The sequence below is a fragment of the Chryseobacterium sp. NG-CE01 genome (assembly GCF_055695505.1).
Genome location: NZ_CM146369.1, coordinates 3,048,833 through 3,279,518 on the forward strand (window position 1 = coordinate 3,048,833; position 230,686 = coordinate 3,279,518).

Genomic DNA, 230,686 nt, shown 5'->3' on the forward strand with positions numbered 1-230,686 from the left:
TTACTCAGGGAACAGGTACTGTAATTACTGCATCTACTGCATCTGCTACTATTCCTAATCTTACAGCTGCTACCGGTTACCAGTTTTATGTAAGGTCAAATTGCGGTACAAATGGCTTCAGTGCATGGACGGCTGTAAAATCTTTTACCACCACCTGTGCTCCGGTTTCATCATTTCCTTATACCCAAAACTTCGACACAGCAACAATCCCTTCATGTTGGGCAAATGAAGCCGTCACAGGAGGCGGAACTGCTACCTGGAGTTACGTAACGGCAAACGGCAACAGCTCAATAACACCTAAATCTGCTCCAAGAATGGCAGAATTCAGAACGACAACAACAGGGAATAAAGCTAAATTATTATTACCTCCTTTGAATATTTCTGCACTTGCCACGCCTCAATTAAGATTCAGTCTTGCAAATGTAAACTGGTTTGGCGATGTGGATGAACTGAGAATTTACTATAAAGCAAATCCTTCGGATGCATGGACGCAGATCGGAAGTTCTTATACAACGGAAAATGCAGCGTGGCTTGATGTCAGCATACCGCTTCCGAATAAGTCTGCAAACTATATGATTGCTTTTGAAGGAACTTCAAACTGGGCAAGAGGTATTGATGTAGATAATGTATCTGTTGTTGATGCGTCTTCACTGGCTGTAAATGATGTAATAAAAAATACTGCAGATGTTAAAATTTACCCTAATCCGGTAAAAGACGTATTGAATATCAATTCTGATAAAAAGTTCAACAGTATAGAAATCTTCTCCCTTACCGGCCAGCTTATCAAAACAATTGATAAAGATGCGAGACAGGTAAATGTTTCTGATCTTACAAAAGGAGTGTATCTGTTAAGAGTGAAATCTGATGGAAAAGACCAGTCATTTAAAATCGTTAAAGACTAATCTATATAAAACAAATTAAATTATTAAGGCTGTCTCTAAGTGAGGCAGCCTTTTTTATGATGAAAAGTTTATTCCTTTTCTTTCTTTTTCTTCTTCTTTTTGTCCTTATTTTTCTTTTTTTCTTTTTTAGGATTGAGAATTTCATTGACGTATTCAAACTCCGGTTCTTTTTTTTGTACAGGATCTATCTCAATATTAAAATCTTTGAGATCTTCTGTTAAAATTAACTGTTCACGAATCATAAAGCCTAATATTTCTTTTCCGGAACCGTTGAAGAAATTATCGGAAAGCTGGGCAAGCAGAAATTTTTTGTAGTCCTCTACCGGTACAATAGTCTGATATCTGAATATTCTTCCTTCTTTTTCCGTTGAGAGATATCCTTTTTCAGTCAGTATTTTTAAATAGGTAGAAACTGTATTCTGATGTGGTTTGGGTTCCGGATGCTGTTCCATGATGTCTTTCAGATAAAAAGATCCGAGTTTCCACAATAATCTCATTAAGTTTTCCTCAGCGGATGTAAGATGATTTATTTTCATATGAAATTCTTAATGTTGAAACTGAATGTTGCAATAAAGATATATAAAAGATACCACAATAGCAATTCCGGCTCCCATGAACACTTCCCGCGGTGTGTGTCTTTTTAAGATAACCCTTGTGATTCCTACCAAAGCTGCAATACCCAGCCAGACCAGTCCGGTGACTGTATCAATAACAAAAAATAAAGCTGCAACGAAGATATTGAAAGCTGTATGCATGGAACTTTTAATATAATAATTACTGATCTGCATGGCAAAAAGCAGTATCAGGATAAAAAGCATGACAAAATCAATATATCCGTTTTTGAAGTAATTAAAAGCAATATAAGCAATCACACAAGCTGCAATAAAAAAATATAAGCTTTTGCGCTGGGTTCTGTTGGAAACATCCATATTGGTATATCGTCCTGTTTTTACATTCCACACCAGCCAGATTATTACGGGAAGTATTATCATTAATAAGATGGGAAGAAAATATAAAAGTGAATCCTTAAAAGAGTAATTTTTAATACTCATAAAAATGAAAAAAATAATCAAAGAAACCAAAGGATTAAAAAAATCGGATATAATTCTTGAAATTTTATGAATAAATGAAGGCTGTTTTTCTTCCATAATTAAGTTTGACCATGTAAATATAATATTATAACCAAAAAAACAATGGGCAGGTATACAATAAAAACAAAGTTTTTTTTATAATTTTGCTCAACTATTTCATAATAAATAAGCAAGAGCTCAACACATGAAAGAATTTTCTAAAGAGGTATACCTGAAGTGGTATGAAGATATGACAATGTGGAGAAGGTTTGAAGACAAATGCCGTTCTCTTTATCTAAAGCAAAAAATCAGAGGTTTTTTACATTTGTATAATGGCCAGGAAGCGATCCCTGCCGGATTTACACATGCAATGGATTTAACCAAAGACAGTATGATCACTGCTTACAGATGCCACATCCATCCGATGGCGATGGGAGTAGATCCTAAAAGAATTATGGCCGAACTTTGTGGTAAAGCCACAGGAACATCAGGAGGTATGGGTGGATCTATGCACATCTTCAGCAAAGAACACAGGTTTTACGGAGGTCACGGTATCGTGGGGGGTCAGATTCCTTTGGGTGCCGGTATTGCTTTTGCAGATCAGTATTTTGACAGAAAAGCGGTAAATATCTGCTTCTTCGGAGACGGAGCGGCTAGACAGGGTTCATTACATGAAACGTTTAACATGGCGATGAACTGGAAACTTCCTGTAGTTTTTGTGGTTGAAAATAACCAGTATGCAATGGGAACTTCCGTAAAAAGAACTGCTAACCACGAAGATATCTATAAATTAGGTCTGGGATACGAAATGCCTTGTCTTGCAGTAGATGCAATGGATCCTGAAAAAGTAGCTGAAGCTGCCTATGAAGCAATTGAAAGAGCAAGAAGAGGAGACGGGCCTACTTTCATTGAAGCAAGAACATACCGTTTCAGAGGACACTCTATGTCTGATGCAGAACCATACAGATCTAAAGAAGAGGTTGCGATCCATAAAAATGATGATCCTATTGAATTAATCAAACAAAGAATTCTTGCGAACAGCTGGGCTACCGAGGAAGAACTGGAAGCAATGGATAACAAATCAAGAGATTTCGTGGAAGAGTGTATCGAATTCATGGAGAACTCACCATATCCGGATGCGGAAAAAATCTATGAGTATGTGTATGCTCAGGAAGATTATCCGTTCTTAGATAAATTAGAAAACTAAAAGATAATAAGTCAATTTTGAAAGTTTGAAAATTTGAAAATGATTTATTATCATATCTTTTTTAATTTTCAAATTAACAAATTACCAAATTTTCAAATTAAAATAAATTATGGCAGAAGTAATTACAATGCCACGTCTTTCCGATACAATGACGGAAGGTAAAGTGGCTAAATGGCATAAAAAAGTAGGAGATAAAGTAAAGGAAGGAGATATTTTAGCAGAAATTGAAACTGATAAAGCCGTTCAGGATTTTGAATCTGAAGTAGAAGGAACTCTTTTATACGTAGGAGTGGAAGAAGGCGGAGCAGCTGCTGTAGATTCTGTGCTGGCAATTATCGGTAACGAAGGAGAGGATATCTCAGGATTAACCGGTGGTGAAGCTCCTAAGTCCAATGATTCTGAAGAGAAGAAAGTGGACGAAGACCATAAAACAGAAAATAACGCAACCAGCATAGAACAGGCGGATGCTGAGGTTCCTGCAGGAGTGGAAGTGATTACAATGCCAAGACTTTCCGACACCATGACGGAAGGGAAAGTGGCCAAGTGGCATAAAAACGTTGGCGATACCGTAAAAGAAGGAGATCTTCTTGCTGAGATTGAAACTGATAAAGCCGTTCAGGATTTTGAATCAGAATTCAATGGAGTATTGTTAAAGCAAGGTGTTGAAGAAGGAGGTGCTGCGCCTGTTGATTCGGTTTTAGCGATCATCGGACCAGAAGGAACAGATGTTTCAGGGGTTGGTGCTCCTAAGGCAGCTTCTTCATCATCAGAAAAGCCTGCTGAACAAAAAACGGAAACAAAAGAAGAAGAAAAATCTGCTCCGGCAGCCAATAATTCATCTACAGACAGAGTAGCCATTTCTCCGCTGGCAAAGAAAATGGCTCAGGAAAAGGGAGTAGATATCAACAGCATTCAGGGTTCAGGAGAAAACGGAAGAATCGTTAAAAAAGATATTGAAAATTACCAGCCTTCTGCTTCTAAGCCAAGTGCTTCAGCTCCGGCTGCAAGTCCAGCTGCAGCTCAGGTAGCATTAAGCTTTGTACAGGGTGAAGATACGGAAACTCCGAATTCACAGGTAAGAAACGTTATCGCGAAACGTCTTTCTGAAAGCAAGTTCACAGCTCCTCACTATTATCTGATGGTGGAGATCAACATGGACAAGGCAATCGAAGCAAGAAAAGAAATTAATTCTTTACCGGATACCAAAATATCTTTCAATGATATGATCATCAAAGCGACTGCGGTTGCATTGAGAAAGCATCCTCAGGTAAATTCAAGCTGGGCAGGTGACAAGATCATTCACAGAGGAAACATCAATGTGGGGGTAGCGGTTGCCATTCCGGACGGACTGGTAGTTCCTGTTCTTAAGAATACAGATCAGATGAACTATACCCAGATTTCTGCTGCTGTGAAAGATATGGCTGCAAGAGCGAAAAACAAAGGTCTTAAAGCAAATGAAATGGAAGGTTCTACATTCTCTATTTCAAACCTTGGAATGTTCGGAATCGAAACATTCACAAGCATCATCAACCAGCCGAATTCAGCTATCCTTTCCGTAGGAGCTATTATCGAGAAACCAGTTGTGAAAAACGGACAGATTGTAGTAGGAAACATCATGAAGCTTTCATTGGCTTGTGACCACAGAGTGGTAGACGGTGCTACAGGAGCTCAGTTTTTACAGACGTTGAAAACGTATTTAGAAAATCCTTTGACTTTGTTACTGTAATTCAGGAAAATTTTTAAATAAATAGAAAGCTTACCAGTATTTTTTGGTAGGCTTTTTTATTTTTAAGCTAATTTTAATGACTATTCGTAAATTTTAGAATGATGATTGCTATATTTAGCTTATGAAGTTGGGCAAAATAACATTAGACAAACAAAATATTTTTCTTTTATTACTGATCATAATGGTCGCAGCAGGAAAGCTAATTCCTTTCAGAGATGATTATAATCAGTATTTCAATTTATCAGGATTCATTGACTGGGGAATAGCGGCTATTTTTTTATTATACGGATTAAAGCTTAATATTAAAGAAATTGTTAAAGATATATCCAATTGGAAACTTCACCTTTTGGTTCAGTCCGGAACTTTTATTCTTTTTCCTTTGCTGGTATTTCTGTTCTATGGATTTGCAAAAGATACTGCATATTATACTACCTGGCTTTCCATATTTTTTCTTGCGTGTCTTCCGTCCACCGTATCATCGTCGGTTGTTATGGTTTCCATTGCTAAAGGAAATGTTACTTCCGCTATATTTAATGCGTCAATTTCAGGAATTATAGGAATTGTAATGACGCCTTTGCTAATGAGCTTTTTCATTCAGCCTGAGCAGGAGAATGTCAATAACTCGGAGATCATTCAGCAATTATTACTTAAAGTTTTATTGCCGATCATTCTGGGTCTGCTTTTAAATCCATTACTTAAAAATTGGGTAACCAGATACAGTAAGAACATTGCAGAATTTGATAAGATGATTATTCTGCTTATTGTTTATGAAAGTTTCTCTGAAGCTTTTACCCAGAATGTTTTTGCATCGGTAGCGCCAACAGTTTTTATCATCATCGCCGCAAGTGTGGTTATTTTATTTTTTTCAGTATACGAAATCCTGAAACTGATTTCTAAAAAACTGCATTTTAAAAGAGAAGATATTATAACGGCAACCTTCTGCGGATCAAAGAAATCTTTGGTGCACGGAAGTCTTTTTGTGATGGTTCTCGGAATTGCTGAAGACCAGAAAGTATTGTTTCTGCTGCCTGTAATGATTTACCACAGTTTCCAGTTGTTTTTAAGCTGGCTGGCCAGCAGAATTGAAAAGAGATCCCGGCTTCAGGAAATATAACATAATAAAATTCCTCTTTATTGCTGTTCAGATTCAAATCAAATCACTATTTTTGAACTATGATTAAAGCAAGAAATATCCATAAATCTTATGGAAATTTAGAAGTATTAAAAGGGGTTGATATTCATATCAAAACAGGCGAGGTTGTTTCAATTGTGGGCGAATCAGGAGCTGGAAAGTCTACGCTTTTACAGATTCTGGGAACGCTGGATCAGCCTACGACATCTTCGAAGTATGATACGGAGATCACCATTGCCGGGGAGTCTTTCATCAATATGAATGATAAACAGCTTTCTAAATTCAGAAACCAGAATATTGGTTTTGTATTTCAGTTTCACCAGCTTCTTCCGGAGTTTACAGCCCTGGAAAATGTGCTTTTGCCTACAAAAATTGCCGGAGCCAACGAAAAGGAAGCTATGGAAAAGGCATATGCTTTATTTGAAGATCTTAAAATAGAACAGAGACTTCATCACAAACCCAACCAGCTTTCGGGAGGAGAAGCCCAGAGAGTTGCTGTTGCGAGAGCTTTAATCAATTCTCCGAAGATTATTTTTGCCGATGAGCCTACGGGAAATCTCGATTCTAAAAATGCGGATGATCTTCACCGATTATTCTTTGATCTTAGGGATAAATATAATCAGACCTTTGTAATTGTTACACATAACCCGAATCTGGCAGAGATTACCGACCGGAAATTAATAATGAAAGACGGAATGATTATCGAATAAAAAGTTCCGCAAATGATGAAAACCTTTATTTTTTTGCTGTTATTCTTAATGTCTTGCTCAAAATTTGAATCCCAGAATTCAGATAAATATGCGTATTTGCCGGCATCAAGAATTTCAGAAATTAAAAATTTCATCAAAGGAAAAAATTACAATCAGGATCTTGCTGTTTTTATCAATTTTAAAATCCCTTCAGGCAAATACCGCTATTTTGTGTACGATCTGAAGAATGATAAAATTTTGCAGAAAGCCATTGTTGCGCACGGTGACGGATCTGTCGTAAAAAATTCTTCTTCGCTGCAATTCAGTAATGTTGACGGCTCTCATCAATCTTCTTTAGGGAAATATGAGATTCGCGAGAGCTACACCGGGAAATTCGGGAAGGCTTACCGTCTGAACGGTTTGGATAAAACCAACAGCAATGCAAGAACAAGAGCTATTGTACTGCATTCTTACTACTGTATTCCGGATAAAGAATCTGCAGCTCCTGCCTGCTTGAGTTTCGGATGTCCCATGCTTTCAAAAAATGCATTTAATGAAACTTCAAAATTTATCGATCGGTCAGAAAAAACAATAATTTTATATACATTTTATTAAAACTAAATAATTCATGAAAAACATTTCTATTCTTGCTGCATCACTATTAATGGTGATATCTTGCCAAAAAAAAGAACTTCAAAAAGAAAATCTGTCACTCAACCTTCCGAAAGGTTTTGAGCAGACCTTAATCTATACATCATCTACGGAAGGCAATAATAACGGAGGGATGAATGATGCTACAGAAATTAAATTCAGGGTAGATTCTGTAGACAAAAGTTCCAATTATTATATTACCGGAGAAATCATGAGAATGACTTTTAACCAGAAAATGTTTGGAGAAGAAATTCATTTTGATTCGCGTGAAGCTTCTAATAATGATGACGGAATGTGGGAGGAATTTAAACCAATGATCAATAATCCGTTTACCTTTAAAATAGATAAATTCGGTAATATTCTTGAAAAGCAGAAATTTACCAAAGAAAGTCCGGATGAAAGTGCTTTAAGCCAATACAATATTATTCCGTTTGCCTTTCCGAGAGAAACCGTGGAAGAAGGCTTTACCTGGAAAGTTGATACTTCCAATCCTTTCACGAAATCTATTATGCCCGTTACAAGCAGTTTTACGTACAAAGGTACGAAAGATAACAAGGTTGAATTTGCCATTAATTCAACAATGAAAGGTGTGGAAGGAGTGATGAAAGATACCGATATTAAGGGAAAATATGTTTTCGACAGCAAAACAAAAGCTTTAATTTCTGCAGAGAGAAATATGCCGGTTCAGATGGGCGGCGGTACCGCAACGTTTACCATTACTCCGAAAATTCAGGGTTTTTAATTAATCATTTTATCATGTCCATTAAATTTTTAGCTGAAGACGACAGACCCCGGGAAAAATTTTTGCTGAAAGGCAGAAGCTCACTTTCCGATTCCGAACTGCTGGCCATCATCATGGGCAGCGGAAACAGGGACGAAACAGCAGTAGAGCTGGCAAGAAGGATTCTGGCTTCCGTGAATAACAACTGGAATCAGCTCAGTCTGCTATCAGTCAAGGATTTAATGAAATTTAAAGGTGTGGGAGAAGTAAAAGCCATTTCCATTGCCACTGCGCTGGAAATCGGCAGAAGAAGAGCCGGGCAGGAAATTCCGGAAAAACCTGTCATTTCGAGCAGCAAAACGGCTTACGAAATTTTCAGAAATCATTTGTCGGATTTAAGGACAGAAGAATTCTGGGCAATTTTTCTGAACAGAAGCAATAAAGTAATTCATTTCACACAATTGACACAAGGCGGGATCAATCAGTCTATTGTAGACGTCAGGGTTTTATTTAAAACAGCTCTGGATCACTTTTCAACGGGAATTATCATTGCCCATAACCATCCTTCGGGAAGTCTGCAGCCGAGCCGCGAAGATATTGAGATCACCAAAAAAATAAAAATTGCCGGCGAAACACTCAATATCCAGCTTCTGGACCATCTTATCATTACTCAGAATTCTTATTTTAGCTTTTCAGACGACGGATTATTATGATGAAAAGACTTAAATATCATGAAATTGATTTCCAAAAATATTCAAAATGCCTGGAAAATTCTGCACAACAAAACTGGTATGCAAAAAAAGAAGTTTTGGATGAGCTCTCGGGAAACTGGGAGATTATCGTGTATGAAGATTATAAAGCAGTTTTACCGGTTCCGTTGAAAAAGAAGTTTGGGATCAATTTTGTCATTATGCCGCTTTTCTGCCAGCAGTTGGGTGTCTTTTCAGAAAAGAATGATGTTGAGATTAATAATAAGTTTTTACAGTTCCTTAAAAAAAATTATAAAGTCTTCTTATATTCTTTTAATCATCACAATTCATTTTCAGAGCAATTAGATAAAAAAAAGAACTATACGATTCCTGTTTCTGATTATGTGATGTTAAGAAGGAAAAAATATTTCAAAGGCAGAAAATCAACGGCAAAATGCGCGCAGCATCTCATTTATAAAGAAATTGAGCTAAATCCGGAGCACATTTCTTTTATTGAAAAACATTTTAAAGGCCTTAGAAAAGAAACCGATATTAAGAAGTTTAAAGACTATCTAAAGTTTCTTCATCAGAACAATTCACTAAAACTTTGTGCTGCTTATCTGGAAGAAAAACTGATCAATGTCGCTGTTTTGGTAGATGAAAACAGCAAGCTCTCTTTGTTAGGATTAATAAACGATGAAACCTATAAAACAGAAAACGGGCCTTCATTTTTAATTGATAAGATCCTGAATCATTACATTCATGAGAAAGAATTTAATTTTATGGGGAGCAATATTCGGGGAATAGAAGTTTTTTTCAAAAGCTTCGGCGGTGAGCTTCAGGAATATCCTTATCTGCAAAGTAAAATTCTAAAGAAACTTTCTTAAAGATATTCAGATTATATTTAATTTTCATTAAATACTATTTATGGCAATCAGATAGATGAAATTAAAATACTAACGGCAATTGGAATAAATATTCCCGATTTGTTCTGCAGAAAATCAGGCAGAAAAGAATCGGGAATACTTATATCATTTTCAATGATAAATTCAGAAAATATCACTAATTTTGCTACCTCAATTATGGCTAGTTTTTCAGGATATTTACCTTATGCATTTGCATTGATTATTGCAATACCTTTTCTGGTGTTGCTGAGACAATTCGTATTTACATACATCAGGCTTAAAGAGCAGGAAATCAAACTTCTCACCGTAAAGTCGAACAGCGGAAACAAGGCACAGTCGTATGAAAGAATGACGCTCTTTATGGAGAGAATAAAGCCATCCAATCTTATTCAGCGTTTTGATAAAGACCTTGCTGTTCATGAATTCATCTTTCTTACAGAGAAAAACATTAATGAAGAATTTGATTATAATGCTTCCCAACAGCTTTACATTACCAAAAATTCCTGGAAGAATATTGTTGATTCTAAAAATGCCATCATCGAACTTCTTCACAAAACCTATAGTGAAATCAGCGGAAATGCTACGCTCGATGAGTTCAAGACTGTTTTTATCATGAATTTTATAAACGGTGAAGATTATATTTCTGCAACAATAGAAGACCTGAGAAGAGAAATTTTAATAATAAGTTAACTAAAAAAATAAATTAAATTAAATAATGATTCCAAATTTTAAAGCACATCCATGGCACGGTATTTCTGCAGGAGAAGATGCGCCAAATGTTGTAAATGTTTTCGTGGAGATCGTTCCTTCTGACACCATCAAATATGAAGTAGATAAAGAAACAGGATTTTTGAAAGTAGACAGGCCGCAGAAATTTTCCAACATCATTCCGGCATTATATGGTTTTGTTCCAAGAACATACTGTGATGCTGCTGTAATGAATTTAGCTGTTGAAAGAGGAGCAACTGATGTTACCATGGGAGACCATGATCCGCTTGATATCTGTGTTTTAAGTTCACACAATATTCATGCTGGAGGTCTTTTGATGGAAGCTATTCCAATCGGTGGTTTCAAAATGATCGACGGAGGAGAGGCTGATGATAAAATCGTTGCTGTAATGATCGGTGACCACGCTTTCGGACATTTCAGAGACATTTCAGAATTGCCTGAAGCAGAAGTGAAACGATTAATGCACTATTTCTTAACCTACAAAAACCTACCGGATGAGCCTGCAAAATGCAGAATCCAGGAAGTATACGGAGCGGAGCATGCTAAAAAAGTGATCAAAGCTTCCCAGGAAGATTACGCAAACAAATACGGAGGATAGAATACTCTTATTGACTATATAAAAAGCAGATTGGTGACAATCTGCTTTTTTAATGTAAAAAATGTTTTGCAATTATTTTTTCTGATAGACCGTGATTCCTTCTTTAATGGTTTCCAACACTTTGATATCACGGATTTTGTCATGCTCAACAGTCAGTGGGTTCTGATCTAATATGACAAGATCTGCTAATTTTCCGGTTTTTATTGAACCTTTTCTTTCTTCCTCATGCAATTGGTAAGCTGCATTAATGGTTATTGCTTTTAAAGCTTCTATAGGTGAAATTCTTTCATCAGGACCAAGAATCATCCCCGAACGTGTTTTTCTGTTTACGGCAGCATAAACTGCAGTAATGAGGTCGGGAGGTGTTACCGGTGCATCGTGATGAATGGTAAACAAGATTCCTGCCTTTAAAGCCGAATTGGCCGGGCTTATAAAGGATGCTCTTTTCGGACCGAAGACACTTGAATAATGCCAGTCTCCCCACAAGTAGGCATGAGTAGAAAAATAAGAAGGAACCAGGCCAAGATCTTTTATCTTTATGATATGATCAGGGCGGCTGTTCTGTACATGAACCAAGGTAACCCGTAAATCAGAATGATATATTTTTTCATCCTTTAATTTTTGAATCACCCTTAAAGCCTGATCAATGGCTGCATCTCCGTTTACATGAAGCTGTGCGGTAATATTATTCTGAAATAAGTGTTTAAGATCGGTATACAGCACGTCATCGGAGAATATCGGAAATCCTTTATAATCTGTATTTTGTCCTTCAGGAGGTACAAGATATGGTTGAGTAAGCCATGCTGTTTTTCCCTGCGGAGATCCGTCATCCGAAAATTTAAAACCACCAAGCTTCAGGCGGTTTTTGTACTGCATATACTTCGGTTGAAAAGAATTGAAACTGGATTTAGAATATTCATAGTCAGGAAAATAGACTACATCTACTTTAAACAATCCTTTCGATGCCGCTTCCTCAAGAAGGCTTACATTTTCTCCCATCGTCCTTCCGTCACAAATTGTGGTTTGTCCGTAACTGAGCCATTCTTCCTGTGCTTTCATAAGGTTATCAAGAGCAAGAGTCTTGGCATTAGCTGTGTTACCTATTTTTTGAGTTAAAGCAAGCAAAGATCCAAAGCTGGCATTTTCTTCTAATTTTCCATTAAGCTTTCCTGTATTTTTATCTCTTCCGTAATGACCACCTTCAGGATCTTGTGAAGCTTCTGTAATACCCAAAAATTTAAGCATTGCACTGTTGGCAACACTGGCATGCCCCGAAGCATGAATAACAATAATAGGATTGGTCTTACTTACCGCATCCAGTTCTTCTTTAGTAGGATGCCTGTGTTCGGTCATTATAGCGTCATCATATCCGTTACCTATAATGGGCTGTTCTTCAGATATCTTATAGTTTTTGATGAAAGCTTTTATTACATTTTGTAAATCTTTAATAGAATTTACGGTACCATAAGGTGTTGGCGAAAGATCAATGGCCTGCATCATTCCTGCTCTGGATGTAAGATGACCATGAGCATCTATAAAGCCCGGCAGTAGCGTTTTGCCCTGTAAATCGACTTTCTTTGTATTTCGGTCTGTATATCGTTTAGCATCAGAATTTGATCCTACAAATTGAATCTTTCCGTTTTTGACGGTTACTGCTTCCGCCTGCGGAAAATCATTCTCCATAGTCAGAACTGTCCCGCCATAATACAGGGTATCTGCTTTTTGTTTTTGATGGATGCTCTGGCAGTTATAAAAAAATAGCAGGAGAAGCATTTTATAGAATAAGTCTTTCATGATATTAATTCATTTTTGGTGATGTTTAAAATTACGAAATTATCTTTTCGATTAGTTTACAGATCATTGGAAAATTTTGTTATATTTATAAAGCTAATTACAAATTTTTAATATTAAAATAATAAACTATGGATCTGTTCTATTTAATTCCTGTTTTCGGTGTCGTTGCCTTACTGTATACTTTTATTCAAAGTAACTGGGTAAGCAGGCAGAATGCGGGAAACGAAAAAATGAAAATAATCAGCGGACATATTGCTGACGGTGCAATGGCTTTTCTCAAGGCTGAATACAAGATTTTAACCTATTTTGTAGTGATTGTTGCCATTCTTTTGGCGATAATGGGTTCCAGTAATGCCGATTCTCACTGGAGTATAGGCCTGGCCTTCGTTGTGGGAGCCGTATTTTCCGCACTTGCAGGCTTTATCGGGATGAAGATCGCTACAAAAGCCAATGTAAGAACTGCGGAAGCGGCAAGAACTTCACTTTCAAAAGCATTAAAAGTTTCTTTCACCGGAGGTTCGGTTATGGGAATGGGAGTTGCCGGTCTGGCTGTTCTTGGTCTGGGAACGTTGTTTTTGATAATCAAACAGATTTTTGCTCCGGATGCGCATGTAGATTCACACGAGATGGAAAGGACGATAGAGATCCTTACCGGTTTTTCGCTGGGTGCTGAATCTATTGCCTTATTTGCAAGAGTAGGTGGCGGTATTTATACTAAAGCAGCAGATGTTGGTGCTGACCTTGTTGGAAAGGTGGAAGCCGGAATTCCGGAAGATGATCCCAGAAACCCCGCAACTATTGCCGATAACGTAGGAGATAATGTAGGAGACGTAGCCGGAATGGGGGCCGACCTTTTCGGTTCTTATGTAGCGACGGTTTTAGCAACCATGGTATTGGGAAGAGAAACGATTTCCGAAGATTCGTTCGGAGGATTCGCACCGATTCTTCTTCCGATGCTTATTGCCGGAACGGGAATTATTTTCTCTATCATAGGAACTTTATTTGTGAGAATAAATGATAACGATGATTCATCTACATCAAACGTTCAGAATGCACTGAATTTAGGAAACTGGGGAAGTATTGTTATTACAGCCATTTCTTCCTATTTCTTAGTTAATTATATTTTACCTGATAAAATGGTTCTTCGAGGCCACGAATTCACTAAAATGGGTGTGTTCGGAGCTATCATGGTAGGATTGGTCGTAGGAACATTAATGAGCATCATTACGGAATATTATACAGCAATGGGCAAAAGACCGGTTTCCAGTATTGTGAGACAGTCTTCCACGGGGCATGCTACGAATATCATCGGAGGACTTTCTGTCGGTATGGAATCTACTTTATTACCGATTATTGTTTTAGCTGGCGGTATTTACGGTTCCTATCTTTGTGCCGGATTATACGGAGTTGCTATTGCAGCAGCAGGAATGATGGCTACTACAGCGATGCAGCTTGCCATTGATGCTTTCGGACCGATTGCCGATAATGCCGGAGGAATTGCCGAAATGAGCGAATTACCGAAAGAAGTCCGTGAAAAAACAGATATTCTGGATGCGGTAGGAAATACAACGGCTGCCACAGGGAAAGGATTTGCAATCGCTTCAGCAGCTCTAACAGCTCTGGCACTATTTGCTGCTTTTGTGGGAATTGCAGGCATCGACGGAATTGACATCTACAGAGCCGATGTTCTTGCCGGCCTTTTTGTTGGCGGAATGATTCCGTTTATCTTTTCATCCCTTGCCATTACAGCAGTAGGACAGGCAGCTATGGCGATGGTGGAAGAAGTGAGAAGACAGTTCCGGGAGATTCCGGGAATCCTTGAAGGGAAGGCCCAACCAGAATACGAAAAATGTGTAGCCATTTCTACCGATGCTTCTATTAAAAAAATGATGCTCCCCGGAGCAATTGCCATCGTTTCACCTTTGCTTATCGGTTTTATTTTCGGGCCTGAAGTATTGGGAGGATTTTTGGCTGGTGCAACGGTTTGCGGTGTTTTAATGGGCATGTTCCAGAACAACGCCGGAGGAGCCTGGGATAACGCCAAAAAATCTTTTGAAAAAGGAGTGAATATCAACGGGCAGACTTATTACAAAGGTTCCGATCCGCATAAAGCGTCTGTAACAGGTGATACCGTGGGAGACCCATTTAAAGACACTTCCGGGCCGTCTATGAATATTTTAATTAAGCTGATGTCTATCGTTTCATTGGTTATTGCTCCTACATTGGCTGTTTTGCATAAAGATAAAATCGATGCTAACAGAAAGGCTAAGATTGAAAGCTTAACGGGAACGAAAAGTATTAATGCTGCTTCAGGAAATACAGCTATGGTTGTGGCTCCTGCAGAAGTAAAAGGATATCTGAATGAAAACGGTGATTTTGTATACGATACAGGAGCATTGAAAGAAGTTCAGTTAAATGATGGTAAAAAAATTTCCATCGGAGAAAACAGTCAGTTATACACCATGTATAATCTCGTGAAAAGTAAAGACCAGGCTCTTTTGGATCCTAACAGATGGTTCACCATAGAAAATCTTTATTTTGAAACAGGATCAAGCGAATTGAGAACAGGTGCTGACGCGCAGCTTTTAAATCTCGTGGAAATACTGAATGCGTATCCAACAATGAGAGTAAAATTGGGTGGTTACACAGATAATTCAGGAAACGAAGCAAGCAACCTGAAACTTTCAAATCTGAGAGCACAGACGGCAAAACTGAAACTTCTGGAACTGGGAATTACCGGTGACAGGGTAGAAGCTGAAGGATACGGAACCCAATATCCTGTTTGTGAAGCTAATGATACTGATGAATGTATGGCGAAGAACAGAAGAATAGATGTAAGAGTTTTAAGCCTCTAAAAATATATTTATAAACAAGCACTGCAAAGCGGTGCTTTTTTATGCTTTACCAATGGTAATTTCACCAAGATAATAACTTAAAGATTTTTTCGAAGATGCTCTAAAGCATTAATGATAAGCTCATCATTTTTAGCAAAGCTGAAGCGCACATAATCTGAATTATTTTTTGAATTATAAAAGGCGGAGAGCGGAAGACAGGCCACTCCTTTATCAACAGTAAGCCATTTGGAAAACTCTACATCAGTCATGGTCTTAGAGATATTCCTGAAATTAACGACCTGGAAAACGGCACCTTCGGTGATATGTTCAACCACAAAAGGCGTTTTTTTAATAAGTTCATTAAATAAATCACGTTTTTCCTGCATCAGCATCTGGTTTTTATAAGGATCAAAAATATCAAGATATTTGGCTATTGCATACTGACAGGGTGCATTGGCACTGTAAGAGATATATTGCTGGTGACATCTGAATTTTGCCGTAAGATCTTCCGACGATAAAAGATAACTCACTTTCCATCCTGTAGAATGAAACATTTTGCCGAAAGAAAAAATGCAGAAACATCTTTTCCGGAGTTCAGGATGAAGACACGCGCTGTAATGCTCGGCTCCGTCGTAGCAGTACGTATCATAAATTTCCTCGGAAATAAGATAAATTTCCCGGTCTTTTATCAATTCATACAGATGGTTCCACTCATGTTGAGACCATACTTTTCCGGTAGGGTTTTGTGGGGAATTAACAATGATTGCCTTGGTTCTATCCGAAATACAACTGCCTAATTTTTCCCAGTTGACTTTAAAATCACTGTCCAGATCATAGTAAACGGGAGTTCCATGATTCAGAACAATTGAAGGACCGTAAGTATAATAGGAAGGTTGAATTACAATCACTTCATCACCATGATTTACAATGCATTTAAGAGCGGTATATAATGTGAAAGTTGCACAGGGGGTAATGGTAACTTCCTTCTCATTAAGGAAAATACTGTTGTTTCTTTTTGAATTATAGCGTATGATACTTTCAATCAGCAAAGGGCTTCCCGCAAGCGGTTCATAATGATGCGTGGAATAATCGGCTGCTTCTTTCAGAAAAGCCTTCAGGCTTGGATCTATATCAAAATCGGCAAGACCCAGTGAAAGATCGAAGCTGTTATTCTTAACCGCCAGCTCAGACATTTCAGAAAAAAAGGAGTAATGTGTAAATCCGTAAACTTTCTCCATATACTTTGCATTTATATCAAATATAAGAAATTTACGCATGCATAGGAATGTAAATAAATTTTGTTATTTTTAGGGAAATTAAATTAAAAAATGAGAAAACTATTAGTTCCTATATTTTCAGCAGTTGTATTGGTAAGCTGTGGAACTGCGAAAACTGTTTCTGATGTTTCTTCTTCTCAAAAGTCCTCAGTAACGAAAGGTGACAAAGCTTTTCTTGCTGCTTATAATGAAATTAAAGCGGCTGACCTGAAGAAAAACCTATACGTTATTGCTTCCGATGAAATGGAAGGGCGTGACACAGGAAGTCCGGGACAGAAAAAAGCAGGAGAATATATGGTTAATTACTATAAAAACCTTGGGATTTCATTTCCTAAAGCACTTGGTTCCTACTATCAGAAAGTTCCTGCTCAATTCATGAAAGCACGGGGAGGATCAAACCTTCCTGACTCTGAAAATATTCTGGCATTTATTGAAGGATCTGAAAAACCTGATGAGATTATTGTTGTTTCCGCACATTATGACCATGTCGGTACAAGAAATGGCGTAGTTTACAATGGTGCGGATGATGACGGAAGCGGAACCGTAGGCGTAATGGAAATTGCCAAGGCTTTCCAGGCTGCAAAAAAAGCAGGAAACGGCCCTAAAAGATCGATCTTATTTCTTCATGTAACAGGAGAGGAACACGGCCTTTTCGGCTCGGAATATTATACGGACAACCCGGTATTTCCGCTTGCTAATACGGTTGTTGACCTTAATATTGATATGATTGGCCGTGATGATCCGGAGAACCGCGGAAAACAGTATGTTTATGTAATCGGATCCGAAATGCTGAGCTCCCAATTGAAAGTAATTAACGAAGAAGCAAATAAAAAGACCAATAACCTGGAGCTGAATTACAAATATGATGATCCGGGTGATCCTCAGAGATTGTATTACCGGTCTGATCATTATAATTTTGCTAAAAATAATGTTCCCGTTGCTTTTTTCTTCGACGGTATTCATGAAGATTATCATAAACCAACCGATGACGTTGAAAAAATCGATTACGATCTGCTCGCCAAAAGAACGCAGCTCGTTTTTGCAACCGCATGGGAAATTGCCAACAGGCCCGAGCGGATCATCGTTGATAAAAAATAAATATTAATACTAATATAAAGGCAGGTAGCTTAATGCAATTTGCCTTTATTATTTATCTTATTATCAATTTTCAAATAATAATAATAATATATTATGAATCAGAATCTGAAATCTATCCGTCCTTTCGTAGGATCTGAGAATTTTGAAATCAGCAGAAGTTTTTATAAAGATCTTGGCTTTGAAGAAGTAAGTTTAGAGCCGAAACTTTCTTTATTCAGGTGGAAAGAGATTTCCTTTTATCTTCAGGATGCCTATGTAAAAGACTGGATCGACAATACCATGCTTTTCATCGAAGTAGAAAATACAGATGAGTTCTGGAACTATCTTCAGACATTAAATCTCACGGAAAAATATGGCGTCAAAATATTACCTGTTAAAACAATGCCATGGGGGAAAGAATGTTTCGTGCATGATCCATCCGGTGTTTTGTGGCATTTCGGAGAATTTTTTAATCAATAAACTCACCATAAATTAGTTTATTCTATTGCCTTTATAATGATTTACGCATTCGATACCTATTATTTTGAAAACTTTGCAAAAACGGTGTGTATTGCTTTTGAGGCATGGAATTCTGCAACAGAAACAGAAATTTTTACCGAAAAAACAACAGTTAGCGCCGGTTATGAAAGCGGAGCTTTTTATAAAAGAGAGCTTCCGTGTATTTTAAGCCTTTTAAATAAAATTAATCTGAATGAGGGAGATATGATTATTGTTGACGGATACGTTACCTTAGATAACAAAGGGAAAATAGGATTGGGAGGACATTTATTTGAAGCGCTGGAAGGAAAAATTCCGGTGATAGGTATTGCAAAGAACGAATTCATTTCGTCGGACGATCAGAGAAGGACGGTATTTAGAGGAGAAAGTAAAACTCCGTTATTCGTTACAGCGATAGGAGTGGATGTGGATGAGGTTAAAGTAAAAGTAGAACAGATGCACGGAAATTTCAGAATTCCGACTCTCCTTAAAAAGCTGGATCAGCTTACGCGAATAGAATAATATTTGCACTGATAATTAGAAAGTGACAAATATCATTACGTTATTATTTTTACTTGTTCTAAATAAATATAAATTTGTAATGTTAGTTTTAAGAGATAATAGATTATTTCTTAATCATATCCATATCAATTTTTGTTTTAAACCGGCTCAACACGCCGGTTTTTTTAGCAACACTATAAAAATTGTGGTCTCACCAAGAATCGAACTTGGATCTAAAGTTTAGGAAACTTCTATTCTATCCGTTGAACTATGAGACCGTAGTCCAAATGTATTAAAATATTTTTATTTAATAAAAGAATCCGCTCTTTAGGAACGGATTCAGTAGATAAAACATCTCATTTTTTTAATTAGACAACAATAAAAAGCACAGCCGACAATGCTGTGCTTAAATTTTTATAAATTTAATTGCGATTTCAGAACTGAAAAAAGCAAAATATGTTTCCACTTCAGTAGTATTACATAGTAAATGTAGAAATAAAAATCATTATAAACAATAATTTAATGTTAAAATTCACAAGTTATCCACAAAAAAATGTGGATAAGTAGGAGCTATTTTTTAACCAATATTTTATCGGTAGCTTTCCTGCTTAAAATTTCCTGTTTTCCGTCGACTTCTACAGTAACAGATTTATCAAAGCTTTCGATTTTTAAGATTTTTATTTTCTTATTGAGCAGTAAATTTCTTTCGGTAAGGTAATTGAGAAAGGAATCATCTGAAAGTGTTACAGAAGCAAAAATTACGGTTTCTCCTGGATCACATGAACTTAGCTTCTGCAGATCCTGAGCTATGATATTTCCGTCTTTATCTGGGATAGGCTCACCATGAGGATCAAATTTCGGGTGATCAAGAATTTCATCCATCTTGTCAAAAAATAGGGTAGAATGCACGTGCTCCAGCTGTTCGGCAATTTCGTGCACATTTTCCCACCCGAAGTTCATTTTTTTCACCAGAAACATTTCGGTCAGCCGGTGTTTTCTAACGACCAGAGCGGCTTCGCGTCTTCCTTTTTCTGTTACGATGAGCGGCTTGTACGTTTCATAGATGACCCAGTTTTTGTCTGCAAACTTCTTCATCATATTGTTTACACTCGGCATTTTTACGGACAAAAACTTGCTGAGTTCGTTAATTGTCACTTTACTTTCACTATCGACAAGGTGAAATAAAGCTTTCAGGTAATTTTCTTCCGTAAGAGTCGCTTTCAAAATGTTAGATGATTTTAATTACAAATCTAACAAAATATTATTAATAAAATATATTCGTTGCTATTAGTTTTTTTAATTTTACATCATGAAATTTTCATTTAAAAACGACTATTCAGAAGGCTGTCATCCCAATATATTACAGGCTTTATTAACTTATAATGAAGATCAGCAGGCAGGCTATGGAGAAGACCAATATTCTGTTCAGGCTAAAAAGCTGATACAACAAAAAATTAACAACCCGCATTCTGATATTTATTTTGTTTCGGGTGGAACGCAGGCTAACCTCATTGTGATTTCTTCGATATTAAAACCTTATCAGTGTGTTGTTTCAGCGTCCACAGGACATATTTTAAACAATGAAACCGGCGCCATTGAAGCAACTGGGCATAAAATCCTGGGGATAGAAAAGGAAGACGGAAAACTGACACCGGAAGACATTATTCCGGTACTGGAAAGCCATAAAAACGTCCCGCATCAGGTAATGCCAAAATTGGTTTATCTTTCAAATTCTACAGAGCTGGGAACCGTTTATATGCTTGATGAGCTGGAAAAGCTTTCAACCTTTTGTAAAGAAAATAATCTTTATATTTTTATGGACGGAGCAAGAATGGGGCACGGGCTTACTGCCGAAACTACTGATCTTACTCTAGAAAAAGTCGCGCAACTTACTGATGTTTTTTACCTGGGAAGTACCAAAAACGGGGCGTTAATAGGAGAGGCTATTGTTATCAACAATAAAGAACTGCAGCAGGATTTTGCTTTTAATATCAAACAAAAAGGTGCGCTGCTCGCAAAAGGAAGACTTTTGGGAATTCAGTTTATGGAACTGATGAAAGATGACCTGTATTTTGATCTTGCCAGACACGCCAACAGACAGGCAATGAAAATTAAAAATGCGCTGAAGGAAAGGGGAGTGCAGTTTCTTTCGGACACGTATACCAATCAGATTTTTCCTGTTTTAAGCAACAGTCTTATTGAAAAACTTTCAGAAAAATTTGAGTTTTATGTATGGAAAAAAATGGATGATGATTTTTCAGCAATACGTCTCATTACTTCCTGGAACACAGCGGATCAACCGGTTGAGGAATTTATTGAAATTATTAACAATGAATTATAAAAAACAGCCTGTGGAAGGCTGTTTTTTTATTTTGTGATAGGATTTTATCCTATCCTTGGGTAAGTCGTGCTTTCAGGACTCCCTTGCTGGAGGTTTTTATTCTAAAGCTTTTGCTACAAGATTACAATCAGCAGCTTTCAGGGTTCTGCCGCCTGCGTATTTAATCTTGTTTTCATTAGCGTATTTCGTACCTGTTTCAGGATCTCTTTCCCCAATGCCTTCGCTCAGGCCGTTTTTGGTCTGGAGGAAATAGATGTCATTTTTATTTCCTGTTTTACCCTCTGAGGCAAATTCATAGGTAAGTTTCAGCGTATCACCGGATTTAAATCCTGATAATTCACCCTTATTGCTGTCTTTTTCGCTGTTTTTTGTTGCCATTTTTCCGGTTATCGTTCCCAGATTATCATCAATGCTTACAAAAACGGTGTCTTTCCCGGTAATGCCCATATAGCAGAAAGATTTGGCGTTTAGCGTATCGACTGTTTTTGCTGCGATAACCGCAGTATCGGGCTGGGTTGTGTCGGCAGCAGGAGCTTCTGCTTTTTTACTGCAGTTTAATAAAAAAACCGACAGTGAACCTAATAAGATTAATTTTTTCATATCCCTTTTTATTTGAATTAAATAATTTCTATTGTGCTAAAATAGCAATACTATTTTATTTCAAAATTAATTTGAAGTAAACAAATCAATTTGCAGTCCACCAAATTATAAGAGAATAAAAATTAAACTTTAAGACAGCCTCTGAATCCTCGTGCAGCGTAATAAGAATCGGCACCGTTATGATACAGGAAAACCGTGTCGTATCTTCTGTCACAAAAAACAGCTCCGCCCATTTGCCTGATTTTTTCGGGAGTTTTGATCCAGCTTGAAGTTTTTAGGTCGAATTTTCCAAGTTCCTGAAGCTTGCGGTATTGCTCTTCAGTCAATATTTCTATGCCCATTTCAGCGGCCTTATCAATAGCATTTCCTTCCGGTTTATTGGCTTTTCTTGCATTCCAGGCCTGATAATCATAGCATAGGCTTCTGCGTTTCGGGCTTTCCGGGGAACAGTCGAAAAATAAATATTTACCAGTGGATTCATCGCGTCCTACAACATCGGGTTCGCCTTCTGTGGTTTCCATTTCAAACAAAGACCAAAGTTTTTTGGGATTTTTACGCAGTTTTTCTTCTATAGGATTCCATTCCAGATCCTTATGCAGGTTCATATTTTTTGTGAATCGTGTACGTAATGTTTCCAGTAGTGATTCTATTTGTTCTTCAGATATAGTTTTTATAGCCATTTTGTTTTTAATAAAGAATTATTTAAAATTTATCTCTTTTAAGTGATTTATATAATAATCTTATTTTTACTATTAATTTACGGAAGATAATACAATTTCCTGTAACCTGTTGTGAGCCATATTAATCCCCTGGGCAAATGGCAGCTTAAGGATCTGATCTCTGGTTTCTACCGATTTATAAATCGTCTGAATGGTGATTTTACTTTTATCATCTGAAATTTTTTCAAATGTTAAAAATTCAATCTGTGCCGGAAATGGAGTATTTTCCATTTGAAAAGTTCTGACAATTATCTGTTCCGGCATAATATCGTGAATTGTTCCATGTGCTTTAAAGACAATATCTCCGTTATTGTTTCTGGTTTCAAACTGATAACCGCCATGCTGCTTGTTTTCCAGTTTTAACACATTTGTTCCCATCCACTGAGCAACGATTTCAGCGTCTGTATAGGCTTTGAATAGAAGTTCTAAAGGAATATCAAATTCCCTGGTAATAAAAATTTCCTGTCTGCTGTCTTCAGCGGTGATTTTTGTTTTGAGTTCCATATTATTTTTGTTTATAGTTTTTCATAATATTTTCAAGCTTATTGAAGCGTTCGTCCCACATTTTACGGAATGGTTCGATAAAGTCCGCAATTTCTTTCATTTTATCGGCGTTGAGATGATAAAGGATTTCACGGCCGTTTTGTTCAGGCTTTAAAAGTTCGCATTCAGAAAGGATCTGAAGGTGCTTAGAAACGGTGGGTCTTGCCGTATCAAAATTAGAAGCGATGGCGCCGGCTGTCATCGACTGAGTAGCCAGCAGCATTAGAATCGATCTGCGGGTTGGATCTGCAATGGCCTGAAATACATCACGTCTTAAATTCATGCGTAGTTATTTGACTACAAATATATATGAAGTTATTTGACTACGCAAATTTGTCGCGATAAAAGTTGAAATATGCTCATTATAAAAAAGTCCTATAATTTATATTATGTTAAATAGAATATATTTCTGGTTTTTACTTAAGCTTTGTATTAATTAATGATTTACTGTCTTCAAAGCTTCTGTGGTTGCTTTTTAAAGTAAAATAAGACAGCTTTAATGACTGTCTTATTTATTAATGATCTTTAGAAATAATTTCTACACAATAATTTATAATATTAAATTTAGTACAATTTATACTATATAAAGTCTGTGATTTATTCAACTACACCAATTCTTGCTTTTACAGGAATATTATAAGTATTTAAACTTGGAGTCTGTCCGTGGAAATCAAAATTAATATTTACTCCCGGCCGGAATATCAGACAATGCGTTGATCCTCCAAAATGAAATGTACCTGTAGGATCTCCTTTTTTTACATAATCTCCTGGTTTAACGGTAATTTCACAGCTGGAAACTTCAGCCATTCCGATCGCTACAAAGCACATAAGACCGATTTTTTCATTATCAGACTGAATAAAGATTAGTGCACGTGCAGCCAGTTCAGCAATATATCCCTGAGAATCATTCGGTCCTGCAGGATCATATCCTTCAGCAGGTGCTTCAGAATAATAAGTACCGGGAACATTTTGAACTGCTACCACTCTCCCATCTACCGGACTGTTCCAGCGATGATATGTTTTTGCGCACAGAAAGGCTTGATAAACAGTACTGTTATCACCGAATTCCTGAGCAAGTTCATGATTATCCATAATATCCAGAAGTGAATACGGTTGCCCTTTCATCCAGAATTTATCTTTCATCATGGCATTGGTAACACAGTTATACGGTGCTGATTCGCAGGCATTCACAATCACGGAAGGATCCTGATCTTCTGCACTGACTTCCCGAACGCCGGGATTAAATTCCCGGGTGAAAAAATCATCCCAGCTTTTATAACCGAAGTACGGCTGATCCGGCTGACACTGATAATTATAAATGAAATTTTTAAGCGCATCGTACGGGTCATTTCCCTGACCTCTCAGTGGGTCCATGCTGGCGATGGCTTCCAAGGCCTCTGGTGAAAACCACCCTATAGGATTGGTATAGTCGGGCTGCGGCTGGTTGACGGGACCATCTACCAATACATAACAAGAATTCGGAGAGCTGAGAAAGTTTTTCCATTCATTCAGGATGATCTGCAGTTTTTCATTGACCAGAGAATTGGTAAAGGTAAGATATCCTCCTTCTGTTCCCATAGCCCAGTCCAGAATAGCATTGATAGGAAATCCCACTAATCCTATTTTGTCTTCAATCTGGCTGTAACAGGGACCTTCCTGAAGAATCTGATTCATGATCTGGAGCATGGTTTCAAAATTTTTTACCTGGTCATTATAACCCTGAGGAACCTGGTCATACATGCTGGTAAAGCCCATATAGAGCACGGCATCATTATAAATTGCATTTCTTAGATCTTCAATGGCAGGATTTAACGGAAGCGGATTTGCCTGTACCTGAGCCACTTTCTTTTCGATCCAGCGATTCAGGAAATTTCTGTCGGATGGAAGCCATTTTCCAACCCTGTACTTTACGTGATTCATAAAAAGGTGTTTTTATCCTTACTCGTAAGGCTTTTCAGGATGCGCCCCGTTTGAATGGTTTCTGGTCTCCATGGTTATTAGTTTTTGTAAAGGTACCACAGAAACAGGTATATGATCAACCGTAATTTTACTTAAAAAAGAATATCGGTAATAATACGGATTTGGTATTGACAGGTTACAAGATGCGTATTAATAAGTCACTATCTTTGCATTAAATTATCAATATGTCTATTACCAACGAATCAGAATTAATCGGAATGCAAAAAGTAAGCGAAGCGGTTGCCTATACTTTAAAGGAAATGACCCTTTTTGCAAAGCCGGGAATAACCACTAAGGAGCTCGATGATTTCGGGGCTGAAATTCTCAGCGGCTTCGGGGCCAGATCTGCTCCTGCCCTTACTTATGGATTTCCGGGATGTGCCTGTATCAGTGTGGATGATGAGTTTTGCCATGGGATTCCATCAGATCAGCGGGTATTGAAAGAAGGGGATCTTATCAATATAGATGTTTCTGCGGAACTCAACGGGTTTTGGGCCGACAACGGCAATTCATTTGTTATTGGAAAAGATCTTAAGAACCATAACAAGCTGGTGAATGCTTCTAAAGATATTCTGCATAAAGCAATAAGCAATATTAAAGGCGGCGTTAAAATTTCGGATATTGGTTCGCTGATGGAAACGGAAGCTAAGAAACGCGGATTTAAAGTGATTAAAAATCTTGGCGGACATGGTATCGGCAGAAGCCTCCACGAAGAACCGGATGAACTGTTGAATTACAGAAACCGTTTTGATAACAGACGGTTCAGAAAAAATTCTGTCGTAGCCATCGAAACATTTATTTCCACTTCTTCACAAATTGCAGTTGAACTGAAAGACGGCTGGACAATGGCCGGAAATAAAGGCGGTTATATGGCACAGCATGAGCATACTATTATCATTACGGACGGCACACCGATCATCCTTACGGAGATGAATGAAATTTTTAATTGATATAAAAAAACAGGACGTTTCGGAAAAAGCGACCTGTTTTTTAAATGTAAATTTCTGAATTATTCGTTTTTGTATTCGCTCATTCGGCTGAACTGATGATAAGAATCTTTGATATGTTTCAGGTGTTCCGAGACAATATCCAGGCTTCTCTCGCTGAGCTTTCCACTGTCTATAGCATTCTGATAGGCTTCAGCTGCTGCTTTTTCCCCGAATATAACATTTCCTATGGTAGATTCTTCCCTGTTTCCTATGGTAAAAGAGTTTTTGATATCTATCCATGTTCTGTGCAGTGCTCCTGCAACCGATGGCGTATCATCTGCCTCTTCCCCATCTTCCTGAATAAGATCAATGAGCTCATTTTTCATTATTCTGGCAAGGGAATTCAACTTGGCGTATTCTGGTTTTACATCAGGGTAATTTTCCCAGACTTTTCCTTCAACTTTGGCAAAACCCTCGATTCTGTCATTGGTGATATGGAGCAGGTCATTCAATACCGATGCTTCTTCTTTGTTTTTCATAATATTGTAATTTGGTGTCCCCAAACATGTACAAGAACTGTACCTAGTGTCATCATCATGATGCCATATTTTTGTATTATGAAGAAATGATTTAACAATTACAAAACTCAGAACAATTTAATTGTGTGTATTTTTGCATTCACAAACATCAATATGAGTTCATCAGAAAAACCAAATATTAAAGCCGTATTTCTTGATATTGACGGCACCCTCATCAGCTTTAAGACCAATACAATCCCCGAATCTACCCGCAAAGCCATAAAAAGCCTTCGTGGAAAAGGAATAAAAGTGATTGTTGCTACCGGGCGTTCCATCAATTCGTTAGACCACATCAGGCATATTGATTTTGACGGTTTTATTACATTCAACGGAAGCTACTGCATAACGACTGAAGGACAGGTAATGGATAAAACATTTATTGACCCTTCCGATATAAAGAGTCTGGTACGGTATGCATCGGATGTTCCGCTAAGTTATTCATTAATGTATGAGAATAAGGTTGAGATCAATGATGCTTCCCCTGAAGTTGTGGGAATGTATGCGCACATCAATCTTCCCGTGCCGCCTGTTCACGACAAAGAAAATATTGATACGGACCATGTTCTCCAGGCAAATATTTTTTTGAAGCAGGAAGATGAGGAAAATTTTATGAAGAATATTATGCCGAATTCCTCGGCTTCCAGATGGAGCCCGCTGTTTGCGGATGTAAATCATGGAGGAATCACAAAAAGTACGGGAATTAAGCATTTTTGCGATTATTTCGGTATTGATGTTTCTGAGACTATGGCTTTCGGAGACGGCGGAAATGATATTGCAATGCTGAAATTTACAAAAATTGGTGTGGCAATGGGTAATGCCAATGATAATGTTAAAGAAATAGCAGATTACATCACGGAAGATGTTGACAATCATGGAATTGAATCTGCTCTGATTCATTTCGGAATTCTTTAATCTACAGGGGATTTTCGGTATTCCGTAATTATTTATATGCTTTGTGGTACGCGTTTTTAACAGATTAATTATAAAAAGGCACAATATGTGTATATAGTTAATCGAATCACTTAAAATATTTAGTTATGAGAAGTATATTATGGTTAGTCGCAGTTATCTGTATAGTAGTGTGGCTTTTAGGAATGTTGGGTATCGTACCGGGAATGGATACAGGATATTTAGTTCACGTATTGCTGGTTATTGCAATTGTTGTTGTTCTTTATAATCTAATATCAGGCAGAAGACCCTTAGATTAGATCTACTTAAAAACTGAAGAATAAAAAGCTGGAAGTAGGAAGATATACATTCTTAATTTCCAGCTTTTTTTATAATAATTATTTCTTTACTGCTTTCGTGGCTCCTGTGGCCCCCAGTTTAGATTTTACGGCAGATGTAATATCTTCACCTCCGTCCACATAAGCAATATTGCTGTTTCCCTGGGACGCTGCAATATCAAATACATAAGCTAATCCTTTTTCTTTAGCAGTAGCAGAAATCATATTTTTTACCTTTTGCTGAATAGGCATAAATAATTCAGATTCTTTTTTTGATATATCCTGTGCTGCTTGCGCTCTTGCTGCTTCTATATCTTTTCCCAAAGATGCAAGCTCTGTCTGTGCTGCTGTAAGCTCCTTAACTACTGCTTCCTTATTAGCTTCAGTAATTGTTTTTTGTTTATCCTGAGCAGCCTTTAATTTTGTTTCATACGAAGCAATCATCTTTTCAATATCAGCCTGTTTGGTTTTCGTGAAAGTATCAAGCGATGTTTCTGCTGTTTTTGCTTCAGGCAGATTATTAAAAATATCGTCAGAGTTTACATGACCAATTTTCTGCTGAGCGTTTGCAAAATTTGATGTCAGCAAAAAACCTGCTGTTATGGAAAATACTACAATTAACTTTTTCATTTGATATATTAAATTATTTTTAATGAACAGCAAATATAATTAATATAACTATGTGTTTAGTGATAATTTAAAAAAGTTAAGAATATTTTATGAATGAACTAAAAGATTATTTATTATTTGAAATAAAAAAGTCTCCGTTTGGGAGACTTTAGCTTTTTATGAGCCGGGAACCTGAGCTTTTTCATAAATCAATCCTTCAGATTTCAGCTCTTTCCAGAAATCTGGAGGAATATTCTTCTGAAGGGCATTTACGTTGTCTTCTACCTGTTCGGGTTTGCTTGCTCCCGGAATAATCGCAGCAAATTCTTCTGCAGCCAGTACAAACTGAAGCGCGGCATCTACAATATCAATATCGTATCTTTTAGCGATCGTTGAAATCTGGTCGTGCTTTTCAGTCATGCCTTTTGGGATAACATCTTTATAGTTGTATCTCGGTCTTCCGGTAATAAACCCTGAGTTGTAGCCCGCTCCCGACACGAGTTTTACGCCTGCTTTTTTTACGGCTGGTAACAGCCTGTCTACTGCATCTTCATGCTCCAGAATAGAATACTGAGTTGCAGAAAGACAAATATCGGGATCTGCAGAATCGAGGCAATCCAGGATAGGTTCTATTTTGTTAACGCCCATTCCCCATGCTTTGATGACACCCTGATCTCTGAGTTCGGATAATACTTTGAAAGCTCCTTCTCTTGCCTGTTTCAGGAAATATGGATACCGGTCTCCCACCTGGTCTTCCGAAAGATCATGAACATACACAATATCGATATGATCCAGCCGCAATCTTTCCAGGCTATCTTCAACAGATCTTTTGATGGCATCAGCGGTATAGTTATGCTCAAAATCAAAGTTCAGAGGATCCTGCCACATCGTCGGCGGAACTTCATCTTCCGGAACTTCCACAAATAATCTTCCCACTTTTGTAGAAAGAACAAATTCTTCCCTGTTCTGGCCGTGGAGAAAATTTCCGAATCTTCTTTCACTTTTTGTAAGTCCGTACCATGGCGAAGTATCGTAGTAGCGTATTCCAAGATCCCATGCTTTCTGTAAAACTTCATAGGATTCCCCGTCCGTAAGCGGCTCAAAAGCGGTTCCTATGGCGACGCCACCTAATCCTAACCTGTGTTTTTCCTTTAAAATGTCTGCTTTCATATAATACTTTTTAATATTTGGTGAATTATAAGATACAAACATCGTGCAGTTGGCCGTGACAAGGAAGAGTATTATTCATTTAAATCATATTAACGTATAGCAGGTCATACCACATGCGTTTTTGGCTTTATTATTGGATTCATCAATTACCATTTCAATATAAATATTTATGAAAAAACATATCGTTATTGTAGGAGGAGGTTTTGCAGGAATCAACCTTATCAAGTCTTTGGTGAATGACAGCCGTTTCAGAATTACTCTTGTTGATAAAAATAATTACCATTTTTTTCCGCCGCTGATTTATCAGGTGGCAACCTCATTTATTGAAGCATCCAATATCAGTTATCCGTTCAGGAAATTAATTTCAAACTATAAAAGCGTTAATTTTCACATGGGAAGTCTGGTAAAAGTAGATCCGGAACATAATATCCTGGAAACCGATAACGGTACGTTAAAATATGATTATCTTGTACTTGCGCTGGGAACAGAATCTAATTTCTTCGGAATGGAAAATGTTAAGAGATGTGCTTTACCTATGAAAACAATTGATGAAGCACTTTACCTGAGAAATCATATGCTTCTTACACTGGAGGAAGCGGCAAGAAATAAAAATGTGAAAGAAGCTCAAAAGCTTCAGAATATTGTAATTGCGGGAGGCGGTCCTACAGGAGTTGAGCTTGCAGGGATGATTGCCGAAATGGGAAGTTATATCGCAGAAAAAGAATACCCTGAAATAAAACTCGGTCTTTCCAATATTTACCTTATCGACGCCCTTCCTACCCTTCTTTCTCCTATGAGTAAAATGGCACAGCAAGCGGCTCACGAGAGACTCAAAAAGCTTGGTGTTAAAATTATCCTGAATACGGCAGTAAAGGATTATAAAGACTGCAAAGTTCTTCTTTCCGACGGAAGAGAAATTGAAACCGAAACCCTAATCTGGACTTCCGGTGTCATTGGCCGGGAAGTTCGGGGACTTCCTGAGGAAGCTATTGGGAAAGGAAGAAGGCTTTTGGTAGATGCTTACAATAAAGTGGACGGTACAGCCAATATTTTTGCATTAGGAGATATCGCATTACAGCTTACTGAAGAAAAATATCCTAAAGGACACCCACAGTTGGCGCAGGTTGCAATTCAGCATGCTAAAAATTTAGGTAAAAACCTCAAAAGAATCGAAGATGAGAAAAAACTTATCCCTTTTGAATACAACGATAAGGGAAGCATGGCGATTATTTCAAAATTTGATGCTGTAGTTGACCTGCCGAAATTTTCATTCAAAGGATTTACAGCATGGCTTACATGGTTATTTATTCATATTATTCCGTTGGTGAGCTTTAGCAGCAAAGTACGGCTGGCATTCAACTGGCTGCGCCTTTTCATCACCAATAATCCGTCGATCAGATTAATTCTGAGGCCAAAAAGAGATACTACGGAACATTCGTGATTTTAATATTCATGATATATTTCATAAATTTACAGAACTGTAAACATTCTTTTACGGTATAAAATCTCAAAAGTGAATATCCATCATAAGAAAAAGTTTCTGAGCTTTCTCAAGTTCAAAAGAGACTTTCAAAAGTACGGGCTCGAAAAAGCACGCAGCTACGAACTCATCCTACACTGGCTCAACAACAGATTAAGCAGGAACCAGTTCCTTGTACTGTCCGGGATATTGGTGGGCTGTACGGCAGGTTTAGCAGGTGTTTTGCTGAAGTCACTGGTTCATGCCATTCACCATTTCATTACGACAAAGGTTCATTTTGAGTATCAGATTCTTTTTTATATTATTTTTCCTTTTCTGGGAATTGTTTTAACGGCAAGTATTGTTCTTACCATTTTCAAAGGCCAGGACAGGAAAGGAATTGGCGCTATTTTATACGAAATTGCGCAGAATTCCAGTATTGTTTCTTCGGTAAAAATGTATTCGCAGATTGTACAGAGTGCCGTAACGGTAGGTCTTGGAGGTTCGGCCGGGCTTGAAAGCCCGATTGCTGTAACGGGTGCTGCCATCGGATCTAATTTTGCCCAAACGTACCGACTGAGTTATAAAGAACGAACTTTGCTGCTCGCCGCAGGTGCAACAGCCGGGATTGCTTCAGCTTTCAATGCTCCTATTGCGGGGATTATGTTTGCCTTTGAAATTCTGCTTACGGGAGTGGTTTTTACCGATTTTATTCCGTTGGTTGTGGCTGCTGTATGCGGAAGTTTGCTGTCAAGAATCCTTTTGCAGGAAGATGTGCTTTTCAGGTTTTATACTAGAGAAGCTTTTAATTATAAGAATGTTCCGTATTATCTTATTTTAGGAATTGTGACCGGTCTATACGCAAGATATTTTGTGTTAATTTCCCAGAAAGTCGAGCATTTCATAAAAAAATTAAACATGTCACGGCTGCGTAAGGCAATGTTCGGCGGTGCGGTTTTATCATTATTGTGTGTGCTTTTTCCACCGCTGTTCGGGGAAGGATATGAAACGGTAAAGGCTTTTACCAACGGCGATATGCACAGGATTATAGAAAACAGCCTTTTCAGGTATTTTGAGATCGGCAATTTTACCATTATTGCCTTTCTAATTTTTGTCTTATTGTTAAAAGCATTTGCAACTTCATTCACTATTTTCAGTGGCGGAAATGGGGGTAATTTTGCGCCTTCGCTTTTTGCAGGAGGTACCGTAGGGTATTTATTTGCCTTAATCTGCCAACAGATCGGATTTCCGGATGTACCTGTTACCAATCTCGTTTTGGTCGGAATGGCCGGAGCAATGAGCGGTGTGATGTATGCACCGCTGACCGCTATTTTCCTGATTGCGGAATCAAGCTTCGGATATGATCTTTTTATCCCTTTAATGATTGCTTCCATTATTTCTTATCTGATTGCTAAATGGTTCTCGCCTATCTCACCTGAATTAAAATCTCTCGCAGACCAGGGCAAAATTTTCACCAATAAACATGATAAGAATATCTTATTTTCTTTAAAAACGGAAGATTTTATTGACCGGTATTCCCAGGTTATCAACGAAACGGCTCCGGTTGAAGAATTATTTGAACTGGTAAAAAACGGAAATAAAAATATTTTTGCTGTTGTAAACGAAAATAAAACCTTACGCGGAATTCTTACGCTTGATGATATCCGTCCTTATCTGTTTAGCAATGATGAAGTTTCTGCATCGGTAAGCCAGATCATGAAAGCGCCCCCTGCAATTATTCATCCTGAAAACCAGCCGTTGGAAATTCTTCAGACCTTTGATGATACCGGTGTCTGGAACCTGCCGGTTGTCGACGCGCAGAATAAGTTTATCGGCTTTATTTCAAAATCAACCATATTAATGAGCTACAGGCAATTGCTGAAAGAATATTCGGAATAATAATATTAAGAGATAAGTCTTATAATAAATAAAAAGCCGTTCAAAATCGCCTGAACGGCTTTTATAATACTATTGACTTGCCTTATTCAGCAGATCAAGATCTTCTTTTTCCAGTTGAAGTCTTGGGGCTGCAAATAAAGTTTCCAATTGAGATTCGCTTGTTGCGCTTACAATAGGAGCTGTGATCAAAGGCTGAGAAAGTAACCACGCTAATGCTACAGTTGCCGGTTTCGCATTATGTCTGGAACTGATTTCATCCAAAGCTTTCAAGACTTCCATTCCTTTAGGGTTCAGATATTTTCTGGCGCCCTCTCCTCGCTGGCTTTTCGTTAAATCATCTTCATTTCGGTATTTTCCGGTTAAAAATCCTGAAGCCAGCGACCAGTAAGGAAAAACACTCAATCCGAATTCTTCGGCCAACGGAGCATAATTTTTTTCAAAACCTTCTCTTTCCATTAAATTGTAATGGGGCTGCAAAGCAACATATTTCGGAAGATTATTCTTTTCTGCAGCTTCAAATGATTCTCGTAGCCTTTCAGGAGAAACATTGGAAGCAGCAATATGACGTACTTTCCCAGCTTTTATAATTTCATCATAAGCCTGAAGTGTTTCTTCTACCGGTGTTTTTTTATCATCAAAATGAGTATAATACAGATCAATATGATCAGTCTGTAATCGCTGTAAAGATTCATCAACGGATTTCAGGATATGTTTTTTGCTGATATCAAAGCCATGTTCCTTGGTTTCGGAACCTACTTTTGTAGCAATCACCAGATCATTTCTTTTTCCGCGGCTTTTCATCCATTTTCCGATAATTTCTTCCGATTGTCCTCCTTTCCCATTTACCCACCACGAATAGGTGTCTGCAGTATCTATAAAATTAAAGCCTTCATCGGTAAATCTGTCCAGAATATCAAAAGACTGTTTTTCATCCAGTGTCCATCCGAAAACATTTCCTCCAAAATTAATGGGAGCTATCTGTAAATCTGTATTTTTAATTGTTCGTTTTTCCATAATTTATTAATGCTTGACTTATTGCTTTTAACAGAGAATTTCATACCAAATGGCCGTTAATTCTTTCTTTATTGATCAAAAAAAAAGACCAGCTGATGCTGATCTTTTTATGTTTTTTTATTGAATATTTTTAAATCTCTCCCATTACATACATGTTTTCCATCGTTGGCACCGGGCTTCCCCCCTGTTTTTCAAGTGTGATGGCAAAAGCCTGAGCTTTCGGTATGTTGGCGAGTGCAATTTTGCTGTCCTTTGCTTCCGTGTACATTCCGGCATTTACCGGTTTCCCGTCTTCAATTGCCCAAAGCTGGTACTGCATTCCTTCCGGAGCTTTAGGCAGTTTGTCTGCATTTACATACACTGCTTTCGTTTTGGTATCCCAGAAAACCATTGCTTTTGATTCCGTATGCTTCTCTACCCCTTTCAGCATCACCATTTTCATATCGGGATTTGAGATCATATCCATTTTCTGATTCATCTTCTGCATGGACAGATCCTGATTTTTCTTTTCAGTGCTCATTCTGGCAATTTCCTGTTTCGCTTTTGCCTGATCATTCATCCAGAAAATATTTCCGGCGATACTTATCAGGAATAAAACAGATGCGGCAACGGCATATGTTTTCCAGTTTGTATTCCCCTGAATCCTGATTTCTTCCTGAGGTTTGGCGGCAGGAATAACTGTGGAAACGACCGGTGATATTTCTTCGGCACTCTGTTCCTGCTGAATTTTATTCCAGATCTTGGCCCGCAAATCATTGGGAGGCGTTACTGCCTGTGCTGTGGCCAGGTCTTCCAATGTTTTCTGCGCCTCTTCAAAAGCTGCTTTTACTTCAGCATTATTCTTCATCACACACTCCAAAATACCTGCCTCCTCGGGAGAAGCAAGACCTAGAATATAAGATTCTATAATTCCGGATGATATGTATTCTTTAGTGTTCAATTTATTGATAATCTTTTAATAAATCCTTTAATTTCATCAGTGCGTTACGCATCTTGGTTTTTACCGTTCCCAGGGGGATCTTCAGCTTTTCGGAAATTTCATTTTGGGTATATCCCTGGTAGTATGCAAGATCGATAAGTTCCTTCTTGTCGGTCTCCAGACTTTCCAGCACATTACTGAACCCGATAAAATCTGATGAGTTGTTGGTTGTGGAAAGTTCTTCAGAATTATATACGAAATCCGGCAACGGTTGGTTTTTGAGTTCGTTCTGAAAGCTTTTTGATTTTAAATAATCAATAGCTGTGTTTCTGGCAATATTGATCATCCAGGTATAAAACCTTCCTTTTGATGAATCGTACTGGTGGATAGAATTCCAGATTTTTACAAAAACATCCTGAATGATTTCTTCGGTGTACTCTTTAGACTGAACGATTCGGAGGATCACACCATAAAGTGCGCCGGAATAATGGTCATACAGATAATGAAAACCATTTTCGTTTTTCTCTTTTAGCAAAACGATCAGCTGCTCTTCCGAATACTGTGTTTTAATAGCGAATATTTTTGTTTTCAAATGTAATAAAATAAAACAGATAATAAGCAATACTCACACCATCTTTTAAATGCTTATTAAAATTAATCAACCGTTTAATAATCTTTAAATATAATAGTTAAAAACCTTGAATTCAATAATTTTATCCTAATATGTATGAATTATTGTAAAAATAATTACTTGGCTTTTAACGAGTTATAATTTATTTTAAATTTTTTAAAACTAAAATAAAACCGCCCTCGTAAATGGATGTATAGACAAAAATACATTCAAATACATATTAACTTAAAAATCAAAAAATGAACACAAAATCAAAAATCGCAGTATTGGGTATGATGGCTTTATCATTTGCATTCAGTGGTAACGCAGCCGCCCAGAGCATGAAAGAAAAAACGGTAATGGTTGGCGGAGCACCGATGTACCCGTCGAAAAATATCATTGAGAATGCCGTAAATTCTAAAGACCATAAGACATTGGTTGCAGCTGTAAAAGCAGCAGGGCTTGTTGAAACATTACAGGGAAAAGGTCCTTTCACGGTATTGGCTCCTACTGATGCAGCCTTCGCAAAATTACCAAAAGGAACAGTAGAAAACCTTGTGAAGCCTGAGAATAAAGCGATGCTTACAAAAATCCTTACCTATCATGTTTTACCAGGCAGATACAGTGCCAAAGAAATCTGGGCTGCGGTAAAGGCAGGCAACGGAAAAAGCATGATGAAAACGGTAGAAGGTGAAGAGCTTACGTTCTGGACCAAAGGAAAAAATCTGTATGTGAGAGATTCTAAAGGAAATGATGCAAACGTTACGATAGCTGATGTTAATCAGTCAAACGGAGTGATTCATGTAATAGATACGGTTTTAATGCCGTAGTGGTGTTAGTTGTTAAACAGCATACTTGTTATGCTGTTTTTTTATTCTCTATCGAAAAGTATAACACTTAAACCAATAATATTATGAAAAAAACAATTAATGTTTCCAACCAGGGTGCTACTCTGGATACAGGCAGAAGAAATTTTTTGAAGCTGAGCGGTGTGGGTCTGGCTATAGCAGGACTTGCACTGGTTGGTTGTGACGATAACGATGCATACGATTTTATGCAAACCGATGTTTTCGACCTTGGCAAAGGAGATGTAGGCGTTCTGAACTATGCATATGCCCTGGAACAACTGGAAGCCGATTTTTACACGAAGGTCGTTAATAATTTCTATTCCGGGATTTCAACTGCAGAAAAAGAGCTTTTTACCGATCTCTATCATCACGAAGTGATACACCGGGACTTCTTTAAAGCAGCCATCAGCGGGGCTACTTCCAATGTTTTGCCCACACTGGAATTCCAGTATCCGAATGTAAATTTTGATGATAGAAACTCTGTATTGGCTACCGCAAAAGCATTGGAAGATACAGGGGTTGCCGCTTACAACGGAGCAGGGAAATTCATTACCAATCCGGATTATCTTGTAATTGCCGGAAAAATTGTATCTGTGGAAGCAAGGCATGCATCAGCGATCAGGAATCTTATCAATCCCGGAACGGCAGCATTTTCCGGTGATGATATTATCGACAACAATGGGCTTGATCTGGCTAAAGAACCTAAAGATATCGTTATGGCAGCGGGAGGATTCATAAAAACACCTTTCACATGGAAAGAACAGGGAATCGGATAATTACTCACTTCAAAAAAATTACATTATGAACATTCTTAAATTACTGGATAAGCTTTCTGACGATAAATTTTTTACCAAAGAGGCTTCAAGATCAGAAACGTTAACAAGCATTTCCGCTTTCGGGAAGAAAGCAGCGGTGGCTTCTATTCCGCTCGGGCTGGGTGCAATAATGACCACTCCTGCAAAAGCGGCAGATCTAACCGGAGGAAATACATATAAAAATACTTTAACAGATGCTCTGCAACTCGCTTTGGTGCTTGAATATCTGGAAAACGAATATTATGCAATGGGACTTTCCACCGCAGGGCTGATTCCAAACTCGGACAGGACGGTTTTCATGCAGATTGCCAAACATGAATCTGCACACGTAACATTCCTTAAAAATACCCTCACTTCGCTAAATGTTATACCGGGTGCAAAACCTACATTTGATTTTACTGCTGGAGGTGCTTTTGCTCCTTTTACCGAGTACAGCCAGTTCTTGATATTGGCCCAGGCTTTTGAAGACACGGGAGTGCGTGCATATAAAGGACAGGCGGGAAATGTAATGAGCAATAAGGCAGTTTTGCAGGCAGCTTTACAAATACATTCCGTGGAAGCAAGGCATGCCTCACAGGTAAGAAGAATGCGGGCTAATAAAGGATGGATAGAACTTGCCGATGGCGGAAGTATGCCTGCAGCAACAAATCCGGTGTATGCAGGAGAACAGAACACTGTACAGGCAGGATTTAATACGGCTAATGCCTTCGGAGCAGCGGCGGGTTCTGCAGCTTATGACGAAATATTAACGGGAAGTGATGCCCAAACCATTGCATCATTATTTATTGTTTAAAATAATTTTTACTGTTAGGTGTGGTCCCTTCCCTTTCCGGGAGGGGATTTTTATTTAATATCTTTCATGTACAACTCCAAACAAAAAACTCCTCTTTGCAGAGAAGTTTGTTTGCCTTTTAAAACTTGAAATATAGAGTATATCTATGCTTCAAAAATAGGAAGCTCTGCATAGCTTATTTATGACCGGAATCATAAAAGTAATTTTTAACCTAATTTTTTATTAGATATGTTCCTGATATTATATGATTTATTTTGTAACTTTAATATATGAAAACAACAGCATCTCTTCAGATTCCTAAAAAGAATGTAATAATTGGAGAAGGAATAAAAAATACAGCGAAAATTTTTGCTGTAGGTGTTTTAGCTCTGCTTGCAATAGGTTTTTGTACCACATCACAGAGGCTGAATGCAGGATAAAATAAAGTTTTAGCGGGGTTTAGATTTTATAAAATAAGTTGAATTTAAGTTTTGACTTATGTAAATTTTTACTATATTTGTGAATCGAAATAATTTTTTTTCATCATTTGTGTTTTTTTAGGCTCCGTTAGGGGCCTTTTTTTATGTAATACGTTTTCTGTTGCTGGCCGGGATCCATTCTTCTTTTTTACATTTCCTGCATTTTCCTGCGAAGCCCGGATTTTTTTCCTCCGTATATCCGCAAAATATGCATGAGTAATGTCCGCTGTTTTTAATAAACTTTAAAGGATTGCATAATGAATCGGGCATAATGGGAAGACCGTATTTCACTTTCTCATCCTCAAAATAAAATACGCTGATTTCACCGGAAACCTCCTCAATAGCCTGGTCAATCTGGCCCAGGTGAGAAATGCCTTTCAGTCTTAATTCAGCGAAAAACTCATCGCTTCCGAGATTTTCTTTTTTAAAGTTTTCAATGGAAAATTCTCCGTTTTCAATGAGGCATATTGATTTACCTTCCAGAAGGGTCTCGAATTTCTTGCTCTTTCCGATAAGATACGTAACCAGCGTGTACATTAAAATAATCAGTACAAAAACAAGAATTGAAGAAACAATACCTACTTCTCTGTAAAACATCGGATCTCCTGCTGCAGACCCCAGACCGATAATAACAACCAGCTCAAAAAGAGAAAGCTGTTTTACTCCTCTTTTCCCCAAAACCCGCAGCCCGATAATAATCGTCACAAACATAATAATGGTCCTGAGCGCAATCTCCAGGAGAAACGACCATTCTTCCTGTCCCAGCAGAAGCTCTTTTAAGTCAAATTGTAAAAGACATACAGATACCATATTTAATATTTGCTCTTAAAATTCAAATAATGAGCCAAGGTTTATATGGAAATCCGACTGTTTTAAAAATCATTCAGAACTTCTACAATGTGATGATAAATAACATCAAGCTCATCGGCTGTAATGCAGTAAGGCGGAACCAGATACATAATATTGCCCAACGGACGAAGAAGCACTCCTCTTTTCAAAAATTCTTTATATAACAGTTTACCAATATCATTAAAATAGGAGGTTTGCTGACCGCTTATAATTTCCCATGCCAGGATTGTACCGGTCTGCCTTATCTTTTCAACTTTTGGGTGCTGTCTTAATATTTCTGAAAATTCGGAATGTTTTGTTACAATACGCTCAATATGCTGTCGTGTTTCTTCTTTCAGTAAAAGTTCCATACTAGCCAGAGCCGCCGTACAGGCCAGCGGATTTGCCGTGAAAGAGTGTCCGTGAAACAATGTTTTGTATTGGTCATCAGATAAAAAAGCATTAAAAATTTCCTGAGAACAGCTGGTAATACCCATCGGCATCGTACCTCCTGTAAGCCCTTTTGAAAAACACATCATATCCGGCTGCTCAGAAAGATGGTTGGCGGCAAATAGTCTTCCTGTTCTTCCAAAACCGGTAAATACCTCATCCTGAATCATCAGAATTTTTTGTTCTCTGCAGAATTTCATTAATTCCGAAAGATCTTCTGCCTTATGCATCAGCATTCCTGCAGCACCCTGGATAAGTGGTTCGTAAATGAAACATGCTATTTCCCCGGAAATACTTTTAATGAATGTTTTTAAGCTGCCGAGGTTTTCTGCAGTCGGAGCATCAATAAAAACAACTTCAAAAAGCATTTCACTGAAAGGCTGTGTCCATACACTTCTTCCGCTTACGGACATGGCTCCGAAAGTGTCTCCGTGGTAAGCATTCTTTAAAGCGAGAATCTTCGTTTTTTTATGGTTCTGATTGTAGGCATACTGAATGGCCATTTTTAAAGCAACTTCCACAGCAGTAGATCCGTTATCAGAATAAAAAACCTTCTTCTGGTTTTCCGGCAGAATATTCAGCAGGTTTTCAGAAAGCTGTATCGCAGGTTCGTGGGTAAATCCTGCAAAAATAACCTGCTCCAAAGTATGCAGCTGCTCGGAAACTCTTTCTGCAATATAGGGATGAGCATGACCATGAAGAGTAACCCACCATGAAGAAACCGCATCAATATACTGTTTGCCGTGATCATCAAAAAGATAGATACCTTTTCCTCTCACAATCGGAATAATATCATCGGCCGTCTTCATCTGGGTATAAGGATGCCAGTTGACGGCTTTATCGCGTTCAGATAAATTCATAAATCCAATTTAAAAATTAACAAATGATCATTCACCATTTATTTTAACACAATGTTTTCTCTTTCACCATAGGCTTTAATCCTAATGTTTTGAGAAGCTGCATATCTTCAGAAACTCCCGGATTCGGGGTAACAAGAAGGGTCTCTCTTTCTCCGGTAAAAATGGAATTTGCTCCTGCCATAAAACACCAGCCCTGCTCGAAATCGGTCATCTCAATTCTTCCGGCACTGAGGCGAACCATTGAAGAAGGCATAATAATTCTCGCTGTAGCAATCATCCGTACCATTTCCCATGTATCTGTTTTCTCATTATTTTCGAGCGGCGTTCCCTTCACTCTTGCCAATGCATTGATGGGAACTGATTCCGGATGCTTAGGCATTGTTGCTAAGGTTAATAGCATGGAGATCCTGTCGCCGTGTGTTTCTCCCAGTCCGATAATTCCTCCTGAACATACCGTAATTCCGGCTTTTCTTACATTATTGATCGTATTGATCCTGTTGTCAAATGTTCTGGTTGAAATAATTTCCTCATAATATTGTTCGGAAGTGTCAAGATTGTGGTTATAGGCATACAAACCTGCTTCCTGCAGACGAATTGCCTGTTCTTCGGTAAGCATTCCCAGTGTGCAGCATACTTCCATTCCGAGTTCATTAACACCTTTCACCATATCAATGACACGGTCAAAGTCCCGGTTATTACGAACTTCTCTCCACGCCGCGGCCATACAGAATCTCGAAGAGCCTCCTTCTTTTGCTTTTTTGGCGTGTTCAATAACCTTTTCCGTAGGCAGCAATGCCTGAACTTTGATATCGGTGTGATATCTGGCTGCCTGACCACAGTAAGAACAGTCTTCCGGACATCCTCCTGTTTTTATGGATAGTAAAGTAGACATCTGCACTTCTTCGGGATTATGCCTTTCGCGGTGTACGGTAGCGGCTTTGTATATAAGCTCAAGAAGAGGTAGATTGTAAATTTGTTCGATCTCTTCCCGGGTCCAGTCGTTTCGTAAGGTTGTGTTTTCTTTCATATCTTTTCTAATTGTTTTGCAACAGTTTCTATATTTTCTGTTGTTATTTCATCTAAATGTGGAATTCTTATGACAGCAGTTTCCGGCTGAATATTTTTAACAATAATTCTTTCTGTGTCAGGTGGAAAGCTTCCGTTCAGGATGATGTATTTTAATTTGATTTTTCTTTGCTCTAAGGCCATGAGCGACAATAGCGTATGGTTGATGCATCCTAAATAATTTTTGACCACCAATGCAACGGGAATATTAAGCTTTTGAATCAGATCAATGATAAAATGTTCATCATTTAATGGAACCATGAGGCCTCCTGCTCCTTCAACAATTAAATGATTGCGTGTTTCAGGAAGTGTAAAATTGTTCAAATCAATGGTAATCCTCTCTTCGCTTGCCGATTGATGCGGTGAGGCAGCCAACTTCAGACGGTATGTTTCGGGATGGCAAATTGTATTTTCACCAGTCCAGCTCTTTATTTTCATGCTGTCGGAAAAATCCAGGTCTCCGGATTGTACGGGTTTCCAGTATTCTGCATTAAAATATTTCGTTAAAATTGCAGAACAAACGGTTTTTCCTACCTCGGTCCCGATTCCGGTAACGAATAATTTCTGTACTGAAAGTTCTTCTTGTTGCATTTTATTTCAGATAAATTCATTAATAATTTTGGTAAGCCTTACGATTTCTTCTTCTGTATTAAAGCTGTGCAGGCAGATTCTCAGTCGCTCTGTACCTTCTTTTACGGTCGGGCTGAAAATGGGATAGGTCAAAAACCCGTTATCAGATAATGTTTCTGCCAACATTTTCAATTGATGATTGTCAGGAATTATGATGGCCTGTATCGGACTGTTTTCGTCGGAAGGACTCTTTATATTACCTTTTCGGAAAATGCTGATATTTTTTTGTAGCTGAGCAGGTGCTGCTTTATTTTCATTTAAAAATTCATATCCTTTGCTAATGCTCATCCATAAGAAATCATGGGCGGCAGTTGTATAGATAAAAGATGAGGCAAAATTGATGAGGTAAGATTTTATCACATCATTTGTCAACACGGCGGCTCCATTTGTTCCTAATGCCTTTCCGTAAGTCACGACTGTTGCAATAACTTTCTTTTGAAGATGGAATCTGTCGACAAGACCATATCCGAAAACCCCGAAAGCGTGAGCTTCATCCACAATAAGAGCGGCATTATATTTCATGGCAAGATCTGCGATCTCCGAGATAGGAGAAAAATCCCCGTCCATGGAATACAGGCTTTCAATCGCAATATAAACGCTGCCCTGCTGTCTTTTCAGGATATCTTCAAGATGTCCGCAGTCATTATGCCTGAATTTTAATTTTTTAGCATTTGACATTTTGCAGGCATCATGTACCGAACGGTGGATTTTTTCATCCACAATAACCGTGTCATGACGGTTCGGAAGTGCCGCGAACAAAGCAAGATTGGCGTTATATCCGGAATGGAACAAAAGTGCAGATTCATATTGGTGCTCTTTGGCAATAAATTCCTCCGTTTCTGTAACCACAGAAGTATTTCCGCTGATGAGCCTTGAACCGGTGCTTCCTTTAAGTAATTCAGGGTTTTCCTGAACCGTTTTTAAAAGCAGGTTCAGGAAAGTTTTATTTTTTGCAAATCCCAGATAGTCGTTGGAATAAAAATCCACACCCTCCTTTCTGCTTCGTAATGTTCTTAAGATTCCCGCCTGTTTTCTTTTTTCTAAAGCTTCCTCCAACGGTAAAAAGTGATTACACATGTTCTGTCTTCAAAACTTCCTGTGAAATGCTGTCTATCCATTGCTGGTGCAGATCGTTTTCTATCTTTAAAATATGTTCTGCATGAATTTTCCATTGCTCACAAAACCCATCAAGCTGACTGATCATTTCTTCCAGATGGCCTTCTTCTTCAAGAATAATGGATTTAACCATGATCCTTGAGCTGTATTTCGTAAGAATTTCCTGATAAACCGGATATAATTCATCCGCACGAACTTCAATTGCATACGTCACAAAAAGGTATGCGGCATACTTCAGCTGTTCTTTAGTCAGTGAAAATTCATTTTGTAAATATTTACAAGTTTTTACGTCAAGATTGTTAAGATATTGTCTCGTAGCGGTAGATGCAAGCAAATATTCTCTTTGGTAATTTTCACAAATTTTTGAGTTAATCTTAAGAATTTGTTTTTTAAGATAATAGGCGTGGCGATGTTCTTCTGCTGCATGCTTCAACTGAATAAGATTTACATCGGAAGGATGCTCACATGCCGAAATTTTTCGGGCACCAGCATTTTCCATATAAGATAATGTATTGAGCCATTTGGCGTGAACTTCATCATCAGTGACAATTTTTTCCAGAAGATTATAAAGTGTCATTTTTTATAGTTTTGCCTCAAAAGTAGTATATTGCCGGATGGTTGTATAGTGCCAGTTTTAAGATAATGAATAGTCCGGTTTTAATTCCTTACCAAAGTATTATAACAATAGACCGATCTTCCAATGTTTCTGTCTATATGCAAATCTCCAATCAGCTGATCAATGCCATTCAGCGCGGTTTTCTTCCGTTTGGTACAAAGCTTCCGGGAACAAGGACGCTGAGCATACTTTTGGAAGTTCATCGCAATACAATTGTTTCTGTATATGACGAACTTCTGGCTCAGGGGTGGATAGAAATTTTTCCAAATAAGGGAACTTTTGTAATAGGAAATGAACAAAACAATGCATCAATAATACAGATTTCCGGGCAAAATAATCTGGAAAACTATCCTAAACAAACCGGATTTACTTTCAAAACTTCCAATATTCTCGACAATCCTTTTGAACATTCTGCCTGCGAGTATATTTTTAATGATGGAATCCCGGATATTCGGCTTACGCAGGTAGATCAGTATTCCGGTATTTACAGTTCTATTTTAAAGAGAAAAGCTCACAAAATCGGACAGTACAATTATGACGGTAGTGAATTTTTTAAGGAGCATCTATCAGAATATTTAAATTTGTCCAGAGGATTGCCTATTTCAAAAAATAATCTTCTCATTACAAGAAGCACCGAAATGAGCATCTATATTGTTTCGGAAATTTTGTTATCTCCGGGCGATATCGTATTGGTAGGAGAGCTAAGTTATTTTTCCGTTAATATGATCTTTCAGCGTACCGGAGTTAATATCCGTACAGTTTCGATTGATGAAGAAGGCATCAGCGTGGAAGAAGTCCGGAAAATCTGTGAAAAGCAGAACATCAGAATGCTGTATCTCACTCCTCACCACCACTATCCTACTACGGTAACGCTGAGTGCAAAAAGAAGACTGGAACTTTTGAACCTTTCATATGAGTACGGTTTTATTATTCTTGAAGATGATTACGACTATGATTTTCATTATGATAAAAGCCCTATTCTGCCTCTGGCAAGCGCTGATACTAAAGGTATGGTAATTTACATCGGATCTTTCGGGAAATTATTGGCTCCGGGATTTCGTACGGGATTTATTGTAGCTCCTGAAAATCTTATGGCTGAAATGAGGAAATATCTTGGTATTATCGACAGGCAGGGTGATATTTTAATGGAACATGTTCTGGGTGAAATGATTGCCGAAGGAGAAATCAGCCGTTACCTGAAAAAATCCCTGAAAATCTATAAAGAACGGAGAGATCATTTTGCTTGTTTACTTAAACAGCATCTGGATGAATATATTGATTTTAAAATACCTTCCGGCGGACTTGCTTTCTGGGCAGAATGGAAAACTCCGGTAAATCTTATGAAGCTCTCGAAAAAATGTTCACAGAATAACCTGTTTATACCTAAAACCTTACTCTATCAAGACAGAAATCGTACGGCGATGCGTCTGGGCTTCGGAAATTTTACATGTAATGAAATGGAAAAATCGGTTGAAATTCTTTCAGAGAATGTAAAACGCATCCTTAATGGAGATAATAAGTAAAACATTATGTTTTGGTTGAATTTTTGAATATAGAATTTTAAATCTTTACGCCATTGAAATTAATTACATTTACAAATAAAGGAATTTATTGTCCCCAGGGAAATTTTTACATTGATCCGTGGCGGCCGGTTGATCTAGCTGTCATAACTCACGGACATGCCGATCATGCCCGTTGGGGAATGAAAAAATACCTTTGTCATCACTTCACAAAGCCGATTTTATATAAAAGAATCAGTGAAGATATAGAATGTCAGAGTGTAGAATATGGTGAAGTGATTAATATCAACGGCGTAAAAGTTTCTCTTCATCCTGCCGGTCATATCATCGGTTCCGCACAGATCAGACTGGAATATAAAGGATACGTAAGTGTCGTTTCCGGAGATTATAAAGTTCAGGATGACGGATTGAGTACTCCTTTTGAATTGGTACGGTGTAATGAATTTGTTACCGAAAGTACTTTCGGACTTCCCATTTATAATTGGCTGGAAGTGGATGACCTTAATAAAAAACTTCAGAGCTGGGTTCTCAGAAACAAAGAAAATCAGAAAACTTCCGTATTTATCGGGTATTCTTTGGGGAAAGCCCAGCGAATTATGAAAGCGGTTGAAGGTCTGGGAAAAATACACGTTCATTATTCCATAGGAAAATTGAATGAAGCTTTTGAAACTGTAGGAATTGATCTTCCGGATTATGAAATTCCGGATTTCAGGGAAAGTGTAAAGCATCTTCAGGATGAAATCGTGATTGTTCCGCCTGCTTTATTAGACTCCAATGTTATTAAGAAAATCCCTAATGCGGCAACAGCAATATGCTCCGGCTGGATGCAGGTGCGCGGAGCCAGAAGATGGCGAAGTGCGGATGCAGGCTTTGCGATGAGTGATCACGCCGACTGGAAAGGACTTTTGCAGGCTATAAAAGCTACCGAAGCTGAACTTGTACACGTGACACACGGGCAAACCGAAGTTTTTTCCAAATATCTTAATGAAATCGGAATTAAATCGGATGTCGTAGAAACATTATACGGAGACGATGATGAAGAAGAAAAAGAAAAAGAAGTCATAGAAAATTAACCTTTAAGGTTTCTTAAACGTTGAAGGTTTGTTATAATAAATAAAAAATGAAACATTTCGCAGAATTGATCAACGCCCTGGAAAGCACCAATAAAACCAATGCTAAAATCGATGCCATCATTGATTATCTTGAACGTGCTCCGGATGAAGATAAAGTTTGGTTTATAGCTCTGTTTACAGGTAAACGTCCGAAACGAAATGTCAATTCAAATTATATGAAAGAATGGGCACTGGAAATCACTCAGCTACCCTTCTGGCTTTTTCAGGAAAGCTATTCATCGGTAGGTGATCTTGGGGAAACACTTTCATTAATTCTGCCTCCACCTACGGAAAAAATTGAAAGATCATTATCCGAATGGATGAATGAAATTACGGGTCTCAAAAATAAAACAGACCAGGAGAAAAAAGAATTTGTTCTGCGCTCCTGGAACGGTTTGGATTATACAGAACGCCTGATCTTCAACAAACTTTTAGGCGGCAGCTTCAGAATTGGGGTTTCCGATAAAACTTTGATCAATGCTTTAACAAAATTTTCGCATCAGGAATCAAGCACATTAATGCACAGCCTGATGGGAAAATGGCAGCCTGATGAGGTTTCCTTCCGCGAGTTGATTTCCGCAGAAAATATCAATCCGGATAATTCAAAACCTTATCCTTTCTGCCTGGCGTATGCTTTGGAAAAAGATCTGGAAGAATTGGGGAGGCCTGATGAATGGCTCATCGAATACAAATGGGACGGAATCCGCGGACAGATCATTCGCAGAAATGATGAAGTGTTTATCTGGTCCAGAGGTGAAGAACTGGTTACCGAGCAGTTTCCGGAAATAAAAGAAGTAGTTCAGAACATGAAAGGTGACTTTGTAATAGATGGAGAAATACTTGCGATAAAGGATGGTAAAGTTTTAAATTTTAATGAATTACAGAAAAGGTTAAACCGTAAAACTTTAACTAAAAAAATGCTTGCAGAAATCCCGATTCAGGTTTTTGCATATGATTTATTAGAACTGGAAAATAATGATCTTCGTGAAAAGCCGATCTCTGCAAGAAGAGCAATGCTGGAAGAATTACTGCTCAACGAAAATCCTGAATATATTAAAATTTCAGAAGCGATAGCATTTGAAAACTGGAATGAATTAAACAATATTCGTGAAAATTCAAGGGATATTAACAGCGAAGGATTAATGCTGAAACAGAAAAATTCACCGTATCATTCCGGCAGGAAAAAGGGAGACTGGTGGAAATGGAAGATTAATCCTCTGACGATTGATGCAGTTCTTATTTATGCCCAGAAAGGAAGCGGAAGAAGAAGTGCTTATTACACCGATTATACATTTGCCGTAAAAAATGAAGACAAGCTGGTAACCATTGCAAAAGCTTATTCAGGACTTACGGATAAAGAAATTATGGAAGTCAGCAAGTTTGTGAATAAAAACGCGATTGAGAAGTTTGGACCGGTAAGAACCGTAAAAGCAGAGCTTGTTTTTGAAATTGCTTTTGAAGGCATCGGGTTCAGCAACCGACACAAAAGTGGTGTTGCCCTGCGCTTTCCGAGAATTTTAAGATGGAGAAAAGATAAAACGGTGGAGGAAATTGATGATCTTGAGGAAATTAAGAAATTGATACAGTAATTGTGATTTTATTCTTTCATTCTCTTCTTTAAATCCATATCCGCGCCTAGAATTCTTTCAATTTCAATCTCTGTTGCGTTTAAAATTCTATAAAAAATGATATGCTTATTTGCTGTAAATCCGTAAATATCAGATTTGATTTCTGTATAATTTTTTCCAATGTATGGATTTTCGCATAATAGTTGAAAATAGTTGATCAATTCTTCATAATATAAATCAGCTTGCTTTTCAGACCAGAATTCATACGTATACTCATATATTTTTGTAATATCTTCTACAGCTTTACGAGTTAAAAAATAGTTACCCATTTTTTTTCAGATTGAATTTCATAAATTCTAAATGTTTCTCAGGATTAAAATCATGAGCAATCCCGCTGTTTATACCTTCCTCAATCGCATTTTTAAGCATCTGTATTTTATTTTCCTCCTGTTCCAAAAGCCTTAATCCCGCTCTTATTACTTCACTGGCATTCTTAAATCTGCCTTCGGAAACTTTAGAATCAACAAAATCTTCAAAATAATCTCCTAGTGAGACCGATGTATTTCTTCCCATTATTTTATTTTAATTAAATAAAGTTACCAATTTTTGGTAATTGAACAAATTTTAAGATAAATATTTTTCATTAAATTGATGGAATAATTATTGGAATAATATTTAAAATTATTACTATTAAAACTTTTGCCTTAATAAATAACAGTTAATTGACAACATTCGAAAATACCAACGGATTCAAAGTCATTCAGCAATGGATGGCTGATAAAAATATTTCCCCTTTCAGGTTTCAGATTGAAACCTGGCGGAAATTCGGGAATGGTTACAGCGGAATGGTTGTCGCGCCAACAGGTTTTGGAAAAACCTATTCAGTATTTTTAGCATTAATTTCAGATTTTCTGAACCGTCCCGAAAAATACGGGAAAGGCTTGAAAATGATCTGGATCACTCCTCTTCGATCACTTTCTAAAGATATTGCCAAAGCGATGCAGGAAGCCATTGATGAAATCGGTTTAGATTGGGCAGTAGGTGTCAGAAACGGAGATACGGATCCTAAAATCCGTCAGCAACAGGTTAAAAATATGCCTGAAATTCTGGTCGCAACACCCGAAAGCCTGCATTTGCTCTTCGGGCAAAAAAAACATCATCGGTTTTTTCAGGGTTTACAGACCATTGTGATTGATGAATGGCATGAACTCCTCGGCTCCAAGCGCGGCGTTATGGTTGAACTGGGAGTATCCATGCTCAGAAAATATGTTCCCAAAATTAAAGTCTGGGGAATTACGGCCACGATCGGTAATTTGGATGAAGCTATGGAAGTTCTGATCCCTTATGATATTAAAAAGACTACCATTACGGCAAAAGAAAAAAAGAAAATCGACATCCTCTCGGTATTTCCGGATGAAGTGGAAATTCTTCCGTGGGCTGGACATCTCGGCCATAAACTGGCAGATAAAGTGGTTCCGATTATCCTGAACTCCAATTCAACGATTGTTTTTACCAATACCAGAAGCCAAAGCGAAATGTGGTATCAGCTTTTACTGGATGCGTATCCTGATTTTGCGGGCCAGATTGCCATTCATCACAGTTCGATCGATGCTCATCTCAGAATCTGGATTGAAGAAAACCTCAGCAACGGTAAACTGAAAGCTGTTGTTTCAACCTCATCTTTAGATTTGGGAATCGATTTTAAACCGGTAGATACTGTGATTCAGATCGGTTCTGCAAAAGGCGTTGCGAGATTTCTGCAGCGGGCCGGACGAAGTGGCCACTCCCCTTTCGAAACTTCCAAAATCTATTGCGTTCCTACCCATTCCTTAGAACTAATTGAGGTTTCGGCATTGAAAGAAGCCGTAAAAAATAACGTAATTGAGCCTCGTGATCCTCAGGTTCTGTGTTTTGATGTATTGGTACAGTTCCTTATGACGCTGGCCATTGGTGACGGTTTCTATCCGCAGGAAATGTATCCGCAAATCAAAGAAACGTTTGCATTCCGCGAGATGACCGAAGATGAATGGAAAGGCATCATGGATTTTTTAACCATAGGCGGAAAAGCACTGAAAAGTTATGAAGAATTTCATAAAGTAGTTATTGATGAAACAGGTTTGTATAAAGTAACTTCGCGAAGAATTGCCATGCTCCACCGGATGAATATGGGTGTAATCGTAAGTGATGCCATGCTGAAAGTAAAATTCATTTCCGGCGGCTATATTGGGATGGTGGAAGAATATTTTATCTCAAGGTTAAAAAAAGAGGATAAATTCATTCTTGCAGGACGGGTTCTTGAAGTCGCCATGATTAAAGACATGACGGTTTTTGTACGGGCTTCCAAAGGAAAAGCTTTTGCACCGAGTTATCTGGGCGGAAGACTGCCGTTAAGCTCCAATCTCGGGCGTTTTTTAAGGGAAAAGCTTTCGGGCGCACTAAATCCCAAAGCCTCGGAAAAGGAGTTGAAATTTCTGCATCCATTGCTGGCGAATCAGGAAGAGCGGTCCCATATTCCGGAAGAGGACGAATTTTTGGTAGAGTTAATTAAAAATCGTGAAGGCTACCATTTGTTTATGTATCCTTTTGAAGGAAGGCTTGTTCATGAAGTTATGGCGGCACTTATTGCCTATCGTATTTCAAAATTGGCTCCGATTTCATTTTCAATGGCCATGAATGATTATGGTTTTGAATTATTCAGTGATAAAGAAATTCCGTTGAATGAAGATAATTTGGAACAGATTCTTACCCGTGAAAATTTAATGACCGACGTTATTTCAAGTATCAATGCTGCAGAAATGGCTAGACGTAAATTTCGGGATATTGCGGTAATTTCGGGAATGGTGATTCAGAATTTCCCGGGGCAGCAGCGTTCCAATAAATCGCTACAAAGTTCCGCAGGTCTTATTTTTAAAGTGCTTGAAGATTACGATCCGGAACATTTTCTGGTAAGACAGGCCTACACGGAAGTCTTCAATATGCAGCTTCAGGAACAGCGACTCGTAGAAGCATTTAAAAGAATTGAGAAATCAAAAGTTATCCTGAAATTTGCCAATTCTTTTACCCCGCTGAGTTTCCCGATAAAAGTAGACAGTCTTCGCCAGACGCTTTCCAGTGAAGATTTAGATTCCAGAATCAAAAGGTTGGTAGATCAGGCAAAAAAAATCAGGTAATTATCCTATTCTTTTGCCGAGAATGACCAGTGTTCGCTCTATGCCATCCAATACTGCTACATCAGGAAATGTTCCCCAGTCTTCAAAACCGAAATGTCTGAAAAGCTTCAGGCTCGGTTCGTTATGAAGAAAAATAAATCCCAATAAAGTCTTTACCCCGAATTTTCCTGCATTATTAATACAATATTGCAGAACTTTCTTACCGAAACCTTTTCCGCGGCAGTTTTCATCCATATAAATGCTGACTTCCACTGTTCCGTTATAAGCAGGCCGTCCGTAAAATGAAGAAAAACTTACCCAGCCTAAAATATTTTTTGCTATATCTTCAACCATCCAGAGCGGACGGGTTTCAGGATTGTGCTCATAAAACCAATGTATTCTGCTTTCTACAGAAATATTTTCGGTATCGGCAGTCACCATTCGGGAAGGAATGGTAGAATTGTAGATTTCTACAATTTTCGGTAAATCTTCAAGGGTAGCATTTCTGAAGGTTAATTCTTCCATAGGATGGCAGCATTTATCTGCAAATATACATGAAGATTTTTCTTTTTTATATGATTATTCTTCGGCTTCGGGATCTTTCAGTTCTTTCAGGCTTCGGTTGAGGCTTCTTACGCTGATTCCCAGATAGGCTGCCATATCTTCCTTTGAAAGCTCCATTTCTTTGGACTTTAATTCCAGAAACTGGCTCAGTGTATGTTCCGTCGTATGAAGCTGCTGATAGGATGCCCTGCTTGAAGTATTAACGATACGCTCCGCAAAAACATCAAGCAGAAAATTATTAAGGCCCAAATCATTTTTAAGCAGATCTTTAAAATAAGGGATCGACATTGCATATACCGTAACTTCGGTTATCGCTTCAATGGAGCAAAGGCACGGAACATTTTTAATCACCTCAATCTCACCGATAATTTCACCTTTACCCAAAAATTCAACGATATATTCTTTATCGTTCTCTTCTATGAAATAACACTTGGTAATGCCGCTTCTGATAAGCATTATTTTTGTGGAATCTTCATTCTGTGTAAGCAATCTTTCTCCTTTGGTGTAAGATTTAATAATGATATTTTCCTTTTCCGGCTGTTTTTGATAAAGCGTTTCCAGATAGTCTAGAAATGGTTGATTCGTTCTCAGCATAATGATCCGGGACAAATGTCCTTTTTTGGTTGATATTTATTTCTGAATTTTGGACCGGAAAATTACAAAATCTAATTTTAACACATTATGAATTCTATTCGTGTAATTGCTTTTGATGCCGATGACACCCTCTGGATAAACGAAACGCATTTCCATGAAGCCGAAATGGCTTTTTGTGAACTTTTTAAGGATGAACACCCCAATAAGACGGTTTCTGAAGAATTATTTGCTGCTGAAATGAAAAATCTTCATCTCTATGGTTACGGTGTGAAAGGCTTTATGCTGTGTATGATAGAAACAGCAGGAAAACTTTCAAACGGAGTAAGTTACGGGCCGTTAACTGAAAAAATCATTAAAATAGGACACAATCTTTTAAATAAGCCTGTTGAACTTCTGGACGGCGTTGCCGAAACATTAGACCAGTTAAAAGAGCGGTATCGATTAGTAGTTGCTACAAAAGGTGATCTGCTGGATCAGGAACGAAAGCTTAAGAAATCAGGACTGCAGGATTATTTCCATCATATTGAAATTATGAGTGATAAAAAAACGAACGATTATCAGAAACTGATCCGGCATCTGGATTGTAAGCCTGAACATTTTCTGATGGTAGGAAATTCAATAAAATCTGATATTCTGCCTGTATTGAAAATAGGCGGCTACGCAGCTCACATTCCTTATCATCTTACCTGGGCCCACGAACACCACGAAGAAAAACCGGAATCTGAATTTTTTATGGAGTTTAAAAATATTCGTGAGATGATTAATTATTTAAACAATAAATTTAATCAATAGATTCTTTAATGCCGTATCTGCAGAATTTAAGGTATTTATCAATGTATTCCGATTTATATTTTTTTTCGAAAAAAGCTAACTTTTCAAAGTAAGGAACTTTTACACCTTCAAGTAAATGATATCCTGCAAGTACTTCCACCATAACCTTCGGACTTTCGGGATTGCTTAGGATTATCTTGTCTAAACGCCAGTTTAATGAATCAATTTCATCAGCTTTCCATTCTGATGTCGTGTTCATAATATCTTTTAAATTTATATACTCAGATGTATTTTGCTGATGATTGGCAATCATACTGTCTTTCCATTTTCTTTCCCAATCAGCTTCATGGATAATTTGTTTTTCTGCAATAACTCGCTGGTATAATAAATGAGCAATGGTATTTGTTTGTACTACACAGCCCATCATTACTTGAACAGAGTCTTTACTTTTAATATAATACCTAAAGAGCTTTTCAAGAGACTTGGATTTTCTATCAAAAAGGATGCTCATTGCGTAAAGCTTTGTAGAAGGAGTACCATTGAATGCAATAAATTCAACTTCACTATCGGAAGCTATTTTTTTGATCTTTTCATTGATTTTATATATTTCACTTTCATGTCCGTCAATGCTGATATTTTTAGATTCATATCTCTCACTTTGTGATAGCTGCTTATAAAGCTTATTTACTTTCGGTGATAATTGCCCAAAGAACAGTATCGGCAGGAATAAAAGAAAAAAGAAAGTTTTCATAGTTTTATGGTCGCTCAAGCTAAAAAAAATCCGTTCTTATCTGAACGGATTTTTATAAAAATTATTATTTTTTCAGGCATTTCTCCAGAAACTGATCCTGCTCCCAAAGCAAATGCAGAATGTTTTCTTTCGCAACATATCCGTGGGCTTCCTTAGGAAGAAGAACCATTTTTACAGGTGCACCAAGATTTTTCAACGCCTGGAAATACCGTTCTGTCTGCAACGTAAATGTCCCGGGATTGTTATCGGCATCACCGTGAACCAACAATAGCGGTGTTTTCATTTTGTCCGCATTCATGAACGGGGACATGGTGTTATAAATTTCCGGAACATCCCAGTAATTTCTCTGTTCGCTCTGGAATCCGAAAGGTGTCAATGTACGGTTATAAGCACCACTTCTTGCAATTCCGCATGCAAAAAGTTTGGAATGTGTCAAAAGATTGGCCGTCATGAAGGCACCGTAAGAGTGTCCGCCCACAGCAACTTTTTTACGGTCGATATATCCAAGCTGATCAACGGCGTTAATAGCGGCTTCAGCATTGGCAACCAGCTGAGGAATGAAAGTATCGTTCGGTTCTGTTTTTCCTTCCCCGATGATCGGGAATGCGGCATCGTCCAAAACGGCGTAGCCTTTTGTCGTCCAATACACAAAAGATCCGTAATACGGGAAAGTGAAATCATTCGGATTTTGGGTATTCTGGCCTGCGGTATTTTTGTCTTTATATTCCGTAGGATAAGCCCAGATCAGCAACGGAAGTTTTTCGGTCTTTGCCTTTCTGTCATAGCCGGCAGGAAGATAAAGGGTTCCCGTTAAGGTTACTCCATCGTTTCTTTTGTAGATAATAACTTCCTTATAAACGTCTTTGATGCTTTCAAACGGATTGGCAAACTGGGTTATCGGTTCTGACTTATTGGATTTTATATTTTTTTTATAATAATTCGGATATTGGCTTGAAGACTGTTGGGTCGTTAAAATTTCCCCTTTTGAAGGATTCAGAATATCGATGATTTCTTCTTTTGCATTTTTAAGATTGGAGGTGTAAAGTCTCTTCTTTTTTAAAGTTTTCATATCCATCTCATCCAGAAAAGGGTGCTGCCCGTCTTTGGTAAACCCTGCTCCGATCAGGTAGGACTTCCCTCCTTTCATATCGACAACATATCTTCCGTATTGGTTTTTGGTGGTGTTAAAATTTCCGGGATCATTATATACATCCTGGTAATTTCTGTCGTCGATTACTTTAGATTCCCCGTTGTTCAGATCGATCAGATAAGATTTTGTATTTCTGGTATCGTACCAGCCTTCTGAAACAATAGCATAATGGTCGTTTGTCCAGCTTGTTCCTTCATATCTTTGTTTTGTTTTAAAAAATGACTTTGGAGCACTGCTGAACGGAGCATCCCAGGTAAAAATCTCATCCCTGAAATCTGCTATCTTAGACTGGTCTCCGCCGTCCAAAGCTTCAGCATAAACCAATGTTGCAGGCATATCGCTTCTCCACCCCATATCTCTTTTTCCCATTCTTACGGATGAAAATCCTTTCGGCATAATTTCATTGAGAGGAATTTCATTAACCACTTTTACAACATTTCCGTTGGTATCGTAAACTGTTGTTGTCATCGGAAAACGGCTTAAAGGAACAATATAGGAAAAAGGTTTTTTAATGGTTGTAGCCATCAGATAATTTCCGTCCGGAGAATAGCTCAGCCCGGTGTACATATCCTGATCTTTTATTTTTTTAAGATTTCCCTGAAGATCTGCATTATAGATTTCGGAAGCGGTAAGAATTTCAAAATTCTTTTCATCCTGAGGGTTTTTAAGCAGATCCTGATACGTTCTGTTTTGTGAAACCTTACCATCAGAAGTTGAAACAATAGGTCCTGTCGGAAGATCTTTACTGGAATCAATCAGTGCAGGCCTGTTCTGAGGAAGCACTTTTAAAAGTAAATTTTTTGAATCTTTATTCCATGTATAAGGACTTCCTAAATTGGCATTCAGGTTGTCTGAAGTAATTTTTCTTGCCGTTGCAGTTTCCAGATCGACAATCCAGAGTTCAACACCTTTATTAGTGGTATTGGTAAACGCAAAAGATTTTTCGTCCGGGGAAAATGAAGTGTACGCAATTTTGGGATTCTGGGGTAAGTTTTTAACCTGAACTTCCGTTTTATCATTCAGCTTTCTTACTTTCAGGTTATTGATGTAGGTAACCGAACTGGAAATATTGGTCACCGGATTTATTCTGAGTCCACCAAGTTTCATTTCCTGCTGACTAAGATCTTCAAGGGTTTTATAAGTCGGACGGTAGCTGAATACGATCCGGTCTTTTTTGCTGTTCATTAAGACACTCGGAGGCCTTTCATAGTCTGCCAGCTTTAAGATTTCGGCAGATGGTTTTTGGTAACTGATGTTTTCCTGCGCCTGATAGAAATTAAGAAACGCAAGAAGGCAGATGGTTAACTTTATCTTCATTATATTCTCTTTTGGACGAATTTAATGAATTTTATGTAAACCTACATTTTAAAAGATCTGTTTATCTAAAAAGATCTCAATAAAAAAAGCAGCAAAAAAAGTTGCTGCCTTGTATTTCAATCACCATTCGGTGGCTCTTTTTCTTTTTTCGATCATATGATCTACAGAGAATTTTCCGGGGCCGAAAATCATCATAAGGAGATACACTGAAAGATAGATAAGACTCATCTCCCGCTTTTCAAAGGGATCAGCTCCGTGAACGACGAATGCTGCAATGATCATCGTAAAAATGAGAAATCCCAACGACACTCTTGTAAACAATCCTAATATAAGAAGTATGGAACACGCAAACTCCGCGAAAACAGTAAGGACTAACGATACGGTTGGTCCCATTCCCATGAAATCGAAAAACTCGATCTTTCCGCCATCCAGAAGCATCTGAAGTTTGGGAAACCCGTGAGACAGCATCGCGAAACCGATAAAAACTCTCACTACCAATAAAATAATATCTTTAAAAACTGTATTAGAATTTGTCGGGTTCAAATAGTTCATTAAGTTAAAATTTAATTAAAGATAACGAAAAATCTTCTTATATAACGGCCTTTCAGCAGTTTTTAATCTATCGGTAACCGAAGTTTTTCAGATCTCTGTCGTTTTTTCTCCAGTCTTTTTTCACTTTTACAAAAAGATTCAGATGGATTTTTTTATTGAAAAATTTCTCCAGGTCCAGCCTTGATTCTGTTCCTACCTTTTTAATGGCCTCGCCTTTATGACCAATTACGATGCCTTTCTGGGTATCTCTTTCTACATAAATAATGGAATCGATGAAGATAATTCCTTCTTTTTCCTTGAACTGTTCTGTCACCACTTCTACCGAGTAGGGAATTTCTTTATCGTAGTTCAGTAAGATTTTTTCACGGATGGCTTCATTCACGAAAAACCTTTCCGGTTTGTCGGTATACTGATCTTTATCGTAATATGGAGGATTTTCCGGAAGCAGTGATTTCAGTTTCGGTAAAATAATATCGGTGTTGAAAGCATTCAGGGCGGAAATAGGTAAAATTTCAGCTTTGGGAATTCTCTCATGCCATGTTTCAACCAGCTTCTCCAGACCTTCCTGGTTGGTTTGGTCAACTTTATTCAGCAACAATAAAACGGGTACGGGAATTTTATTCAGCTTGTCAATTAAAAATTCTGAAGGCTCGGCTTTGTCAGTAACATCCACGATGAACAGGAAGACGTCTGCATCCTGAAGGGAGTCTTTTACAAAATCCATCATTTTTTCCTGCAATCCGTATTTCGGGTCCAGCACTCCCGGGGTATCGGAAAATACGATCTGCAAATCTTCTTCATTATAAATTCCAAAAATTCTGTGGCGTGTTGTCTGTGCTTTTTGGGTAACAATGGCCAGCTTCTCTCCCATTAACTGATTGAGTAAGGTTGATTTTCCGGCATTCGGTTTCCCGACGATATTTACAAATCCTGCTTTGTGCATAAAAATTATATTGAACTGCAAAGTTAATAAAACAAATCTGGTCTTTCGGCCTATTCCTGGTATTAAAATGAAAAGCCCCCGAAAATGCTTTATTCTCAGGGGCTTTTTCAATTAAATATATACTTTTATCTGTTGTTGATATCTACGCGTACCGGCATTACAAATGTAGAAGCAATCATATTTTCATTTAATTTTTTGCTGTCTACTCTGTATTGAAGTTTGCTCAATACGTTTTCGATTTCTTTACTTACGTTTTTACAGTCGCCTTTGGAGTGTACATTGACAATTTTTCCGTTTTCGGCAATATCAAATTTTACTTCAGAATTTACGATTCCCTGCTTGTAATCGGAATTGGTAAAATCGAAATTAGCCATCAGAAGATTTCTTATTTCGCTGAATGCATCGTTTTTATTCAGCTGTACTTCCTGGATGGTGTTATTATTTGTTGTCTGTGCTTTTGCGTTGTTCATTACTGTTACAAATCCACAAACTAAAAAAGAAGCGATTACTATCTGAATTTTATTTTTCATAACTCGTTGGTTTTAAGTGTTATTTTAAATTATTTACTAACTCTTTACCAAAGATATATAAAAAAATTCATATTAATTTTACATACAGTTAACATTGGGTTAACATTGGAAATTAATTTGTTGACTATCAACGTTTTAAATTTTTAAAATAATTGAAAATTTAATATTGGAAGTTAAATTATGAGCTGAAAAAGGCCAAAACTTGAATGTTTCAGCCCTCTTCTATATTATAAACTTAAGTTTCTTTTAATATAATCCGTCAATAATCTTCTTACTGTTAATTTCAGCAATGATAAATGTTGCATCACTTTCTGTAATGTATTGATTTTCGTATAACCAGTGAATTCTGGAAATCTGAATATGCGACGGAATCAGATTATCTACTTTATAGTAAGTTTTCAGATAATAATTTTTCTTGCATTCTTTAATTTTTGAAATAAAGGAATCTACCTCGGTCATTTGCTTTTTACCATAAGAAAATATAAGTGGTTTTGCAGCAGCAAGGCTTTTAGAATTATCCTTTTTAAATTCATTATTACACAAAGCAGTTACCAGTAATGACGGAATTATGGCAATCCCAAACACGATCATTCCTGCTGAAAAAGACAGATTATAATTATCATTAATAAAAATTGTTAGTAATATTGAGTTTAAAATAACCGAAACAACAATCCCAATCAATATTGGATCTTTTGATTTTCTAAATACGGATTCATCATTCTGAATATCGTTAAAGTGAACTTTGTATTCATTAAGCTCTTTTGCAAATAACGTCATTACGAAAACTCCATCTTCCTGAATTTCAAAATACTTTTTGTTTCTACCGTCTTTTTGATTTAAAATATTCATATACTTTTTACTCCAGTTCCCGCTTCAAAAACTTCCCTGTCAGACTCTTCTTCGACTTCACGATTTCCTCGGGTGTTCCCTGGGCAACGATCTGTCCGCCGTGCTTTCCGCCTTCCGGACCGACATCGATGATGTGGTCTGCCATTTTGATGACATCCATATTATGTTCAATAATGATGAAAGAGTTTCCTAATTCTACCAGCTGATTAATTGCGTCCATCAGGATTTTTACGTCTTCAAAATGAAGTCCGGTGGTTGGTTCATCCAGAATGTATAACGTATTTCCGGTTTGCCTTTTGGCAAGCTCCGTAGCTAATTTAATACGCTGTGCTTCCCCTCCACTTAACGTCGTTGACTGCTGTCCCAATGTGATATACCCTAAACCTACATCATGTAACGTTTTGACTCTGGCATAAATTTTTGGAATCGGCTGGAAGAATTCCACCGCTTCATCAATCGTCATATCCAGCACATCGGAAATCGATTTTCCTTTGTAACGAACCTCTAAAGTTTCTCTGTTGAATCGCTTTCCGTTGCAGGTTTCGCAATGAACATAAACATCCGGCAGGAAATTCATTTCAATCACCTTTAATCCGCCTCCCTGACAGGTTTCGCACCTTCCTCCCTTCACATTGAAAGAGAATCTTCCGGGTTTGTAACCACGGATTTTACTTTCAGGCAACTCTGCAAAAAGATTTCGGATGTCTGTAAACATTCCGGTGTAGGTGGCAGGATTGGAACGCGGCGTTCTTCCGATCGGGGTCTGGTCTACATCTACGATTTTATCGATATTTTCAAGACCTTCTATTTTTTTGTATGGCAAAGGTTCCTGTACCGCTCTGTAAAAATGCCTGTTCAGTATCGGATATAAAGTTCCGTTGATCAGGGAAGATTTTCCGCTTCCTGAGATTCCGGTAACCACCACCAGCTTTCCTAAAGGAACCGTAAGGTTCACATTTTTAAGGTTGTTTCCGGTGGCTCCTTTCAGGACGATCTGTTTTCCGTTTCCGGCTCTTCTTTCTGCGGGAATTTCGATTTTTCTTTTTCCGTTGATATATTGAGCGGTGATGGTGTCTGCTTTCAGCAAATCTTTTGGTTTTCCCTGCCAGAGAATTTCACCTCCGAATTTTCCGGCTCTCGGACCGATATCCAGTACCTCATCAGCTTCCAGGATCATATCTTTATCATGCTCCACCACCAACACGGAATTTCCGATGTCACGAAGGTTTTTCAGTGAATTGATTAGTCTTTCGTTGTCTCTCTGATGCAGTCCGATACTTGGTTCATCCAAAATGTAAAGGACATTCACCAGTTGCGAACCGATCTGCGTTGCCAGACGAATCCTTTGAGACTCACCTCCCGAAAGTGTTTTCGAGCTTCTGCTTAAACTTAAATAATCCAGTCCGACATCCAGCAAGAACTGAAGCCTGGTTTCGATTTCTTTTAATATTTCGTGGGCAATGATTGCATTTTTCTCAGAAAATTTATCTTTAACATCAGCCAGCCATTCTTTTAAATCGATAAGGCTTAAAGCATTTACTTCCGCAATATTTTTACCGTCAATTTTAAAGCTCAGGCTTGAAGGCTGCAGTCGGGTTCCTTTACATTCCGGGCATGTTTCTTCCGTGGTGAAATGTCTTTCCAGAAGAATAGCTTCATACGATTCTTTGTCCTCGATGATTTCTTCCATGAAAGCAATCAGTCCGTCAAAGCTTAGCTTTATTTTTTTTGTAATTCCTGCGTATTTCAGATCTTTATTGAATTCTTTATGACAGCCGTTGTACATATAATCCAGAGCTTCCTGCGGAATGTCCTTCATCGGTGTTGTCAGTCCCAATCCGAAAATTTCAAGGATATTTTTAATTTGGGCAAGAATCCATTTGTTTGATTTAATATCTTCCAAAGGCAACAAACCTCCCTGGTTAATGGATAGCTTAGGATTTTCAATAAAATAATCGGTGTTGATTTTTTTAATGGTTCCCAGCCCTTTACAGGTCGGGCAGCTTCCTTTCGGTGAGTTGAAAGAAAAAGTATTCGGTTCCGGTAAAGCGAGTGAATGACCGGTTTCGGCATCCATTAAGTTTTTAGAAAAATACTCAATTTCGGTACTTCCCAGCTTTTGGATTCCGATAAGGCCTTCTCCCATTTCCATTGCGGTACGAAGGGATTTTTCCATTCTGTTTTCCGAGGCGCTTTCCCCGATGATCCAGCGGTCGATCACAATATCAATGTCGTGGGTTTTATAACGGTCGAGTTTCAGATCATATTCAATATCCTGCAATTCACCGTCAATTCTTGCCTGTCCGTATCCTTTTTTGGCCATTTGCACGAAAAGCTCGTGATAATGGCCTTTTCTGGCTCTTACGACAGGAGCCATCAGCATAATCTTTTCCCCTTTGTAATTTTCTTTGATGGTCTCAAGAATCTGCTCTTCGGTGTAACTTACCAGCTTTTTTCCAGTGGTTTGAGAATACGCATCCGAAACCCTGGCAAACAGAAGTCGCAGGAAATCATATAATTCCGTTACGGTTCCTACGGTTGAACGCGGGTTTTTGTTCGTAGTTTTCTGTTCGATGGCAATTACGGGAGACAATCCTTCAATTTTATCTACATCAGGACGTTCGAGACCACCCAGAAACTGTCTTGCATAAGCTGAAAAAGTTTCGATGTAGCGGCGCTGGCCTTCTGCAAAAATAGTATCAAAAGCCAGGGAAGATTTTCCGCTTCCCGAAAGCCCGGTAATGACTACCAGTTCATTTCTGGGGATTTTGACATTGATGTTTTTCAGGTTGTGCTCGCGCGCACCGTAAACTTCTATATATTCTGTTGATTTACTCATAATTTGGTGTGATTTTACATGAAAATCACGATGTGCAAAATTACGGAATTTTATGGAATTTCCTGTGTTAAAAAATGTTAGATTATTTAGCTGTAATTTCCGGAGTATTTTACTTCAATGAATTAATTTACAAAAAAACACCGGTATATTTTTTACCGGTATTAGTCTTTTTAAATTTAAACAAATTTTGAAAATAAAAATTTACTGAACAAAGGAATTGTAAGAATTCAGAACAGAATCGTAAGCAGAACTGAGTTCCTGCATATTGCTGTCGGGAATCTGATTGGCAGATTTTGAATCCCTGATCAGTTTTCTGTATTTGTCAAGAAACTCTGTTGCTCTTTTGTTGAAATTTTCGAACATTGTTTTCTTATAAGCGTATTGCTGACCTTTTACGTCGAATTCTTTTTTAGAATTTATATCCACTGCTTTTTCCAGTTCATTGTACTTTTTCTGCGCTTCCGCTTCATTAAAAGCTTGTGCATACTGTTTATCGAGAACATCCATTACGGCATCAAGTTCATTCATTATCGATTTGGATGAAACGATATAATCTTTCATCGGGTGGTCTTTTAAAATTACTTCTTCAGCAGCTTCGGTAGCAGGTTTTATTTTGGTGACAATGTTTTCGCCAGCCGTAAAAAACGCTTTAGCTTCTTCATCGATATCCTTTTGTAAAGCCAGTGCTTTTGCTCCCTGATCGTCTTTATAATCCTCGGAAGTGATATAGGATTTCAGCTCTTCATATTTTTTATCAATGCTTTCTCGCCTTCTTTTATAGGTAATAAGCTCTGTTTCGATAATTTTCTGTTCACTGTCAAAACCGGAAGGAACGCCTTTAATTTTGGTTAAAGAATAATCCATTGTACTGAGAACCATTGGCATGCTGTAGACGGTTTCACCTTTTGACTTTTTTACTGCCGCTTCGGCATATTGAATAATATTTTCTATGTGTCTGGAAGAACTTTTGTAGGATTCCAGAAAGTTATTATTAAAGTCAATAATCGCCTGTGACTGGTCTTCCCCAGCCTTTTCTACTGCATTTTCAATTTTGTCCAGACCTTTTTTACAGCTTACTGCTGTTACACTCACCGATAAGGCAAGTGCGATCATCATCATTTTTTTCATATTATATAAAGTTGATATTTATGTATTTATTCGGTAAACGAATGTTGAATTTAACCGCAAAAGAGATAAAGATTATTTCTCAAAAGAAATTAAATAAGCTTTTTATTTATCAGGAAAAATCGGTGTCTTCGTTCGTTATTTTCACGACATATTCTATTCCGTCGATGGCTTTTAAGATGATTTGGTTTCGCAGAATATTGGCCATATTTTCCCAATACAATCTACCGTAAAAAGAATAGTTGTTCGGGATGATTTCCACTTCTACGGTTCTGATAAATCCTTCTTTTGGCTTGTTGCTGATCATGGTTCCGCGTTTTACACGGACTTCTTTCAGTTCATCTTTCAGTACCATCCTGCAATAGTTTTTAACATCTTCCAGGGAGATTATTTTATCTCTTGTTGTTAATGCATATTTATAAGCCTGAATACTGTCTGTTCCTTTTTGTTCTTCTGCTCCGCCGATGCTCTCACTTAGAAGTACAAGAACCTGGGATTTCAGCTGGTTTGATAATTCGGTACCGGGACGCATATGGTTGGCAAGGGTGCAATGGGTTACCCAGAATGAAGCATAGGTATGATCCGTTTTTTCGACAGGCTCCATAATGACGTAGTTCAGCTCCTGTTTAATGCTTCTTTTGGCATTATTCACTTTCTGGATCATGGATTTCATTTTATCTGACATTTCGCTTAGCAGGCCTTTTACGTTATCTCTGTTCAATAAAGAGAAAGCAGCGATTTCGTCGCGAGTGAGTTCAAGAACATTGGCGATCATGTCGACGGCATTTCTGTTTGTGAATCGTTCCATTCCGCCTTTTCTTACCGTGTATAATCCTTTTTTAAGGTTATCGTTGGGGGTAAACGGAATTTCGGTATATCTTCTTCCGTCGCCATCCTGAACTTCATCAACATAGAGGAAATGCTCGCCTTCATCAGTGACCAGCGGAATGTTGTTTCCCATAATATCGAGACTGTATTCTGTTTTTTTCCAGCCGCGGTTGTAGATCGGGAAAGCATTCAGGACAAAAGAAAAATTATCCAGGATTTCAGCAGAAAACTGCGGTGGAAATTCAAAGGTGAGCCACAGATAACGTTTCCCCTGAATATGTTTGGTAATCTCTTCTTTATAATCAACAAAACTGAGGTTTTCCGGCAATTCTCCGGGTTCGGAAAATAGGGAGCTTGAAATACCGCTCACCTCAATAAATTTATGGTGATAAATGCTTTTTACATCTTCAATAATTTTATTGCGGATTGACTGCTCGTGGAAGATCTGTTCGTAACCGTCTGCCTGGGTATTTTTATAATAAGTTAATCCTTCCTTAATAAAAAGCGGATTTCCGTTGCTCGTTACTGTAATGTAAGGCAGCAGTTTGTAGGTAAAATCCAGATGTTCAAAAGCCGGATTGGAACAGTAAATACTTACCTGTTTTGGGAAGGTTTCCTGGGAATAATTGCTGACGTCAATGCCGATCGTTACTTTTCGGTAATCTTCAGGCCTGCCCTGAAATCTTGCAATCGGGATTTTGTTTAGCCTTTCATCAATGCTGTAGCAGGTATTGCCCACGAACATTACAGCCGTCTGTACTTTGTTGATCCTCACATTTCCCACCGGAGTAAAAGGAATGTTGATCTGCTTATCCGATTCCGATTTTATGGTGGATGTCATATGTTTTCTGAAGAAAAACTCGGTGTGTTCCAACAGGATTTCAGATGATTCATACGGCAGTGTAAAAGCAATGGCATGCGCCGGAACGGGATGCGTATAAATGGACGGCGTTAAAAGTTTTGCAAGCTTTTCCAGAATCCGGGCGTTTATCGTCTGTATTTCATTATTGGCTTTAAAAACTTCCGTGCTGAAAGCATCAATTAATAATTTTACAAACGGATCCAGCGACTGCGGACTCTTCAGTCCCCAAACTTTTGTTGCATTCTGAAGCATCCGTGCTTTTACAGATTCTTTGGAATATATATTTTGATCTAAATTCATAGGTTGTGATTACGGTGTAGGAAATTAATCAATTGACATCGGGCTCAGAAACAATTCCGTAGAGAAGCTGAAGCGTTCTCCGGTAGCCTCCATTTTAGCATTGATGGCAATTTTTACTTTCTTTTTGATTTCGGTGTGTTCTTTTGTGTCGTAGGTATGCTCCACAATCTGAATGTGTGCATCGATCTGCGGATTAACAATCCGGGGTTCGTATTCCTGTATCTGTCTTTTGAGACTTTTGATGAAAACGTTTTCCCAGACAGCGCTGGTAACGCCATTGTCGAATTCAAGATTCCAGACATCATTTCCATAGTTTTCATCATATCTGTTCTCGCCTTTTTTGGTGGTGATCAACAGCATGATATTATGGGCAATGCTTTCTCCCATATCGCATGTATCGATACTTCCTCCCTCCGTCATTAAGGTTGATGGTACGAAAGGCATTCTGTAATTTGGTGTGTCCATAATTCTGCTTCTATATTACATCATAATTGTCATTTGCCAGAAGAGAATACCAAATTAATGATTTTTCACGAAATATAATATTGTAATATTTTAAAATTAATGAATATTTTAATATGTGAAGATTGAAGTGATATCGAGTTTAGGAGGCTTCCGGTTATGTTGCTAAAGAAGACGGTATGGTCCGTATGTAAAGTTTCGGGGCTTCAAACAAAGTTTAAAGCCCCGAAATTTATTTAATTCATCCGCTAAAGCTTACTTTTTAATAAAAGGATAAACTTTGTCATCCATCTTAAGAAGGTAAGATCCGGGCGTCAGATTCTGCACGGAAATGCTTTTTTTGTTTTTAAACGGTAATTTTTCTGAATACAGCAGCTTGCCGGAGAAATCCAGGATTTGTACAGACTTTACCTGATCTGTTTTCCCTTCAATAAAAATTTGATCGTGAACAGGATTCGGGTACATTCTGAAGGCATTCCCTGATGTGATAAGATCGGATGCGGAAAGCGTTCCCAGGTTTTGACAGTAATTGGAAGGATAAGAATCCCATTCATTGCTGTTGAATACTGTATTTGGCTGATTGATGTCCGTTTTTCGGTATAAAGAAACATTTCCTAAGACCGAGGAATTATTGGTAGAAGGTACACCCATTGCATCAACCGTTGTGGATTTATATCTTAATTCCAAATACTGGCTTCCGGAAAATGTCATTTGCGGAGCTGCCGTAACGAATTTTGCCTGATTGATCGTATAACATGGAAAATTAGCATCTGGATTTAAAACCACAAAAGTTTCATTGTTTTGTATAATGCCTTCAAGTTCATATGGATCGGGAAAATAATAATTGGATCCGCTAGGAAACTGAATCGATAGCCTGTAATCACTCAGGTTTACCGCATGGCCTGTTCTGTTGGAGATTTCAAGGCCTTTGTTGTTTGAGCTGCCTTCAAGATATTTCGAAACAAAAAGATCTTTAGCATAAATATCTGATGCCAGCGTTGTCGTAGACACTGTGTTGCTGTCGGGAGAAAGCAAATATCCGTTGTCATACGCTTTTACGGTAAATGTATAAGTCGTGGAAGGTGTTAAATGATCCGCAGTAAATGTTGAACTCTTTGTCGTTCCCACCAGATTTCCGTTCTGGTAAATTTTATAGCCGATAACATCGGTACTTGTGCTTGGGGTCCAGCTTAAGGTAGAAAAATAAGCGCTGTTTTGGGTAATGGTTAAATTCGCGGGACTTTGTGGCGCTACTGCGTCCGGAGTCTGATTCCAGATGGCATTTACCCAGGAAGGATTGTCAATAAACGGATTTCTGTTCTTTTGTATAGAATATACTGTGTTATTTCTGTCAATCTCACGCTGGGAAACAGGGTCCTGCTGATGCCACTGCAGCAGCATTGTTATATAAGCCGGATCAAAAGCCCTTTCTTCGGTTCCATCCAGCGGATTGGTATCAGAAGCAGGATTGGCATTATTATTAAAATTAAAAGTTCCTAATTTTCCCTCGTATCGTACTGCGAAATAAAGAAGGCTTCTTGCCACATCTCCTTTAAACTCATCAATCGGTTCATAAACACGGCCAGTATATACTATACCTGGAATGGCACTTTTCCCGATTTTAGATGAATTGGTAAATGTGTAATAAATGGTGGAACCTGCAATCCCGTACGGATAATTACTTCTTAGCTGGTTGATTCTGGCATCTGTAGGAACTACATAAAATAGATCAGAATACATCGGGTAATTGCTGTAAAATGTACTTTGTGGCATCATGTGTTCCCTGTTCCAGCCCTGTCCTTCTGCACTTGCGCTCCCAATAATGTTGGCAGTAGTATATTCATAAGCATCAGGACCTGAAGGAATTTCGGAATAAATATCCATTAATATGGTGGTATTCGAAGAATTATGGTCGTAATACCGGTCCAGATCCGTCTGGTTGTAATAATTGGTAAGATCTCCATAATGCCAGTTGATGTTCTTTTCAGAAATAATATCATGAAGCTTGGATTTCAAAGCGTATCCTGATAAACCTGAAGTTCCGTCATAATATCCAGCCGTTGCCTGAGCTGCAGAATAGGATGTTATCAGAATAATAAGATATAGAAATTTTTTCATGCGTAAAAATTGAGCGGCTAAAATAGTAAATTAATCCCCTTAAAGTTCGGAAAATTTTATTACAATATCATTAACTTTTTAAATATAAAAACCTGAAAATTAAAAATTTGCAGTGAAAATGTAATGCCCGGAATAATTTTTTTGGGCGTTCCGGCAATTTAATTATCTTTGGGAATTAACTATTTATCTATATGAATACAGAGACTATTGACAACATTAAAATGATAGCGGAAACAGCAAAAGAGTTTGCTGAAAAGAATATTAGACCTAATATTATGGAGTGGGATGAAAGTCAGACGTTCCCAAAAGATCTTTTCCATGAATTAGGAGAAATGGGGTTTATGGGAATTGTTATTCCTGAACAATATGGCGGTTCCGGGCTTGGTTATCACGAATATGTTACCATTCTGGATGAGATCTCTCAGGTTGATCCTTCTATCGGTCTCTCCGTAGCTGCACACAATTCACTTTGTACGAATCATATCTACGAATTCGGAAATGAAGAACAGAGAAATAAATGGCTTCCGCAGCTGGCATCAGGAAAGGTGATCGGTGCATGGGGACTTACTGAGCACAATACAGGTTCCGATTCCGGAGGAATGTCTACTACTGCTGTAAAAGACGGTGATGAATGGATTATCAGCGGTGCCAAAAACTTCATTACCCATGCGATTTCCGGTGATATCGCTGTAGTGATGACCAGAACGGGAGAAAAAGGAGCTAAAAATAATTCCACTGCCTTCGTACTTGAAAAAGGAATGCCGGGTTTCAGTTCCGGGAAAAAAGAAAATAAACTGGGAATGAGAGCTTCTGAAACAGCAGAACTTATCTTCGACAACGTACGTGTACCGGATTCTCACCGATTGGGTGAAGTGGGAGAAGGTTTCAAGCAGGCCATGAAAATCCTTGACGGAGGTAGAATTTCTATTGCGGCTTTAAGTTTGGGAACAGCAAGAGGAGCATACAAAGCTGCTTTAAAATATGCCAAAGAAAGACATCAGTTCGGGAAATCAATTTCAGAATTCCAGGCCATCAACTTTATGCTGGCAGATATGGCTACGGAAATTGATGCGGCTGAATTGCTGATCCAAAGAGCAGCTACCCTTAAAAATGCGAAACAGAAAATGACCAAAGAAGGGGCAATGGCAAAATTATATGCTTCGGAAGCATGTGTAAGAATTGCTAATAATGCAGTTCAGATATTCGGAGGATATGGCTACACCAAAGATTTCCCTGCAGAAAAATTCTATAGAGATTCCAAGCTTTGCACCATTGGTGAAGGAACTTCTGAAATCCAGAGACTGGTAATCGGAAGAGATATTACAAAATAAAAAACATTTTTAAAACAAATACAAATGATTAAACAGGCACTTTTAGGTGAATTCCTGCATGAGGCAGAGAACACCAGAAAACTTTTAAATGCAATCCCGGACAGCGCATTGGAATGGAAACCTTCCGAGAAAAACTGGACGACCGCTCAATTGGCCTCTCATATTGCAGAAGTGTACAACTGGTATGAAGATACTTTTAACAAAGACGTTTTTGATATGGGAACGTATCATTACGACAAGGGAGATATTTCAAAAGCAGGAAATATTGCAGAAAAGTTTGAAGAAAATGTAGCCCGAGCTCATGAAGCACTAAACAATTGGGATGAAAATACCATGATGAATGATTGGAGAATGGAAATGAACGGAAATGTGATCTTTCCTCCTATGCCGAAAATTCAGGTGATCCGCGGGTTTTTGTTTAATCATTTGTACCACCACAGAGGTGAGCTTATTGTTTATTTAAGATTTACGGGAAATAAGGTTCCCGGAATGTACGGTCCTACTGCTGACGACAATACATTTTAAAAAATTAGAATTATATCATTAAAAAGTGAATAGCACACGTATTTTGCGTGTGCTATTTTCTTTTTTTGAGTAAATATAAAAATTAAAATATTTAATGTATTGCATAATTATTTAAACTAAATATCTAAAAATTTCTTAAAAAAATTTTGTTTTTCGTAATCATATTTTTATTAGATTTGGTATTCCACAATCAAATAGAATTTATATGAAAAAACAACTATCGTTGTTGGGAATGCTGTTTCTATCAGGCATTTCCTTCGCGCAGACCGATCGTCTGTGGTCTCCAGGTTCAGGAAAAGTAACTTCCGGTATTTTCGAAAACAAAAGCAGCATCATTAACCCTAAAATTTACAGCCTTGATATCAACGGGTTAAAAAATGTTCTTGCTAAAGTTCCTAAAAGACTCGCTGCAGGAGAAAAATCTGAAATTATTATTTCTTTTCCAAACGCTGAAGGAAAAATGGAAAATTTCAAAGTCCGAGAAAATTCCAATTTTGATCCTCAGCTCGCTGCAAAATATCCGGATATAAAATCCTATGTCGGCGAAGGCCTTGAAAATCCTGCTTCAACTGTTTATTTCAGTGTTTCACCATTAGGGCTTTCGTCCATGGAAATTTATGGTGATAAATCTGCGGTTTTCATTGAACCGTACACCAAAGATCTTTCCACATATATTGTTTATAAAAAATCCGACAAAAAAGATAATCTGAATGCATTTGAGTGTACCGTATTAGACGTAGCCCAAAAAGGCGCTTCTGCAAGCGATGTTATGGCAAGACCTAATGCGGATGATGCCAAGTTAAGAACCTTCAGACTTGCACTTTCATGTACAGGAGAATATACAGCTTATTTCGGAGGAACTAAAGCGAACGCCTTAGCTGCAATGAATAACACAATGACCCGTGTAAACGGAGTTTTCGAAAAAGATTTTTCGGCAAGAATGGTATTAATTGCCAACAATGATGCAGTAATTTATACCAGTGCATCATCAGATCCCTACTCTGCTGCCGCACAGATGAACAACTGGAATTCTCAGCTACAGTCGACTTTAACATCAGTTATCGGCGAAGCTAACTATGACATTGGTCACCTGTTCGGAGCGTCCGGAGGTGGAGGAAATGCAGGCTGTATCGGATGTGTATGTACCAACGGATCCAAAGGAAGCGGCTATACTTCTCCGTCGGACGGAATTCCTTCAGGAGATAATTTTGATATTGATTATGTAGCCCATGAAATGGGACATCAGTTCGGCGGAAACCATACCTTCTCCATGAGCAATGAAGGCACTGGCGCCAATATGGAACCGGGATCAGGATCAACAATTATGGGATATGCCGGAATTACCAGCCAGGACATTCAGCCTCATTCCGATGCTTTCTTCCATGCGATCAGCATTCAGCAGATTACCAATAATATTAAAGCAAAAACATGTCCTGTAAGCACCAATACCGGAAATTCAATTCCGACAGCTAATGCAGGTTTAGATTATACCATTCCTAAAGGCACACCGTTTATGTTAACGGGAACCGGAACGGATGCTAATGGTGATTCGTTAACCTATATTTGGGAACAGATGGATAATGCTTCTTCTTCCCAGACCGGCGCAAGTTCGGCGGCAAGTGCTACCAAAGCTTCAGGACCTACTTTCAGATCCTTTACTCCAACCGCTTCGCCGGTACGGTATTTCCCAAGAATGTCTTCTGTTCTAGCCGGAGCTACGACAACCGCAGGTTCTGAAATCACGGTGGAAGCTTTGTCTAATGTAGCCAGAGCGTATAATTTCAGATTTACGGTTCGCGACAACAGAGCCGGTGGTTCAGGAAACAATTCTGATGATGCGGTCATCACCGTAAACGGAACAGCAGGACCATTCAGCGTAAGTTCACAAAATTCAGCAACCACATATACGGGAGGAACTTCTCAGACAGTTACCTGGAATGTTGCGGGAACAACGGCAAATGGCGTAAACGCAGCGAATGTGGATATTCTTTGGTCTACGGACAGCGGAAATACATGGACTACCCTGTTGGCAGGAACACCAAACGACGGTTCTCAGGCAGTAACGATTCCTAATTCATCTACTACAACGGGAAGAATTATGGTAAAAGGATCCAATCATATTTTCTTTGATGTTAACAATGCCAACATCACGGTAAATGCCGGATCAGGAACAACAGATACAACGGCTCCGACAGCACCTTCATTAGTAGCGTCAGGAACTACTTCTACAAGCACCAATTTATCATGGTCAGGAGCAACGGATAATGTTGCAGTAACAGGCTATGATGTTTACCAGGGAGCTTCATTGATTGGTTCTACAACTTCTACATCGTATACTGTAACAAGTCTTAGCCCTTCTACAACATATACTTTCTCGGTAAGAGCAAAAGATGCGGCTGGAAACGTATCATCTTCAAGCAACTCGGTAAGCGTAACTACACTGGCAGGAAGTACGGTTTCCTATTGTTCGGCATCTGCAAATAATACAGCAGATGAAAGAATCGGTAATGTGAAATTCGGTACGATTAATAATACATCTACAGGAACTGCAGGATACGAAAACTTTACATCAATCTCTACCAATGTTACCAGAGGGTCAGCTTATGCAATTTCGGTAACTCCTGTTTGGACGTCGACGGTTTACAGTGAAGCGTATGCAGTATATATCGACTACAATGGAGACGGAGATTTCACAGACAGCGGCGAACTGGCGTGGACCAAAACAGGTTCTACGACAAGTCCGGCAACAGGTTCTATTACAATCCCGTCAACAGCAACTCTCGGAAATACCAGAATGAGAGTCATGATGCAGTACAGCTCGGTTCCTTCATCTTCATGCGGAACATATACCTACGGACAGGTGGAAGATTATACCTTAAATATTGTTTCATCCGGAAGAGGTGAAGTCGGTACTAAAGATCTTATGACAGATATTAAACTGTATCCAAACCCGGTAAAAGACATTTTATATATCTCAAATACGACGGCAGAAGATTACAAAATCTTCGATATGGGTGGAAAACTAATCAACGCTGGAAAACTCGAAAGAGGTTCTGTCAATGTAAGCAGCCTTATCAAAGGAGCTTATATGATTCAGATCGGAGAAACCTCCAAGAGATTCATTAAAAACTAATAACTGATCAATTAATATTGAGAAAAAGGCTGTCCGGAAACGGGCAGTCTTTTTTTAGCATTAAGAAATTGAGCCCCTTTAACTGAAATCTTAATTAAAATCAATTTATCGATTTAATTTATAAATTATTAATCTTAAAAACCCATTGTGCATTTTTGATTCATTTTCGTCACTTCTCGATACATTTTTTCACCACTTTGTTGCGAAAAACAGTCGAAGTGACGAAGCCGCTATCAAAATTTTTCAAAATATACAATGGGTTCTTAAAATACTAAAATTTGAACACAGTTTTAAACCTTAATTGTTAAGATGCATTGATGATCCGTTTAAGTCTTTTTACGTTCTGATTAGTTGTTTTTACATTCTGATTAGGTCCTTAGGCTAAAATTTTAAGTCTTTCGGGTAATATTTTAGATAATCTGGCAAAAATTTTAGCCATTTTTATTAAACTTTTACGAAAAATAACATCAGACGGTTATATTGACTGTGTGTTTTTTTTAAATAATTATAAAACTTATTTTATCCAATAATTTTTTATGGACTTCTGCTTAATGTGGTTTCATCTAAAAAATGTTTATCCTTAATGTTAATAATACATTTAGAATTTAAATAGTCCCTAAATAATAAGTACTAAATCATGATTGATTTGCAATTTAAAATTCAAGACTCAGAACTAATCATTTTTATTTAATTGTAAAAACTCAACTCATCAATCCTGATTTCTGAAAGCTAATTTTTATATTTGCCTAAATAAAAAATATTCATGGATAAAATTGACAGTCTGAACCAGGTAGCAGAATTCCACACAACTTTTAAAGCCCCTATTTTAGATACTCCGCAGATTCCTTCCCCGGAAAGATGCAATCTAAGGGTTGAACTTTTACAGGAAGAACTGAACGAATTGAAGCAGGCTATTGCAGATAATAATATTGTAGAAATTGCAGATGCGTTGTGTGACCTTCAGTATGTTTTAAGCGGTGCGGTTCTGGAATTCGGACTTGGCAGTAAATTTGTAGAACTGTTCAACGAAGTACAGCGGTCTAATATGTCCAAAGCTTGCGACAATGAAGAGCAGGCGCAGGAAACCGTAGAATTCTACAAAGAAAAAGAGGTAGAATCATTTTATGAAAAATCAGGTGAAAAATATAATGTGTACAGGAAAGCAGATCATAAAGTCCTGAAAAACAAATATTATTCTCCTGCCGATCTGAAGACAATTATTGAAAAATAGAATGAAAAAAATTATTAAAAGTACCCTCATGGCTTCTGCTCTGTTCCTGGCCGTTCAGCAGCTTGATGCACAGAAAGTTGTGGTAGGCCGTGAAGTGGAAACCACAAATGACGGCAAAATGCTTTTAGGGAATCAGCTGAAAGCAAAGTTCCTGGAAGCTCCTTATTCTGACTGGTATGTAAAAGAGCACGACGAATATGCCCTTGATCAGAAAGCCATCAGCGAACTTAAAAAAGCTAAGATTAATTCTTATAATATGGTAGTTTTTATGGGAACATGGTGTGAAGACAGCCACCGGGATTTTCCGCGCCTCATGAAAATCCTCGAGGAAGTAAAATACCCTGAAAGCAAGCTTACCATTATTGCCGTAAACCGTAAAAAAGAATCGCCTACCGGAGATGAAGCACGGTATAATGTCCAGAAAGTCCCTACGATTATTGTAGAACGATACGGTAAGGAAATCGGCAGAATTATAGAAATGCCGACAACGGGATATATTGAAGGAGACCTTGTAGAGATATTAAAGAAAGATGACCAATCCGTAATCAAAGAAATTTTTAATAAATAAATCTTGAGAAACCTAAAAACAATATTACCGTTTCTGGCAGGAGCCATTGTAATGATGATCCTGTTTTTCAGCTTCAGATCCTGTTTAAATCCCGCTGAGAAAACTGAAAAGTCAGACTATTATATTCTGACCAATCAGATCTCAAAGATGAATAAAATGGTGGTTCTGGAACAGAATACTTCCTCTATGCAGAAAACCAAAATGGGTTACGAATTCTTCGGAAAAGAAGTATCCAGCAACAGTATTATTACCTATACCAAAACCAATGCACAGGTTTCGTATGATCTTAATAAAATGAAAATGGAAGTAGATTCCATTAATAAAAAACTGATCATCACAGCATTGCCCGAACCCGAAATAAGAATTACCCCAAGTGTGGAAATCCAGTCGCTGGACGATTCTTTCTTCAACAGAATTTCTGAAAAAGACATTAAAAATGTTACGCAGAAGGCTAAAACCACAGCTATAAATTCTATTGATCAGAATAAGCTGAAAGGTGAAGGCAAACAGCAGCTCATGGAAAATCTCAATACGATTTTCGTTTTGGCAAAGGCTTTGAATTATACAATAGAAGACCAGACAGGAAAGCTGGGTATTCTAAAACTGTAAAATTTAAAGCAATGAACTCAGAAGAAAACAAAAAAAAGGAATCTGCAAACACCGCAGAAACAAAAAAGCAAAACGAGGATTTCCAGAATATCCCTGCCGCATCAAAGAAAACCAACCCTTCTGATGTAGATAAGGAAGACGTTCAGAAATCGTCAAAAAACAACAAATCCGGAAAAACGGATAATATCAGAGGATAAAATAAAAAGGTTCTGCTTCTCACAAGCAGAACCTTTTTTAGAAAAAAAATATACAAATAAAAATCAAACCGTATAAAAATTCGCTCCGCCTTTTGAATTTATGGACTGTTAACTATTTTATCTAATTTTCAGCGAAGCGAAATTATTTTTTTATCAGACAATCGTAGATTTTCCGATTTTTACATTCTCAAAATTATAATAAGACTTTTCGGAATATTTAATGTAATCGGCAATAAAGCTTCCCACTTCACTTGTGGAATAATGCTGTTCGGCATTCAGATCTACCGTTACATACTTATTTTCAATGGCATATTCTACAGACTGTCTTAATTTTTCCGCCGCCTGGGCCAATCCGAGATAATCCAGCATCATCGCTGTACTTAAAACAGACGCCACAGGATTGGCAATTCCTTTTCCTTTTGCCTGAGGATAGGACCCGTGGATCGGCTCAAACAAAGCATTTTCATTTCCGATGGAAGCCGACGGAAGAAGACCGATAGAACCTCCGATCACGCTCGCTTCATCAGAAATAATATCCCCAAACATATTTTCGGTTACAATTACATCAAACTGTTTCGGGTTTAAAATCAATTGCATTGCTGCATTATCCACAAACATAAAATCGAGTTCCACATCCTGATATTCCTGTGCAATCTCTTTACAGACTTTTCTCCATAATCTGGAGGTATCTAAAACGTTAGCTTTGTCAATTAAAGTTAATTTCTTTCTTCTTTTCTGTGCTTCCTGAAAAGCCATATGGACGATCGGTGCAATTTCATCACGGTTGTATTTGCAAACATCATAAGCGTAACCAGCTTCATCATCCGTAAATTTTTCACCAAAATATATTCCGCTCACCAGCTCCCGGAAAATCTGGATATCGGCACCTTCAATAATTTCTTTTTTCAGAGGGCTTTTGTCAATCAGTGAAGAATATGTTTTTAAAGGACGGATGTTGGCAAAAAGTCCGAGCTCCTTTCGCAGTTTAAGTAAACCTTGTTCCGGGCGAACTTTTGCATCCGGATTATGATCAAAAGAAGGATCTCCGATCGCTCCGAAAAGCACTGCGTCAGATTCTTTACAAATCTGCAGCGTTTCATCCGGCAGAGGATTTCCTGTCTTGAAAATCGCTTCTGCGCCCATCAATCCGTAGGTAAATTCAAAGGTATAATTAAAGACTTCACCAATTGCATTCAGAATTTTAGTGCTTTCTTTTACTACTTCCGGACCGATTCCGTCTCCGGGTAAAACGGCAATGTTAAAACTTGTTTTCATAGATTCTTTGCGCTTTTAATTCAAACTCTTCAATAGCCTGTTTCCTGCTGATCAGGAAGTCGATATCATCATACCCGTTCATCAGGCAGATTTTTTTGTAAGAATCAATTTCAAAATATTCGGAATTGCCTTCGAAGCTAATGGTCTGGCTTTCCACGTCAACCTTGATCTCTTTTTCAGGATTTTCAGTAATGCTGTTTAAAATTTCCTTTAAAAAATTTTCAGAAACTTTTACCGGAAGCAGACCGTTATTTAAAGCATTTCCCTTAAAAATATCTGCAAAAAAGCTGGAAACAACTACTTTAAAACCGTAATCCGTCAACGCCCACGCAGCGTGCTCCCGACTGCTCCCACAACCGAAATTATTTCCCGCCACCAGAATTTCACCAGAGTATTTTGAATTATTTAATACAAAATCGGGATTCGGTTTATTTGTATGAACATTATACCTCCAGTCCCGGAAAAGATTTTCACCGAACCCTTTTTTATCAATGCTTTTTAAAAACCGCGCCGGAATGATCTGGTCGGTATCTATATTTTCTGCCGGCAAAGGGATTGCCCGGGATTTTATCATGACTAATTTTTGCATTTTTTCTGAATCAAAATAGTTTTAATTGTTGATTATTTTTTTCAGGAGCTTTTTCCCGCTATCCACTCATACTCCTCGCTCCATTGCTTTGCCTTTGTTTGCTCCGGGGTAACCGTTGCTATCGGGGCTAGGAATTCGGTTTTCTTATAATATTTTGTAATGACGCAAAGTTTGTCATCCTGTAAGGATCCAGACCTTAATCTTTTTATTGGAATTCTAATACTATGTTTAGATCCCTACGGGATGACAAGTCGGCTTTAAAATAATTTTAACGAATTACAATTTTGCTTTAAATTCACCATTCACTTACGAAGTAAAATTCATCTCCATCAGTTTTCAAAAGCCGAAATTTTCCCTTCCACAGCAACCTTAGCAGCGGTTAACGGACTCGCCAGAATCGTTCTCGCACCCTGTCCCTGTCTTCCCTCAAAATTCCTGTTGGAAGTCGAAACACAATATTCACCTTCCGGAATTTTGTCGTCATTCATAGCCAGACAAGCCGAACATCCCGGCTGCCTGATCTGGAAGCCTGCTTCCGCAAAAATTTGGTCGAGGCCTTCTTCATATATTTGTTTGGCTACCTGCTGAGAACCCGGAACAATTAAAGCATGAACGTGTTTGGATTTTCTTTTTCCTTTAATATAGTTCGCCGCAGAGCGGAAATCTTCAATCCTTGCATTGGTGCAGCTTCCGATGAAGACATAGTTCACTTTAATGTCAGAAAGCGCCTGCCCGGCTTGTAATCCCATATATTTTAAAGCCTTTTCTTCAGAATCATTTTGCGGGTCCGGAATATTCTGGCTGATGGAAATTCCCATTCCTGGATTTGTACCGTACGTTACCATCGGATAAATGTCGGAAGCATGAAAGGCAAATTCCGCATCAAAAACAGCTCCTTCATCAGACTTAAGGGTCTTCCAGTATTCTATTTTCTCTTCCCATTCTTCGCCCTCCGGAGCAAATTTTCGTCCTTTTACATAGTTGAAAGTGGTTTCGTCCGGAGCGATCATTCCTCCGCGGGCACCCATTTCGATGCTCATGTTGCAGACGGTCATTCTGCCTTCCATCGACATTTCTTCAAAGACATTTCCGGCATATTCACAGAAATATCCCGTTCCGCCATCGGTTCCTACTTTTGAAATGATGTACAAAATCACATCTTTCGGCTGGACGTTTTTATTTAATTTACCGTTTACGGTAATCCTCATGGATTTTGGTTTATTCAGTAATAAACACTGGCTTGCAAAAACCTGAGCCACCTGGCTGGTCCCGATCCCAAAAGCGATCGACCCAAAAGCGCCGTGCGTAGAAGTATGGCTGTCGCCACATACGATGCTCATTCCCGGTTGGGTAATCCCCAGCTCAGGAGCAATGATGTGAACAATTCCCTGGTAAGGATGTCCCAAACCGTATAATTCGATATGGTTTTTTCTGCAGTTTTCCGTTAGTTGCTGAACCTGATTTCTGGAAGACTCATCGCGTATCGGCTTATCCTGATCCCAAGTCGGAACATTGTGATCAGCAGTCGCTACAATCTGTTTCGGCCTGAAAACTTCAAGGTTCCTGGATTCCAGTTCTGCAAAAGCCTGCGGGCTTGTCACTTCATGGATCAAATGTTTATCGATATATATGATCTGAGGTCCGTCGGGAATGGTTTCCACCACATGGGCATCCCAGACTTTGTCAAAAAGAGTTTTTTTATTGTTGTTCATTATAGTTGTAATTGAAACCAGTTCCCTATCCTATTTTTCTTGTTACCCTCTCAATGATAGCGCTTAAGTCATCATTATTAACTTCCTTTTTACGATCAGCCACTTTGAGGAATTCCTGATATAAAAAATCAAGCTCATTTTTTGTGACATCGAAGCCGATGTTTTTGAAACGGTACGCCAACGCCGAACGCCCGCTTCTGGCAGTAAGTACAATAGTTGATGTGTTGACCCCTACTTCCGCAGGATCAATAATTTCGTAGGTCTCCCTGTTTTTGATCACGCCATCCTGATGAATTCCGGAACTGTGTGCAAAGGCATTGGCTCCCACAATGGCTTTGTTAGGCTGCACAGGCATTCCCATAAGATCAGACACCAAAACACTCATGTAATTGAGCATTTTGGAGTTGACCTCTGTGTATAATTTTAAATTTTTATGTTGTTTCAAAATCATAACTACTTCTTCCAAAGCTGTATTGCCCGCTCTTTCGCCGAGTCCATTGATCGTACATTCGATCTGTCTCGCTCCATTGATAACCCCGGAAATGGAGTTGGCTGTGGCCAGTCCAAGGTCATTGTGGCAGTGGCATGACAGCACTGCTTTTTCAATACCGTTTACATTTTCTTTCAGGTATTTTATCTTTTCTCCATATTCTTCAGGAAGGCAATATCCTGTTGTATCGGGAATATTGAGGACTGTTGCACCTGCCTTAATGGCTGCTTCGCACACTTTTGCCAGGTAATCGTTATCGGTTCTTCCTGCATCTTCGGCATAAAATTCTACATCTTCAACAAACGTTTTCGCATATTTTACGGCCTGTACTGCTCTCTCAATAATATCTTCCCTGTTGGAATTAAATTTATATTTAATATGCGAATCTGAAGTTCCTATTCCTGTATGAATTCTTGGCCTCTTCGCAAACTTCAGTGCTTCCGCCGCAACCTCAATATCTTTTTGATTGGCTCTTGTCAATCCGCATACTTTTGCATTTTTTATCAGCTTTGAAATTTCAGAAACCGAATGAAAATCTCCCGGACTGGAAATGGGAAATCCTGCTTCAATAATATCAACTCCAAGTTCATCCAGCTTTTCCGCAATAGCCAGTTTCTGTTCCGTATTCAGTTTACAGCCCGGAACCTGCTCGCCGTCGCGCAGCGTGGTATCAAAAATTTCAACTTTTTCGGAATTCATAATGAAGTATTTTACTTAATTTTGATTCAAAACTAAAAAGATGAAACGTTTATTCATTTTCGGTTTTTATAAAAATTACAATATTCAAAATATTAAAAATTGAATTTAAGTTCCTGTTTATCAATGTTTTAAAAATTAAAAATTTACAATGGCAGAATTACATAAAGATTTTTTATTTATCCTCATTAAGTCGCTTACGACTTCGGAAAAACGGCAATTCAGGCTGTATGTAAACCGTCTCGGGATCAATGTGGATGCAAAATTTCTGCTTCTCTTTTCTGAATTGGATAAAATGAAAGAATATGATGAAAGTATTATCATTCAAAAGAAAATTTCAACAAAACAGCAGTTGTCCAATCTGAAAGCGCATCTTTACAAACAAATTCTGGTAAGTTTACGAATGAATCCGAGTCATCAGAATTACAGGATTCAGCTGCGTGAACAGTTGGACTTTGCCAATATTCTGTATCAGAAAGGCCTTTACAAGCAGGCTTTGAAAATTTTAGATAAAACAAAACAGACCGCTTTGGAGCTTGACGAAAAAACCATTGCTTCCGAAATTATTGATCTTGAAAAAGTAATTGAATCACAGTTTATTACAAGAAGTATTGAAGGCCGTGCTGAAGAGCTGATCAGACAATCTACGGAAATCAGCAAACAGAATCATTATGCCACAGAATTATCCAATCTTTCGCTGAAACTGTACAGTGAAATGCTGACACACGGCTATGTGAAAACGGATGAAGAGCGTGCTGAAATTATGAAAATATTTAATGCACAGATTCAGAAAATAGCATTTGAAAAATTAAATTTTACCGAAAAGCTGTGGTATTTTAAGGCTCACGTCTGGAAAAACCAGCTGCTTCAGGAATATAAATACACGTTGAAATATGCCTTTCTGTGGGTAGATCTTTTCCACAACAATCCGGAGATGATTATGAGCCATCCTGTCTGGTACATCAAAGGGAATACGTATCTCCTGAAAATTCTTTTTCTGTACGGGAATATTGATATTCTCGAAGATCGTTTTAAGCAATTTAATGAAGTTGTATATTCTTCAAGTTTTTCTCAAAATGAAAACCTGCAATCACTTATTTTTCTGACGCATTACAATACTTTAATGAACATCCACTTTGTAAAAGGGGAATTCTTTTCCGGAACCAAAACAGTTCCTGAAATCGAACTGAAAATGGAAAAGCTTCGTGATAAAATTGATGAGCATCATTTCATGATTCTGTATCTTAAAATGGCAGCAATGTTTTTTGGAAGTAAAAAATTTAAAGAGTCGATAAAGTATGCGTTAAAAGTAATTGAATCCAAAGGGAATGTACAGGAAGACCTGCTGTTTCATACAAGAATTCTTATTTTAATGGCAAAATATGAGTCAGGAAACGATGAAGATTATGATGAATTTATAAAAGCGACTGTAAAGTTTACCAGAAAAATGAAAAAACCGGATGAATTCCATTTTGAAAGCATCAGATTTTTCAAACATCTCAATAACGAAACACCCGATCAGCAGAGTGAATCATTTAAGAAATTTGATAAAAAGCTGGAACTTTTTTCGCAAAACGAATACTACAGAAGATCACTGCTATACATTGATATTCACGGATGGGTACAGTCTAAAGTGAGAAATGTGGATGTTATTGAAATAATTAAAGAAAAAGTGAGGTACAAAAAAAGACAATAATTTTATATCCTCACTATATTCCCTGAAATAAATATGAACCTAAAATAAATGACTTATTGATTCTTCAATTTCGAATTAATAAATTCAACACTGCTGTCTTCAAAAACATTCAGAAGTTCAGGAACAAAGTCTCCAAAAGTTTTATATTTGTTTCTGTTTGAGTGATAATCTTTTATTTTATCCTGCAATTGAGGTAAGAATATAAAATTATTTTTCAGATGATAATCTTCAAGCTTTTTTGCTCTTTCAAAATCTTTCTGAATTTTTGCGGTCTCAATTTCGCCAAGCCTTACAAGATGCTCCGCCACACAGGTTTGATAATCTCCATAGCCGCCTGTTTTAATCATAGCCTGTTTTAGTTCGGATTTTTCAAATAGATCTTTAAATTTCTGAAGTTTTTCAGGATGTTTGTAAACTTCCTTATTCACAAAAGAATGCCCGAATTCATGAATGCTTAAAAACCTTGCCTGGAACTGGTTATCATAGCCAAATTGGCCTGCTCTTTCAACTTTCACAAACGGACTCGCAATTTCGTAAATATTTTTTAAACCTGATTTCAAAGTGACATCAGCTCCTATTCCTCTTCCTTCATTATCAGAAATCGGCCACATCATTATTGGTGAAATAAGGATCGTGTAAGAATTAAATTTTTCGCCGTAAAACTGTTCCATAGCATCAGTAAAACCTGAAGGAATTTGCTTCATATATTCTTTCGCAGCAGACTGGTAGAAACTTTTATTTTCATTAAAAAAAAGGCCGATTTTTTCCTGAGCATAAAATTTTGAAAGTTCAGAAAGATAATTTTTAATTAAAATTGTTACTTCATTATTTTGTTCACGCGTCAAACGGGAAAATTCAAACTTATATTCATTGACCCAGCCGTTTGACGGGAACTCTTCATGATACAGTAAGGATTTCATCAGAGCGTCATTTCCCAGGCCGTATTTTTCTAAAAGTACATCGTTGAGTTCTGCTGTTGCAAATGCTATTTTTGAGTCTTTCAGATGAACGAATTTCTCTATTGATTTCTTAACAATAGGCTGATATACTGAACATTCTTTAATTTTATAGAGCTCAAAGTCCTTATTGTTCCTTCGGTGTTCAGCAGAAAGGATTTCCGCAAGAAAATAAGTCTCTATATTTCTGTTATAGTCTACTGAAAATTTGCTCATGTTTTTTTGAGAAAATGCTTGTATAAAAAATATAAATGCAAAAGCCTGAAATATTTTTTTCATGGTTTAGTATTAATTATTGGTCTAAATATCTGCGAATATAGCATATTAACTAAAAATTCCGTATTTTTGCATCTTAAAATTTCTTAGTAAACAATGATAAAAATTACACTTCCAGACAGTAGTGTCAAAGAATTCGAGGCGGGAGTTACTCCGCTAGATGTGGCAAAATCTATAAGCGAGGGATTGGCTAGAAATACCATTTCCGCAATTGTTAATGATAAACAAGTAGAGACGACCACGCCTATAACCACGGATTCTACGATACAGCTGCTTACCTGGAATGATGATCTTGGAAAGAAAGCGTTCTGGCATTCTTCTGCCCACCTTCTGGCGCAGGCGATCCTTGAGTTTTATCCCAATGCTAAGTTAACCATCGGTCCTGCCATCGAAAGCGGATTCTACTATGATGTAGACTTCGGGGACGAAAGCTTATCTGAAAAAGACTTCGAGAAAATTGAGAAAAAAGTATTGGAAAATGCTAAAAAAGGCTCAACGTTTTCTTTATACCCTGTTTCCAAAGAAGAAGCATTAAAAGTATATGCAGATAATCCTTATAAGGTAGAACTGATTTCTAATCTTAACGATGGTGAAATTACTTTCGTAACCCACGATGATTTCACAGATTTATGCCGTGGAGGACATATTCCCAATACAAGTATTGTAAAAGCGGTAAAGATTTTAAATGCTGCCGGCGCATACTGGAGAGGAAATGAGAAAAATCCTCAGTTGACAAGAGTGTACGGTATTTCTTTCCCTAAACAGAAAGAATTGACAGAATATCTTGAAAGATTAGAAGAAGCCAAAAGAAGAGATCACAGAAAATTAGGTAAAGAACTGGGGATTTTTGCTTTCTCTGAAAAAGTAGGTGCAGGGTTGCCGCTTTGGCTGCCAAAAGGTACTGCTTTGAGAAGAAAACTGGAAAACTTCCTTTCTGCAGCGCAGAAAAAAGGAGGATACGAATTCGTAATGTCACCGCATATTGGTGCCAAAGAATTGTATGTGACTTCCGGACACTGGGATAAATATGGAGCCGATAGCTTCCAGCCGATTAAAACTCCAAATGAAGGTGAAGAATTCATGCTAAAGCCAATGAACTGTCCACATCACTGTGAAATTTACAAAACTTCACAATGGAGCTACAGAGATTTGCCGAAAAGATATGCAGAATTCGGTACGGTTTACCGATACGAGCAATCAGGAGAGCTTCATGGCCTGACAAGGGTTCGCGGATTTACTCAGGATGACGCTCACCTTTTCTGTACTCCGGATCAGTTGTTGGGAGAATTTGAGAAAGTTATTGATCTGGTATTATACGTTTTCAGATCATTAGGTTTTGAAGATTTTGTGACTCAGGTTTCATTGAGAGATCCTGATAACAGAGAAAAATATATCGGTTCTGATGAGAACTGGGAAAAAGCAGAAAACGCTATCATCACCGCAGCAAAAAACAAAGGTCTGAAAACTGTTGTTGAATACGGTGAAGCAGCTTTCTACGGCCCGAAACTGGATTTCATGGTTAAGGATGCTTTAGGCAGAAAGTGGCAGCTTGGAACGATTCAGGTTGATTACAACTTACCGGAACGATTTGATCTTCATTACATCGGAAATGATAACGAGAAGCACAGACCAGTAATGATCCACAGAGCGCCTTTTGGTTCTATGGAACGTTTTATAGCCATTTTGCTTGAGAATACTGCAGGAGATTTCCCGCTTTGGCTGAGCCCGGATCAGTTTATTATCCTTCCGATCAGTGAAAAATATGCAGATTATGCTAAAAAAGTTTCAGAATTTTTAGAAAATCACGATATTAGCGGTCAGATTGACAACAGAAACGAAAAAACAGGGAAAAAGATCCGTGATGCGGAATTAAATAAAATCCCATTCATGCTTGTAGTAGGGGAAAATGAAGAGAAGGATGGCACAATTTCTGTAAGAAGACGTGGTGAAGGTGATCTGGGAGTAATGAACATGGAAGACTTCGTTTCTTACTTTAAGAAAGAATCTGCAATATAGACCGATCTGTTAAAGATGAGAATTAAATACTGTTTAATTTAAATTCTTTAATATAAATAAATAGAATTAACCAATAAAATTATAATACAATAGCACAAAGATTTAACAACAGGGGCCCACAGAGACGTCCGGTACAGGAGGACGCTCACTTGATCAACGATAAAATTCGTGTGAGAGAGCTTCGTTTAGTGGGCGATAACGTAGAGCCGGGAGTATATCCTACAGAAAAAGCAAGACAGATTGCTCAAGAGCAGGATCTTGATCTTGTCGTAATTTCTGATAAGGCTGAACCGTTTATTGCTAGAGTTTTGGACTATAAAAAGTTCTTATACGAGCAAAAGAAAAAACAGAAGGAACTTAAAGCCAAGCAGGTGAAAGTGGTAGTGAAAGAAATTCGTTTCGGACCTCAGACCGACGAACACGACTACGAGTTTAAGAAGAAGCATGCTGAGAAATTCCTTGAAGAAGGTTCAAAGTTAAAAACCTACGTATTTTTTAAAGGACGTTCCATTATCTTTAAGGACCAGGGAGAAATCCTGCTTTTAAAACTTGCCCAGGAACTGGAGCACGTTGGAAAAGTAGATCAGCTGCCTAAACTCGAAGGAAAAAGAATGATTATGATGATGAGTCCTAAAAAACCGGCTAAATAATCGATAGCAGGGATCACCTGATCCGCAAAACATATCAACTATAAAACCGCTTCATTTATGGAGCGGTTTTGTTGTTGAGTTTTAAACGCTTTCCTCTTATTCTTTTTCTTATTTTTCGTTATTTTGCATTTATTCTTAAAGAGATTAAAAATTTATTTAATTCTATTCCATGAAAACCGGATATTACTCCTTTTTTTTATTCATCCTGATTGTTTTTGCGCTGGGCTGTTATTACTACTACCCTTTTCTCTCTGATGACAGTTTAATATCTCTTCGGTATGCACAGCGATTTCTTGAGGGCAAAGGACTTACCTGGAATGACGGACATCCTGTAGAAGGATATTCCAATCTGTTATGGATTCTGATGATTTCTTTGCTGGGAAAATTGGGAATGAATCTTATTCTGGCTGCCAGGATACTTGGAATCGTATGTTCCGTGGGTACACTTGCTGTAATATGTTCTTATTTTAAGAAAGAAAATATTAAAAAAGAATATGTTTTTCTGGCCGTATTTCTACTGGCTACAACCCCATGCTTTACAGTATGGGCCATTGGCGGACTGGAACAGCCTTTATACATTTTTCTGCTCACACTCACGTTAACTGAAGTTTCGAAAATTATTAACAATAAAAATAAAGAGCGCATCTATTACCTATCGTTATGGCTTGGACTTTTGGCAATTACAAGACCCGACGGTTTTCTGTTCACGATTTTAACAACAGTATTTTTAGGAGCTTTTTTCAGAAAAAACAGAAAGCATTTTATCAAAGTTGTTTTTGTTGTAGGTCTTATTCCTGCTTTATTTCTATTAGGGCAGCTTCTTTTCAGATATAATTTTTATGGCGAATTGGTTCCCAATACCGCCTTGGTTAAGGTAAAAGTCACCTTACATCATGTATTACGGGGTGGATTTTACATTTTTAAAGCTTTCTTCGGAACTTTATTGTTGTCTTCTCTTGGACTGTACTTTCTGTTTTATCTCGTATATAAAAAGAGAAATCTTTTCGGGTTTTATTTATTATTGAATATGGTAGCCTGGACGGCGTATGTCGTTCTGGTTGGCGGTGATATTTTCCCGGCCTTCCGTCATTATTATGTAGTGTTGATTTTATTGGTTTTTGCCATTATTTTAGGATTGAATGAAATGCAGTTCAGCCTTAAACAGAAAAGTATTGAATTAGGATTTATTGTTATAGTGTTGATTACCCCATTTCCTCAGCTGTTGGTTCCGGATAATCATTATGCCATTGAAGAGCGCTGGGAATTCCGTGGAATGAAACTTGGGAAAACATTGAAAAATACTTTCCCTGAAAATACTTTAATTGCCGTTACCGCTGCCGGATGTATTCCCTATTCGTCTGAACTTCCTACCATTGATATGCTTGGATTAAATGATTACTACACGCCGCGCCATCCTCCTAAAAATTTCGGAACCGGTATGCTGGCTCATGAATTAGGTGATGCAAATTATGTTTTAGGAAGAAATCCCGACATTATTATTTATCACATCGGTGCCGTTCCCCGGTTTAATGTCGGTGATCAAATGAAGATCATTCCGGCTTTTAATAATCATTATGTGGAAGTCCTTACCAGACAAAGTAATGACGAGCATATTTTGTATTTTAATAAATACGGAAAAAGTACCGGTATTATAAAAAAAGGAACTACGATGGTGATCCCTGCATACCTTATGAATACTGCTTCGGGTGATGAAAGTGTTTTTAAAAACAAAAAGCTTCTGAAACATTTTCATAAAGGAAAAAAATATACGCTTTCCCTAAGAAATTCAAATGCTGAAAAGTGGACATTGAGCAAATCTTCATCCAGATTGTTTTCCCGGGAATCTGCCATCAGTTACGGAAAAAACACGATGACTCTTCTTGTTGTCCCTGAACAGGAAATATTTTTAGAAAGTCTGGAATTACAAAGGAAATATTAATATTTTTTTGTAATTTTGCACCCTATTATTTCCGGAATCGCCGGAAACCAAAAACAGATATTGATAACAAAACAATAAAAAGCAGAACAATGCCAAAATTAAAAACGAAATCAGGTGCTAAGAAACGTTTTGCTCTTACCGGATCCGGTAAGATCAAAAGAAAAAACGCTTACAAAAGCCACATCTTAACTAAGAAAGAAACAAAGCAGAAGAGAAATCTTACTACTACTTCTTACGTAGCTAAAGTGGACGAGAAAAGCGTTCAACGTCAATTAGCAATTAAGTAGTTTTTATAAATCTATATCCGGTTTATAAGAATTCAAAACAAATTCAACATTTTAACCCTGAAATGGAGCAGCTAAGAGTAATGAAATAATTACCGCACATTTCAAAAAAACAATTTAAATTATGCCAAGATCAGTAAATTCGGTAGCTTCCAGAGCTAGAAGAAAGAAAATTTTTAAGCAAGCTAAAGGTTTTTTCGGAAGAAGAAAGAACGTTTGGACTGTAGCTAAAAACGCGGTAGAAAAAGCAATGCAATATGCTTACCGTGGTAGAAAAGAGAAGAAAAGAAACTTCAGAGCACTTTGGATCACTCGTATCAACGCAGGAGCCAGAGCGCACGGAATGTCTTACTCTCAATTTATGGGAGCTCTTAAAAAGAACAACATTGAGCTTAACAGAAAAGTTTTAGCAGATTTAGCAATGAATCACCCTGAAGCTTTCAAAGCAGTTGTAGATCAAGTAAAATAATGTAAAATTTTTGTTATCAATATAAATCCCGGGTTTTTTTGCCTGGGATTTTTTTATTATATACATTTGCTAATTATTAAATACGTAAAAATTTATCTAAGGGTGAAAAAATTAACTACTTTTCTGCTTATTTCATTAGTTTCTTATAACCTGCAGGCCCAAAGTCTTATTCAGGCTTACAAAAACAGGGCAGACCAGGTTTCCCAAACCAATATTACCACAATTCTTCAGGAGTTTGAGAATCTTGGCGTGAAAACTACCGGCTCAACTGCCAATACCAATGCCCTGAACTGGCTTAAAGCAAAATACCAGTCGTACGGATATACTGCAAGCCAGATTGTGGAAGATCCTTTCACTTTCGGCAGTACCAGCTCCAAAAATTTAGTGATTACAAAAACAGGAACACTTTATCCTAATATTTACGTAATCATCTGCGGACATTACGATACAATTACCGGAGCCGGCGTAAGTGACAATGGAAGCGGGACGTCCATTATCCTGGAAGCAGCAAGAATTTTAAAGGATATTCCTACGGATTACTCTATCAAGTTTATTCATTTTTCCGGGGAAGAACAGGGATTACAGGGAAGTGCTCATTATGCAGATAATGTAGTTTTTCAGAATAACGTAAGACAGCTGAATATAAGATTGGTATTTAATATTGACCAGGTTGGCGGTAAAATCGGGAATAATAATAATGCTATTAAATGCGAGAGCGATCAGTCCGGACAAACCGGAAATAATGCCCAGTCACTGGCATTTACCCAGCAGCTGGCGAACTGTACAACATTATATTCTCCGTTGCAAACGGTAATGTCTAATGCCTATTCTTCAGATTATATTCCTTTCGAGCAAAATGGAGATATCATTACCGGATTTTATGAAAATGTACGGAGTTATAATGAACATACGGTAAATGATACTTTTGCCAATGTAGATCCTGTCTATGTTTTCAATGTAGGAAAAGCGGCAGTGGGAGCATTACAGCATTTTGCAACGGCTTCCACAAGTTTGCTGGCTACCGAGGAAAAAACTTTAAACAGCCTTGAAACGGTAAAAGTGTACCCCAATCCTGCAAAAGACATCCTGAATGTTGAACTTCCGAAAGATATTAAAGATTTTAATCTTGAAATTACGGATATGAACGGCAGGCTGATAATAAGTAAGGAAAATGAAACAAAAATAAATGTTTCAGGGTTGGCAAACGGAGCCTATTTAGCGACCATAAAAACCAAAGACAGCAAAGCGGTCAGAAAAATAATTATCGAAAAATAATTTCTGTAAATAACATAAAATCCTGAGTTACTGCTCAGGATTTTTTATTATAATTTATATCTGGTTTCAGTTGATTTTACTGATTCCGTTCCTTTAAAATTTCTTCGATGCTTTCCAACGTAAAATTTTTAGCTTTCAGTAAAATTAAAAAATGATACAGTAGATCTGCCGCTTCATTTTTAAACAGATCATCATTGCTATCTTTCGCTTCAATCACAAGTTCTACGGCTTCCTCTCCTACTTTTTGGGCCATTTTATTAATTCCTCTCTGGAATAATGAATACGTATAGGAACCTTCCGTTTTTTTGTCAATTCTTTGACCTATTTTCTCCTCGAGTTCATAAAGAAATCCTTTAGAATCCTTTTCTCCGAAACAGCTGAAACTTCCCGTATGACAAACAACATTCGTCGGAATTGCTTTAATTAAAATCGTATCCTGATCGCAATCCAAGGCAATATTCTTCACTGTTAAAAAATTTGCGGACTCCTCTCCTTTTGTCCAGAGTCGGTTTTTGGAACGGCTGAAAAAAGTTACAATTCCTTCATTTTTAGTTTTTTCAAAGGCTTCTTCGTTCATATAGCCCAACATTAAGACCTGCAATGTCCTGTCGTCCTGAATGATTACAGGCACAAGGCCGTCTTTATTTTTATTGAAATCAATATTCATCGTACTGCAATTTTTTTATATTTTAAATTATTTTTCAGATCCTGAATCCGCACTTCTCCGAAATGGAAAATACTGGCTGCCAAAGCTCCTGTTGCTTTTGTCTGATTAAAAACCGCTTCAAAATCTTCCATTTTTCCGGCACCTCCGGAAGCAATCACGGGAATATTTACGCTTTCGGAAATTAATTTCGTAATTCTAAGATCAAACCCATTTTTGGTACCATCGCCATCCATCGAAGTAAGAAGAATTTCTCCGGCTCCAAGCTGTTCAGATTTTATTGACCAGTCTAATGTTTTCAGATCCGTAATTTGTCTTCCTCCATTCACGTGAACCCAGTCTGAACCGTTTATTAATTTAGTATCGATGGCAACCACGATGCACTGGCTTCCGAATTCTTTTGCTAAATCATAAATCAGCTTTGGATTTTTAACGGCCGAAGAGTTGATGCTGATTTTGTCGGCTCCCGCCTCCAGAAGCTTTCTCACATCTTCTATGGTAGAAATTCCGCCGCCCACGGTAAATGGAATGCTCAGTTCCTGTGCAATTTTCTTTACAAGTTCTGCAAATGTTTTACGCTCTTCTATGGTTGCCGTAATATCAAGGAAAACCAATTCGTCTGCTCCTTCTTTTTCATATCTTTTGGCAAGTTCTGCAGGATCTCCGGCATTTCGCAATCCTTCAAAATTAATTCCCTTTACCGTAGTTCCGTCTTTGATATCCAAACAAGGAATGATTCTTTTTTTAAGCATTTTCAATATAATTTTGGAGTTGCTGCAAACTGATTCTTCCCTCATAAATCGCTTTCCCGATAATGGTTCCGGAACAGCCTGTTTTTTTCATCTGCTCAACATCTTCAATGCAGGAAATTCCTCCGCTTGCAATCAGCTGAACATTTGTTTTATCGATAATTTCGGTGTATAATTCATCCGAGGCGCCCTGAAGCATTCCGTCTTTGGAAATATCGGTGCAGATCACATTTTTAATTCCTTTATTTTTATATTGAAGGATAAGATCCACAACATCAATTTGACTTTCTTCCAGCCAGCCCGAAGTTTTTATCTTCCGGTTCTCGCAATCGGCACCGAGAATGATCTTTTCCGGACCGTATTTTTCAATCAGATTAAAGCAAAAATCAGGATTCTGAACAGCGATGCTTCCGATGGTAATCTGCTTTGCTCCCGAATTAAAAGCAATTTCAATATCTTCCAAAGTTTTCAAACCTCCTCCAAAATCAATTTCCAGGGAAGTTTCCTTAGCAATGGCTTCCAGAACTTTTTGATTTACGATATGTTTTGATTTTGCGCCGTCAAGATCCACTAAGTGAAGATATTTTATCCCGAAGTTTTCAAACTCTTTAGCAACTTCCAGCGGATTTTCATTATATATTTTTTTAGTTTCATAATCTCCTTTCGACAGCCTTACACATTTTCCGTCGATGATGTCTATAGCGGGAATGATTTTCATTTTAAATTTTTAAAAAGTTTTTTAATAAGCGGCTTCCTACGTCGCCTGACTTTTCTGGGTGAAACTGCATCGCATAAAAATTATCTTTCTGCAGAGAAGCACTGAATGGCAGAGTATAATCGCAGACCGAGGTAGTATTTTCAGATAACTCGCAGTAGTAACTGTGAACGAAGTATACATCGCTATTCTCTTCAATTCCTGAAAATATATCGGATTTAAACCCCGAAACCGTATTCCAGCCCATGTGCGGAACAATATCTGTTGCAGGAAATTTTTTAACATCAATATCAAAAATGCCCATTCCGACTGTATTTCCTTCTTCATTGTTTTTACACATCAGCTGCATTCCCAAACAGACACCTAAAACCGGCTGTTTTAATGTTGGAATTAACTGATCCAGACCTTTTTCCTTTAATAATTTCATGGTGGAGGACGCTTCACCCACTCCCGGAAAGATCACTTTTTCGGCATTTCTTATCAGTTCAAAATCATCGGTCACCACAGATTCTATGTTTAATCGATTCAGTGAATTCTGTACGGAACTGATGTTTCCTCCGTTGTATTTTATGATGGCAATCATTATAAACTTCCTTTGGTTGATGGTAGATTAAAGTTACGGTCTGTCTGTTTTACCGCCATTTTTACTGCTTTAGCAAAAGCTTTAAAAACAGATTCGATCTTGTGGTGTTCGTTCTCACCTTCTACTTTAATGTTAAGATTACATTTTGCAGAATCGCTGAACGATTTAAAGAAATGATAAAACATTTCCGTAGGAACGTCTCCAATTTTTTCTCGTCTGAAATCTGCTTTCCAAACAATCCACGGTCTTCCTCCGAAATCAAGGGCAACTTGTGCCAGACAATCATCCATTGGGAGTAAAAAGCCGTATCGTTCTATTCCTTTTTTCTTTCCTAAAGCTTTCAAAATGGCTTCTCCGAGTACAATTCCCGTATCTTCTATCGTGTGGTGTTCATCGACTTGTAAATCACCTTTTACTTCAATTTTTAAATCTAAATTGCCGTGCTTTGAAATCTGCTCGAGCATGTGATCGAAAAAATACAATCCGGTTGAAATTTCGGATATCCCGTTTCCATCAAGGTTGACTTCAATTGCAATTTCTGTTTCATTGGTTTTTCTTGAAACTTTCGCTTTTCGGGGAATGCTGGTCAGAAACTGTGCAATTTCGCTCCAGCTTACTGTGGTTAAATCAGCTTCCTCATTCTGAACTTTACTTATTAATATTGATTTTGTTCCTAAATTTTGAGCCAGCTGAATGTCTGTAAGCCGGTCTCCGATAACAAAGGAATTTTTAAGATCGTAATCTCCGTAAATATATTTTCCCAACATTCCGGTTCCCGGTTTTCTTGTCGGCAGGTTTTCACTTTCAAAACTTCTGTCAATCAAAATGTCACTGAAAACAATTCCTTCATTTTCAAATGCTTTCAACATTTTGTCCTGGGGTTTTATGAAATCTTCATAAGGGAAACTTTCCGTTCCCAGCCCGTCCTGGTTGGTGATCATGACCAATTCGTAATCAAGTTCTTTGGCAATTTTTGAAAGATTCTGAAAAACGCCGGGATAAAATTCAAGCTTTTCTAAAGAATCAACCTGAAAATCAATCGGGGGTTCTAAGATTAAGGTTCCGTCGCGGTCTATAAAGAGTACTTTTTTCATTTTTAATTTTTTCTTTTTCTAAATCTCACAGGTTTTTAAAACCTGTGAGGTTCAGATTCTAATTAAATACCTTTTAATACATTAATCAGCTTATTATTTTCTTCTCTTCTCCCAACGTTAATTCTGATACAGTCCGGAATCTGCGGACTTCTTTTACTGGTAAGAATTTCATTTTCCAGCAATTCCTGATACACTTTTTCCGAATTGTTAAATTCAATCAAAAAGAAATTGGCATCGGTAGGAAATACTCTTTTCACACACTCGACATTAAGCAATTCATTTTTTAATCTTGAAATTTCACTTAAAGTGTTTTTTATATTTTCTTCTATAATATTTTTATAATTAATCAATTGCATAATTTTACTTAAACTTAGTGAGTTAACGTTATAAGGTGCTTTTACAGTATTAATCAGACTTATGATTTCGTCTGAAGAGTAAGCGATGCCTACTCTTGCTCCTGCCATTCCCCACGCTTTTGAGAAAGTCTGAAGAACGATAAGATTTGGATATTTTTCAAGCAATTCGATGCAAGATTTTTGTTCTGAAAATTCAATATATGCTTCGTCCACAACAACAATTCCGTTAAAATTTTTAATATAAAATTCAAGATCCTGAATAGAATTTCCGGTAGGATTGTTGGGTGAGCAAAGGAAGAAAATCTTAGGCTTTTTCTCTTCTGATACTTTTAAAAATGCATCCTTACTGATCTGAAAATTATTATCTAAATCCAATGCTATAACTTTATTTTCATTAATAGAAGCATAAAATTTATACATCGCAAATGAAGGATTCATCATCATAACCGAATCTTTTTTCGGCTCACAAAAGATTTTTATGATAAGGTCGATCAGCTCATCGCTTCCGTTTCCTGCCGCAATCTTTTGTGGCAAAACATTTTTAAGCTCTGCCAGTTTATTTTTTAATTCTTTCTGGGTAGAATCAGGATAGCGGTTATATTCTCCAAACGGACTTTCATTCGCATCCATGAAAACAGGATTTTCAAATTCATTCTGGTCCCTGAAACTTATGTAAGGCTGCAGTTCCAGAATATTTTTCCGTACTAAACTTTTGATATTAAATTCTTTCATTTTGTTTTTTTAATCTGATACTTACAGCATTTTTGTGAGCGAATAATCCTTCTGCTTCTGCCATTACTTCAATGGTTTTCCCTAAATTTTTCAATCCCTGTTCCGACAGATTTTGGAAAGTAATTTTTTTCACGAAACTGTCGAGGGAAACGCCGCTGTAGTTTTTTGCAAAACCATTGGTTGGAAGGGTGTGATTGGTTCCGCTGGCGTAATCTCCTGCGCTTTCACAGGAATAATTTCCCAGGAAAACAGAACCTGCATTCCGGATTTGCTGAATATATTTTTCAAAATTGTTTATTGCTAAAATCAAGTGTTCCGGAGCATATAAATTGCTGAATTCCAAAGCTTCATCAATTGAATTCATTAAAATAAAATGGCTGTTTTTCAAAGATTCTGCTGCCATTTCATTTCTTGGAAGTGCTTCAAGCTGTTTTTGGGTTTCCAAAATCGTTTCATTAAGAATTTTCTCATCTGTGGACAGGAAAATCACCTGACTGTCACTTCCATGTTCTGCCTGCGAAAGTAAATCTGCGGCACAGAATTCCGGAACTGCATTTTCATCAGCAATGACAAGAACTTCGCTCGGTCCGGCAGGCATATCGATGGCTACATTATAATTTTGGGCAAATTCTTTAGCGGCTACAACATATTGATTTCCCGGTCCGAAAATTTTATAAACATTCGGGATGCTTTCTGTCCCGAAAGTCATTGCTGCAATTGCCTGAGCGCCTCCTGTTTTAAATATTTTTGTAACTCCGCAAAGTTTTGCCGTATATAAAATGACAGGATCTATATTCCCGCTTTTATCCGGCGGCGTACAAAGGATAATTTCTTCACATTCGGCTAACTGAGCCGGAATCGCAAGCATTAAAACTGTAGAAAACAAAGGTGCTGTTCCTCCCGGAATATAAATGCCTACTTTTTCGATTGCGCGGTTTTCCCGCCAGCAAACTACTCCGCTTGTTGTTTCAATCTTTTCAATGTCAGGAATTTGTGAAGCGTGAAATTTGGTAATGTTTAATTTTGCTTCCTGAATGGCTGTTTTCAGTTCTTTACTGATTAGATTTTCAGCAGTTTCAACTTCTTTTTCAGAAACTTTAATGTCTATTATTTCCGCAGAATCGAATTTTTTAGCGAAATCAATGAGAGCCTGATCTCCTTTTTTCTTCACTTCATCAAAAATTACCGTGACAATTTCGGTTAATTTCTCTCTTTTTATGGCTGGTCTTTTCACGAGTCCGGACCATGTTTCTTTTTCCGGATATCTGTTTACTTTCATATTAAATCACCATTTTATCGATTGGAATTATTAAAATATCCTGGGCTCCTTTTTCTTTGAGCTCATCAATCACTTCCCAGAAACGCTCTTCATCGATTACCGAGTGAATGCTGCTCCAGCCTTCTTCCGCCAATGGAATAACCGTAGGGCTTTTAAGAACCGGAAGTGTTTTGGAAATGGTTTCTATTTTTTCATTCGGAACATTCATCAGGATGTATTTGGAGTTTTTCGCCTTTAAAACTGCTTTGATCCTGAAGATAAATTTTTCAAGAATTTTGGCTTTTTCCTCATCTAACTGAGCTGTTTTTGCCAGAACGGCTTCGGAAGAAAGAAGCGTTACCGTTTCTCTCAGTCCGTTTTTGAAAAGTGTGCTTCCGGAGCTTACGATGTCACAGATTCCGTCGGCAAGGCCAATGTTTGGAGCAATTTCTACCGAACCTGAAATGATGTGAATATCGGCAGAAATATTATTTTTCTGAAGAAATTTTTTTAGCGTATTGGGGTATGATGTTGCAATTTTTTTACCCTGAAAATACTCAAGATCATTTGTTTCAACTTCCTTAGGAATAGCAAGGGAAACCCTGCATTTCGAAAATCCCAAAGGCTGAACGATGTCAATTCTTTTCTGTTTTTCTACTAAAAGATTTTCTCCTACGATGGCAATATCTACGACGCCGTCTTCCAGATATTGGGGAATATCCGAATTCCGGAGGTACATGATTTCCATCGGAAAATTGTCTACGGAAACTTTTAGCTGGTCTTTGCCGTTATTGACAAAAATGCCGCAGTCTTTAAGGAGCTGAAGAGATTCTTCGTAAAGCCTTCCGCTTTTTTGTATGGCTATTTTTAATTTACTCATTTCACTTTCTCGTTGTGTCTGAGTAACAAAATGGTAAATTGATATAAATTGCCCGGGAAGAATTTAGAACAAAAAAACCGCCTGTTTACTCAGACGGTTTTAATTATTTTGATTTTTAACATAGTCATATATCAATCAATTCCGTCTTAGCAGAGATGATGATGATAATGATGTACTGTTAAAAAATTCGGTTTCATTTGTTTGAATTGTATGGTGCAAATTTAAAGCAATTAATTTTACAAATGCAAATATTATTGTAAAATATTTTTGTAAAAATTCATTAATCGGTTGGCAATAGGTTCGTCATTAAACTTCTGGACAAAGCCGAAACCCTTTTCCGCACGGCGTTTCCTCTCGGATTCGTTTTGCCATAAAAATTTTATCTTTGCCTGAATATCAAGAGGGTTTTTCGGATCAATATAAACTGAATCCGGCCCGCCGGCTTCAGGAAGACAACTTGTGTTGCTTGTAACGACAACCGTTTTTGAGAATAATGCTTCAATCACAGGAATTCCAAAACCTTCAAATAAACTCGGGTAAACGAAAATATCTGCAAGCTTATAGATCGCAGCTAGTTCATCCATTGAAACATTTTCAAGAAAATAAGCTTTTATCTTATTCTCACGGACAAAACGTTCTACTTTTTTGAAATATTTTGTTTTTTTGCCGACTACCACTAAAGGAATTTCCGTACCTTTTAATGCCTTAACAACATTCAGCAGATTTTTGCGCTCTTCAATGGTTCCGACATTTAATACAAAACGCTCAGGGAGATCAAATTTTTCTTTTGTCTGCTGAATAAATTCTTCCGGCTGCTTTTCTTTAAAAGCTTTATGACAGCCTTGGTAAATCACCTCAATTTTAGATTCCGGAACATTGAGAAACTGAATGATATCCTGTTTCGTTTGCTCGGAAATGGCGATGATTTTATCGGCAGCATCTGCGGCTTTTTTAAATTTCCAGAAGTGAATTTTACGGTCAAAAAATGAGTAATATTGAGGAAACCGCACGAAAATAAGATCGTGAATAGTCACAATTTTTTTAATAGGTTTTTTATCCCATTTTAGAGGAAGTTCGCCAGATAATCCATGGAAAATATCGGCGCTTTGCTGCTGCGCATCTTTTCCCATTTTCAGCTGGCGCGATAGGCTTCCTTTTGTTGTTTTTACGAAATGAACGTTAGGTAAATTGAGGAGATCAGCCGCTCTTTCGGATTTATTTTTGTTTAATAAAATGTATTGGTTTTCAGGAAAATAAGTTGCCAGAATTCTCACAAGATCTCTCGAATAGTTTCCTAATCCGGAAGTGTTGTGAAAAAAACGTTTTGCGTCGAAAGCTATTTTCATAAGCCAATGTGTTTTTGAAATTCCTGAAATGTTCCGAATGAGTAATTTTTACTTTTTAACCATGATACAAATTCATCAAAACGCTTGACCATATCTTCTCCGGAATTTTTAACAGTAAATCCGGGTAATTTAAAAGCTTCCTCTTTAATATCTGCAAATTCCCAGGGATGAAAATAAATATTCAGATACTGATCTTTTTTAAGAACATCCGAAGCCAGTTTTTTGTAAAAAGACAAAGGAAAATTGTGAAAGCTCAGCCAGAACAAAGGAATTCTGAAGTTGGGCGAAACCGAAGCCGGAATCTGCGTAACATTTCCTTCTTTGAAATAGGTTCTGGAGACTTTCAGATTATTGTATCTTCCCGGAAGAAAGGTTGGATTAATTGATGAATTGTACGAATATCCTGCATTTTCAACGGCATTTTTACTTACCGGCATCATTCTCGGCATTCTCAATCCGGTCACTTTCGTGCTAAAAAGTTCTTCCAGTTTTTCTTTGGACTGCCTCAAATGCTCTTCTTTGAAATCCGAATGATACCAGGTATGAGAAGCCAGTTCGTGGCCTTCTTTAAGCAACCTTTCAATGAGATGCCTGCTGTTTTCTGCAAAGACAACGGTTGAAAAAAAAGTAGCTTTTGCCTGGTGTTTTTTCAGAATATCTAAGATTTTTTCCAGTCCGGACTGAGAGATGGAAATCTGTTTTTCGAAAGATATTTCACCTTTGTATTCCAATGGCATATCAAATTCTTCGATGTCAAAACTTAATAAAACCATGTTAAAAATTTTTGTTTTTGATGATATAATTGGGTCTGTGTTTTACCTGTTTAAAGATTTTACCAAGATACATTCCGATAATTCCCAATATAATTAACTGCAGTCCACCGAAAAAGACAATGGTCATAATCAGCGAGGCCCAACCGGAAATTTCCGTTCCGACAATGAAAGAATGGATGACATACGTTGCGTAGCCTATCACTGAAAGCCCGGAAAACAGGAATCCAAGATATGCGGCAATATAAAGCGGTTTTACACTAAATGCCGTAATTCCCGTAAATGCAAAAGTTACCATCTTTTTAAGATTGTAACTGCTTTTGCCGGAAAGCCTTTCATTAGCGATAAAACTGATTCCTGTCTGTTTGAAACCCATCCAGCTGGTAAGTCCTCTCAAAAAAAGATCATCTTCATTGAGATTCCTCATCACTTCTACGGCACCAGAATCCATCAGTCTGAAGTCTGAGCCGCCACCTTTTGTCAAATCAACATCAGACAATCCTGAAAGAATTTTATAGAAAAAATCAGAGGTTTTTCTTTTAAACAAAGATATTTCTTTAGGGTATTTTCTAACTGTGAACACAATATCATAGCCTTCTTCCCATTTTTTGATCATCTCAGGAATAAGTTCCGGAGGATGCTGAAGATCGCCGTCCATTGAAATGACTGCGTTTCCGGTGGCATTGTCCATTCCTGCTTTTACAGCCGGCTGATGTCCGAAGTTCCTTGAAAATTCAATGAATTTTACCTCTTCAAACTGTTCTGAAAGTTCTTCCAGCTTTTGCTGGGTGTTGTCCCTGCTGCCGTCATTAACGAATATGATTTCAAATGTATATTGCTCAAGACCATCAAAAACTTCTTTTATTTTCTGATGTACCAAAGCAACGTTTCCTTCTTCGTTATGCGCAGGAATGACGATTGAAATTTTCTTCATACTGATTATTCAAGGCTGTAATTTTTCTCAAAATCTTTGGTGAGAAGTTCATAGGTAATCCTCAGCCAGACTACGATGCAAGGTACGGCTTTTAAAGAATATTTAATGATATAATGCTCTTTTACAAATTTCGGGAACAGATCTGAAGTTGAAAAACAGGTGAATATAATTACGAATACCAATAATCCGATAACAAAAGGCGTCCTTTCTTTCTGAAGGAAAAACCAGATCAGTACACCGACTACAGCAATAATATACGTCGGAGACTCGGAGCTTGAGCTGAATAATACTAAAAACAGCAATGTAGAAGCCAGAATCATCAACTGAAAAGCATACTGTTTGTATTGTTTGATTCTAAAATACGGTGCGGCAAAAAGCGGCAGTCCGAAAGCAAGAAAAACAAGATTTGAAATGGAAGCATCTCCCAGAATCCTTCTGAAAAAGCCCATGAGCGATATATCCTGCATATTTCCCAATACCTGATTTTCATTATTCTTTTCTACAATAGACTGAAACCAGTCTGCGTAACACTGGATCACAAATTTCGGGCTTGAGTACACCATAGGTAATGCAAAGAAAACTACGGCTATGATTAATCCCGAAATGATAAATTTTGTTTTATTTTTAATGAAGAAAAATTGCGAAAGTCCTACAATTCCGTAGATCTTTACGAAAACTCCAATCAATATTGCCGTTACTGATTTCACTTCTTTTTTCTCGTAAATGTACACTGCAGATAAGAGTAAAAGTCCGGTAAGAGCAACGTTGAATTGCAGACTTAAAGCTGCCGTGATATATTCCTGAAGGCAGAATAAACCGAACAGTGCTTTTTTAGAATCGGAAAAAGGCAGCTTGTGAATACCGTAAATAAGGATAAATGTATTGGCTGCATTCCAGAGCGAAATTCCGAGCCAGTCAGGCATTACGGCAAAAGGTGCAATCAATGCACTGAAAAATACGCCGTAGTGGTTTAAATCAAAATAAAGATTAGGATAATGAATGAACAGATTTTTCTGATGAATGGTATTAAAAAATACGTTTTTGAAAATCAGGTAATTGTTGATCGCATAATCTCCTCTCAGATATTTCGAGATAGCAGTAACGACGGATATAATAAGATAAACCCCAAATATATATTTAGGGTTTAATAGTATTTTAAGAAGCTTTTCTTTCAAAATTTTGGTTTTAGAATATATTCTTAAACAGCCACATTATTATCTCTCAAAGCATCATTTAAAGACGTTTTTTTGTCTGTAGATTCTTTTCTCTGCCCGATAATCAACGCGCACGGAACCTGATATTCTCCAGCAGGGTACTGTTTGGTATAACTTCCCGGGATTACTACGGAACGTGCAGGAACTCTTCCTTTGATCTCTATAGGTTCAGGACCTGTAACATCGATAATTTTTGTAGAGGCAGTCAATACAACGTTCGCTCCCAACACGGCTTCTTTTTCTACGTGTACTCCTTCTACCACGATACATCTTGAACCGATAAAACAATCGTCTTCAATAATTACCGGAGCAGCCTGAAGCGGTTCCAGAACACCGCCGATTCCTACGCCACCGCTAAGATGAACATTTTTACCGATCTGTGCGCAGCTTCCCACTGTTGCCCAGGTATCAACCATTGTTCCTGAATCCACATAAGCACCGATGTTTACATAAGAAGGCATCATGATCACTCCCGGAGCGATATAAGCTCCCTCTCTTGCCACTGCATGCGGTACAACTCTTACGCCTTTTTCAGCATAGTTCTTCTTCAAAGGCATTTTATCATGAAATTCAAACGGACCTACTTCAATAGTTTCCATTTTCTGGATCGGGAAATACATCACTACTGCTTTTTTTACCCATTCATTTACCTGCCATCCGTTTTCCGTAGGTTCAGCTGTACGAAGCTCTCCCTTGTCCACCAAAGCAATAACCTCTCTGATAGCCTTCTGGCTGTCTTCATCCTGCAATAATTCTCTGTTTTCCCAGATATTTTCAATTGTTTGTTGTAACGACATCTTTCTAGTTTAAATTATTCGCGTCAAAGATACATAAAACCTTTATAAGTTAAAAAAAATTGGAATTGATTAAATAAACCGCCTTACCCGATTCTTGTAATCGGAATAAACGCTTCCGTGCTGTTTAAACAGAAACTCTTCTTCCAGCCTTATCTGAATCTGCATTAAAAGAGTTCCTGTCAACAGAAACATCAATGTGATGAAGTTGGGCAATGACAACAGTAATCCTGCTAAGCTTACCATCATACCCAGGAAAACGGGATTTCTTGAATACTGAAAGAGACCTGCCGTAATTAGTTCTGTTGGAGTGTTCTTATCAATTCCTATCCGCCACGAATTTTTCATATTGTATTGGGCAATCAATACCCAGATCCAGCTTATAATCATAAGCGAAACTCCGGCTATTTTTAAAAAAGGATGATCTAAAATAGTAATTTTAAAGGAATTTGAGATGGCATGCGGAAAGAAGAGGAAAAGGATGGTGTAGAGAAAAATCAGTATCAGAACCAGTTTAAAGTATTTGCCTATGAGGCTGTACGCAGATTCGTCTTTTGGAAGTAGATTCGGGTTTTTGCCTGTTTTTCGGGCTACAACACTTGTTCCTAAAAATGCGGTCAGAAAAAAGACAATGAAAAATAACGGAATAAAAATTCTTACAAAATCTGCCATAAGTAAAGTTTTCGGCAAATTTCAGTTTTAAAAGCGTGCAATGCTATTGCAAAAATGTGCGGCTACAATACTCTTTTAGCGTGCAGATAAGCTTTATTCCAGTATTTTTCTTTCAGTGAAGAAATGATCACGCCTTTTGTGGTGGAAGCATGGATGAATTTTACCTCTCCGTCATTTCCGATATCATGAACGATTCCGACATGAGAAACTCTCGTTCCGCCGGCTGTAGCAAAAAACAGGAGATCTCCGGGTTTCACTTCTCTGATGTCTATGGTATTTCCGGTTTCGGCCTGGTCTGATGATCTGCGTGGAAGTTTATAGTTGTTCTCTTCAAATACTTTTACGGCGAATCCGGAGCAGTCAAATCCTGAAGATGTATTTCCGCCGAATTTGTACGGTGCACCCAGGTATTTTTCGGCGTCTTTGAGGATTTCGTTAATGGATTTTGAAATTTTACCACTGAATTTCGAATCCAGGTTTCTGAGGCTTTCAGTGTTTGAAACGGTTTTGCTTCCTGTACTTTTGTTTGAAACCGCTTTTTTCGAACTTCCGCAGGACACGGTGAGTAGAGATATAATGAGTAACGAATGAATTGTTTTACAATTTAAAATTTTATAATTCAGACACTTCTTCATATTTCTTGATTTTACGGGCAAACGTGAATACAAATATAAATAAAATTATGTTTTTCTTTTTCTCATTTCGTGGTATGAATATCTGAAAATAAAAAAAGCTATTCAGACGAATAGCTTTGTATGGTGAGTGATTGTATTATTTGGAAGTTTTTTCACCTTTCCATGTTCCGGATCTGGTGGTAGCAGGAACTGCGTTTACCCATGTTCCATTTGCTTTTTTTGATCTTGAAAGTGTTCCTTTAAATTCTCCGTCTGCAGGTGAACCGATGGTGGCGTTGAGTTCGCCGGATTCGGTAAGAGTACCGGAAATATTATAATTTTCTGTAGTCTGTTCAGCATCTAATGTTCCGGTTACTTTACCGTCGCTTGCCACTACAATGTTCCAGCTTCCCTTTTCTGTTCCTGAGTAGGTTCCTGCCCAGGTGCCGATGAAGTCATAGATAGTATCTTCTTCTTTACAGCCGATGAATAAAAAAGCGGTGAATAAAAGTAAAAATATTTTCTTCATAGTCTTTGTTTTATAAACAAATATGGAGAATACGGGTTTTTTAATGAAAATCCTTATCTCCTGATTAATAAATGGTTGTATTTTAATTTTATTATAAAAATAGCCAGTTTTTACCTGTTTTTCCTCTATTTTTAATTATTTCCAAAGATAATAAAATATCTGGAACGAACTATTGTTGCTGAATTTTTTTAGAAAAGTTTTTAGAATTAGTTAGATAGAATAATAATAGACTAATATTTGATAATGAGTAACAAATGTCATCATAAAAAAAGAGTTACAATTTAATAAATGTAACTCTTTATAAATGTGGAGAATACGGGGATCGAACCCGTCACCTTTAGACTGCCAGTCTAACGCTCTAGCCAGATGAGCTAATTCCCCCTTTTACTGTTTAAAGCGGTACAAAAATAGCTATTTAAACCACATGTGCAAACATTTTATTTAATTTTCTTAAGCATTTACAGCTAACCACCATCATTTCAGGTATTTCAAAATTAAAAAAGCAGAACGCACATCAACGATGTGCGTTCTGCTTTCTATATGGATTTACTGACCTAAAACTATTTCCATCCACCTCCAAGAGCCTGATAAAGCTCAACGGCAGCTCTCATTTTGCTGTATTCTGCATTGGCAATATTGAGTTCTGCATTCAGTGAGTTTACACTGGCATTCAATACTTCGAGGTAATTGGCCATCCCGTAGTTTACCAATTCCTGAGAATATTCCACAGAGTTTTTGTAAGCATTCAGCTCCTTTTGTTTTAATTCAATAAAAGAATCCTGCACAGAGAATACTCTTATGGCATCAGAAACTTCTTTTCCTGCCGTAAGAACCGCTTTTCTGAAATTCAGATAGGCTGTTTCCTGGTTGGCAAGACTTACATCATAATTGGTTCTGATCGCTCTTCTGTTTAAAATTGGCTGCGCAAGACCCGCTACAACGTTGGCAAACAGTGAATTTACGCTGAATAAATGATCAATGTCTACAGACTGTACGCCTCCACTTCCGGTAAGCCTTAAAGTAGGATAAAACTGTGCCTTCGCAGAATTGGTTAATTCAAAAGCGTTAATCAGGTTGTACTCTGCTCTCATCACATCAGGACGGTTGGCCAAAAGCTGCGCCGGATATCCAAGCTTGACATCTATAGGAAGACGCTGGCCTTCCAGAGTAGATCGTTCTATGGTGTGAGAAGGCTCTCCCATCAGAAGGCTCATCGTATTTTCCAGCAACTGAATCTGCGTATCGATATCAATCAGTAAAGATTTTGCATTAAAAACCAATGCTTCACTCTGCTGTACGGCAACTTCCGTTAAGGTACCTGCAGTTTTTAAAGCTCGCGTTGTTTCAAGATTTCTTTCGCGCACCGCAATGGTTTCGGTAATGATTTTCTTCTGTGCATCATAGGTCAAAAGCTGATAATATGCCGAAGCTACAGATGCTACAAGGTCACTTTTCACCGCTTTATGGGCAGCAATGGTTCCGAGGTAAGCTGCATATTGGGCTTTTTCCTGTGATTTCAGTCTTCCCCAGATATCTGCTTCCCAGCCGATGCTTGCTGTGATATCAAACTGGTTCACATATCTTCTTTCCCCGATAATCTGCCCAAACTGTGTGTTGATAGACTGGGTCTGAAAGGTATAGTTGGGACCAACAGATAAAGTAGGCTGGTAAGCTGCTTTGCTTTGTTTAAGATACGCCTCAGCGGAAGCAATGCTCTGCAGGGCAATTCTGATGTCAAGGTTATTTTCCAGCGCTTTTGAAATATGTTTCTGAAGGATAGGATCGGTAAAGATTTCTTTCCACGAAACATTGGCGATATTCGTGCTGTCTGCAGGAAGCATATCGGTACGGTACAGCTTTTCGTCTACAACATTGTTGGGTCTGTTGTATTCTTTTCTCGCCATACACGATGATACTACAGCAACAAGCACTATCGAAAAAGATATTCCTTTTATACTATTTAAAATATTCTTCATTATTTGAAGTTTAAGGTTTAAAGTTCATGGTTTCAGATTTTAGTTGTAACATTAACCGAAACCATGAACATGCTTAATTATTCTGCTAAATTGATTTCTTCTTTTTTAATAGGTTTCACTTTTTCCTGCAGGTATTCGAAAATAACGTACAGTACAGGAATGACGAAAAGTCCTAAAATAGTACCTATCAATAATCCTATTGCGGCCCCCGTAGCGATGGATCTGTTACCAACAGCACCGATCCCGCTTGCCAATACCAACGGTAAAAGACCGAAGATGAATGCAAATGATGTCATCAGGATAGGTCTTAATCTCGCTTTAGCAGCATTGATGGCAGACATAACGATGGTTTCTCCGTGATGTCTCCGCTGTACGGCAAATTCCACGATCAAAATGGCATTTTTGGCTAATAATCCTACTAACATGATTAAGGCAATCTGGAAGTAGATATTATTTTCAAGTCCCATGATTTTCTGTCCGAAGTAGGCTCCCATTACCCCGAGTGGAAGTGAGATAACCACGATCAGCGGCAGAATATAGCTTTCATACTGTGCAGAAAGAATAAAGTAAACGAAGATCAAACTTAAAGCAAAGATCAGAACGGTCTGAGATCCGGAATTTAATTCCTCTCTGGTCAATCCGGTAAACTCAACATCATAATTTTGGTTTAATGTTTCTTTTGCCACCTGCTGAACGGCTGTAATCGCATCCCCGGAACTGAAACCAGCTGAGTTCGCTCCCGTTATTTTTACGGAGGTAAATAGGTTGTAACGGCTTACCGACTGCGGTCCGTATGCTTTATTTAATGTAACGAACTGTGAAATCGGCGACATTACTCCTGATCCTGTTTTTACATACAGCTCATTCAGGTTTTCAATTTTCTGTCTGTTTTCAGGAAGGGCCTGAACCATTACCCTGAACTGTTTCCCGTATTTGGTAAAATCTGCAGTATAAATTCCTCCGATGTATCCCTGCATGGTTGAGAGGATATCGCTTACAGAAACGCCAAGCTGTTTCGCCAAAGGAACGTTGATCTGCATTTCATACTGCGGATATTTGGTATTGAATGAAGTCTGGGCAAATTCAATTTCGGGTCTCTGCATCAGCTTGCCGATGAATTCGTTTGTTTTATTATCAAGGTCTGCGTATTCTCCTCCTGATTTATCCAGAAGAACCATCTCAAAACCGGCACTGCTCCCGAATCCGGGTACACTCGGCGGCTGGAAAAATACTACTTTGGCATCGGGAACAGCTCCCGTAATACCGAATAGTTTTTTAGTGATATCTTCTGAGGTCTGTCCGTCCTTTTTTCTTTCGTCAAAAGGTTTAAGTTTAACGAATGCGAGACCGTTATTGCTTCCGTTTCCGGAAAGGAAACCTCTACCGGTGGAAATCGTTACGTTCTGTACTCCCGGAACTTTTAAAGCTTTTGCCTGAAGCGTTTTTAAAGCATTGTAGGTTCTTTCCATGGAAGCACCCGGAGGAAGCTGAACATCGGTAAAGATAATCCCTCTGTCTTCCGTAGGTACAAACCCTTTTTTCATGGTGGTACTAGCCCAATATAAAATTCCTCCCGTAACGGCAAAAATAATCAGGGTAACCCATTTATGTCTTAAAAGGAAAATAAAGCCTCTTCCGTAACGTTCCGTTGTTGTTTTGAAGGCAATATTAAACTTATAGAAAAACTTCTGAATGAAATTTAAATTTTTATATTCTGCATGATGTGCATCGTGAGGTTTTAAGAATAAAGAACATAAAACCGGACTTAATGTTAAGGCATTAATTGCAGAAATGATGATGGCTACAATCAGCGTAATCCCAAACTGTTGGTAGAAAACTCCCGTAGGACCAGTAATAAAAGTTACCGGAATAAATACCGATGCCATTACCAATGTGATGGAAATAATAGCTCCCGTAATTTCATCCATTGCTTCCACTGTTGCCTTTTTAGCGTCTGAGATCCCATGTTCCATTTTAGCGTGTACTGCCTCGACGACGACAATGGCATCATCCACCACAATACCGATCGCCAGTACCAATGCGAACAAGGTTAACAGGTTTAAGGAGTAGCCGAATAAATTCAGGAAGAAAAAGGCTCCTACAATTGAAACCGGAACAGCAATAGCCGGAATAAGCGTTGATCTGAAATCCTGAAGGAAAATATATACTACAATAAATACCAGGATGAATGCTTCAATCAATGTATGAACTACTTTATCGATTGATGCTTCAAGGAATTCATTGGTATCGAAGTTGAATGTATATTTAATTCCTTCGGGGAAGCTTCCTTCTGCTGATTTCAGATATGTTTTAATATTTTTGATAATCTCCTGAGCGTTTGAACCCGGTGTCTGGAAAATCCCCATACTGATAGAAGGGTTGTTTCCGTTTTCCCCGATGCCCGTATAAGACTGTCCGGCAAGTTCTACCTTAGCGACATCTTTCAGCATCAGGTTTTGTCCGTCTCCGAGAGATTTGATGATGATATTATCGTACTGTTCTTTTTCGTTGAATTTACCTACATATTTAATGATGTATTCAAAAGAGCTTCCGCTGTTCTGCCCGATAGAACCGGCTGCAGCTTCTCTACTCTGCTCGTTGATGGCGTTGGTAACATCGGTTGGAGTAATGCCGTAGGCCGCCATTTTTGCAGGATCCAGCCATACTCTCATCGAATAGTTTTTGCCCCCGAAAACGTTGGCATCACCTACTCCGTTAATTCTCTTCAAATTCGGAATTACATTGATGTTCAAAAAGTTCTGAAGGTAAACATCATCAAGATCTTTATTTTCAGAATAGAATGACATATACATCAAGGCACTGGTCTGCTGTTTCTGGGTAACAACTCCTGAACGTGTTACCTCACTTGGAAGCAAAGGTGTTGCTCTCGTTACACGGTTCTGAACGTTTACCGCTGCAATGTCAGGATCAATTCCCTGTTTGAAAAATACCTGAATATTGGCTGAACCATCATTTCCTGCACTGGAAGTGATATAATCCATACCTTCTACCCCGTTGATCTGCTCTTCCAGAGGAACAACCACACTTTTCATAACGGTTTCCGCATTGGCTCCGGTATAGTTGGCCGTAACACTTACGGTTGGAGGAGCAATGTCGGGATATTGTGTCACCGGAAGTGCAGTCAGTCCCAGTACCCCGAGAATCACAATCAGGATTGAGATTACCGTGGATAAAACCGGTCTGTTTATAAAATTTTTAATCATTTTTTAGAATTTCGGTTTTATAGATTGAACTAGACTATCCATTTTTACTGGCTGCTTCTTAACGGCAGTTCCGGGCTTAAGACCTCCGATTCCTGCTGCAATGATGGTTTCTCCTTTATTGACACCGGATTTAATTAACGCCATATTGTCGATTCTGTCGATTACATTTACGACAACATTTCTTGCCGTATCGCTCTTATCAACTTTGTATACGTAAACAATACCCTGTTGTTCGTAAGTGGCGCTTTCCGGAACAACCAGAACGTTGTCGTAACGCTGAGGAAATCTTATGGTTCCGCTGTTTCCGTTACTCAAAAGTTTCTGGGCATTGGTGAAAGCTACTCTGAACTGTATGGTTCCTGTGGAAGGGTCAATTTGTCCCGTGATGGCTTCTATTCTTCCTTTTTCGGGATAAAGGCTTCCATTGGCCAGCTGCAATTCTACCATCGGGAGGTTTTTAATCTTTTCGGGCATGGTAGCGCCGGTAGATTTTTCAAGGAAATCAAAATATTCTTTTTCGTTCATTGAAAAGTACGCATAGATTTCCGAAGTGTCAGAAATAGTGGTTAAAGGCGTCTGATCCGAAGGACCTACCAGGCTTCCTACTTTTAAAGGAAGTTTTCCGATCACTCCGGAAATAGGCGCACGGATGATAGAATATTCGATATTGGCTTCCACTCCTTTATAATTGGCCACCGCCTGGCTTTTAGCCGCCTGAGCCTGTTTCAATTGTGCCTGGGCCTGTGCAAGATTTGCCTGAGCAGTCTGCAATTGAACATTACTGATGATGTTTTTCTGTACCAGAGGCTTCAGCTTATTTACTTCTACATTGGCTGCGCTTACAGCTGCCTGTGCTGCTGCAATATTGGATTCGGCAGCACCGATTCCCGCTTTTGAAGCTGCTGCATTTTCGTTGAGGATGTTGGTTTCAAGACGGAACAAAGGCTGCCCTTTGGTAACGTACTGTCCTTCGTCTACCAAAACCTGTGTGATATATCCCTGGATTTTAGCACGTACATCGTTGTTTATCCTACCCTGAATGGTTGCCGGAAAAGTCTGATAACCCACTATATTTTTCGCTTCCACATTGACAACAGGATAGGGTTTCGGGCCGTCCTGTTTTGGAGCTTCTTTTTTGCAGGCTACTAGAGAAAGCGCCGCAATAGAAAGTATAACTAGTTTATTATTCATTTTAAAGTTTATTAAGAGATTCCTGAATATTGATAATATTTTTATTTAAAAGAGCTTTATAAGCTTCTATTTTTTCATCGTATCCGTTGTGATTTTTCTTAAATTGGTCCAGGTCGTCCAGTAGTTTCAGTTCGTCTTTCATTTTCTGTACTATTTTTTCAAATCTGATTTTTTTGTAACCGTCATTGATGAAAAAATATCTTTTCCGCTCGTCCATTTTATTGTGGTCAATGATCAGTTCGGCGTTCAACAACAAAGAAATGCTGGTAGATACCGAACTTTTACTGGCCGAAAATACTTCCACGAACTCATCAAAGGGAATACCTACTTTTTCGTAATCGAACAGCAGGTAAGCATATATTTTTGATGCCAGAGGAGGTATATTGAAAACGGTGCCGTAAAATTTTACTGCATCCTGGAAAATTTTCTCATCAATTTCTATACTCTTATGCATGGTATATAAAATTTGAGCAAAAGTAAAAATTAGTTCTGAACTAAACGAACAAACCTGATAGAGTTTATAAATTTCAGGTTTTTAAAAAAATCAATGAAGAATGATTTAACTTTTAGATTAAATAATAATCTTCTCAAATGCTTTCCTGATTCCACCGGCGAGATAAACTTTCCCGCAATAGGTGTAGCCTTTGCTTTCTAGGATTTTCAACATGGCCATGTTGTCAAAATTAGTATCTACTTTAATGCTCTGAATTCCATGCGATTTTGTAAAATCTTCAATGTGGTCAAACAGTTTCTTTGTCATTCCCTGTCCGGCAAATTTTTCATCCACCGCTACTCTGTGGACCACTACAAATTCTCCGTTACTCAACCAGGCTCCTTCAATTGTACTGTAAGCAGGTTCGTCATTTAAGATAAGTGCAGCGTAGACTGCAATTTCTCCCTCTACGGTCATGACATATCCGAATCCTTTTTCGATATCACTTTCCACGGTATTGATATTGGGATAGCCCTGTTGCCATTGGTCACTGCCGTCTATTCTTCTTCTTTCTATTGCCTGTTGCAAAATGTCCCAGATAACATCTCTGTCTGCAATTTCCGCTTTTCTTAATTGGGTTTCTGAATTCATTATTGTGAAAAATTTTAATTAAAAAGGTTATTTTGTATTTTAATTTAAAAAATACTGAAGTATGATACGTCGACAGGTTCGGCATGAAATCTCTATACGAAATGACTTACTTTACTTATAGTCGTGGTGGTTCGAAGTACGGTAAAAAAATTTTAATCTAAAAAAAACCGAAAACTAATTGAAATTAATTTTCGGTTCGAAGTAGTAAAATTTAAAATTATGAAATTGTTTTATTGATTTTCATTTTGCTGGAGATAAGCATCAATTACTTCAAATGCTTTTTTCTCGTCCTCCAGCTTTACCATTACTTTCAGCGATGTTGCCGTTGGCGTAGTTGTAAAAGTAAGATAGCTGTTTTCTACGGCATTGGTAATATTGGCATCATCCAGTTTTGATTTAATCAGCTGAATTTCTGCAGGTTTGTCACTTTCAAAAACTGATACTCTTGTACTTCTTTCCATGTTCTGTTACGTTTGAGTATCTAAATTTATGACATTTTTTTTAAAATTACAAATCCGTTATTTAAATTTTATGGATGTTATTTTCTATTTTATCCAGCGCAAGCTGTATTTCTTCTTTGCTGACATTAAGGTGCGGTCTGAAACGCAGCGACAGATCTCCGCATGACAGAACGATCATTCCGTCATTCCAGAGCTCGTCTCTCAGATTGTTTCTCTGCTCATGAGTAGCAAGGTCGATGGCACACATTAATCCTCTTCCTCTTGCGTTTGATAATTTCTCAGGATATTTCTCGGAAAGGCTTTTCAGGCCTTCAAGTAAGAAATCGCCTACGACTCTTGCATTTTCTACAAGATTTTCCTTTTCGATAACTTCCATTACCAGCTGGAAGCGGAGCATATCGATAAAATTGCCTCCAAATGTAGAATTGATTCTGGAACTTTCCCTGAAAACATTCTGCGGAACTTCATCAAATTTTTCTTTATTGGCTAAAATACCGCAAACCTGTGTTTTTTTACCGAAAGAAATAATGTCCGGCTTAGCAGTAAAGTGCTGAAATGCCCACATTTTTCCGGTAATTCCGATGCCTGTCTGCACTTCATCAAAAATAAGAAGAACCTCATTTTCGTCGCATATTCTTCTCAATCCGGATAAAAATTCATCTCTAAAGTGATTGTCACCACCTTCTGCCTGAATAGGCTCAATGATGATGCAGGCTACTTTATTAGGATTCATTAAAATAGCTTCTTCAATATTTAAAAGAGCCAGTCTTTCGTTTTTTATGGTTTCCTCCAGGTTTTCTTCCGTTATCGGGAAAGAAAGTTTAGGATTCAGGATTCTTGGCCAGTCGAACATTGGGAAATACTGATATTTTCTTGGATCAGCAGTATTGGTAAGGCTCAATGTATAACCGCTTCTTCCGTGAAAAGCCTGTCTGAAATGAATGCATATTCCGGCTTCGATATCAAGTCCTTTATCAAAATTCTTGCGTGTTTTCCAGTCGAAACATGCCTTCATGGCATTTTCAACAGCCAATGCTCCGCCTTCAATGAAGAAAGCATACTGCAATTCTTCAGGGATCACTACTCTTTCAAAAACCTCAAGGAAATGAGCATATTCTTCAGAATACACATCGGCCAGTGTCGGTTTGTTGACGGCCATTTTTCCCAGCCAAGCCGATTTTTCAACCAGATAAGGATGATTGTAACCTATGGATGCTGATGCAAACATAGAAAACATATCCAGATATTCTCTGTTGGTAAGTTTATCGTAAAGCCATGATCCGTGAGATTTTTCGATATCCATCACGAAATCGAATCCGTCTGCCAGAACGTGCTTTCCTACTGTTTCTTTTACTTTGTTTACTTGTAAGTCAATTGTTTCCATTTTAATTAATCTTAGGGGGGATTAATAATAAATTAATGATGTTGAAACAAAGAGATTATTTAAAAGTTGACAATTTTTAATTTTTAAATCTCTGAATTTCTTAATGTTTTATAATTAAAGGTCAAACTTAATTCCCTGTGCTAAAGGAAGGTTTGTTGTGTAGTTAATGGTATTTGTCTGTCTTCTCATATAATATTTCCAGACATCTGAACCAGATTCTCTTCCGCCGCCGGTTTCTTTTTCTCCACCGAATGCACCACCGATCTCCGCACCTGAAGTTCCGATGTTCACATTGGCAATACCGCAGTCTGAACCTGCATGGGAAAGGAATAATTCTGCCTCTCTTAAATTCTGCGTCATGATTGCAGATGATAAACCTTGCGGAACGTCATTCTGAATGGCAATCGCTTCTTCTAATGTTTTATATTTGATAAGATATAAAATCGGGGCAAAAGTCTCATGTTGTACAATTTCGTAAGAGTTTTTTACCTCTGCGATACATGGTTTTACATAGCATCCGGATTCATAGCCTTTTCCTTTCAGGACTTCTCCTTCCACGATAAATTTCGCCCCTTCTTTTTTTCCTTTTTTAATGGCTTCCTGATACATGTTTACAGCATCGGTATCAATAAGTGGTCCTACATGATTGCTTTCGTCAAGAGGATTTCCGATCTTCAGCTGTCCGTATGCTTTTACCAAACGGTTTTTCACTTCATCATAAACACTTTCGTGAATGATTAATCTTCTCGTGGAAGTACATCTCTGTCCTGCTGTGCCCACCGCTCCGAAAACGGCTCCGATGATTGACATATTGATGTCGGCATCCTGAGAAATGATTATGGCATTATTTCCTCCCAGCTCCAGGATCGATTTCCCGAATCTTTGGGCAACATTTGCAGAAACCATTCTTCCTACTCTTGTTGAACCTGTAAATGATACAAGGGCTACTCTTTTGTCGTCTACCAGCTTCTGTCCGATTTCATGATCTGCAACCAAAACGCTTGAAATTCCTTCGGAAAGGTTATTTTCCTTTAAAACTTCATTCATGATATTCTGGCAGGCAACGGCGCAAAGCGGCGTCTTTTCAGATGGCTTCCAGATGGTAACGTTTCCGCAGATCCAGGCTAAAGCGGTATTCCATGCCCATACAGCTACAGGAAAATTGAAAGCGGTAATGATCCCGACAATTCCCAGCGGATGGTACTGTTCGTACATTCTGTGTCCCGGTCTTTCGGAATGCATCGTGTAACCGTGAAGCTGTCGTGAAACGCCTACGGCAAAATCGCAGATGTCGATCATTTCCTGGACTTCACCAAGGCCCTCCTGCAGTGATTTTCCCATTTCATAAGAAACAAGTTTTCCGAGATCGTCTTTGTATTGTCTTAATTTCTGGCCAAGCTGCCTTACGATTTCCCCTCTTTTAGGTGCTGGAATGAGTCTGAATTCTTTGAATGCATTTTGTGCTGTCTCAAGAACTCTGTCGTAATCGGACGCTCCTGAAGTTTTTACTTTGGCAATAAGATTTCCGTCTACCGGAGAATAGCTTTCGATGGTTTTCCCTGATGCAAAGTATTTTCCGCCTGTTGAAGTTCCTTTATTTTCATCCTTAATTCCTAGATTTTTGAGCGTTTTTTCAATCCCAAAATCTTTTACTTTTTTAGACATAAAAATTTTACTTTTCGTTTTCCCTAAAGTTAAAAATATTACGCGAACTGCAAAATTTAAATTTTTTTAACGGGTTTTTTATTTGGACTAATTATAAACATGCTTATCTTTGTATGGTAATCTTTTGATATTCAGAAATGGAAAGCTCTCAGGAAAATAATTCAAAGTTTAAGAAATGGTTCAAACGTGTAGGCTGGGCGGGCTTAGCCTTCTTTACCATAAAAGGGCTGATTTGGCTGGTCATTTTTTACTTTGGGGCAGATACGCTTCAAAGTTGTATAAAATAAAAAGCAGAGAACTTTCTCTGCTTTTTGCGTAATGTATTGGTTTTACTCTTTTTTCTTTCTTCCGGAATTAAGTAGACTTTGATGAAGCAAAAACTCAATCTGTCCGTTTACACTCCTGAACTCATCATTGGCCCATTTTTCAAGAAGCTTGTAAGTAGATTCGTCTATCCGTAAAACAAAAGATTTTTTGCCTTTATTTTCCGGAACGTTATGGGCTTTTTCTGATTTCATTCTTTTACTTTTCTAATACTTTTATCTTTCAGCCAAAAATCTTAGCCTAAACTTAATTATACAATGTTCCTGCATTTAGAATTGGTGTTGCGGCTTTTTCGCCACAAAGAACCACCATCAAGTTGCTCACCATTGCTGCTTTTCTTTCGTCATCCAGCTCTACAATATTTTCTTCTGATAATTTTTTTAAGGCTAAATCTACCATGCCTACTGCTCCTTCCACAATTTTTGTTCTCGCTGCCACAATAGCTGTAGCCTGTTGTCTCTGAAGCATGGCGCCTGCAATTTCAGATGCATACGCTAAGTGAGAAATTCTCGCTTCCTGGATGGTAATTCCTGCTTTTGAAAGACGCTCTGTAAGTTCCTGCTCAAGGATAGCGTTAATTTTTTCCCCGCCTTCTCTCAGCGTAATCGGGGCATGGTCGTCTTCCAGATTATCATAAGGAAAACTCATCGCCAGATGACGCACCGCAGCTTCACTCTGCATTTTCACAAAATCTGAATACCGTTCGACATCGAAAGCGGCTTTGTAGGTATCTCCTACTTTCCAGACGATAACAACGGCAATCTCAATAGGATTTCCCATCTTGTCATTGACTTTCAGGGTTTGTCCCTGTAAATTTTCAGAACGAAGACTTATTTTCTGGGATGAATATAAGGGATTGATAAAAAAAAGCCCGTTTTCTTTTACCGTTCCTACATATTTCCCGAAAAAGTTCAGCACTCTGGAGTGATTAGGCTGAATGATCATCAGGCCTTTCAGAAAAAAACAAAACAGGATAAACGCCAGCGCCGAAAGGACAACCAATGTAATGTTGTTGTCAACTCCGATTGCAAAAAGGTAAATTGAAGCAATAAACAGTCCGAGGCAGATCACCAAAGTAAGGTAACCGGACATCGGTTTCAAGATTTTTTCCATGATATAAATTTTTAGTTTGATATTATTTTGATATCATAAAGATATGATTTTTTTTATCTCAAAAGTATGTATTTTAAATTTTTTTTGACTTGAAAGAAACACAAATTCAAGAATTGAAATTTTAATTTTCTTAACGCTTCAGTTTCCTATACCGTTAAATATTCAGCATAAAAAATCCCCGAAAAATTAATTTCAGGGATTGTATGAATGATAAATTTAAAATTTATTTTTTATTTAAGATTCTAAACTTGTAATAAGAAGCGGCTGATAAAAGAGCCATTGTTCCAAGTCCGATGTACACCCATGCCGGAACCGGTACAGGATCTCCTGCTGCGTATGAATGAAGTCCGCTCAGGTAATAATTCACCCCAAAATACGTCATAACCATCGAACAGAAAGCAAACATTGTTGCTACGTGGAACGCCCATCTGCTTCTTAATCCCGGAACCAATCTCATGTGAAGTACAAAAGCATACACCATAATGGAAATGAAAGCCCAGGTTTCTTTCGGGTCCCAGCTCCAGTATCTTCCCCACGATTCATTCGCCCAGATTCCTCCCAGGAAGTTTCCTACCGTTAATGCAAATAATCCTATTGTTAAAGACATTTCAGACACAATCACCAGTTCTTTCAAAGTCGTATCGTGGTGTAATCTGTAAGTCTCTTTATTTGAAATGATATAAAATACAAGACTGATCACGGCAATAATCATCGACAGGGCAAAGAATCCGTAGCTGGATGTAATGATGGCTACGTGTACAATCAGCCAGTACGATTTCAGTACCGGAACCAGCGGTGTGATCTGCGGATCCAGTGCAGAACCGCCGTGCGCAAATCCCATCATGATTACCGCAACCATGAATCCGGCTGCCGGGATTAATGCATTTGAATTTCTGTACAGTAACAATCCTGCGGTAATGCCCACCCAAGAAATGAAAATAATAGCTTCGTAACCGTTACTCCACGGTGCGTGTCCGGAAATATACCATCTTGCTACCAGTCCAAGGAAATGGAAGAAATATCCTACAGCTCCGATTACGATAATCGCTTTTATGGTTTTGTTTAAAACTTTATTAGGTTTGAATAATTCTACAAATCCTAATAGTAAAAGAAGTCCGCCGATTAGCGTGTAGAAAATCAATAATTTAAAATTGATATTCATCTTATTCATGAATACTTCGAGATCGACTTTGGACTTGGCAGGCACTACCGCTTTACCCCATTTTTGCTGATAGTCTGAAAGTTTTGTAAGTTCTGTATCTGCTTTACTCCAGTCGCCGGTTTGCTGTGCTTTTAAAACTTCCGCAAAATAAGGTCCCATTACCTGCTGGGATTCTGTATCGGGTTCCATTTTCTGGTCAAGCCATGAATGCCATGTATGATTCGAATCATTTTTTACAGGGACAATCCTCATAAATTGTCCGCTGAAAAATTCGTTGAAAATCTGAACTCTTTCGTTTACGGCAATTACTTCTTTATCATAATTAGTCTGTTCAGCAGGCTTTTTACGGAATGCTGTGTTATAGTCGCTTTCAAGAATATATTTTAAATTTCCGTTTGCATCTGCCGGAAAAAGGTTCATGAGTGAGGTGTATCCTTCTTCATTGGCTTTTGTTTTATTCTTCAATTCGTCGCCGCCTTTTGTTCCTACTTTAATCATCGGAACCATCGTCCAACTCGGCGTATCGATATTAACCGATAAAAACCATTGGTTCGCAGTAAGTGAATTTCCGTCCGTTCCTTTGAACTCGTCTTTTTTGTACAGCTTTCTTAAAACATCCAGCGCCTGCGTATTGATCGGAACAATTCTTCCTTCGAAATTCTGTACCAGAAGATAACCGAATTTATCAGCATGGTCTTTCGTTATTTTGTTTCTGGCAATAATTTCGTCTGCCGAAACTACTTTCATTTTAGTAAATGGCTGCGCTCCTTGTGGCTTAACTGTTTCAGTGGCCGGGGTATGATCGTGATTTTCACCTTCCGTGTGGATATGTTCCCTGCCGCCGTCAGTAGTGCCGTGGGTTTCTATTTTTTGGGCATTCAGCCCGAAACTTAATAGTATTAATAATATGGTTACTATCCTTTTCTTGTTGACATCTTTCAGCATTTTATTAAGTTTCCAGAAATGAGTTCCTTTCCAGAAGAACATAAAGAACATTCCGCCAAATAAGAATGTGTATCCGATATAAGAGATAAGGGTTCCCCAAAAATCGTGGTTTACAGAAAGTACTGTCCCCATTCTGTCGGGATCGAAACTTGACTGGAAAAAGCGGTAGCCTTTATGATTAAGCACGTGGTTCATATAGATTTTAAAAGGTGTCTGTTTACCTTCGTCAATAATTTTAATATGGCTTTCATAAGCACTTGGAGATGAGCTTCCCGGATATGTTTCCATTACGAAATCATCGAGTTTAAGTGAGAAAGGCGTATTGTAAATTTTAGGACCGAAACCGATCATGATATTCAATCCGTCCATCGTTACCTGTTTGTAGGCATTCGGGTTTCCTTTTTCAACCGAAAGGTCTACCAGCTGCTTTGTTTTCGGACCCTGAATTTCAACAGTGAGCATGTCTGGAACGGCCTGATCTTTTTTTCTGTCGCCTTCAATCGCCATTAATTTTCCTTTTTTAAGACCTTCAGGAACAACTAATTTCAATTCGTTAATTGAATATAAGCTTCGTAAAGCCAATGGCTGAAATTCATCTTTTTTTGTATTTCCCGTTGCCTGCGTTGCCATGGTCATGTAGCTTGCATCAACCGGTGTTTTGATGAATAATTTTCCGCCTTCGTTTTTAAACTCTACAGCTCCTTCAATGGCTCTGTTGAAAGTAACCAACGTTCCGTTGATCGATTTTGTTTCACCAGGCTTCATGAAGATGTTCTGTCTTCCGGTTTGTCCTGTTGATACCAGGTGAAGATATTCGGCACCATTCGGATCAGCCACGAGACTGTCTTTTTTTCGCTGAACATACTCTTTTGCAATAACTTTCACTTCTTTTCCGTGAAAATCATACGTAGCCTGCAAATCTTTGTGTAACGGAGACATTAAATACGGAATATCCTGATAATTCAGGACATCGCCTTTTTCTTCAATCTGAATTTTCAAAAAGTTTTTGTCCGTGACGATTTCGTTGGAAGTTTCGCCTTCGCGGATGTGCATCGTTCCTTCAAAACTGATGTACCGCGTGATAGCGCCACCAATGAAAATAAGCACAAAGGCAAGGTGAAAAACCAATACCGGCCATTTTTCTTTCTTCCACAGCCTGTATCTTCCGATATTTCCTATGAAATTGAGAATAAGCATTAACATGATTAATTCAAACCACCATGCTTCGTAAATTAAAGCTTTTGCTGTGGGAGTTCCGTAGTCGTTTTCTAAGAACGTTGCATATGCCATCGCAAATGCGTACACCAGTAACAACACAGCCATTGTTCTGGTCGAGATAAGAATATCCTGGAGCTTCTTCATGATATATATACTTGATAGGCAAAAATAAGGATGATAAACTACAATGCCGTTAAAAAAAGCTGTTTTTTATCACTTTAAGGCAGATAAGTCTTATTTTTAATAGTTCTTAATAATATTATTTGGAATGATAAAAACTCAATGGTTGACTATTATCTTTTAAGATTTAGTGAATTTTTTCAGGTTGATAAAATGTTTACTTAAATCAAGGCGTGGTATCTGTTGAAATTTGGTTCGGAACTTTTTTTTGTATTAAAAAAATGCAGATGAAAAATATGAATCGGATTTGAATTATTTTAAATATTTTAGTCTCTTAAAACTGGGAATCAGGTTGATAATTTTCCAACAAATAAATAAAAATATTCTTCCTCTTTAGACACCGCTTTTAATGTTGAAAAACATTAAATTTGCCACAATACATTATGGATAAAAACACACAAAAAAAACAACAGGAATTGCCTGAAAAAGGCAGATTTTTATCGAAGCCGCGGGTATTCTTCGGCCTTACTTTCATCCTTCTTTCCATTGTTCTCACCTTTTCATTCGTTTCATACCTGATGAATTGGAAGGCGGACCAAAGCCAGGCGGGAACCATGCTGGATAAAAGCATTAAGTCTTCCAACCTTTTCGGTAAGCTTGGCGACTGGCTGGGAAATATTTTTATTTTCGAAAGTATAGGGGTAGCTTCATTTATAATAGCTTTTTTATTTTTAGTTTTCGGAACAATTATTCTGAAAAAGAAAATGTTCAAACCCTGGAAAACGGTGGGGCATTCTCTTTTCTTCATTTGCTGGCTTCCAATCTTATTTGGGGCCATTACAAAAGGACAGGGCGTTTTGAGCGGCGTGTACGGTTACCAGATTATGGATTCACTGAATACAATTATTGGCTCTTACGGTCTTTGGCTTGTTTTAATTTCAAGTATTGGTTTGTATTTCATTTTAGAATTTAATCTCCGTCCGAGTTCCATTAAATCTAAGCTGAATGACCTTAATGAAAATACTATAGGAAGGGTAAAATCCATGATGCCGAATTCCGATGAAAATTTCGAGGCAGATGATGAACTTATTGAGGAAGCCGAAAATGCTGAAATCAAACCTTCAAAAATTACTGTTACAGAAGCGGTAAAGCCTAAAGCTGAACTTGAACCTGTCGTTCCGCAGGCAGAAACCATTGTAACGCCCAACAAGACTTCTTTTGAAGAGGATAAAAATGAGTTTTCACAACCGTTACATGTTGACCTTAATCCGAAGCCATCGGTTCCTATGCCGAGCCCGGAACAGGCGTTTGATGTGACTCCGGTGACTTCTGCGAAAGTTGCGCCTGAAGACGATATAAAATTTAAGGTGGAAGTTGCCCCTGTAATTGATATTCTGGATGATTCCGACAGGAAGTCCCAGGAACTGGTACAAAAGCATGGGCTTTATGATCATAAGCTGGATCTTGCCAATTTCCAGATGCCTACTGTTGATCTTCTAAAAGATTACGGGAACGAAGAAATTTCTATAAATAAAGAAGAATTAGAAGAAAATAAAAATAAAATTGTAGGACTGCTGAAAAACTTTAACGTAGGAATTGCTGAAATTAAAGCAACGATTGGTCCGACGGTAACTTTGTACGAAATTGTGCCCGAAGCGGGAATCCGTGTTGCGGCCATTAAGAAACTTCAGGATGACATCGCCCTGAATCTTTCTGCTCTGGGAATCCGGATTATTGCTCCGATGCCGGGTAAAGGAACCATCGGGATTGAAGTTCCACGAAAAAATCCTACCATGGTTTCCATGCGTTCGGTGATCGCATCCCAGAAATTCCAGAATACGGATATGGATCTTCCGGTAGTATTCGGAAAAACGATATCCAATGAAATTTTCATGGCAGACCTTTCCAAAATGCCTCACCTTTTGATGGCAGGTGCAACGGGACAGGGAAAATCCGTAGGTATTAACGCAATTCTTACCTCACTTTTATATAAGAAACATCCGAGTGAATTGAAATTCGTGATGGTAGATCCTAAAAAGGTGGAACTTTCATTATATTCAAAAATAGAAAGACATTATTTAGCAAAACTCCCGGATGCAGAGGAAGCCATTATCACCGATACCAATAAGGTAATCAATACGCTGAATTCTCTCTGTATCGAAATGGATACAAGATACGATCTGCTGAAGAATGCATTCTGTAAAAATTTAAAAGAATACAATAAAAAATTCTCGGAAAGAAAACTGAATCCTGAAAACGGACACCGTTATTTACCATACATTGTTTTAGTGGTAGACGAATTTGCAGATTTGATCATGACTGCCGGGAAAGAAGTTGAACTTCCGATTGCGAGACTGGCGCAGCTTGCCAGAGCAGTAGGAATTCACTTAATTGTTGCCACCCAAAGACCGTCTGTAAACGTTATTACCGGTATGATTAAGGCCAACTTCCCTGCAAGAGCGGCTTTCAGGGTAATATCAAGTGTCGATTCCAGAACCATCCTTGATTCCCCGGGAGCAGATCAATTGATCGGTAAAGGAGATATGCTTTATTTTAACGGAAATGAGATTTTAAGGCTTCAGTGTGCTTTCGTGGATACGCCGGAAGTAGAAAGACTGGCTGAATATATTGGTGAGCAGAAAGGTTATGCTTCTGCTTTCATCCTTCCTGAATATGTTTCCGAAGATTCAGCAAGTACTGTTGGCGCTTTTGATCCTAATGAGAAAGATGCCTTGTTTGAGGAAGCAGCAAGAATTATCGTTTCTACGCAACAGGGTTCCACCTCTATGCTTCAAAGACAATTAAAATTAGGTTACAACAGGGCCGGAAGAATTATGGACCAGCTGGAAGCAAGCGGAATTGTGGGCGGATTTAACGGGGCCAAAGCAAGAGAAGTGCTCATTAGTGACCTTCATTCCCTCGAACAGTTTTTGGATGATTTAAAAAGCTAGGTTTCTTTGCAACTGTTCGTTAAATATTTAAAATTATTTTCTGTCTGATAATATTTCGTTAAGCAGCTTAGGATAATAAATGATATCCTTTGGAACAGTTTTTGAAAGATCTGCGCAGTTAAAAGCCGTACTGGGTTTAACTTTTAACAGTAAAGGAAGTCTAAAGATTAAAGATTTAAATAAAAATGAAAAACATTATTTCAAAAATTATAGTAAGCAGTATGGTCGTGGGCGCAGTAGCAACTGCCAATGCTCAGAAAATTGATGCTAAGGCTAAAAAAATACTGGATGATATCACGGCGAACTATAATTCTAAGAAGAATTCTTATTTTAAATTTTCGTTCGGAACGGGAACAAATGGCCAGGTTGCCAAAACGGAACCGGGAATTTATTATGCAGCCGGAGATAAGTACAAACTGAAAATCATGGAAACGGAACAGATTTTCGACGGTAATAAAATCTACAATATCAATACGGAAGATATGGAAGTAACGGTTGCGAAACCCAACGGAAGCGGCTCGATGTTCTCCCCTATCAATTATCTTTCGACGTACAGAAATGATTATAACGTAACCTATAACGGGAAGAAAAATGTAAACGGCGTAAGCACCGATTTTATAAAACTGACACCGGTAAAATCTAACGGAATACAGCATGTTTATCTGTTTGTAGATCCGGTAAAAAAACAGATGGTAAAACTTGAACAGCACGGAAATAATAAAGATGTTGCCGTAATCGCTATTAAAGAATATAAAGAAAATCAGAATCTTGATCCGGGAATGTTTGTTTTCGACAAGAACAAATACAAAAATTACCTGATCACCGAACTTTAACAGTCAATCTGAAAAACTGAAATTGCTTTTTAACCCTTGTATTACAATGTTACAGGCAAACAGTTTTAGAGATTATAAAAATTTCATAAAATATAAAAGCTGCAAAGGAAACTTTGTGGCTTTTTCATTAATTTTGGCAGATGTTAAAAATACTAGACCGATATATCATAAAAACTTTCTTCGGACCGTTTTTCTTTATATTCAGCGTGCTGTTTTTCATATTTATTGTGAATATCATCTGGGTTCAGCTGGGACAGTTTATGGGAAAAGGGCTCAGTACCTTTCAAATTCTTAAACTTCTTTTTTATCTGGGAGTAAGCGTTATCAGCATGGTATTGCCGTTAACTATTCTTCTGGCAAGTATTATGTCCTTCGGGGAATTCGGGGAACGGTATGAGCTTGCAGCCATGAAAGCTGCAGGTATCTCGCTCACAAGAGTGATGCTTCCATTATTAGGCGTAACGGTTGTTCTTTCGGTCATGCTGTATTTTTTTTCCAATAATATTATTCCTGATTTTCAGCGGAAGGCGAAGAATATGCTCTTCAATATTGCCCAGACCAAACCCGCACTTAATTTTACACCGGGACAGTTTATCGATCAGATTCCAGGTTATATGGTGAAGTTTGATAAAATAACAGGAGAAAACGGAGAAAATATAGAAGGTGTTTTTATCCATAAAAAAGCAACAGTTTACGATAATCAGCAGTCGATTGTAGCTGAAAAAGGCAAATTTGTACCGGCTGCAAACAGAAACTATCTGAAACTGATTCTTTATAACGGGTTTGTTTATGAAGATAATTTTGCCGGAAAAGCTGAAAACGTGCGTCTCAAACAGCCGGATCAGGCCATAAAATTTGATTCACTGACTTCCCATTTCGACGTAAGTGAAATCATCAACAAAGCTATTGAAGAAGAAAAAATCACGGATGATTATCGTTTTCAGACCTTCAATCAGCTTAATAAAACGATTGATCAGACCAAAAAGGATAACAGTAAATTTTTCACAAATATAAATAATGATGTTCTGAGCCAGACCAATTCGGTGATCACCTATATGGATACCAAGCAGAACAGATCGAAGACTAAACCCAAACAGCTTTTAAAGCTTGATACCTTGAAAAATGACAAGAAGCTGGAGATCATCAACAATGCATACAGCAGGCTGGAGAACCTTAAAACCACCGCCGAATCCAAAAATAATGAAATTGATCCTATGGTGAAATATTATGGTAAAGTGGTAATTTACCAGCAGAGAATCGTTACCTATTCATTTACCTGTATTATTTTCTTCCTGATCGGTGCAAGTCTCGGGTCTATCATCAGAAAAGGAGGTATGGGGCTTCCGGTGATTATTGCCATCGTTATATTCATTATATTTTATGTGATCAATGTAGGTACAGAAAACATGGCCTGGTCCGGGAAAATAAACCCTTATCTTGCCGCATGGATTCCGAATATCGTTCTGTTTCCTTTTGGGATATGGATGACTTATAAGGCACTTACCGATTCGCAGCTGTTTGATGCGGAAAAATACAAAGCATTCTTTAAACCTGTCACGAAACTATTCGTCAAAAAAGAAGAGCATAAAAGATATCAGTAAAAAGGTCCGGAAATTTCCGGATTTTTTTATCGTTTAATAAATGATTTAGGAGAAACTGAAAGACTCATAGCATGTTTTTTGTATTACCGCGGTATCCAATCACGATAAATTATGAAAATTACACTGTTAAGTCTTAGTCTTCTTATGTTCATTTCCTGTAAAAAGGAAATAAAAGAATCGCAGAATACTCCGTCCGGAAACCAACTAACTGCAAAAGATAGCACAATATCCAAAAACGACTCCATCCATACGATTGAGGATGTAAAAAAGGAATATACCTACCTTAACAACATGCTGACGTCAAAAAAACTGGACTCTACAACATTCAATTATAATTGTGATGAGAGAGAAGGTGAGGTCACTCTTTATTATAAGGATAATAGGCTCGCAGCAGTTAAAGATTTTTACGCAGAACACAGTCACTTTTCATCCTCGACAAAATATTTCGTAAAGAATGATCAGGTGTTTTTTATTTTTAATGATGAAACGGTCTGGAACTTCGATGACGGCGGAACTCCCGACAGACCGGAAACGAAGGATGATATTACAGAAAAAAGAATTTATATTATCAATAACAAACCTGTACAATGTTTCGAAAAGAAATATGCCATACGTTCCAAAGGAAATAATAAGAACCCTGAAACCATAGCCAATAAAGAAACGAAATGTGATATTACCGAGCTTATGAAAAAATATCAGCTCATACTTAAAAATAAAGACAGAAAGGGAAATATACAGTGTTTATAGTTATAAAATCACTTCTCTTCTGACTTTTCTCATATAACTAAAAATACAGACGTTTAAAGTTGTGTATTGCTTTATGAATATATATTTTTGCATCGATTTATTCAAGCAAAAGTGAAATGTATAAGAAGATTTTTACACTGTCCATAGCGGCTTTACTACTTTTTTCATGTTCAGAATCTGAAATTATGGACACGAAGCCTATGGAAGAAATGCCAATAAAAAATGATCCTAATTTAACAGATGTAGGACTTAAAATAACAGCTGATAAATCCAGTGTCAATATTTTTGAAGGAGTTATATTCAAACTAACACAGAAAAATCAATCGATATACTTCGGAGCACTTGCAGACTATCTGGATGTTCTTGTTTTCAAGATTTCAAATACAGAAGGGGAAAAAATTATTTTTCAGAAATTTCCGAACGGAAATTCGGGAACAATAAGCTTTAATCATAATTTCTATTATCCGGGAAATTATACGGCTACTATCGAAGGTTTCAAGGACGGAAAGAAAGTATATACCGATCAGACTTCTGTAGATGTTACTGACATTAATGATTTTTTAGCGGTAAACTGGAACGGTTTTACGGCGACAAATGCTGGTGTAGGATATGTTAATGTTTTACAGAAAAACACGCTTAGTTTCAAAAACCGTTTTGAAGATCAACATCCGTATGTTATAGTAAGAAATATGTGGGAAAATATGTACAGTTATTCTGATAGCCAGATTAAGCACATGGATAAAGAGTATCTTTATAATTATCTTGTAAAATATTATTCTACTCCTACCTATTCTACAGGAACTGGAAATACAGATATTAAAAGTATTTATACTCAGAACTTCAAAAAATCGATTAAAAATGACAATCCTGTAAATATATGGATCACAACTAAAAATAAGATTGCTCTGATGGAGGAATATGATTCCAATAATTCTTCTTTATTTGTAGGTTATCACATCATTGCAGAACCAAATAATTAAAAAATACATTATTCTAAACAATAAAAGCGGCCTAAAAGCCGCTTTATTATTTGATAAAAACTGAAAATTATACTTTCATAATTTCAGCTTCTTTTGTTTTAAGATGCTCGTCACAAATTTTTACATACTTATCGGTAAGAACCTGGATATCAGCTTCAATTCCTTTAATGAGATCTTCAGATACACCATCCAATTTTTTAAGTTCTTTCAGACCGTTTTGTCTTGCATTTCTTACAACAACCTTCGTATCTTCGGTTTCAGATTTGGCCTGTTTTGCAAGCTCCCGTCTTCTTTCTTCCGTTAACGGCGGAACATTAAGAATGATATTAATTCCATTGTTGGATGGAGCAAAACCAAGATTTGAATTAATAATTGCTTTTTCAATATCATTGATCGCCTTAGCATCCCAAGGTTGAATAGAAATCGTCATTGCATCCGGAATAGAAACATTCGCAACCTGGTTGATGGGAGTCAATGCTCCGTAATATTCTACCATAACATCCTGAACCATGTTTGTGGACGCACGTCCCGCTCTGATTCTTTGAAATGCATGATCCAGGTGCTTTACAGCTGCTTCCATATCATGCTGTACAGACTCTACTATAAGATCTAATTCTTCCATTATATAATAAAAATTTGATAAGTTACACATTAATATAAATGATTAGCAATGAGTAATAAGTAGGCAATAAGTTTTTTTTAACTGTAAACCTTACTTTTAATTATTACAAATCAACTAAAGTACCAACATTTTCTCCGTCTACAATTTTTTCAAGATTTCCGTCTTTGTTCATATCAAAAACAATGATCGGCAATTTGTTTTCGTGGCTTAAAGTAAAAGCAGTCATATCCATTACTTTAAGATTTTTGGCGTAAACTTCGTCGAAAGATAATGAATTATATTTTACGGCATTTACATTTTTTTCAGGATCACTGTCGTAGATTCCGTCTACTCTTGTTCCTTTCAGGATCACATCAGCTCCGATTTCGATAGCTCTTAAAGTTGCTGCAGTATCCGTTGTAAAATAAGGGTTTCCTGTTCCCGCTCCGAAGATTACTACTCTGCCCTTTTCAAGATGTCTTACCGCTCTTCTTTTGATGAAAGGTTCCGCTACTTTGTCCATTTCTATGGCAGATTGCAGTCTGGTTTTGATGCCGGCATCTTCAAGTGCACCCTGCAGCGCCATCCCGTTGATTACCGTTGCAAGCATTCCCATATAATCCCCCTGCACTCGGTCCATCCCTTTAGCAGCTCCTGCTACACCGCGGAAAATATTTCCTCCTCCAATTACAATGGCAACTTCACAGCCTTTGTCCACTACTTTTTTGATCTCAGCCGCGTACTCCTGCAGCCTTTCATTATCAATACCGTATTGTCTGTCTCCCATTAAGGCTTCACCACTAAGTTTTAGAAGGATTCTTTTATATTTCATCTTTATTTTTAAATAAATTTATCTGTTGATTCGTCATAAATTTGACTTTGCAAATATAATCATTAATAATATTGATTTTTGATTCTATGTTAAATTTTTAAATCTTGTTTAAATAGGCTTTTCAGGAATATTCGTGAAACCTTTAAAGTTTAAAAAAAACCTTGAATATTTAATATTAAAACTGTCATTTTCAAAAAACATAAAATTTACCGGTAAATAATATGAGAAATATTTTGAAAAGTACGAAAAAGGATTATTTTTGCATTACTAATAAACTGAATTGAAGAAAATTGTCATTTTTTCATTATTTCTCTCAGGAATTGTTTCTTATGCACAAACAGGAACAAACGTTTACCCGTTTTTGAATATCCCGGTTTCTGCAAGGCAGGCTGCACTCGGCGGCGATGCAATTTCCGTAAGAGATCATGATGTTTCCTTTGCCATTGCAAACCCGTCTTTGCTCAATAGAGATTCTGATAACCAGCTTTCTGTGAATGCTGCTGCTTATCTTGCTGATTCAAAATACGGAACAATAGCCTATGCTAAAGATTTTGATAACGGCCATATGGCTACCATCAATGCACGGTATATGAGCTATGGAGATATTCCCAGAACGGATGAAAGCGGTTTCGAAAACGGAACATTCAAAGCTTCCGACGTTGCTATTGGTGCCGGATATGCCTATCAGTTTGAAGAAGACTGGACCATCGGCGGCGGATTAAATTTTATCACTTCTAAAATTGACAACTATACTTCTTCTGCGATCTCAGGAAATGCCGGAATTACATATCATAACAAAAAGAATAAAGAAACGGCTTCTTTAATATTCAGAAATTTTGGCTATCAGTTCAAATCGTTTAACGGAACAAGGGAAAATCTTCCTTTTCGTGTAGATCTGGGATATACCAGGATTTTGAAAGCCATTCCGCTGGCGATTACCATCACGGCGCACGATCTTCAGGAGTTTAATATTTCGTCGCCATATAATGTAAACGGCCAGGAAGTAAATGTAGGAAGAAAAATTGCAGACCACTTTTCTCTTGGAGCAGAACTGTTTCCGGAAAAAGGATTCAATATCAGGCTGGGATATAATGTAAAACGCGGCAATGAGCTTGCAGTAGCAGATCAGAGAAATTTCTCCGGACTTTCTGCCGGATTTGGAATTAAATTATCAAGATTCCGAATCGATTATGCCCATGTAAGATATCATAATTCTACCAATGTTAACCAGATTGGTGTTTCTGTAGATCTTGTAAGCCATGCCGGAGAATAATTAAAATAAAATCATTATTACATACATCCCCTGAATTTATTCGGGGATTTTTAATTTAAATATTTGATGGAAAGTCGGTTCTAATACTTTATACAACTTATACATATTATTATCAATAAAATCCTATAAGTTTACTTGATTTTTAATAAAAAATCTGGAAATTTGTGCCATGAAAAAACCTGTTATTGCAATCGATGGGTACTCGTCTACCGGAAAAAGTTCAATATCTAAAATTATTGCCCAAAAGCTTGGTATCATTCATCTTGACACGGGTGCGCTCTACAGAGGAGTAACCTGGTTTGCCCTGCAGAACTGCCTGAATGAAGGCGGATCAATAGATCTCGAAAAGCTTTTTACCTCTTTTAATGAAATTGAGCTGGAATTTAAAAATGACAACGGTGAACTTGTTCTTTTCCTTAATCATATTGATATTTCAAAAGCAATACGTACCAATGAAGTGTCAGAAAATGTAAGTTTTGTCGCAAAACAGAAGGAAGTAAGAGATTTTCTCCTGCAATCGCAGCGCTCATTGGCAGAAAAAGGCGGCATTATTATGGACGGACGTGACATCGGGACAGTAGTTCTGCCAAATGCGGACTATAAATTTTTTCTGACAGCAAGTATTGATGAAAGAACAAAAAGACGATATCAGGAACTGTTAAGCCTTGGAATCGAAGCAGATGAAGAACAGGTAAAAAAGAACCTTATTATACGTGATAAGATTGACAGTGAGCGCGAAATAGCTCCCCTAAAGCAGGCGGATGATGCTGTCGTTATTGATAACACAAATCTTTCTAAAAGAGAAACCATCGACAGCATACTTTCTTACATTCAAAATATTTAACACTTTTTAATACATGTTCGCCTCCTTTGGTATATTAATTGTACAAATATTAAGCAAGTAAAACTAGTATTATTAACTATTAAAAAAAACGAAAATGTCTAAGAAAAACAATACAGCGGGTATTTTGGCAGGGCTTCTTGCAGGTGCTGCAGCGGGTGTAATTTTAGGAATGCTTTATGCTCCGGAAGAAGGTAAAGAAACCAGAAAGAAAATTAAAGAAAAAGCCAATGATATTAAAGATCAGGCTAAAAACAAATACGGAGAAGTTTCTGAAAAAGTAAAAGACCAGTACGGAAGTATCTCCTCTACTTTCAAAGAAACAGCAAGTAACGTAGCTCACACAGTGAAAGACGGATACGATAAATACAAAGATCAGATTGTTTCAAAAACTGCAGATGTAGTAAAAAATGTAGAATCTGAACTGAATGATCTAAAACAATAAAATAATTTATTTTTTTAGGTAAATTATGAGAAGGAACTTTATAAACAAAAGTTCCTTTTTTTGTAACTTTAAATAAAAACAATGATTGAAACTATTAAAGAATACGCATCGAAAAGAATTGACCTGCTGAAAATTGAAGCTACAGAAAAATCTTCGCTTTCAGCCGGAGTTATTACCTATCTTGTTTTAATGTTGGTAGCCTTTGGTTTTTTCATTATCCTGTTTAACTTTGGGATCGCTTTTCTTATCGGAAGAGCGGTGGGAGGCACATCTTACGGATTTCTCATCGTGGCAGCATTTTACTTACTCATTATGATTATTCTGATGGTATGTAAAAAGAAAATCGTAAATTATGTGGCAGATAAGGTTATTAAATTTTTAAATCAGTAAACATGGGCAGAAAGTATGAGAGCTTAGAAGAATTAAGAAGAAAGAAAGAACTGTTGAAACAGGAAATCGAAGGACTTGAAGATCTTCTTACATTCAAGAATACAAAAGAAAGTTTAAGTGCATTCACCAATGGTTTGACAGATCAGTATCTGGAAGAGAAAGTAGATGAAGACGGTGACGAAAAAGTAGTACTCAAAAAAGACGTCATCGCCAAACAGATTACTTCTGAAATAAAAGGTGCACTTATCAGTAAAGATACAGCAATGGGTATTGCCGGCTCTGCATTCAAAGGAGATGCCCTCGATACTCTGATTAAACTGGGTGTTACCGCTATCGTTGGAAATTATGCCAGAAAAAGCCTTAAAAGCTCAAACTGGAAAAGAAAGATAGCCGGGGTTGCACTAATATATCTCGCTCCGATTGCCCTGAGATTCATCAGAAAGAAACTGGAAAATTACCAGAAAAATCAAAGTGTCTCCAGTATGGAACAACTTATTTGAATCTGAGTGTGGGAGCGTTTTAGTGTTTTAAGTTTCCATGCTATAATGCATCAACTAACTCTCCCACTCTCAAACTCTATCACCCATTATCGCTGAACAGCTGTCCCAAAATAATACCTGCTGCCATCGATACATTCAGGCTTTCGGTAGACTGCGACTTGCCAAATCTTGGGATCATCACACTTTTCTGTAAAAGGGTTTCCGTTTCTGCACGCATACCGTTACCTTCATTTCCAAGTATAAGATTCATCTTCTCCGGTCTTTTAAAAGAATAGATATTTTCCCCATCCATGTCGGTTCCGATGTTTATATTTTCTGTTTCAGAAAGATATTCTTCCAAATCAGTATAGGCAACATTCACCCTCGTAAAAGATCCCATACTGGCCATAATTACTTTAGGATTATAAAAATCCACCGTATCCTTACTGCAGATGATCTGTTCAATCCCGAACCAGTCAGCCAGCCGTATAATCGTTCCCATATTTCCAGGGTCCTGAATGCCATCCAGAACAAGCTGAAGATTTCCGTCATCCAGTTTCTTCTCTTCATTCAGATAGCAGACTGCTACAGAATCCTTGGGATGTTGCAGGAAACTTATTTTTTTTAGCTCATTATCAGAAATATGAGTCACCGGAACGTCTGCCCGGTCCAATTTTTGCGGATCGGTAGAAAATATTTCTTTAATTTTAAAGTTAGAATTGAAAAGTTCAGTGATCGTTTTATTGCCTTCAACCAAAAACAAATTGTATTTTTGTCTGAACTTCTTTTTATCCAAAGATTGTAAAACTTTTATTGTATGAGCTGTAAGCATTATAAGAATTCTCCTCAAAAGTATTATAAAATTATATCATTTGCAACATTTGTAGGTCTCCTTTATGCTTGTAGCACTACTAAAAAGGTTCCGGACGGAGAATACCTGTTGGCCCAGAATAATTTTGAATTTGAAGATAAAAAGGCGCCTTTCGACGGCGAACTTAAAGGCTATGTTCAGCAAAAGCCCAATAAACGGCAGTTTCTTTTCATGCCGCTCAGCTTATGGCTGTATAATGCCGCCAATCCGAAATATGATACACTCCTTAATGAGTACATGACGTATCCGAATGAATTGCGAAATCAAAAACTGAGAGATTCTCTTTTCATTAAATACAATATGAAAAGCAGCGTAGGCAAAAGTCTTTTTTTCGACAGATTGTACCACAACTGGGGTTCTGCGCCGGTAATTCTTGATCAGACCAAAACGGAAAAGAGTGCGGAATCAATAAATAAGAGACTTACCTATCGCGGATACTGGGATGCAGAAGTAAAATTTAAACATGAACTTGATTCTGCTGCAAAAAAAGCAGCGGTTACATACTTTATTACCCATAACGACCCTACTTATATCAAAGAATATTATTATAATATCACAGATCCTGCGGTAAAAAATATCTATCAGCAGAAAATAAGAGAAAGTCTTATCAGGCAGGGTCAGATATTGGATCAGACGGTTCTCGAAAAAGAAGTTACGAGAATCAACGAACTGATGAAAGATTACGGCTATTACAAATTTAATAATCTTGGAGACGAAATCTATTTTGTAGCCGATTCGATCAAAAGCAGAAAACAGGTTCCTTTAACGCTTGAAATTCATAAAGATTCTCTTGACAGACCTTACAAAGTATCTACAATCGGAAACATTGATGTAGCCATCGTAGATGAAGTGGGAGATTATCCTAAAAATACAAAAAAAGACAGCTTAAGAGGTATACGTTTTCATAAGGTTAACAATCAGTACGATTCAAGAGCAATATGGCGGGCTATCACGGTCGGGAATAAACAGGTATATGATCAGAAAAAGTTTGATCTTACAAGAAGAAATCTTTTGGCAATGAATAATTTCAGCATTCTTAAGTCGAGAGATTCTTTAAGGCATGGCGGCGGAGTTGCGCCCAACGACAGTATTGTTGATGTGATGTATGTGCTCAAACCGCTTCCGAAATATGAGCTGAAACTGGGGACGGATGTTAACTACTCGCAGTTGCTGAACCTCGGCGTTTCTCCTTCGGTAGATCTTACAACAAGAAATGTATTTGGCGGAGCAGAAAACCTGTCTACCAGTCTCTCCGGAACTTTCGGGTCGATAAGAAGTACCAAAGATATCAGCAGCAGAGTTCTGGCTTATGAAATTTCGGCTCAGGCTTCCCTTAATTTTCCAAGATTATTGCTTCCGTTCGATTATTATAAATTACTGCCAAAAAGATACAGTCCTACTTCATCCATCGTATTGGGAGCTTCGGTTCAGAACAATATCGGTCTCGGAAGAGTAAATTTTAATACCGGTTTAAATTATCTTGCAACCGTAAATGACAAGGTTTCTCACAGGCTTACTTTATTCAACACGCAATTAAGTTTAACCAAAAATAAAGATGCCTATTACGATTATTTTGTGAACGATGAAGCGATTAAAGATGAAATATTTAATGATTATTTTGCTTTCAAACCTTTAGTTGGACAGGAGTTCGCGTCGGGACAGCTTACCATCGATGAAGTTTCAAAACGCATTACGCTAGATACAGATTATACTGCAACACTCAATCAGCAGGGTGCTGACAGATTCATTGCTTTCGTAGGAACATTAATTAACAAAGACAGGCAAACTCAGGACGTTTTAATCTCTTCCTTCATTTATAATTTTGTTTATAATGAAATAGGTAAAAAAGATTATCCGAACTCTTTTTATTTTAATGGTAAAGTAGAACTTGCCGGTAATATCTTCAGTGTTTTTAATCAAAAGACAAATGAAGGCGGAATTCTTACCAGCCCGGAACGAACCATTTTCGGCGTTCCTTATGCACAGTTCGTTAAGTTTGATTTTGATGTAAGAAAATATTTTAAATTTAATGACAATACGCTAGTGCTTCGACAGTTTGTTGGTCTCGGGATTCCTTACGGAAACTCATCCAGTATGCCGGTCATCAGATCCTATTTTAATGGTGGAGCGAATGATATCAGAGCTTGGGTTCCATTCGGCGGACTTGGTCCTGCAGATTCGCAAATCGATGAGCGTGTGCGTACCTACATGACCGAAAATATGAAGCTTACAACCAATGTTGAATTCAGGGTCCCTTTTAATGAAACTTATGAAGGAGCGCTTTTTACGGATATCGGTAACATTTGGTCGCTGAAAAATTCTAATGAAGTCGCGTCTGATGAATTTAAGTTTAATAAATTCCTGAAACAGGTCGGTATCGGAAGCGGTTTCGGATTAAGGGTGAATATTGCTTATATCACATTAAGACTTGATCTTGCCTACAAAATGTATGATCCTAATAAACCGGAAGGCGACCGATGGAGGCTGAAGTATTTCCAGCCATTTAAGCCGACACTGAATATTGCCTTCGGATATCCGTTCTAATCCGGGGAAATACCTAACGCAAAATACACAACAGCAACCGTTCTGGCTAAAATCTCCCGGAACTGGTTTCTGTAATAGCTTTCAGGCTTGGTAACGTCGCGGGCGTCGAACCCTAAAGCATTCATGTTATTGTTTCTTGCAAAAAGAAGCGCCCGGAGGTTATGAAATCCCTGTGATACAATAATGACATTATCCTTTTTGTAGACATCTTTGCAGCGTAAAATACTTCGGTATGTATTAAACCCTTTCGGATCTTCAATAATGATTTCTTCCGGCACTCCTTCCTGATAGATCAGGTAATTTTTCATGGCCGCAGGTTCATCATATCCCGTACTTTTTTCACCGCTTACCAGGATCTTTTTAATTTTTCCGTGATGATAAAGCAAGGCCGCCGCATCCATTCTTTTCGTAAAATACGGATTGGATTGTCCGGATCGCATCTTCGGTGAAGTTCCCAGCACCAGAGCCACTTCTCTCGGCGGAATTTTGGAGATCTTGTTGTAAGTTCTTCCGTCTGTGAGTGCAAAAACCCAAGCATTGGCAAGGCATATCAGCAGAATCATTATTTCCGCTGATAGTATGATGAGGTTAAATATGTTTTTTATTATTCTCAACTCAGATCAAAGTTAAGCTTTATTTTCTTGCTTTTTGCAACAGACATACAGGCCAGGATATGTCCTTTTTCTTCTTCTCTTTCCGTAAGATATTCATTTTCCAGCAATTCCACTTCACCTTCCTCAAGAATACATTCGCAGCTTCCGCAAATCCCTGATTTACAGGAATACGGCACGGCAAATCTCTGAATGAGCAATTGCTGTAATATTCTCTCCTTATTATCGGGAAGTTCGGTAATATATTTTTTACCAAGCATGGTAAATTCAATATCGATATCTTCAATGACTGGAAATTCTTTTTCAACAGGATAAATATCATCATTATATTCCTCAAAAAGTTCAAAATGAATATTTTTCTTGGGAATTCCATGATGATAGCATGCATTGGCCAGTGTTTTAATCATATCCCCTTTTCCGCAGATCAGCACTTCATCTACAGCATCCCAAATGGTAGATTCTTCGTCGGTATCATCCAGATGAAGGATTTGATTAATTATCAATGCCAGTTTCCTGTCATCCAGTCTCCCGTGAAAGAAGCTGTTTGAGGTTTTTTCCTTAGAAAAGAAATAAAAAATCTGTAACCTGTCTCCGCAATTCCTTGCAAGATTGTCCAGTTGCTCACGGTATATTAAATCATCGGAAGATTTATTACCAAAGAACAGAAAAAGTCTTGTTCTGGGTTCTGTATGAAGAATATTTTTGAAATGGCTGAGAATCGGCGTGATTCCTATACCTGCCGCAAATCCGATAATTGTTCGGAATTCGCTGGGTTTGGATATAAGCGTAAATCTTCCGGCCGGCTCACTTACCAGCAGAAGATCTCCAACATTATAATTCCTGAATAATTCTGAAGCGTCTCCTTCCGGCGAATTCATCTTTATTCCCAAAGCGATTTTTTCTTCGTACGGTGCAGAAGTCATTGAATAATCTTTGATCACTTCTTGCCCGTGCGAGCTGAATTTTATACTTACAAACTGCCCTGCTTCAAACATGAAATTCTCTTTCAGATTCCCGGGAATTTCAAACTCCAGAGAAAAAGTATTTTTGGTCAGTTCTTCCTTTTTCGTTATTTTTAGCCAATGAAACTTGGTAAGTTTCCCTTTATAGATTTGTTGTTCCATACTTCAATTCAAAAATAGATAAAAAATTATGAAAAAGATAATCTTATCCTCGCTTTTCCTGATTTCAGTTTTCAGCTGTAAAAAAGAAAACACCAAAACGGAAGACGGAATGGCAGCACAGGATTCCGTATCCGTATCGGAGCCTGCCAAAACTCCTGCTGCTCTTAAAATGTACACTGCTGAGCAGACCTCCGAGTTTTTAGGCAAGAAGAATGACACTTTATATGTTACGAATTTCTTTGCTACATGGTGCGGACCTTGCGTTAAGGAAATTCCTCATTTTAAAAATAAAATTCAGGAGCTTAACGGAAAGCCTGTTAAAATCACTTTTGTAAGTGTAGACAACAAAAATGACTGGAATACAAAAGTTCCTCAGTTTGTAGACGAACAGGGAATCCGCAATAACACGGTTTTGCTTGACGGTCAGCTTTTGGGTGGCGATTTTTTTGCAGCTAATTTTAAAGAATGGGATGGCAGCGCAATTCCTTTTACTTTCATGAGAAAAGGCGATAAAACCGATGAAACCTTGGGAATGATCAGTGAAGAACAGCTTACCGGAAAGATTAATTCTTTTTTAAAATAAAACATCAGACTTTTTATGTCAGATAAATTTAAAATCCTGTGTTTGGTTTTATTTTTTGCCATTCTTTTGGCAGTGATTATAAACCTGAATACAGGATTTTTAAGTTTACATTTTAAGGATTTTTTTTCGGAATCCTCAAACAGCCAGATTGCGGAAATTCGTGTAAACCGTGTGTTAGTAATGCTTTTGGCAGGAATTTCTATTCCTACTTCCGGGTTTCTGATGCAGGAATATTTTCAGAATCCTCTTGCCGGACCCGATATCTTGGGAATAACTTCTGTGGCCAGTTTATCGGTCGCTTTTTATATTTTTTTTTCACATGATATTTTACTGCCGGAGTTTCTTCAGAATAGCTTTTTAAGCTTTGCAGCTATTGGGGGGAGCTTATTGCTGATGCTGATTTTCCTGTCCGTAACCAGAAAGTTTCAGGATAAATCTTATCTCATCATTTTTGGGTTCCTGATATCGGCCTTTTCGGGAGCCATTGTTTCCCTGTTGCAGCTCTATGCAGAAAATCAGAGTTTAAAAAACTATGTTTTGTGGTCTTTCGGGGCTAATAATATGGTTTCGAGAAATCAGATTTATGTTTTATCCATCTTAATTCTAGCTGGTTTATGGGTCTGTTTTAAAGCCATAAAACCTTTAATCGGAAATTCGTTGGGACGGTCATATGCGCAGAGCTTGGGAGTTAATCTGAACCAGCTTAAAATATTCATTATTGTTGCTTCTTCCCTGCTTTCGGCTTCTGTAACGGCTTTTTTAGGTCCGGTTTTGTTTATCGGAATTATTGTGCCTCACTTCAGCAGACTGGTCTATAATCCGGCAAAACTCTGGCAGCAATGGATTTTAAACATGTTTTTAGGAATGCTGATTATGTTGATCTTCTCAATAATCGCAGAAAAAACTCAGATACCGTTGAATGTGATAAGTTCAGTCTTTGGAATTCCTGTGATTTTGGGAATGATTTTGAAGCAGAATAAAGTATGAAAGTGACTTATCAATTGTTAAATGTTGTTTAATACCGATAATTTTATTCTTAATGTTGTTTTTTTAAATATTATACATTGTCACGTTCAAAATGATATGACTGAATAAAAATAAATCTGTGAAAATCTGCGAAATCCGCGGGAAATAAAAACAAAATGCATCTAAAAATCAAGCAAGCAAACATCGGTTACAGTAAAACCTTAATCTCAGATGCAGATACCAATCTGAATTTAGGAGAAGTCTGCCTGTTGATCGGTAATAACGGTGTAGGTAAAACAACTTTAATTAAATCCATATTACATCAGGTTCCGCTTCTTAAAGGCGAAATTCTTATTGATCATAAAAATATCAGACAACTTTCACCGAAAGAAATAGCGGAGCAGATAGCCATTGTTTTTTCAAATTCCGTTATTCCGCAAAATTATACTGTTGAAGACCTGATCTCACTGGGAAAGTATATTTATTATCCTTTTTATTTCGAGCTGAAAAAAGAAGACCGAGATGAAGTTTTGCATATTATTGAATCGCTGGATCTGATTCAGTATAAAGATACGCTGCTCAGAAACCTATCTGATGGTAATCTTCAGAAGGCCTTTATAGGAAGGGCTATTACACAAAATGCTCCTATTATCATCCTTGATGAGCCAACAACGCATCTGGACGAAAAAAACAAGATTATCATCCTTAAAACACTTCGGACACTCGCTAAGGAGCATAATAAGCTGATTCTTTTTTCTTCTCACGACTGGAGACTGGCAAAAGAATTTGCTGATAAGATCTGGTATGTAAAAGACGAATATTTATACACCGGTATGGTGGAAGATATTCTTTTACAACACGAAGAGCTCACAAGGGCTACCCTTTTTGAGATCAATCCGAATTTTGTTCCGCCACATATCATTGCACCTCAGGTCTATAAAGAAATGCTTTTTTCTTTACTTCAGAAAAATTTCAGGAAAGACCTTTCACAATTAACTTTTGAATTTAATAATACCCACTGGATTATAGCAGGTTTTAATGATGTTAAGCAATGTGAATCCTTTGAAGAAATTATTGTTTTATTGAAAACCATCTATTAACGACAGTATTTCTTTATCAATTTGATATATTATGCATGCATAGTATTATGCACCTCATATTAATTAAACCTTTTATTTTCAATCTGTTAACAAATTTTAACGTAAATAAATGCTATGCATGCATAATATTTACTATATTTGGGTAAAACCTTGATATAAAAATGATGGATAACAAGAAAGAGAAAATAGAAAACGTTGATTTAATTCTGAAACAAACCTGGCTTGCCGTTTCCAAGATGTATACCGAAATGGCTCAGGAACACGATTCTACGGCCGTTCAGGCCCTTACTCTCCTTAAAATTGATCCTAAAGAAGGAACAAGAAGTACAAATCTTGGACCTAAAATGGCTATTGAGCCCACTTCTTTAACAAGAATTATAAAACTTCTCGAAGATAATGGCTATATCTACAAAGAAAAAACCACTACAGATAAACGGGAAGTCATCATAAAGCTTACTGATAAAGGTTTACATTCCAGGAACATGTCAAAGGAAGTGGTCGTTAACTTCAATAAAAAAATTATGGAGAAAATTGCTCCGGAAAAACTTGAAACTTTCAAAGAAGTGATGACTGAGATTATGAAAATCGCCACAGATTTAAACAACAGAAAATAACTTTAAAGTATTTTATATTCTGAAGGAAGAATCAATTGTAAATATTTAAAACGGAAACTTTCAGGATTCAGAATAACGGTAACATTAAAACAATTACAAATAATAAATCAAATGAAAAGAAGAATCAAACACGTTACAGTTCTTGGTTCAGGAATTATGGGAAGCGGTATTGCGGCACATTTCGCCAACATTGGCGTAGAAGTTTCGCTGCTGGATATTGTTCCCTTTGAACTTACTGAAGCAGAACAGAAAAAAGGTTTGACCAAAGATGATAAGGCGGTAAGAAACAGGATTGCCTCAGAAAACTTTGAAAAACTTAAAAAAGCGAGTCCTGCCCTGCTCTATTCTCCGAAATTTGCCGATAGAATTAAAGTAGGAAACTTTGATGACGACTTACAAAAAATAAAAAATACAGACTGGATCATTGAAGTTGTTGTTGAAAAACTTGACATCAAAAAATCCGTTTATGAGAAAATTGAGCAGTTCAGAAAACCGGGTACATTGATCTCTTCCAATACTTCCGGGATTCCTATTCATTTCTTAACAGAAGGAAGAAGTGAGGATTTCAAACAGTATTTTGCAGGAACACATTTTTTCAACCCTGTAAGATACCTTCCTCTTTTAGAAATTATTCCGACCAATGATACGCTTCTGGAAGTGATTGACTTCTACATGAGCTACGGCGCAAAATTCTTAGGAAAAACAACCGTTTTAGCAAAGGATACACCAGCGTTTATTGCCAACAGGATCGGAGTTTTCTCAATGATGGATCTTCTTCACAATGTTCAGAAATTAGGTTTAACCGTTTCAGAAGTTGATAAATTGACAGGTCCTGTAATTGGCCGTCCGAAATCCGCCACTTTCAGAACAGCAGATGTTGTTGGTTTGGATACTTTGGTTATGGTAGCAAACGGAGTTCGCCAAAGCGGTGCTGAAGCTAATGATTTCAACAATGTTTTTGCTCTTCCGGATTATATCCAGAAAATGGTTGACAATAAGTGGCTGGGATCTAAAACTGAACAGGGCTTCTATAAAAAAGTAAAGAATGCAGAAGGCAAATCTGAAATTCACGGGTTAAATCTTGATACTTTAGAATATGAACTTCAGGGAAAATCTTCCTTCCCGACACTGGAATTAACCAAAACAATTGACAAACCAATTGACCGGTTTAAAGTATTGATCGGCGGAAAAGATAAAGCCGCAGAACTGTACAGAAAATCTTTGGGTGCATTATTCGCTTATGTTTCTCATAAAGTTCCTGAAATCTCTGATGAAGTTTACAAAATAGATGATGCCATGAGAGCCGGATTCGGATGGGAAAACGGTCCGTTTGAAATCTGGGATGCCGTTGGTGTTCAAAAAGGCGTGGAATTGGCTAAAGATGCAGATTATGAAGTTTCAGACTGGGTTAAAAATGTAGAAACATTTTATAAAGTTAATGATGAAGGACAAAGCATTTACGTTGATAAAAACTCCGGTGAATACAACAACATTCCGGGACAGGATGCTTTTATTATTTTAGATAATATCAGAAAAAATAAAACACTTTGGAGTAATTCCGGAGCTGCTATTGAAGATTTGGGCGACGGAATCATCAACTTTGAAATCCGTTCGAAAATGAACTCTTTAGGAGGCGAAGTCCTGGATGGATTAAACAGAGCGATTGATTTAGCTGAAAAAGAATATGACGGATTAGTAATCGGAAACCAGGGAACTAATTTCTCTGTAGGTGCCAATTTAGCGATGATCTTAATGATGGCTATCGAACAGGATTGGGATGATCTGAACATGGCAATCGCTTATTTCCAGAAATCAATGATGAGAGTTCGCTACTCCTCTATTCCTGTAGTCGTTGCTCCTCACGGAATGACGCTGGGCGGCGGCTGCGAAATGACCATGCACGCCGACAGAGTGGTTGCTGCAGCAGAAACCTATATCGGACTGGTTGAAACCGGAGTCGGTGTTATTCCTGGCGGCGGCGGAACAAAAGAGCTTACGTTAAGAACTTCAAGAGAATTCCACAACGATGATGTGAAGAACAACAGGCTTCGTGACGCTTTCATGAATATTGCTATGGGTAAAGTAGCTACTTCTGCTTATGAAGCTTACGATATGGGAATTCTTGAGCATGGAAAAGATATCGTGGCAGTAGATAAAAGAACTCAGATCAAGACTGCAAAAATGTTAGCAAAAAGTTTAGCAGAACATGGCTATACACAGCCTATCGAGCAGAAAGTGAAAGTTTTGGGTAAAGATGCGCTCGGAATGTTCTACGTGGGTACCGACCAGATGTTAACCGGGAATTATATCTCCGAACATGATAAGAAAATTGCCGACAAGTTAGCGTATGTTATGGTGGGAGGAAATCTTTCCGAACCAACCGTGGTTACAGAACAGTATTTATTGAATCTTGAAAGAGAAACTTTCTTACAGCTTTGCGGCGAGAGAAAAACATTAGAGAGAATTCAGTATATGTTGCAGAATGGCAAACCGTTGAGAAACTAACAGAAGCTTCGTAGAAGCGAACTGTTAATAGCAGAATAGTATAAAATTGATAAGAGCTAAAGTTTTTGAGCCCTGAAAGGGCGAAATAAAATAGCATTGGGTGAAACCCGGTGCAAATCCGAAATAATTTAAACAAATGAAAACAGCATATATAGTAAAGGGTTTCAGAACTGCCGTTGGTAAAGCACCTAAAGGGAGTTTACGATTTACAAGACCCGATGTAATGGCGGCAACCGTAATTGAAAAATTAATGGCTGAACTTCCGCAATTAGATAAAAACAGAATTGATGACCTTATCGTAGGAAATGCGATGCCCGAAGCTGAGCAAGGCTTAAATGTGGCCCGTTTGATTTCCTTAATGGGTTTAAATACAGACAAAGTTCCCGGAGTTACCGTAAACAGATACTGCGCATCGGGAAGTGAGGCAATTGCCATTGCTTCTGCAAAAATTCAGGCTGGAATGGCAGACTGCATTATTGCCGGAGGTACAGAGTCTATGTCCTACATTCCGATGGGAGGATATAAACCGGTTCCGGAAACGGATATCGCCAAAACAAACCCTGATTATTACTGGGGAATGGGTTATACCGCAGAAGAAGTAGCTAAACAATATAATATTACGAGAGAAGAACAGGACCAGTTCGCTTTTGAATCTCATATGAAAGCCTTAAAAGCCAATCAGGAAGGCAGATTTGCCAGTCAGATTGTTCCGATTCCTGTTGAATATAATTTCCTGGATGAAAATCAGAAGATCCAGTCTAAAAAATTCGATTTCTCAGTAGATGAAGGTCCGAGATCTGATACTTCTTTACAAGGTTTAGCTAAATTAAGACCGGTTTTTGCCAACGGAGGAAGCGTAACTGCCGGAAACTCATCACAGATGAGTGACGGAGCAGCTTTTGTAATGGTGATGAGCGAAGAAATGGTAAAAGAATTAGGATTGGAACCAGAAGCAAGACTTGTTGCTTATGCCGCGGCAGGATTGGAGCCAAGAATTATGGGGATGGGACCAATTTATGCCATTCCGAAGGCTTTGAAACAAGCAGGTTTGGAATTAAAAGATATTGAATTAATAGAGTTAAATGAAGCATTCGCTTCGCAGTCTGTTGCTATTAAAAAAGAATTAGGCTTAAATCCTGATATTCTTAATGTAAACGGAGGAGCAATTGCTTTGGGTCACCCTCTTGGATGTACCGGAACGAAGTTAACCGTTCAGCTTCTTGACGAAATGAGAAAACGCGGAAACAAATACGGAATGGTTTCCATGTGCGTGGGAACAGGACAGGGAGCAGCGAGTATTTTTGAATTGCTTTAAAGATAAAAAGAGAATAGACAGATAGATAATAGATTACACACAAGAAATGATGAATGATTATAAAAGACACAATTTTAAAAAGCTTAAAATTTGGCAAATGGGAATGGAGTTATCAAGGTTAACTTTGGATCTTACTGAAACTTTTCCAACTTATGAAAAATATAGTTTGAAAACCCAGATGGATCGATGTTCAATCTCTATTCCTTCTAATATAGCCGAAGGTTCAAGCAGAACAAATAAATCTTTTAGTCATTTTTTAGATATTTCTTTAGGTTCATCATTTGAATTGCAGACACAAATATTGTTAGCAAATCATAGAAAATATTTATCTGATGAAAAATGTGACTACTTTGAAGTTAAAATTGAAGAATTTCAAAGAGCAACAATGGTGTTTCAGAATATGCTTAACAAAACAGATGATAGATAATAGATTGATAGAAAATAGACAACCTATATGGTTTTTATAGGAACTAAAGTCTATACTCTGTCCATCTATTATCTAAAAGTCTCAAAAAATAAATAAAAACAAGTATTAAATGGGAAATATAGTAAAAGGTGGTGAATTCTTAATTAAAGAAATTCCTGCAAACGAAATCTTCAGTCTTGAAGAACTGAATGAAGAACAGAAAATGCTTCGCGATTCTGCGAAAGAATTTATAGACAGAGAAGTCGTTCCGCATCATGATCGTTTTGAGAAAAAAGATTATGCATTAACGGAAGAAACAATGCGTAAACTGGGAGAAATGGGAATGCTGGGAATCACTGTTCCTGAAGAATATGGCGGTCTTGGAATGGGATTCGTCAGTACAATGCTGGCTTGCGATTATGTTTCGGGAGGAAATGGCTCATTGGCAACAGCTTACGGAGCTCACACGGGAATCGGAACGCTTCCAACCCTTCTTTACGGAAGTGAGGAATTAAAAAAGAAATATCTTCCGGATCTGGCTACTGGAACAAAATTCGGAGCTTATTGTTTAACGGAACCCGATGCCGGTTCTGATGCCAACTCCGGGAAAACAAGAGCGAAATTATCTGAGGATGGAAAACATTACATCATCAATGGACAAAAAATGTGGATTTCCAATGCAGGTTTTGCAGATACATTCACTTTGTTTGCTAAAATAGATGATGATAAAAACATCACAGGATTCGTCATCAACCGTTCTGAACTTGAAAATCCTGAAAGCTTAACTTTCGGTGAGGAAGAGCATAAATTAGGAATCCGTTCGTCTTCTACCCGTCAGGTTTTTTTCAATGATATGAAAGTTCCTGTTGAAAATATGCTGGGTGAAAGAAATAACGGTTTCAAAATCGCTCTAAACGCATTGAATGTGGGCCGAATCAAGTTAGCTGCAGCAAATCTTGACGGACAAAGAAGAATCTTAAACCACTCTATTCAATATTCAAATGAAAGAAAACAATTTGGTGTTTCTATCTCAACTTTCGGAGCGATCAGAAAGAAAATTGCAGAAATGGCCACCGGAGTTTTTGTAAGTGAAGCAGGCTCTTACCGTTTGGCAAAAAATGTTGAAGATAAAATTGCAGAATTAGTTGCAGGCGGAATGGATCATCAGCAGGCTGAATTAAAAGGGGTTGAAGAATTTGCGGTAGAAGCATCAATTCTTAAAGTTTTTGTTTCAGATCTTACTCAAAATACAGCAGATGAAGGAATCCAGATATATGGAGGAATGGGATTCTCAGAAGATACTCCAATGGAATCTGCATGGAGAGATGCGAGAATCGGAAGAATTTATGAAGGAACCAACGAAATCAACAGACTTCTTGCCGTTGGAATGCTGATCAAAAGAGCAATGAAAGGAGAATTAGACTTATTGTCTCCGGCAATGGCAATAAGTAAAGAATTGATGGGTATTCCGTCGTTTGAGGTTCCTGACTACTCTGCTTTTATGAGTGAAGAAAAAGCGATCATTGCCAATCTTAAAAAAGTATTCTTAATGGTTTCGGGAGCTGCGCTTCAGAAATATATGATGGATATTGAGAAACAGCAGCATTTGTTATTGAATGCTTCTGAAATTCTTAACCAGATCTATATGGCAGAATCTACAGTGTTGAGAGCTGAAAAACATTTCTCACCGGATTCTGTAGAAGCAGCAATGGCTCAGCTGAATCTTTACAAAGCCGTTGAAAAAATCATTACCGCTGCCAAAGAAGGAATTGTTTCTTTTGCTGAAGGCGATGAGCAGAGAATGATGCTGTCCGGATTAAGAAGGTTTACAAAATATACGAATCATCCGAATGTAGTGGCATTAACAGAAAAAATTGCTGCCCATTATATTGAAAAAGGAGCTTATTAGTCTTTTATATATAAATTTGATTTCAAGGCGTCTCAATGTTGAGACGCTTTTTTATTGCAGCAAATAAATAACAAAATAAACTGTAGAATGTAATAAAAATGATGCTTAAGTTGTTTTACAATACAGACCTATAGTTTAATCGTAAAAGTTTTATTAATGAAATTACTAATAATTCCGGTTCTATTGATTGCAGTGTCCTCTTCGGGACAGCAAAAAGAAAAGAAACTTCTGATACCTCCTGATACTACAAAACAGAATAAGTTTTATTTCCCTGATAAACAAATAAAGCCGGCCGATTCTCAGAGAAAAATATACAGAATGCCTTCCGCAAAACCTGATGAATCGGTATATTCAAGCCTTAAAGATAAAAGAAAAGATACTACGGATTATAAGATGCTTAATTCGATAGCACCTGATAAACGCAAGGAACGTCAATAATTATATTTGAAATTCAGGAAGACATCCTTATTACACGAAATTATTATTAAAAAAATGTCTCAGATGTTGAGGCATTTTTTATTTTTGTACTCTACTTAGTGAAGATGACAAAAGAAGAACTACTCAACAGAGCGATAAAAATAGCCGATAAGGCACACAAAGGACAGACAGATAAATATCATGCGCCGTACATTGCCCACGTCATGCGTGTAATGGAATACGGAAAAACCATGGACGAAAAAATTGTAGGCGTTCTGCATGATGTCGTTGAAGATCATCCTCAGGAATACAGCCTGGATTATCTGCGTGGCGAAGGTTTTCCGGAATATATCATTTTTGCGATCAGCTGCCTCACAAAGTTTGACCCGGATGAAGAGTATGATGATTTTGTAAGAAGAACCGAGCGCTCTCCACTAGCCGTTGCCGTAAAACTTAATGATTTAAGGGATAATATGGATCTTCGAAGAGTAAACAGAGAGCTGACTCCTAAAGACATCAAAAGATTTAACAAATATCTTAAAGCTTACCATTACCTGATTGAAAAATATTAGATAAAAATGACTAATGATCGATGAGCGACTATGCTCGTTATATGCGGATGATTAAATGTCACTTTAACTAACATTATCATCTCATTGTAACCATAAAGTTAATTCAATGCAAAAAATTAAAAAACAGTTTAATCCGCACCGGGGAAGTCATAGGTCTTTTTGGGATGCTTCGTCCCGTCGATATTGATATTTAAAGCCAGGTATACAAAATGGAAATTTTTATTTCCTGAAGCTTCAAATTCCCTCTGCCACAAGTATCCTCCGACAATTCCGAAATAATCGTCAATCTGATAACCGAAACCGCCATATAGCCTGTTCCTGGCAAAAGTAGGCTTCATGGGACTTACCAGAAAAATCTCGTCATACACGTTGGCAAAAACAGTTCCTCTTTTTACCTCTTTTGCATTGAGGGGAACACTTACGTTCAGGCGGTATCTGTAACGGGTTCTCTCAGAACTTTTGCTGGTTTGAGGATCATAGAACCAGCTTTTTTCAGCTCGCAGCCTGTTTTCAAATTTAACAATGCCTTTCTTGAAATCAATAACATCCTGAAGCCAGACCCTGAATTCTTCCCTGCTTATCTTCCTGTCTTTATAAGTGGCGTATCTTCCCAATCCGATAAAAGGTTTGTGATTTTTAGTAAGGTTGTAGCCTAGCCCTCCTTTTATCTCATAATAATCCGGATAGGTATATTCCTGTATTCCTCTCGACTGTCCTTCTGCGTAAAGAAAAAATTTCGGATGAAATTTATACGTTATGGTCAGTGCATTGAAGCTGGAAATATGTTCCTGTGCTTTGAAGAATGTTACACTTAAAAATAGCCCCAAGCCTAATCCTAATGAGAATTTCATCTAAAAAAAATTTTGCAAATGTAAATTAATTAACAATTTATTAATATTAACTTTAATTCATCAATAGTTAACAATTATTTAATATTAAAATTGTAAGATAATCCTATATGAAACCACCTTTGCGGCATTGGAACCCCGAATGTTTCTGTATATGAAGTATTTGTTAAATTATTAATCAAAACATACACCGAAAAATCTTTTTTAACAAAACTTAATTTATCATCCACGAGATTGTAGCTGCCGTTGTTCAGCCTTTCGTTATATCGGTAGACAATTTCATTGGTGAAGTTTTTCAGGAAGCGTGTCTCCAGTTTGGCAATAAACTGATGCTTTAAATTATCCAGCAGATATCTTGCCGAAAAATCCGCAGGCTTGTTTAACTGGTTATCGAGATAAGTATATCCGACAGTATATTTCAGCCAGTCCTTCAGGCGGTGATTAAATTCTGCCTCAATTCCTTTTACGGTTGTCTGCCCAATGTTTTGAGCGTACCATACAGGATCTTCCGGTTTCATTTTTGTCCAGTCAATAGCGTCATTCGTATCTCTCAGAAAACCGCTTATTTTGGCTAATAAATTTTTGGTCTGAAACTGATACCCGATTTCTGCATAGACTGCATTTTCAGGTAAAAGATCAGGATTTCCCTGTTCGGTTTTGCTGGTATAATAAAGATCGGTGAAAGTAGGAATACGATGAACTCTTGCAATATTTCCGTACACTTTGTTATTCTGGTTGAAGCTGTATCCTACATCCAGCCCCGGATAGAAAAAGTTTCCTTCATTAGAATAATTGGCCCAGGATATTCCCGGACTGATATTCAGTTTTTTGTCCAGCAAAGAAAAATGATGCTCGAAAAATACCTGAGATACAAAGCGGTTTCTTTCTCCAAGATTATTGCTTGCCAGAAATTCTTTTCTCAGTTCAACCCCAATTCCGGTTGTACCAAGTGACCAGTCATAGCTGGAATTAACCTCTCCTCCTATATTATTTCCGATATGCATATTGCGGTAGATTTCAGGATTTTGCCTGTTAAAAAGGTACATATCCTGCCCTCTTCGCCAATATATATTTGAATTTAACTTTAATTTTCCAAACGTCTGCTGATGAGCAAGACTGATTACGGAAGCCTGTACTTCCTCATATTGCTCGGTGGCGGCTTTTGATGCATAAAATCCGTTGGCCCCGAATTTCTTTTCAGAAAAACCTGCCTGAAGTCTGATGCTTCCGTCTTTTATATTCAGCTTGCTCTGATAAAAAACATTCCTGATTTCATAATCCGTATTGTACATATATCCTTGTGAGCCGGAAGAATTCGCCTGTAAGGAATTGGAAAATTTTTCATTTCCCACCTGTGCGCTGAACCCCAGTTCATAGGTTTTATAATCTCCGCCTTCAACATTTACTTTTACCCTTTTCCCCGGATCTATTCTGGTGATGATATTGATAACGCCGGCATACGCATTTTGCCCGAAACGCCTCGCTGCCGGACCTTTTATGACTTCAATTCTTTCCACGTCGTCAAGATCTACAGGAAGGTTCATCGAATTATGCCCCGTCTGGGAATCATTCATACGGATTCCGTTAAGAAGCAGAAGTACCTGTTCAAAAGAGCTTCCCCGGAAACCAATATCACTCTGCACCCCGTTGGCACCTCTCCTTCTGATATCCATTCCGGTGACCTGCTGCAGGATCTCATCAATACTTTTTGCAGGAGAATTGATAATTTCTTCCCTCGTGATAACAGTGATATTCTGGTTGGCACTTTTATACGGTGTGGAAAAAAACTTCCCCTGAATCTCAATGGTCTCGATATCAGTAGACTTTTCCTGTGCCTGGGCGAAAAATAAAGTTCCGAGAAAAAAAATACTTCCTGCTCTTCGTATCATATGTCAGAATTATAGTTAATTATTTGTGACGCCAAAAGTAGTGGAGTTCATCAAGACATACAAATGATAGTTGTCATAAAAAAAATGCAGTTCTTAAAAACTGCATTTTCGGTGAATTATCGTTGTTATCTTTTTCTCATCAGATGTGTAATCAGATCTCTTAAGAACTTTCTCATATCTAATTACATTTTATCCTGCAATGTTAAATAAATTTACAATAGTATACAATCATTTCTCAATAAAATTATGTTAAATGCATAGAAATATGATCTAAAACCGGGTAAGGAATTAGCGCCTAATTAACCGTCATAAATCCGTCAGAATTTCGTAATTTTGTTAGTCTTAATTTTACTATGGCTAAAACAACAGATATAGATATTAAAAAACAGATATTCGTTAAGAACGCACATCTTAACAATCTGAAACACATTGATGTTCTTATCCCGAAAAATAAGCTGATTGTCATTACAGGAGTTTCCGGAAGCGGAAAATCTTCACTGGCTTTTGATACCATTTATGCGGAAGGACAGAGAAGATATGTAGAGAGTCTGAGCTCCTACGCACGACAGTTTTTAGGTAAACTGGAAAAACCGAAAGTTGACGATATCAAAGGGCTTGCCCCTTCCATCGCCATCCAGCAGAAAGTAATTTCTTCCAACCCGCGGTCTACAGTAGGAACTTCAACGGAAATTTACGATTATCTGAAACTTCTTTTTGCAAGAATCGGAAGAACATTTTCCCCTGTTTCAGGCGAAGAGGTTAAAAAAGATTCGGTTTCTGATGTAGTGGATTTTATTAAAGCATCCAAAAAAGATTCGTCATTCTTATTAACCGCTCCGCTGGATTATGATGCGGATAATTTTGCGGAAAATCTAAATGTCCTCAAGCTTGCCGGATTTACAAGGCTTGAGATCAACGGTAATGTAGCCGGAATAGAAGATCTGGAAAGCTTCGGATTCACCCCCGAAAAGAATATGGAAATCAATCTGGTGATTGACCGGTTTTCGTACGAAGAAGATGAAAGTTTCCTGCAACGTCTTGCAGATTCTATTCAGATGGCTTTCTACGAAGGACGAGGATACTGTCACCTGAAGAATACCGATACCGGAAAAGTAAAAGAATTTTCCAACAAATTTGAGCTGGACGGAATAGAATTCCTTGAACCGAATGTTCATTTTTTCAGCTTTAATAATCCTTACGGAGCCTGCCCTACCTGTGAAGGATACGGAAAAGTAATCGGGATTGATGAAGATCTTGTGGTTCCCAATAAGGCGCTTTCCATTTTTGAAGATGCGGTAGCTTCATGGCGGGGCGAAAGCATGAGCGAATGGAAAAAAGACTTTATTAAAAAAGCTAAAGAATTCCCGATTCATAAACCTTATCACCAGCTTACCAAAGAGCAGAAAAAATACCTCTGGAAAGGTGACGGGAAAAGCACATTCCCATCTATTGATAATTTCTTCAGAATGCTTGAAGAAAATTTATATAAGATACAGTACAGGGTAATGCTTTCCCGATACCGTGGAAAAACATTATGTCCTACCTGTGAAGGACTGAGGCTGCGTGAAGAAACCAGCTGGGTGAAGATCGACGGCCATAATATCCAGTCGATGATCGAATTGCCTTTGGATGAGCTGTTTGCGCTGATAAAAGATTTAAAACTCTCTGAGCATGATCAGGAGGTAGCCAAAAGGCTGTTATATGAAATAACCACAAGGATTGAGTTTTTATTGAAGGTGGGATTAGGATATTTAACCCTTAACCGTACTTCCAATACACTCTCAGGTGGTGAAAGCCAAAGGATCAACCTGGCAACAAGTCTGGGAAGTTCTCTTGTTGGTTCAATTTATATTCTTGATGAACCATCCATAGGACTGCATTCCAGGGATACGGAAAATCTGATCGGCGTTCTGAAAAACCTTCGCGACCTCGGGAATACGGTGATCGTCGTAGAGCATGATGAAGATGTAATGAGAGCAGCTGATTATATTATCGATATCGGTCCCGAAGCAGGATATCTTGGAGGAGAATTAGTATTTGCAGGAGATTATAAAGAACTTAAAGATGCTGATACTTTAACATCTAAATATCTTACAGGAAGACTGGAAATAGAAATTCCTAAAGAACGGAGGAAAGCCAAAGAATGGATTCAGATCAAAGGAGCGCGGCAGAATAATCTTAAAAATGTTGATGTAGATGTGCCGCTTGAGAATCTTGTGGTTATTTCCGGGGTTTCTGGAAGCGGAAAGTCTACCTTAATGAAGGAAATCCTTACCAACGACATCCAGATTCAGCTGGGAATGGGCGGTAAAAAAGGAGATTACGACTCCGTTGATTTTCCTAAAAAACTCATCAAGCATATTGAGCTGATCGACCAGAACCCGATCGGGAAATCTTCACGTTCCAATCCGGTGACCTATCTTAAAGCTTATGATGACATCAGAGATTTGTTTGCCAAACAGAAAGTAGCCAAAATGATGGGCTACAAACCGAAGCATTTTTCTTTTAATGTTGACGGCGGAAGATGTGATGAGTGTAAAGGCGAAGGTGTCATCAATGTATCGATGCAGTTCATGGCAGATATAGAGCTGGAATGCGAAGTTTGTAAAGGAACCCGTTTTAAAAGTGAGATCCTGGAAGTAAGATACGACGAAAAGAATATTTCGGATATTCTTCACATGACCGTAGATGATGCGCTGGAATTTTTCAAAGATAACCGAGAAGAAAAAATTGTAACCAAACTAAAGCCTTTACAGGAAGTTGGATTGGGATATCTGCAGCTGGGACAAAGCTCTTCTACTCTTTCAGGCGGAGAAGCACAGCGTGTAAAACTGGCGTCATTTCTTGTAAAAGGCGTTACGACAGACAAGACATTATTTATTTTTGATGAACCATCCACCGGCTTGCATTTCCATGATATTCAGAAATTACTGAAGTCATTGCAGGCGCTGATTGATCTCGGTCATTCGGTGATTGTCATTGAGCACCAGCCGGATATTATCAAATGTGCGGATTACATTATTGATATTGGTCCGGAAGCAGGAAAACACGGTGGAGAAGTCGTATTTACGGGAACTCCTGAGGATCTTGCCAAAAATAAAAAATCACACACAGCAAAATATATTAAAGAAAAGCTGGAACAATAAAAATGAAGAGAGTCGAAAGACTCTCTTTTTTTGTTGACGTGTGTAGTTAGTACGTTAATTCGGGTAAAATTCTGAAAGAATTTTGTATCGGGAATGGATGTTTAATTATAGGTTCTCAATACGGTTTCTCCATTGCATTTCCGAACCGACGAATTAAAAACTCTTGTATGTATACAATATTAAAAACTCATAAGCAGTACAATAGATCATTCAATTGTTTCAATAACGGGTTCAACTTGTCAGAAATAATAATCATCCACTTAGATGAGACGATCAGGAGTTTCGAATGCACTGCCAACCGTTTCGAATCGGAAATCAACTACTCCGACGAACCGATCAACTGCTCAGCAGAGACAATCAACCGCTCCGCAGAGACAATCAACCATTCCGAAGAGGCAATCAACCACTCCGCAGAGACAATCAAGTACAATTTGTTATTTTTCAATGATTTACAGCTTATAAATGTAAAATGAAAATCCTGTTTTTGGGCTTAAATTTCAATTATCCGTCTTTAAAAACAGGCATGTGAATGATAAAAATGTTTTCAATAATAAGCTATAGCAGGCTTTGCTTTAATAATTCTGATACGGTATCAATTTCCTCCATGGTATTGAAATAATGAGGCGATAACCGCACAATCCCATTAAGATTTTTCCTGGTAAAATCTATTAAAGCGGAGTTTTTATGTGTTACTGAAAAGAATATATTGTTTTCTTTCAACACCTTCTGAATCCTATTCAAATCGCCATCCGGACCGGAAAAAGTAATAATGCTGCTCAGATTTTTTCCCCAGTCCCAAATGTTGAAACCACTGTCTCTCAGGGCATTCCTTAATCTTTCAGACAACCCTTTATTGTAATGCTCTATGGCATGTAAACCGATAGTATTGGCATATTGTAAAGCATGCGTGAAACCCATTAAAGAAGCGTAGGAAATTTCCCAGCTTTCAAATCTTTTTGCGTTTTTAAATAATTGATAATCGTCAAATTCAGTCCAGTCTGCTCCTCTCATATCTAAGAGAAGCGGTGCATAATTCTGTTCTAAAATTTTATCCGAAACATATAAAAACCCGGTTCCTCTTGGTCCCCGCATGAATTTTCTTCCCGTAGCCGATAAAAAATCACAGCCTATTTTTTCAACATCTACACCAAGCTGACCGACCGACTGGCAAGCATCAACGAGATACAGAATATCATATTGTTTACAGAGTCTTCCGACACCTTCCACATTCTGGATCAAGCCCGAATTTGTAGGAATATGGGTTACCGCGATTAATCTGGGATCGTACTCTTTAATTAATTTTTCCAGATCTTCAAGATCCAGTTCATTGTCAGGCAGATTTTTAGTTCGTAGAACTTTTAATTTTAATTTCTTCTGCAACGAGATAAAAGTAATCTGATTGGAAATATAATCATCAGCGGTTGTAATGATAACATCGCCTTCTTTAAACATAATGCTGGATAATGCTTTGGCGTAAGCCTCCGTAGCACTTGTTGCAAAAGCAATATTGGAAGGTTTTGCATTGATCAGTCTTGCGGCTTCATCATAGAATTTTTCCAGAATATCTGCTTTTCTGTTTGCTGTTTCATATCCTCCTATCTGTTCTTCCAGTTCAAGATATTCTTTCATTGAATCTACCACAATTGATGGCATCAGCGATGATCCCGCATTATTAAGAAAAATTTTTCCGTCCGAAAGTCCTTTGGTATCCTGTCGTATTTTTTCTGTATTCATTTGTAAAAATGATTTTAATCTTAGTTGATCGTAATTATGTTTACTGATTTAAGTTTTAACTGCAAAAGATGCAAATGATTTATATACTTTTAATATTTAAAGTTAATTAATATGGAGAATAAAGAAGACAATAGTTTTGATTTTCTCTTGAGAACATTGTTTATCTAATAAGCACTTAAAATAGTCTTTCTGGTCTTTGTGGTTAAATAAAATTTGAAACAATTTTTTATATATAAAAAATCCCGAATAAAAAATTTCGGGATCAATATTTAAAATATTTTGTATTTAATCTAAAACGCTCCAGCCTCTCTTCGGATTATTATTGTTGGAGACTTCCTGTTCGTTAACGATGATGTTTTCTTTTCTCTGTCCGATGTAATCAAGTTCGCTTAATTTGGCGAAGATCGTTTCAAGACTTTTCAGCATCTGCTGAATGTATAATAACGGCTCACCGCAGTTGTGATGGTCATAATTGGTTTCTGCTACAATAGAAAGCTGATTCAGCAAAGTATGCGGTGCAATTTCGCTCCATTCTAAGCTGTAATTAAGCATTTCTTCAAGCTCTGCAGGTACTAAAACCTGGGTGGCATTGTATAAACGAAGAGCAAGTTTTGAAAAAGCTTCGATCAGGAATACCGGCGGCTGATACGGCGTAATATTCCGGAACTGGAAATACATATCTCCGAATGTATTGATCATGGTATTGCATAAAAACTTAACATTCTGCGCCAAAGCGGTATTCTGGTTTTTATGGGATACTTTCTGAATGATTTTAAAGGCATATTGCTGAAGATTTCCGATAGACTTTGCAAAAGTATTGTAATAATCCAGCAGTGCCGGATGGCTCTGAACCGAAGTACATGGCGGGATAAAATTAGAATCTACCTGGGCAATATTCCCTTTGAGATCAACCTTACCGATGATAAGGTAATTTCCTCCCGAATAGCTGCTGTTCAGCGATGTCACCGGAAGCAGTTCAATGTGATGGTTCGGCTGTGTATTCGGATGACGAGGCGGAATTTCTTCAGGATCAATATCTCCGAAAGGCACTTTATCAAAAGGATTTACCGAAATTAAAATATAATAATCGCCATCTGCCTGCTCTTCATTCATCAGCTTTGCAAGAGATTTCACACTTACTCTTCTATCAGTCAGCTCTATCCTGTAACCGGCAAGAGTTACTGCACTGCAACGCTTAATGACTAATTGTACATCATTTGTGGCCGTATTGTGGACATCAAAAATAGTGCGGTCTGTAAATTCATTTGAGATAGGCAAAAGCCCGTAATTATATGCGGTGATCCCCAGTGAACTGGAATCTCTGATGGTATCGATTAAAAAATTATCCTGATCATTAAGATGTCTCTGGGAAACCTTCATCCCGTCAACCCAATTGATGGCAAAATGCTTAATAGGCTGTATCATATTCAATATTTTTAGATGGTGTGAGATTGTGTTCTTCGTATTCCTTCTTCTTCATGCTGGATGACTCTTTTACAGATCACCACATCATTTTCAGAGATTCTGTTTTCTGTGATGTCCTGATCAAAATCAATATATTTTCTAAAGCTGAAGAATGACTTTTTAGTATAGAAAATCCAGTAATATGGTTCGCGTTCCTGATCTGATAAATGGATAACCGAGTTCGGGTTTTTATGATTATAATCGTCTACAACCCTGTAGAACCAGTCGCCAAAAGTAATTCCTGTAGGCAGTGTTTTGGCTTTAATCCTGAACCTGTTGGCATCTTCAAGATTTTTGCTTAATTCAACATTTAACACCATTAACCGGTCAAAGTCCGCTCCTTCAAAATCCGGGAGCTTCTGATCCGGAGAATAGCGCCAGGTCTTGTAAATATCAACAGGAATACTGATCAGCTGAACATAGCAATAATGGAAGACCAACGGAACGAGAAATGTTAAGATACTTGTTGCTGCCATTACCGGGTAACCTGTTCCCCTGCTTATCCAGGTAAAAATCAGGTAAAAAAGATAGCCTCCGAAACCTATGCAGGTAATGGATAAGACGGATTCAAATAATATGCTTTTCGTTAAAGAACTAAAATGTTTCTTGAAATATCTGTCTGAAAGATTGACATGAATTATTCCCAGAACAAGATAAATGACCTGCGCAATGAGATACCAGTACGGATTGAAAAGATTCCCCGCAAATCCGAAGAATCCCGGAATCGCAAGACATAAACTGCAAAGCAGAACGTAAATAATAATGGTTTTGATCTTTATTGCAGGCTTATTTCTTCTGATAACTCCGAGGATTACCATCATAATAACCGCAAATAAGGGCATAAGAATATACCTTAAAAAGATTCCCTTTACTGAAGAAATTTCCATGTGTCTTTTTCGAATTAATATTTTTAATTGGTTTAGTAAATATAGTTAAAAATTTTCAGAGGAATGTAGAGTATCCGAGCCTGTTTGAATTTCTTTCATCGTCTTCCAGAGCAAATGAAAACTCCTCTTTTTCGGTGATGAAATTTTCTTCAATATCCACACTCACCGGAAGGAAGTAATCGTACATCGCGTCAAGCACCTTGCGGAAAGGACTGCCGTCGATATACTTTTTCATTTCAGTATAAGGAATAGGTCCGATGTTGACCACCCAGTTTCGCTGTCCGTCCATATGTTTCCCGCTTGGGATGTACGTCACACCGAGGCGGGAATTTCCCAACAGCATGGAGTCATCTTCCTCTTCCACTCCATCAATAATATTGGGTGCAAAAGTTACTTGCACCGGAATCTGCAGAAAAGCAGTCATGCATTTTTCAAACCATGCCTTATCTCCGCGAATCTGGTGAAAAAACGGTAAAATATAGATAAATATATAAGCATTCTGCTTATCCATCATTTTGATGAGCGGCCAGAGTTCACTTACCGTTGTAAGCAATGCATCGGTATCGCTGGCTATTTCAAAATCGAACTCTTTCAGCAGGGCACTGATTTCAGTAAAGAAAACCTCGAGTTCAAAAGGCCTGAAAAACTTTCTCGCATCTTCTTCTACCTTTTTCTGTTTGCGGATTTCTTTTACGACACTTTCGACGTTTTTCCGTGTTGCGCCCAGTGACGGCGGGTGGAAAAGGCCTTCAGGAAGATAGTCGTAAATGCCTTCCCTGTAGGTTTCAATGACGAAAACTTCTTCATCGAAGCCGAGATAATCGCTCGTAATGCTTTTAATGTCTTTAAGATAGGCCCGGTCGTTAATGCCGATTCTCTGGATAAATATATTGCTTACTGCTCTGTGGTATTTCAAGAGGTTTACTGCCACAGCTTCCGCTTTGAAATCTGTCTGCAGTTTATTGTAATGCATCTCTACAATATTGTTTTCATACATAGTGTACGCTGTGATTTTGGCTTATAAAATTAGTATATCTCAAATTATTGAAAAAATAATTTTTGATTAATTTTATTCTAAAATAGTAAATAATTTTGAGTAAAAGAACAAACAGTAAAAATAAGGTTGAGACTGAGACTAAGATCAAGATTAAATCATATGAATAAATTAGCGTCACAACTGAACGTTAGCCTCAACTTAATTGAAATTAAGATTTGATTAAATTTCCCAAACCTTCTTTCAACCTTGATCTTAACCTTAAAATTAACTGTATCTTTGCAGCCTGAAAATGTTATTTACAATGAAAAGTATTTATTCTAAGATGCTGATTTTGGCATTCATGGCAACTTCGCTTTATTCGTATGCATGGGGATTAACGGGACACAGAATTATTGCTGAAATTGCCGAAAATCATCTTTCCGGAAAAGCAAGGAAGGAAATTAAAAAAATGATGGGGAGGGAACGTCTTGCGTACTGGGCCAACTGGCCGGATTTTATTAAATCTGATACAACAGGTGCGTGGAAGCAGGCATCAGCGTGGCATTATGTGAACATCGATCCGCAGACTGATTTCAAAATTTTTGAAGAAAAGCTGAAAGGACAGGCCGGGCCGAGTTTGTATACTCAGGTGAATGTTCTTTCGAGTCAGATTAAGGATGAAAAGACTTCTGATAAAGATCGTAAAATTGCTTTGATTTTCCTTATCCATATTATGGGTGATCTTGCGCAGCCTCTACACGTAGGAAGAGCTGAAGATCTGGGAGGAAATAAAATTAATGTTACTTATTTTGGCGATAAGACCAATTTGCATTCTGTTTGGGACGGAAAACTGGTAGATTCTCAAAAATACAGCTATACCGAATATGCAGCATTATTAGACATTAAATCTGATGAGGAAGTGAAAGACATCCAGAAAGGAACGCTTGAAGACTGGCTGTATGATTCTCATAAAATTGCCAATACCATTTATGCACAGACACCAAATGATTCTAAACTGTCTTACGATTATCAGTATAAATTTAATAATACGATGGAAAGACAGCTTTTATACGGTGGATTAAGACTGGCAAAATGGCTGAATGATCTTTTTTAACGATGAGCTTAAAGTGAATAAATAGTGAAAGGTCAATTTACTATTTGTTAAGATGATATGAGCGGAACTTCGGTTTCGCTTTTTTTAATCAATTACATGTAGTTTGTCGTGCTGGAAGCATCTCAACATATTGTTTAAGCTTGGTTTAGATCCTTTCAGGATGACAAATATTGTGGATATTTTATTGGCATCATAAAATTCCCCTCCTTTGGAGGGGTGGCGGAAATTCTGCAAGAATTTTTGACGGGGTGGTTTGATAAAGTAAATATTGTTGAACAATTGAATAGTGAAATTCTTTTATCATATCTAGTGGAATATTTTGACCTCTATCTTAGCCCCGATTGGAGCTTTGTTTGAGCTCATTTTTATTGGTTTGAGCGCGGCGGCAAAGCCGCCGCGCTCAAACCAATAAAAATAGCGAGTGCGGAAAGCGGGAAGAAGCTTCTAACAATAAAGACTCAACTCAATTAAGACTTAAAAAGATTGAAATTTTTTGATAATATATCTAAGTAATGCTGGAATTAAAAATCGCCTTAGAGAGTGCAGAACGCGTAATTTACAATTATTTTCCCAGATGTAATTTAATTCAATAAAAATTAATTGAAATATTTGTAACCTTTTATGTTTCTCATACGTATAATATTATAGAAACTCTTTTTCGAGGAAAAAATAGATGAGACAATTAAAAATCACTAAGCAGGTAACCAACAGGGAAACTGCTTCATTAGACAAGTATTTGCAGGAAATTGGTAAAGTTGAATTGATTACTGCGGACGAAGAAGTAGAATTAGCACAAAGAATCCGTGCCGGCGACAGAGCTGCGCTGGAAAAATTAATCAAAGCTAACCTTCGTTTCGTAGTATCCGTTTCTAAACAATACCAAAATCAGGGTCTTTCTTTACCGGATTTGATCAATGAAGGTAACCTGGGACTTATGAAAGCGGCAAAAAGGTACGATGAGACTAGAGGTTTCAAATTTATCTCTTACGCAGTTTGGTGGATTCGTCAGTCGATCTTACAGGCTTTGGCAGAACAGTCGAGAATTGTAAGATTGCCATTGAACAAAATCGGATCTATCAACAAGATCAATAAAGCTTACGCTCACCTTGAACAGGAAAACGAAAGACCGCCTTCACCGGAGGAACTGGCAGAAGTTCTTGATATGAGCGAGGAAGATATTAAGGAATCAATGAAAAATTCCGGAAGACATTTGTCTATGGATGCACCTTTGGTAGAAGGTGAAGATTCCAATCTTTATGATGTATTACGTTCAGGTGAATCACCGAGCCCGGATAAAGATCTGATGCTTGAATCGCTACAGATTGAGATCGAAAGAGCATTGAATACCCTTACTCCAAGAGAGGCTGATCTTGTAAGATTATACTTCGGTCTGAACGGAAAACATCCGATGACTTTAGAGGAAATCGGTGAAACTTTTGATCTTACGAGAGAGAGAGTGCGCCAGATCAAAGAAAAAGCGATCAAGAGATTGAAACACAACACCAGAAGCAAGATCTTAAAATCTTACCTGGGTAAATAATTTTTAAGTTAAAAATAGTAGCGGAGCTTGATTTTCAGGCTCCGTTTTTTTATTGCAAAAAAAGAAACTCTTTTTGAGTTTCTTTTGTAAGCTGTTGAAGCTTTTTGTGATTTAAAATAATTTACTGTTTGGCAAACAGATTAATTAATTTATTTACTTAATCGTCGACTTCACATTCCCGCAGGACAACATCGATTTTCCATAATACGGATTGATGATCTTAGATTCATCACTCAGCCAGCTTGCTTCAGCCATCGGACAATACTGAACGTACACCGGATTTTGAGATACTTTAAATTCTTTTGCCACTGCTATCATATGATCAGATAACCTGTGGAAAGACTTTCTCTGTGCTGAGATATTTTTAGAAGCTGCGATCGTTTTTGCGTCTTCTTTGAGTGTCGTTAATTCTTTTTCAGAAATAATATTGCTCTTAATATCTGAAGATGATTTAATAAACTGAGACGCTGCTTTTGAAGCTTTTTCGGCATCATCTGAAGCTAATGCAGATTTAATCGCAATGTAGTCCTGGTAAAGCAGTGAAACCTGGGTGCTTTTCTTAGCCTGCGCTGACACTGAAAGTACTGTAAACACAGATAATACAGCTGTAATGATATATTTTTTCATTCCTTAATTGATAACTAATTTCATCAGCAAATATAAAAATATATGTGGTATCGTTGTTATAAAATTTTGTAAGGTTGTTATAGAATTAAGAAAAGAACCTCTGAAACTCAGAAGTTCTTTTTGTTTATCTTTTTTTATTTGATTCTAAATTCAAGCTTTACATTGAAAAATCTTCCCGTAAGCCGTACCGGAACCGGATACATAAAGTTGGTATTGGCATCAGTAATCCACTGGTTCGAGACGGTATTTCTGATGTTGAAAGCATTGAATACCTGAACACCCAGTGTCAGCTCCTCAAAATTTTCCCAGAATCCGTAGGTATTTTTCTTTTCTTTAGGATCGATAAATGCGTATGAAAGTCCAAGGTCTACTCTTTTATAAGAAGGCAAGGTTTTCTGATATTGGTAAGGGTCTGTAAACACAGGAGCTCCTGTCGGCAATCCCAAAGCATACACTAAGGTCAGGTTGACACGCATTGCCGGAAATCTCGGCATATAATCCTGATAAAACATTGCAAACCTGAATCGTTGGTCTGTCGGCCTCGGAATATCACCTTTCCCGTCGATATTTTCATATACCCTTGCATAACTCGCAGAAAGCCATGAATCAACTCCAGGAACAAATTCCCCGAAAAGCCTTGTGTCGATTCCGTATGAATATCCTGAAGCGTTATTTTTTCCTGTATACCGTATTCTTACGTTATCCATATAATACGGACTCAGGTCATTCATCTTTTTATAATACAGCTCTGTGGTCAGCTTAAATGGCCTGTCATACATATAAAATTCAAAATCGTTGGCCAGAATAGCCTGTATGGACCTTTGAGATTGTATAGAAGAATTAAAGTTCCCTTCAAGGTCTTTGATTTCTTTATAGAAAGGTGCCTGATAATAAACTCCTCCCGAAAGCCTGAACAACATATCCGTATCCCAATCCGGCTTAATGGCAAACTGTGCTCTCGGTGAAAATATGGTTTCGTTATTAAAGCTCCAGTGGGCAACTCTTGCTCCGGCATTTACAAATACTTTGTTGCTGCCCCAGAAAAACTTCTGGGAATATTGAGCGTAAGCAGACATCCTTGTCGGCTGTATATGGTTTTTACCGGCAATATTATACATCAGGTTCAGGTCTGCGGCATTTCTGGGATCAATAAATGCCTCATGAGGAAGGCTGTACCCCGCAGAATCTACCAGTCTCCATTCGTTGGTAAGATCTTTAAGGTTTTCTTTTTCATATTTAAATCCTACTTCGACATCTGTATTCACATTGGGCGAAAAACGCGTTCTGAACTGCGCTCCGTAGGTTTTCACAAACAAATCGTTTCTTGCATGCTCAATCTGTCCTCCCGAATCATATGAGGTTACGGGATCTCCGGTTACCGGATCATAAGTCTGCAAAACGTATGCTGAGGCAATGCTGTAATATTCTCTTTCCCTGTTCTGGTAGGCAAAAGCATCAAGAGTAAACCGCCATTTGTCTGAAGGTTTAAAGTTCAGTGACGCGGTACCCATCATGTTTTTGTATTTATCATCTTCACGTCCTCCGTAAGCCACATTCAGTTTAAGAGGCTGCTGAAGACTACCGAAATCTACTTCCCTCGCTTTAGGGATCATTTCGTAATCGTTATTGGAGTAAAAACCTATGAAGGATAGTGTTAATTTCGGGCTGAAATGATAATTCAGATAGGTCTGAAAATCCATATACTTCGGGTTGAAGTCGGTATCTTCATTTAATGTATTGAGTACGAGGTTTGTATTTCTGTATCTTCCTGAAAATAAAGCCGTAAGTTTTCGGTTTCCTTCTTTATCTTTTCCTGCGGCAAAACCTGTGGTAAGCCTTCCGCCGATTAAGCTTGCTTCTCCCGAAACTTCGAATTTTTCAGGCTCACGATAGTAAATATTTAATGCTGAAGACATTTTGTCGCCGTATCTCGGCTCAAAACCTCCAGCAGAGAAATTCACTGTAGAAACCATATCCGGATTAATAATACTCAGCCCTTCCTGCTGTGAATTTCTGATCAGGAAAGGTCTGTAGATTTCGATATCATTAATGTAGATAAGGTTTTCATCGTAGTTTCCGCCACGAACCATATACTGTGAAGAAAGCTCCGTATTGGAGTTTACGGAGGGCAATGTTTTGATAATTCCCTCAATACCTCCGGAAATGCTCGCAACATTCTGGGCGTCTTTAGCCGAAATTTTCACAGTGGTAAGATCATTGGTTCTTCCTGTCACTTTTTTCTGAAACACCACTTCTTCAATGTTGGCGGTTTTCATCGTATCCTTCTTTTTTCTTACCTGGGAGAATACTAATGCAGGAACCATAAGGCTCAATGGTAAAACTAGTTTTTTCAAAAGAAATGTTTTAAAATTTCAAACGTGAATATATAAATTTTATTTTAACTTATTTAAACTTTGTTAACATTTATTAAGATAGCTTTAAATGTTATTTGAGTAAGGTAAAAATGCTACTTAAAGTATTGCTTCTCTTACCCTTGTTAATTTTTGTAATAGATCCTCAAGAAGATCAAGTCTCAGCATATTGGCTCCATCTGACAATGCAGTCTCCGGCGTTGGATGCGTTTCGATGAAAATCCCGTCTGCTCCTACGGCAATTCCGGCTTTGGCTACTGTTTCAATAAGATCGGGACGGCCTCCCGTAACTCCCGAACTTTGGTTTGGCTGCTGTAAAGAATGCGTTACATCAAGGATCACGGGAGCATAGCTTCTCATGGTTGGGATTCCTCTGTAATCTACAATAAGATCGGTATACCCGAAAGAATTTCCTCTCTCGATAATGGCCACCTTCGGATTATGGGAATCTGTAATTTTCTGAACTGCAAATTTCATGGATTCCGGAGAAAGAAACTGTCCTTTTTTTAGAGTCACACATTTCCCGGTTTCCGCGGCAGCAACCAGGAGATCCGTCTGGCGAACCAGGAATGCAGGAATCTGCAGTACGTCTACATATTGTGCGGCAAGTGCTGCATGTTCGTTTTCATGAATATCCGTCGTCGTAGGAATGTTGAAAGTCTCCCCTACTTTTTTTAGAATTTCAAGTGATTTTTCCTCGCCGATTGTGGTAAAAGAATCTACCCTGCTTCGGTTGGCTTTTTTAAAGCTTCCTTTAAAAATATAAGGAATATTATATTTATTGGTAAGCTCTACTACTTTTTCGGCAATCTTCAATGCCATGTCTTCGCCTTCAATGATGCAGGGACCTGCGATGAGAAAAAAGTTTTTGGAATCTTTGTGATGGATATTATCTAAGTATTGAATCATTTTCTTTAAAATTAAAAGTTCAGTAAAAATACTGAGAAAGTTTCAGAATCAGAAATAATTTAGAGCAAATACTGAACTCCTTCCTGCTTATAAAAAAATGCCCGAATCTCTTTCGATTAAAAACCTGCGCAGCTTTTGATCAAAACCTAAGCATCTTTTAGATAAAACCTAAGCACCTTTTGGATAAAACCTGCGCAGGTTTTTATTACAATCTTGTTTCCTTTTCTATAGTGTGAAATTATTCGTGAATAAATTAATGCTTTAAAGCTAATATTACTCGTTGTGCATTTTGATTCATCTTCGTCATTTCGGAGTAGATTTTTGAAAAAAATCGTATCAAGTAGTTTATAATTTGAAGATGGATTCCATTCTCGATGCATTTTTCTCCACTTTGCTGCGAAAAAACACGAAGTGATGAAGCTACTATCAGAATTTTTCAACATGCACGACGGGTTAATATTATACACAAAAAAGAATTATTTACAAATGATTTATTGTTTACAATTTTTGAATCGAGACGTCACTATGGTCGGATTTTTGAATACTAAACTGTAATTTTTATCAAATCACTAAAATATAAAATTATGTCAACAGAAAATCTTACACACCAGGACGCTATTAAGAAAATCAAAGATTTATCAGAAAGTTCAAAAATCTGTATGTTCTGCACAGAATTGCAGACGCTTCCTATCAATTCAAGACCAATGACCTTGCAGGAAACAGACGATGAAGGAAATCTATGGTTCATCAGCAGTGATACAAGCAACAAGAATTTTGAAATTAAAGATGATAAAAGAGTTCAGCTGTTCTTTATGAACAATGGAGATTATCAATATCTTTCGGTGTTCGGGGATGCTACTATTTATAAAGACCGTTCAACGATTGAAGATAAATGGTCACCGATGGCAAAAGCATGGTTCGAGGACGGTAAAGATGATCCGAATGTTTCCATCATCCGTGTAGAACCTACAGAATCATACTATTGGGATACCAAAGTAGGTAAACTGGTAAGCCTTGTTAATTTTGTTACGGCAGCCGTTACAGGAAATACTACTGACAACTCCGACGGTGTTGAGGGAAAAGCCCAAGTTTAGCTTTAATTCGGTTATACAAAATAAAAGGACTGTATCTTGTGATGCAGTCCTTTTTTTATTCGAATTGAGGAAACTAAGGTGTTTCATTATGAGGCATATCCACCGGTTTGGATTCCGGGGAACCTTTTTCCCGAAGCCATATGGAGAGAATCACCAGCGAGGCTACTGCGAGAAACTCGCTTTGCCAGTTCTGAAAAGATTCAAACCAGAAACGGGATTCGGTGATATATTCCATCGCTGTAGTCGTAGGCTTTTCTTTTGAGATCTGCTCTTCATTATAATCTTTCAGGCTTCCGTAAAAATGAAGTGAAAAACTGATGATAAACAAGAGAGCAAAAGCTAATGACAAAGAATGTTTATAGATCTTCAGCCAAAGGCCACCCTTTTTAACGGGCCACGGCGCATCAGCGTGAGGAACAGGCTCTTTGTCTACATCTTCCTCTCCTTCCAGTGATTTTGATTCGCTGGAACCTTTCTGTCGTAAGGATACTGTAAGCAAAACATACAGCATCATCTGCAGAAATTCACTTTCCCAGTTTTCAAATGTTGCCTGGATAAAATGGCCGCTTTGAACATACTGTCCGAGACTTAATGCAGCACTGCCGTTTTCCACAAGTTCTTTATTATCAGTCTTCCAGCCTGTGAAGAACTGTGCGGCAAGACATAAAATCATAAATATAATCAAAACGATGCTTAAGCTGTTCTGATATAAAAAGCCTTTTTTAGACATATTCTCAATGATTAAATTTCAGAATCGGTATCTACACGCGGAAGATCTCTTACGGTAGGTCCCGTCAGAAGTTTTCCGTTAACGTTAAATCTGGAGCCGTGACACGGGCAGTCCCAGCTAAGTTCTGCACTGTTCCACCGAACCTCACATTTCGCATGAGGACAGGTGCTTTTTACCAGATGTATTTTGCCGTTGGTCTCTTTGTATAAAGCGTATGATTCGCCCTCATATTTCACAACTTTTGCTTCACCTTCTTTTACTTCTGCAAATGAATTGATCTTTTCAGCAAAAAGCTTGTCTTTGATAAAATCATAGGCTACCACAGCATTTTCTTTTACAAAATCAGTGAAGCCTGCAATCGGTTTTATTCTTGACGGACTGAAAATATTTTCATATTTACTGCTTCCCGTAATAATAAGATCCGATAAAACCTGCGAGGAAATCGTTCCGAATATCATTCCGTTTCCTCTGAATCCGGTTGCGGTGAAAATTTTCCCGCTGCTTCCGGGAAGTTTTCCGATATACGGAAATCCGTCCACCGGTTCGTAATACTGGCTGGACCAACTGTAATAAGCCGTCTCCACATCGAAGTATTTTCTGACATAATTTTCCAGCCGTGAAAAACATTCTCCCGTATCTTCTTCATGCCCCGTTTTATGGTCTTCACCTCCTGCGATAAGAAGGGTCTGACCGTCAATTTCCTGGGTTCTGTAATAATGGTAAGGATCAAGAAGGTCATATCCGAGATCTTTCGGGTAGTTTCCGCTTTTCAGGCTGAAGGCAATCGCGTAGCTTCTGTAAGGTGCATTGGTAATGTGAAGAACACTGAGCCCCGGAGGAATATGAGTTGCATACACTACATTTTTAGCTTTAATTTCTCCTTTAGATGTTTCCAAAGCTACAAGATTTTCCTGCTCATCGTGGCTTTCACAACGACATTCTTCCTGAATAACTCCGCCTAAGCTGATGAACGCCTCGCAAAGTCCTTTGATATATTTTACCGGATGAAACTGCGCCTGATCAGGAACAGTCACAGCTTCTTTAAATGGTATCGGGAAAGGAATTTCATCTACATAGGTCATTTTATGCCCTACTTTTTCCGCTCCTTCTACGATATCTTTAAGCTCTTTCTGCTGTTTTTCATCCAGTGCAAAAAGATAAGCGGTTTTCCTTTCTAAATCGCAGTCGATTCCGTATTGCTGTATGTTGTTTTCTATAATTTGTATGGCTTCCTGACCTGTATCTGCAAACAGTTGCGCATTATCCTGTCCGAAATCACTGATAGCCTGGTTAAAGGTGGTATCAAAAAAATCATTAAGGTGTGCGGTTGTTCCGCCGGTTGTTCCGAAACCGATATTGGCAGCTTCCAGGAGAATACATCTCTTCCCGGCCTGCTGCAGTTTTAAGGCGGTTGAAATACCGGTAATTCCTCCACCCACTACAGCAACATCATAGAGTTGATGAAGGTCGGCTTCCGAGGAAAATTTTCTGATTTCTTCCTGCCATATACTTTTTCTTGCCCCGTCTCTGTGCATGTCTTAGAATTTTAGTTAAACTTATTGTATCCGCAGCGTATCATTTTCTGCACTGCCTGTATTTTTATGAGTGTCGGATTTGTCTCCGTCATATTTGTTTTTAGGTTCGTCTTCGTCAAAATCACACCTGCATGATGACATGGCGAAGAGACCAATGATTCCCAGCAATAAAACTGTAGTTTTCATGAGTTGTTTTTGTTTTTTTTATTAGCCGTTAACTACAATGCCTCCGTTAGGGTGAAGTACCTGTCCTGTTATCTGGGCGGCATCATCGCTTGCAAGAAAAAGGAAGCTGGTGGCTACTTCTTCCGGCGTTGCATTTCTTTCGAAAGGCGGCTTGTTCGGATCGTCTTCTTCCTCTCCAAAAGTTTCTTTGGTAAGTGGTGTTGCTACAGGTCCCGGCGCTACGGCGTTGACCCGGATGCCTTTTGGTTTGGACTGCAAGGCGAGTGAACGCGTAAAAGAGACAATTGCTCCTTTTGTAGCAGAGTAATCCAACAATTGCTCATGTCCCTGATAAGCTACTGCTGATGTTGTATTAATAATGGAACTGCCTTGTTTCAGATGAGGAAAAACAATTTTGGTAAGAAGAATCATTCCTATAATATTGGAATTGAACGTTGTTCTGATATTTTCTTCTTCCAGTTCAGTAATATCATCCGCCGGAACCTGTGTTCCTGCATTATTAACCAGGATATCAATGCTTCCGAAATCTGAAACTACTTTTTGGGTTGTTTCTTCACAAAACTTGGTGTCATTAACATCTCCCTGATGGATAGAAGCTTTTCTTCCCAAGCTTTCTATCTCTGCTTTTACCTCTTCCGCATCTTTGTCATCGGAATAATAAATAATGGCAATGTCTGCTCCTTCTTTTGCAAAAAGTAAAGCTACTGCCTTACCAATTCCACTGTCTGCTCCTGTAATCAGGACTTTCTTATTTTCTAATTTTAAGTTCCCCATAATACTCTACTTTTCATTTACCGGTTTTTGCATTTCTGCCATTCGATGGGCAGCCATACTGTCTGTAGCAATATTAGACATGGCTACGGTCAGTTTATTTTTTAATCCTGAAACTACTTTGTCGTCACCGTTCATTAAAGCATTAAAACCATCAATGGCCACTTCTTCCGGTGATGCAAGATTGTCTCTGTCTTCCAGAATTTTACTCTCATTCATATCTGCTTTGTTGAAGAAATCCGTATCGGTAGGTCCTGGTAAAAGTGCTGTAACGGTTATCCCGGTATCTTTAAGCTCTTCCCTGATAGCTTCCGACCAGGAGAGAATAAATGCTTTCGTTCCGTGATACACGGAATGCCATGGACCAGGGGCTTTGCTTGCAATGGACGCAAGATTGAGGATTTTTCCGGATCCCTTTGGTAAGCGGTCTTTCAAAAACATTTTGGTAAGAATAAGTACGGAAACTATATTGAGATTCACAACATCTACTTCCCTATGGATATCGGTATCCTGGAATTTACCATAAATGCCCTGCCCTGCATCATTCACCAAAATTGACGGACTGATTCCGTTTAGTTTCAATTCGGAATATAATGAGTACGCATCTTCTTCAATAAACAGATTTTTAGCAATGGTAATCACATTGACTCCATAGCTTTTGAATTCATCTGCTTTTTTTTTCAGGTCGTCATGATTGCGGGCAACCATTACAAGATCGTAACCGTTTTTTGCAAACTGTTTTGCAAGCTCATAGCCGATCCCGCTGGTTGCTCCCGTAACCAGCGCATATTCATTTTTTTTATTCATCATCTTACTTTAGGATTAGTAACTGATTGATCTCGCTTTTAAAGCACCCCAAAATAAATTCTGTATAATACAGCTGGGCATTTAAGGCCTGTGTTTTAGGATGGAGTTCAAGCTTTTTGGTTAAAACAATCTCCCCTTTGTAAGAGAATGAAAAGAATGCAAAAATTTTGTATGAAGAATTGCGTATGGGTGTACAGTAGCCTGTGGTTGCAATTGACCAGTCGGATTCGTAAAGTTTTGCAACATTAAGGGCCATTGTTTCTGCTATATTTTCTGAAACGCAATCGCATTCTTCCGCTTCGTGCGCATCAACATTCAATAATTTTACTTTTTCCTGCAATGTATAGGCTGTAAGTCCGCCTTTATAAAACATTGAGGCATTCGGCATCTGAGAGAAAGCCAGCTGTAAACAGCCTGAAGTAACGCTTTCTGCTACTGAAATAGTCTCATCAGTAGTCATTAAAGACTGGCTGATGTACTCCAGAAGATTTTTTTGAAATTCCATAATTCTAATATTTAGTGTGTTAGTGTGTATTTATTTAGAAACCAGAGGGCTTCCATGGATCAAGGACAACTTTTACGCATCCGTCCTGCTTTTTATCAAAGATTTCATATCCTTTAGAAACATCTTCGAGGGAAAGATGGTGAGTAATAATGTCATCCAGTTTTACTCTGCCGCTCTGTACATGGTCCATCAATTCATCAATGATGGTATGAACGTTGCACTGGCCAGCTTTTATAGTAATACCTTTATCAAAAATCTGTCCAAGTTTGAAATTATCATAATTTACCGGATAGACGCCCAGGATGGAAACAATTCCTCCCCTTCTTACTGCACTCATACAGGCTTCCAGGACCTTAATAGAACCTTTTTCGAAATTGATGACCGCTTTTGCACGGTCCAGTAGATTTCTGTCCGGTTCAAAGCCCACAGCTTCAATGCAGAGATCAGCACCTCTTCCATCTGTCATGTCACGAATCTGGTCTATAACACTCTGGCCGTCTTCCCATAATATGGTATCGCAGCCCGTAAGATTTTTGATCTGATCCAGCCTGTATTGTTGGGTATCAATTACAATTACTTTTTTTGCATTATGCAGAATAGCTGATTTTGCCGACATAGAACCTACAGGTCCTGCACCAAAGATTGCTACCGTTTCGCCTCCTTTTAGCTCGCCCCACATTACTCCGGTATATCCGGTAGGAAAAATGTCGGTAAGGAAAAGAACCTGTTCATCGGTAAGATTATCGGGAACTTTTCTAGGTCCAAAATGAGCATAAGGAACTCTTACATATTGTGCCTGCCCTCCATCATATCCTCCATATAAATCTGAATAGCCGAATAGTGCACCGCCTTTGTCAGTAACAATTCCGCCTTCAGGTCCGTAATGCTCAGGGTTGCTGTGCTCGCAGGCTGTAGGAAGATCGTGCTGACAGAAATAGCAGCTTCCGCAGGAAACAGGAAATGGAACAACCACCCTGTCTCCTACTTTAAGATTGGTGATGTGCTGTCCTACTTCTTCTACGATTCCCATGAATTCGTGTCCCATAACCATTGGTCTTGCCTGGGGAATTCCTCCTGAATACATATGAAGGTCACTTCCGCAGATCGCTGTTGAAGTAACTTTTAGAATGACATCTCTCGAATCTTTAATTATCGGATCGTCTACCGTATCACATTTGATAAGACCCGGTCCGTGAATAACTGCTGCTTTCATATTTAATATTTTGGTGTGTGAAGGTGACTTTATGAATGGTTATTTTTGGGCATTTCTTTCTATTTCAAGATCCCATACTCTGTGATTGGCGATGGCCGTAATGAATTTATCAGCTGGATTTTCATCTTCGGCGATGACAATAGCAGGATCGATATGATCTTTCATGCTTACATTACTGTTCATATAAAGAGGTTCTGTTCCTTCGCCGAAATAAATCGCCTTACAGTGCTTGTATGCTTCGTTGATATAATTCAGAGCAGGCTGTTTATTTTCGGGCGTCAATAATTCTTTGGTAGAATTTTCTCCTGCCGCAATGTAAAGAGCATCAAAGGAAACGCTTGAATTGCTTGTTATAGAATGTTTAGGAATAAGCGATGATCCGTCATTTACTTTTACGGGAGCCATGCTTGTACCGATGATTTCTACCACTGCATTTCCAGATTCCAGTTTTGTTTTTAAATCGTTGATTGCGGCTGCATCTGCTCCATTCCCCATGATGAAGCCGATCTTTCTGCCCATAATGGTATTTTTGATGGTGTTCTGCATGCTTAATGCTTCTGAAATTTTAGTGGCAGGCTCTCTTTCTTCGCTTTGTAATGTAGAAGGATCTACATCTGCCGGAATACTTTGGTTAGGGAAATTAAGTTCTTTTACTTCCACACCTACTTTTGCTGCAACTTTTGCTGCAAGATTTTTATCTACAAAGGCAAGCTGACTTACCATTCTTTCTCTGATTGCGGGAATTGTTACTTTGGAAAGTTCAAATATCAATGCATTCTCGAGGTGCATTTTTTCCGGTGCAGACTGGCTGTTATAGAATAATTTGGCTTGCGAATAATGATCTACAAAACTTTGGCTTCTTTGTCTTACTTTCTCTCCGGAAACCCTTGAGCCGTGAGATACGTATCCTCCATCTTTCATCATAGCCTGGAATGGGCATCCTCCTCCGATAGAATTCGGCTCATAGCTCACCTTGCCCTGATCGATCTGCTGCCTCATATAGCCATCTCTCTGGTTATTGTGGACTTTTTTCACCGATCTGTTGATAGGGATCTCGTGGAAGTTGGGACCACCTAATCTTATAAGCTGGGTATCTGTATAGGAAAATAATCTTCCCTGCAGAAGAGGGTCATTGGTAAAATCAATTCCCGGAACAATATGGCCGGGATGGAATGCCACCTGTTCTGTTTCTGCAAAAAAGTTTTCCGGGTTTTTATTTAATGTTAATGTTCCGATAAGCTGTACAGGTACTTCTTCTTCAGGAACTATTTTGGTAGGATCGAGAAGATCAAAATCATATTTAAATTCATCTTCTTCAGGAATCAGCTGTACCCCGAAATCCCATTCCGGGAAAAGTCCGTTTTCAATAGATTCCCAAAGGTCTCTTTTATGGAAATCAGGATCTACTCCGGAAATTCTCTGTGCTTCGTCCCAGGCAACCGAGTGTACTCCTAATTTAGGTTTAAAATGGAATTTTACGAAATGTGCTTTTCCTTCATCATTAATTAATTTAAAGGAATGTACCCCAAATCCTTCCATCATTCTGTAGCTTCGCGGGATTGCCCTGTCGCTCATAAGCCACATAATCATGTGTGTACTTTCAGGCATTAAAGAAATAAAGTCCCAGAAGGTATCGTGTGCAGATTGTGCCTGTGGTATTTCGTTGTGAGGTTCAGGTTTTACGGCGTGTACAAGATCCGGAAATTTAATAGCGTCCTGAATAAAGAAAACAGGAATATTATTAGCCACAAGATCATAATTTCCTTCGTCTGTATAGAATTTTACAGAAAAACCTCTGACATCTCTTGCAAGATCCGTACTTCCCCTGTTGCCTGCAACCGTTGAAAACCTTACAAAAACAGGCGTTTCTTTACCGACTTCAGACAAGAAGTTGGCTCTTGTATATTCTGCAAGACTTTTGTTTAGTTTAAATACGCCATGTGCGCCGGATCCGCGTGCGTGAACTACCCTTTCCGGAATTCTTTCGTGGTCGAAATGTGTGATTTTTTCTCTGAAAAAGAAATCTTCAAGCAAGGTAGGGCCTCTGTCGCCTGCTTTAAGGGAATCCTGATTGTTGTTGATTTTCAGTCCCTGATTGCTCGTCAGTTTTTCGTTTTCGTTGGAATTCATGTGAGATTCCAGCTGGTTTAGCTTTTCATTGTCTGATGTGTTGTCTTTCATAATTCTTTATATTTTGTGATTGGTGCTCTAAGTTTGTGAGCAAAGGGTAATCCGCTACTCTTTTATAACAACTTTAAGGCCTTTTTGCGGTTTCCGGTAAATATTGTTGTTATTTTATGAACATATTGCTGTTCGGAGATAATAAAATTTAATCATTCAATATTTTTAAATTTTAAAAAAGCCACATAGGAGCTCTATATGGCTTTATATTTTGTAATTAGTCTTCCTGTTCCGCATCAAAATTGATGTAAGTTTCAGCAATTTCTGTAAGTTCGTAATCTGTATCTTCTTCTTCCTGTAATGTTTTTTCGAGAAGATCGGCTGCTTTATCGTGTCCCATGGTAATAGCAAGCTGGGCGAGACCTCCATAGGTAGCAATTTCGTAGTGTTCTACTTTTTGTGCAGCAATGATTAAAGCAGCATCACGGGTCATAGAACCTTCTTCTGTTGACTTTATGATTTCTTCTCCTTCTTCAATGATTCCTTTAATGGCTTTGCATTCTTTCTTCTCAGGAGTTTCATTAATTAGTTTGAAAACTTTTTCAAGTCTGCTTACATGCTTTTGGGTCATCAGCTGATGGTCTTCAAATGCTTCTTTCAGTTCATCGGTAGTAGCCGCTTCCTTCATTTTACCTAACGCTTCAATAATTGCGTTCTCTGCGTAGTACACATCTTTCAATGCAGAGACAAAGAATTTGTGTAAAGGCGAGCTGTTCATTTCGTTTTTATCTACGGTAGCATTGTCTACCGAAGCTAATTTTTTGGATGATCCTTCAGCTCCTGTGGTAGATGCTGATGAAGTATCTGTACCTGAAGTACTGTTATTTTTATTATCTAGTGATTTTGTTGCCATAATGTGAAATTGGTGTTTGATTTTTAAAAAGATTACCCCTTTAAAATATTAATAAAGAGGTAATCATGGAAAAAGAATTATGAATTATTACGTCTGCCTCCAAATCCGGATCTGCCCGAACCTGAAGATCTTCCGCCACCGTGAGAGGCCTGTCCGCCCATACGAGCAATTCTCGTACGTTCTGCCTTACTCATTGAAGCAAAACCTCTTCTTGATGATCCGTTACCAGAACCTGAATTGGAACCTCTACCTGAACCTCCATTATTTCCTGATCTTGAGCCGCCTCTGCCGCTACCTGATCCTGATCCTGATCTGCCTGAACCGGAATTTGAGCCGGATCCTGATCCTGAAGATCTTCCACCTCCGTTTCTGCTTCCTCTTGGCCTGCCCGGATTATCATGTCTATGATCATAGTTATCACTGTTTGAGTTTGATGAACCTGAAGATCTGCCTCTTCCTCCTGATCTTGATCCTCCGGAACCTCCTGAATTTCTTCCTCTTCCCGATGATCCTGATCCAGAACCAGAACCACGTCCTGATCCTCCACGAGAACCGCCTCTACCGCCTCCGGAAGTAAATCTTCCCTGGCTGTCTCTCTGCTGGTTTCCGTTTCCTGATCTTCCTCTGCCTCCTCCTCTATTATCGTCGTCATCGTCATCGTAGTCTTCATCGTCATAATCTTCATCATCGTAATCTTCATCATCATAGTCTTCATCGTCGTAATCTTCGTCTTCATCATCATCTTCGTCAAAGTAATCTTCATACTCTGAGAAATCATCATCATATTCTTCGTCCTGTGACGCATCGTTATAACCATGGTCATAACCTAACTGATAAATTTCTTCGAGATTGCTTGATGAACCGGAGTTTCCTCTACGATTTCTTGAATTTCTAGTGTTCATAACTGAATTTTTTTATATTAATATTATAGTGATGGTATTGCCGGCCGTGACTAGTATTAGACAGCAATAAATTTTGGTTAATTTACATGAACATGTAAGCTGAAAGCAGCTTAAACGTACCTCTTCTAAGGAGGCTTTAAGAAATATGGATGAATTAATTAACTCAAATGTACGTTAGAATATATCACCATTTTATGACCCAAATCATGTTGAAAGGTATTAATATAAAATTTTCCGGTCTTTTATGGTAAGTTTGCCCTGTTTTTCCATTTTTTTCAGGGTTCTGATTACGGTTTCTACCCTAAGACCGGTAAGATTGGCAATCTGTTGTCTGGTGAGTTCTACAGGGAAACATTGTCCGCAATCTCCGTCGTGATAGCTTTTAAGATAATTAAGTAATCCTTCCAGGCGGATAATGGGGTTTTGTGAAGACATGTTTTGCAACATAATAGCCTTGAAATATAATCTTTGCGATAAGCAGGCATTCATTTCAAGGGATACCTCGGGATTGTTTTTAAGAAGATTAAGAAAGTTGCTTTTGGAAAGTCTTATGAGTTCTGCATCAGCGATACAAACAGCATTCATTACATAAAAATTTTCAACAAAAATCATGGCATCCCCGAAGCTTTGCTTTTCACCGACAATATTATGGATGAATTCCTTTCCTTCTTCGTTATAGCTGTTTAGTTTTACCTTTCCTTTAACAACCTGATAGTAATAAGCCGCATGGTCACCTTCTCTGTATACCATCTCATTATGCCTGTACAATTTATTTTCGGCACCGTATGAGAAGAGGAGTTCAGGCTCGATATTCATGCAGCTGACTGTTTTCATTTTTAAAGTTTTTAAGACCGTATTAAATTAAAAAAAAAATTAGATTTAATACAAAATTTTCCGGTCTTTAATCTTTACAATTTTATTTCTTTCCATCATTTTTATGGTTCTGATGGCTGTTTCTACACAAAGACCTGTAAGACTTGCCATCTGTTGTCTTGTAAGTGGGATCATGAAAGAGTATGGTGATTGATTTTCCTGAAAACTTTTCAGATAATCCATCAGTACTTTAAGTTTTGCAGTTGGATTTTGTGAGGAAAGGTTCTGTGCCATAATCAGCTTGAAATAAAGCTTCTGAGAAAGCGCTTTATTCATATTGAGAGATATTTCAGGATAAAGCTTTATCAGATCAAGAAAAACCGTTTTAGGTAGCCTTTGGACAGAACATTTTGTAATGGCAACAGCATTTACAGGATATACTTTGTCAATAAAAAGTAATGATTCTCCTATACTTTGACCTTCTTCCAAAAGAGTCTGTATGTCTCTTTACCTTCGTCGCTGTAATTATTCAGTTTTGCCTGGCCTGTTATGATCTGATAATAATATTTTGGTACATCTCCTTCGTTAAAAATAATTTCTCCAGGCTGATAATGCCTAATAATTGCGCCTACTGAATGCAGAATTTCTTCTTTAATAACCATGTTAGCTGTTTTTAAATGTTAAATAATGAGCATTCCTAGTAAATAGTATTGGTTAGTCCATATTAATATGAATGCAAATTTTGAACCTTATTGCATTTTGTTTAATCAATTTAATTTATTAATGTTTATGTTTTAATTTTTAATATCTATTTTCAATATAAAAATTATTAATTGTCAACATCATTAACTATTTCACATTACTAAATTCAATAAAGATTTTTGATATATACCTACAAAAAAGCCGTTTACTAAACGGTTAATTTTTTATCAGAAATAGGTATATTTTATAAGCTGTTTCGATAACAGTTGGTAGAATGGCTATTATTTGTGATTGTTAAGGTAATTTGCAATCTTAAGGATTCTGTCTGGAATCCGTTTGCAGTGATAAGCCAAATATGCTCTGGAATTTGTAAATTTCATAATATTATATTTGTGGTGTGTAGTTCAAAGTTAGATATATTCTATTAGAAAAAACATGATTATGATCATAAAAAAAGACCTATAGCTAGCTATGGTCAATTTCAATATTTTAGTAATCTATTTGCTGTCCGGAACAAAATTCTTTCTTGCAAGCTCCTTTCGTACGCGGCTCAGACTTTCGGGAGTAATTCCCAGGTAAGAAGCAATCATCCATTGCGGAACTCTCATCAGCAGGTCCGGATACATTTTTATAAATTTCATATAGCGTTCTTCAGCGGTTTCTCCTAATAAAGAATTGATTCTGTCCTGAAGGCTTTTTATATGTTTCTGGAGAAGAATATCGCTTTTTTCAAGACTGTTGGGGAACTCACCAATCAGCTTATTGATAAAATCAGGATGGAGGAGCAAAACTTCCGAATCTTCAACCGCTTCTATGTAGTAAACAGATTTTTCGTTGAAATAAAGGCTGCTGCGGTCTGAAATAAGCCAGCTTTCCGGAGCAAACTGAATAATATGTTCTTTGCCGTTTTTATCAATAGAATACATTTTGAGCAATCCTTTTTCAACAAAATAAATGTATCTGCATATTTCGCCGTACTGCAAAAGAAACTGATTTTTTGGTATTTTCTTTACTTCATAATGCAGACTACACAAATTCACTTTTTCTAAAGGAACGTCCAGAACTTTGGATAAATAATTATTGATATTCTTCATTATAAGATTTGGTCTGCCGATATATGTTGATGCGAAGCATTGCTGATTACTGTTCCGTTTTCAATCACCAGTAACTGGGGACTTTCATGTCTTATACCAAGATCCGAAGCTATTTTGTTGGACAAGTCCCTGTGGGCAAGCAGATCCAAAAAATACAAATCAGGTTTTTGGTCTGAGTTTTCAATTTCTTTTTCAAAATTCCTTAAAACCGTTTTACTGATAAAACAGCTTGTGGAATGTTTGAAGATGGCAATCTTCCTGGTGAAGGAATGTTCGATTGCTTTTTTAAGATCCTCTTCAGATTCTATATATTTCCAGAGCTGATTCTTTTCAGAACCTTCTTCTTTTCCACCGAATATTTTGTCAAAAAAACTCATACCTTAAATTGTTTTAGATGATGATGAAGATGTTTATATTCCAGAAATCCCCAATCTTTTTCTTTCATTAAACCGAAAAGAACATGGCGTCCCGGGAGATTATTATTCTTGTAACATGTGCTGTATTCTTCAAGCGTTTGCAGAAGGTTTTCTTTTTCTTCTTCAAAATCACATTCAAAATTAATAATAAGTTTTTGAAAAGTAGGCATATTTCTGGGAATTCCGTTATTAAAAACCTGAATCTCCCACTTGGTGATCTTTCCAACCATTGCAAACAAACGGTTAATTTCCGGAAGTTTTATTTTCCCGAGCGGAACCTGAAGCACATGATTACAGTGTCTCATCATCTGGCAGACATTCATTTTACCCCACAGCGCACGGGAATTTTTGTCCAGAAGATGAATTCTGTTTATGATTTCTTCAAAACATTCAGGGTTATGAAGGCTTTTTTTTACCACCCTTTTTCTTTCTTAAGATTTTCGATATGAGCAAAATGATGGTTGCAATGCCAGGCGTACAAGGCAAGGCAATGTCTTAAATCATAGTTTTTGTTATGTTCCGGATGATGAAAGGTTCTTTCAAACTGCTTGTTGGTCATACTTTTCAATAATGTTGTCCACCTTTGATGGGTCCCTCTGATGATTCTCATGGCCGGTTTTACAGGCATATTCAGGCTGTCCTGAAGTTCTGCCCATTTTGCTTCATCATAAGGTTTAATCGTAGGATTGTCCTCCGTAAGAGCGAGTTTGAAGCGGATAAAGCTGTTAATATGGCTGTCTGCAATATGATTGACCAGCTGCCGCACGGTCCAGCCACCTTCCCTGTATTGGGTGTCAAGTTGGTCATCTGAGAAATCTTCAATGAGGCTTTTTAATCTTCCCGGAAAATCTCTGATGACTTTTATATACTCGTCGAGTTTAATGTCGCAGATATTTTCAGGTACTTCAAAGGTACCTATCGGGAACTTTTTTTGTTCAATATCGTTCATTTTTTTATTGAGATTTAAATCGTTTTAATCACCGATTGTCCTGAAGTCCCGGAATGTAGAGAATTTCATAAATGTCTATTTGTCCGATAAATCTGATTTGGATGACTATTTGCTATTTGTTTTTGTAAATTTATCAAAAATTCGAGAATTCTAAATATGAAAAAAGCGTTAATAATCGTAGATGTGCAGAATGATTTTTGTGAAGGCGGCGCACTGGCGGTTCCGGGAGCCAATGAGGTAATTCCGTACATCAATGCCCTGATGGAAGAAAATGAATACGATCAGATTGTTTTGACACAGGACTGGCATCCTGCTAATCATAAAAGTTTTGCCAGCAATAATGGCAGAAAAGTAGGAGAAAGTATTATTTTAAACGGCGTTCCGCAGTTCATGTGGCCTGATCACTGTATTCAGGATACTTTCGGTGCAGAATTTCACAAAGATCTCAACAGGGATAAAGTGACGCATATTGTTCAAAAAGGTAAAAATGTTGAAATCGACAGCTATAGCGGTTTCCAGGATAATAATCATTTCATGAAAACGGGCCTGGATGATTTTTTAAAATATCATGATATTCAACTGCTGGAGATTGTAGGTCTCGCAATGGATTATTGCGTGAAATTTACCTGTATTGATGCTGTGAATAGCGGATACGTTACCTGTCTTCATTTTAACGGGACAAGAGCTGTTAATGTAAAGCCTGATAACGGAAGAGATGCTATTTACGACATGATTCAGAAGGGAGTTACTGTTCTCGGATAAAATAATATTGATTAATCTAAATACGCATAAAAAAACCGAAGCCTTAGCTTCGGTTTTTTATTTTACAACTGATTACTTTGGCTGTTTAGCCTGAAGTTCAGCTTCTTTAGCTTTCATTTCGTTAGCTTTAGCCGTATTTTTAGTTGTATTGTAGACGTCTCTCATAGTCTGAACGGCAGTAATGTCATTAGGCATTGCCTGAAGCCATTTTTCTCCATATGGTACCGCTTTATTGAATCTTTCTTTTCTCGCTTCAATAAGTTTGGTAGCATCGTCCGGTTTTGTCTTTCTCAGTGCATTGATCTCGGTCACAGCTTTTTCATCATCACCGATTACTGCATATACAAGATTCTGGTAAGCATTAGCAAAATCAGGCTTCAGCTCAATTGCTTTTTGGAAAGAAGCGATAGCCTCATTTACCGTTTCAGGATTTTTTGACTGAAGAACTCCTAAATTATACCAATTGGTAGCATCGTTAGGGTTTTTTGCAAGCTGCTCTTTAAGATTCTGTAAAAATTTATCGGTTTTTCCTGATGCATAAAGTGCAGAACCCTGATATTCTTTCAGCTTAGCATTGTTAGGGAATTTTGCCAAACCTTTTTCGATAATTGCCAAAGCTTCATCATTCTTCTTGTCGTTAAGCAGAAGAGTCGCTAAAGTTTCATAAAGGTCAGTTTCAACACTCTTTGTCTGTTCAGTTTTAAAATCTGAATAATCTTTGGATGCAGTCTTCTTTAACAATTCCCATGTACTTTTATCATAGCTGGAAACCTGTCCTGTCTTGTTGTCTTTTGCAGTATATGTAGTTTCAACCCCTGTGTAGCCTGCATTAATAAGATCCGTATATATTTTTGTAGCCTGCGGATAATTATTTGCCAGAGCATAGTTAAGACCTGCATAATACATATATACTTTATTGTCCTGTCCGTTCGTTTTAAGTAAGTTATAAACTTCTATAAACTTAGGAGCCGCCACAGCATAGTTTTTTGCGTTATATGCATCCATTGCTGCTTTGTTAGCTTCTTGTAGCTGAGCGTTAGCATCACCTTTCTGTCCGAAAACGAAAGCTGAGGCTACGATAGCTACCCCTAAAATTAGCTTTTTCATAATCACTATTTTATAATTATTATACAATTTATTCTTCCGAATCAGAATTCTCATGATCCTCAGCAGTATTATCTGTCTGCGGAATTTCTGTATCGTTTTCGTGGTTATCAGCTACAGTTCCTTCTATTTCTTCATTCTCTTCAGAATCTTCTACTTCTTTGTCCATTTCTACTTTTGCGATGGCAGCAATTTCATCATTTTTCTTAAGATTGATGAGTCGTACACCCTGTGTATTTCTTCCCATTACTCTCATCTCATCCATTCCCATTCTGATGGCAACACCGGATTTATTGATGATCATCAGTCCGTCTTCATCCGTTACATTCTGGATGGCGATCAGATTTCCGGTTTTTTCGGTAATGTTAAGGGTAATAACACCTTTTCCGCCTCTGTTGGTAATTCTGTAGTCTTCTACCGCAGTTCTTTTTCCGTATCCTTTTTCGGATACCACCAGAACCGTTTCTTTTTCTACATCATTTACCACAATCATTCCGATTACTTCGTCATCGTCTTCCATGGCAATTCCGCGTACCCCGATAGATCCTCTTCCCACTTCTCTTACTTTTTCTTCCGGGAAACGGATACATTTACCGTTTTTCGTGGCAATCATAATCTCGGAAGTACCGTTTGTTAAATAAGCGCCCAACAATTGGTCGTTATCTCTGATTTCGATAGCATTAACCCCATTTACTCTCGGTCTTGAATATGCTTCCAGAGATGTTTTCTTGATTGTTCCGTTTTTGGTAACCATTACTACGCTCATCTGGTTTACATATTCAGAATCTTTAAGATTGTTGGTTCTGATATATGCTTTAATTTTATCATCCGGTTCAATGTTGATCAAATTCTGAACCGCGCGTCCTTTTGATGTTTTAGATCCTTCAGGAATTTCAAATACTCTCAGCCAGTAGCATCTTCCTTTTTCTGTAAAGAACAGCATGTATTGGTGATTGGTTGCAGATACGATATATTCAAGGAAGTCGGAGTCTCTTGTTGTTGCGGCTTTGTTGCCTACTCCTCCTCTGCTCTGGATTTTGTATTCCGAAAGTGAAGTTCTCTTGATATATCCGGCGTGTGAAATGGTAAGTACTACAGATTCGTTCGGGATAATATCTTCAATAGACATTTCACCTCCTGAATAGTCGATTTCCGTTCTTCTTTCGTCGCCGTATTTTTCTTTTACCTCTAGTAATTCATCTTTAATAATCTGGAATCTTCTAGGTTCATTAGCCAAAATATCTTCCAGATCTGCAATTTCTTTCATAATGGCATCGTACTCATCGCGGATTTTATCGAGCTCCATTCCTGTAAGACGGGCAAGACGTAAATCAAGGATGGCCTGAGCCTGGATCTCAGAAAGTTCAAATGCTTCAATTAATCCTTCTTTTGCGCCCTGCGGATTTGCAGAGTGACGAATGATGGAAATGGCTTTATCTAATGAATCCTGCGTTCCGATTACCTTCATGAAGCCTTCGAGAATATGAGCTCTTTCTTTTGCTTTTCTAAGCTCAAATTGAGTTCTTCTTACGATAACCTCATGGCGGTGCTCCACAAAATGGTGGATGATGTCTTTCAGGTTCAGCTGCTCCGGTCTTCCATGTACCAAGGCAATATTATTAACACTGAAAGATGTCTGAAGCGAAGTATATTTATATAATAAGTTTAAAACAACATTCGGAATCGCATCATTTTTAAGCTCATATACGATACGAAGACCTCTTCTGTCCGATTCGTCCCTGATTTCATAGATTCCCGGAATCTTTTCTTCTTTTACCAGCTCTGCCGTTCTGGCAATCATTTCGGCTTTGTTTACCTGATAAGGAACTTCATTTACAATAATGGCATTTCTGTTTCCTATCTCTTCAAAAGCGACCTTAGCACGAAGAACGACTCTTCCCCTGCCTGTATGGAAAGCATCTCTCACACCATCATATCCGTAGATGATACCTCCTGTAGGAAAATCCGGAGCAATAATATGCTGCATCAATTCATCAATGGTAATCTCTTTATTATCAATATATGCACAGATGGCATCTACAGATTCAGATAAGTTGTGCGGCGCCATATTGGTAGCCATCCCCACTGCAATACCGGAAGTTCCGTTTACTAAAAGATTGGGGATTTTAGAAGGTAAAACTGTAGGTTCCTGTAAGCTGTCGTCAAAGTTATTCTGGAAATCTACCGTTTCTTTGTCCAGGTCCGAAAGTACTTCATCAGAAATCTTTTTTAATCTTGCTTCGGTATAACGCATTGCTGCCGGCGGATCTCCGTCCATAGAACCGAAGTTACCCTGGCCGTCTACCTGAGGATAACGTAAGCTCCAGTCCTGAGCCATTCTTACCATTGCATCGTATACAGAAGAATCTCCGTGAGGGTGATATTTACCTAAAACGTCTCCAACAATTCTGGCAGATTTCAAATATTTTCTATTAGAAAAAACCCCTAATCCATACATACCGTAAAGTACTCTTCTATGAACGGGTTTTAAGCCGTCTCTTACATCAGGTAACGCCCTTGAAACAATAACAGACATCGAATAATCGATATAAGACGACTTCATTTCATCAACAATGTTGATGGGAATCAGTCTTTCTCCTTCTTTTTGCATAAACAAATTTTATTATAATGACAGTCAGACCCTTAGCTGTATGTCTGAAAATTATTTTTTTTGAATTTTTATTAACGGGCTAATTTACGAAAAATTTGCCGATTTTTGCTGTAGAATTTTACTCAAAATATTAAAAAATCATAAAAATATGAGCGTATTAAGTATAACTTTCCACTGTACGAAAAACAATCTGGAAGAATGGGAAAATTATATCGACGAAACACTGGTTCTCATGACTGAAAACTTAATGGACGTCAATAAATACATCCTTTCTGAAGTGCATAGTGATTATATTGATGAAGGAAAGAATTACAATCTTCTGCTGGTTTTTGACAGTAATGAACTGCGGGAAGATTTTGTACAGAGTGAGCTGAAGAACATTGCAGAACGTGTAGAAGCAAAATTCGGGACGGAAGTGATGATTTTTAATACTCTTCTGAATCCTAAAAAAACAAGACTGTAAATATAATAAAGCCCGGAAATTTCCCGGGCTTATTTTTTTACCTTCTGTGCGGTGGTTCCGGAGGCCTTGGCGGAGCCGGAGGTCTTGGCAGACATGATGAAACCGCAGCAAACAGAGCCAGCGCCAATAACATTTTGGATAAATTTTTCATAAAAATGATATTTGTGATTTATGTATAGTTAACAAGCCGGATGCCAAATTGTTTTGAAGAATCTCACTCAGCTTTTTGTACTGAAATTAAATCAACTTTAATTTTAATATAAAAGCAAAAGCACCGGAAAATCCGATGCTTATTATTTTCTTTCAATTTCACCTGTGACGCCCATGTCCTCGGTGATGCCCGTGACCGTGACCATGCCCTCTTTTTTCATAAATATACACTTTCTTGGCGTGTCCGGGAGGCATCCCTCTTCTTCCGTGATGTTCATGAACAATACATGAACTCATCATCATCATTACTGTTGTAATCCCAACAATTTTAATTAATCCTTTCATTTTTTCACTTTTCAAATTCCTGATTGAAGCAACAATGTTGGTGCCAAAGGTGATTTTTAGGCTGTACAGATGGTATTTAAATTTGAATTAATAAAACTGATCATTAATGATATTTGCGCTTATATTTTCTTTTTATTCTTGTATAATGGGTCTGTTTACTTTGTTCATCTTCAGATATTACGCTGATATTTCCGTCTACCTCAAGAACAGATAGCTTTACATCTTTTATTCCGTTTACGCCGTGTTCTCTTACCGCTTCGTCAAGCTCATCCCTGGTAATTTTCACTTTATTCAATGCTTCTTGTTCTACTTTTCCGTCTTTTATTAAAATAACAGGATCGTCTTCGAGAAAACTGCTGAATTTTTTATTCGAAAACATTAATCTTTTAACAATAAAATTGGCAATAAAAAGAACGAGTGCTGCTATAAGACCTCCCTGCAGTGAAGTGTTCTCGCCAACCATGGCATTCTGAACCGCATTGGAAATCAGCAGCAGCAAAACAACATCTCCAGCATTGAGTTGTGAAAGCTGGTTTTTACCAAAAAGACGAATGGCAATTACCATGAAAAGGTAAACACAAAGTGAGCGTACAACGATATCTAAAATAGGATTCACTACAGTTTTAATTAGATATCAAATGTATTCATTTTTGAAGTAAAATTCCTGTGGGTTTCGCATTCGATATGAAATAAAAAAAACCGCTGAAAAGCGGCTTGACTGTTAAGGACATTGTGCGATAGGCACCGTACTGCAGACTGTTTTGTTTAACCTTTCACAGTAAACACAATACTCTCTGGGTTTTCCACCGTACACTGACTTAAGCTCTGTCTTTGTTAGTTTCTTTAAATTTTTCATATCGTTTTAATTTTGCTGGTTCAATATATAACGAATATTACTCTTAATTATTACAGCTTTTCATTAAAAATTTTCATTATTTACATTTTTGGATCGTAAAGATTTAATTAAAATGCTTTGCTTTAAATTCCTCAAATTCAGAGTAATCGTAATCCGGACATGCACCATATTTTGAAGTAATGAATGCACCCATAGAGACGGCGTTTTTCAGGATCTCTTCCGGATTTTCATTAAAAATTCTTTTCGCAATAAATCCTGAAAGAAAGGCATCCCCGCTTCCTACTGTATCGGCCACTGTAATCGGAACAGCCGGGAGCGTATAGCTTTTGTCACCAACAAAATATCTTGCTCCTTCACTGCCTTTGGTCAAAACAATTTCATCAACAGCAAAATGTCTCTGAATTGCCTTCACTGTGTCTTCTTCAGTTGAATATTGTTCTTCTGTAAGTTCCATAATCTGCTGCAGTTCGGATTTATTTATTTTAACGACATCCGCTTTATGCAGAAGCGTTTTAATTAATTCTGCATCAATAAAAGGAGGTCTCAAATTAACGTCAAAAATTTTAAGCCCTGCCTGATCAAGAAGCTTCAGTAATGTATTTCTTGTCGTTTCGTTTCTTGAAGAAAGACTTCCGAATACAAAAGCTTCGGCATTAGAAACCAACTTATTATACTCAGAAAAATATTCAATATGATCCCATGCTACATTGTTGATGATTTCGTAAGTTGCTTCGTTATGTTCGTCTATTTTAGCGATTACCGTACTGGTGGGATGATTTTCGTCGACCTGGATCAACTGTGTAGAAATTCCCCAACTGTGAATTTGCTCACGGAGTTTTCTGCCAAGATCATCATTTCCCGTTTTACTGAGCACTTGTACGTCAACACTCATTTTGTGGACATTATAGGCTACATTAAATGGCGCTCCACCTGCTTTGGAGCCTTCCGGAAAGATATCCCATAATACCTCTCCAAAACATACAATATATGGTTTTTTATTTGTCATTACTCTATTTAATCATTCTACAGAGCTACGCTCTATAAATTTTGCCTGAAAGGTTACTCTTTTTCCTTCTTTTGCATAGCTGTTAATCTGGTTGTCCAGCAGCTTTACGGATTCCCGGGCCAGTTCTTCCAGTGGCTGCCTTACAAAACTTACTTCTGTTGGAAAAAGATAATAGGCTTCCGTTTCGTCAAAAGCAACCAGAGAAACATTTTCCGGAACTTTAATATTGTTGTCGATCAGGTACCGTAACCCGGCAATTCCCAGTTTGTTGCTTGAAAAATAAATGGCTGTTTTCTTTGAAAGGTCAAGTTTATCCCTGAGCTGTTGGTGAACTTCCTCCGTAATGTGATGAATTCCTGTTAAAATCCGTTTGATGGATATATCTGATTCTTCGGCTCGTTTATCAAAACCATTTTGTCTATCAAGAAGATGCGGAAGTTCGGTGTCATACCCTACGTATATTAATTCATCAAAATCTTTTAGCAGCAAATGATCGCAGATCTGTTCAGAAATTTCAAAATTATTGATCATAACTCCGGGAAGATCTATATTTTTAAGATATCTGTCAATTGTTACGATAGGATATTCTTCTCTTATCAGCTTGTTGATTGCCTCATCAGAGTCTACCACAGGCGCTACAATCATCCCGTCTACCTGCTGTTCTGAAAACAGTTCGGTAAGCTTGGCAAATTTTTCAGGATTTTCATCGCAGCTGCCAATCAGGAGTGTATAGCCAAGTTTCATGGCTTCATCTTCAATGCTGCGCGCAATATTAGAATAAAAGTCGTTGGAAATATCTGCTACGATAAGGCCGATCAGTTTGCTTTTGCTCATTTTAAGACTTTTTGCAATCTTATTGGGCGTATAATTGATGCTTTGTGCAACTTCCAGAATTTTTTTCTGAGTAGCTTCGCTGATCCGGCTTCCTTCTTTTTTGTTAAGGACATATGATACCGTAGCGACGGAAACTCCTGCAATTCTCGCGATATCTTTTATAGAAGCTCGTTTCATTATTGTTGGCTTTATGGCAAAAATATTCTATTATAGAGATAAAATACAATAGCATTATTTTTTGGTCGTTTGAAAAATAATTGTAGTTTCGCAGTTTTTTAAATAAAGTCTATCATACAATACAAATGTTTGATTAATACTAATTTAACAAATAATTTAAATTATATTTCACCGATGTTTTTAAATGTCGGTTTAATATTATTTGGTCAGAATGGACTTTTTGGTTTAACGTTTATTCTTAAAAGATAATCAAAAGTTGAATTAATTCAAGTGATTAGGATATTTATACCTAAAACATGGATTAATATTGATTTTATAAGCCGTTACTTTATTTCATATTGCCCTTTTACGCATAATTTCTTACATTAGCTTTACAAATTTTGATATATGATAGACAAGATAAACATTAGGGTGTATGCCTGTGCGGTGAAGGATAAAAAAGTCTTGACTTTATTTGAAGAATATGCAGGTGAGCCTTTAATGAAATTTCCGGGTGGCGGGCTTGAGTTTGGGGAAGGAGTATTGGATTGCCTGCACCGTGAATTTGATGAGGAGCTGAATGTGAAAATTGAAATTGTAGAACATTTTTATACGCAGGAAAACTTTCTGGTTTCGCGGTTCAGAGAGAATGAGCAGCTGCTTACCGTTTACTACATCGTGAATATCATCAATGAAGAAGATTTTCTTATTTTGGATCCGTGTATTGAAAAAACAGAATGGATTGATATCGAAAGAGCCGACAATCCTTTTGTGCTCCCCATTGATAAAATTGTTTTTGATAAGCTGAAAGAAAAATTCCTGTAAATCTTTGTTTACAGGAATTTTTTATATTGATTATTATTTGTAGACTTTAAAATTGGCAGCTCCGGGATAAGGCTGCAGGTAGCCGGAATTCCAGTTAGACTGAAGCAGTGATTCTAAATACTCGTCTGTTCTGTTAGCATGAGGATTATATTTATCCTTAAGGTCGATATCTGCCATTTTACCTTTTACGTTCCACCAGAACGCGCTCCAGCCTCCTCTCAGTTCTTTTATAATTTCATAGACATTTTTACCGGTAGCCCTGTTCATAAGCTTTGCAAATACCTGTCCTTCCGTTGTTGTAAGATCTCTAAGCTGTTTTTCATACTGGTCGGCAAGGATATTCTGCCGGTCTTTGATGTATTTTCTTTTTGCCTTACTGTCGAGATTATTCATTTCGCCCTGGATATCTCTGTACTGCTGTAATGCGGTTAAAAATAAAGGATAAACCCGGTATAATTTTTTATTAAGAAAGTAATAATAATTTTTATCTAACTGGTTGTTAAAACGAGGCTTATTGAGCAAAATAAGCTCATCCATTACTACTACCGTTTCTCCATTGATCTCGTAAATTTTTGCTTTCTGCCTCTCATCATAAAAATATTTATTTCCAAATTCGTCTACCTTTAAAAGTTCCTGAGGATATTGGCTTAACGGCTTTGCAATAACAGAGTCTTTCTGCCCAAAAACACTCACGCTAAAAATTAAAAGATAAAGACAAATAATCTTGCTAAATTTCATTATTTTTACACCTATTAGAAAGAAATTAAAACGCAAAAATCATTCCTTTTTTATGAAATTTGACAAGAAATCTCTGAAATTTTTAGAAAAATATTTAAACACCTCTTCTCCTACCGGTTATGAGCATGAAGGACAGAAAGTATGGATGGATTATATCAAACCTTATGTTGATAAAATCGAGGTGGATCATTACGGCACCTGTTACGGTATTATCAATCCTGAAGCAGAATTTAAAGTAGTCATAGAAGCTCATGCAGATGAAATCTCCTGGTATGTAAATTATATTACCGATGACGGGCTCATCTATGTGATCCGTAACGGAGGTTCAGACCAGACGATCGCTCCTTCCAAAGTCGTACACATTCACGGGGAGAACGGAATTATAAAAGGAGTTTTCGGGTGGCCGGCTATTCATACCAGAACCAACCAGAACGAACCGACACCGAAAATTGAAAATATTTTTATCGACTGCGGAGCCACCTCCAAAAAGGAAGTGGAAGATATGGGGATCTATGTAGGTTGTATGATTACTTATCCGGATGAGTTCTTCGAAATGAATGACCGTTATTTTGTATGCAGAGCTTTAGACAACAGAATCGGCGGATTTATGATTGCTGAAGTAGCCCGACTTTTAAAGGAAAATAAAAAAGCGCTTCCTTTTGGGTTATACATCACCAATTCTGTACAGGAAGAAGTAGGTCTGTACGGTGCTGATATGATTGCTGACACTATAAAGCCTAATATTGCCATTGTGACAGATGTTACCCACGATACCACCACCCCGATGATCGAAAAGAAAAAGGAAGGTGACCAAAAGTGCGGGGCCGGCCCGGTGGTATTTTTTGCACCAAGCGTTCATCATACCATCCGTGAACTGATCATTGAGACGGCAAAAACAATGGAAATTCCTTATCAGCGGGCTGCGGCAAGCAGAATGACAGGTACGGATACTGATGCTTTTGCGCATTCTAATGGCGGCGTTCCAAGCGCATTGATTTCACTTCCTCTTCGTTATATGCACACAACAGTAGAAATGGTTTCTAAAGAAGATGTTGGAAATGTAGTTAAACTGATTTACGAAACGCTGCTGAAAATCCAGCCGGAAATGAAGCTGAAATATCATTAATGTGAAGAGCTTTTTTAATCATCTTATCAGAAAGCCTACATTTATATCTGTTATGACAGCACTATATTTTGGATATATTATTTTTGGTGTCGTATATAAATGGTTTGATCCTCCGAAAGTTGGTTCTTCCTACAATATGGTCCTCGAAATGCTTTTCATCTTCAGCATAGTTCCTTTGGGATTATTTATAATTGACAGATTGTTAGTTATCAAAATTAACAATATTAAATTAGCAATTATTGAGACCATTATTTTTGGCAGCTTTTTCCTGTATTTGTATTAAAACTTTTTTTGCAGATAAGAAATAAAAACAAAGTAAAAGTATAAAAGTAAAATGAAAACGAAGCTTATTGCTCCTTCCATGTTGGCCGCAGATTTTGGGAATCTGCAGAGAGATATTGAAATGGTAAACAACTCCCAGGCCGACTGGTTTCACGTAGATGTAATGGACGGAAGATTTGTCCCTAACATCTCATTCGGATTTCCAGTTATGAAAACTGTTCAGCAGCACGCCAAAAAATTCGTAGATGTACATCTTATGATTGTGGAGCCTGAAAAATATGTTGAAGAGTTTATCAATCATGGTGCAGATCTTATCTCTATACATTATGAGGCGTGCACCCATCTTCACAGAACCATTCATCACATTCAGAGTCTGGGTGCAAAAGCAGGTGTTGTTCTTAATCCTTCTACTCCGGTGCTTATGCTGGAAGACATTATTGCAGATGTAGACCTGGTGTTACTGATGAGCGTAAATCCCGGATTTGGAGGGCAGAAATTTATTGAGAATACTTATAAAAAGATCTCGGAAACAAAAGATCTTATTTTGAGTAACAACTCTACCGCGCTTATTGAAATTGACGGCGGTGTAAATATCGACAATGCTTCAAAACTTTTTGATGCAGGAGCAGATGTTCTTGTGGCAGGAAATGCAGTTTTTTCGGCAGAAAGTCCGGAAAGAACCATAGAGCTGTTAAAGATTTAATCTTTCCGGATATATTATATGACAAAAAGGCAGCGTTTATATGCTGCCTTTCTTCTTTGCTAAAATCGGAGTCTTTAATGGTTATTAATTTTAAGACTTTTTTACTATGTAACTCCTATTGAATTATGAAGTAAAATTCGTGAAAAATTGTGAAGAAATCATCCGTATAAATACGTAATTTCCCATTGCGTATTTATACGGAATCTCTTTTAATAATCATCGTTTGAGGCTGATTATCAGACCCCTGTTTAAGACCAATAAAAAATCCGGAGAATATCGTTCTCCGGATCTGTATGTTCAGCAATTTTTTTTAATTAAAAAATTTCTCTTCCTGAAAAGTGAAATCTTGCTTCGATAAGCGCATTTTCGTCAGAATCTGAACCGTGTACTGCATTTTCTCCGATACTTCTTGCAAACATTTTTCTGATGGTACCCTCTGCAGCTTCAGCAGGATTGGTAGCACCGATTAATGTTCTGAAATCTTCTACCGCATTTTCTTTTTCAAGAACTGCAGCAACGATTGGCCCTGAACTCATGAATTCAACCAATTCTCCATAGAATGGTCTCTCAGCATGTACTTCATAGAATTTTTTAGCATCAGCTACCGTAAGCTGTGTAAGCTTTAATGCTTTAATTTTGAATCCTCCTTCAGCGATTTTACCTAATATAGCACCGATATGTCCGTCTGCAACAGCATCAGGTTTAATCATGGTGAATGTAATGTTAGACATATATGTATATTTTTTTAATGCTGCAAAAATACAAAAAAAATCCGTTAGTTAAATTTTAAACAAATTTTAACATTAAAATAACATTTGTTAAGAAATAGTAAATAAAACTTTGGCACAGTAATTGTTTATTATATTCCGATTCTCATGTTTAATTTGAGTTTTCATGGTTATTAGTTTTTACCCAGCTTCGGCTGGGTTTTTTATTGACCGTAGTTTCGGAAGATTCTTATCATAAAAAAATATGATAAGGCACAAACGCTACATAACCAGATATTTATTGCTTCATTTTGAATCAATAGAAGGTAAAAATCAATTATTTTTAAAATAAAGATGAATTATTTCTGAACTGCTTCTTCTGCTTCTTCCATCAGCTTAATATAAGTTGCATATCGGGAATGCTGAATTTCTCCTGTCTCAAGACCGGCAATTACGGCACATTTCGGCTCATTGATGTGAAGGCAGTTATGGAATTTACATTCTTCCCTTTTTTTGAAGATTTCTGGAAAGTAATGCTGTACCTCGTCTTTTTCGATGTCGATCATGGCAAATTCTCGGACACCGGGTGTATCGATCACATTTCCGCCAAAATCCCAAAAATGCATCTGCGCAAAGGTTGTTGTATGCTTTCCTTTAAGATGCGTGTCGGATATTTCAGATGTCTTTAAGTTAAGGCCTGGCTGTAATGCATTAACAAGAGTAGATTTGCCGCATCCTGAATGACCGAAAAATACTGACGTTTTATTCTGCAGTATTTCCTGAAGCTGCGTAAGATTTAATCTGGAATACGATGAGATTTCAAGTGTTTTATACCCGATTTCATTGTACAGGAATTCTATATCTTTCACAATCTCAATCTCTTCCTCATGAAGAACATCAATTTTATTAAATAAAATAAGCGGCGTAATGTTGTAAGCTTCACAGCAGGCCAGGAACCTGTCAAGAAATCCCAGAGAGGTTTCCGGGTGTTTTAAAGTAAAAATAAAACAGGCAAGGTCAATATTGGAAGCAATAATATGAGCTTCTTTTGAAAGGTTTACGGATTTTCTGATCAGGTAATTTCTGCGGGATTCAATCTTTGTGATCCATGCAATATCATCCTGCTCCAGCTGAAATTCTACAAAATCTCCTACAGCAAGCGGATTGGTAAGCCTTGTTTTTATAAGCTTAAATTTTCCGCGGATTCTCGCTTCAAAGATTCTGCCGCTTTCCATTTCCAGAACCTGATACCAGCTTCCTGTAGATTTAATGATTTTTCCTTTCATATTTTAACTTAATGCAAATATAAGAAATTAGGGCTAAGAATTCAGGGTAATATTTGCGGCATCACCTGAACTCCCAGCCCCTGAATCACTAATATAGCTGTAAATGATTACCTGTTGATCATAATACTATTCTGAACCTCGATAGACTCTTCGTGGATGGTTTTAAATACTTTTTCAATAAATTCTTTAGACATGCCTGTTTCCACGGCTTTTTGTGTTGCATATTCCGTGATTACTTTCCAGCGTTCAGGCTGAAATATGGCAATGTCGTTTTCTTTTTTAAGCTTTCCTATTTTTTCTGAAATTTTCATTCGCTGAGAAAGCAGTTCAATCAATTGAAAATCGATATCGGAAATTAATGTTCTGTGTCTTCCCATTTCCCCTTCGAATCCCGCAAGATCCGTACTTCTTACTTTGAGATTACCGATAAGTTCTGCCAAAACTTCCGGTGTGATCTGCTGTGCTGCATCGCTCCATGCTTCGTCCGGATGAGCGTGAGTTTCAATAATAGCACCCTGATAGCCTACGTTCAGTGCTTCCTGGGTAATGTCTGCAAGACCGGTTCTGTTTCCGCAAATGTGTGAAGGGTCGATCAGCATTGGAATATCCGGAAACTGACTTTTAAAGTCCAAAGCAATCTGCCAGTTGGGATTGTTTCTGTATTTTGTTTTCTGGTAGGTTGAAAATCCTCTGTGAATAACCCCAAGGTTTTTAATATCCTGGCCTAAAAGCCTTTCCAAGGCACCAATCCATAAAGCAAGATCAGGATTTACAGGGTTTTTGACAAGAATTGTTTTCTCTGTTCCTCTCAGTGCCATTGCAATTTCCTGTACCGTGAAGGGGTTTACAGTAGAGCGTGCCCCGATCCATAAAATATCCACATCAGCTTCAAGGGCTGCAAAAACATGATGCGCATTGGCAACTTCAGTAGCCGTTTTAAATCCGTATTCTTCTTTTACCTTTTTAAGCCAGTTGAGACCAATTACTCCTACGCCTTCAAACCCGTTCGGTTTTGTACGCGGTTTCCATATTCCCGCACGAAAAATGGGAACATTAGCTTGTGTTTCTCGGATTCTTCTTGCGGTTTCCAGCATCTGGGATTCGCTTTCCGCACTGCATGGCCCGGCAATCATCATCGGTTGGGGGAAGGCGTCAATCCAGTCGTTTTTTAATTCTTTTAAATTCATTATTATTATTTATTTTATCCTTTTGTTGATATATAGCCATGGCAATTGCATTATAAATTTACTTTATAATTCTTTCTAAAAAATGCCGTTAAAAAAATATTAATGGGGCCAGGAAATCAGGCTGTTTTATCCTGTTATTTTTTGGAAAGAAATTCAGTTAGCAATACCAATAGTAAAATCGATATTTTTTCTCTGAATTTCTGTAATAAGATGGAGAAAAGCAAAAATAACCGCTAAAAAAAATAGCGGGCATGAAAACAGATAGAAATGGCTTTACTATTTTTTCCAATGCTGATTGTTTATTTGTAGCTTTTCTTAAATCCTGATTTTGATGAAAAGTTATTTTCAGGTGAAATATTTGACAAATATATAAAATTTATTTAAATAGGATACCTAAAATTATAAAATCTCAATAACCTAAGTAAGATCGAATCTCATGAGGTCATCAAGGTCTTTAAGTAGCGGATTTTTCTGAGCGAATTTCTCGAAGATTTTCCTTTTGGTCATTACTTCTATTTTCAGGTTTTCAACATCACGCTGGTAAATGATCTCAATGGAAAAATTGTGAACTTTCGTTTTAAAATGATTAAAAAACTCCCTGCTTACCTTATCAAACTCAACCTTTGCAGAATCAGACGGAAATAAAACGGTAATCTGGTTTTCACCGGATTTAATAAGCTTGAATGATTTGATAGCATTAAATACAAATGTATCTTTCTTCTGTAATTGTTTCAGTAATAAGTTCCATTCTGCCTGCAGATCGGTTTCGGTAAAGTGATTCTGAGGAAGGGTTTCCGTTTTTACGACAACGGTTTCTTCTTCTTCAGCTTTGTCTTCTTTGTTTAAAAGAGCATTAATGCTGAATCCGGAAGAAATCACCTGTTTTGTTAAAGGCTTTGTGGTTTTCTTTATTTCAGTTTCCTGAGGCTTGATAATATTCTGAACCTGAGTAGGCTCTTCCTTTTTCTCAATGATCTTTGCAGGAGTCTTTATTCCCTGCTTTTCATTGAGAAAAGGCGCTAATATTATAAACTTTTTTTTTTTGAAATATCTGCACCGGCAGTAATGGAAGCCAATTGCATGAGTGCAATTTCTACCGTAAGTCTTGGGTTTTTGGAATTTTTGTAATTGATATCTGCATGGTTGCAGATTTCTATTCCATCAATAAGCTGTTGCGCATTCCAGTTTTGTGCCTGCTGTACAAACTTTGTCTTCGTCTGTTCACCAACTTCAATCAGGTCAATGGTAGAAGCATTCTGTGCCATCATGAGATCTCTGAAATGATTTCCGAGTCCTGCAATAAAGATATGCGGATCAAACCCTTTTTTTACGATCTCATTAAATGCAGAAAGTACCTCAGGAATTTTACCATCTTTAGCAAGATCAACGATTTTAAGATATTGATCGTAATCCAGAATATTCAGTACTTCAGCAGCTTTTGCCAAAGTGATATTTTTCTGTGAAAAAGTGGAAAGTCTGTCGAAAATAGAAAGTGCATCTCTCAGTGCGCCATCTGCTTTCTGAGCAATAAGATACAACGCATCGTCTTCATAATGAATATTCTCTTTTTGAGCAATATTTCTAAGATGTCTCTGGATGTCTTCAATAGTGATTCTTTTGAAATCATAGATCTGACATCGGGATAAGATCGTAGGAATGATCTTATGCTTTTCGGTTGTGGCCAGGATAAAGATGGCGTGAGCCGGCGGTTCTTCAAGAGTTTTAAGGAAGGCATTGAAAGCTGCAGAAGACAGCATATGCACCTCGTCGATAATGTATACTTTGTATTTGCCGACCTGAGGGGCAAAACGTACCTGATCTATCAGTTCCCTGATATCATCTACCGAGTTGTTTGAGGCAGCATCGAGCTCATAGATATTATAAGCAAAGCCATCTTCTGAAACAGAGCCGTCCTTTTCATTGATTTTTCTTGCCAGAATTCTTGCGCAGGTGGTTTTTCCAACCCCTCTTGGTCCGCAGAACAATAAGGCCTGAGCAAGCTGATTTTCTCCGATCGCATGTTCTAAAGTATCCGTAATATGAGATTGCCCGACAACAGTGTCAAATTGTTGTGGACGATATTTTCGTGCAGATACGATAAAATTTTCCATTGGCCAAAAGTAAGAAATATAGTTGTAATTTGAAAATTTTCAATTTCAAGTTATCCACAAAAACTTATCATTGGTCAATAGGAAAATTTTTTCTCATCATTATTTTTCATCATAAGCAAAATCAATGATTTCGGCAATTGCTTTTTCGATTTCTTTTCTTCCTTCTTCAGACTTTAGATCGATACCACAAAATACACTGGCATTATGTGCTGTGTAAAGATTAAGGTAATATGCTCCTGATACGAGAAGGGCTGCAATTGCTCGGTATCGTGTGGATTTTTCTTTAAAATACGGGTCTACAATATTTTTAAAAAGCAGTTCTCCCATTTCTTCTCTTTCGTCTGCAATCTTCTTGAGAATAGGTTTGCTTTCCGAAAGTCCCCAAAGGATAATTTTCTGAAGTTCTTTGTTTTTCTTGATATGCTCGTATTGGTTGAGAATAGCCATTTTGGAAAGTTCTCTTCCTCCGTCTGATATATCAACTTCGATATTTTCCTGGTTCATCTTACTCCAGTAATCCTGGGTTCTGATATATTCGTCAATCAGTTTTTCGGTACTCCCAAAATACTCATAAATCAATTTTTTATCAAAGCCTGCTACTGCAGCTATTTTGCTTACTTTTAATCCTGAATACCCTTTTGTTCTTAAAATTTTTCCGACTGCCCCGAGCAGTTTCTGTTTTGTCTTTTCTTTATCCCTAATAGGGCCTTGTACAACTTTTCTTGCCATTTGTTATTTATTTTTTCGCAATATGCAATTTTTTATTGATATCCTCAAATGCGTTGAGTGTTTTATCAAGATGTTCCCGTTCATGTGTTGCTGTCATACTCATTCTTATCCGTGCATCTTTTCTTGCAACTGCAGGATAAATGATCGGGTTGGTATAGATGCCGCGATCCAGCAGCATTTTGCCGACGTCCCCGGTAATATGAGGATCACCTATTTTCACAGGAATAACTGCTGAACACGTGGTTCCTGTATCCAATCCCAAATCGTCCAGCCCTTTTTTGAAATAATTAATATTTTCCCAAAGTTTTGCACGCCAATACGGTTCTTCATCTATTAATTCTATAGCCTTTACAATTCCTGTTGCCGTTCCGGGTGGCGTAGTTGCTGAAAATATCTGCTGTCTGGACTGGAACCGTATAAAATTGGCCAGCGTTTTATTTGCAATGACATATCCTCCCAGATTACCGAATGTTTTGCTGAAAGTTCCCGTAATAATGTCTACCTTATCCAGTAACCCCGTATCTTCAATCGTTCCTCTTCCTGTTTTTCCTAAAATCCCTACTCCATGCACGTCATCTATCATTAAGTAGGCATTATATTTTTTTACTAATTTATAAATTTCTTCAATAGGTGCAATGTCTCCATCCTGAGAATAGACGCCATCTATTACCACCAATTTCGTACGAAACTGATTTTCAGATTTTTTTAAAATCTGTTCAAGTGCTTCCATATTATTATGAGGAAACGTTTTTCTGTTTGTAAGTATACATCCCTCATAAACACTGGCATGTACTGCCATATCCAGGATGGCAATATCTTCTTTCTGAAGCAGAATTTGTAATGTGGCACTGTTCGTGGTGTATCCGGTGGTAAAAATCGCTGTTTCATCAGGTGTTCTTCCAAAAAATGAGGATATTTTTTCTTCAAGCTCATTGTGATATGAATAGTATCCTCCGATAAGAGGTGTTGCGGCTGTACCTGTCCCGTATTTCTCTATTCCTTCAATGGCTGCCTGCTTTACTTTCGGATGTTGGGTAAATCCTAAATAATCACTGGTCACGAAACTTACGAATTCTTTTGTCACTTCTTCCGTACCGACATTCATAACGGAGCTGCAGCCCGAGTTATTCTGTAATCTGTAGCGGTGGCCGTTCTTTTTCATGTACTCCAGAAAATCATAATAGATGTCTGAACGCTCCATCATATCCATTCCTGGGATATTTTCAAAATCTTTGAAAGTTGCTGTAGAAAAATTAATCTTCATCCTTATAGTATTAGTGGTTCTTATAACAAATATAGTATTTTATTTAAAAAAGAATCTTATTCTGGTGAAAAACTTTGATAAGAGCCGCATACTTTTTACTAAAAAATCATAATAAACAGATATATCCTCAACAGATGCCCGTAAATAAAACGAAAAAAGCAAAATGTAACCTATTGTTGAAATATTTTAAATTGCTATAAATCAATACTTTAAAATTTTTAATTTATTCACTTATTCTTTTTATTGAACGCGCTTAGAGAATTTTTTACTTTTAATTTTTCAAGGATATTCTGCCGGTGCCTGTTGACTGTATTGATGCTTATTGAGAGAATTTCAGCAATTTCTTTACTGAAATATCCTTCACCGACGTATTTAAGAACCTCCATTTCACGTGGTGAAAGGATATTTTTATAATTCAGTTTGTCTTCTACGGCTATTTCGCCTCTTACGGAATTGATGATTAAAAATGTTGATGATGCAGTTTGCGATTGGTCAAAATCAAGATTATACAGACATAGGGCGAACCGAAGCATGGTATTGTAAGGTGAAAAAAAGTAAAACATTCTGTGAGTAATCAATTTATATGTTCCGTTTTTATCCCTCATTCTTATTCTGGAAAAAACACTGAAATCTGAACGCCTTTCCGGATCCAGAGACTCTGAAAATGTAAAAAACCTTAATTCATGAACATATTTCTTTAGCTTATCATCAGGATGAATTTTTTTTATAATTTCTTCTTCCCAAATAGAATCTATAAGTGTAGGATATTGCGGAAAATTAAGGCCAAGCTCCTGCGCGGTTTCTGAACTGAATATATAGCTTTTATTAAGCTGCATATCGCTCAGTACAGCAACTGATTTTTCAGTCTTGGTATAAGTTTCAGCAATAGTTTTGTACTCCTCAATATCCATCATGCATTTTTGATCGCTGTATTGTTTTTGAAGAAGGACCTGATTAAGTTTTTTTACGATCTCCATAAAATGGTTATTTTTCAGTATTGAGCGCAATACCTTAAAATGATATTTTTGCTAAATTAATAATAATTACAGCTAAGAAAATTATCCTGAAGAAAAATGAAGAGAATATTTTTAAGTTTTTTCGCGGTATGCATAGTAAATAAAGCTATAGCACAGACATTGGAAAGAATGACCTGGTTTAATGAACCCGCAAAATGGGAAATTAAAAACAATACACTCAATATGTCCGTAACACCGCAAAGTGATTACTGGAGGATTTCACATTACGGTTTTACCGTTGATGATGCACCGTTTTTGTACACTACTTACGGAGGTGAGTTTGAGGCGAAAGTAAAAATAAAGGGAAGCTACAAAACCAGGTTCGACCAGGCAGGTCTTATGCTGAGAATTGATAAGGAAAATTATATCAAAGCAGGAATTGAATTCGTAGACGGGAAATATAATCTTAGTACCGTCGTAACGCATACTACCAGCGACTGGAGTGTAATAACACTTGATAAAACGCCTCCGGAGGTTTGGATAAAAGCCGTAAGAAGGCTTGACGCTGTAGAAATATTTTACTCTTTCGATGATAAAAGCTACACCATGATGCGTAATGCCCACCTTCAGGATAATTCTCCTGTGATGGTGGGACTTATGGCAGCCTGTCCGGACGGGAACGGATTCAATGCTGTTTTTGAGAATTTCAGTGTTAAACATCTGCCCGATCAGCGACGTCTTCAATGGCTGGAAAACAACAAATAGATTGAGCACACTCAATATATAGTCAATTTTATTATACCTCTCCTGATCAGGGAGGTTTTTTGTTGCAATATTTAGCTATTATGAAGATAGATACCACAAATCTGTCTTTCTAATGTTAATTGTTACAATTTTAAATGGATTTGTTATAAATATTTAATATTTTTAAAAATAAAATATTTTTGGTGAGATATTTGAATATGAAATTTTAACAAGAACTATTTTACCATTTTATACACCAACATTAAAAATTAATATAATGTCAACTCACTTTACCTATCCGAAAGACTGCCTTATCAGGGTGCTGTGGAAGTCTTTTTCCATTCCCGTCAATTGATTTTCATAAATCAGACCTAAGTGTTTTGAACCATTTTTTAAACCATTAACACCTTTACCGAAATGATTTTTGAAGATGAACATTCTGTAATGCAGGATAATCACAATCTTTCCTTTGTGAAAAACGTTGTAAACTTCCACGGCGACAAATCTTTTATACTTAATTCTTTACAGAAAATAAAGAACAATACTTTATGCAAAATAAAAAGAAGAACCATCAATAAACTTATTAAGGATTATACCCGCCATCTTAATTATATTGAGAATGAAGACATCAATTCCAAATCTGGCAATTATGAACTTTCTCCGGTCTATGCAAGACAATCGTACAATAAAGTACTTAAAGAAGATGAGTACCTGCAAAAAGTGCTGATGTTTTTAATGAATCAATAAAATCCTTTCTTCCTCCAGATCTATTTTCATGAGGTGCTTCCTGATCAGGTTCTCATCAAAATATTGCCTTTCATCATGATTCTGCTCGATAAGCCATGCTCTCTGGGCATCAAGAAGTTTCAGATAGGCATTTTTGGTCTCTGAGGAAAGCTTGATATCCGATTCTTCCTCAATTTTACCTTTCCATTTTTCATGAACCTGCTGCAGAAATACACTTTTGCCAAGCAGCTCGGTATAATTATCACTTAAATGCTGAACAGTCAGTTTGGCCAGTTCCCGACGGATCATATCTTCCGCTTCTTCGTCAGGAAGATGATCGTCATATTCAGGAAGATCAACTTTCCTGATGATAAGCGGCAGCGTAAGACCCTGAACAACCAACGTCGTAAGAATAACAATAAATGTAATAAAGAGAATAAGATTTCTCTGAGGAAAATCCGGTCCGCCTGCATATAATTTTACAGGAATAGAAAGAGCAGCTGCTAAAGATACCACTCCCCTCATTCCCGTCCATCCCAGGATGGCAGGAACTTTAAAGCCCGGATTTCTGTCATCGGCAACAGTAATATAATTTCTTGCAATAAGTGTTACCACTACTGCTCCGTAGGCAGATAAAATCCTTACCAGCACAAGAACGGCGGTGATCAGCAAACCGTATCCGATAGCTGATGAAATACTGACACCTTCCAGTCCGGAAACAATCTCGGGAAGATCCAGACCTATTAGAATAAAAACAATTCCGTTTAAAGCAAAAGCGAGACTTTCCCAGACATTGATGCCGCGAAGCCGTGAGGAAGTACTAAGAAACCTGTGACGGTTATTTGACAATAAAAGTCCGCCGCTCACTACCGCCAATACACCGGAACTATGAACTTCCTCGGCAGCGATGTACATTAGATAAGGTGCTACAATGGTGAGAATAGTATCCATATTGGCATCCGTCGGAAGCAATTTGTGACCTTTCATAAACAGCCATCCGATTAAAATTCCTATTCCAATCCCTCCAATCAGCATCCACAAAAAACTGAGTGCGGCTTCGTGCCAGATGAACTGACCGGTTGCAACAGCAATCATGGCGAAACGAAAAATGATCAGCGAGGAAGCATCATTCAAAAGACTTTCGCCTTCAAGGATTGAAGACATTCTATTCGGTACCTTTACGAATTTAAGAATCGCACCTGCACTCACGGCGTCGGGTGGTGAGACGATTCCTCCCAGTAAAAAACCGAGCGCGAGAGAAAATCCCGGAATAAAATGATTGGCTACAAAAGCTACTGTAGTTGCGGTAAGAAAAACGACGAGAAATGTAAAACTTCCTACAATTCTACGCCACTTCCAAAGTTCTTTCCAGGAAATTGCCCATGCCGCTTCATACAGTAAAGGCGGAAGAAAAATGATGAATATAAGTTCGGGATCTATTTTTACAACAGGAATATTTGGTACCGAACTTATAACAAGGCCTGCAATGACCAGCAAAACGGGATAAGCTACCTTGATTTTATTAGCCAGCATAATTAATAAGACAATAATAATAATCAGTACCAGATAAAACGGAAAGTTTTGTATCATTCAATAATTTTAAGAAATAAATTTACTGATTTCCTGTAAAAATCTGCATTAAGAAAATATAAATAAAAGAAGAGCTCTATCTACCGTAACTTTATATATCACCAAAAATTGATAAACTTAAAAAATAATTAATTTTAAGATACCACACTTGTACCACATTTTTAACTTCTGTAATTCTATATTATTATTGTTAATCGTCGTGCTGAAAGGGGTTATATGGTTGTTTTAAGATTAAAAAAAATAAAAATATCCGGTAATAAAATAGTATTCAAAACATAAGGCATAGTATTTGCAAATATAAATAACAACACATTCCCCATTTTTGAATAATAACTCAAACACACAAAATATCATGAACGTTGCAGATCTAAAAATCAAAAACTTAGTAGAGTATAGAAATCAGATTTATAATATTACTGAGATCTTCCAGGATAATGAAAAAGATTATTTTGTGAAAATAGAAAATGACATTCACAGTTTCTCTGTTCCGGCAAAGTCTATCAAGCCGATTCAGATTACTGAAGAGTGGCTTGAAAAATTCGGTTTTTCAAGAACCTACAGCTCCGATCAGTGCATCAGATACGAAAGACCGGAAGCGTTTATCAAATACGATTTTGACCTTAGCTCAAGAAAAATCGTAGACGGATTGAAAATTTACGGAAATTCGATCAGATGTAAGTATATTCATGAATTTCAGAATATCTTCTCGTGTCTGTTCGGTAAAGAGCCGGCAACAATGAACTACGGATTAGTAGGCACCGAATCTTAATTACAATATATTTTCCAATTAGAAAAGAAGCTGTTTCAAATTTTGAAATAGCTTCTTTTTTATTATTAATTAATTTTTATTTAAATAATTTTTTATGATTTGAAGTACGCCAAAATTATCATTGGAACATGCTTCAAAACTGGCAGCCTCCTTCACCGAGGGATGTGCATTCTTCATGGCATAAGAATATTTCGAGTTCTTCAGCATTTCAATATCATTCATATAATCTCCGAACGCCATGGTTTGCTGCGGCGAGATGTTCAGAGCATTCTGAAGTTTTTCCAATGCATTTCCTTTATTGATATTCTTATTCATAATGTCGAGCCAGAATTTCCCTGACACCACAACTTCTAAATCGTATTTCTCAAAATATTTTACAAAAGGATAAACGTTTAATTCGGAACCTTCGGGATGATATACGGCAATTTTAAAAATACTGTCATCACTTTCTGAGGTAAGATCTTCTACCCTTTCATTATTTGTATAAAATTGTGAGATATAATCAATAAAGTCGGCTTCATCAGTTTCGACATAAGCCTTTTTCTTTCCCGATAAGACGGCTCTTGCTCCGGGAATATCGCGGATAGACCTTATAATTTCAGTAATATGCTCCTGCTCCATTTTATCAGCAAAAAGCTCCTCGTTTCTGTATATCACATAACCGCCGTTTTCTGCAATAAAGGCCATTTCACCTTCAAGATTTCCAAAATATTTGGTGATTCCCATCATCTGTCTCCCGCTGGCCGGTACAAATAAAATATTTCTTTTTTTAAGTTCTTCATATACTTCCGGAAAGTCGGGTCCTACCTTATGTTCGGAATTGAGAAAAGTGCCGTCCATGTCCGTTACAATCATCCTGATGTCATCCATAAAAATATTTTTCAGTGTCTATTTCATACAAATATATTATTTATATTTTTAATGACTGACAGTGACTATAATGAAGTACTGATCCTTCCTTGACAGAATTATATTTTAAACCTGAACAATATTCATTTGAAATTCTATATTTCATCTGCTTTTACCCAAACACTTACTGAACCGGAATCTGCATAAAATACAGCCTTTCCGTTTTCATCTGTCGTTATTTCTTCTTTTCTGTGACCGAGAAAATCTTTAAACTTTGCATCAGCATTTTCTTTTCCGAGATCTATTTCCTTAGAACCTTCATCGCCGTTTGAAATAACAGTCACACATCCGAATTTTTGACCGGTGCCTTTTCTCACCCACGCAATACAGTTGGGATGATCAAAATATTTAATTTGCTCACCTGTCGCAAACTGCTGTCTGGCTACAAGAAGCTTTGGGAGGGCTTCAATCTTAGGCATGACAATATGCACTTCTTTTCCGTCAACAATATCAGTATATTCTGCTCCGAAAAGATCTGGATAGAATATGCAGGGGTAAGCATCTTCGGATAGTAAAATAATGGCATAGGCGAGCGGTTTGAACCAGTCAAGGACAGTAGATTCCAAAGCCTGCAGCTTCTGGGTATCATGGTTTTCGACAAAAGAAACTGAAAAAACGGGTCTTTCCTGTAAGAAACTGCCTTCTAAAATACGGCTAAGATCATAGTCTTTTCCTTCTTCCGAAGCTTTAAAAAAATTATAATGCAAAGGTGCGTCAAAACAGGAAATGAGATCATTCATTTTATCAGAAAAGCGAATGATCTTTTCGGCATCATCTTTCCAGAATTCACCTAAAACATAACAGTCCGGATTTAATTCTGTTTTTATATAAGTAATCCATTCTTTCAGAAAACCAGATGACAAGTGTTTCAGTGCATCGAGGCGCAATCCGTCTGCTTTGGTGGTCTCGAGATACCATTTGATCCAGTTTTTCATTTCCTGAATTACATGAGGATTCCGGTATTCTACATCCGCTCCCATAAGATAATCGTAATTTCCCAACTGATGGCTTACGTCATCCGTCCATTCGGTGCCGTATTCATTATGAATTTTAAAAATGCCGGTTATTTCTTTACCGTCTTTCTCAACGATATCTATACCTGAGAAGCAGTGGTAATCCCATATAAAATCCGAGTATTTTCCCTGTCTTCCCGGAAAGGTAAATTTTGTCATTGCCCCTACTTCAAATATATCAGAAATAATTTTGTTACGGTCTTCCTCATCGACCTGATGAACATTAATATTCTCCGATTCATCGGCACCCATCCTGTGATTGAGAACAATGTCGGCATATACTGCAATCCCCTGCTCGTGCGCTTTTTCAATAGCGTTTATATATTCTTCCTTTGTGCCGTATCGTGTAGGTATTCCGCCTTTCTGATCAAATTCGCCGAGATCATACAGATCGTACACATCATAACCTCTCCCTTCCAGCCCCAGGTTACATTTTGTAGCCGGCGGAAGCCATGCTGCCGTAATTCCGAGGCTTTTTAAATATTCGGCATTTTCTGCAAATTCATTCCAAAGTTTACCATTGTAATACCAATGGAAATACTGTATGATTACTCCGTTCATAATTTATAAAACTTTACGCTTATTCGTTTGATCTAAACGAATATCGAAAATAAAAATAATAAAAACTATGATTACACTCAACTGTGAAATCGCATTATGTGATTATGCTCATAAGATTTTTATAGTATAAACATTATATTTGTTAAACACCAACAAGATGATCATATGAAAGCGAAGAATATTCCGGGAGTTCCCGTCCAGAAAAGCGGCGGATTTCATGATACTGAAAGTACAAAACAATATAAAGATAACGAAACAGATGCCCAGTTTGAAATTCTCAAGAAACGTTTTTTCTCTATTAATAAATGGAAAGGCTATTGCGGGAAGGCATCAGCTGAATTTAAACATTTTAGTGAGTCCGGGCAGCCGGTTGATAGGATACCTCAGAGAGGAGATTTCATAAGAATCGGCATTCCTGGCCCGGGTAATACGGAGGCAGATGGTTACGACTGGGTAGAAATTGCCAATATTGCCCATAGAGAGATGAACCATTCTGAATCGTATATCATCTCGTGCAGACCTTCAAAAGACCCTAATAAATCCAGCAGCCGAATTGCCCATTTTTACAGCCGTTCGGCAACATCAAATATTATGATCGCTAAAGAAGGCAATATCTTAAAAGTAGGAGTTTACGCCAGGAATGAAAAACCTAATTTTAATGCCCGCTTTTTTGACAAAATAAGAAATTTAATGATTGCTGCGGGTGGAATGCTCGGTATTTCAAAGATACAGTGGAAACTGCTTGCTGAAGGTCTTCTTGATTTTAAAGGATCTGAATAATTGTTTTTCACTCTATGTACATTTCTGACTTCTCAATATTGAAGAGTCAGATTTTTTATAGTAAAGAAAGCTCTACAATTGAGGTTTTTAAGACAAAATATTGTTTTTGTCTGATTATTAAATATAAGGTTAAGGCGGCGCCGTTTCAGCAGCCTCATGTTGATCCTGAATATTTAGATACCACACAAAATGGTTTTGCACAAAGATGGTCTTATAGTTGCAGATTCATCACAAATCAATAATCACTAAATATAATTTATTATGGAAACTAAAACAGCAGCTAAAAAAACGGCGGCAAAAGCTACAGCTTCTAAAACAACTCCTTCTAAAACAACAGCTTCTAAATCATCAGCCAAATCAGCTTCAAAAACTCCTGCAAAAAAAGGTGCAGCTAAAGAACTGAAAGATCTATTTGAAGATTCTTTAAAAGATATTTACTGGGCAGAGAAAGCATTGGTAAAAGCTTTACCAACAATGATGAAAAATGCTACGGATGAAAAACTGAAGACATCTATTGAAAATCACCTTGCAGAAACAGAAAATCAGGTGCTAAGACTTGAAGAATGTTTTAAGGCACTGGGTAAAAAAGCTCAGGCTAAAAAATGTGATGCTATGCAGGGACTTCTTGATGAGGCAAAAAGCATTATCGAAGAAACTGAACCCGGAACGGTAAGAGATGCCGGAATCATTGCTGCAGCACAAAAAGTAGAACACTATGAAATTGCAACGTACGGAACGCTTGCTGCATTTGCAAAAGTACTGCAGGAAGAAGAGTGCCTTAACAACCTTCTTGAAACACTGAATGAAGAAAAAAAATGTGATGAACTGCTGACCAAGGTAGCCGATACCAACCTTAACAGCAAAGCAATGTAAACGCAAAGTTCAGATAAGATCAGGAGGTCTTTTTTTTAAGGCCTCTTTTTTTTATAAATTATCTTAAAAATTGCAGAAAAACCATATAAATGTGGTATTTTTTTTATTAATGTTTTTCATTTGTGGTTTGTTATTTGATTTTATTAAAACACAATTCAACTAAAATTCATTGTTGAACTATAATATTTAATATATGATAATTAGTGAAGATTTATTACGAGCATACGGAGGGTTTTATGAAACCTATGACATCCACGAAACGATTTTTCACGAAGGCACTATGCCTAAGTTTTATTATCAGATTGCCAGCGGTATTGTGGAACTTAACAATCATCATGAAGACGGGAAAGAATTTACTCAAAATATTCTTACGGAAGGACAGAGTTTCGGCGAATCGTTCTTATTTGATGACAAGCTTTATCCTACCAATGCAACTGCCAAAACACCGTGCAAAATCCTGAAGCTGCCAAAACGGGACTTCATCAATCTTCTGAAGAACAATCCGGAAGTTTCTTCAAAGATGTTCCAGTGTCTTGCGGATATTCTTTACAACAAGTATATTATGCTTTTCAATATTTCTTCTTCCGATCCTATATTTAAGATCAAAACCGTGATGGATTGCCTGAAGGGCAGCAGTAATGACCATAAATATTCTTTTCAGGTTCCGCTTACCAGGCAGCAGCTTGCCAATCTTACCGGCCTCCGTGTAGAAACGGTAATAAGAACCATAAAGAAAATGCACAACAGCAACCTTGTGAAAATCGAAAACAGAAAAATCTATTATTAAATTTTTATTTGAGACAAAATTACTTTTTCATATGATACGACGAAGAGATTTCAAAATTGGAGTCTCTTTTTGTTTCTTCGTGAATCTTTGCTTAAATCGTCAGTCCGTGCGTATTTTTTACCTGAGCCATCACAAAGGTGCTGTGCGTACTTCCAATAGAAGGTACAGCACCAAGAATATTGAAAACAAAATTCTGATACTGCTTCATATCTTTTACATATACTTTGAGCAGGAAATCAAAATCTCCGGAAATACTGTAGCATTCTGCCACTTCTTCGATTTCCAGAATTTCTCTTTCAAATTCTACGGCAAGATAGCTGTCGTTGCTTTTTAATTTTAGCTGACAGTAGACCGTGAAGCCAAGATTCAGCTTTTCGGCATCAAGAACAGCAGCATATTTTTTAATATACCCTTCCTGCTCAAGCCTTTTTACTCTTTCAAAAACAGGTGACGGCGAAAGGTTTACTTCTTTTGCAAGTTCTTTTACGGTTAGTTTTGAATCGTTTTGAAGCAACCTGAGCAGCTGCAAATCTTTATCGTCGAGATGGTCCATAGAATAATATTCTTTAAATAGTGTTACAGTACCAAATATAAAGAATTTTATTCTTTATTTAACTTTATCAAAAGTATTTTTTGCTTAATTAGGTCAATATAACAAATATATTATTCTTAATAATTAATTTTACTCAATACAATAATCCATTAGCAGTGAAATGTTGAATGGTATCAATAAAAAGTAAAGGGAATATTTTATGTGAGAGACGCTCCCTTTCCGGGAGCTCTCTTTTTCAGAAAAGAAGCAAAATATACATATAGTTAAAAAATTACAAATTAGTAAATTAATCTTAGGGGAGGCAGCTTTACATTTTCGTACGGCTGCTTTTTTATTTTGGCAATTCCGGGATCGTTGCTTTTTCGGGTTTAGAAGATAAAGTTTTCAGAAAGGCTTCCAGCTGTGCGACTTCCCTGTCAGATAACTCAAGCATCCGTACCATTCCGGATTTTTCAGATTTCAGCATCATGCCTTCATGTACTGTAGTTCGTTTTTGGGAATATTCAGGGTTTCCTTTGCTGTAAAACTGTATGACTTCCTGTAAGGTAGCCATCGATCCGTTATGCAGATAAGGTCCTGTACGGGATACCTCCCGAAGTCCGGGAACACGGAATCTTCCGGCATCATCAGTATTTTTTGTTACGAGATATCTCCCGAGGTCCTCCCCTTTTTCGCCTAACAATGCTGTTCCGATATTTTCAAACGCATTATTGGAAAAATATCCCGAATTGTGACAATTGATACATTGTGCCTTTGTCCTGAACAGGTGAAGTCCCATGAGTTCGTCATCGGTATAAACATCTGCTTTGCCGTCAATAAACTGATCAAATTTACTGGCGGAACTTTTCGCGGTTCTCTCAAAGGTGGCAATTGCTTTTGCAATACGTTCTTTGGTAACGGTTTTATCGCCAAAGGCTTTTTCAAATAAGACCTGATACCCTTTTACCGCAGCAATTTTACCGGCCGCCAGATCCATATGGCCATTCATTTCCCGCTGGTCTTCAATTGGCATTTTAGACTGTGCTTCCAGCGAATTGGCGCGGCCATCCCAAAACAGATTTTTAGCATACAACGTATTAAGAATACTCATTGCATTCCGGACACCGCGCTGGCGGTCGTGACCAAAGGAAACCGTTCTGCTGTCGCACCATCCCAATTCCGGATCGTGGCATGAAGCACAGGCAATCTGCTCTGAACTTGAAAGACGGGGATCGAAGAAAAGTGTTTTTCCCAATAATTCTTTTTCAGCAGAATAAGGATTGTCGGAAGGAAAAGGAGTTTCCGGCAAGTGGCCGATCTCAGCAAATGTAGAAACAGACTCGGGGTCAAGAATAGGCTTTGGCCATTTTGAAGGGTCTCCTGAAGAATACAGCCTTCTCAGATTATCCAGAAAAGCAGTTTGTATCCGGGCTTCTTTTTTCACCGAATTGTTGAGACAGTTATTTAAAACTGATATGAGAAGAAATAAAACGAGAGTCCAGCTGATCGCGTTCTTCATGGCCATCCTAATTTCAGCAAAAATAAGATATTTTTTAATGATGATTCATGTGAGTATTATTGAAAAGATATTATGAGAACAAAGGATGCCGCCGCCAATTTTTACTGCAAATCAGCTATTTTTCTTTTTATGTTAAATTATTTAAAAATTTAATTCTGAGTTATCTTTAAAATTAATGAAGAGCATATTCTTTTTATGTTTATTATTCTGTATCCATAACAAGTATGTACTGAGATGTTTAATAATAATCCTTTTATTTTAATACTGATAAAATCAACTGTTTTGGATTTTTAAATCTTTATTCTTTCATAAAATATGTGGTAGAATTAATTCCAGCGATGTAACAATAACCCACACTAAGGTGTCTTATATGTAAAACCTAGTTTTAAATGAAAACCATTTTAATACCGATCGCCTTACTGGCAGGCATTTTTACATTTGCACAAACAGAAAAAGACACGATAAAAACCAATGAAAAGGAAATTGAAGGAGTAACCGTAACGGTAAGAAAACCAACTGTGGAATCTAAGGTAGACCGTACTGTTTTTAATGTTGCCAACAGTTCGATTCTTGCGGGAAACACAACCTGGGATGTCCTGAGAATGACACCTTTGGTAAGTATTGATAATAATGATGCAATAAAGGCAGAGGGAGAATCTGTAACGGTATACATTAACGACAGGAAATCTGTGTTTACGGGCAAGGAACTGAAGGAATACTTGAAAACCATTCCGGCAGACAATCTCATGAAGATTGAGGTAATTACGAGTCCTTCTTCCCGATATGAAGCAACCGGAACCGTTATCAACATTGTTCTTAAAAAGCGTGATGATGAAGGGATGAAAGGAAGCATAACGCTGAATAACAGGCAGAATACAAAAAATTCCCAGTATACCAATTTTAACCTGAATTATCACAAAAAAAACTTTACGCAGACTCTTATCGGGAGCTATAGTGACAATACCTACGTCCAGAAGAACTCCAGCTTTTATACCTGGTATGATGACAATTCTACCAACCAGATCGACAGCTATGTCATTGGCAGAAGCAAAAGTCCATCAGTTTCTTCCACCTCAGAATTTGAGATTGACAACAAAAACACCGTGGGCGTTATCCTGGAATATTATCAGAGTAATTCTACTTCCAATTCCGAAGCAGACAGAAAAGATTTCATCAACAATATTTTCGACAGCTCGTATGAACAAAATCAGAACTCAAGCGGAATCAACCGCAATTTAGGAACCAACATCTTTTACAAATGGTACGACAAGGAAAAGAATAAGATTCTGGATGTAAACCTGGGTACCAATTACTACGGCCAGTCTGAAGACAGCTACTTTATCAATAATATTTTCTCCGTTGCCGAAGGATCATCCACAAAGGATCTTGGGGTAATCACAGACACGGAAAACAGGAATTATTATGCAAAGATCGATTATACACAGCCCCTCGGAAAAAGCGGTGCCATTTTTGAAGTCGGCGGTAAAGTAAACTTTAACAATAACGCAATTCCTAATAATTTATACGGAAGCATGCTGAGCGGCCTGAGCTCTAATGATGTTTTTCATTATGAAGATCAGATTACCTCGCTATACGCCAACTATAGCAGAACATTTTTTAAAAAGCTGGAAACCAGAATCGGGCTTCGTTATGAATATATCGATTACAGAATCCGCCAGGATATCGCAGGTGTTTCCAGAAAAGACGGATACGGCAGTTTTCTTCCCAATATTTTGCTGAAATATACTTTCTCGGACAAATATGATCTAAGCTTAACCTACAACCGTAATATCTGGAGACCGTGGTATGCCGAATTCAACCCGTTTATGACACCAAATACAGACGGAATTTACAGCAGGGGAAATATTGAGCTGAATCCTAACCCGAGTGACAGGCTTTATATGAAACTCGGGATCCTGAAGAAATATTTTATCTCTGCAAGGTATATGTTTACGGATCAGGATTACTGGACAGATAATCTTAAAGAAGATATTTTTGTGGATGGTAAGAAAAAAACGATTAATATTACCCAACCTTCCAATTTTATCGGGAAAGTTCATAAATATTATCTTTATGCAAACACAAATCAGACCTTTTTTAAGAATAAATTTACCGTAAATCTAGGCCTAGGATGGTACTACATAGACAACAGTGATTTCAACGCAAAGAACGGCATCACAGGCAATGCGTACATCAGTTACCTGAGTGCTTCTACCAATCTTTCTTATACCAATTTATTTAATAAAAATATTAACCTTAGTGCATGGGTGGAAATCTCAAACCAGAATAACGGAAATTCCACTACTAACCGAGCGAATGTGTTTCATAATATTTCAGCAACCAAAATATTCCCGAAAACACAGATGGAAGTCAGCCTTCAGCTTATGAATATTTTCCAGAGACCGAATTATGATGCCACGACATACAACCAGCAGGGCTTTGTAAGAAGCTCTTCTAAATGGGACTGGTACGGTGCATCGATTTCTTTTGTAAAACGTTTCGGAAATCAGAAAGTAAAAGAAAATACCAAAACCGATGTTGAGAAAAACGGTGGCGGCGGAAAATAAATCATCCTTATTTTAGCTGGGCGGATAATGAAGCATAATGCTCATTATCCGTTTTCATTTAAGCATTGCATAATTTATCATAATAAAATGCTAAATATACTTTTATGATGATTTGTGGCACAGATATTTTATATGATATTTAAAAATGCTAAGATGACACAAAACCCGGAAATAAAAAGGATGATCAAAAAGTATTTAACGATATGCGTTAAATCTCAATTTGATATAGACATTAATTTGGAAAAAGAATATGCCCTCACAGAAAATTTAGTCTCTAAGAAAACAATTATTGCCCCTACTTTTACGAAGAAGATATTATCGAAACCGGGACTGAAATTATTCCTGACCTCAATAATTACCGAAATCAATAATGAGAAATGCAGTATGGACTTTATCCTGGAAAAGATAAAATCCTTAAGAGGAAATGACTCCCAGCAAATTCAAATGATCTAAATAAGAACATCCCGGTATTTGATACCGGGATTTATTTTTTACTGAATAGTGTAGATTTCTGTCATTTTTTACTGTAAAAAATTGGCTACCTTTTCTTCAAGATCTTCAAGATTGAATGGTTTAGCGACATAATCATCTGCCTGAGCCTGCCTGGCAAGCGCTACAATGTCGTTATTTGCCGTTACATAAATGACTGGGATGTGTTTGAAGTCTTCATGATTTTTCAGAAGTTTTGTTGCTTCTACCCCGCCGATTTTAGGAATCCAGTTATCCATAAGAATAACATCGGGCTTATACTGAGCCACTCTTTCCAGAATATCGTGCGAAGTTTCCGAAATTTCCACCTGATAACCATTTTCTTCAAAAATGATGCTGATCACTTCAAGAATAGTAGTGTCGTCATCAAAAATCAGGATTTTCTTTTTGTTCATATTCTTACTTAGTTGTTAGGGATTTACTTTTATTTTTATAATTGATTAATATATCCGGCGAGTTCATGAGGCTGTATGATCTTATCATATTTCACAGCTTCTATGGCATGGCGGGGCATATAGTCTACTTCTGCCGTTTCAGGGTCCTGAATCCATACTTTTCCCTTATTTTTTTTGATGTATTCCAGGCCTTCGACGCCGTCGGCATTAGCACCTGATAAAAGTACGCCGATCAGGCTTTCACCATAAATCTCAGCAGCCGACTTGAAGGTAACGTCAATTGACGGACGGGAATAGTTCATTTTCTCCGAGCTGTCCAGTGACATTATTTTTTTATTTTCAAAAAGAAGATGATAATCTGCTGGCGTGATATAAATTTTATTGCTTTCAATCTCCGTTTTATCATCTATTTCTACAACTTCCAGAGGCGACAGCTGCTGAAGCAGTGCCTGGAGGATATTGGTTGAATGCGCTTTTCTGTGCAGCACCAGCAATACAGAGACATTGATATGATCATTCAATTTTTTAATCATCTCAAGAATAACCTTAAGACTTCCTGCGGAGCCGCCGATAACTATTAATTCTGCTTTACTATTTTCTTTGTTCGATATCATTAATTGTGATCCAATTTTTTCCAGATCCTCTGATCATCAACCTGATGATAATTTTCATCTAATTTAGAAAATCTTAGTGTTTCTTTCGCACCTAATGCTAAAAAACCTAAATTTTCCAGACTGTTATCAAATAAACGGAACACTCTTTCCTGCAGGCCACGGTCAAAATAGATCAGTACATTCCTGCATACAATCAGCTGAAAACTGTTGAAGGAGCTGTCTGAAACAAGGTTATGGGTAGATAAAATCAACTTCTCCTGTAAGCTTTTATCAAATCTTACGCTGTCATAATTAGCAGTATAATAATCCGAAAAGTCTTTTTTTCCGCCGGATAAAATATAATTTTCCGAGTATAATTTCATCTGCTGCAACGGAAAAATCCCGGATCTGGCCGTTTCCAGCACCGAAGGATTAAGATCCGTTCCGTAAATGAGTGATTTATGATAAAGATTGGCTTCTTTAAGGAGAATGGCTATGGAGTATGCTTCCTCTCCGGTTGAACATCCGGCCACCCAGATTCTTATCAGCGGATACGTTCCCAGCTGAGGCAGTATTTTTTCTCTTAAGGCTTTAAAGAATACCGGATCACGGAACATCTCGGTAACGTTCACAGTAATTTCTTCTATAAAACGCTTCAGATATTCCGGATCATTCAGAATGGTGTATCGCAGCTCGGCAAAGCTGGTAAAACGATCTATGAGGCAGATACGGTTTACCCTGCGCTTAAAAGACGCTCTGCTGTATTCGGAAAAATCGTAGCCATACATATCATAAACATCTTTAATCAAGTATTCTACCTCTTCATCTTTTATGATACTAGGTTCCAGCATTACGGTAATTTTTCTATGGCATTGATTAACTGATCCACATCTATCGGTTTTGATACATAATCGTATGCTCCGGCATCAAGGCATTTCTGGCGGTCTTCCGGCATGGCCTGCGCTGTAACGGCAATTACAGGCACTTCGCTGATGGAAGGCGTGCTTTTTATTATTCTGATGGCTTCATAACCGTCCATCTCCGGCATCATCATATCCATGAGAACGACGGTAAACTGATTGTCGTTGTTCAGGATATCAATCGCTTCCTGAGCCATTGTACAGCTTTCAATCTGATATCCGCGGGATTTCAGGGTGAGCCTAAGGGCAAATATATTTCGCGGATCATCGTCCACAATTAAAACTTTTTTGTTCATCAGAATTTTAGCTGTTTACATTTCATATAACCAAACTCTAAGTAAAGATAATAGCTGATCAATATCCACCGGTTTCGAAATATAGTCCGAAGCTCCGGCAGTGATGCATTTTTCACGTTCCCCGATCATTGATTTTGCGGTGATGGCAATAATCGGAAGCCTTGTAAACATCGGCATTTTTCTGATCTGCTTAATGGTTTCGTAGCCATCCATTTCCGGCATCATCATATCCATCAGGATAACATCTACGTCCGGATGTTCTTTGATCTGCTGCAGGGCATGCTTTCCGTCCATGGCCACCACTACTTCCACTTTATATTTTTCGAGTGCTTTTGTAAGTGAAAATATATTCCGTACATCATCATCGGTGATCAGTATTTTTTTATCGCTTAATACTTCGGTTAAAGATCCAAGGGTTTTACTTCTTACAGTTTCAGGAGAATTGTTTTTTTCTTCAACCAAATGAAGGAACAAGCCTACTTCATCCAGAATTCTCTGATAAGAATGTGCCGTTTTTACCACGATAGAATCTGCATACTGCTTTATTTTCAATTCTTCTGATTTAGATAAATTCTGTTCAGTAAAAATAATGATCGGTAAGTTTTCCAGGCCTTCATAACTCTTTATGGATTCAATGATTTCGTATTCATCTCCTTTTGAAGATCCGATGTCAAGAATCACACAGTCTACATGATCGGTGGTCAGTGCTTTCACACTGTCTTCTACATTGTTTTGCACCGATAACGAGATGTTGAAATTGCCAAGGAAGTAAGAAAGCGCACTGGCATGTTTCGCATTTTCTTCGACAATAAGTACTTTCTGCGGAGATGTGGTGAGCACTTCTTCAATTTTTCTGAAAACTTCGGTCATCTGATCCAGGGCTACCGGCTTATTAATAAAGTCAATAGCTCCCTTCATCAGACTTTCCTTTTTAACATGCAGTACGGACATCATATGCACCGGAATATGTTTGGTTTCAGGATTTGATTTAAGTTCATCCATTACCTGCCACCCGTCTTTTACGGGAAGCTGAACATCAAGCAGAATAGCGTGCGGCCGGTATTGTAATGCTGCCGACAGACCGTGATCTCCCCGCACTACTACAACAGCTTTATAATTCTGCATACGGGCATATTTCAGCAGCGCTTTGGCAAAATTGGTATCGTCTTCAATAATGAGAATTACTTTATCACCATCCTGAATGCTTTCTCTGTCGTCATCTACATCCTCAGGAATTTCTAAAGCATTGATGGTATTGTAATATTCTTCTTCCCCATCATCCAGAATATTTTTTATTTCAACAACATCTTCACGGATAATCTCAACAAGATCCTGATCGGTCTCCACATGTTCAATTTCAGTAACTGCTTTTACAGGAATGATAAGGCTAAATTCGCTTCCTTCATTCACTTTACTTTCCAGAGTAAGCTCACCGCCCAGAAGTCTTGCGATTTCCCTGCTGATTGATAACCCCAGACCAGTACCACCGAATTTTCTTCTGGTGGAACCGTCTGCCTGCTGGAATGCTTCGAAAATAATTCTCTGCTTGTCTTCCGCAATACCGATTCCTGTATCTTTTACAGAGAATACAATAAAGTCTTTCTTTTTATCATCTTTTCTGATATGTAAATCAATGCTTCCTTCGGTAGTAAACTTCAGAGCATTTGACAATAAGTTTCTCAAAACCTGGTCTACTCTTAAACGATCGGTTTCAAGTGTGCTGCTCAGCTCATGATCAATCTGCACGTTAAACTGAAGCCTTTTTTCCTGGAATACCGGATTAAAGAGATTTTTTAAATCTTTTACAATATCATTGATTTCTACATCCTGATATTCCAGTGTCATTTTCCCGGATTCTATTTTGGCAAGATCAAGAATTTCATCAATTAACGTTAGAAGACTGCTTCCTGAACTCTGAATTACCTTGGCTGATTCGATCTGATCTTCATTGAGGTTTTCTTCCGGATTTTCAGCCATCAGACGTGATAAAAGAAGAATTGAATTAAGCGGGGTACGCAATTCATGAGACATATTTGCAAGGAATTCCGATTTGTATTTTGTGCTTAAAGCAAGCTCTTCCACTTTTTTCTGAATCTCACTGTTGCGTTCTGCAATCAGATGGTTTTTCTCTTCCAGCAGCCTTGATCTCTCTTCAAGCTCTGCATTGGCCTGCATTAATTCTTCCTGCTGTACTTTCAATTCTTCTTCTGAAGCCTGAAGCTTTTGGGTCTGGGCTTCAAGTTCCGTGTTGAGGTTTTCCAGTTCAGAATGCTGTACCTGCAGTTCTTCAGACTGTGCCTGGGTCTCTTCAAGAAGCTGCTGTTCTTTTTCACGGCTTTTTGCCGCACTCAAAGCGACCCCGATATTTCTCGTACATTCAACGAAATAATCAATTCTGCTTTCGTCAAAATTATTGGTAGATCCCAATTCCAGGACACCGATAACGTTGCCGTCTGCAAAAACCGGCAGCAATAATATTCCGTAAATTTTTATCGTGCTGCTTGCAAATGTTACTACAAAATCATCTTCATGCAGATTGTTATAGACCTGTGTTTTTTCACTGATGAAAGTTTGTCCTACCATGCCTTCTCCAGGCTCAAAGAACTTTTTCATATTGTTTTCCAGACCGAAAGCTGCTTTCAGCTTCAGCATTCCTTCATCATAAATATAAAGGGATCCATTGATGCATTTTCCGTAATCAATGATCTGCTGAAGAGCATTATCTGAAACTTCCTGTACCGATTTGTTTCCCATAAGGGATTCGTTGAGTAATGCAAGTCCTTTCTGGCGCCAGTCGCTGGCATTGATCTTGTCGAAAGAAATTTTCAGTGATTCGGTCATATGATTCAGTGATTCGGCGAGATCCCCGAGGTCATCCTGAGAGTTGTCTACCGCTCTCTGGCTGTAATCTCCGTTCGCTACTCTGTTCGCAATCTGCTGAATCGCACTTACTCTTTTGCTGATCTCAATATCTTTAGCCTGAAGAGCTTTTTCCAGTTTATCTCTTCTGATAAGATCTGCTCTTAATTTTAAATAAAAGAATGTGGTAACCACAATGGCAGCAATAGCAGAAAATATAATGAATAAAACCGTCGTATTGGATGATCTGTTGAGATCTTTATTTTTAATAGCAAGCTGAACCTCTTCGTATTGTACAAATTCCTGAACAATTTTGCGGCATCTGTCCATGTACGATTTGCTCATAAGAACCTGCTGCTGGCTCATGACAACTCCCTTTTTTCTATTCTCTACAAAATGTTTGAGATTTGAAATATTTGTATTAACATTTCTTTCCAGCTCGTGCAGCCTGCTGATCTGCTTGTCATCGGTAATATCGAGGTTTTTGGCCCGTTCTATTGCCTTTGGAAACTCAATAAGGCTTCGGTTAAATGGATCAAGGAAATTTTCCCTTCCGGTAAGCTGATATCCTCTGTTTCCCGTTTCTGCGTCCAATAGCGAAATTAAAACATCTTTTACGGCAGTAATGGACCTCCTGCTCCTGGAAAGGCTCTCGCGGTTGTCCATCTGTTTTTGGATGCTTACATAAGATGCAACGGAACTCGCAATCAGGATTACTAATGAAAGCCCTACTCCAAACTGAAGATTTCTTATAATTTTTTTCGGCATTGAAAATTAATTTAATGGTAATGTGAAATAAAACGTAGATCCTTCATCTACTTTACTGGAAACACCAATACTTCCGTGATGCTGCTTAATGATTTCCGAACAGATGAATAATCCTATTCCCATCCCCTGAAACTGCAGGGAAGATTCTTCAACACGATAGAACTTACGGAAAACAGCTTCCTGTTTGAAATCTGGTATACCGATTCCGAAATCGGTGACGTTCACCTTTACTTCCTGCTCTTCTTCATCTACAAAAGTAGTAACGATTACCTGATTGTTTTTGGGAGAATATTTTATGGCGTTTGTTAAAAAGTTGATTAAAACCTGCTCGATACGGATTTCGTCAAGCGGAATAAGAATGTCGGGTTTTATACCGTCGCGTTTTATTTTTACACGGTTTTCATCGTGGGTCTGAAGAATCGTGTCGATAGCATTGCTGATGACACTTTCCAGATTGGTTGGTTTTTTGGTGATTTTCAGCTTGCCGTTTTCTATTTTGGAAACATCGAGCAAATCGGTAATCAGGGTATTGAGTTTTTCGATCTGGTCCTGAACTTTGGTTACAAAACCTGCTTCGGCGCTTTCTTTATCAAGCTTAAGTTTTCTTTCCAGCAGCTGAACGTATGCTTTGATGCTGGTTAAAGGAGTTTTGAGCTCATGGCTCGCAATACTCAGGAATTCATCTTTTTCCTTTTCTACTTTTTTCTGATCGTCGATATCTGTAAAAGTTCCTACCCAGTTCTTAATTTGATCTCCTTCATACACCGGAGTCACCCGAAGAAGGTGGTAACGGTAGTTTCCGGACTCCACGTTTTTGATTCTCACCTCAAGTTCCAGAGCAGTTTCTTTTTTCCTGCAGCGGTCCAGTTCTTCTTTAATGTTGAAATCATCAGGATGGGTTTCCGGGAACTGTTCTGCAGATCCGGAGTATTGATGCCATTTGCAGTTTACAAAATCCACAGTTCCTTCTTCATTCAGAGTGAAGGCGATCTGCGGCAATGATTCCAGCATGAGGTGAAAATGATCGATCTGTGACTTCATGGTAACCTGCGACTCTCTTCTTCCTTTTACTTCAAGCTCCAGACTCTGCTGCGTTTTTTTCATCGCAAGATTCTGCTCCTGAAGGCTGTAGAAAGTTTTCACCTTCAGCATAAGAATTTCCGGATCTACGGGTTTTGTCACGTAGTCTTTACCTCCTGAAGCGTAGCCACGCGTAATAAATCTTTTCTCGGTATTTACCGCAGACAGAAATATAATGGGCACTTCTTTCGTTTTGCTGTAGCCTGCGAGCGTTTCAGCAACTTCGAAGCCATCCATATCGGGCATCTGTACATCTAAAATAATTAAGGCATAATCATTCTTCAGTGCTTTTCCCAACGCTTCCTCTCCGGAGTCAGCCGTATCCACCTGGAAATCTTTTGATTCCAGCAATTTTTTCAGTGAATAGAGGTTACTCTGGTTATCATCAACAATTAAGATCATAGAAATATAAAAATCAGTAATTAATTATATTTAGTTCAGCATCAAAAATACTCACAATATTCCGAAAACCACTACTATTTTCATGATTATCCGCATGTGCGTGTCATTATTATGAATATAATTTAACATTGAAAAAAAATTTTAAAAGACGAAGCAATATTTATTCCACTAAATCAATATTTTAGAAATTATTTTAACTAAAAATTTAAAAAACTCAGAAAATTTTCTTCAAAAACTATAATTCACGGCACAGTGTTTGAATATTGACTGGCAACACTTTTTCACTTAAATATATACTTTCAAATTTTAAACCCCTGTAAATACAGGGGTTTATTGTTTTTGAATTGAATTAGCAAGATGTAAGCATTAGCTGTTAAGAATCTATTATTTAAATTTCTATTCTGCACCTTTAAAGATTTTTTTATTAAAATCAAACATACAGTTATCGGTTAATATATGTATTGTTAGGTTTTCGGTATAGATGGGAGATCCTTTTTCTGCGGTATCAATATTAGTATGCCCGATATTTTCTGCATTCAGCAGCCACACCATTCCTGATCCGCGACAGGTTGCCTTAGCCCCTTCTTCAATAAGCAGTGCCGTATCTTCACCCAGACCGATTCCCCAGCAATGGCGATGAAGGATGACAGCATGCGCCAGCCTCCCAAATCTTGCCCGATGTATAAAATGGGTATCGATAATGCAGTTATCAATAAATCCCAGCCCAGAATTCAGTTCGATATCATGTTCGAGCATTGCTTCACCGTTTTCGGCTTCCATAATGATAATTTCGGGTATGCACATCGCTCCCGCACTTGTTCCTGCAATCGTGAAATCTTTCTCATTGGTATATTTTTCTTTCAGAAGATGGCGTAATGCAGATTGTTTTAATTTCTCATAAATCCTCGCCTGGTCACCACCCGTGAAAAATACGGTTTTTGCAGCGGAGACTCTTTTAAACTGATAATCCGTATGCACCTGATCATCGCAGATATCCAAAAAATCGAAGTTGGAATATCCTATTTCGTTAAATGTTTTGGCATAAGTTTCACGAATGCTCTCCGGCTCGGAGCTGGCTGATGTAATAACCTCGATACGGTCGGCCTTTGATACGGCCAGAAGCTTCAGAATTTCATGAGGTGAAAAATCCCTGTTCCTGTCTTCCATTTCAGAGTGGTTACCTTCTTTATCTTCCTTGCCTCCTATGATTAATAATCGTCCTTTTGCCATCTCGTAAATTGTGTTAGTTACTGACTGAAGCTTTGTATCCGGTATTGACAACTTCGCCATTTGTGAGATTCAGCATGCATCCGTCTACAAGAATGTGTCCCTTCAGATTTTTTACAAACATCGTGTTTCCTTTATCAAAATCGTTAGCATTGATTTTTTTTACATTTCTTGCGTTGATAAGCATTACCGAACCACTTCCCTTACAAAGCACTTTGGTTCCTTCCTCAATAATAAGAGCCGTATTTTCGCTCAGGCCGAGACCAAAATATTCATTATTCAGAATAACATTTTTAATGAGATTTTTAAAACGCGTCTTATGATCAAACCGGGTATCAATAATACAGGTGTTGATAAAACCCAGCCCGTCGTTCACTCCAGAATCTTTCATGAAAATGCCGGAAATGCACATAGCGCCAACATTAATGCCGACAACAGTAAAATCTTCTTCCAAAAGATATTTGCGGTATAAAAGTTTAAGGATCGAAGAATCTCTCAGCACTTCGCAAAGCTCGGGCTGTTCGTCGGTAAAGATTACAACTTTAGCTCCGATAAGTCTGGACGATACTTTTTCATCCTGATTCTCTTCCTGATTAAGGTACAGGAAGTTAAAATTTTGGTAGCCTGCAGCCAGGAGTTCTTCGGAATATTTTTTTTCGATCTGTTCTTTATGATCCGATGCTGTACTGATAAGCTCTATAGACACATCTTTTCTGCCGCATAACAGTTGAAATATCTGATGCAAAAAGAATTGTCCGTCTGTTTGTTGTTTGTTTTCAGCATTTACAGCATCTGTATTTCTGATCATAATAAGCTTTCCTTTTGGAATCATATCAAAACTTTTAAAGTTGATTACTCATTATCGGTACGTACATCCTTGAGACTATCCTGCATTCGAACTGTATCCGACCGCTGCTCCAGTGTATTGATGGTATCTGAATCACGGTTGTTTACGCTTTGTTCTTTGTTGGCCTGGTCAATGTACTGTGTTTCGGATTTTGTGCATGCTGTAAGTAATGTTATATCACATGCAGTAAGAATCAGTTTTTTCATATATTTAAAATTTAATCTTCTCAAACTTATCAAATAATAAGTAATCATTTTATGATGTAAGTCACAATGAGATGATGTATAATTTACTACAGCTTTTTTAAAAATATAGATGTATATTTATGATCTTAATCACAATAAAGACTGTTTCATTTTAATACATGCAAAACTGTGGTATCTCACGGTTCAACTAAAACCTTATATCTATGTTAATTGAAGAACAACTCTTAATGTCTTACGGCGCGGAAGTGGAAGACCTGGATCCTGCGTATGTAATTTTCGAGGAAGGCAGCACGCCGAAATATTATTACCAGATCGTAAAAGGCAGAATAAAACTCAATCATTACGATGAAGACGGAAAAGAGCTTATTCTTGCGATTTTGAATAAAGGATTGAGTGTATGTGAGCTTTTATTATTTATCGACGAAAAATACCCGGTGAATGCCATTACATTTGAAGAAACCACTGTACTGAAACTTCCGAAAAGTGATTTTATCAGGCTCCTGGACGAGAATACCCAAATTTCGAGAGACATCAATAAATTTTTATCCGAACGTCTCTACTTTAAGTATATCATGCTGGAGAATAATACTTCCCTGAGACCTGATGTCCGTATAAAAGGGGCACTGAACTACCAGAAAAGTTTTAGCGCAAATCAGGCACAGTTTTCATTTGAAGTTCCGCTCACACGGAAAGATATAGCTTCCATAACTGCGTTAAGGGTAGAAACTGTAATCCGGACTATTAAAAAGCTTGAAAAGGAAGGTTTTCTTAAAATCATTAACAGGAAAATATTCATTTAAATGGCAAAATTGCTTTTAAATGCTGAACTTTGCCGGAAGAAACTTAAAAAAATGAATTGGATCATCTTAATTATTGCAGGATTATTTGAAGTTGCCTTTGCATCATGCCTGGGAAAAGTAAAAGAAACAAGTGGAACAACCATGTACCTTTGGTTCGGAGGTTTCCTGATCTCTCTTACGATAAGCATGCTTTTGCTCATCAAAGCTACCCAGACTCTTCCTATCGGAACAGCTTATGCGGTATGGACCGGAATCGGTGCGGTAGGAACCGTATTAATGGGAATTTTCTTTTTTAAAGATCCCGTAAGCTTCTGGAGAATATTCTTTATTATAACCCTGATTGGTTCTGTTGTCGGTTTGAAAGCGGTTTCTTCTCATTAATTTTATTCTTTTTATTTACTAAATTTGGAAAGAAATTATTAACCATGAAAAAGATCTTACTTTTATTGCTTGCCGGCAATGTGCTTTCCGCTCAGAACGCGGAATTATTTAATAATAACTGGTATATTTCCAAAATAATTGATAACGGACAGACGACCACAACGCCCGCAATGGATATACCTTTGTCGAAATCAGATTTCATAACGATTTCGGGAGGTTTGGGCAGCGGCTATGCTTTTAATTCAAAACATTTTAATAATTGTCAGCTGGAAATATCATTTGCTTCCGGAATGAACAGTTTTTCTAAAACTAATGCAGCCTGTACCCTTTCCATGTACGGAGGAAATAATCAGACCGCTGTTAATAACTATGACCAGAAACATCAGAATTTCTACATTATTCCGGTGGCAGAAACGTTTACCTATGAAATTGTAAATAACGGTTCCGATAAAGTTTTGATCATAACGAAAAATTCAAACGGTGACAAAATTTATTACAACAATACCAATTCATTTCTGGCAACAAAAGAAAATCTCCTGAAAGAAGCATTTCTGATCGCACAAAATCCTGTAAAGGAAAACCTGATGATTGAACATGCGGAAAAAGGAATGCCTTTTCAAATTTTTGATGTAACAGGAAAACTTATTTCCACAGGAGAAACATCCGGTGAAAAGTTCAAAATTGATACTCAGCATTTTGCTAAAGGACAGTATATTGTAATCATAAAAGGATCGAAACCCCTGAAATTTATTAAAGAATAAATAGTTATAATAAAAAACGTCTCCGGTTTGGAGACGTTTTTTTATCTTTTATACACAATAGGCAGAATTTCATTTTTCCTGAGACCGTATCTTTCAATTTCTTCATCTGAAAACTGCTGAGAATAGAAATTAGCTTCCGTTTCAAAACCTGCTTTCTGAAGTCTTGCAAAGTAATCCATTCCGTACCAGCGAACGTGATCATACTGCCCGAAATGCTTCTGCCGTTCCTTTGGATCTGTGATCGTGAAATCTTCATAGGTTTTTTCAAGAGCATTCTTCATAGGAACCTGTAAAATGCCCCAGCCTCCCGGTTTCAGCACCCTGTACAGTTCGCTCATCGCCCTGGAATCATCCACAATATGTTCCAAAACATGATTACAGAAAATGATATCAAAGCTTTCATCTGCAAAAGGAAGATCGAGAATATCTGCCTTTACATCTACAATGGGCGAAAAGAGATCTGCCGAAATATAATCCAGGTTCCTCATCCGTTTAAACTTTCTGAGGAATTCCTGTTCGGGAGCAATGTGCAAAACTTTATGATTTTTAATAAAAAAATCCGTTTCATTCTGAAGGTACAGCCACATCTGGCGGTGTCTTTCAAGGCTTAAGGTTCCCGGTGACAAAGCATTTTCCCGCTGCTTGCCGTATCCGTACGGAAGAAACTTCCTGTACGACCGTCCGTCAATAGGATCTACAAAGCGGTCTCCTTTGAAAAGCCGGTAAATGAGCGGCCTCGCCCAGATACTTAGGTTAATCAGCATAGGACGGGGAATTTTATTTAATAAAAGTTTGGCGACCTTTTTCATTTAAAAATCCAGTTGGAAAGCTTTTTCTTCATCGCTTTCGATACCCAGGGCATCGTAAATATACTGAAAAGTGGAAAGCAATACCGGTTTTCCGTTGATTACCGCCACATCATGTTCGAAATGTGCAGATGGCTGATTGTCGAGCGTGGTTACCGTCCAGCCGTCATTATGGAATTTTACTTTTTCAGTACCCAGATTGATCATCGGTTCGATCGCAATCGTAAGACCGTCTTTGATAACCTTTCCGCTACCCTGTCTTCCGTAATTGGGAACCTGAGGGTCTTCATGCATCTGTCTTCCCACACCATGACCTACAAGCTCTCTTACCACGCCGTAGCCTTCTTTTTCACAATGAGCCTGGATTGCATGAGAAATATCCCCTATTCTTTTTCCTCTGATACACTGCTCAATTCCTTTGTAAAGAGATTCTTTGGCAACTTTCAGAAGCTTTTTGGTTTCAGGCTTCACTTCACCGATTTCAAAAGTGTAGGCATGATCGCCCACAAAACCATTTAAAACAGCACCACAGTCCACGGAAAGCACATCACCTTCTTTTATTTCTTCTTTGCTTGGAAAGCCGTGAACAACCTGCTCATTCGGCGAAATGCAAAGTGAATAGGGAAATCCTCCATATCCTAAAAATGCAGGCTCTGCACCGTGATCTTTGATAAAATCGTGCGCCAGTTTATCTAAATATAAAGTGGTAATTCCGGGTTTAATTTCTTTTGCCAGCATCCCTAACGTTCTGGAAACCAAACGGGCGCTTTCTTTCATAAGACGAAGCTCGTCTATTGTTTTTAACTGAATCATGTAACTAATGTAACAATTTAAAAATTTAACAATGTAACAATCAAAATTGGTAAACTCTTACATTGTTATATTGTTAGATTTATTCTTTACCAGAATAATCCTTTCTTTTTTTCTTTTTTAAGTTTTGAATAAGCCAAAACTTCTTTTCCTTCTACGCGGAACTCTATTCTTTCCTGAATAATATTATAGATTTCGCCCCAACCCGGAAAACCGCCTAAGTTCCTGTCGTCGATAAACCAGTCTGCATCTATTTTTCTCGATTGATTTTCAGAATCAAAAACTTCTCCCTCAAAGCTGGAATTTACCGCATAAAATTCAATACCGTTTTTCATACAGAATTCTACGGCCTCATCTAATGTTTTCCCGTGGCGATAGGTCCATAATATAAGTCTGTATCCTTCTGACTGAAGTTTTTTTAATGTTTCAAAAGCGAAAATTTTCGGTTTGCCAATCGCCGGATATGCATCGTCAACAATGGTTCCGTCGAAATCAACAGCAATTTTTTTATTATTCATCCTGTGAATTTATTTTTTAAAAACGCAAAGATACAAATAAAAAGTGCCAAATATAATCCGGCACTCTTACTTTTATAATTTAATGATATAGACTAGCTTTTAACCCAGCTGAACTGGAACTGCAGGTCGGGAGTCGAGATCCGGTCTGTGATTTTCTGAAGTCTCGCCGGAAGTTTCATCAGGTATTCCTGAGCTTTTTCGGCTTTTTCATTAAGACCTTTAACGTGTTCTATTTTCCATTCGTCAAGAAGTTCTTTCATAATGTTGATGTAATCCTGACCTGTGTACACCATACATCTTTGTGCAGCATCTGAGAAATGGCCCCAAAGCTCACCGGCTTTCTGTCCGGACTGTCTCATCATGTGAGCAGGCATTACAATTTTCTTGCGCATCATATCTTCAAAAGCAAGGATCATTTCCGAAGGATCGATTTCCAGGATTTTTGCCACAAAATGCTTGTATGCTTTAGCGTGTCTTGCTTCATCGGCTGCAATAACCCCGCACATTTTAGCAAGCTTTCCGTTTCCGGACTGCTTTGCAAGCGTCCCTACTCTTCTGTGGGAAATATTGGTAGCTGTTTCCTGAAAACTTGTGTAGATGAAGTTTCTGTACGGATCCATACTTGTTCCCAAATCAAAACCGTCATTAATAAGGTATTGAGTGGTTACTTCAACCTCTCTCATGTTTACTCTTCCGCACAAATAAAGATATTTGCTCAAAAGGTCCCCGTGTCTGTTTTCTTCGGCAGTCCAGGCTCTTACCCAGTGTGCCCAGCCAACTTCTCTCTGTTCCTGATCTACACCGTCTACACCCATTAACCATGATTCGTAGGAAGGCAAAGCTTCCTCTGTGATGCAGTCACCGATCAGTGTTACAAAAAGATCGTAGGGCATTTCCCGGGCAAACGTCTGAATTTCTTCAAGATCGTATTTAAAGTCTGCGCTTGAAGGATCCGGAAGATAATCAGAAGGCTGCCATATTTTTTCGATTGGCGTTAAAAATTTATCCAGAAAAGAGCCCACTTCCTTTTCCAAAATTCCCATTACTTCTTTCCTAACAAGCTTTTGATACATTTTATAAATTTAGGTTTAATTTGCAAATTTAAGTTTTTATTTATTATTTAGAACATAATAAACTGTTAAATCTTCTGACATTAATCATAAAAAATGCCGCTATATCACTTATAACGGCAATTTTATCTAATAGCATTAATTTAACTCACTAAAATATCTCCTGTCATGATCTCCGGTATCTCGACACCCATTACTTTCAGAATGGTTGGTGCAACATCTCCCAGTTTACCCGGTTTAAGGTTCCAGGTATGATCTTTATCCATCACGATGAAAGGAACAAGATTGGTTGAGTGCTGGGTATTCGGTGAACCGTCTGGATTGATCATTACATCGGAATTCCCATGATCAGCCAGAATGAAAACTGCGTAACCGTGTTCATAAGCTGTTGTTGCTACTTTTTCAATACACTGATCTACGGTTTCTGCTGCTTTTACAGCCGCTGAAAATACACCGGTATGACCTACCATGTCGGTATTGGCGAAATTTAAACATATAAAATCTGCCGTCTCATTTTCCAGTTCCGGAAGAATGGCATTGGTAATATCGTGGGCAGACATTTCGGGTTTAAGATCGTAGGTAGGAACATCTTTAGGACTCGGGCAAAGCAGTCTTTTTTCTCCGTTGAAAGGTTCTTCTCGTCCTCCTGAAAAGAAAAACGTCACGTGAGGGTATTTTTCAGTTTCTGCTATTCTGATCTGTGTTTTGTGATTTCTTTCAAGAATTTCACCCATGGTTTCGTGAAGGACTTCTTCATCAAAAACAACATGAACATTCTGGAAAGTCTTGTCATAATTCGTCAATGTGACATAATACAACGGCAGTTTTCTCATGAAATATTCAGGATTATCATGCTGTGTAAGTACTTCTGTGATTTCACGCCCTCTGTCTGTACGGAAATTAAAACAGATAACAACATCATGATCTGTAATCTTGGCGATAGGAACCACATTTCCGATGGCTGTAGAATCAATCATGATAATTGGCTTCATGAACTCGTCGGTAATGTTTTCGTCATACGACTTCTGAATTTCCAGCAAAGCATTAGTTGTCTGCGCTCCTACTCCTTCCACCATTGCATCGTAAGCAATTTTTACACGTTCCCATCGTTTATCTCTGTCCATCGCGTAATATCTTCCTACAACAGAAGCAAGCTTACCTACAGTTTTTATCATATGTTCCTGAAGATCTTCAATAAAACCTTTTCCGGAATGAGGATCGCAGTCGCGACCGTCTGTAAAAGCATGAACAAATACATTTTCACGCAATCCGAATTCGTGTGCTGCTGTAAGAAGACCTTTAAGGTGATTGATATGGGAATGCACGCCTCCATCGGAAACCAAACCGATAAAGTGTACTTTTTTATTTTCTCTTTTAGCATATTCAAATGCGTCCTGAATGACTTTCTGCTGGCCTAAAGAGCCGTTTTCTACCGCCATGTTCAGTTTCACCAGATTCTGATACACTACTCTTCCGGCTCCGAGATTCATGTGTCCCACTTCGGAATTTCCCATTTGTCCTGCAGGTAAACCTACCGCCAGACCGCTTGCTTCAAGGGTGGTATGCGGAAAATTTTTAAGGCAGTTATCTATAAATGGTGTGTTGGCTTTATCAATTGCTGAAACGTCAGGATTCATCCCCAATCCCCATCCGTCAAGGATTGCTAATATTGCTTTTTTTGACATTTTGTATAAACTTTTGTATTACAAATTTATTTATTTTGAAATGAATGAAAGAATCGGTGTACTTAAAATTTATTTAAATTTAACCTTCAGGGGTTTCAAAACGTTTGAAGGCTTGGAGCTGTTATCTATTTTTTTGACTTAAATATTTTATTAATTTTGCAATATGGATTTAAGAGACCAACTGAAAAACCTCTTTCCTGAGCATGAGGAGCAGGATTTTGAGATGCCTGAAGAACAATTCAGACAGAAAGAGCCTTTGATTTGCAAATTTGAAAAGAAAGGCAGAAACGGTAAACCTGTAACGATTGTTGAAGGCTGGGAAGGCACGGAAGAGGAACTGAAGAAAATATCAAAAAAGATAAAAACCACCTTAGGAATCGGTGGTTCTGAAAAGGACGGCACGATCATCATACAGGGGGATAACCGTGATAAAATAATGAATATCCTTAAAGAAATGGGATATAAGACCAAAAGGGTCGGCGGATAGATTTGTTTAATAAAACTTGTTTCACACGCGAGGATCGCAAGGATTGAATGAAATGGTTGGGTATATTTTGATCGCAAGGGCACTTCGTTCAGCAAATGATAAAAGAAAAGAACTATCGTATGTAGATTTTTTTTTTTCGTTCGTATCAGCATTGATTATATCGAATCTTTAATTTCACTTGATTTAAGCATTTTGCTATCATTTGCTGAACGAAGTGCCTTCGCGATCGAAAATATACGCAATAATTTTAATCAAATCTTTGCGTGCATCGCGTTAAAAAACACATTACAATTACATCGCTC

The 230,686-nt window shown here is 37.8% G+C and carries 222 protein-coding genes and 2 tRNA genes (1 of these 224 only partly in view); 87 read left to right on the top strand and 137 right to left on the bottom strand.

The genetic code is table 11. The features are described from left to right. Positions 1-902, top strand: the 3' portion of a protein-coding gene (locus ACYT6F_RS14180) for a choice-of-anchor J domain-containing protein (protein WP_472598298.1). The gene continues 652 nt to the left of window position 1, outside the view; only the last 902 of its 1,554 coding nucleotides appear in the window; the start codon falls outside the window, past its left edge; the stop codon is at positions 900-902. A 68-nt stretch (positions 903-970) separates the two neighbouring features. Here ACYT6F_RS14180 and ACYT6F_RS14185 read toward each other — a convergent pair whose 3' ends face one another. Together ACYT6F_RS14185 and ACYT6F_RS14190 are read right to left on the bottom strand one after the other, a co-directional pair. Beyond that, positions 971-1,438, bottom strand: coding sequence for a BlaI/MecI/CopY family transcriptional regulator (locus ACYT6F_RS14185; RefSeq protein WP_472598299.1), 468 nt, complete (start codon positions 1,436-1,438; stop codon positions 971-973). A gap of 9 nt (positions 1,439-1,447) precedes the next feature. Next, positions 1,448-1,894, bottom strand: a complete 447-nt coding sequence (locus tag ACYT6F_RS14190) for a phosphatase PAP2 family protein (RefSeq protein WP_472598300.1) — start codon at positions 1,892-1,894, stop codon at positions 1,448-1,450. Between the two features lie 283 nt (positions 1,895-2,177). Here ACYT6F_RS14190 and pdhA point away from each other — a divergent pair, with 283 nt between their 5' ends. From pdhA to ACYT6F_RS14240, 10 genes are all read left to right on the top strand, one after another. Continuing rightward, complete coding sequence (pdhA, locus tag ACYT6F_RS14195; RefSeq protein ID WP_472598301.1) at positions 2,178-3,179, top strand: pyruvate dehydrogenase (acetyl-transferring) E1 component subunit alpha; 1,002 nt, start codon at positions 2,178-2,180, stop codon at positions 3,177-3,179. Positions 3,180-3,288: 109 nt separating this feature from the next. After that, the gene (locus ACYT6F_RS14200; protein WP_472598302.1) at positions 3,289-4,905 is read left to right on the top strand and encodes a 2-oxo acid dehydrogenase subunit E2; all 1,617 of its coding nucleotides are present in this window, start codon (positions 3,289-3,291) and stop codon (positions 4,903-4,905) included. Positions 4,906-5,026: 121 nt separating this feature from the next. Then, entirely contained in the window at positions 5,027-6,019 is a 993-nt protein-coding gene (locus tag ACYT6F_RS14205) for a bile acid:sodium symporter (RefSeq protein ID WP_472598303.1), read from the top strand. A gap of 59 nt (positions 6,020-6,078) precedes the next feature. Next, the gene (locus ACYT6F_RS14210) at positions 6,079-6,747 is read left to right on the top strand and encodes an ABC transporter ATP-binding protein (RefSeq protein WP_472598304.1); all 669 of its coding nucleotides are present in this window, start codon (positions 6,079-6,081) and stop codon (positions 6,745-6,747) included. Between the two features lie 12 nt (positions 6,748-6,759). After that, complete coding sequence (locus ACYT6F_RS14215; protein WP_472598305.1) at positions 6,760-7,341, top strand: murein L,D-transpeptidase catalytic domain-containing protein; 582 nt, start codon at positions 6,760-6,762, stop codon at positions 7,339-7,341. A gap of 13 nt (positions 7,342-7,354) precedes the next feature. After that, a complete protein-coding gene (locus ACYT6F_RS14220) occupies positions 7,355-8,119 on the top strand; it encodes a DUF6263 family protein (RefSeq protein WP_472598306.1) in 765 nt (254 codons plus the stop codon). Positions 8,120-8,133: 14 nt separating this feature from the next. Continuing rightward, positions 8,134-8,811 (top strand): RadC family protein, encoded by a 678-nt coding sequence (gene radC / locus ACYT6F_RS14225; protein WP_472598307.1) that lies wholly within the window; start codon positions 8,134-8,136, stop codon positions 8,809-8,811. Continuing rightward, on the top strand, positions 8,808-9,674 hold the full coding sequence (locus ACYT6F_RS14230) for a hypothetical protein (RefSeq protein ID WP_472598308.1): 867 nt from the start codon (positions 8,808-8,810) through the stop codon (positions 9,672-9,674). Before radC ends, ACYT6F_RS14230 begins: the two co-directional genes overlap by 4 nt. Before the next feature lie 195 nt (positions 9,675-9,869). Continuing rightward, complete coding sequence (locus ACYT6F_RS14235; RefSeq protein WP_472601124.1) at positions 9,870-10,382, top strand: DUF7935 family protein; 513 nt, start codon at positions 9,870-9,872, stop codon at positions 10,380-10,382. 25 nt (positions 10,383-10,407) lie between these two features. Continuing rightward, positions 10,408-11,019, top strand: coding sequence for an inorganic pyrophosphatase (locus ACYT6F_RS14240; protein ID WP_169230629.1), 612 nt, complete (start codon positions 10,408-10,410; stop codon positions 11,017-11,019). A gap of 72 nt (positions 11,020-11,091) precedes the next feature. On the opposite strand, the gene ACYT6F_RS14245 is transcribed toward ACYT6F_RS14240, so the two are convergent. Further along, a complete protein-coding gene (locus ACYT6F_RS14245) occupies positions 11,092-12,813 on the bottom strand; it encodes an amidohydrolase (RefSeq protein WP_472598309.1) in 1,722 nt (573 codons plus the stop codon). A gap of 128 nt (positions 12,814-12,941) precedes the next feature. Between ACYT6F_RS14245 and ACYT6F_RS14250 the strand changes: the two genes are divergently transcribed. Then, positions 12,942-15,668 (top strand): sodium-translocating pyrophosphatase, encoded by a 2,727-nt coding sequence (locus ACYT6F_RS14250; RefSeq protein ID WP_472598310.1) that lies wholly within the window; start codon positions 12,942-12,944, stop codon positions 15,666-15,668. A 77-nt stretch (positions 15,669-15,745) separates the two neighbouring features. Here the strand turns inward: ACYT6F_RS14250 and ACYT6F_RS14255 are convergent, their stop codons facing one another. Further along, on the bottom strand, positions 15,746-16,885 hold the full coding sequence (locus ACYT6F_RS14255) for an aminotransferase class I/II-fold pyridoxal phosphate-dependent enzyme (protein WP_472598311.1): 1,140 nt from the start codon (positions 16,883-16,885) through the stop codon (positions 15,746-15,748). A 90-nt stretch (positions 16,886-16,975) separates the two neighbouring features. Here ACYT6F_RS14255 and ACYT6F_RS14260 point away from each other — a divergent pair, with 90 nt between their 5' ends. The 3 genes from ACYT6F_RS14260 to ACYT6F_RS14270 all read left to right on the top strand — a co-directional run bounded on the left by ACYT6F_RS14260 (position 16,976) and on the right by ACYT6F_RS14270 (position 19,021). After that, a complete protein-coding gene (locus ACYT6F_RS14260) occupies positions 16,976-18,022 on the top strand; it encodes a M28 family metallopeptidase (protein ID WP_472598312.1) in 1,047 nt (348 codons plus the stop codon). Positions 18,023-18,115: 93 nt separating this feature from the next. Beyond that, positions 18,116-18,481, top strand: a complete 366-nt coding sequence (locus ACYT6F_RS14265) for a VOC family protein (protein ID WP_472598313.1) — start codon at positions 18,116-18,118, stop codon at positions 18,479-18,481. A 36-nt stretch (positions 18,482-18,517) separates the two neighbouring features. Then, the gene (locus ACYT6F_RS14270) at positions 18,518-19,021 is read left to right on the top strand and encodes an endonuclease V (protein WP_472598314.1); all 504 of its coding nucleotides are present in this window, start codon (positions 18,518-18,520) and stop codon (positions 19,019-19,021) included. 185 nt (positions 19,022-19,206) lie between these two features. On the opposite strand, the gene ACYT6F_RS14275 is transcribed toward ACYT6F_RS14270, so the two are convergent. Both ACYT6F_RS14275 and ACYT6F_RS14280 read right to left on the bottom strand, forming a co-directional pair. Beyond that, positions 19,207-19,278: transfer RNA gene (locus ACYT6F_RS14275), tRNA-Arg, on the bottom strand. A gap of 292 nt (positions 19,279-19,570) precedes the next feature. Further along, entirely contained in the window at positions 19,571-20,224 is a 654-nt protein-coding gene (locus ACYT6F_RS14280) for a metal-dependent transcriptional regulator (RefSeq protein ID WP_472598315.1), read from the bottom strand. A gap of 85 nt (positions 20,225-20,309) precedes the next feature. Between ACYT6F_RS14280 and ACYT6F_RS14285 the strand changes: the two genes are divergently transcribed. Next, positions 20,310-21,341: a threonine aldolase family protein gene (locus tag ACYT6F_RS14285; protein WP_472598316.1), complete on the top strand. Its 1,032-nt coding sequence runs from the start codon at positions 20,310-20,312 to the stop codon at positions 21,339-21,341. A 96-nt stretch (positions 21,342-21,437) separates the two neighbouring features. On the opposite strand, the gene ACYT6F_RS14290 is transcribed toward ACYT6F_RS14285, so the two are convergent. The 5 genes from ACYT6F_RS14290 to ACYT6F_RS14310 form a co-directional block, all read right to left on the bottom strand. After that, positions 21,438-21,941, bottom strand: a complete 504-nt coding sequence (locus tag ACYT6F_RS14290; protein WP_472598317.1) for a hypothetical protein — start codon at positions 21,939-21,941, stop codon at positions 21,438-21,440. A gap of 122 nt (positions 21,942-22,063) precedes the next feature. Continuing rightward, positions 22,064-22,621, bottom strand: a complete 558-nt coding sequence (locus tag ACYT6F_RS14295) for a DUF4256 domain-containing protein (RefSeq protein ID WP_472598318.1) — start codon at positions 22,619-22,621, stop codon at positions 22,064-22,066. Positions 22,622-22,693: 72 nt separating this feature from the next. After that, a complete protein-coding gene (locus tag ACYT6F_RS14300) occupies positions 22,694-23,164 on the bottom strand; it encodes an SRPBCC domain-containing protein (protein WP_472598319.1) in 471 nt (156 codons plus the stop codon). A 1-nt stretch (position 23,165) separates the two neighbouring features. Then, the gene (locus ACYT6F_RS14305) at positions 23,166-23,486 is read right to left on the bottom strand and encodes an ArsR/SmtB family transcription factor (protein WP_472598320.1); all 321 of its coding nucleotides are present in this window, start codon (positions 23,484-23,486) and stop codon (positions 23,166-23,168) included. Between the two features lie 314 nt (positions 23,487-23,800). After that, positions 23,801-25,123 (bottom strand): phophatidylserine decarboxylase associated domain-containing protein, encoded by a 1,323-nt coding sequence (locus ACYT6F_RS14310; RefSeq protein ID WP_472598321.1) that lies wholly within the window; start codon positions 25,121-25,123, stop codon positions 23,801-23,803. Between the two features lie 224 nt (positions 25,124-25,347). On the opposite strand from ACYT6F_RS14310, the gene map (ACYT6F_RS14315) reads away from it, so the two are divergent. Then, on the top strand, positions 25,348-26,112 hold the full coding sequence (map, locus tag ACYT6F_RS14315; protein ID WP_472598322.1) for a type I methionyl aminopeptidase: 765 nt from the start codon (positions 25,348-25,350) through the stop codon (positions 26,110-26,112). Between the two features lie 59 nt (positions 26,113-26,171). Here the strand turns inward: map (ACYT6F_RS14315) and ACYT6F_RS14320 are convergent, their stop codons facing one another. Further along, entirely contained in the window at positions 26,172-26,630 is a 459-nt protein-coding gene (locus ACYT6F_RS14320; protein ID WP_472598323.1) for a PA2169 family four-helix-bundle protein, read from the bottom strand. 153 nt (positions 26,631-26,783) lie between these two features. Here ACYT6F_RS14320 and ACYT6F_RS14325 point away from each other — a divergent pair, with 153 nt between their 5' ends. Together ACYT6F_RS14325 and ACYT6F_RS14330 are read left to right on the top strand one after the other, a co-directional pair. Continuing rightward, complete coding sequence (locus ACYT6F_RS14325; RefSeq protein WP_472598324.1) at positions 26,784-27,581, top strand: Cof-type HAD-IIB family hydrolase; 798 nt, start codon at positions 26,784-26,786, stop codon at positions 27,579-27,581. A gap of 182 nt (positions 27,582-27,763) precedes the next feature. Next, on the top strand, positions 27,764-27,877 hold the full coding sequence (locus tag ACYT6F_RS14330) for a lmo0937 family membrane protein (RefSeq protein WP_472601125.1): 114 nt from the start codon (positions 27,764-27,766) through the stop codon (positions 27,875-27,877). A 78-nt stretch (positions 27,878-27,955) separates the two neighbouring features. Here ACYT6F_RS14330 and ACYT6F_RS14335 read toward each other — a convergent pair whose 3' ends face one another. Both ACYT6F_RS14335 and ACYT6F_RS14340 read right to left on the bottom strand, forming a co-directional pair. Further along, on the bottom strand, positions 27,956-28,525 hold the full coding sequence (locus ACYT6F_RS14335; protein ID WP_472598325.1) for an OmpH/Skp family outer membrane protein: 570 nt from the start codon (positions 28,523-28,525) through the stop codon (positions 27,956-27,958). A gap of 156 nt (positions 28,526-28,681) precedes the next feature. Further along, the gene (locus ACYT6F_RS14340) at positions 28,682-29,674 is read right to left on the bottom strand and encodes an aldo/keto reductase (protein ID WP_472598326.1); all 993 of its coding nucleotides are present in this window, start codon (positions 29,672-29,674) and stop codon (positions 28,682-28,684) included. 169 nt (positions 29,675-29,843) lie between these two features. Here ACYT6F_RS14340 and ACYT6F_RS14345 point away from each other — a divergent pair, with 169 nt between their 5' ends. Together ACYT6F_RS14345 and ACYT6F_RS14350 are read left to right on the top strand one after the other, a co-directional pair. Continuing rightward, positions 29,844-31,115: an NAD(P)/FAD-dependent oxidoreductase gene (locus ACYT6F_RS14345; protein ID WP_472598327.1), complete on the top strand. Its 1,272-nt coding sequence runs from the start codon at positions 29,844-29,846 to the stop codon at positions 31,113-31,115. A 72-nt stretch (positions 31,116-31,187) separates the two neighbouring features. Next, the gene (locus tag ACYT6F_RS14350; RefSeq protein ID WP_472598328.1) at positions 31,188-33,032 is read left to right on the top strand and encodes a chloride channel protein; all 1,845 of its coding nucleotides are present in this window, start codon (positions 31,188-31,190) and stop codon (positions 33,030-33,032) included. Positions 33,033-33,101: 69 nt separating this feature from the next. Here ACYT6F_RS14350 and ACYT6F_RS14355 read toward each other — a convergent pair whose 3' ends face one another. From ACYT6F_RS14355 to ACYT6F_RS14365, 3 genes are all read right to left on the bottom strand, one after another. After that, on the bottom strand, positions 33,102-34,046 hold the full coding sequence (locus ACYT6F_RS14355) for an aldo/keto reductase (RefSeq protein ID WP_472598329.1): 945 nt from the start codon (positions 34,044-34,046) through the stop codon (positions 33,102-33,104). 130 nt (positions 34,047-34,176) lie between these two features. Further along, complete coding sequence (locus tag ACYT6F_RS14360) at positions 34,177-34,986, bottom strand: anti-sigma factor (RefSeq protein ID WP_472598330.1); 810 nt, start codon at positions 34,984-34,986, stop codon at positions 34,177-34,179. A gap of 1 nt (position 34,987) precedes the next feature. Next, on the bottom strand, positions 34,988-35,557 hold the full coding sequence (locus tag ACYT6F_RS14365; protein ID WP_472598331.1) for an RNA polymerase sigma factor: 570 nt from the start codon (positions 35,555-35,557) through the stop codon (positions 34,988-34,990). Positions 35,558-35,835: 278 nt separating this feature from the next. Between ACYT6F_RS14365 and ACYT6F_RS14370 the strand changes: the two genes are divergently transcribed. From ACYT6F_RS14370 to ACYT6F_RS14385, 4 genes are all read left to right on the top strand, one after another. Then, positions 35,836-36,405 (top strand): fasciclin domain-containing protein, encoded by a 570-nt coding sequence (locus tag ACYT6F_RS14370; protein ID WP_472598332.1) that lies wholly within the window; start codon positions 35,836-35,838, stop codon positions 36,403-36,405. Positions 36,406-36,488: 83 nt separating this feature from the next. Beyond that, positions 36,489-37,199, top strand: a complete 711-nt coding sequence (locus ACYT6F_RS14375) for a ferritin-like domain-containing protein (protein ID WP_472598333.1) — start codon at positions 36,489-36,491, stop codon at positions 37,197-37,199. A gap of 25 nt (positions 37,200-37,224) precedes the next feature. Beyond that, positions 37,225-38,031 (top strand): ferritin-like domain-containing protein, encoded by an 807-nt coding sequence (locus ACYT6F_RS14380; RefSeq protein WP_472598334.1) that lies wholly within the window; start codon positions 37,225-37,227, stop codon positions 38,029-38,031. Between the two features lie 269 nt (positions 38,032-38,300). Continuing rightward, positions 38,301-38,450 (top strand): hypothetical protein, encoded by a 150-nt coding sequence (locus ACYT6F_RS14385; protein ID WP_472598335.1) that lies wholly within the window; start codon positions 38,301-38,303, stop codon positions 38,448-38,450. 141 nt (positions 38,451-38,591) lie between these two features. Here the strand turns inward: ACYT6F_RS14385 and ACYT6F_RS14390 are convergent, their stop codons facing one another. The 6 genes from ACYT6F_RS14390 to ACYT6F_RS14415 all read right to left on the bottom strand — a co-directional run bounded on the left by ACYT6F_RS14390 (position 38,592) and on the right by ACYT6F_RS14415 (position 44,015). After that, positions 38,592-39,299 carry a DUF421 domain-containing protein gene (locus ACYT6F_RS14390; RefSeq protein WP_472598336.1) on the bottom strand — a complete coding sequence of 236 codons (708 nt, stop codon included), beginning with the start codon at positions 39,297-39,299 and terminating at the stop codon, positions 38,592-38,594. 62 nt (positions 39,300-39,361) lie between these two features. Beyond that, positions 39,362-40,627: an adenosylmethionine--8-amino-7-oxononanoate transaminase gene (gene bioA, locus ACYT6F_RS14395; RefSeq protein WP_472598337.1), complete on the bottom strand. Its 1,266-nt coding sequence runs from the start codon at positions 40,625-40,627 to the stop codon at positions 39,362-39,364. Between the two features lie 43 nt (positions 40,628-40,670). Further along, on the bottom strand, positions 40,671-41,654 hold the full coding sequence (gene bioB, locus ACYT6F_RS14400; protein ID WP_472598338.1) for a biotin synthase BioB: 984 nt from the start codon (positions 41,652-41,654) through the stop codon (positions 40,671-40,673). Next, the gene (bioD, locus tag ACYT6F_RS14405; RefSeq protein WP_472598339.1) at positions 41,651-42,283 is read right to left on the bottom strand and encodes a dethiobiotin synthase; all 633 of its coding nucleotides are present in this window, start codon (positions 42,281-42,283) and stop codon (positions 41,651-41,653) included. Before bioD ends, bioB begins: the two co-directional genes overlap by 4 nt. Before the next feature lie 6 nt (positions 42,284-42,289). Next, complete coding sequence (locus tag ACYT6F_RS14410) at positions 42,290-43,399, bottom strand: aminotransferase class I/II-fold pyridoxal phosphate-dependent enzyme (protein ID WP_472598340.1); 1,110 nt, start codon at positions 43,397-43,399, stop codon at positions 42,290-42,292. Next, positions 43,392-44,015, bottom strand: a complete 624-nt coding sequence (locus tag ACYT6F_RS14415) for a hypothetical protein (RefSeq protein WP_472598341.1) — start codon at positions 44,013-44,015, stop codon at positions 43,392-43,394. Before ACYT6F_RS14415 ends, ACYT6F_RS14410 begins: the two co-directional genes overlap by 8 nt. Positions 44,016-44,080: 65 nt before the next feature. Here ACYT6F_RS14415 and ACYT6F_RS14420 point away from each other — a divergent pair, with 65 nt between their 5' ends. From ACYT6F_RS14420 to ACYT6F_RS14430, 3 genes are read left to right on the top strand one after another with little or no spacing between them, the layout of a single operon-like run. Continuing rightward, entirely contained in the window at positions 44,081-45,577 is a 1,497-nt protein-coding gene (locus ACYT6F_RS14420; protein WP_472598342.1) for an aminotransferase-like domain-containing protein, read from the top strand. A 53-nt stretch (positions 45,578-45,630) separates the two neighbouring features. After that, positions 45,631-46,647 carry a ligase-associated DNA damage response exonuclease gene (locus ACYT6F_RS14425; protein WP_472598343.1) on the top strand — a complete coding sequence of 339 codons (1,017 nt, stop codon included), beginning with the start codon at positions 45,631-45,633 and terminating at the stop codon, positions 46,645-46,647. A gap of 47 nt (positions 46,648-46,694) precedes the next feature. After that, positions 46,695-48,275 (top strand): ATP-dependent DNA ligase, encoded by a 1,581-nt coding sequence (locus ACYT6F_RS14430; RefSeq protein WP_472598344.1) that lies wholly within the window; start codon positions 46,695-46,697, stop codon positions 48,273-48,275. Positions 48,276-48,283: 8 nt separating this feature from the next. Here ACYT6F_RS14430 and ACYT6F_RS14435 read toward each other — a convergent pair whose 3' ends face one another. Continuing rightward, a complete protein-coding gene (locus tag ACYT6F_RS14435; RefSeq protein WP_472598345.1) occupies positions 48,284-48,583 on the bottom strand; it encodes a type II toxin-antitoxin system RelE/ParE family toxin in 300 nt (99 codons plus the stop codon). Next, positions 48,576-48,827 (bottom strand): type II toxin-antitoxin system ParD family antitoxin, encoded by a 252-nt coding sequence (locus ACYT6F_RS14440; protein WP_472598346.1) that lies wholly within the window; start codon positions 48,825-48,827, stop codon positions 48,576-48,578. The genes ACYT6F_RS14435 and ACYT6F_RS14440 overlap by 8 nt, the downstream gene beginning before the upstream one ends. 197 nt (positions 48,828-49,024) lie before the next feature. Between ACYT6F_RS14440 and ACYT6F_RS14445 the strand changes: the two genes are divergently transcribed. Then, positions 49,025-51,424 carry a ligase-associated DNA damage response DEXH box helicase gene (locus ACYT6F_RS14445; RefSeq protein ID WP_472601126.1) on the top strand — a complete coding sequence of 800 codons (2,400 nt, stop codon included), beginning with the start codon at positions 49,025-49,027 and terminating at the stop codon, positions 51,422-51,424. On the opposite strand, the gene ACYT6F_RS14450 is transcribed toward ACYT6F_RS14445, so the two are convergent. Continuing rightward, positions 51,425-51,928, bottom strand: coding sequence for a GNAT family N-acetyltransferase (locus ACYT6F_RS14450; RefSeq protein ID WP_472598347.1), 504 nt, complete (start codon positions 51,926-51,928; stop codon positions 51,425-51,427). It abuts the gene before it with no gap. A gap of 54 nt (positions 51,929-51,982) precedes the next feature. Beyond that, complete coding sequence (locus ACYT6F_RS14455; protein ID WP_472598348.1) at positions 51,983-52,561, bottom strand: Crp/Fnr family transcriptional regulator; 579 nt, start codon at positions 52,559-52,561, stop codon at positions 51,983-51,985. A gap of 84 nt (positions 52,562-52,645) precedes the next feature. On the opposite strand from ACYT6F_RS14455, the gene ACYT6F_RS14460 reads away from it, so the two are divergent. After that, positions 52,646-53,353 (top strand): HAD family hydrolase, encoded by a 708-nt coding sequence (locus ACYT6F_RS14460; protein WP_472601127.1) that lies wholly within the window; start codon positions 52,646-52,648, stop codon positions 53,351-53,353. Here ACYT6F_RS14460 and ACYT6F_RS14465 read toward each other — a convergent pair. The 11 genes from ACYT6F_RS14465 to ACYT6F_RS14515 form a co-directional block, all read right to left on the bottom strand. Then, positions 53,343-54,083 carry a hypothetical protein gene (locus tag ACYT6F_RS14465; RefSeq protein ID WP_472598349.1) on the bottom strand — a complete coding sequence of 247 codons (741 nt, stop codon included), beginning with the start codon at positions 54,081-54,083 and terminating at the stop codon, positions 53,343-53,345. The two genes, ACYT6F_RS14460 and ACYT6F_RS14465, sit on opposite strands and share 11 nt — an antisense overlap. Before the next feature lie 64 nt (positions 54,084-54,147). Next, positions 54,148-56,550 (bottom strand): alpha/beta hydrolase family protein, encoded by a 2,403-nt coding sequence (locus tag ACYT6F_RS14470; RefSeq protein ID WP_472598350.1) that lies wholly within the window; start codon positions 56,548-56,550, stop codon positions 54,148-54,150. 120 nt (positions 56,551-56,670) lie between these two features. Beyond that, on the bottom strand, positions 56,671-57,102 hold the full coding sequence (locus tag ACYT6F_RS14475; RefSeq protein WP_472598351.1) for a DoxX family protein: 432 nt from the start codon (positions 57,100-57,102) through the stop codon (positions 56,671-56,673). Between the two features lie 67 nt (positions 57,103-57,169). After that, positions 57,170-58,045, bottom strand: a complete 876-nt coding sequence (gene era, locus ACYT6F_RS14480; protein ID WP_072882662.1) for a GTPase Era — start codon at positions 58,043-58,045, stop codon at positions 57,170-57,172. Positions 58,046-58,170: 125 nt separating this feature from the next. Then, complete coding sequence (locus ACYT6F_RS14485; protein ID WP_169230591.1) at positions 58,171-58,575, bottom strand: hypothetical protein; 405 nt, start codon at positions 58,573-58,575, stop codon at positions 58,171-58,173. A gap of 246 nt (positions 58,576-58,821) precedes the next feature. Then, positions 58,822-59,424 (bottom strand): hypothetical protein, encoded by a 603-nt coding sequence (locus ACYT6F_RS14490; RefSeq protein ID WP_472598352.1) that lies wholly within the window; start codon positions 59,422-59,424, stop codon positions 58,822-58,824. Positions 59,425-59,431: 7 nt separating this feature from the next. Continuing rightward, a complete protein-coding gene (gene uvrA, locus ACYT6F_RS14495; RefSeq protein ID WP_472598353.1) occupies positions 59,432-62,263 on the bottom strand; it encodes an excinuclease ABC subunit UvrA in 2,832 nt (943 codons plus the stop codon). A gap of 201 nt (positions 62,264-62,464) precedes the next feature. Further along, positions 62,465-63,391, bottom strand: coding sequence for a DUF3829 domain-containing protein (locus ACYT6F_RS14500; protein WP_472598354.1), 927 nt, complete (start codon positions 63,389-63,391; stop codon positions 62,465-62,467). 109 nt (positions 63,392-63,500) lie between these two features. Beyond that, complete coding sequence (locus ACYT6F_RS14505) at positions 63,501-65,378, bottom strand: type VI secretion system baseplate subunit TssF (protein ID WP_472598355.1); 1,878 nt, start codon at positions 65,376-65,378, stop codon at positions 63,501-63,503. A 24-nt stretch (positions 65,379-65,402) separates the two neighbouring features. Further along, positions 65,403-65,843 (bottom strand): GPW/gp25 family protein, encoded by a 441-nt coding sequence (locus ACYT6F_RS14510; RefSeq protein ID WP_169230587.1) that lies wholly within the window; start codon positions 65,841-65,843, stop codon positions 65,403-65,405. A 252-nt stretch (positions 65,844-66,095) separates the two neighbouring features. After that, a complete protein-coding gene (locus tag ACYT6F_RS14515) occupies positions 66,096-67,958 on the bottom strand; it encodes an endonuclease (RefSeq protein ID WP_472598356.1) in 1,863 nt (620 codons plus the stop codon). A 191-nt stretch (positions 67,959-68,149) separates the two neighbouring features. Here ACYT6F_RS14515 and ACYT6F_RS14520 point away from each other — a divergent pair, with 191 nt between their 5' ends. The 7 genes from ACYT6F_RS14520 to ACYT6F_RS14550 all read left to right on the top strand — a co-directional run bounded on the left by ACYT6F_RS14520 (position 68,150) and on the right by ACYT6F_RS14550 (position 75,552). Next, positions 68,150-69,289 carry an acyl-CoA dehydrogenase family protein gene (locus ACYT6F_RS14520; protein ID WP_169230585.1) on the top strand — a complete coding sequence of 380 codons (1,140 nt, stop codon included), beginning with the start codon at positions 68,150-68,152 and terminating at the stop codon, positions 69,287-69,289. Positions 69,290-69,313: 24 nt separating this feature from the next. After that, positions 69,314-69,814: a DinB family protein gene (locus tag ACYT6F_RS14525; protein ID WP_472598357.1), complete on the top strand. Its 501-nt coding sequence runs from the start codon at positions 69,314-69,316 to the stop codon at positions 69,812-69,814. A gap of 205 nt (positions 69,815-70,019) precedes the next feature. Further along, a complete protein-coding gene (locus ACYT6F_RS14530; protein WP_472598358.1) occupies positions 70,020-72,947 on the top strand; it encodes a reprolysin-like metallopeptidase in 2,928 nt (975 codons plus the stop codon). A 763-nt stretch (positions 72,948-73,710) separates the two neighbouring features. Further along, positions 73,711-74,178, top strand: coding sequence for a pyrophosphohydrolase domain-containing protein (locus ACYT6F_RS14535; RefSeq protein ID WP_472598359.1), 468 nt, complete (start codon positions 73,711-73,713; stop codon positions 74,176-74,178). A gap of 1 nt (position 74,179) precedes the next feature. Continuing rightward, positions 74,180-74,746, top strand: a complete 567-nt coding sequence (locus ACYT6F_RS14540; RefSeq protein ID WP_472598360.1) for a TlpA family protein disulfide reductase — start codon at positions 74,180-74,182, stop codon at positions 74,744-74,746. Positions 74,747-74,749: 3 nt separating this feature from the next. Next, positions 74,750-75,355 (top strand): DUF4230 domain-containing protein, encoded by a 606-nt coding sequence (locus tag ACYT6F_RS14545; protein WP_472598361.1) that lies wholly within the window; start codon positions 74,750-74,752, stop codon positions 75,353-75,355. Positions 75,356-75,366: 11 nt separating this feature from the next. Next, positions 75,367-75,552 (top strand): hypothetical protein, encoded by a 186-nt coding sequence (locus ACYT6F_RS14550; RefSeq protein WP_472598362.1) that lies wholly within the window; start codon positions 75,367-75,369, stop codon positions 75,550-75,552. Positions 75,553-75,705: 153 nt separating this feature from the next. On the opposite strand, the gene leuB is transcribed toward ACYT6F_RS14550, so the two are convergent. The 4 genes from leuB to ACYT6F_RS14570 form a co-directional block, all read right to left on the bottom strand. Beyond that, positions 75,706-76,827 (bottom strand): 3-isopropylmalate dehydrogenase, encoded by a 1,122-nt coding sequence (leuB, locus tag ACYT6F_RS14555; protein ID WP_472598363.1) that lies wholly within the window; start codon positions 76,825-76,827, stop codon positions 75,706-75,708. Beyond that, a complete protein-coding gene (gene leuD, locus ACYT6F_RS14560; RefSeq protein WP_472598364.1) occupies positions 76,811-77,416 on the bottom strand; it encodes a 3-isopropylmalate dehydratase small subunit in 606 nt (201 codons plus the stop codon). Before leuD ends, leuB begins: the two co-directional genes overlap by 17 nt. A gap of 329 nt (positions 77,417-77,745) precedes the next feature. After that, on the bottom strand, positions 77,746-79,128 hold the full coding sequence (gene leuC / locus ACYT6F_RS14565; protein WP_472598365.1) for a 3-isopropylmalate dehydratase large subunit: 1,383 nt from the start codon (positions 79,126-79,128) through the stop codon (positions 77,746-77,748). 25 nt (positions 79,129-79,153) lie between these two features. Continuing rightward, on the bottom strand, positions 79,154-80,317 hold the full coding sequence (locus ACYT6F_RS14570) for a 2-isopropylmalate synthase (RefSeq protein WP_472598366.1): 1,164 nt from the start codon (positions 80,315-80,317) through the stop codon (positions 79,154-79,156). A gap of 148 nt (positions 80,318-80,465) precedes the next feature. On the opposite strand from ACYT6F_RS14570, the gene ACYT6F_RS14575 reads away from it, so the two are divergent. Beyond that, on the top strand, positions 80,466-82,010 hold the full coding sequence (locus ACYT6F_RS14575; RefSeq protein WP_472598367.1) for a hypothetical protein: 1,545 nt from the start codon (positions 80,466-80,468) through the stop codon (positions 82,008-82,010). A gap of 53 nt (positions 82,011-82,063) precedes the next feature. Here ACYT6F_RS14575 and ACYT6F_RS14580 read toward each other — a convergent pair whose 3' ends face one another. Beyond that, positions 82,064-83,182 (bottom strand): DUF4932 domain-containing protein, encoded by a 1,119-nt coding sequence (locus ACYT6F_RS14580; RefSeq protein ID WP_472598368.1) that lies wholly within the window; start codon positions 83,180-83,182, stop codon positions 82,064-82,066. Between the two features lie 156 nt (positions 83,183-83,338). On the opposite strand from ACYT6F_RS14580, the gene thrS reads away from it, so the two are divergent. The 6 genes from thrS to ACYT6F_RS14610 all read left to right on the top strand — a co-directional run bounded on the left by thrS (position 83,339) and on the right by ACYT6F_RS14610 (position 89,875). Further along, positions 83,339-85,258, top strand: a complete 1,920-nt coding sequence (gene thrS, locus ACYT6F_RS14585) for a threonine--tRNA ligase (protein WP_169230572.1) — start codon at positions 83,339-83,341, stop codon at positions 85,256-85,258. Between the two features lie 149 nt (positions 85,259-85,407). After that, positions 85,408-85,908, top strand: a complete 501-nt coding sequence (gene infC / locus ACYT6F_RS14590; RefSeq protein ID WP_185194799.1) for a translation initiation factor IF-3 — start codon at positions 85,408-85,410, stop codon at positions 85,906-85,908. Positions 85,909-86,077: 169 nt separating this feature from the next. Continuing rightward, complete coding sequence (locus ACYT6F_RS14595; RefSeq protein ID WP_472598369.1) at positions 86,078-87,847, top strand: ArnT family glycosyltransferase; 1,770 nt, start codon at positions 86,078-86,080, stop codon at positions 87,845-87,847. Positions 87,848-87,936: 89 nt separating this feature from the next. After that, complete coding sequence (gene rpmI / locus ACYT6F_RS14600; RefSeq protein ID WP_002979658.1) at positions 87,937-88,134, top strand: 50S ribosomal protein L35; 198 nt, start codon at positions 87,937-87,939, stop codon at positions 88,132-88,134. A 121-nt stretch (positions 88,135-88,255) separates the two neighbouring features. After that, positions 88,256-88,600 (top strand): 50S ribosomal protein L20, encoded by a 345-nt coding sequence (gene rplT, locus ACYT6F_RS14605; RefSeq protein WP_472598370.1) that lies wholly within the window; start codon positions 88,256-88,258, stop codon positions 88,598-88,600. 102 nt (positions 88,601-88,702) lie between these two features. After that, complete coding sequence (locus ACYT6F_RS14610; RefSeq protein ID WP_472598371.1) at positions 88,703-89,875, top strand: M28 family peptidase; 1,173 nt, start codon at positions 88,703-88,705, stop codon at positions 89,873-89,875. A gap of 76 nt (positions 89,876-89,951) precedes the next feature. On the opposite strand, the gene hisIE is transcribed toward ACYT6F_RS14610, so the two are convergent. From hisIE to ACYT6F_RS14750, 28 genes are all read right to left on the bottom strand, one after another. Beyond that, positions 89,952-90,542, bottom strand: a complete 591-nt coding sequence (gene hisIE, locus ACYT6F_RS14615) for a bifunctional phosphoribosyl-AMP cyclohydrolase/phosphoribosyl-ATP diphosphatase HisIE (RefSeq protein ID WP_472598372.1) — start codon at positions 90,540-90,542, stop codon at positions 89,952-89,954. Next, entirely contained in the window at positions 90,539-91,291 is a 753-nt protein-coding gene (hisF, locus tag ACYT6F_RS14620) for an imidazole glycerol phosphate synthase subunit HisF (protein WP_472598373.1), read from the bottom strand. The genes hisIE and hisF overlap by 4 nt, the downstream gene beginning before the upstream one ends. Beyond that, complete coding sequence (gene hisA / locus ACYT6F_RS14625; protein WP_472598374.1) at positions 91,284-92,006, bottom strand: 1-(5-phosphoribosyl)-5-[(5-phosphoribosylamino)methylideneamino]imidazole-4-carboxamide isomerase; 723 nt, start codon at positions 92,004-92,006, stop codon at positions 91,284-91,286. The genes hisF and hisA overlap by 8 nt, the downstream gene beginning before the upstream one ends. 1 nt (position 92,007) lies before the next feature. After that, positions 92,008-92,586 (bottom strand): imidazole glycerol phosphate synthase subunit HisH, encoded by a 579-nt coding sequence (gene hisH / locus ACYT6F_RS14630; protein WP_472598375.1) that lies wholly within the window; start codon positions 92,584-92,586, stop codon positions 92,008-92,010. Further along, positions 92,586-93,680, bottom strand: coding sequence for a bifunctional histidinol-phosphatase/imidazoleglycerol-phosphate dehydratase HisB (gene hisB, locus ACYT6F_RS14635; RefSeq protein ID WP_472598376.1), 1,095 nt, complete (start codon positions 93,678-93,680; stop codon positions 92,586-92,588). Before hisB ends, hisH begins: the two co-directional genes overlap by 1 nt. 62 nt (positions 93,681-93,742) lie before the next feature. Then, entirely contained in the window at positions 93,743-94,768 is a 1,026-nt protein-coding gene (hisC, locus tag ACYT6F_RS14640; RefSeq protein WP_472598377.1) for a histidinol-phosphate transaminase, read from the bottom strand. Beyond that, positions 94,755-96,047, bottom strand: coding sequence for a histidinol dehydrogenase (hisD, locus tag ACYT6F_RS14645; RefSeq protein ID WP_472598378.1), 1,293 nt, complete (start codon positions 96,045-96,047; stop codon positions 94,755-94,757). Before hisD ends, hisC begins: the two co-directional genes overlap by 14 nt. A gap of 1 nt (position 96,048) precedes the next feature. Continuing rightward, entirely contained in the window at positions 96,049-96,906 is an 858-nt protein-coding gene (gene hisG / locus ACYT6F_RS14650; RefSeq protein WP_472598379.1) for an ATP phosphoribosyltransferase, read from the bottom strand. A 251-nt stretch (positions 96,907-97,157) separates the two neighbouring features. After that, positions 97,158-98,252 (bottom strand): glycosyltransferase family 4 protein, encoded by a 1,095-nt coding sequence (locus ACYT6F_RS14655; protein ID WP_472598380.1) that lies wholly within the window; start codon positions 98,250-98,252, stop codon positions 97,158-97,160. After that, positions 98,249-99,025, bottom strand: a complete 777-nt coding sequence (locus ACYT6F_RS14660; protein ID WP_472598381.1) for a polysaccharide deacetylase family protein — start codon at positions 99,023-99,025, stop codon at positions 98,249-98,251. The genes ACYT6F_RS14655 and ACYT6F_RS14660 overlap by 4 nt, the downstream gene beginning before the upstream one ends. Position 99,026: 1 nt before the next feature. Continuing rightward, the gene (locus tag ACYT6F_RS14665) at positions 99,027-99,956 is read right to left on the bottom strand and encodes a glycosyltransferase family 2 protein (protein WP_472598382.1); all 930 of its coding nucleotides are present in this window, start codon (positions 99,954-99,956) and stop codon (positions 99,027-99,029) included. A gap of 5 nt (positions 99,957-99,961) precedes the next feature. Continuing rightward, a complete protein-coding gene (locus ACYT6F_RS14670; protein ID WP_472598383.1) occupies positions 99,962-101,131 on the bottom strand; it encodes a glycosyltransferase family 87 protein in 1,170 nt (389 codons plus the stop codon). 23 nt (positions 101,132-101,154) lie between these two features. Beyond that, positions 101,155-101,967, bottom strand: a complete 813-nt coding sequence (locus ACYT6F_RS14675) for a 2,3,4,5-tetrahydropyridine-2,6-dicarboxylate N-succinyltransferase (RefSeq protein WP_472598384.1) — start codon at positions 101,965-101,967, stop codon at positions 101,155-101,157. A gap of 69 nt (positions 101,968-102,036) precedes the next feature. Then, positions 102,037-102,636, bottom strand: coding sequence for a methyltransferase family protein (locus tag ACYT6F_RS14680; protein WP_472598385.1), 600 nt, complete (start codon positions 102,634-102,636; stop codon positions 102,037-102,039). A 62-nt stretch (positions 102,637-102,698) separates the two neighbouring features. Further along, positions 102,699-103,271, bottom strand: coding sequence for a C40 family peptidase (locus tag ACYT6F_RS14685; protein ID WP_472598386.1), 573 nt, complete (start codon positions 103,269-103,271; stop codon positions 102,699-102,701). Between the two features lie 136 nt (positions 103,272-103,407). Then, complete coding sequence (locus ACYT6F_RS14690) at positions 103,408-103,779, bottom strand: hypothetical protein (protein WP_472598387.1); 372 nt, start codon at positions 103,777-103,779, stop codon at positions 103,408-103,410. Between the two features lie 307 nt (positions 103,780-104,086). Next, positions 104,087-104,160, bottom strand: a tRNA-Ala gene (locus ACYT6F_RS14695). A gap of 179 nt (positions 104,161-104,339) precedes the next feature. Beyond that, positions 104,340-105,755, bottom strand: coding sequence for a TolC family protein (locus tag ACYT6F_RS14700; protein ID WP_472598388.1), 1,416 nt, complete (start codon positions 105,753-105,755; stop codon positions 104,340-104,342). A 77-nt stretch (positions 105,756-105,832) separates the two neighbouring features. Beyond that, positions 105,833-108,979, bottom strand: a complete 3,147-nt coding sequence (locus ACYT6F_RS14705) for an efflux RND transporter permease subunit (protein ID WP_169230553.1) — start codon at positions 108,977-108,979, stop codon at positions 105,833-105,835. Positions 108,980-108,982: 3 nt separating this feature from the next. Next, complete coding sequence (locus tag ACYT6F_RS14710) at positions 108,983-110,170, bottom strand: efflux RND transporter periplasmic adaptor subunit (RefSeq protein ID WP_472598389.1); 1,188 nt, start codon at positions 110,168-110,170, stop codon at positions 108,983-108,985. 1 nt (position 110,171) lies between these two features. Beyond that, positions 110,172-110,624 (bottom strand): transcriptional regulator, encoded by a 453-nt coding sequence (locus ACYT6F_RS14715; protein WP_169230551.1) that lies wholly within the window; start codon positions 110,622-110,624, stop codon positions 110,172-110,174. A 117-nt stretch (positions 110,625-110,741) separates the two neighbouring features. After that, entirely contained in the window at positions 110,742-111,254 is a 513-nt protein-coding gene (locus tag ACYT6F_RS14720; protein WP_472598390.1) for a GNAT family N-acetyltransferase, read from the bottom strand. 230 nt (positions 111,255-111,484) lie between these two features. Continuing rightward, positions 111,485-111,715 carry a DUF2007 domain-containing protein gene (locus tag ACYT6F_RS14725; protein ID WP_169230549.1) on the bottom strand — a complete coding sequence of 77 codons (231 nt, stop codon included), beginning with the start codon at positions 111,713-111,715 and terminating at the stop codon, positions 111,485-111,487. A gap of 61 nt (positions 111,716-111,776) precedes the next feature. After that, entirely contained in the window at positions 111,777-113,099 is a 1,323-nt protein-coding gene (gene lat / locus ACYT6F_RS14730; protein ID WP_472598391.1) for an L-lysine 6-transaminase, read from the bottom strand. Positions 113,100-113,213: 114 nt separating this feature from the next. After that, positions 113,214-114,764: an L-piperidine-6-carboxylate dehydrogenase gene (gene amaB / locus ACYT6F_RS14735; RefSeq protein WP_472598392.1), complete on the bottom strand. Its 1,551-nt coding sequence runs from the start codon at positions 114,762-114,764 to the stop codon at positions 113,214-113,216. A gap of 329 nt (positions 114,765-115,093) precedes the next feature. After that, on the bottom strand, positions 115,094-115,282 hold the full coding sequence (locus ACYT6F_RS14740; RefSeq protein WP_472598393.1) for a type II toxin-antitoxin system antitoxin: 189 nt from the start codon (positions 115,280-115,282) through the stop codon (positions 115,094-115,096). A gap of 52 nt (positions 115,283-115,334) precedes the next feature. After that, positions 115,335-116,201, bottom strand: coding sequence for an SPFH domain-containing protein (locus ACYT6F_RS14745; protein ID WP_472598394.1), 867 nt, complete (start codon positions 116,199-116,201; stop codon positions 115,335-115,337). 223 nt (positions 116,202-116,424) lie between these two features. Next, a complete protein-coding gene (locus tag ACYT6F_RS14750) occupies positions 116,425-119,670 on the bottom strand; it encodes a cytochrome c biogenesis protein (protein WP_472598395.1) in 3,246 nt (1,081 codons plus the stop codon). Between the two features lie 419 nt (positions 119,671-120,089). Here ACYT6F_RS14750 and ACYT6F_RS14755 point away from each other — a divergent pair, with 419 nt between their 5' ends. The 5 genes from ACYT6F_RS14755 to ACYT6F_RS14775 all read left to right on the top strand — a co-directional run bounded on the left by ACYT6F_RS14755 (position 120,090) and on the right by ACYT6F_RS14775 (position 126,758). Continuing rightward, positions 120,090-122,597 carry an FtsK/SpoIIIE family DNA translocase gene (locus ACYT6F_RS14755; RefSeq protein WP_472598396.1) on the top strand — a complete coding sequence of 836 codons (2,508 nt, stop codon included), beginning with the start codon at positions 120,090-120,092 and terminating at the stop codon, positions 122,595-122,597. A gap of 185 nt (positions 122,598-122,782) precedes the next feature. Continuing rightward, positions 122,783-123,430, top strand: a complete 648-nt coding sequence (gene lolA1, locus ACYT6F_RS14760; RefSeq protein ID WP_472598397.1) for an outer membrane lipoprotein periplasmic chaperone LolA1 — start codon at positions 122,783-122,785, stop codon at positions 123,428-123,430. Between the two features lie 140 nt (positions 123,431-123,570). Beyond that, positions 123,571-125,031 (top strand): LptF/LptG family permease, encoded by a 1,461-nt coding sequence (locus ACYT6F_RS14765; RefSeq protein WP_472598398.1) that lies wholly within the window; start codon positions 123,571-123,573, stop codon positions 125,029-125,031. Positions 125,032-125,142: 111 nt separating this feature from the next. Further along, entirely contained in the window at positions 125,143-125,778 is a 636-nt protein-coding gene (locus tag ACYT6F_RS14770) for a hypothetical protein (protein ID WP_472598399.1), read from the top strand. Between the two features lie 185 nt (positions 125,779-125,963). Beyond that, complete coding sequence (locus tag ACYT6F_RS14775; RefSeq protein WP_472598400.1) at positions 125,964-126,758, top strand: hypothetical protein; 795 nt, start codon at positions 125,964-125,966, stop codon at positions 126,756-126,758. 67 nt (positions 126,759-126,825) lie between these two features. Here the strand turns inward: ACYT6F_RS14775 and frr are convergent, their stop codons facing one another. Then, entirely contained in the window at positions 126,826-127,380 is a 555-nt protein-coding gene (gene frr / locus ACYT6F_RS14780) for a ribosome recycling factor (protein ID WP_472598401.1), read from the bottom strand. Between the two features lie 103 nt (positions 127,381-127,483). Further along, positions 127,484-128,191 (bottom strand): UMP kinase, encoded by a 708-nt coding sequence (gene pyrH, locus ACYT6F_RS14785; protein WP_472598402.1) that lies wholly within the window; start codon positions 128,189-128,191, stop codon positions 127,484-127,486. A gap of 280 nt (positions 128,192-128,471) precedes the next feature. On the opposite strand from pyrH, the gene porQ reads away from it, so the two are divergent. The 5 genes from porQ to ACYT6F_RS14810 all read left to right on the top strand — a co-directional run bounded on the left by porQ (position 128,472) and on the right by ACYT6F_RS14810 (position 131,640). Then, the gene (porQ, locus tag ACYT6F_RS14790) at positions 128,472-129,464 is read left to right on the top strand and encodes a type IX secretion system protein PorQ (protein ID WP_472598403.1); all 993 of its coding nucleotides are present in this window, start codon (positions 128,472-128,474) and stop codon (positions 129,462-129,464) included. Positions 129,465-129,633: 169 nt separating this feature from the next. Further along, positions 129,634-130,308, top strand: coding sequence for a (d)CMP kinase (gene cmk, locus ACYT6F_RS14795; RefSeq protein WP_472598404.1), 675 nt, complete (start codon positions 129,634-129,636; stop codon positions 130,306-130,308). Between the two features lie 94 nt (positions 130,309-130,402). After that, positions 130,403-130,750 carry a YtxH domain-containing protein gene (locus ACYT6F_RS14800; protein WP_472598405.1) on the top strand — a complete coding sequence of 116 codons (348 nt, stop codon included), beginning with the start codon at positions 130,403-130,405 and terminating at the stop codon, positions 130,748-130,750. An 81-nt stretch (positions 130,751-130,831) separates the two neighbouring features. Beyond that, a complete protein-coding gene (locus ACYT6F_RS14805; protein ID WP_472598406.1) occupies positions 130,832-131,140 on the top strand; it encodes a phage holin family protein in 309 nt (102 codons plus the stop codon). Between the two features lie 2 nt (positions 131,141-131,142). Continuing rightward, entirely contained in the window at positions 131,143-131,640 is a 498-nt protein-coding gene (locus tag ACYT6F_RS14810) for a phosphoribosyl-ATP pyrophosphatase (protein WP_472598407.1), read from the top strand. A gap of 79 nt (positions 131,641-131,719) precedes the next feature. Here ACYT6F_RS14810 and ACYT6F_RS14815 read toward each other — a convergent pair whose 3' ends face one another. Then, on the bottom strand, positions 131,720-132,451 hold the full coding sequence (locus ACYT6F_RS14815; RefSeq protein ID WP_472598408.1) for a TrmH family RNA methyltransferase: 732 nt from the start codon (positions 132,449-132,451) through the stop codon (positions 131,720-131,722). On the opposite strand from ACYT6F_RS14815, the gene tamL reads away from it, so the two are divergent. Beyond that, the gene (tamL, locus tag ACYT6F_RS14820; protein ID WP_472598409.1) at positions 132,437-135,034 is read left to right on the top strand and encodes a translocation and assembly module lipoprotein TamL; all 2,598 of its coding nucleotides are present in this window, start codon (positions 132,437-132,439) and stop codon (positions 135,032-135,034) included. The genes ACYT6F_RS14815 and tamL overlap by 15 nt on opposite strands. Here the strand turns inward: tamL and ACYT6F_RS14825 are convergent. Further along, positions 135,031-135,648 (bottom strand): SanA/YdcF family protein, encoded by a 618-nt coding sequence (locus tag ACYT6F_RS14825; protein ID WP_472598410.1) that lies wholly within the window; start codon positions 135,646-135,648, stop codon positions 135,031-135,033. The two genes, tamL and ACYT6F_RS14825, sit on opposite strands and share 4 nt — an antisense overlap. Then, positions 135,645-136,769 carry an iron-sulfur cluster-binding domain-containing protein gene (locus ACYT6F_RS14830; RefSeq protein WP_472598411.1) on the bottom strand — a complete coding sequence of 375 codons (1,125 nt, stop codon included), beginning with the start codon at positions 136,767-136,769 and terminating at the stop codon, positions 135,645-135,647. The genes ACYT6F_RS14825 and ACYT6F_RS14830 overlap by 4 nt, the downstream gene beginning before the upstream one ends. Before the next feature lie 28 nt (positions 136,770-136,797). On the opposite strand from ACYT6F_RS14830, the gene ACYT6F_RS14835 reads away from it, so the two are divergent. The 10 genes from ACYT6F_RS14835 (at position 136,798) to ACYT6F_RS14880 (ending at position 147,156) form a co-directional block, all read left to right on the top strand. Next, positions 136,798-137,352: a TlpA family protein disulfide reductase gene (locus ACYT6F_RS14835; protein ID WP_472598412.1), complete on the top strand. Its 555-nt coding sequence runs from the start codon at positions 136,798-136,800 to the stop codon at positions 137,350-137,352. Positions 137,353-137,367: 15 nt separating this feature from the next. Beyond that, positions 137,368-138,339 (top strand): iron chelate uptake ABC transporter family permease subunit, encoded by a 972-nt coding sequence (locus tag ACYT6F_RS14840; protein ID WP_472598413.1) that lies wholly within the window; start codon positions 137,368-137,370, stop codon positions 138,337-138,339. Positions 138,340-138,494: 155 nt separating this feature from the next. Next, positions 138,495-139,418: an ABC transporter ATP-binding protein gene (locus tag ACYT6F_RS14845; RefSeq protein ID WP_472598414.1), complete on the top strand. Its 924-nt coding sequence runs from the start codon at positions 138,495-138,497 to the stop codon at positions 139,416-139,418. A 164-nt stretch (positions 139,419-139,582) separates the two neighbouring features. Then, complete coding sequence (locus tag ACYT6F_RS14850) at positions 139,583-140,032, top strand: MarR family winged helix-turn-helix transcriptional regulator (protein ID WP_169231145.1); 450 nt, start codon at positions 139,583-139,585, stop codon at positions 140,030-140,032. Between the two features lie 111 nt (positions 140,033-140,143). After that, the gene (locus ACYT6F_RS14855; RefSeq protein ID WP_472598415.1) at positions 140,144-142,537 is read left to right on the top strand and encodes a 3-hydroxyacyl-CoA dehydrogenase/enoyl-CoA hydratase family protein; all 2,394 of its coding nucleotides are present in this window, start codon (positions 140,144-140,146) and stop codon (positions 142,535-142,537) included. A 136-nt stretch (positions 142,538-142,673) separates the two neighbouring features. Next, a complete protein-coding gene (locus tag ACYT6F_RS14860) occupies positions 142,674-143,852 on the top strand; it encodes a thiolase family protein (RefSeq protein ID WP_472598416.1) in 1,179 nt (392 codons plus the stop codon). Positions 143,853-143,901: 49 nt separating this feature from the next. After that, positions 143,902-144,279 (top strand): four helix bundle protein, encoded by a 378-nt coding sequence (locus tag ACYT6F_RS14865; protein WP_472601128.1) that lies wholly within the window; start codon positions 143,902-143,904, stop codon positions 144,277-144,279. A gap of 109 nt (positions 144,280-144,388) precedes the next feature. Then, positions 144,389-146,167 (top strand): acyl-CoA dehydrogenase family protein, encoded by a 1,779-nt coding sequence (locus tag ACYT6F_RS14870; RefSeq protein WP_472598417.1) that lies wholly within the window; start codon positions 144,389-144,391, stop codon positions 146,165-146,167. Between the two features lie 156 nt (positions 146,168-146,323). Continuing rightward, complete coding sequence (locus ACYT6F_RS14875; RefSeq protein ID WP_472598418.1) at positions 146,324-146,605, top strand: hypothetical protein; 282 nt, start codon at positions 146,324-146,326, stop codon at positions 146,603-146,605. A 104-nt stretch (positions 146,606-146,709) separates the two neighbouring features. Beyond that, a complete protein-coding gene (locus ACYT6F_RS14880; protein ID WP_472598419.1) occupies positions 146,710-147,156 on the top strand; it encodes a phosphohydrolase in 447 nt (148 codons plus the stop codon). A gap of 128 nt (positions 147,157-147,284) precedes the next feature. Here the strand turns inward: ACYT6F_RS14880 and ACYT6F_RS14885 are convergent, their stop codons facing one another. Both ACYT6F_RS14885 and ACYT6F_RS14890 read right to left on the bottom strand, forming a co-directional pair. Next, the gene (locus ACYT6F_RS14885) at positions 147,285-148,007 is read right to left on the bottom strand and encodes a DUF2490 domain-containing protein (RefSeq protein ID WP_472598420.1); all 723 of its coding nucleotides are present in this window, start codon (positions 148,005-148,007) and stop codon (positions 147,285-147,287) included. A gap of 74 nt (positions 148,008-148,081) precedes the next feature. Beyond that, on the bottom strand, positions 148,082-149,893 hold the full coding sequence (locus ACYT6F_RS14890; protein WP_472598421.1) for a TonB-dependent receptor plug domain-containing protein: 1,812 nt from the start codon (positions 149,891-149,893) through the stop codon (positions 148,082-148,084). Between the two features lie 353 nt (positions 149,894-150,246). Between ACYT6F_RS14890 and uvrA (ACYT6F_RS14895) the strand changes: the two genes are divergently transcribed. Beyond that, the gene (gene uvrA, locus ACYT6F_RS14895; protein ID WP_472598422.1) at positions 150,247-153,039 is read left to right on the top strand and encodes an excinuclease ABC subunit UvrA; all 2,793 of its coding nucleotides are present in this window, start codon (positions 150,247-150,249) and stop codon (positions 153,037-153,039) included. 236 nt (positions 153,040-153,275) lie between these two features. Further along, entirely contained in the window at positions 153,276-153,512 is a 237-nt protein-coding gene (locus tag ACYT6F_RS14900; protein ID WP_472598423.1) for a hypothetical protein, read from the top strand. Positions 153,513-153,594: 82 nt separating this feature from the next. Here the strand turns inward: ACYT6F_RS14900 and ACYT6F_RS14905 are convergent, their stop codons facing one another. The 4 genes from ACYT6F_RS14905 to ACYT6F_RS14920 all read right to left on the bottom strand — a co-directional run bounded on the left by ACYT6F_RS14905 (position 153,595) and on the right by ACYT6F_RS14920 (position 158,121). Then, positions 153,595-154,773: an aminotransferase class V-fold PLP-dependent enzyme gene (locus ACYT6F_RS14905; protein WP_472598424.1), complete on the bottom strand. Its 1,179-nt coding sequence runs from the start codon at positions 154,771-154,773 to the stop codon at positions 153,595-153,597. A gap of 285 nt (positions 154,774-155,058) precedes the next feature. After that, entirely contained in the window at positions 155,059-156,198 is a 1,140-nt protein-coding gene (locus ACYT6F_RS14910) for a hypothetical protein (protein WP_472598425.1), read from the bottom strand. Between the two features lie 11 nt (positions 156,199-156,209). Beyond that, positions 156,210-157,124 (bottom strand): TssN family type VI secretion system protein, encoded by a 915-nt coding sequence (locus ACYT6F_RS14915; protein WP_472598426.1) that lies wholly within the window; start codon positions 157,122-157,124, stop codon positions 156,210-156,212. A gap of 55 nt (positions 157,125-157,179) precedes the next feature. Beyond that, positions 157,180-158,121: a type VI secretion system baseplate subunit TssG gene (locus ACYT6F_RS14920; protein ID WP_472598427.1), complete on the bottom strand. Its 942-nt coding sequence runs from the start codon at positions 158,119-158,121 to the stop codon at positions 157,180-157,182. A 301-nt stretch (positions 158,122-158,422) separates the two neighbouring features. Between ACYT6F_RS14920 and ACYT6F_RS14925 the strand changes: the two genes are divergently transcribed. After that, positions 158,423-159,214 carry a S1/P1 nuclease gene (locus ACYT6F_RS14925; protein WP_472598428.1) on the top strand — a complete coding sequence of 264 codons (792 nt, stop codon included), beginning with the start codon at positions 158,423-158,425 and terminating at the stop codon, positions 159,212-159,214. A gap of 673 nt (positions 159,215-159,887) precedes the next feature. Beyond that, positions 159,888-160,754: a sigma-70 family RNA polymerase sigma factor gene (locus ACYT6F_RS14930; RefSeq protein ID WP_002979276.1), complete on the top strand. Its 867-nt coding sequence runs from the start codon at positions 159,888-159,890 to the stop codon at positions 160,752-160,754. 153 nt (positions 160,755-160,907) lie between these two features. On the opposite strand, the gene ACYT6F_RS14935 is transcribed toward ACYT6F_RS14930, so the two are convergent. The 3 genes from ACYT6F_RS14935 to kdsA form a co-directional block, all read right to left on the bottom strand. Beyond that, a complete protein-coding gene (locus ACYT6F_RS14935; protein WP_472598429.1) occupies positions 160,908-161,381 on the bottom strand; it encodes a DUF3347 domain-containing protein in 474 nt (157 codons plus the stop codon). A gap of 134 nt (positions 161,382-161,515) precedes the next feature. Continuing rightward, positions 161,516-163,735 carry a TonB-dependent receptor plug domain-containing protein gene (locus ACYT6F_RS14940; protein ID WP_472598430.1) on the bottom strand — a complete coding sequence of 740 codons (2,220 nt, stop codon included), beginning with the start codon at positions 163,733-163,735 and terminating at the stop codon, positions 161,516-161,518. A 117-nt stretch (positions 163,736-163,852) separates the two neighbouring features. Beyond that, entirely contained in the window at positions 163,853-164,662 is an 810-nt protein-coding gene (kdsA, locus tag ACYT6F_RS14945; protein WP_472598431.1) for a 3-deoxy-8-phosphooctulonate synthase, read from the bottom strand. A gap of 584 nt (positions 164,663-165,246) precedes the next feature. Here kdsA and ACYT6F_RS14950 point away from each other — a divergent pair. After that, the gene (locus ACYT6F_RS14950) at positions 165,247-165,756 is read left to right on the top strand and encodes a pyridoxamine 5'-phosphate oxidase family protein (protein ID WP_472598432.1); all 510 of its coding nucleotides are present in this window, start codon (positions 165,247-165,249) and stop codon (positions 165,754-165,756) included. 73 nt (positions 165,757-165,829) lie between these two features. Here ACYT6F_RS14950 and ACYT6F_RS14955 read toward each other — a convergent pair whose 3' ends face one another. The 17 genes from ACYT6F_RS14955 to ACYT6F_RS15035 all read right to left on the bottom strand — a co-directional run bounded on the left by ACYT6F_RS14955 (position 165,830) and on the right by ACYT6F_RS15035 (position 179,413). After that, on the bottom strand, positions 165,830-166,486 hold the full coding sequence (locus tag ACYT6F_RS14955; RefSeq protein ID WP_472598433.1) for a DUF6766 family protein: 657 nt from the start codon (positions 166,484-166,486) through the stop codon (positions 165,830-165,832). 11 nt (positions 166,487-166,497) lie between these two features. Further along, on the bottom strand, positions 166,498-168,021 hold the full coding sequence (locus tag ACYT6F_RS14960) for an FAD-dependent oxidoreductase (RefSeq protein ID WP_472598434.1): 1,524 nt from the start codon (positions 168,019-168,021) through the stop codon (positions 166,498-166,500). 21 nt (positions 168,022-168,042) lie between these two features. After that, complete coding sequence (locus ACYT6F_RS14965; RefSeq protein WP_472598435.1) at positions 168,043-168,207, bottom strand: hypothetical protein; 165 nt, start codon at positions 168,205-168,207, stop codon at positions 168,043-168,045. 21 nt (positions 168,208-168,228) lie between these two features. Then, positions 168,229-168,981: an SDR family oxidoreductase gene (locus tag ACYT6F_RS14970; RefSeq protein ID WP_472598436.1), complete on the bottom strand. Its 753-nt coding sequence runs from the start codon at positions 168,979-168,981 to the stop codon at positions 168,229-168,231. Positions 168,982-168,987: 6 nt separating this feature from the next. Next, positions 168,988-169,788, bottom strand: a complete 801-nt coding sequence (locus tag ACYT6F_RS14975; protein ID WP_472598437.1) for an SDR family NAD(P)-dependent oxidoreductase — start codon at positions 169,786-169,788, stop codon at positions 168,988-168,990. 1 nt (position 169,789) lies between these two features. Further along, positions 169,790-170,290 (bottom strand): CinA family protein, encoded by a 501-nt coding sequence (locus tag ACYT6F_RS14980; protein ID WP_169230500.1) that lies wholly within the window; start codon positions 170,288-170,290, stop codon positions 169,790-169,792. 34 nt (positions 170,291-170,324) lie between these two features. Beyond that, positions 170,325-171,503, bottom strand: coding sequence for a zinc-dependent alcohol dehydrogenase (locus ACYT6F_RS14985; RefSeq protein WP_472598438.1), 1,179 nt, complete (start codon positions 171,501-171,503; stop codon positions 170,325-170,327). Between the two features lie 39 nt (positions 171,504-171,542). Next, the gene (locus ACYT6F_RS14990) at positions 171,543-173,684 is read right to left on the bottom strand and encodes a catalase (protein WP_472598439.1); all 2,142 of its coding nucleotides are present in this window, start codon (positions 173,682-173,684) and stop codon (positions 171,543-171,545) included. 217 nt (positions 173,685-173,901) lie between these two features. Continuing rightward, the gene (locus ACYT6F_RS14995; protein WP_472598440.1) at positions 173,902-174,537 is read right to left on the bottom strand and encodes a YciE/YciF ferroxidase family protein; all 636 of its coding nucleotides are present in this window, start codon (positions 174,535-174,537) and stop codon (positions 173,902-173,904) included. 77 nt (positions 174,538-174,614) lie between these two features. Continuing rightward, a complete protein-coding gene (locus ACYT6F_RS15000) occupies positions 174,615-175,439 on the bottom strand; it encodes a KGG domain-containing protein (protein WP_472598441.1) in 825 nt (274 codons plus the stop codon). A gap of 219 nt (positions 175,440-175,658) precedes the next feature. Further along, positions 175,659-176,273: a Crp/Fnr family transcriptional regulator gene (locus tag ACYT6F_RS15005; RefSeq protein ID WP_472598442.1), complete on the bottom strand. Its 615-nt coding sequence runs from the start codon at positions 176,271-176,273 to the stop codon at positions 175,659-175,661. A 45-nt stretch (positions 176,274-176,318) separates the two neighbouring features. After that, complete coding sequence (locus tag ACYT6F_RS15010; protein ID WP_472598443.1) at positions 176,319-176,741, bottom strand: Crp/Fnr family transcriptional regulator; 423 nt, start codon at positions 176,739-176,741, stop codon at positions 176,319-176,321. Further along, on the bottom strand, positions 176,720-176,914 hold the full coding sequence (locus tag ACYT6F_RS15015; protein WP_472598444.1) for a cyclic nucleotide-binding domain-containing protein: 195 nt from the start codon (positions 176,912-176,914) through the stop codon (positions 176,720-176,722). The genes ACYT6F_RS15010 and ACYT6F_RS15015 overlap by 22 nt, the downstream gene beginning before the upstream one ends. Positions 176,915-177,451: 537 nt before the next feature. After that, complete coding sequence (locus ACYT6F_RS15020; RefSeq protein ID WP_072882874.1) at positions 177,452-178,048, bottom strand: Crp/Fnr family transcriptional regulator; 597 nt, start codon at positions 178,046-178,048, stop codon at positions 177,452-177,454. Next, positions 178,048-178,425: a bacillithiol system redox-active protein YtxJ gene (ytxJ, locus tag ACYT6F_RS15025; protein WP_472598445.1), complete on the bottom strand. Its 378-nt coding sequence runs from the start codon at positions 178,423-178,425 to the stop codon at positions 178,048-178,050. Before ytxJ ends, ACYT6F_RS15020 begins: the two co-directional genes overlap by 1 nt. Then, on the bottom strand, positions 178,422-178,883 hold the full coding sequence (locus ACYT6F_RS15030; RefSeq protein WP_312174115.1) for a DUF1569 domain-containing protein: 462 nt from the start codon (positions 178,881-178,883) through the stop codon (positions 178,422-178,424). Before ACYT6F_RS15030 ends, ytxJ begins: the two co-directional genes overlap by 4 nt. Then, entirely contained in the window at positions 178,877-179,413 is a 537-nt protein-coding gene (locus ACYT6F_RS15035) for a YfiT family bacillithiol transferase (protein ID WP_472598446.1), read from the bottom strand. Before ACYT6F_RS15035 ends, ACYT6F_RS15030 begins: the two co-directional genes overlap by 7 nt. A gap of 156 nt (positions 179,414-179,569) precedes the next feature. Between ACYT6F_RS15035 and pncA the strand changes: the two genes are divergently transcribed. Beyond that, entirely contained in the window at positions 179,570-180,175 is a 606-nt protein-coding gene (gene pncA / locus ACYT6F_RS15040; RefSeq protein WP_472598447.1) for a bifunctional nicotinamidase/pyrazinamidase, read from the top strand. Between the two features lie 72 nt (positions 180,176-180,247). On the opposite strand, the gene ACYT6F_RS15045 is transcribed toward pncA, so the two are convergent. After that, positions 180,248-181,282, bottom strand: coding sequence for a tetratricopeptide repeat protein (locus ACYT6F_RS15045; RefSeq protein ID WP_472598448.1), 1,035 nt, complete (start codon positions 181,280-181,282; stop codon positions 180,248-180,250). Between the two features lie 28 nt (positions 181,283-181,310). Next, positions 181,311-183,890: a DNA gyrase subunit A gene (gene gyrA, locus ACYT6F_RS15050; protein ID WP_472598449.1), complete on the bottom strand. Its 2,580-nt coding sequence runs from the start codon at positions 183,888-183,890 to the stop codon at positions 181,311-181,313. Between the two features lie 148 nt (positions 183,891-184,038). Between gyrA and ACYT6F_RS15055 the strand changes: the two genes are divergently transcribed. Further along, positions 184,039-184,353 (top strand): DUF4286 family protein, encoded by a 315-nt coding sequence (locus ACYT6F_RS15055; protein ID WP_472598450.1) that lies wholly within the window; start codon positions 184,039-184,041, stop codon positions 184,351-184,353. A gap of 309 nt (positions 184,354-184,662) precedes the next feature. Here the strand turns inward: ACYT6F_RS15055 and ACYT6F_RS15060 are convergent, their stop codons facing one another. The 5 genes from ACYT6F_RS15060 to ACYT6F_RS15080 form a co-directional block, all read right to left on the bottom strand. After that, positions 184,663-184,848 (bottom strand): hypothetical protein, encoded by a 186-nt coding sequence (locus ACYT6F_RS15060; RefSeq protein ID WP_472598451.1) that lies wholly within the window; start codon positions 184,846-184,848, stop codon positions 184,663-184,665. A gap of 103 nt (positions 184,849-184,951) precedes the next feature. Continuing rightward, complete coding sequence (locus ACYT6F_RS15065; protein WP_472598452.1) at positions 184,952-185,464, bottom strand: DUF421 domain-containing protein; 513 nt, start codon at positions 185,462-185,464, stop codon at positions 184,952-184,954. 105 nt (positions 185,465-185,569) lie between these two features. Beyond that, positions 185,570-185,704, bottom strand: coding sequence for a bacteriocin-like protein (locus tag ACYT6F_RS15070; RefSeq protein ID WP_449386644.1), 135 nt, complete (start codon positions 185,702-185,704; stop codon positions 185,570-185,572). A gap of 103 nt (positions 185,705-185,807) precedes the next feature. Next, positions 185,808-186,710, bottom strand: coding sequence for a carbohydrate kinase family protein (locus ACYT6F_RS15075; protein ID WP_472598453.1), 903 nt, complete (start codon positions 186,708-186,710; stop codon positions 185,808-185,810). Between the two features lie 12 nt (positions 186,711-186,722). Continuing rightward, the gene (locus ACYT6F_RS15080; protein ID WP_472598454.1) at positions 186,723-187,721 is read right to left on the bottom strand and encodes a LacI family DNA-binding transcriptional regulator; all 999 of its coding nucleotides are present in this window, start codon (positions 187,719-187,721) and stop codon (positions 186,723-186,725) included. A gap of 387 nt (positions 187,722-188,108) precedes the next feature. Here ACYT6F_RS15080 and ACYT6F_RS15085 point away from each other — a divergent pair, with 387 nt between their 5' ends. Continuing rightward, positions 188,109-188,525 (top strand): NUDIX domain-containing protein, encoded by a 417-nt coding sequence (locus ACYT6F_RS15085; protein WP_472598455.1) that lies wholly within the window; start codon positions 188,109-188,111, stop codon positions 188,523-188,525. A gap of 33 nt (positions 188,526-188,558) precedes the next feature. On the opposite strand, the gene ACYT6F_RS15090 is transcribed toward ACYT6F_RS15085, so the two are convergent. Next, positions 188,559-189,263 (bottom strand): DUF4294 domain-containing protein, encoded by a 705-nt coding sequence (locus ACYT6F_RS15090; RefSeq protein ID WP_472598456.1) that lies wholly within the window; start codon positions 189,261-189,263, stop codon positions 188,559-188,561. 52 nt (positions 189,264-189,315) lie between these two features. On the opposite strand from ACYT6F_RS15090, the gene chrP reads away from it, so the two are divergent. Together chrP and rpe are read left to right on the top strand one after the other, a co-directional pair. After that, entirely contained in the window at positions 189,316-190,389 is a 1,074-nt protein-coding gene (gene chrP / locus ACYT6F_RS15095) for a chryseobasin maturation metalloprotease ChrP (protein WP_472598457.1), read from the top strand. 334 nt (positions 190,390-190,723) lie between these two features. Beyond that, on the top strand, positions 190,724-191,374 hold the full coding sequence (rpe, locus tag ACYT6F_RS15100; RefSeq protein ID WP_472598458.1) for a ribulose-phosphate 3-epimerase: 651 nt from the start codon (positions 190,724-190,726) through the stop codon (positions 191,372-191,374). A 314-nt stretch (positions 191,375-191,688) separates the two neighbouring features. Here rpe and ACYT6F_RS15105 read toward each other — a convergent pair whose 3' ends face one another. The 8 genes from ACYT6F_RS15105 to ACYT6F_RS15140 all read right to left on the bottom strand — a co-directional run bounded on the left by ACYT6F_RS15105 (position 191,689) and on the right by ACYT6F_RS15140 (position 199,635). Continuing rightward, on the bottom strand, positions 191,689-192,105 hold the full coding sequence (locus ACYT6F_RS15105; protein ID WP_169230478.1) for a nucleoside-diphosphate kinase: 417 nt from the start codon (positions 192,103-192,105) through the stop codon (positions 191,689-191,691). A gap of 335 nt (positions 192,106-192,440) precedes the next feature. Then, positions 192,441-193,367, bottom strand: coding sequence for a ribosome small subunit-dependent GTPase A (gene rsgA / locus ACYT6F_RS15110; RefSeq protein WP_472598459.1), 927 nt, complete (start codon positions 193,365-193,367; stop codon positions 192,441-192,443). Between the two features lie 107 nt (positions 193,368-193,474). Continuing rightward, positions 193,475-194,554, bottom strand: a complete 1,080-nt coding sequence (locus ACYT6F_RS15115) for a chorismate mutase (RefSeq protein WP_472598460.1) — start codon at positions 194,552-194,554, stop codon at positions 193,475-193,477. A 417-nt stretch (positions 194,555-194,971) separates the two neighbouring features. Further along, positions 194,972-195,433, bottom strand: a complete 462-nt coding sequence (locus ACYT6F_RS15120; protein WP_472598461.1) for a hypothetical protein — start codon at positions 195,431-195,433, stop codon at positions 194,972-194,974. Between the two features lie 146 nt (positions 195,434-195,579). Continuing rightward, positions 195,580-196,665, bottom strand: a complete 1,086-nt coding sequence (gene dnaX / locus ACYT6F_RS15125) for a DNA polymerase III subunit gamma/tau (RefSeq protein ID WP_472598462.1) — start codon at positions 196,663-196,665, stop codon at positions 195,580-195,582. A 99-nt stretch (positions 196,666-196,764) separates the two neighbouring features. Further along, positions 196,765-197,394 carry a TetR/AcrR family transcriptional regulator gene (locus ACYT6F_RS15130; RefSeq protein WP_472598463.1) on the bottom strand — a complete coding sequence of 210 codons (630 nt, stop codon included), beginning with the start codon at positions 197,392-197,394 and terminating at the stop codon, positions 196,765-196,767. A 7-nt stretch (positions 197,395-197,401) separates the two neighbouring features. Next, positions 197,402-198,658, bottom strand: a complete 1,257-nt coding sequence (locus ACYT6F_RS15135) for an aminotransferase class I/II-fold pyridoxal phosphate-dependent enzyme (RefSeq protein WP_472598464.1) — start codon at positions 198,656-198,658, stop codon at positions 197,402-197,404. Positions 198,659-198,885: 227 nt separating this feature from the next. Beyond that, the gene (locus tag ACYT6F_RS15140) at positions 198,886-199,635 is read right to left on the bottom strand and encodes a helix-turn-helix transcriptional regulator (RefSeq protein ID WP_472598465.1); all 750 of its coding nucleotides are present in this window, start codon (positions 199,633-199,635) and stop codon (positions 198,886-198,888) included. 96 nt (positions 199,636-199,731) lie between these two features. Between ACYT6F_RS15140 and ACYT6F_RS15145 the strand changes: the two genes are divergently transcribed. Both ACYT6F_RS15145 and ACYT6F_RS15150 read left to right on the top strand, forming a co-directional pair. After that, entirely contained in the window at positions 199,732-200,379 is a 648-nt protein-coding gene (locus ACYT6F_RS15145) for a DUF1349 domain-containing protein (protein WP_472598466.1), read from the top strand. A gap of 396 nt (positions 200,380-200,775) precedes the next feature. After that, the gene (locus ACYT6F_RS15150; RefSeq protein WP_472598467.1) at positions 200,776-201,105 is read left to right on the top strand and encodes a hypothetical protein; all 330 of its coding nucleotides are present in this window, start codon (positions 200,776-200,778) and stop codon (positions 201,103-201,105) included. On the opposite strand, the gene ACYT6F_RS15155 is transcribed toward ACYT6F_RS15150, so the two are convergent. Then, on the bottom strand, positions 201,091-202,674 hold the full coding sequence (locus ACYT6F_RS15155; protein ID WP_472598468.1) for a Na+/H+ antiporter: 1,584 nt from the start codon (positions 202,672-202,674) through the stop codon (positions 201,091-201,093). The two genes, ACYT6F_RS15150 and ACYT6F_RS15155, sit on opposite strands and share 15 nt — an antisense overlap. A 352-nt stretch (positions 202,675-203,026) precedes the next feature. Between ACYT6F_RS15155 and ACYT6F_RS15160 the strand changes: the two genes are divergently transcribed. Continuing rightward, on the top strand, positions 203,027-203,443 hold the full coding sequence (locus ACYT6F_RS15160) for a hypothetical protein (RefSeq protein ID WP_169230467.1): 417 nt from the start codon (positions 203,027-203,029) through the stop codon (positions 203,441-203,443). Between the two features lie 69 nt (positions 203,444-203,512). Here ACYT6F_RS15160 and ACYT6F_RS15165 read toward each other — a convergent pair whose 3' ends face one another. Together ACYT6F_RS15165 and amyA are read right to left on the bottom strand one after the other, a co-directional pair. Further along, positions 203,513-204,313 (bottom strand): HAD family hydrolase, encoded by an 801-nt coding sequence (locus ACYT6F_RS15165; protein WP_472598469.1) that lies wholly within the window; start codon positions 204,311-204,313, stop codon positions 203,513-203,515. A gap of 134 nt (positions 204,314-204,447) precedes the next feature. After that, positions 204,448-205,926 carry an alpha-amylase gene (gene amyA / locus ACYT6F_RS15170; protein ID WP_472598470.1) on the bottom strand — a complete coding sequence of 493 codons (1,479 nt, stop codon included), beginning with the start codon at positions 205,924-205,926 and terminating at the stop codon, positions 204,448-204,450. Positions 205,927-206,091: 165 nt separating this feature from the next. Between amyA and ACYT6F_RS15175 the strand changes: the two genes are divergently transcribed. From ACYT6F_RS15175 to ACYT6F_RS15185, 3 genes are all read left to right on the top strand, one after another. After that, positions 206,092-206,706: a hypothetical protein gene (locus ACYT6F_RS15175; protein ID WP_472598471.1), complete on the top strand. Its 615-nt coding sequence runs from the start codon at positions 206,092-206,094 to the stop codon at positions 206,704-206,706. 261 nt (positions 206,707-206,967) lie between these two features. Further along, positions 206,968-207,579, top strand: coding sequence for a YciE/YciF ferroxidase family protein (locus ACYT6F_RS15180; RefSeq protein WP_472598472.1), 612 nt, complete (start codon positions 206,968-206,970; stop codon positions 207,577-207,579). Between the two features lie 193 nt (positions 207,580-207,772). Further along, positions 207,773-208,366 carry a Crp/Fnr family transcriptional regulator gene (locus ACYT6F_RS15185; RefSeq protein ID WP_472598473.1) on the top strand — a complete coding sequence of 198 codons (594 nt, stop codon included), beginning with the start codon at positions 207,773-207,775 and terminating at the stop codon, positions 208,364-208,366. A 91-nt stretch (positions 208,367-208,457) separates the two neighbouring features. On the opposite strand, the gene ACYT6F_RS15190 is transcribed toward ACYT6F_RS15185, so the two are convergent. After that, complete coding sequence (locus ACYT6F_RS15190; protein WP_472598474.1) at positions 208,458-208,919, bottom strand: Lrp/AsnC family transcriptional regulator; 462 nt, start codon at positions 208,917-208,919, stop codon at positions 208,458-208,460. A gap of 331 nt (positions 208,920-209,250) precedes the next feature. Next, on the bottom strand, positions 209,251-210,417 hold the full coding sequence (locus ACYT6F_RS15195) for a cytochrome-c peroxidase (RefSeq protein ID WP_472598475.1): 1,167 nt from the start codon (positions 210,415-210,417) through the stop codon (positions 209,251-209,253). 389 nt (positions 210,418-210,806) lie between these two features. Here ACYT6F_RS15195 and ACYT6F_RS15200 point away from each other — a divergent pair, with 389 nt between their 5' ends. After that, entirely contained in the window at positions 210,807-212,984 is a 2,178-nt protein-coding gene (locus ACYT6F_RS15200) for an outer membrane beta-barrel protein (protein ID WP_472598476.1), read from the top strand. A gap of 153 nt (positions 212,985-213,137) precedes the next feature. After that, on the top strand, positions 213,138-213,437 hold the full coding sequence (locus ACYT6F_RS15205; RefSeq protein ID WP_472598477.1) for a hypothetical protein: 300 nt from the start codon (positions 213,138-213,140) through the stop codon (positions 213,435-213,437). Between the two features lie 68 nt (positions 213,438-213,505). Here ACYT6F_RS15205 and ACYT6F_RS15210 read toward each other — a convergent pair whose 3' ends face one another. From ACYT6F_RS15210 to ACYT6F_RS15250, 9 genes are all read right to left on the bottom strand, one after another. Beyond that, the gene (locus tag ACYT6F_RS15210; RefSeq protein ID WP_472598478.1) at positions 213,506-213,868 is read right to left on the bottom strand and encodes a response regulator; all 363 of its coding nucleotides are present in this window, start codon (positions 213,866-213,868) and stop codon (positions 213,506-213,508) included. A 35-nt stretch (positions 213,869-213,903) separates the two neighbouring features. Further along, positions 213,904-214,482 carry a chemotaxis protein CheB gene (locus ACYT6F_RS15215; protein ID WP_472598479.1) on the bottom strand — a complete coding sequence of 193 codons (579 nt, stop codon included), beginning with the start codon at positions 214,480-214,482 and terminating at the stop codon, positions 213,904-213,906. Beyond that, positions 214,482-215,312, bottom strand: coding sequence for a CheR family methyltransferase (locus tag ACYT6F_RS15220; protein WP_472598480.1), 831 nt, complete (start codon positions 215,310-215,312; stop codon positions 214,482-214,484). The genes ACYT6F_RS15215 and ACYT6F_RS15220 overlap by 1 nt, the downstream gene beginning before the upstream one ends. Beyond that, the gene (locus ACYT6F_RS15225; RefSeq protein WP_472598481.1) at positions 215,312-215,677 is read right to left on the bottom strand and encodes a response regulator; all 366 of its coding nucleotides are present in this window, start codon (positions 215,675-215,677) and stop codon (positions 215,312-215,314) included. Before ACYT6F_RS15225 ends, ACYT6F_RS15220 begins: the two co-directional genes overlap by 1 nt. A gap of 15 nt (positions 215,678-215,692) precedes the next feature. After that, the gene (locus tag ACYT6F_RS15230; RefSeq protein WP_472598482.1) at positions 215,693-219,304 is read right to left on the bottom strand and encodes a response regulator; all 3,612 of its coding nucleotides are present in this window, start codon (positions 219,302-219,304) and stop codon (positions 215,693-215,695) included. Between the two features lie 6 nt (positions 219,305-219,310). Beyond that, the gene (locus tag ACYT6F_RS15235; RefSeq protein WP_472598483.1) at positions 219,311-220,786 is read right to left on the bottom strand and encodes a hybrid sensor histidine kinase/response regulator; all 1,476 of its coding nucleotides are present in this window, start codon (positions 220,784-220,786) and stop codon (positions 219,311-219,313) included. A gap of 396 nt (positions 220,787-221,182) precedes the next feature. Next, complete coding sequence (locus ACYT6F_RS15240; protein WP_472598484.1) at positions 221,183-222,016, bottom strand: cyanophycinase; 834 nt, start codon at positions 222,014-222,016, stop codon at positions 221,183-221,185. 13 nt (positions 222,017-222,029) lie between these two features. Next, complete coding sequence (locus ACYT6F_RS15245) at positions 222,030-222,845, bottom strand: Type 1 glutamine amidotransferase-like domain-containing protein (protein WP_472598485.1); 816 nt, start codon at positions 222,843-222,845, stop codon at positions 222,030-222,032. A gap of 20 nt (positions 222,846-222,865) precedes the next feature. Continuing rightward, on the bottom strand, positions 222,866-223,066 hold the full coding sequence (locus ACYT6F_RS15250; protein ID WP_472598486.1) for a hypothetical protein: 201 nt from the start codon (positions 223,064-223,066) through the stop codon (positions 222,866-222,868). 203 nt (positions 223,067-223,269) lie between these two features. Here ACYT6F_RS15250 and ACYT6F_RS15255 point away from each other — a divergent pair, with 203 nt between their 5' ends. The 3 genes from ACYT6F_RS15255 to ACYT6F_RS15265 are packed head-to-tail and all read left to right on the top strand — an operon-like array spanning position 223,270 to position 225,008. After that, positions 223,270-223,866 (top strand): Crp/Fnr family transcriptional regulator, encoded by a 597-nt coding sequence (locus tag ACYT6F_RS15255; protein WP_472598487.1) that lies wholly within the window; start codon positions 223,270-223,272, stop codon positions 223,864-223,866. Between the two features lie 51 nt (positions 223,867-223,917). Further along, complete coding sequence (locus ACYT6F_RS15260; RefSeq protein ID WP_472598488.1) at positions 223,918-224,247, top strand: DMT family transporter; 330 nt, start codon at positions 223,918-223,920, stop codon at positions 224,245-224,247. 44 nt (positions 224,248-224,291) lie between these two features. After that, positions 224,292-225,008 (top strand): T9SS type A sorting domain-containing protein, encoded by a 717-nt coding sequence (locus ACYT6F_RS15265; protein ID WP_472598489.1) that lies wholly within the window; start codon positions 224,292-224,294, stop codon positions 225,006-225,008. A 41-nt stretch (positions 225,009-225,049) separates the two neighbouring features. On the opposite strand, the gene ACYT6F_RS15270 is transcribed toward ACYT6F_RS15265, so the two are convergent. From ACYT6F_RS15270 to gpmI, 5 genes are all read right to left on the bottom strand, one after another. After that, positions 225,050-225,817 (bottom strand): class I SAM-dependent methyltransferase, encoded by a 768-nt coding sequence (locus ACYT6F_RS15270; protein ID WP_472598490.1) that lies wholly within the window; start codon positions 225,815-225,817, stop codon positions 225,050-225,052. After that, entirely contained in the window at positions 225,818-226,627 is an 810-nt protein-coding gene (gene map / locus ACYT6F_RS15275; RefSeq protein ID WP_029293020.1) for a type I methionyl aminopeptidase, read from the bottom strand. Between the two features lie 86 nt (positions 226,628-226,713). Next, positions 226,714-227,142, bottom strand: coding sequence for a BT0820 family HAD-type phosphatase (locus ACYT6F_RS15280; RefSeq protein WP_472598491.1), 429 nt, complete (start codon positions 227,140-227,142; stop codon positions 226,714-226,716). 92 nt (positions 227,143-227,234) lie between these two features. Beyond that, a complete protein-coding gene (locus tag ACYT6F_RS15285; protein ID WP_472598492.1) occupies positions 227,235-228,215 on the bottom strand; it encodes an acyl-ACP desaturase in 981 nt (326 codons plus the stop codon). A 140-nt stretch (positions 228,216-228,355) separates the two neighbouring features. Continuing rightward, positions 228,356-229,897: a 2,3-bisphosphoglycerate-independent phosphoglycerate mutase gene (gpmI, locus tag ACYT6F_RS15290; protein ID WP_472598493.1), complete on the bottom strand. Its 1,542-nt coding sequence runs from the start codon at positions 229,895-229,897 to the stop codon at positions 228,356-228,358. A 163-nt stretch (positions 229,898-230,060) separates the two neighbouring features. Here gpmI and ACYT6F_RS15295 point away from each other — a divergent pair, with 163 nt between their 5' ends. After that, positions 230,061-230,384, top strand: coding sequence for a translation initiation factor (locus ACYT6F_RS15295; protein WP_472598494.1), 324 nt, complete (start codon positions 230,061-230,063; stop codon positions 230,382-230,384). Positions 230,385-230,686 lie beyond the last annotated feature (302 nt).

Bases quoted from the DNA above. Each gene is read 5' to 3' on its own strand.
- ACYT6F_RS14420 (WP_472598342.1), top strand. From the start codon at position 44,081: ATGAATAGTCCGGTTTTAATTCCTTACCAAAGTATTATAACAATAGAC.
- ACYT6F_RS14390 (WP_472598336.1), bottom strand. From the start codon at position 39,299: ATGGTATCTGTATGTCTTTTACAATTTGACTTAAAAGAGCTTCTGCTG.
- ACYT6F_RS15105 (WP_169230478.1), bottom strand. From the start codon at position 192,105: ATGTCTAACATTACATTCACCATGATTAAACCTGATGCTGTTGCAGAC.
- ACYT6F_RS14245 (WP_472598309.1), bottom strand. From the start codon at position 12,813: ATGAAAGACTTATTCTATAAAATGCTTCTCCTGCTATTTTTTTATAAC.
- ACYT6F_RS15235 (WP_472598483.1), bottom strand. From the start codon at position 220,786: ATGATCTTAATTGTTGATGATAACCAGAGTAACCTCTATTCACTGAAA.
- chrP (WP_472598457.1), top strand. From the start codon at position 189,316: ATGAAATTTGACAAGAAATCTCTGAAATTTTTAGAAAAATATTTAAAC.
- gpmI (WP_472598493.1), bottom strand. From the start codon at position 229,897: ATGTCAAAAAAAGCAATATTAGCAATCCTTGACGGATGGGGATTGGGG.
- ACYT6F_RS14920 (WP_472598427.1), bottom strand. From the start codon at position 158,121: ATGTATGAAAACAATATTGTAGAGATGCATTACAATAAACTGCAGACA.
- ACYT6F_RS14725 (WP_169230549.1), bottom strand. From the start codon at position 111,715: ATGGAAAGAAGTACAAGAGTATCAGTTTTTGAAAGTGACAAACCTGCA.
- ACYT6F_RS15145 (WP_472598466.1), top strand. From the start codon at position 199,732: ATGAAGAGAATATTTTTAAGTTTTTTCGCGGTATGCATAGTAAATAAA.
- ACYT6F_RS15130 (WP_472598463.1), bottom strand. From the start codon at position 197,394: ATGGCAAGAAAAGTTGTACAAGGCCCTATTAGGGATAAAGAAAAGACA.
- ACYT6F_RS15260 (WP_472598488.1), top strand. From the start codon at position 223,918: ATGAATTGGATCATCTTAATTATTGCAGGATTATTTGAAGTTGCCTTT.
- ACYT6F_RS15000 (WP_472598441.1), bottom strand. From the start codon at position 175,439: ATGAACACTAGAAATTCAAGAAATCGTAGAGGAAACTCCGGTTCATCA.
- ACYT6F_RS15200 (WP_472598476.1), top strand. From the start codon at position 210,807: ATGAAAACCATTTTAATACCGATCGCCTTACTGGCAGGCATTTTTACA.
- ACYT6F_RS14985 (WP_472598438.1), bottom strand. From the start codon at position 171,503: ATGAAAGCAGCAGTTATTCACGGACCGGGTCTTATCAAATGTGATACG.
- ACYT6F_RS14980 (WP_169230500.1), bottom strand. From the start codon at position 170,290: ATGGAATTTCAAAAAAATCTTCTGGAGTACATCAGCCAGTCTTTAATG.
- ACYT6F_RS15055 (WP_472598450.1), top strand. From the start codon at position 184,039: ATGAGCGTATTAAGTATAACTTTCCACTGTACGAAAAACAATCTGGAA.
- ACYT6F_RS14860 (WP_472598416.1), top strand. From the start codon at position 142,674: ATGAAAACAGCATATATAGTAAAGGGTTTCAGAACTGCCGTTGGTAAA.
- ACYT6F_RS14330 (WP_472601125.1), top strand. From the start codon at position 27,764: ATGTTGGGTATCGTACCGGGAATGGATACAGGATATTTAGTTCACGTA.
- pyrH (WP_472598402.1), bottom strand. From the start codon at position 128,191: ATGAAATATAAAAGAATCCTTCTAAAACTTAGTGGTGAAGCCTTAATG.
- ACYT6F_RS14465 (WP_472598349.1), bottom strand. From the start codon at position 54,083: ATGAAAACTTTCTTTTTTCTTTTATTCCTGCCGATACTGTTCTTTGGG.
- ACYT6F_RS14445 (WP_472601126.1), top strand. From the start codon at position 49,025: ATGGCTGATAAAAATATTTCCCCTTTCAGGTTTCAGATTGAAACCTGG.
- ACYT6F_RS14595 (WP_472598369.1), top strand. From the start codon at position 86,078: ATGAAAACCGGATATTACTCCTTTTTTTTATTCATCCTGATTGTTTTT.
- ACYT6F_RS14525 (WP_472598357.1), top strand. From the start codon at position 69,314: ATGATTAAACAGGCACTTTTAGGTGAATTCCTGCATGAGGCAGAGAAC.
- ACYT6F_RS14290 (WP_472598317.1), bottom strand. From the start codon at position 21,941: ATGAAAAAATTAATCTTATTAGGTTCACTGTCGGTTTTTTTATTAAAC.
- ACYT6F_RS14440 (WP_472598346.1), bottom strand. From the start codon at position 48,827: ATGGGAAGAAATACATCGGTCTCACTAGGAGATTATTTTGAAGATTTT.
- map (WP_029293020.1), bottom strand. From the start codon at position 226,627: ATGATTCAGTTAAAAACAATAGACGAGCTTCGTCTTATGAAAGAAAGC.
- ACYT6F_RS14255 (WP_472598311.1), bottom strand. From the start codon at position 16,885: ATGGAGAAAGTTTACGGATTTACACATTACTCCTTTTTTTCTGAAATG.
- ytxJ (WP_472598445.1), bottom strand. From the start codon at position 178,425: ATGAGTTTTTTTGACAAAATATTCGGTGGAAAAGAAGAAGGTTCTGAA.
- ACYT6F_RS14455 (WP_472598348.1), bottom strand. From the start codon at position 52,561: ATGCTGAGAACGAATCAACCATTTCTAGACTATCTGGAAACGCTTTAT.
- hisD (WP_472598378.1), bottom strand. From the start codon at position 96,047: ATGAAAGTAAACAGATATCCGGAAAAAGAAACATGGTCCGGACTCGTG.
- hisC (WP_472598377.1), bottom strand. From the start codon at position 94,768: ATGAAAGAATTTAATATCAAAAGTTTAGTACGGAAAAATATTCTGGAA.
- ACYT6F_RS14530 (WP_472598358.1), top strand. From the start codon at position 70,020: ATGAAAAAACAACTATCGTTGTTGGGAATGCTGTTTCTATCAGGCATT.
- ACYT6F_RS14510 (WP_169230587.1), bottom strand. From the start codon at position 65,843: ATGGACACACCAAATTACAGAATGCCTTTCGTACCATCAACCTTAATG.
- ACYT6F_RS15240 (WP_472598484.1), bottom strand. From the start codon at position 222,016: ATGGCAAAAGGACGATTATTAATCATAGGAGGCAAGGAAGATAAAGAA.
- ACYT6F_RS14960 (WP_472598434.1), bottom strand. From the start codon at position 168,021: ATGCACAGAGACGGGGCAAGAAAAAGTATATGGCAGGAAGAAATCAGA.
- lolA1 (WP_472598397.1), top strand. From the start codon at position 122,783: ATGAAAAACATTATTTCAAAAATTATAGTAAGCAGTATGGTCGTGGGC.
- ACYT6F_RS15165 (WP_472598469.1), bottom strand. From the start codon at position 204,313: ATGGATGACATCAGGATGATTGTAACGGACATGGACGGCACTTTTCTC.
- ACYT6F_RS15060 (WP_472598451.1), bottom strand. From the start codon at position 184,848: ATGAAAGGATTAATTAAAATTGTTGGGATTACAACAGTAATGATGATG.
- ACYT6F_RS15225 (WP_472598481.1), bottom strand. From the start codon at position 215,677: ATGAACAAAAAAGTTTTAATTGTGGACGATGATCCGCGAAATATATTT.
- ACYT6F_RS15080 (WP_472598454.1), bottom strand. From the start codon at position 187,721: ATGAAACGAGCTTCTATAAAAGATATCGCGAGAATTGCAGGAGTTTCC.
- ACYT6F_RS14305 (WP_472598320.1), bottom strand. From the start codon at position 23,486: ATGAATTTAAGACGTGATGTATTTCAGGCCATTGCAGATCCAACCCGC.
- uvrA (WP_472598353.1), bottom strand. From the start codon at position 62,263: ATGAGTAAATCAACAGAATATATAGAAGTTTACGGTGCGCGCGAGCAC.
- ACYT6F_RS15220 (WP_472598480.1), bottom strand. From the start codon at position 215,312: ATGCTGGAACCTAGTATCATAAAAGATGAAGAGGTAGAATACTTGATT.
- ACYT6F_RS15280 (WP_472598491.1), bottom strand. From the start codon at position 227,142: ATGAATAATAAAAAAATTGCTGTTGATTTCGACGGAACCATTGTTGAC.
- ACYT6F_RS14975 (WP_472598437.1), bottom strand. From the start codon at position 169,788: ATGATGAATAAAAAAAATGAATATGCGCTGGTTACGGGAGCAACCAGC.
- ACYT6F_RS14755 (WP_472598396.1), top strand. From the start codon at position 120,090: ATGGATAAAAACACACAAAAAAAACAACAGGAATTGCCTGAAAAAGGC.
- ACYT6F_RS15015 (WP_472598444.1), bottom strand. From the start codon at position 176,914: ATGGTTATTAAAGAAGAAATTCTGCATTCAGTAGGCGCAATTATTAGG.
- ACYT6F_RS14265 (WP_472598313.1), top strand. From the start codon at position 18,116: ATGAATCAGAATCTGAAATCTATCCGTCCTTTCGTAGGATCTGAGAAT.
- ACYT6F_RS15265 (WP_472598489.1), top strand. From the start codon at position 224,292: ATGAAAAAGATCTTACTTTTATTGCTTGCCGGCAATGTGCTTTCCGCT.
- frr (WP_472598401.1), bottom strand. From the start codon at position 127,380: ATGGAAGAATTAGATCTTATAGTAGAGTCTGTACAGCATGATATGGAA.
- ACYT6F_RS14520 (WP_169230585.1), top strand. From the start codon at position 68,150: ATGAATACAGAGACTATTGACAACATTAAAATGATAGCGGAAACAGCA.
- ACYT6F_RS15295 (WP_472598494.1), top strand. From the start codon at position 230,061: ATGGATTTAAGAGACCAACTGAAAAACCTCTTTCCTGAGCATGAGGAG.
- ACYT6F_RS14890 (WP_472598421.1), bottom strand. From the start codon at position 149,893: ATGATACGAAGAGCAGGAAGTATTTTTTTTCTCGGAACTTTATTTTTC.
- ACYT6F_RS14800 (WP_472598405.1), top strand. From the start codon at position 130,403: ATGTCTAAGAAAAACAATACAGCGGGTATTTTGGCAGGGCTTCTTGCA.
- map (WP_472598322.1), top strand. From the start codon at position 25,348: ATGTCTATTACCAACGAATCAGAATTAATCGGAATGCAAAAAGTAAGC.
- pdhA (WP_472598301.1), top strand. From the start codon at position 2,178: ATGAAAGAATTTTCTAAAGAGGTATACCTGAAGTGGTATGAAGATATG.
- ACYT6F_RS14230 (WP_472598308.1), top strand. From the start codon at position 8,808: ATGATGAAAAGACTTAAATATCATGAAATTGATTTCCAAAAATATTCA.
- ACYT6F_RS14415 (WP_472598341.1), bottom strand. From the start codon at position 44,015: ATGACACTTTATAATCTTCTGGAAAAAATTGTCACTGATGATGAAGTT.
- ACYT6F_RS14845 (WP_472598414.1), top strand. From the start codon at position 138,495: ATGCATCTAAAAATCAAGCAAGCAAACATCGGTTACAGTAAAACCTTA.
- tamL (WP_472598409.1), top strand. From the start codon at position 132,437: ATGAGCTGTAAGCATTATAAGAATTCTCCTCAAAAGTATTATAAAATT.
- ACYT6F_RS14430 (WP_472598344.1), top strand. From the start codon at position 46,695: ATGAAACATTTCGCAGAATTGATCAACGCCCTGGAAAGCACCAATAAA.
- ACYT6F_RS15175 (WP_472598471.1), top strand. From the start codon at position 206,092: ATGAAAGCGAAGAATATTCCGGGAGTTCCCGTCCAGAAAAGCGGCGGA.
- ACYT6F_RS14655 (WP_472598380.1), bottom strand. From the start codon at position 98,252: ATGAAAATAGCTTTCGACGCAAAACGTTTTTTTCACAACACTTCCGGA.
- ACYT6F_RS14505 (WP_472598355.1), bottom strand. From the start codon at position 65,378: ATGAATTTAGATCAAAATATATATTCCAAAGAATCTGTAAAAGCACGG.
- ACYT6F_RS14515 (WP_472598356.1), bottom strand. From the start codon at position 67,958: ATGAAAAAATTTCTATATCTTATTATTCTGATAACATCCTATTCTGCA.
- ACYT6F_RS14475 (WP_472598351.1), bottom strand. From the start codon at position 57,102: ATGAACTATTTGAACCCGACAAATTCTAATACAGTTTTTAAAGATATT.
- ACYT6F_RS14385 (WP_472598335.1), top strand. From the start codon at position 38,301: ATGAAAACAACAGCATCTCTTCAGATTCCTAAAAAGAATGTAATAATT.
- ACYT6F_RS14690 (WP_472598387.1), bottom strand. From the start codon at position 103,779: ATGAAGAAAATATTTTTACTTTTATTCACCGCTTTTTTATTCATCGGC.
- ACYT6F_RS15045 (WP_472598448.1), bottom strand. From the start codon at position 181,282: ATGAAAAAGCTAATTTTAGGGGTAGCTATCGTAGCCTCAGCTTTCGTT.
- ACYT6F_RS14775 (WP_472598400.1), top strand. From the start codon at position 125,964: ATGGACACGAAGCCTATGGAAGAAATGCCAATAAAAAATGATCCTAAT.
- ACYT6F_RS14840 (WP_472598413.1), top strand. From the start codon at position 137,368: ATGTCAGATAAATTTAAAATCCTGTGTTTGGTTTTATTTTTTGCCATT.
- lat (WP_472598391.1), bottom strand. From the start codon at position 113,099: ATGGAAACAATTGACTTACAAGTAAACAAAGTAAAAGAAACAGTAGGA.
- ACYT6F_RS14235 (WP_472601124.1), top strand. From the start codon at position 9,870: ATGGCTAGTTTTTCAGGATATTTACCTTATGCATTTGCATTGATTATT.
- ACYT6F_RS14720 (WP_472598390.1), bottom strand. From the start codon at position 111,254: ATGAATTCAGAAACCCAATTAAGAAAAGCGGAAATTGCAGACAGAGAT.
- gyrA (WP_472598449.1), bottom strand. From the start codon at position 183,890: ATGCAAAAAGAAGGAGAAAGACTGATTCCCATCAACATTGTTGATGAA.
- leuB (WP_472598363.1), bottom strand. From the start codon at position 76,827: ATGAAAACAAGTTTTAACATTGCCGTTTTACCCGGAGACGGAATCGGT.
- leuC (WP_472598365.1), bottom strand. From the start codon at position 79,128: ATGAACAACAATAAAAAAACTCTTTTTGACAAAGTCTGGGATGCCCAT.
- ACYT6F_RS14485 (WP_169230591.1), bottom strand. From the start codon at position 58,575: ATGAAAAATAAAATTCAGATAGTAATCGCTTCTTTTTTAGTTTGTGGA.
- ACYT6F_RS14740 (WP_472598393.1), bottom strand. From the start codon at position 115,282: ATGAAATCAGAAAAAGCCCATAACGTTCCGGAAAATAAAGGCAAAAAA.
- ACYT6F_RS14570 (WP_472598366.1), bottom strand. From the start codon at position 80,317: ATGAATTCCGAAAAAGTTGAAATTTTTGATACCACGCTGCGCGACGGC.
- ACYT6F_RS14535 (WP_472598359.1), top strand. From the start codon at position 73,711: ATGGATAAAATTGACAGTCTGAACCAGGTAGCAGAATTCCACACAACT.
- ACYT6F_RS14680 (WP_472598385.1), bottom strand. From the start codon at position 102,636: ATGGCAGATTTTGTAAGAATTTTTATTCCGTTATTTTTCATTGTCTTT.
- ACYT6F_RS14310 (WP_472598321.1), bottom strand. From the start codon at position 25,123: ATGAATCACGTAAAGTACAGGGTTGGAAAATGGCTTCCATCCGACAGA.
- amaB (WP_472598392.1), bottom strand. From the start codon at position 114,764: ATGTCTAAAAAAGTAAAAGATTTTGGGATTGAAAAAACGCTCAAAAAT.
- ACYT6F_RS14855 (WP_472598415.1), top strand. From the start codon at position 140,144: ATGAAAAGAAGAATCAAACACGTTACAGTTCTTGGTTCAGGAATTATG.
- ACYT6F_RS14765 (WP_472598398.1), top strand. From the start codon at position 123,571: ATGTTAAAAATACTAGACCGATATATCATAAAAACTTTCTTCGGACCG.
- ACYT6F_RS14675 (WP_472598384.1), bottom strand. From the start codon at position 101,967: ATGTCGTTACAACAAACAATTGAAAATATCTGGGAAAACAGAGAATTA.
- ACYT6F_RS15005 (WP_472598442.1), bottom strand. From the start codon at position 176,273: ATGAAAACAGTCAGCTGCATGAATATCGAGCCTGAACTCCTCTTCTCA.
- ACYT6F_RS15285 (WP_472598492.1), bottom strand. From the start codon at position 228,215: ATGTATCAAAAGCTTGTTAGGAAAGAAGTAATGGGAATTTTGGAAAAG.
- ACYT6F_RS14295 (WP_472598318.1), bottom strand. From the start codon at position 22,621: ATGGCTATAAAAACTATATCTGAAGAACAAATAGAATCACTACTGGAA.
- ACYT6F_RS15090 (WP_472598456.1), bottom strand. From the start codon at position 189,263: ATGAAATTTAGCAAGATTATTTGTCTTTATCTTTTAATTTTTAGCGTG.
- ACYT6F_RS15215 (WP_472598479.1), bottom strand. From the start codon at position 214,482: ATGATATCGAACAAAGAAAATAGTAAAGCAGAATTAATAGTTATCGGC.
- rpmI (WP_002979658.1), top strand. From the start codon at position 87,937: ATGCCAAAATTAAAAACGAAATCAGGTGCTAAGAAACGTTTTGCTCTT.
- ACYT6F_RS14660 (WP_472598381.1), bottom strand. From the start codon at position 99,025: ATGGTTTTATTAAGTTTTGACATCGAAGAATTTGATATGCCATTGGAA.
- ACYT6F_RS15190 (WP_472598474.1), bottom strand. From the start codon at position 208,919: ATGGACCATCTCGACGATAAAGATTTGCAGCTGCTCAGGTTGCTTCAA.
- ACYT6F_RS14335 (WP_472598325.1), bottom strand. From the start codon at position 28,525: ATGAAAAAGTTAATTGTAGTATTTTCCATAACAGCAGGTTTTTTGCTG.
- ACYT6F_RS14665 (WP_472598382.1), bottom strand. From the start codon at position 99,956: ATGAAGAAAATTTCAATCGTCATTCCTGCGCATAACGAAGAAGGAAAC.
- ACYT6F_RS14435 (WP_472598345.1), bottom strand. From the start codon at position 48,583: ATGGGTAACTATTTTTTAACTCGTAAAGCTGTAGAAGATATTACAAAA.
- ACYT6F_RS15140 (WP_472598465.1), bottom strand. From the start codon at position 199,635: ATGGAGATCGTAAAAAAACTTAATCAGGTCCTTCTTCAAAAACAATAC.
- ACYT6F_RS14990 (WP_472598439.1), bottom strand. From the start codon at position 173,684: ATGAAAGACAACACATCAGACAATGAAAAGCTAAACCAGCTGGAATCT.
- ACYT6F_RS14210 (WP_472598304.1), top strand. From the start codon at position 6,079: ATGATTAAAGCAAGAAATATCCATAAATCTTATGGAAATTTAGAAGTA.
- hisA (WP_472598374.1), bottom strand. From the start codon at position 92,006: ATGAAAATCATTCCCGCTATAGACATCATCGACGGAAAATGTGTAAGG.
- hisF (WP_472598373.1), bottom strand. From the start codon at position 91,291: ATGCTTAAAAAAAGAATCATTCCTTGTTTGGATATCAAAGACGGAACT.
- thrS (WP_169230572.1), top strand. From the start codon at position 83,339: ATGATAAAAATTACACTTCCAGACAGTAGTGTCAAAGAATTCGAGGCG.
- bioA (WP_472598337.1), bottom strand. From the start codon at position 40,627: ATGAATTTATCTGAACGCGATAAAGCCGTCAACTGGCATCCTTATACC.
- ACYT6F_RS14835 (WP_472598412.1), top strand. From the start codon at position 136,798: ATGAAAAAGATAATCTTATCCTCGCTTTTCCTGATTTCAGTTTTCAGC.
- ACYT6F_RS15205 (WP_472598477.1), top strand. From the start codon at position 213,138: ATGACACAAAACCCGGAAATAAAAAGGATGATCAAAAAGTATTTAACG.
- era (WP_072882662.1), bottom strand. From the start codon at position 58,045: ATGCACAAAGCAGGATTTGTAAATATCGTCGGGAAACCGAATGCCGGA.
- cmk (WP_472598404.1), top strand. From the start codon at position 129,634: ATGAAAAAACCTGTTATTGCAATCGATGGGTACTCGTCTACCGGAAAA.
- ACYT6F_RS14745 (WP_472598394.1), bottom strand. From the start codon at position 116,201: ATGGAAAAAATCTTGAAACCGATGTCCGGTTACCTTACTTTGGTGATC.
- ACYT6F_RS15210 (WP_472598478.1), bottom strand. From the start codon at position 213,868: ATGAACAAAAAGAAAATCCTGATTTTTGATGACGACACTACTATTCTT.
- hisB (WP_472598376.1), bottom strand. From the start codon at position 93,680: ATGAAAAAAGTACTCTTTATAGACCGCGACGGAACCTTAATCTTAGAA.
- ACYT6F_RS14925 (WP_472598428.1), top strand. From the start codon at position 158,423: ATGAAAAGTATTTATTCTAAGATGCTGATTTTGGCATTCATGGCAACT.
- ACYT6F_RS15075 (WP_472598453.1), bottom strand. From the start codon at position 186,710: ATGACAAATAAAAAACCATATATTGTATGTTTTGGAGAGGTATTATGG.
- rsgA (WP_472598459.1), bottom strand. From the start codon at position 193,367: ATGAAAGGAAAAATCATTAAATCTACAGGAAGCTGGTATCAGGTTCTG.
- ACYT6F_RS14185 (WP_472598299.1), bottom strand. From the start codon at position 1,438: ATGAAAATAAATCATCTTACATCCGCTGAGGAAAACTTAATGAGATTA.
- ACYT6F_RS15035 (WP_472598446.1), bottom strand. From the start codon at position 179,413: ATGAACGATATTGAACAAAAAAAGTTCCCGATAGGTACCTTTGAAGTA.
- ACYT6F_RS15195 (WP_472598475.1), bottom strand. From the start codon at position 210,417: ATGAAGAACGCGATCAGCTGGACTCTCGTTTTATTTCTTCTCATATCA.
- ACYT6F_RS14220 (WP_472598306.1), top strand. From the start codon at position 7,355: ATGAAAAACATTTCTATTCTTGCTGCATCACTATTAATGGTGATATCT.
- ACYT6F_RS14910 (WP_472598425.1), bottom strand. From the start codon at position 156,198: ATGATACAGCCTATTAAGCATTTTGCCATCAATTGGGTTGACGGGATG.
- ACYT6F_RS14935 (WP_472598429.1), bottom strand. From the start codon at position 161,381: ATGAAAAAATATATCATTACAGCTGTATTATCTGTGTTTACAGTACTT.
- ACYT6F_RS14345 (WP_472598327.1), top strand. From the start codon at position 29,844: ATGAAAAAACATATCGTTATTGTAGGAGGAGGTTTTGCAGGAATCAAC.
- ACYT6F_RS15245 (WP_472598485.1), bottom strand. From the start codon at position 222,845: ATGATTCCAAAAGGAAAGCTTATTATGATCAGAAATACAGATGCTGTA.
- ACYT6F_RS14915 (WP_472598426.1), bottom strand. From the start codon at position 157,124: ATGGAAATTTCTTCAGTAAAGGGAATCTTTTTAAGGTATATTCTTATG.
- ACYT6F_RS14355 (WP_472598329.1), bottom strand. From the start codon at position 34,046: ATGGAAAAACGAACAATTAAAAATACAGATTTACAGATAGCTCCCATT.
- rpe (WP_472598458.1), top strand. From the start codon at position 190,724: ATGAAAACGAAGCTTATTGCTCCTTCCATGTTGGCCGCAGATTTTGGG.
- ACYT6F_RS14710 (WP_472598389.1), bottom strand. From the start codon at position 110,170: ATGAATAATAAACTAGTTATACTTTCTATTGCGGCGCTTTCTCTAGTA.
- ACYT6F_RS14500 (WP_472598354.1), bottom strand. From the start codon at position 63,391: ATGAAAAAAATGATGATGATCGCACTTGCCTTATCGGTGAGTGTAACA.
- ACYT6F_RS14450 (WP_472598347.1), bottom strand. From the start codon at position 51,928: ATGGAAGAATTAACCTTCAGAAATGCTACCCTTGAAGATTTACCGAAA.
- rplT (WP_472598370.1), top strand. From the start codon at position 88,256: ATGCCAAGATCAGTAAATTCGGTAGCTTCCAGAGCTAGAAGAAAGAAA.
- ACYT6F_RS14580 (WP_472598368.1), bottom strand. From the start codon at position 83,182: ATGAGCAAATTTTCAGTAGACTATAACAGAAATATAGAGACTTATTTT.
- ACYT6F_RS14380 (WP_472598334.1), top strand. From the start codon at position 37,225: ATGAACATTCTTAAATTACTGGATAAGCTTTCTGACGATAAATTTTTT.
- ACYT6F_RS14865 (WP_472601128.1), top strand. From the start codon at position 143,902: ATGAATGATTATAAAAGACACAATTTTAAAAAGCTTAAAATTTGGCAA.
- ACYT6F_RS14995 (WP_472598440.1), bottom strand. From the start codon at position 174,537: ATGGCAACAAAATCACTAGATAATAAAAATAACAGTACTTCAGGTACA.
- ACYT6F_RS14200 (WP_472598302.1), top strand. From the start codon at position 3,289: ATGGCAGAAGTAATTACAATGCCACGTCTTTCCGATACAATGACGGAA.
- bioD (WP_472598339.1), bottom strand. From the start codon at position 42,283: ATGCAACAAGAAGAACTTTCAGTACAGAAATTATTCGTTACCGGAATC.
- ACYT6F_RS14260 (WP_472598312.1), top strand. From the start codon at position 16,976: ATGAGAAAACTATTAGTTCCTATATTTTCAGCAGTTGTATTGGTAAGC.
- ACYT6F_RS14805 (WP_472598406.1), top strand. From the start codon at position 130,832: ATGATTGAAACTATTAAAGAATACGCATCGAAAAGAATTGACCTGCTG.
- ACYT6F_RS14470 (WP_472598350.1), bottom strand. From the start codon at position 56,550: ATGAAGATAAAGTTAACCATCTGCCTTCTTGCGTTTCTTAATTTCTAT.
- ACYT6F_RS15020 (WP_072882874.1), bottom strand. From the start codon at position 178,048: ATGAAGAATATCAATAATTATTTATCCAAAGTTCTGGACGTTCCTTTA.
- ACYT6F_RS14880 (WP_472598419.1), top strand. From the start codon at position 146,710: ATGACAAAAGAAGAACTACTCAACAGAGCGATAAAAATAGCCGATAAG.
- ACYT6F_RS15250 (WP_472598486.1), bottom strand. From the start codon at position 223,066: ATGAAAAAACTGATTCTTACTGCATGTGATATAACATTACTTACAGCA.
- pncA (WP_472598447.1), top strand. From the start codon at position 179,570: ATGAAAAAAGCGTTAATAATCGTAGATGTGCAGAATGATTTTTGTGAA.
- ACYT6F_RS14320 (WP_472598323.1), bottom strand. From the start codon at position 26,630: ATGAAAAACAAAGAAGAAGCATCGGTATTGAATGACCTGCTCCATATC.
- ACYT6F_RS14190 (WP_472598300.1), bottom strand. From the start codon at position 1,894: ATGATAATACTTCCCGTAATAATCTGGCTGGTGTGGAATGTAAAAACA.
- amyA (WP_472598470.1), bottom strand. From the start codon at position 205,926: ATGAACGGAGTAATCATACAGTATTTCCATTGGTATTACAATGGTAAA.
- ACYT6F_RS15230 (WP_472598482.1), bottom strand. From the start codon at position 219,304: ATGCCGAAAAAAATTATAAGAAATCTTCAGTTTGGAGTAGGGCTTTCA.
- ACYT6F_RS15135 (WP_472598464.1), bottom strand. From the start codon at position 198,658: ATGAAGATTAATTTTTCTACAGCAACTTTCAAAGATTTTGAAAATATC.
- kdsA (WP_472598431.1), bottom strand. From the start codon at position 164,662: ATGATTCAATACTTAGATAATATCCATCACAAAGATTCCAAAAACTTT.
- ACYT6F_RS15115 (WP_472598460.1), bottom strand. From the start codon at position 194,554: ATGAATTTAAAAGAATTAAAAAACGACTGGATTGACGCCTTCCCCCAA.
- ACYT6F_RS14830 (WP_472598411.1), bottom strand. From the start codon at position 136,769: ATGGAACAACAAATCTATAAAGGGAAACTTACCAAGTTTCATTGGCTA.
- ACYT6F_RS15255 (WP_472598487.1), top strand. From the start codon at position 223,270: ATGTTAATTGAAGAACAACTCTTAATGTCTTACGGCGCGGAAGTGGAA.
- hisH (WP_472598375.1), bottom strand. From the start codon at position 92,586: ATGATTGCCATCATAAAATACAACGGAGGAAACATCAGTTCCGTACAG.
- ACYT6F_RS14340 (WP_472598326.1), bottom strand. From the start codon at position 29,674: ATGAAAGCAGACATTTTAAAGGAAAAACACAGGTTAGGATTAGGTGGC.
- dnaX (WP_472598462.1), bottom strand. From the start codon at position 196,665: ATGGAAAATTTTATCGTATCTGCACGAAAATATCGTCCACAACAATTT.
- ACYT6F_RS14750 (WP_472598395.1), bottom strand. From the start codon at position 119,670: ATGAAGAAGCTCCAGGATATTCTTATCTCGACCAGAACAATGGCTGTG.
- ACYT6F_RS14875 (WP_472598418.1), top strand. From the start codon at position 146,324: ATGAAATTACTAATAATTCCGGTTCTATTGATTGCAGTGTCCTCTTCG.
- ACYT6F_RS14205 (WP_472598303.1), top strand. From the start codon at position 5,027: ATGAAGTTGGGCAAAATAACATTAGACAAACAAAATATTTTTCTTTTA.
- ACYT6F_RS14970 (WP_472598436.1), bottom strand. From the start codon at position 168,981: ATGGGGAACTTAAAATTAGAAAATAAGAAAGTCCTGATTACAGGAGCA.
- ACYT6F_RS14250 (WP_472598310.1), top strand. From the start codon at position 12,942: ATGGATCTGTTCTATTTAATTCCTGTTTTCGGTGTCGTTGCCTTACTG.
- ACYT6F_RS14770 (WP_472598399.1), top strand. From the start codon at position 125,143: ATGAAAATTACACTGTTAAGTCTTAGTCTTCTTATGTTCATTTCCTGT.
- hisIE (WP_472598372.1), bottom strand. From the start codon at position 90,542: ATGAATATTGATTTCAATAAAAATAAAGACGGCCTTGTGCCTGTAATC.
- ACYT6F_RS15150 (WP_472598467.1), top strand. From the start codon at position 200,776: ATGATTTTTGAAGATGAACATTCTGTAATGCAGGATAATCACAATCTT.
- ACYT6F_RS14550 (WP_472598362.1), top strand. From the start codon at position 75,367: ATGAACTCAGAAGAAAACAAAAAAAAGGAATCTGCAAACACCGCAGAA.
- hisG (WP_472598379.1), bottom strand. From the start codon at position 96,906: ATGAGTAAATTAAAAATAGCCATACAAAAAAGCGGAAGGCTTTACGAA.
- ACYT6F_RS15180 (WP_472598472.1), top strand. From the start codon at position 206,968: ATGGAAACTAAAACAGCAGCTAAAAAAACGGCGGCAAAAGCTACAGCT.
- ACYT6F_RS15155 (WP_472598468.1), bottom strand. From the start codon at position 202,674: ATGATACAAAACTTTCCGTTTTATCTGGTACTGATTATTATTATTGTC.
- ACYT6F_RS14300 (WP_472598319.1), bottom strand. From the start codon at position 23,164: ATGGAACTCAAAACAAAAATCACCGCTGAAGACAGCAGACAGGAAATT.
- ACYT6F_RS14685 (WP_472598386.1), bottom strand. From the start codon at position 103,271: ATGAAGAAGTGTCTGAATTATAAAATTTTAAATTGTAAAACAATTCAT.
- ACYT6F_RS15185 (WP_472598473.1), top strand. From the start codon at position 207,773: ATGATAATTAGTGAAGATTTATTACGAGCATACGGAGGGTTTTATGAA.
- ACYT6F_RS14965 (WP_472598435.1), bottom strand. From the start codon at position 168,207: ATGAAAACTACAGTTTTATTGCTGGGAATCATTGGTCTCTTCGCCATG.
- ACYT6F_RS14715 (WP_169230551.1), bottom strand. From the start codon at position 110,624: ATGCATAAGAGTATAGAAATTGATGAGAAAATTTTCCAGGATGCAGTA.
- ACYT6F_RS14905 (WP_472598424.1), bottom strand. From the start codon at position 154,773: ATGAATACAGAAAAAATACGACAGGATACCAAAGGACTTTCGGACGGA.
- ACYT6F_RS14575 (WP_472598367.1), top strand. From the start codon at position 80,466: ATGGCAGAATTACATAAAGATTTTTTATTTATCCTCATTAAGTCGCTT.
- bioB (WP_472598338.1), bottom strand. From the start codon at position 41,654: ATGAAAGAAAACACAACCTTACGAAACGACTGGACCCGGGAAGAGATC.
- ACYT6F_RS14215 (WP_472598305.1), top strand. From the start codon at position 6,760: ATGATGAAAACCTTTATTTTTTTGCTGTTATTCTTAATGTCTTGCTCA.
- ACYT6F_RS14850 (WP_169231145.1), top strand. From the start codon at position 139,583: ATGGATAACAAGAAAGAGAAAATAGAAAACGTTGATTTAATTCTGAAA.
- ACYT6F_RS14490 (WP_472598352.1), bottom strand. From the start codon at position 59,424: ATGAATATTTTAAATCAAAAAGACGGTAGAAACAAAAAGTATTTTGAA.
- ACYT6F_RS15070 (WP_449386644.1), bottom strand. From the start codon at position 185,704: ATGAAAAATTTAAAGAAACTAACAAAGACAGAGCTTAAGTCAGTGTAC.
- ACYT6F_RS14325 (WP_472598324.1), top strand. From the start codon at position 26,784: ATGAGTTCATCAGAAAAACCAAATATTAAAGCCGTATTTCTTGATATT.
- ACYT6F_RS14540 (WP_472598360.1), top strand. From the start codon at position 74,180: ATGAAAAAAATTATTAAAAGTACCCTCATGGCTTCTGCTCTGTTCCTG.
- radC (WP_472598307.1), top strand. From the start codon at position 8,134: ATGTCCATTAAATTTTTAGCTGAAGACGACAGACCCCGGGAAAAATTT.
- ACYT6F_RS15270 (WP_472598490.1), bottom strand. From the start codon at position 225,817: ATGAAAAAGGTCGCCAAACTTTTATTAAATAAAATTCCCCGTCCTATG.
- ACYT6F_RS14370 (WP_472598332.1), top strand. From the start codon at position 35,836: ATGAACACAAAATCAAAAATCGCAGTATTGGGTATGATGGCTTTATCA.
- ACYT6F_RS14885 (WP_472598420.1), bottom strand. From the start codon at position 148,007: ATGAAATTCTCATTAGGATTAGGCTTGGGGCTATTTTTAAGTGTAACA.
- ACYT6F_RS14375 (WP_472598333.1), top strand. From the start codon at position 36,489: ATGAAAAAAACAATTAATGTTTCCAACCAGGGTGCTACTCTGGATACA.
- ACYT6F_RS15085 (WP_472598455.1), top strand. From the start codon at position 188,109: ATGATAGACAAGATAAACATTAGGGTGTATGCCTGTGCGGTGAAGGAT.
- ACYT6F_RS14700 (WP_472598388.1), bottom strand. From the start codon at position 105,755: ATGAAGAATATTTTAAATAGTATAAAAGGAATATCTTTTTCGATAGTG.
- ACYT6F_RS14950 (WP_472598432.1), top strand. From the start codon at position 165,247: ATGTCAACAGAAAATCTTACACACCAGGACGCTATTAAGAAAATCAAA.
- ACYT6F_RS14955 (WP_472598433.1), bottom strand. From the start codon at position 166,486: ATGTCTAAAAAAGGCTTTTTATATCAGAACAGCTTAAGCATCGTTTTG.
- ACYT6F_RS14870 (WP_472598417.1), top strand. From the start codon at position 144,389: ATGGGAAATATAGTAAAAGGTGGTGAATTCTTAATTAAAGAAATTCCT.
- ACYT6F_RS14705 (WP_169230553.1), bottom strand. From the start codon at position 108,979: ATGATTAAAAATTTTATAAACAGACCGGTTTTATCCACGGTAATCTCA.
- ACYT6F_RS15160 (WP_169230467.1), top strand. From the start codon at position 203,027: ATGAACGTTGCAGATCTAAAAATCAAAAACTTAGTAGAGTATAGAAAT.
- uvrA (WP_472598422.1), top strand. From the start codon at position 150,247: ATGGCTAAAACAACAGATATAGATATTAAAAAACAGATATTCGTTAAG.
- ACYT6F_RS14285 (WP_472598316.1), top strand. From the start codon at position 20,310: ATGAAATTTTCATTTAAAAACGACTATTCAGAAGGCTGTCATCCCAAT.
- ACYT6F_RS14410 (WP_472598340.1), bottom strand. From the start codon at position 43,399: ATGTGTAATCACTTTTTACCGTTGGAGGAAGCTTTAGAAAAAAGAAAA.
- leuD (WP_472598364.1), bottom strand. From the start codon at position 77,416: ATGCAAAAATTAGTCATGATAAAATCCCGGGCAATCCCTTTGCCGGCA.
- ACYT6F_RS14930 (WP_002979276.1), top strand. From the start codon at position 159,888: ATGAGACAATTAAAAATCACTAAGCAGGTAACCAACAGGGAAACTGCT.
- ACYT6F_RS14815 (WP_472598408.1), bottom strand. From the start codon at position 132,451: ATGCTTACAGCTCATACAATAAAAGTTTTACAATCTTTGGATAAAAAG.
- ACYT6F_RS14270 (WP_472598314.1), top strand. From the start codon at position 18,518: ATGATTTACGCATTCGATACCTATTATTTTGAAAACTTTGCAAAAACG.
- ACYT6F_RS14810 (WP_472598407.1), top strand. From the start codon at position 131,143: ATGGGCAGAAAGTATGAGAGCTTAGAAGAATTAAGAAGAAAGAAAGAA.
- ACYT6F_RS14240 (WP_169230629.1), top strand. From the start codon at position 10,408: ATGATTCCAAATTTTAAAGCACATCCATGGCACGGTATTTCTGCAGGA.